The following is a 230686-nucleotide window of genomic DNA, read 5'->3' on the forward strand; positions in this document are numbered from 1 at the left end:
GTCAATGGCTGTCCTGGGGTGACTGGTTCGGCCGCCAGGGTGTCGATGCCTCGCTGATCCGCAAGCGCATGACCGTGAACCTGTATCCGGTGCTGGTCGATCTGGCGGTCGCCGGGCATGGCATCGTGCTCGGCTGGCAGCCGATGATCGACCGCCACGTACAGTCCGGCGCGCTGGTGCCCGCGTGCCGCAAAAGCGTCGGCGCAGTAGGCGGCTATTATCTGCTGACACCCAACGACAAGACGCCTCGGCGTGCCGCGCGTGCCTTCGAGAAATGGCTGGCAGACGAAATAGCCACACTGGCTCCACCGCTCTGAATCCTGCATGCGTTTGGCGCATGCAAATCTGCGTAATAAGCGTTTTGTTAAAATCGGCCCAGCGCCTACTCTCGACTGAAACGGGCAAAAAGACCTGACTCGGCCGCACTCACACACACCCTGCCCCTCAATCAATGCAACCGATGCAGGGGGTTTCCCTGCGTGTATCGCATGCAGGAGCCTATCCAGTGAGCACACCACAATCCTCTGCTTCACGCACCCATGAACAAAAGGCACGCCGCGCGGTGGTTGCCACGGTCATCGGAAATGGCCTTGAATGGTTTGACTTCACGGTCTACAGCTTCTTCTCGGTGATCATCGCCAAGGTGTTCTTCCCCACCGGCAGCGAACTGACTTCTTACCTGCTGGCGCTGGCGACCTTCGGGGTGGGCTTCTTCATGCGTCCGGTGGGTGGCATTGTGCTGGGCATCTACAGCGACAAGCGCGGGCGCAAGGCGGCATTGTCGCTGACCATCCTGCTGATGGCGCTGGGGACACTGATCATCGGGCTGACACCCGGCTTTGCGCAGATCGGCTATCTGGCACCCCTGCTGATTGTCCTGGCGCGTCTGCTGCAAGGCTTCTCTGCCGGTGGCGAGATGGGCAGCGCCACGGCGTTTCTCACCGAGCATGCGCCTGAGGGCAAAAAAGCCTTCTACTCCAGCTGGATTCAGGCCAGCATCGGCGTCGCGGTACTGCTGGGTTCCGCGCTGGGCGCGGTGCTGTCCAGTTACCTGACCCAGGCACAGCTCGAAAGCTGGGGCTGGCGGGTGCCGTTTCTGATCGGCACGCTGATCGGGCCGGTCGGCTTCTATATTCGCAGCCGGGTTGACGAGACACCTGCCTACAAGGCTGCAAAACCGGTCGAATCGCCGCTGCGCGAAGTGATCAAGACTTACCCGCGACAGACCCTGATTAGCTTTTCGCTGGTCGTGCTGTGGACCGTCTGCACCTATGCCATCCTGTTTTACATCCCCTCCTACGCCCAGCGCGTGCTCGGCCTGCCGTCATGGATGGGCTTCAGCGCCGGCATGATGGGCGGCGCGGTACTGATCGTCGCCACACCGATTGTCGGCGCCCTGGCCGACCGCAGCGGGCATCGCCCGTGGCTGCTGGGCTCGGCCATTGCCATCTTCCTCAGCGCCTACCCGATGTTTCTGTTCATCAACCAGATGCCGGGGCTGTTTTCACTGTTGATCTTCGAGCTGGTGCTCGGCCTGCTGATTTCCGCTTACATCGGCTCGATCCTCGCAGCCTTCGGTGAATTGCTGCCAACCCACGTACTGTCCACCGGGCTTTCGGTGGCCTACAACTTCGCCGTCACGATCTTCGGCGGGTTTGCCACCTTCACCATCACCTGGCTGATTGCCTCGACCGGCAGCAACCTGGCGCCGGCCTTTTACATCATGTTCGCCGCCATCGTCAGCGGTATTGGCGCACTGCTTTATCGCGACCGTGCGCCCGCGGCTCACCCCCCCTTGTCTGGAGCTTACCAATGAGTACCACTGAACCCACACGCCTGATCCTGCGCAACGGCCGCCTGCTGGACGTGCAACGCGGGCAATTGATTTCGGGCCAGGAGGTCGTGATCGAGGGTGAGCGCATTGTCGAAGTACGTGCCGAGGGTGAACCGGCCCCGGCTGGCGCTCAGGTCATCGATCTGGGTGGCAGAACACTGATGCCCGGCCTGATCGACTGCCATGTGCACGTGCTGGCTTCCAACGCCAACCTGGGCATGAACGCCCTGCAACCCAACGCAATCATCATGTACCGCGCCTTGCCGATTCTGGCGGCGATGCTCGACCGTGGTTTTACCACCGTGCGCGATGCCGGGGGCGCTGACTGGGCACTGGCCCGTTCGATTCAGATGGGGCTGATTCCCGGCCCGCGCATCTTCGCATCGGGCAAGGCACTGTCGCAGACCGGCGGCCATGGCGACATGCGCGCACGCGGCGAATTGCTGCTCAACGAGCCCTGCTCCTGTTGCTTCCGCGCCGGGGCCATCGCCCGCGTGGTGGATGGCGTCGACAACGTGCGCCTGGCGGTGCGCGAGGAGCTGCAGCAAGGCGCCAACCAGATCAAGATCATGGCCTCGGGCGGTGTGTCCTCGCCAACCGACCCGATTGCCAACACCCAATACAGCGAAGCTGAAATCCGCGCCATCGTCGACGAGGCCGCCGCCGCGAACACCTACGTCATGGCGCATGCCTACACCGCTCGGGCGATTCGCCGTGCCATCGAGTGCGGTGTCAGAACCATCGAACATGGCAACCTGGTCGATGCCGACACCGCGCGGCTGATGGCCGAAAAAGGCGCATTTGCGGTGCCCACCCAGGTCACTTACGAAATGCTCGCTGAATACGGCGAACGCTTCGGGCTGCCGGCTGACTCGGTCGCCAAGATCGAGGATGTGCGTCAGGCCGGGCGCAATGCCCTGCTGCTGTTCGCCGAAGCGGGTGTACCGATGGGCTATGGCTCGGATTTGCTGGGGGAAATGCATGAGTACCAGACTCATGAATTGAAGATTCGCGCCGAACTGCTGGGTAATCTGGCAGCGCTGCGCAGTGCCACAAGCGTGGCAGCGCAGATCCTTCAGCGCGAAGGCGAACTGGGCTGTATCGCCGCCGGCGCGATCGCCGATCTGCTGGTGGTGGATGGCGACCCGCTGAGCGATATCAGTTGCCTGGTCGGTCAGGGCGAACACCTGGCAATGATTGTCCAGGGCGGTCATGTGCGCAAGAACACCCTGGTCTGACGCCTGGTCAGTGCGCGTTGTGGTCCCAGATCCAGTTCCACACACCGGGCAAGCTGACAGGCTCGCCCGCCTCCTTGACCGTCCTGGCCAGTGCTGCGCGCTGCAACTGCGCACTGTCGTCGTAGAACGGCTTGTCGGCGAGCCTTACGCCAGTCTGCTCGGCACTGTCGACCAAGATCTGCAGGTACTCCCGCGCATGCCGCGCGGTGTAGCGGTTCAGGTCGTGGAAGGTCACCACCACCGGAATCACGCCATCCACCGCAGGCAGCTCTCCGGCGGCAATGCGTTCGCGCACCTGCGAGAGCTGGCTGACCATGTTGGAACGGCGGCGCAGGCTGAAGTTATAGCCCCAGATCTTGCCGTCATTGGCACTCAGGTCAGTGAGCAGTACCTGCAGATGGTGGCGCTGATAGGCGCTGAACGTGCGTTTGTCGTAGTTCCAGAACGGCGGACGCAGCAAGGTGGTCGGCACACCGGTGATAGAGGCGATGATCGCGCAGCCCTGGGTCAGGGATTGCTCCAGTTCCTCATCGCTCAGTGAACGGTGGTTGGTGTGGTGCGGCGTGGCGGTGTGAAAGCCCAGCAGGTGCCCTTCTTCATGCTGACGGCGCATGATCGCCCGGCCCTGATCACTGTTACCCGCACCGGTTGCGCCGGTCTGCACGAAGAACACCGCCTTGATGCCCGGCTGCAGCGGATTGTCCGCCAGGCTGTCGAGCACGGTGATGCTGGGGTTGTAGAACGTCGAGGCGCTCGGGCCATCGTCGAAGGTCAGCAGAAAGCGCACCGGTGGCTGTTGCTGCAGCTGCGCGGCGGTTTTCGCGGTCAGCGGGATCGGCGCGCTGATGCAGGCCGACAGGCTTGCAGCGATGGCCAGTACGCAAAAAGCCTTGAGCACGAACTTAATCACGATGGGGAATCCTGTGGCCGGTCTGCTGAAGCGCCCGCATGATCATCCACAGGCGCGGCAAACACAATCACTGCCGCCCGAAGTTTATCGGCACCGAAACAACTCATGCGATTGAAGTCGGCATGGCTTACCGGCATATGTTGGCAGTCAATGGCTTGCCGATGCAGGCTGTGATCAATATCGGGATCGTGCAGGTAGACGAAATCGCTGTCGCAATCGGTGACCATCACCCAGTGCGGTGCCTTGGAACGGGTCAGACGGTAACTGCTGATCAGCACCAGCGGCTTGCCGCCCTCGGCCATTAAGCGCGGCAGGTTCAATGAGCGGTTGGGCAGCGTCTCTACACCGCAGGTTCGCAGCTCATGACAGAACTGCTCATGAACCAGGCGAATCACCTGTTTCTTGTTGTCGCTGCGCACGCCGCCCAGAAACAGCGGGCCCGAGACCGACACCAGCAACTTCACGGCAAAGCCCCGTCGCCGGGCAGCCAGCGCCAGCCCCTGAGGACTGCAGCCGCCGTGGCCGGAGGTCATAAACACGGTGGTCGCCTCGCGCCAGATCTGCAGCTCCTCGGCACGCCCCATCGAACGCGCAGGTTGCAGGGCTTTCATGGCCATCAACAGACAGGCCGGGCCGCAGGTGAACTCCAGAGTCTGCTGGTAGTAAGGCACTGAGCGACTGTCCAGCCGGGCGTGCTCAACGATACGTTTCTCGTAGCGCAAGGCCGGGGCATGGTCCTGGTAATAGTCGTCGACCTGAGCGAAACGCCGGTAACCATTGCGTTCGTACAGCCCAATAGCCGAGTGGTTATCAGGGCGCACCTCAAGGCGCAGGTAAGCGCAGTCGCGGCCCACGGCCTTCTGCTCGGCACGTTGCAACAACTGCTTGCCCAGCCCCTTGCCCCGCGCCGCATCGGCAATCGCCAGCGAATACAAACGCCCCAGCGAGGTGCCCCGATGAAACAGCACCAGCGCATAGCCGGTGAGCTGTCCGGCCTGCTCGGCGACGATCAGGCTGGCATTGGCGCGGCGAATCATCCAGTGAAAGCTGCGCTCGGTCAGACGGTCGCCGTCAAAACACTGGTTCTCCAGAAGCAGCAAATCATCGACATCGGTTTCAACTGCATCTCGAAATATAAAGTCCATCTCCACCGCCGTAAAAGTTGTGTAACGAAACGGGACATTTCAAAAAGCACATGCTTAATAGAAAGGACTTGTTTCCCATCGGATCGATTACACATGTCAGCGGCACAGGTGAAGATGAACGAAGTATCTGCGCAACTTGCGCTTTCAGCAACAACCCGACGAGCAGACCCCACAACACTCTTTGCAGCGCAGAGGCAACTGGTGATTATTGTCGAACGGCTCGAAGACTGGGCATCGTACTTCCCCAGCGAAGACTTGATCAGCGCCCAGGACTATCTGGAAAAACCGCTGAAAGCCACGGCAGGCAAGCGTGTGCAAGTCATCAACCTGTGCCGCAGCTACAAATACCTGGGCCATGGTTATTACTGTTCCCTGCTGGCCGAAGCGCGCCAGCACAATGTCATTCCCTCGGTAAAGACCATCAGCGAATTGACCCGAAAGTCACTCTACGGCCTGGCACTCGATGACCTGGACAAGTTGCTGGAGACCGCACTTGAGGACCATCCCTATGACGACACCGAAGGGTTTACCCTGACACTGTACTTCGGTCAGACCACACTTGAACCGTTGAAGGATCTCGCCCGTCAATTGTTTGAAGTCTTCCCCTGCCCGATCCTGATGGTGGAGTTTCGCAAGCGCGACAATTGGCACATTGCCGGTATCAAGGCCGGAGCTCTGCCGCGTCTGCGCGAGGATCAGCAGGATGAGTTCGCCACGGCGCTGGAGGGCTTCAGCCGCAACGTCTGGCGCCAGCCCAGTTCGCGGCGCATGGCCCGCTACGACCTGGCGATTCTACATGATCCGCAGGAACAGCTGCCGCCCTCCAACCCTGAGGCGCTGGCCAATTTCATCCGCGTCGGTCAGCGTCTGGGCATCGATGTCGAGCTGATCGAAAAGAAAGACTACGCCCGATTGGCCGAGTACGACGCGCTGCTGATTCGTGAAACCACCAGCGTTGACAACCACACCTATCGCTTTGCCAAGAAAGCCGAAAGCGAGGGGCTGGTGGTCATGGATGACTCAACCTCGATCCTGCGCTGCACCAACAAGGTGTACCTGACCGACCTGCTCAAAAGCCATGATCTGGGCATGCCGCGAACGGAAATCCTCTACAAGGACCGCCCGGAAGAACTGCAACACGTGGCCACACGCCTGGGTTTCCCGCTGGTATTGAAGATTCCCGATGGCTGTTTTTCCAGAGGCGTGATCAAGGTCAGCACACCCGAGGAAATGCACACGGCAACGACCCAGCTGTTCGAGCACTCGGTATTGCTGCTGGCTCAGGAGTTTTTCTACACCGAGTACGACTGGCGCATCGGTATTCTCAATCGCAAACCGATATTCGCCTGCCAGTACTTCATGTCCAAGGGGCATTGGCAGATCTACAACCACAAGGCGATCGGTGCCGAGGTGATTGGCGAATGCCGCACGCTGGCGGTGCACGAAGCGCCGCGCGCCGTGGTCGAACTGGCGCTCAAGACCGCCAACCTGATTGGTGACGGCTTGTATGGCGTGGACTTGAAACAGTCAGGCGATCACGTGGTGGTGATCGAGGTCAACGACAACCCGAACCTGGATGCCGGCATCGAAGACGCTTATCTGCAGGATGATCTTTACAGCCTGGTGCTGGAAGAGTTCGTCCGCCGTCTGGAGCTCAAGCGCCTCGGTCAGGCATGGTGAAACGATGATTCAGGGCCTGAAACTCGACAACAACCAGTTGCTGGCATGTGATCCGCAAAAGGCTCAGGTGCTGTGGTTCAGCAAACCCGATGCCGGGGAACGCAGATTATTGCTGGAGCGATTTCACCTTGATGAGCATGCCGTTGCCTCGGCACTCGACCCGGACGAAATTTCGCGCATCGAGTTTCACCCTGATGCGTTGTTCGTCATCTGGAAACGTCCCGAGAACTATTCGGGCAAGGACAGCTTCTCGTTCGACGTTTCGTCCTTTGGCGTGCTGTTGAGCCGGGACCAGCTGGTGCTGATCTGCGATGACGAGCAACCCTTGAGCGCGCTGGGGGCTCACCGCCCGTTGGACCAGCCGCTGGATATCCTTCTGGAGCTGCTGTTCAACAATATTCATCACTATCTGGGCCATTTGAAAGTCATCAAGATGGTCGCCCGGGAATTGCAGCAGAAATTCAACTCTTCCCTGGAAAACCGCCATTTGCTGCAGATGTTCAACCTCAGCGAAAGTCTGGTGTATTACATCAATGCCATCCACAGCAACGGTGCGGTCCTGACGCGTCTGCGCAACCATGCGCAAGGCCGGCAATACGCAGCCGACAGCCTGGCGCTGATCGACGACATGATCATCGAGAACGATCAGTGCTACAAACAGGCCGAGATCTATTCCACGGTGTTCGCCGGGTTGATGGATGCGCGAGGCAATCTGGTCAATAACAGCACCAACATCCTGCTGCGCAAGCTGACCTTGATCAATGTGGTGTTTTTGCCGTTGAACCTGATTGCCGGGATCGGCGGCATGTCGGAATTCAGCATGATGACCGCCCCGCTGCACTGGTGGGTGGCTTACCCGGCACTGCTGCTGGCCATGCTCGGGATGGGGGCGGCGATGGTCTGGGGGCTGCGCAGAATGGCTCGCGCGGCCTGAGCGGTTATTGCTCCCACTCGGCCTTGGCGATCTGCAGACCATGCAGGCCGTTGTAAGCCGCGCGCTCGGGGGACTGCCAACCGTCCAGCAGCGACGCATCGAGGTCATAGATCTCGACGCCCAGCGGTCGGCAGACGCTCAGCGGGTCCTGCGCATCAGGCCCCCACATCGGTAATGACAGGTCGCCACCCGGACACGTCGACAAGGCGCATAGCAGGTCGATTTCCGCGAAGAACTCCAGATAGTCGCCCTTCTGCGCCGGGCAGGCTTTCATGAAATACAGGTCGTCATGGTTCAGGCCGGTGCACTGGAAGATGTTCAGCACATCATGCACATCGAATTCGGTCAGCCCGTACGGCAGCACTGCGCGGGTCAGGTTGGAATGGCAGTGATGGTGAAAGTCTTCGCCGGTCAGCATCTTGTTGACGTAGGGATCGCAACGCGTGCCGAGCAGGTCATGCAGGCGGCCGCCGTGCTCGTCAGTTCCATAACTGGCCAGACTGTCATCGGTGATGGTTACCATTGGCCGCAAAAACGGCAGATTCGACCACAACCGGTCGTGGGTACTGACATGCGCGCCCTGCAACTGACGCGTGCGCGCAGCCCACAGGCGCTCGCGGGGGTCGTTGGCGTTCCAGACATTTAAATCACCCACCTGCGGGCCCACCGGTGTGGTGACCCGAAACACCTGACCGGCCTTGACCTTCCAGGCCCGCCCGGTACGAATCGGTACTTCGAACTGTTCGACGAGGGTGCGTTGCTGCGCATTCGTGCGGATGCGCTCATAAAAGGCAGTGTCCACTTGCAGCGCCGCGCCTTTGCTGACCTGGTAAGCGGCTGGATAGTCTTTGTACATACAGGGCTTCTCGGTGGCAGGATGTACCGATTGCTACTGCAAATTACAGGCCCGATTACTGGAAGTCCCGACTGCGCACATCCAGTCCGGTCAACAGCGGCGTCAGGTCATACAGCCGCTGGGCGATCAGGTGCCGTACGCCGCTTTTTGATTCCAGGCGCCCGAACACCTGCAGCAGTTGCGAGCCCACCAGCACCTTGCGCTGACGCTCGGCCAGGTCGCGCCAGACCACGACGTTGACCATGCCGAATTCGTCTTCCAGCGTCACGAAGGTCACGCCACTGGCGGTGCCCGGTCGTTGACGGCCAATGACCAGCCCCGCCACGCTGAGGGTCCGGTCGTTTTCCAGGTGTAACAAGTCTTGTGAGCTGCGAAAGCGCTTGGCAGCCAGTTGCCGGCGCAGCAAGGCCAGCGGGTGTGGGCCCAGGGTGGTGCCCAGCGTTGTGTAGTCGGCCACCAGGTCTTCGGCCACAGTCGGCAGTGGCAAGATCACTTGGGTTTCTTCGCTGGGCAGGTCGTCGAACAGCGGGCGCTGGGCCTCAACCCCGGCCACTTCCCAGCGCGCCCGGTGCCGATGGCCGATCAGGCCGCGCAAGGCACCGGAATCCGCCAGTGCTTCGGCGGCGCGCGAGTCCAGTTCGGCGCGCAACGTCAGGTCCGTGGCATCGACAAACGGGCGTTTCGCGCGCGCGACTTCGATGCGCAAGGCATCTTCCTCACGAAAGCCACGGACCATGCGCAGCCCGAGGCGAATCGCCAGGTTGCGTGTGCGGTCGGGATGATCAAGCGGCTCCAGCGAACAATCCCAGTCGCTGTAGCGCACATCCACCGGGCGGATTTCAATGTGGTGGCGACGTGCGTCTTGTAACAATTGATCCGGGCTGTAAAACCCCATCGGCCAACTGTTGATCAGCGCACAGGTGAACGCTGCCGGCTCGTGGCATTTGAGCCAGCAACTGGCGTAGGTCAGCAAGGCGAAACTGGCGGCATGGGATTCGGGAAAACCATAACTGCCAAAGCCCTTGATCTGTTCGAAGATCCGGTCGGCAAAGTCCGCTTCATAGCCGTTTTTCAGCATGCCCGTGCGCAGCCGTTCGCGATGTGGCTCGAGCCCGCCGTGACGTTTCCACGCAGCCATCGCGCGACGCAGCTCGTCCGCTTCGCCCGGCGTGTAGTCGGCAGCGATGATCGCCACTTCCATGACCTGCTCCTGGAACAGCGGCACGCCCAAGGTGCGCTCAAAGACGCTTTTTAGTTTAGGCGGATAGGTAATGGCTTCCTCTTTATTACGTCGACGCAGATATGGGTGAACCATATCGCCCTGGATCGGCCCCGGCCGGACAATGGCGACTTCGATGACCAGATCGTAGAATTTTTCCGGCCTCAGGCGCGGCAGCATGGCCATCTGCGCACGGGACTCGATCTGAAACACGCCGATGGTGTCGGCGCGGCTGATCATTTCGTAGGTTTTCCGGTCGTCGCCCGGCAGACTTGCCAGGGTCCAGCGTTTGCACCGGTGCAGATGCACCAGATCGAACGTGCGGCGCAAGGCGCTGAGCATGCCCAGTGCAAGGATGTCGACTTTCAACAGGCCGACCAGGTCCAGATCGTCCTTGTCCCACTGGATGATGGTGCGGTCGGCCATCGCGGCGTTCTCCACCGGCACCAAGGTCTCCAGTGGGTGTTCGGAAATCACGAATCCACCCGGGTGTTGCGACAGGTGCCGGGGAAAACCGATCAGTTCGCCGGTCAGCGCCAGCACGCGCTTGAGGATCGGCGTGTCGGCATCGAAGCCATATTCGCGCAAGCGTTCAGGCGACGGCAATGAATCGCTCCAGCGGCTGAAGGCTTCGGCCAGAGCATTGATCTGGTCTGGCGGCAAGCCCAGCACCTTGGCCACGTCACGCATCGCGCCGGAGCCGTGATAAGTGCTAGCGACAGCAGTCAGCGCGGCCCGGCCCCGGCCATAGCGCCGAAAGATGTACTGAATGACTTCTTCGCGGCGGTCATGCTCGAAATCCACGTCGATGTCCGGTGGCTCGTTGCGCTCTCTGGAGATGAAGCGCTCGAACAGCAGATTGCTCTTTTCCGGATTCAGCCCGGTGATCCCCAGCGCATAACACACTGCCGAGTTGGCCGCCGAGCCGCGTCCCTGACAAAGGATGTGCTGGCTGCGGGCAAACTCGACGATGTCATGCACGGTCAGAAAGTAGCTGTCGAACTTCTTTTCCGCGATCAGCGCCAGTTCCTTCTCGACCTGCGCACGGGTAGCTGGCGTCAGCCCCTTCGGCCAGCGTTTTCGGACACCGCGCTCGGTCAGTTCACGCAGCCACGACGTAGGTGTCTGGCCTTTGGGGACCAGCTCGTGCGGGTATTCATATTTCAATTGTTTGAGATCAAACGTGCAGCGCCGGGCAATACGCACCGATTCGGCCAGCAGCCAGTCCGGGTAATGCTCGGCAAGCGCATCCAGTGGCCGTAAATGGCGCTCGCCGTTGGCAAACAACAGGTGCCCTGCTTCGGCCACGGTCGTGTGATGGCGAATGGCAGTCATGGTGTCCTGCAGGGCACGCCGGCCGCGTGCGTGCATGTGCACATCACCACTGGCTACTGCCGGGATACCCAATGATTGAGCCAGCGCCAGCAAGTCGGCCAGACGCTGCTCGTCATCCGCGCCGCGATGTAACTCCACGCCGAGCCAGAGGCGCTCGGCAAAGCGCTCACGCAACCAGCGGCCATGCGCCAGACAGGCTTGCGCGTCGCCTTCGATATCCGGCAGCCATATGGCCAGCAACCCGTCCGGCGCAGGCTCGAAATCTTCACGCAACAACCGGTATTCACCTTTTTTGGCTCTGCGGCGTGCCACCGTGATCAATTTGCACAGCGCCTCATAGCCTGTCTGGCTTTCCACCAGCAGCACGGCTTTCGGCCCGTTCTCGATGTGCATTTCGCTGCCGATGATCAATGGCAGGCCGGTGCTGATGGACGCCTGCCATGCACGTACGATACCGGCCAGCGTGCACTCGTCAGTGATGGCCAGCGCCTGGTAGCCGTGGCGCAAGGCTCGTTCGAACAGCTCACGGGCGCTTGAGGCGCCGCGCTGAAAACTGAAGTTGGACAGGCAATGCAGCTCGGCGTATTCGCTTGTCATGCAAACCAGCCATGCAGCAGCAGTTCACCCTGCTCGCCCACGCTGCGATAGGCCCAGGCGCGCTGGCCGCTGGAGGTTTCGATCAGATAGTAGTCGCGACGTACATCGCCGCCGTCCCACCAGCCTGATTCGATTCGCTCGGGCCCCGCCACGATGCGCGTGGCATGAAGTGGCAGCGGCTGGGGTTCTCGCAGCAACCAGCCCGGGCGCGTACAACCCTTGCTCGGCAAGACCGGTTTGCTTGTGCTGTGCGGTTGCCAGGCGCATTCAGGGCGGTGATCGGCCTGAGCGCGTAAGCCATTGACCGACTCGTCGCCCAGACGCGCCCGCAGGCGCTCGCGCAGTTGCTCCCAGGGCAAGGTTTGCTGCACGCGCTCATCGAACAACTGACGGTGCGCCGGGACAAAATCCGGCAAGTCTCGCGCCAGCAGGCGCACGGCACGTACCGGCGACGCGACCAGCACCTGCTCCAGCCTGCCGCGGGCCAGTTCGAACAGCATCGAAGCATCGCGCTCGGCACTCAGCAGTCCGACTGGTACCACAGTCTCCGGACCTTCAACATGCTCCAGATGCAGGGAAAATCGCTGCACACCGCTGTCGCGTCCGGCGAGGAACAAGGCCAGATCGGCGATCAGCCGCTTGAGCGGAAACAACAGGGCCTGATGGGACTCGACATCGAAATTCAGCTCGATGCGTACATCGAAAAAATCCGGCGGCGTGTAGCATTCCAGCGCTACGGGGCGCTCGCCGAGCAAGGTGTCGAAGTGCTGCAGCACGCTGGCCGGAAACCGCCGTGCCAGCGTATCGCGGGGCAGCGCCAGCACCTGCCGCACGCTACGCAGCCCCATGCGCGTCAGGGCAGTAGCGGTTTCGCGGCTCAGGCCGATGCGTTCCAAAGGCATCTGCTCCAGACGGCGGCGCAATTCATGCGGACAGTCGATGCTCAGCCCGTCATGCATGTTGGCCAGCATTCGCGCGGCTATCGGGTTGGGCGCGACCACGATGCGATGGCGGAAACCTTGCGTGGTCAGCTCTTCACGCAAACGCGCCTCGAACACTGGCCAAGGGCCGAACAGCTTGAGGCTGGATTCGATTTCCATCAGCAGTACCCGCGGGTACTTGAGACTGACATTGGAGCTGAAACCGTAGGCCCAGGCCGCGAGCAGTTGCTGCAAACGCTCGATATCGGCCGGGTCATGCTCGATCGTGGTGAAGTTCGGCACCAGCGCCTGTGCTGCGGTCAGCGACTGCCCGGCTTTCAGCCCCAACGCACGCGCAGCCGGATTGACGCTCTGCAACACGCGACGTTGAGCGCTGCCGCTGATCAGCGCCAGCGGTTCATCGGGGTTGCCGTGACGACGCATGACGCCGTCCAGCGCCAGTTGCGGCAGCAAGACACAGGCCCAGAGCATAAGAACCTCAAGCGTCGGTCGGGAACGGAATGGGGAAAGGCGGCGCAAGTCCGCCCCGGCATTTGAGCACCCGCAACTGTGCCGGGCGGGTATCTATAGCTATGCGCAGGGCTGCGGGTGAAGGGTTGGCGGCGGCCTGCTGCGGGCGACAGGCAAAAGCCAGGGTCTGCCCGGTTTCGGCAGCCACCTGCAAGCGTCGCAGCGCACGGTCATCGACCATGCCGGGCCAGCACACGACCGCGCCACAACTGCCGGAACGCAGGCATTGCTCGGCGGCCCACAAGGCATCACGGGGACTCGCCTCGATCACCACCAACTGGCGCAGATCGACACCGGCGGCCAGCCAGGCCTGTGGGTACGGAATATAAGGCGGTGCGACCAGCACAATGCGCTCAGCGATTGCGGAAAGCCGTGCCAGGCTTGGCCACAGCAGGCGCAGTTCGCCGCTGCCATTGGCCGGAATGAGGATTTCAGTCAGGGCCGCTGCAGGCCAGCCGCCGGTGGGCAATGCAGCATCCAGCAACACGTGGCCACTGGGCTGCGGGCTGACCGGTGGCGCGCTCTGCTGGCGCCCTTTCCAGACCCTGCGCTCATCCAGCAAGGCATCCAGGCTGACCACCGCGCCCATCATTCGCGGCGCACCAGCCCGCAGAACACACCTTCGATGGCGAAGTCCTGATCGGGCGTGACGATGATCGGCTCGTAGGCCGGGTTGCGCGGCAACAGGCGCACCTGCTCGGCTCGGCGTTGCAGGCGTTTGATGGTCACCTCGCCGTCCAGCCGGGCAACCACGATCTGCCCGTCACTGGCCTGCGGGTTACGGTGCACGCCCACCAGATCGCCATCGAGAATACCGTCCTCGATCATCGAGTCACCCTGCACACGCAGCAGGTAGTCCGGCACACGGGTAAAGGTGCTGCGGTCCAGGTGCAGCGTGCTGTGTATATCGAGGTCAGGCCCGATAGGTGCGCCCGCCGCCACGCGCCCCAGTACCGGAATTTCCAGCAATTCGGGGCGTGGCTCACTGCTCAGCAGGCGAATGCCCCGCGCCTGATGCGCTACGACTTCGATCAGCCCGGCCTCGGTGAGGGCCACAATGTGTTTGCGCGCCACACTGCGCGAAGCAAAACCGAAAGCCTCGGAAATTTCCGCCAGGCTCGGTGATTGCCCCTGCTGCGCGATGCGATCGCGGATGAAGGTAAGGATGGCGCTGCGTCGAGGAGATAATGTGCTCATGGAGTACATTTGTACTCCATTCGACATTGCGTGACTAGCGCGCTTTGTCGGATTCGAGAGGCGCGGTGTTGCATGCCCAACGACAGGCGATGAACACCGCTATGGGCGACATTGTTTGAATTTCAACAACAGTGAAATAAGAAACACCCGGTTTATTGAGCCTGGCAAAGAGGCGAAACTCGACCGCTCTTTCAACGATCAGGAGCACTCATTGTGATCACGCGCCAATTGGGTCAACTCGGTCCGCACGTATCCGCCGTTGGGCTGGGCTGCATGGGAATGTCGGACTTCTACACCACCGGCATCGATGAAAAGGAATCCATCGCCACCTTGCACCGCGCACTGGAGCTGGGTGTCACCTTTTTCGATACAGCGGACATGTACGGCCCGCACACCAATGAAGCCTTGCTTGGCCGGGCCCTCGAAGGCAAGCGTGAAGGTATTTACCTGGCCAGCAAGTTCGGCATCGTGCGTGGCGACGATCCGCATGCACGTGGCGTCAATGGCAGCCCGGCGTACATTCGCCAGTCCATCGACGCCAGTCTGAAGCGGCTGAACACCGATTACCTTGATCTCTATTATCAGCACCGCGTCGACCCAAAGGTGCCCATCGAGGACACCGTTGGCGCCATGGCCGAACTGGTCAAGGCTGGCAAGGTTCGGCACATAGGCATCTGTGAAGCCAGTACAGCGACCATCGAAAAGGCCCACGCGGTGCATCCGTTGGCGGCTGTGCAGAGCGAGTACTCACTCTGGTCACGCGATCCGGAACAGAATGGCGTGCTTGCCACCTGCCGTCGCCTGGGCATTGCCTTCGTGGCTTACAGTCCGCTCGGCCGGGGGTTTCTGACCGGTGAATTGCGCACCCCGGACGATTTCGCGGCCGATGACTATCGTCGCTTCACCCCACGGTTTCAGGGCGAAAACTTCAATCGCAATCTGCAATTGGTCGAGAAGGTCAAGGCACTGGCTACGGCCAGAGGCATCAGCGCGTCGCAACTGGCGCTGGCCTGGGTGCTTGCCCAGGGAGAGGACATCATTCCGATCCCGGGCACCAAACAGCGCAAGTACCTGGAAAGCAACGTGGCCGCAGCTTCATTGACGCTGAGTACCGATGACCTTGCCCAGCTGGAGGCGATTTTTCCGGCTCAGGGGTCGGCATCCGGCGAGCGCTATAGCGCGGAGTCGATGAAGTCCCTCAATGGCTAACGCTTGCGATTCGAGATCAGGTCGCCTCAGGGCAGGTCTCGGTGCCGTTGTTGAGGCCCTGTTTTTGATTCTTGTAATCGAGCGTGGCCTTGCCATCGACCCATTTCAGGGTGACGACAATCACTGAGTCGAAATCATCGTTCGTCCAGTCATCCAGCAGGTTAGTGCTCTTGCCGGACGCTTCTTCAGCAACCTTGTTGATCAGCTCCGGCAGGTAGCCATGCGACCAGGCGGTGTAGATAACTGCGTTGTGGTACTTGTCCCGCATCAGCTCATCGGCCAGGTCTGCGGTGTCGTTGGCACCAAAGTCGAGGTTGACGGGCAACCCCAGTTTGATTGCGCTAGGCCCTACCGTCATCAGCGGACGCACGTAGCTGTAGGACTGATCGCCCTCACCCTCTTCCACATGTCGGCTCGGATTGGCAGCGAAAATGAAGTCAGCCTTGCCGAATTCCCTGGGCAGGACTTCCGACAGTTCTATCGCCCTGTTAAGCCCCTGACAGTTCAGTTGCCCCAACCCCATGGCCGGTTTTTCGGCATGCCGAAGGAATACCAGTGTCTGGGTGCCATTCTTGGGCTCTGCATGCACGCCTTTGCCCATGGTGAACAGGGCCAGGGCCGAAGCCACCAGCAAGGAGGGGAAGAAGCACCACGCAAGACGGCGCTGAAGTCGGGTGATGGAAGGCATTTTCGGCATATTCATTATTTTCTGAGTCCGGTGCGCATTTGAAAGGGGACAGCCATCTGGCTGGTGCGAATACGCAGGCTTGTGCAGCTCGCCCTGGAAATTTCTGCGGATCAGTCAAACAGGGTCACGCGCGAATCTTAGTGCGCACATGTTTCGAAATTAAGAATGTGGACGATTAAGAGTGTCAAAAAACGATTCTGTTGCAATACCGGCAAAAAAAATCGTCTGACAAGCAGAGAAAATGTCAAAAAATCGTCGAAAGACGGGGCATAAGACCGACTGTTTGCCTGGCAACAGCCATTCAACAGACCGCTGTCAGATCAACATCACGGACGTCGAAAAACCGCGTAAAGCCCCGGAATTCAAGCCCCTGCTGTTTGGCATAGAGCGTGCAATATTCCTGTTCTGAATTTCACGCCCTGCGAACTGCCTGTTTTGGAATATACCAGCCGATCGCTGCGGCTCTAGTTTTCCTGACCTGGATGCCTCTATGCCACAACCCTCCGTTTCCTTTCGGTTGCTGTCTCCCCGTGCGCTGATTCGCTGGATGGCCAGCACCTGCGTATTGGCGTTGAGCCTCAACGGCGCGGTGCAGGCCGCCGAGGCCGTACCTGCCGAAATCCGTCTGGACTATGCCTACTATTCGCCGGTCAGCCTGGCGCTCAAGCATTTTGGCTGGCTGGAGAAAGCCCTGCCGGAGGCGAAAGTCACCTGGGTGTTGAGCCAGGGCAGCAACCGCTCGCTGGAATACCTGAACAGTGGCAGCGTCGACTTTGCATCGTCGGCCAGCCTGTCTGCGGTGCTGGCCCGGGCCAATGGCAGCCCGATCAAATCGGTGTATGTCTACAGCCGGGCAGAATGGACGGCTCTGGTGGTGCGCAAGGATTCTCCCCTGCAATCGGTTGCCGAACTCAAAGGCAAGAAAATAGCCGCCACCAAAGGCACCGACCCTTATCTGTTCACCTTGCGCGCGCTGCAGAAGGCCGGGCTGAAAAAGGATGATGTCGAGTTGCTGCACCTGCAGCATCCCGATGGACGCACCGCCCTCGAAAAAGGCGACGTAGATGCCTGGGCAGGGCTTGACCCGCACATGGCGGCCAGTGAAATACAGTCCGGCTCGCGCCTGCTTTACCGCAACAAGGACTTCAACAGCTATGGCGTACTGAGCGTCACGGAAACCTACGCCAGGGAACATCCACAGGCGATCAGAACAGTATTGAGCGCTTATGAGCAGGCTCGGGAATGGGCAGTGAAAAACCCTGACGAGCTGGCCAGGCTGCTGGCGACCGAGTCGGGTTTGCCGCTGGAAGTCGCCAGGCTGCAATTGACCCGCACAGACCTGAGCAACCCGCAACTGAGCGCGAAAGACATGGAAGCGTCCAAGGCCGCGGCGCCGATTCTGGTTTCCGAGGATCTGGTGCGCAAAGGCGTCAATGTCGAGCAGGTCATCGATCAACTGATCACGCCTGAATTCTCCAAAGCCGTGATCGCCACTCCATGACCAGCCGGGACAAAGCGTTGTCTGCATCAGCGCAGGCAGCACCGGACAAGTCGCAACCAACGCTTTGGCAGCGCTACCGAACGCCACTCAAGGGCCTGGTGGTGCCGGCGGCGATCATCGTCCTGCTGGAAGTTATCGTCCGTATCGGCTGGCTGCCTGCCTACCAGATGCCAGCGCCCAGCGAGATCGTGCTGACCCTTCGCGATCTGGCGGACGGTGCGTTGTGGAAGCACATCAGTGCCAGTCTGTTGCGTGTGCTCAGCGGCTTTGTGATCGGCGCGAGCCTGGCCCTGGTGTTTGCTGCGTGGGTGGGGCTCAGTCGTGAAGCAGAGGCGTATCTGGAGCCGACGTTCGCCGGGCTTCGCTCCATTCCAAGCCTGGCTTGGGTGCCGCTTCTGCTGTTGTGGCTGGGCATTGGCGAAACATCGAAAATCGTGCTGATTGCCATCGGCGCGTTCTTTCCGGTCTACCTCAACGGCGTGGCCGCGATTCGAGGCATTGACAGAAAGCTGGTGGAAGTCGGCCAGATGTATGGCTTGAGCCGCTATCGCCTGACCCGGCGTATTCTTCTGCCCGCCGCCCTGCCCGGCCTGTTTACCGGTTTGCGCAGCGGCATGAGCCTGTCGTGGATGTTTGCCGAGCTGATCGCGGCCACCAAAGGCCTGGGCTACCTGCTCAGTGACGGACGCGAAACCTCGCGCCCGGACATCGTGCTGGCGGCCATCATCGTTCTGGCCACACTGGGCAAACTCAGCGACGGTCTGCTGGCAAACCTGGAGAAACGCTTCCTGGCCTGGCGCGACACATTCAACGGGCAAAGCCGTGAGGGTTGATAGATGCCGGAATCACTGATGGACATACGCGTCGACCACAAGGCATTTGCGGGCAATACCGTACTGCACGGCATCGATCTGTCGCTACAGTCGGGGGAAATCGTCAGCCTGCTGGGCCCCAGCGGCTGCGGCAAAAGCACGCTGCTGAGAATTGTCGCCGGACTGGAGCAGGATTTTCGTGGCTCGGTGCGGCGCATTCAGGGCGAAGTGGCGTTCGTGTTTCAAGAGCCGCGCCTGATGCCCTGGCTGACCGTCGCACAGAATATCGGTTTCAGTGATGATGACCGCTACGACCGCCGCTGGGTCGGTCAATTGATCGAAGAAGTGGGCCTGTCCGGTTTTGCCGACGCCTTGCCCAAAGCGCTGTCAGGTGGCATGGCGCAGCGTGTGGCGATCGCGCGCGGCCTGTATTCGCACCCGGCGGTGTTGCTGCTGGATGAACCGTTCAGCGCAGTCGATGCGTTTACCCGGATGAAGCTTCAGGACCTGCTGCTGCAACTGGCTGCGCGCCATGCCATCACCCTGTTGCTGGTGACCCATGATGTCGACGAGGCGTTGTACCTGAGTGACCGTGTGCTGGTGATGGGCAGCCGTCCCGGCACAATCACCCACGATTTGCCGGTCGGGCTGCAGACGCCGAGGGATCGTCGCGATCCGCTGCTGGCGCGATTGAAGGCTCAGGCGCTGACCGAGCTGCAGCAGGCCCATGTCATCTGAACAGCGTTACCTGCCGGCCCTGAATGTGTCCCAGAGCTTCTCGCGCAACGTATTGATAGTGTCCGAGACCTGAGACATCACGAACAGGCGGCTCAACATGTCGGCGTCCGGGTACACCGTGGTATCGGTCCACAGGCCGGGACCGATCAGCGCGTCGGCCTTTTCATTGCCATTGGCGTAATGCACCGTATTGGTGATGTTGGCGATCACTTCGGGGCGCAATAGGTAATTCAGAAACGCGTAGGCGCCCTTGGTATCGGTGGCGTCAGCCGGTATGGCGACCATGTCGAACCACATGGGTGCGCCCTCCTTCGGAACGACATAATCGATGGTAAAGCCATTGCCTTCTTTCTGCGCCTGCTCCTGAGCCTGGGAAATATCCCCGGAATAGCCCACTGCGACACAAATACTGCCCTTCGCGAGGTCGGCGATGTAATCGGCAGAGCTGAAATTGCGTATGTACGGCCGTACGCTGTCCAGTACCGCCTTTGCCTGACGGTAGTCGTCAGGCACTTCACTGTGCGGCGGCAAGCCAAGGTAATTCAGGGTGATCGGCAGAAGAGCCGGTGCGCTGTCGAGAAATACGACACCGCATTGGGCGAGTTTTTTCATGTTTTCCGGCTTGAGCACCAGATCCCATGAATCGAGCGGTACATCCTTGCCGAGGATGGCCTTGACCTTGGCTACGTCATAGCCGATGCCGGTACTGCCCCACAGATAGGGGAAACCATGCTGATTACCGGGGTCACTGCCCTCCAGCGCCTTGAGCAGGACCGGGTTGAGGTTTTTCCAGTTGGGCAATTGACGCTTGTCGAGGGTTTTGAGCAGCCCACTCTGGATTTGTCTTCCCATGAAATGAATGGACGGAAAAACCACATCGTAGCCTGAGTGGCCGGCCAGCAGTTTTGCGTTCAGCGCCTCATTGGTTTCAAAGGTTTGGTAAGTGGTCTTGAAGCCGGTGGCGGCTTCGAAATTCTTCAGGGTGTCCGGCGCCATATAGTCCGTCCAGTTGTAGATATTGACCGTCTCCGCCGCGTGACTGGTGGAGGCCAGCAACACCAGTGCGGCAAGGGATTTTCTCAGCATGTGCAGTTCCTCGGGTCAATAGCGACAGCTTGCCCCAGACCCGGCACGAAAACCATCCTCGTCACGGCAAATTCAGTCCGTTGAAGGACTTGCGGCAGCGGCTCGGCAGATGCATGGAGCGTGCCCATTAATACCTTCGAATGACACCGGTCATATAATTGATTTTTTTATGCTGCGTCATAAAAAATTTTTCCAGAACGGCACTGGCAAATGCTATTTTCAGTATTCGTCAGACCGCTCAGCGATCCTGCTGGAAAGCAACTTGACCGACCGATGATGCGTACTGCTGGTCATCGTCTCGTCATCATGGCTTTACCGGACGCATTCTGGCTGTCTGCCTACCCATTGGAGCAAGGGAAGTGCTCGATTGATTCAGGTGGGCCACCGTCATGACTAAAGTCACATTCCCCAATGCATGCCAACTGATGCGCTGGCACTTCCATCCCGTGGGCTTTGAAGCCTCGATGGATGCGCCAGGGAGCATGATTGCGCGACTTTTCGACCGTGCCAGCGGTGAGACCGTGGTCGCCATTGCCGGCCTGCCCTGTTCTACCGTGATGAATGCCGCAGACGTGGAGCGCATCATCGAAGCGATCGAGGACGAGCTGGAGTTATTCGGCACTCAGACGCAACGACAGATCGCCGGTTTCATCTGACATGAACGCCTCAGCCAGCACGAACCCTGTTACGCAGGTCTTCGAAGAAAGGCTTGTCGCGGGCAATCCTGTCTGACGCTTTGGGCATCTGAACTGCTTCTCCCGAACTGGCGCTTTCATCGATATACCAATAACAGTGCCGCGCCGAGCGAGTAATGGCGACATAGGCCAGACGCAAGACTTCATCCTTCTGTGCTGTATCGAATGGCTGAAGATCACTCGCATCACCCAGCCCTGCCAACCGGTAAACCTGATTCTTGTATGGCGAGACGGTCAGATGCTGACAATCGCCCAGCAGAAATACGGCATCCGCCTGCAAGCCCTTGGAACTGTGGTAGGTCAGCGTTCGGATGCGGCGATTCTGCGCGCCATTTGCCGAATCAGCGTCGATCAATACCTGCAGGCGCGTCGAGAAACGTGCCTTCTCGCTGCCCTTGCGGTACAGCAGCAGGATCGAGTCGCCATCGTGATAGTGCTCGGCGACCCGCTCGGCAAGCTCGTCCTCATCGCGATCCAGTACCTTGACCGGCAGCAGCTCCTGGAGCGTGCCACTGGCGCGGGCCTTCTTGCCAGGGATAGCCGGGGCCGCACGGACGATGTGCTCGGCGGCGTCGATGATGTGCTGATGACTGCGAAAATTGTCGCTGAGCATGACCTTGGTGGTCGCCGGGGAGGAAAACTCCTTTGCGAACTCCATGAAGTATTTCGGTGAACTGCCGCGCCAGCCGTAGATCGACTGCCAATCGTCACCGACACACAGCAACGATGAGTGCTGAGCGATGCGGCCGGTGTGCAATGCCGGACCACGACGCCTGATTTCGCGCAGGCTGGCGCGTAGCCATGAAACGATCTGCGGCGAGACGTCCTGGAACTCGTCGATCATCAAATGCGCCAAGGGTCTGAGCAGCGGGTCACTGACGTGCTTGAGGTTCTCGGGAGACGTTTCGCCGAACAAGGCAAACATGCGGTTGTAGGTCATGATCGGCGGCGATTGAGCCAGCAGGTGCGTTTCGAAGGCTTTCCAGAACAGGCTGAGCGCTTCGAAGAAGAAACGGTCCGGGTCATCGCTGGCAAAACTCATCTCGGATACAGCGCTCGGCACATCCAGCCCGAGGTTCTCGATGAAGCTGGCAGCCGTGACAAAACAGTCCAGCAAGGGTGCCGCACCGAGCTCGCCCTTGACCCGGTAATCGAATCCAGGCCCCGCGACGGCATCGCCTGCCAGGGATTGCAAAACCTGATTGGCTGACTGGTAATTATCCATCCATATCAAAGGCTTATTGCAGAAAGCTTGAAACAGGGTGCGCTTTATGACGCCCTCTGCCCACACCGGTAGCTTGGCGCCAGGGCGCTTGAGTTGCTGGTCCTCACTGGCGTCCAGACCCAGCACAACCCAGGCATCCAGCTCAGCGATATAGCCGTGAAACGAAAATGAAAAGCCATTTATTTCAACAGCTTGGCGCATGGGCTCAATGCCCTTTATAGGCCAGGCCCCGGCGCGGATCCACAAGTCTTCAACGGTGTCACACCACTCTTCATCGCGTTTCGAGGACAATTCGGTCACGGCGACCCGTTTCTGCACATCAGGGTGATCGCGGTCCAGTTCCTTGAGCTGCAGGGCATGGCGATACAGCGGCGCCATGACTTCGCGAAAACGCTCATTGCCAGCGTACAGATCGCGATAGCAGAGATTGAGTTGCTGGCGCTGCGCATCGTTGATCCGCAAGTCGAAGGGGTTGCTGTCCGCCTCTTCCAGACCGGAAGACTGGCTGCTCAGGTTCTCGAACGCGCGCAGCTGCTCAAACCCCGGCAGACTGCGCACCAGCGGCAGAATGCGTGAATGGAAGGTGCGCACTACCTCGCGCGCCTGCTTTTGCTCCAGCGCATGCCCCCAGAGGGCCATGATGTCGATCAGTTTGCTGATGAAGTCCTTGCGCGACTCGCGGGTGAAGGTCACCACCGTCATGGCGTTCAGTTCGAAGCCCAGGTAGTGATGCAGCAGCAGAATGCGCAGTACCAGCGACGTGGACTTGCCCGCGCCCGCCCCGGCAATCACGTAGGTAGACGGCGTGTCGCTGAAAATCATCTTCCACTGTGCCGTGCTGGGCTGGGCATGTGCGGGGAGCTTTTCGGCGACATCGGCCTTGATGCGCTTTTTCAGTTCAGGTGTGAGTGCCAGTCGCCAGTCATCGAACAGATGATCATCGACCTTGGGGCCACGATGCCGTGCTGGCCGGGTATCGCTGATGACCAGTACCTGACGGCCCGACTCCTGGCCATCCAGATAACCCTCTTCATAGCCTTCACGCACGCCTTCGATGTGGCCGTTCAGATAACCGTCGGCATGCCCCTGCGACCATGAGGGCGCGTGCTGCGAGCGCAGTCCGGTAAGACCACGCCCCATCAGCCGCGCCAACAGGCGTCGAAAAAACGGCAATTGCCGGGGCGGTACAAGGTCGACATCCAGGTCATGAGGAAGCGCAGAAGGCAGGTCGTCAGGCACGCAGACTCCGGTGGTGGGCTCGCAGGCGAAAAGGTCGCCTATGGTGGCCGGATTTTCGCGCGGGTTCCAGCGAAATGCTTGTCTGTCAGTGTGTTAGCCGATCAACTGCATGTTCTGTGGCAAGTGCTATCAGACTGGCATGACCGACTTGGGCACCAGCGCGCCTGGGTGCTGGATCACGATACTGGCCAGACGATGCCCTGCTTCCGCCGCCTGCAGCGGGTGGTCACCCGTGAGCCGGGCCGCGAGATAGCCGGCACTGAAGGAGTCACCCGCAGCCGTGGTATCGACCACACACTCGACCTTCTGCGCTGCGATGTCGAAACGTTCGCCGCCGGCTTCGACGAGGCAACTCTGCGCGCCACGCTTGACGACGATTTCACCGATGCCGCGCCCGCGATAGGCGGCCAGCAGCTGTTCGCTGTCGGCATAGCCATACAGTGCCTGCTCGTCGTCTTCGGTCAGCAAGGCCAGATCCACATGCTGCAGACACGCACGGTAGGCTTCGCGGGCCTGCTCGACACTGGCCCACAGCCGCGGACGATAGTTGTTGTCGAAGGCGACCCTGACTCCGCGCTGACGCGCACGCGCCAATGCCTCCAGTAGTTTGGCACGCCCCTGCTCGCCAAGCACTGCCAGGGTAATGCCGCTGAAATACAGCACGTCATAGCTGGCCAGCGCTGCCAGGATCGGCTCGGCCGCCGGGGTCATGAAGCAGTCCCGCACGGCAGCTTCGTTGCGCCAGTAGAGAAAGCGCCGCTCACCATTGGCGTCGGTCTGGATGCAGTAGAGTCCCGGCAAGCGTCCGGGCAGGCGCTGCACCTTGCCCAGACCGACGCCCTCGTCCGCCCAGATCCGGCACATCGTGTCGCTGAAGCTGTCGTCACCCAGTGCCGTAACGTAGTCGACCTTGGCCCGCTCACCCAGCAATCGGGAAAGGTAGACCGCCGTATTGAGTGTGTCGCCGCCGAAGCTCTGGCGCAGACTGCCATCGGCATGTTGTTGCAGTTCGATCATGCATTCGCCGATCAGGGCGACCCGTGGAAGGCTCATGTGACGATACTCCTGCAAATACTTTGACTAGAAATATGTACTGAAAGACTCGATCACGCGCAGGTCATTATCCACCAGGCAACCTGAACGCCACTTGTCGAACGTCAGACACGGGTGCGAGGTGCCGAAGGAAATGATATCGCCGACCTTCAACTCACATCCGGGTGCAACCGTCATGAACGCGTGCTGGTCCATAACCGCCGTCACCTTGCAGGCGCTCACATCGTCGCCAGCCGATTGCACGCCTGGCTTGTAACGCAGCAACGGGTTGGGCAACCCGGCGTCGTAGGCAACATCGCGCTTGCCCATGGCAATCACTGCAAAGCCCGGTTCCGGCAGGGATTGCACATGCGCCCACACCTCCAGGGCCGGGCGCAGTGCTTCGCTCAATTCGGCGCGCCGATCCAGCACGCAGCACTGCGCGTCCTTGTAGATGCCGTGGTCATGCACCACATAGCTGCCGGGCCGCAGCACGCTGAGGAAGCGCTCGCGAACAGACTGGGCATCGAAGGCTTCGGCGATCAGGTCATACCAGGCCGAGCCGGAGGCTGTGACGATCGGGCGATCCAGGGCGAAGGCGCCCTTGTCCTGCAGGTCGACAGCCAGGCGCACCAGCGATGCGGCAAAGGCCTTGATGCCTTGGATGGCGTGGTCGCCGTGAATGACGCCCTCGTACCCTTCAATGCCGGTCAATGCCAGCGCCGGCTGTGCCAGAACAGCGTCGGCCAGCGCCAGCACCTGCTCTTCGCTACGGCAGCCGCAACGCCCGCCAGGTACGCCGTATTCGATCATCACGTTCAAACGCAGGCCACGCGCAGCGAAAAACTCGCCCAGCGCAGTGACATTGTCCGGATGGTCGACCATGCAGTGAAACTCGAACATGGGATCAGCCAGCATGTCGGCAACGATTGCCATGTTCGGCGCACCGACCAACTGGTTGGCCATCAGCACCCGGCGCACGCCATGCGCATAAGCGGCCTGCGTCTGGACCGCCGTGGCGAGTGTCATGCCCCATGCGCCTGCGTCCAGTTGCCGGCGAAACAGCGCGGGCACCATACTGGTCTTGCCGTGCGGTGCCAGCTCTGCACCGCTGTCGCTGACAAACTGCTGCATCCAGCGAATATTGTGTTGCAGCGCCTGATTATGAATTACCAGTGCGGGCAGGCTGACATCACTGACCAGGCTGTCACCCGGCTGCGCAGTACCCTTGTCCATTACGGCGGTGCTCATCGGTAATCTCCTGCGGTTATTCATTGATACGGCGAGCCAGGCCATTGGCGCTTTCGATCAGCACCCGCCGATAGTCGTCGTAGTGGGTCTTGGCATCGGCACGCGGCGCGACGATGCACAGCGTAGCGATGCACTGACCGTGTTCGTTGTTCACCGGAGCGGCGAAGCAGTGGGTGAAGGTGTCAGCCACGCTATTGAAGGAAAAGAAGCCCTCCTCGCCGGCCTTGCGGATTTCCCGAAGAAAGGTCTCCAGCGGCAGACGTTCGCCCCCCGGCAGAATGAAGTCGTCGGGGTCGATCAGGTCGATGATCTGCTGATCGCTCAGGTGACTGAGCAACAGACGTCCGGACGCCGTCCATGGGATGGGCGCGTTCTCGCCGATGTCCGAAGAAATCCTGAAATGACGCTCACCCTCCTTCATCAGCGCCACGGTGTATTTGCGACCATTGAGCAGGCACATCTGGGCAGTTTCCCGCGTCTGGCTGACGATCTCGCACAGGCAGGCCTCGGCCTCGCGAGTGAAATCGAAGTGCCGCAAGTGTGCCTGCCCCAGAAAATACAATTGACGGCCCAGATAGACATGCCCGTCCTTGCCCACCGTCTCCAGAATCCGCCGCTCCAGCAACGATGCCACCAGCTCGTAAACCGTCGATTTGGGGCTGCCGATCCCGCTGGCAATCTCATTGGGGCGCATGGGCCTGGCCTTTTCCTTGAGAAAATCCAGGATATCGAACGCCCGGTCCAGTCCACGTGCCCGGCGCTTGATAGTGTCTTCGGTCATGAGATTCGTTCCTTGGGAAAGCGGCAAGCCAAAAGCCTCAGGTGATCGGGCTTCCGGCTTGCAACGTGTGGCTGCACGTGTGCTATTTGCGCTTGTAGGCAATACAGTCGATTTCGACCTTGCAGTCGACCATCATGCTGGCCTGAACGCAAGCGCGTGCCGGCGCATGCTCGGGGGTGAAGTACTCACCGAATACTTTGTTGAAACTCCAGAAGTCCCGCGGGTCCTCCAGCCATACACCGACCCGGATCACATCCTTGAGCGCATAACCGGCCTCTTCAAGAATTGCGATCAGGTTGCGCATGGTCTGGTGCGTCTGCTCGACGATGCCGCCGACGATGATCTCGCCATCCAGCGCAGGTACCTGGCCGGAAACGTGCAACCAGCCGTCAGCCTCGACGGCGCGAGCGAATGGGCGTGGCTGGCCGCCTCCTGCTGTGCTGCCTGCGCCATAACGGGTAATAGTCATGAGTTTTTCCTTGTCTTGAAGCATTGGACGTAGTGAACGTTTAAAAACGGATGTTCTTGAGAAACTCGCTCAAGCGCGCCGACTTCGGCTGCTCGAACAAGGCCTTGGGTGGCCCCTGCTCTTCGATGCGGCCCTGATTCATGAACACGATCTGGTCCGACACTTCGTAGGCGAAACGCATTTCGTGCGTCACCAGCAGCATGGTCATACCCTCCTCGGCCAGGTCCTTGATGACGCTCAGCACTTCGCCCACCAGCTCCGGATCGAGTGCCGAAGTGACTTCGTCAAACAACATCAGGCTGGGGTTCATGGCAATGGCGCGGGCAATCGCCACACGCTGCTGCTGCCCGCCGGACAACTGACCGGGGAAGTGATTGCGCCGCTCCAGCAGGCCGACCCGGTCCAGCCACTTTTCGGCCAGCGCAACGGCTTGATCCTTGGGCATCTTCTTGACCTTGAGCAAGCCCAGGGTGACGTTCTGCAAGGCGCTGAGGTGCGGAAACAGGTTGAATTGCTGGAAGGCCATGCCGGTCATTGCCCGGTGTTGCGCGATCAGACGCTCCGGATGGCGGGTGCGCTTGCCGTCTACGTTGCTGTAGCCGATGTCCTGCCCCTCAAGACGGATATGCCCGCCCTGAAACTCTTCCAGCAGGTTGACGCAGCGCAGCAAGGTGGTCTTGCCCGAGCCGCTGGAACCGATCAGGGTCACGACATTGCCTTTCTGCATGCGCAGATCGACACCCTTTAGCACCTCCACTGCGCCGTAGGATTTATGCAGGCCCTCGATGCTGAGCAGCGCCGGGCCGGGGTTATGAGTCTGTGTCATGGCAATGCCACCCGTTTTTCGATTTGCCGCCCAAGAAGCTCGATGGCGTAGTTGATGAGAAAGAACAGGAAACCTGCAAACAGGTAGAACTCCAGGGTCATGAACGTGCGCGCAATCACCTGCTGGGTGCTGAGCAGCAGTTCAGCCACACCGATCACCGAAAGCAGCGTCGACGCCTTGACGATCTCGGTTGAGGAGTTGACCCAGGTCGGCAGGATCTGGCGCATGGCCTGAGGCAGCAACACATAGCGCAGCGACTGGCCGAAGCGCAGACCGATGGCCTTGCCGGCTTCCAGTTGGCCACGGGGAATGGCCTGCAGGGCGCCGCGCACGATTTCCGAAACGTGAGAGCCGCAGAACAGCGTCAGGCCTATTGCGCCGGCCTGAAACGCGCTGATCTGCCAACCCAGCGCCGGCACCATGTAAAAGACCGCCAGCACCAGCACGAACACCGGAGTCCCGCGAATCAGATCCACATAGAGCCGAATCGGCAAGCGGGCGAAAAAACCGCCGTAGGTCAGCACCAGACCGGCCAGCATGCCGATCAGCGTACCTGCGGCAATCGCCAGCGCCGAGCACTGGATACTGGTCAGAAAGCCGGACCAGAGCACTTCCCGCGCATTCCACAATTCCTGCAACCAGCCAGGGGGTTGATACATGACAGCCTCCTAGCGGTGAATCGCCAGACGTTGTTCGAGGGTGCGCAGAAACAAAGCGATCACGTAGCAGGCCACCACATAGAGTGCTGTGGTCACCAGCCAGGTTTCGATCACCCGGTAGCTTTCGACGTTGATCTTGCGCGCGTAGTAGGTCAGCTCCGGCACGGCAATGGCGGCCGCCAGCGAGGTGTCCTTGAACAGCGAAATGAAGTTATTGGAGAGCGCCGGCAATACATTGCGCAACATCACCGGCACGATGATATATGCCCGCACCTGCCATTCGCCCAGGCCGATCGCCAGCCCCGCTTCACGCTGCCCTTTATGGATGCTCAGCAGCCCGGCACGGAACACTTCGGTCAGATAGGCACCGGCGTACAGCGACAACGTGACGATGAATGACGCCAGCTTGTCGAGTCGAATGCCCAGCCCGGGCAACGCGAAGTAGATCAGCAGGATCAACACCAGGATCGGCGTATTGCGTACCACCGTTACATAGATCGACGCGACGATACGCAACGCCTTGTAACGTGACAGCAGCGCAAATGCATTCGCCAGCCCGATCACACAACCAATCGCGATCGAGATCAGGGCCAGTTCCAGGCCAAGGCCCAACCCCGCCAGAAGGCTGGGGAAGTCGCGCCACACGGCATCAAAATTCAATTGGTAATTCATGCTTGCCCGTACCTGGCAGGGAAAGCCCGAGGGCCTGCCCTGCCGCTGAAGGTCAGAGTGGCCTTATTTGTATTCCATCGGAAAGCCGATTGCAGGCACCGGCAGATCGACACCGAACCACTGCTTGAAAGACGCCGCGTAAGCCGGGAACTCGACACCGGTCATGGCTTCATGCAACGCGGTGTTGACGAAGTTCAGCCAGTCCTGATCGCCACGCTTGACCGCGCAGGCATAGGTTTGCGGGCTCCAGGCAAAGGCAGGCGAACGGTAGCGACCAGGGTTCTGCACCATCAGGTACTTGACCGAAGACTGATCGGTGGCCGCTGTATCGGCGCGCCCGGAGTTGATCGCCTGGTACATCAGGTCGACGCTGTCGTACTGATCGACCTTGGCTTTGGGCAGTGCCTGATGCACCAGTTCCTCGGCGTACACGTTTTGCAGGACGGCCACGGTCACATCGTCACCTGCTGCCTTCAGGTCATCGATTTCCTTGTACTTGCTATTGGCAGGCAACAGCAGCGCCACACCCTCGCGGTAGTAGGGCAAGGTGAATGCCACCTGCTGTGCGCGACTGGCGGTAACGGTGATGAACTGGCAGCTGATGTCGACCTTGTCGGTCAGCAGGTTGGGGATACGTGCATCCGAGGACTGCACGACAAATTCCACCTTGCTCGGGTCATTGAACAGGCCTTTGGCGATGATTCTGCCAATGTCGATATCGAAGCCCTGCAACTTGCCGTCCGCGCCCTGAAAGTGCCACGGGGCATTGGTACTGCCCGTGCCTACCACCAGATTGCCACGTTTCAATACTGCATCCAGTTTGCTGCCTTCGGCTGCCTGCACCGTATTGGCCAGCATGAATGAAGCTGAAAGAACAAAGGCACAAGCTTTCACAAAGGAAGGTCCGCGATGCATGACTTAAACTCCGCCGAAGTATTCGTTATTCCGCTATAGCGGATACAGGTATGTAACAACGGAATAGACAGCAGAAAGTGTGCCACAGAGGACGCGCGGAGAACACCGCATGAAAAAGTCTAGATAAATCAACAGACTGGAATTTTGGCTTGGAGCGGAGACGCGGGGGCGCATTGCGCAGGTAACGCTACCGATTGCCATATCTGAGTGCTAGGGCCCCACTCTTGTGCATATGCGCTGTTATCGGGCGTGGAGTATCGACCCGGTCAAGCCCGAAGCATGAGTGGGCGCACGCAACGCGTCCAGAACGGCATTCCCACGCGGGCTCATGGGAATGAGAGGTGTGAGTGTGAAAAGACTTAAAGGCAGGTAGCAATGGCCGCAGAGCGCAATGCGGCCTGAGCATCGCCTTGCGGGGCATAGAACTCAACGGCAGTGGTCGGGCCCTTGCCGCGCACGTCAGCGAAGTAGGTCGACTCAGTGGTAAACACGGTGAAGCCGCCGCCGGAGAGGTCATGAAGGAACACGTCAGAGGACGTGCCGAACATGGCTTCGTTCTGCCAGGTCACCTGAATGCACTGGGCAACGGCGGCATCCTGCTTGGTGCTCGACAGGACCTTGTAGGGTCCTGCGGCACGTGCAGCACTGGAAGGCGCTGCACACCCGGTCAATAAGGTTGCCGCAATCACCGTCGCGCTTGTCAGAAACAGAAACTTCATGTCATGCCTTCGCTGATAAAAAGCCGATTCTAGCACTGCACAGCGCTATCAACCCTCAGCCAATTGCTCTTCGTATTCCTTCACGTATTCGCCGGCCAGACTCTGTTTCTGCTTTTCGTCGAGCAATTTGCCCGCCATCTGGAAGAACTTCTGCTCTTCTTCTTTCAGGTGGTGGTGCACTTTTTCCGACAATTTTTTCGCAGTGGCCAGCCAGGCCGGGCTCGACATTTCAGTTTCATCGAGCTCTTCCATCATCTCGTCCATCTCATGATGCTCGGAAATGGCGTGACGGCTCAGATCCACGCCATTGTCGTGGGCCATCAGAGGAATGTAGAAAAACCGTTCTTCGGCCGTTTCGTGGGCCTGCAGTTCTTCCTTGAGCTGTTTGTAGGCCTTCTCGCGCTCGGCGCTGTCGCCACTGGTCTGGATCAGGGCGTCAGCGTAGCTGCGTTGACGGTCATGGCTTTCGCGCAGGGCTTCGAAAATATTCAAGGGCGTATCTCCAGGTCGGCTTCCGGGAGCTGGAAGCATCGTGGACTAGACCCCTGTCGAAGATCAGCAGTTCCACCAAATACTGGCAAATGCGTATCGCGCAATAACGGCAGACTCAAGCACGCTCGAAAACCACATCCTGAGCGCCCTCCCAAAGCGTCTTCACGCCCAGCTTGCGCAGGTTTTCCTTGCCCTGAGTGATGGTCAGAAAATGGTTGCCCGCCAACTGCCCCATCTTGCTGGCGAAACAACACGAACCGTAGGCAAGGATAATCTCGGTTTCGCTGTAACCGCCCGGGTAGAAAAGAATGTCGCCCACCGAAGGATGGCTGGTTGCGTTCTCGAAACCGATCAATGCGTCATCCAGCTTGAGCTGATAATCATCCAGCGGCACCCAGCAGCCCTCGCCGCTCCAGCGTACATGGATGAATTTCTGCCGATAAGGCAGCAGCTTGAGAAACGCCTCCACCGTTTGCGGCGCGTCCGGATGGGTTTCGGCGAGAAACTCGTATCCGCCCGCGGTGATTTTGATGGTGGTCACTTCAACGACTCCTTAACAGACAACAAGGCTCAGAATGGTGCCCAAGGATAAACGCGAGCCCGACAAGCCGTCACGGAGTTCCGTTACGCCCATACAAAAGGTAGCCGGAGCGATGGCTCAGGCGTTCGTAATACGCATTGACGGCGGGCAGGTCGGGATGCTCAAGAGGCGTCTCGAACCAGCGATTGACTGAAAGACCGATGGGGATGTCAGCCAGGGTAAAACGCTCGCCGCAGACATAGGCGCCAGTCTTTTCCAGTTGCCTGTCGAGTATTTGCATATGCCTGGCCCACTGGGCACAGGAAGCGGCTATGGCGACAGGGTCCTGGTGCTCGCTCGAGCGTCGCACCAGTGACATGAAGGCATAGCTCCATGATCTGTTCAGATCCGAGCCTTGCCAGTCGATCCACTGATCGGCCTGCGCTCTGGCACGTGGATCCAGCGGATAAACAGCGTCGCCAGCATAACGGTTGGCCAGATAGCGAACGATGCTGTTGGACTCCCAAAGCACGAAGTCATCATCCACGATAACCGGCACCATGGCATTCGGGTTGAGCGCGACAAACTCGTCCGTGTTGGCAGGTTTGAAGCCTGACCCCCAGTCTTCCTGAGTGAAGGGTATCTTCAGTTCCTCGCAGGTCCAGAGTACTTTTCGTACGTTGATCGAGGAGGTCTTGCCCAGTATGCGCAGCATTCAGCGTCCTTGTTGCACAGCAACGTCGTGTCAGTCAGTGGTCATCAGCGATTTGGCAAACAGGTGATTCTCATGTGTCTCGCCCTGAAACACATAGTGCGGAGCACCTTTCAATTCATAGCCTTGACGAGGGTAAAACGCCAGCGCGCGCGGGTTGCCAACCCAGACCGTCGCCCATAATAGCGAGGCGTGACGGCTTGTTGCACGCCGCTCGGCGGCTTCGAGTAACAGCCGCCCTGCTCCACGCCCTGTAAAACGTTCCTGCACATAGAGCCGTTGCAACTCGGCAGCGGTCGATACGCCCAGCATTGCATGATCGGTGCGCAACGCGACCTGAGCAAAGCCAATCAAATGCCCTTGCGACTCCGCAACGATGATCAATGTCGTCGGCTCGATGAGCAGTTGTGCGAAGTTCGCAGGCGAGAAAGCTTCCAGCGCTTCGCGGGCGATGGATTGTCGAATGCCCTGCGTTGCGTAGGTATCGAGAAAAACCTGCATGCCGAGCGCCGCAAGGCACAACGCGTCCGCAGAGGCAGCATCACGCAGGGTAATGGTCATTGAAGAGGGAGTGATCATCAGACGGTGGATTCCCGGCGTCAGGTAGACAGATGGCGGAATCATACCTGACACAAGAATCGGCCCGGCAGCAGGACCGGGCCGTCACTTCAGACGCAGCAGCTCGTTATCAGCGGCCGGTCATGAGCGATTGCAGTTTGGACTGGGCTTGTTGCGCGTTCTTGCCCTGCTCATTCAGCTCTTGCAGCAGTTTGTTGAGCTCGGTCTGTACCACCGGGTCCTTGACGGTGATCGTCGAACCCGAGATATCGATCTGCGATTTGTGCGCGTCCACATAATCGGCAACCTTCAGACCACTGGAAAAGGTGCCCTTTATCTGCGGCAGCACTTCACGGAAGGTGTTGGCGGGTACGCTGACAGTTCGGTCGTAGGCCTTGTCGTAAACCACCTTCAGGTCTTCTGGCTGCTTGAGTTTCGCACGTGCCGCGTCTGCCTTGCCCTGCTCGATGGTCAGCTTTTCGCCCACTTCATCGAGTCCCGTCTGCACGGCGGCCAGGTCTGCACGGCGTTGAATGACATCGCTGACCGAATGAAAGGAGCCTTTCTGCATCAAGCCGGCGAGTGGCTGCACCGCAGTGTCCATACCCGCGCCGAAGTCGGAGATGACCGCGTAGTGCGAGGTGTAGTCACCAAACGCTTTCTTTTCTTCATCCGTCAGCTTGGGCACATGCACGCCCGGCTTGTCGACAATTCGGGTTTGCAGGAACTGAGTGAACGCAGTGCGCTGCTCGGGTTCCTTGTCTCCGCAGCCAGCCAGGAACAGGGGTAAAGCGACAGCCAGCAGCAAAGCTGGACGGAAAAGGGACTTCATGTCAGTAACCTCCGGGATCATAAGAATGCACGTTCACAGGCCACGCCTGCTGAACGCGAGCGTGCTTATAGTCTCGTCATCGCCTCATCTAGTTCCACGACGGCATTGAAGATACTTGTCGGAATGCCAGCTGACCGTTGAGGGTTTCGGGTGATGGGCGGTGCAAACGTCACGCGGTGCGGGTCCTTCGAAGAGCAGCAGGATGCCGGTCGAACCCGGTTTCAGATAAATATCGCGTGTAGCTTCAGCGCGTCATCCTGGCAAAGTCAGCGCGCGACCGCACTGGTTCGGCGGAAGGAAACCGGGCATCTGCGCCCGGATCGTGCGTACGTCTGCATGGCGCCGGGTCCTCTCTTGAAGCCACTGCGGGAAAGTTCCTTAACATTTCTTCATGAGGTGAAACGTTTCAGCGACTAGTCTTCAACGGACCGACAAAGTGACAACAGGAGTCAATCACTATGTTTGCACACGAAGGGCTGGGTCTGATCCTTGTCTCCATCGTCTTTCTGCTCGGAGCGATTGCGATGTTCATTCACCCTTTCCATGCGCTGGGAAGCTGGTTCAAGAGGAAAAAGCAGGAAAGGAAATCCGACTAACCGTCAACACGCACCAGAAATGGCGGGCCCGGTGATCACCGGGCCTTGCAGAAAAAACCTTTTGTGACCGACTTCGTCCAACTTACCCTCTGCAAATGTATCGTCCTGATACATATTTCGATCTTCTCGCTGCGCATCTAAAGTACAGAATATTTTGCCAGAAACAGAAGCCGATACAGCCGCCATCAAGTAGTGGCTAATCAATATTAAATCAATATCACCGACCTGACCTTACATCCGAAAACCATCTAGTGAATAACGCGTTTCGTGAATCGGCGCCCGAGCTATGTAGCCAGTTGTTTCCAGTGTGATACTCTTTTTAGACCCTTTGATGTTGAATTACTGGCCACCAGCCAATAACATCCTGCGCAATATGTCCCAACTAATTTGCCACTAGTGCCTACAGGGTAGCCATGACTAGTCAATCAATTAATTCGACGCGCTACCTACGCAATGCTGTTGACGAGCACATGCCTGAACCGACGCGCGTGCTTGATTTCAGTACATGCAGGGGCACTAAAAAAGGGCCGGTCTTCCTGATTGGCTCTGGGAAGTCAGCGAAGGATTTCCCGATCAAAGAGTTCTCGCACATCCCCATGATCACCATGAACGGTGCGTTCTCGATGTTCGCAGGCACGAATATAAAACCGTTGTTCTACGTCTGCTCCGACAGGGATTTCCCCAACCAGCAGCCTGAGCTGTTCGCCGCTGCAATGCGCTCCAGCGAGAATGTAGGCCTTTGGGAAGATCAGTTTCGCGGCGACATTCCCAGACCTTCCGGACGCGCTTATGCACTGAAGAAATCGCCCAGATTGTCGACGGTTGCAGCGCTGTGCTCCCGGGAAAATGCACTGGTCAGAAAACTTTCGTTATGGAGTAGCAGAAGCCGGGATATCGGCTTCAGCAAGAATCTGGAACTTGGTTTTTTCGACGCCCGAACGGTCATGTATCTGGCGCTGCAACTGTCCTATCACCTTGGTTTCGACGACGTCTTTCTGGTCGGTTTCGACATGAATCAGTCCGTGGGCCGGTTCTATGAATCATCCAGCGACAATTGCTCACCCTGCGGTCTGGATCAGCATTACGAATCAAGAATTCTTCCCTCGCTGGAGCTGATGTCGAAACAGGTCGTCGGAAGCGACTTCCAGGTATTCAATGTCTCCGAGAGCTCGCGAGTGCCGCACGAGGTGATTCCCAAGTTGAGCCTTGACGAAGTTCGCCATAAAGTCAGTTGCGCACTTCAGGGATAGTACTTCGCCACTATAGAGAGCGTCGCCTGCAATGCACCTGTTTATCTTGAGGCATCCGCAGTTGCCCGCGGCGAAGGGTGCTGAAACGGGCGCCAGCCCTGCCCCGAACCGTTAAACTCGGCAATCCTCTGCCGTCCACCATGTCACTGCCGCCCGACCTATGCGACAATGCGCGCCAATGTCTGGCGTGAACCCCCACATTCATATCCCGGCAACGCAGTCGTGGCAGGCTGCCGTTGCGGTAGACGTATGCCCGTTGGGTCAGCTCATGCTCGGACGGAGCGGACTGAACAGCTTGGGTGGGGTCCTGAACACCACACCCCTGACGCCAGCGCTCCCCCGGTTATTGCCCACGTTATTGATAGGTAAAGTAATTGATCTCCACAGCTAACATCACCATGCAGTTCGGCCCCAAACCCTTGTTCGAGAATGTCTCGGTCAAGTTTGGCGCCGGTAACCGTTACGGCCTGATTGGCGCGAACGGCTGCGGCAAGTCCACGTTCATGAAAATCCTCGGTGGCGACCTCGAGCCTTCGGGTGGGCAGGTGATGCTGGAGCCGAACGTGCGTCTGGGTAAGTTGCGCCAGGATCAGTTCGCCTATGAAGAGTTCACAGTGCTCGACACCGTGATCATGGGTCACGAAGAGCTCTGGAAGGTCAAGGCCGAGCGCGACCGCATCTATTCTCTGCCGGAAATGAGTGAAGATGACGGCATGGCCGTTGCCGAGCTGGAAACCGAGTTTGCGGAAATGGACGGTTACACCGCCGAGTCCCGCGCCGGTGAACTGCTGCTGGGTCTGGGTATCGGCATCGAACAGCACAATGGTCCGATGAGCGAAGTATCGCCGGGCTGGAAGCTGCGCGTTCTGCTCGCTCAGGCACTGTTCTCCGATCCGGAAGTACTGCTGCTCGACGAACCGACCAACCACCTGGACATCAACACCATTCGCTGGCTGGAAAACATCCTGACCCAGCGTAACAGCCTGATGATCATCATCTCCCACGACCGTCACTTCCTGAACAGCGTGTGCACGCACATGGCCGACCTGGATTACGGCGAGCTGCGTCTGTTCCCGGGCAACTATGACGAGTACATGACCGTGGCGACCCAGTCCCGCGAGCAGTTGCTGTCCGACAACGCCAAGAAGAAAGCGCAGATTTCCGAACTGCAATCGTTCGTCAGCCGCTTCTCGGCCAACGCCTCGAAAGCCAAGCAGGCCACCTCCCGGGCCAAGGCGATCGACAAGATCCAGCTGGCCGAGGTCAAGCCCTCCAGCCGTGTCAGCCCGTTCATTCGTTTCGAACAGACCAAGAAGCTGCACCGCCAGGCGGTCATCGTCGATCGCATGGCCAAAGGCTTCGACGGCAAGACCCTGTTCAAGGACTTCAGCTTCCAGGTCGAAGCCGGCGAACGCGTGGCCATCATCGGCCCGAACGGCATCGGCAAGACCACCCTGCTGCGCACGCTGGTCAACGAGCTGCAAGCGGATGCTGGCACGGTCAAGTGGACCGATGCGGCGGAAATCGGCTATTACGCTCAGGATCATGCTCACGATTTCGAGGATGACTCCACCCTGTTCGACTGGATGGGTCAGTGGACCCAGGGCGGCGAGCAACTGGTACGTGGCACCCTGGGCCGCATGCTGTTCTCCAACGACGAGATCCTCAAGTCGGTGAAGGTGATTTCCGGTGGTGAACAGGGCCGCATGCTGTTCGGCAAACTGATCCTGCAAAAGCCCAACGTGCTGGTGATGGACGAACCGACCAACCACCTGGACATGGAATCCATCGAGTCGCTGAACCTGGCGCTGGAAAACTATCCAGGCACACTGATTTTCGTCAGTCACGACCGCGAGTTCGTGTCCTCGCTGGCTACCCGCATCATCGAACTCAGCCCAAGTGGCGTAGTCGATTTCAGCGGCACCTATGACGACTACCTGCGCAGCCAGGGCGTTTCGTTCTAAGCCTGTCAGCCTGCAATAGCAAAAAGCCCTGTCTTGTGACAGGGCTTTTTGGTTTCGGAGCGCTTATTCGCTCGACTGGCTGAGCATTTCAATCCACAGCGCACCCTTGCCCGAAGGCGCTTCGCCGACCCGTTGCAAGGCACCCTTCTCGTCGATGGCGTAACTGCCGACCTTGTCGCTTTTCTCGCCACTCACCAGCAACCAACGGCCATTGGGCGACACCGCGATGTTGCGCGGCTGCTTTTCCTGAACGGGATAATTTTCAACGAACGTCACTTTGCCGCTGGTGGGATCAACGTTGAACACCGACACGCTGCTGCTGGTGCGCTCGCTGATGAACAGCCATTTGCCGTTCGGCGCGAGGCGAATATCCGCAGCCCAGATGCGCGGCGTCGGGTCATCCTTGAGATCGTTGTTGCGCGCATCACGGGCCTGCCCCGGTGCCAGGTTCAAGCGTTTGGGAATACCGTCTGCCTGACTGGTCTGCTTCAACGCACCGGTTTTCTGATTGATCGCGAAGGCCGTGACGGTGCCACTCATTTCACCGACGACATACAGAAACTTGCCATCGGACGAAAAGGTCAGGTGGCGTGGGCCGGTGTTGTCGGGAACGACGACGTAGCCCTCGCCGATGGGCACAAGCTTGCCGTCCTTGGGCTCCAGGCGGTATTGCAGCACACGATCGACGCCCAGGTTACCGGCGTACACAAACCGGTTGCTCGGATCGGTGCGCACCGAATGCGCATGCATGCCGGTCTTGTAAGTCTGAATGCTGTCGCTCGGGCGGTGCTGCGCGTCGATGGGCTGGACGCTGAGCAAGTCGGCGCCATAGGACGCACCAAACAGGAAGCGTCCGCTGCGATCGGTAGACAGGTAGGCCAGACTCTCGGCCAGCGGCGCCTGACTGAGGGGTTTGAGGTGCCCGGTGCCAGGCTCGATGCTGAAACTCAGCACCTGATAGGGTTTGGCGCGCAGCGCGGCGAATAACGCTTTGCCATCCGGCGTGATGGCCATCGGATTGACCTGATCACCTGCCTTGGTCTGCTCGACCAGGCTGAGCGCCCCGCTCTGCTCATCGAGACGGTATTGAGAGATCAGCCCATCGATGGGGCTGGAAATGTAGGCGAAGGTGGCTGCCTGGGCGCTCAGGCCGAATGAACAACCAACCGCAGCGGCCAGCAATAGAATATTTCTCATGACAAACCTTTTTATTATTGTGATGTGATCAGTCATCCTATGAGTATCTCCTCACAACGGCAACTGTCTGATAAGCAGCCGCATAATACCGTTAGCCTGCTTTCATTTATCCACGACGCACGCCATGATGGGGCACTCCCACCGCCTGCCAGCGAAGAGTCCAATGCCTGCCGCACAACCCGGTTCCATGACGATTACGCTGCAGATCGTCTCTATCGTCTTTTACACGTTCATCGCCTTCCTGTGCATCGGCCTGCCTATTGCGGTGTTGCCCGGCTATGTTCATGACCAGCTCGGTTTCAGCCCGCTGATTGCCGGCCTGACCATCGCCTCGCAGTACCTCGCCACCCTGCTCAGCCGGCCTTTCGCCGGCCGTGCGACAGATACGCTGGGCAGCAAGCGCTCCATCGTATTCGGGCTCTGGGGCATCGTCATCAGTGGCAGCATGACCTTGCTGGCCACACTGCTGCACGAGTTTGCCACGCTGAGCCTGTCAATTCTCATCGTCGCGCGGCTGTTCCTCGGCGTCTCTCAAGGGCTCATCGGGGTCGGCACCATCAGTTGGTGCATCGGCAAGGTCGGCCCGGAGCACACTGCCCGCTCAATCTCGTGGAACGGTATCGCGTCCTATGGGGCGATTGCCATCGGTGCACCGCTGGGCGTAGTGGTCATCGATAGCATTGGTTTCAACAGCCTGGGTATTGCCCTGATGGTGATGGCAGGTCTGGCGCTGAGGCTGATTCGCGACAAGCCTTCGGTGCCCATTATTGTCGGTGAGCGCCTGCCCTACTGGTCGGTATTCGGCCGGATCGCACCCTATGGTCTGGGCCTGACGCTATCGTCGATCGGCTATGGCACGCTGACCACCTTCATCACCCTGTTCTATCTGAATCGTGGCTGGGAAGGCGCGGCCTATTGCCTGAGCATGTTTGGTGTGTGCTTTATCCTCGCCCGCCTGCTGTTCATCGGTGCCATCAACCGGCTGGGCGGCTACAACGCGGCCATTGTGTGCATGGCGGTAGAAATCTGCGGGCTGTTGATGCTCTGGCTTTCGTCGAGCAGCGGCGTTGCCCTTGCAGGGGCCGGATTGACCGGCGTGGGGCTGTCGCTGGTCTACCCGGCGCTCGGCGTAGAAGCCATCAAGCGCGTACCCACCCCTAGCCGCGGCGCAGGCCTGAGCGCCTACGCGGTGTTCTTTGACCTGGCATTGGCAATCGCAGGTCCGGTGATGGGCGCAATTGCCTTGGGTCAGGGTTATGACTGGATATTTTTTTACGCTGCCCTGCTATCGGTTTGCGCGCTGGCCCTGACAATCTGGTTGTCGCGGCGCACCGCTCGACTAGAGTAAATCGCCCTAGACAGTGGCTTTACCGCATAAGCTTTTCGGTTGTAGTTCCAATAGTTAGTAGATAAAGCTTAAAGTCCGCCATCGGTCGGTCAACTTCTTGACGCATTCAGCAACGACTTCTTGACTTGATACTGCGAGCCTCGAAACAGGCTTGCAAAGCGATTGTCAGCCGCCTTGGCGTGACGCCGCTTTGCGTAGCAGTCAGGCACCTCGATCCCTCTCGATTGCCTCCGCCTCCCTGCTGCCAGCCTGGACGGGAGTGCTGTCATGAAAATCCGTTGTGTCCATCTTTACCAGACCTGCAACGTGCTACCGGTAGTGATACTGGCAACCATCCCTTCCTGGGCCGAAGGTGCCTGCAGCCTTTCCTCCCTGGCATCGGCAGGCGTTCAGGTCTGCGACAGCGGCAGCAGCTGGCCGTTTAGCGCGCTGAGCGGTGACCACGTGCTGATATTTCCGGCCGGCGGAACGGGCACCGTGTCCGGCAATATCCTGTTCGGTCCAGGAATGGACAGCGTGGACATGCAGTCGGGGCGGATTCTGGGCAACGTCACCCAAGCGGCCGGAATCGACCGTTTCACACTCTCCACAGGTGAGGTCAGCGGCGATCTGAACCAGGGCGATGATCCCGACGATTTTGTCATGAGCGGCGGCACGCTGAGCGCTCTGGCCCAAGGGGATGGGCGGGATACCTTTCTGATGACGGGCGGCACCATCACCCGCGCGTTCGAGGATGGTGACGTGGCGGTGATGAGCGGTGGCAGCATCGGTCGCGTGGACATGAAGCTGGACAACAATGTATTCGAGATGTCCGGTGGCACCATCATCAACAACCTGGTCACCGGCTTTGGCCGAGACACGATCACCTTGTCGGGCGGCATTGTTGGCGGCAACGTCAGCGTCAGTGGCGGCGACGACCAGATCACCCTCAGCGGCGGCGAGATTCGCGGCGAAGTTCGCACCAGCGTTGGCAATGACAACTTCAACTGGCTGAACGGCGGTTACGCACGCAGCAACGTGTTGATGGCCGACGGCAACGATACGGCACGCCTGTACAACCTGAGCGAATACTACCTGAGCGCCAACCCGCTGCTCGACGGCGGCCCGGGCAACGACGTGTTGACCTTCGATAACACTGTATCGTCGCAGCCGGGTCGTTATGCCAACTGGGAAACGATCAATGTGAGCAACGGCTCGCAGTTGAATCTGGCCGGCAAGCTGGTCCTTGGTGACAACGTGAGTAACACCGGCGTTCTGAACATCGATTCCACCAGCACATTGATCTCGACTTCGGGCAGTATTCTCCCCTTCAGCGCCGGATCCCTTGCGTCACTGGAGAATGCGGGAACGCTGGACGTCAGCGATGCAGGCCGTTCGCTCACTGGCACATTGACGGTGACCGGCAATTACACCGGCCAGAACGGACGGCTGCTGTTGCTCTCGGCACTGGGCGATGATGCATCCGCCAGCGACCGACTGGTGATTGCACAGGGTCGTATCAGTGGGTTTACGCGCATGATCGTCAGCAACTCGGGTGGGCTGGGCGCCCTGACTCGTGGCAACGGCATTGAAGTGGTACAAACCATCAACGGTGCAACCAGCGATAGCGGCGCCTTTTCGTTGCAAAATCCGCTGTCTGCAGGCGCTTATCAGTATTACCTGTTCAAGGGCGGCGCCACTGCCGGCTCGGAGAATAGCTGGTTCCTGCGCTCTGCGGTGATTGCTCCGCCAACGCCAACGCCAGCGCCTGTCGAACCCACCCCAGAACCGGCACAGCCAACGCCACTGCCAACACCTGTTCCTGTTCCCGAGCCGACACCTACACCGCAGCCTGAACCTGCACCCACACCACAACCTGTACCTGCCCCAAACCCTGAGCCTGAGCCGAACAGCCCACCCCCTGTCCTGCCAGCAGCCACACTGCCGGTGCCTGCCATTGGAACCCCGCCACTACCTGAACCCGTTCGCGGAGCCGCGCCCATCGCGCTGTACCGACCCGAGGTCGCCAATTACTCCGTCCTGGCGCCAACTGCTGCGGTACTCGCGCTGAGTTCACTGGGCACCTTTCATGAGCGTCAGGGTGATCAAGCCCTGCTGACACAAAACGGCGCGACGTCGGCAGGCTGGGCACGCGTGTTCGGCAGTGACTTCAGGCAACGCTGGTCCGGGGACGTGAGGCCTGGCCTGGACGCTTCATTCAAGGGTTATCAGATTGGCCATGACCTGTATGCCTGGCAACAGGACAGCGGACAGACTCAGCGCGTCGGCCTGTTCGTCGCGCATAACCGTCTGGACGGCAAGGTGAAGGGTTTTGCAGACGGTTTCAGCGACTACGAAACAGGGCGTCTGAAACTGCAGGGAGAAAGCCTGGGCGCGTACTGGACGCTGACCACACCGAGTGGCGGATACGTCGACGCAGTAGCGATGGGCACACGCCTGGATGGCCGCAGCCGCTCTGTCAGGGGCATCGGTGTCGACACTGAAGGCCACGTCATGAGCCTGTCCGTCGAGACAGGTTATCCGCTGCCGCTTTCACAGCGCTGGGTTGCCGAGCCGCAGTTACAGATCATCTACCAGCGCGTAGACCTGCAGGATCAGGATGACGGCATTGCCCATCTCGGGTTCGACAGTCAGGCCTACACCACAGGGCGCATCGGCGTGCGTTTCAAGGGACGCTATCAATTGAGCAGCGTACCGATAGAGCCTTATCTGCGGGCCAACCTTTGGCACACCAAAGACGGCCATGACACGCTGACCTTCGATCACGCAGAGCAGATAAAAACCGCGCATCGATCAACGACGGGCAGTATTGGCGCAGGGATGATAGCGACATTGAGCAGCAACGCCAGTCTGCACTGGAGCGCTGATTACCTTGGCGATCTGAACGAGCGTGGAGCGGAGGGAGTGAACACCAGCCTGGGGTTCAGGCTGGTGTGGTAACGCGACCATCAACGCGGGGACGCGCCTTGGTCAGTCTTTCTTCGGTTTGAGGATCAACACCGCAAGTGGTGGCAGATTCAGCACCAGCGAATCTTCCATCCCATGCGCCGGCTCGGCTTCAGTCATGACCTCGCCACCATTGCCAAAGTTGGAGCCTGCGTAGGTTTCCGCATCACTGTTCAACAGCTCCGTCCAGGCACCTCGCATCGGCGCGCCGAGACGGTAGTCCAGGCGCGGCACCGGGGTCATGTTGGCGACCACCAGCAGCGGTTCACCCTCGTTGCTCCAGCGCAGGTAGGCAAACACGCTGTTGGCACTGTCATCGCCAACCAGCCACTGGAAGCCGGCAGGGTCTGCATCGCGCTCGTGCAGCGCCTTTTCGTCTCGATAGAGGCGGTTCAGATCGCCGACCAGATTCTTCACGCCCACGTGCTCGGCGTATTGCATCAAATACCAGTCCAGCTCCCTGTCGTGGTTCCACTCGCGCCATTGGCCGAATTCGCAGCCCATGAACAGCAGCTTCTTGCCGGGATGCGTCCACATGAAAGACAGATACGCGCGCAGGTTGGCGAATTTCTGCCAGCGGTCACCCGGCATCTTGTCGATCAGCGAATGTTTGCCGTGCACCACTTCGTCGTGGGAAATAGGCAGTACAAAACGCTCGGACCACGCATACACCAGGCTGAAGCTCAGCTTGCCATGGTGATGCCCGCGGTTGATCGGGTCCTCTTCCATGTACTGCAGCGAGTCATGCATCCAGCCCATGTTCCACTTGTAATTGAAGCCAAGCCCACCCTGCTGGGTCGGCTCGCTGACGCCCGGCCACGCCGTCGACTCTTCGGCAATCACCATGGTCCCGGGGGCTTCCAGCGCAACCACGTCGTTCAAATGACGCAGGAAGTCGATGGCCTCGAGATTTTCGCGGCCGCCGAAGCGATTCGGCACCCATTCGCCCGCATTACGCGAATAGTCGCGGTACAGCATCGACGCCACTGCATCCACGCGCAGACCGTCGATGTGGTAATGCTTGAGCCAGTGCAATGCCGAGGCCAGCATGAAGCCGTGAACCTCAGTGCGCCCCAGGTTGTAGATCAGGGTGTTCCAGTCCTGATGGAAGCCTTCCTTGGGGTCCGCGTACTCATACAGGCAAGTGCCGTCGAACTGCGCCAGACCATGGGTATCGGTCGGAAAATGCGCGGGAACCCAGTCAAGAATGACGCCGATCTCAGCCCGGTGACAGGCATCGACGAAGAAGGCGAAATCTTCCGGCGAACCGTAGCGGGCAGTTGGCGCGAACTGGGCCAGCAACTGATAGCCCCACGAACCACCGAACGGGTGCTCCATGATCGGCATCAGCTCGATGTGCGTGAAGCCAAGTTCCTTGACGTAAGGAATCAGGCGATCAGCCAGTTCACGCCAGTTGTACTGCCGCCATTGATTGTCGTCGACCTGCTCCATCTGCCAGGAGCCTGCGTGCAACTCGTAGATTGACAAGGGTGCAGTCACTTGGTGACGGCCTGCCCTTGATTGCAGCCACTCCTGGTCATTCCACTCGAATTGCAGCGGCGCAGAGATCTTCGACGAGGTGTCAGGCGGCAACGTGGTGGCCAGAGCCATCGGGTCGCTTTTCAGCGGCAGAATGCCGTGAGCGCCGAGAATCTCGTACTTGTAGAGCTCACCTGGCTGCAGACGCGGGACGAAAATTTCCCATACGCCGGTCGGGTGGCGCATGCGCATCGGATGGCGACGGCCATCCCAACTGTTGAAGCTGCCAACGACAGAAACACGACGCGCATTGGGCGCCCAGACCGCAAAACGCACACCGTCCACGCCATCGACGCGGGTGACTTGTGCGCCCAGACAGCTGCTCAGGTCGCGATGATTACCCTCGGCAAACAGGTAAAGGTCCATCTCGCCCAGCAGCGGGCCAAAACTGTAAGGGTCTTCGGTGATCTGTTCACCACCGGCCCAGTTGATTTTCAGCAAGTAAGGCTGCGGGTGCTCAAGGTGGCCGACGAAAAACCCCGGCACTTCGCTCATTTCCATCTCGCCCAGTTCGCGACCGTCATCCTTGGCCAGCAAGCGCACACTCAAGGCTGCGGGCAGATAGGCGCGAACGAACTGCCCGCTGCCGCCATCGCCATGCGGGCCGAGGACAGAGAACGGATCACGATGTTCAGCACGGATCAGCGCGTCGAGGTCCACAGCAGCGGGAATCGCGCGGCGGCGCGTGCCGGTTTTGTCAGGCGCATTCATATTGACTCTCCATCAGACGGTTGCAGCAGTCCACGCAAGCCTTGCAAGGGAACGGCCAGCCACGCTGGACGGTTCTCGGCTTCGTAGATCACTTCATAAGCAGCTTTTTCAAGGGTGAACAGCTCGAGTGCAGCGTCCTCCCCTTTCGCATCTTTCCAGGCATGGGCAATGCCGGTGGTCGCCGAGCGATAACCTTCGATGAAGGTTTCTCGCGCCTGCGCCAGGTAGGTATCGGCAACACGTTTGCGCGCGCCGGCAGCCTCGGGAGACGTGTCTACGCTCTGCGCACTGCGTACAGCCATCGCCGCAGCGTAGTCGAAGGAGCGCAGGACACCACTGACATCCTTGAACGGGCAGTGCTTGGCACGGCGCTCTTCGAGTGCGCGGGCCGGCTCGCCCTCGAAATCGATCAGGTAGGCATCGCCCTTGACCACCAGTACCTGCCCCAGATGCAGATCGCCATGCACACGTATGCGCAGGCCACCGGCCGAGCGCTTGGCCAGGCCTTCGACGCGCTGACGGATCTGCTTGCGCTGCGCGAGCAAATCTTTGACCAGTTGCTGATCGTCCTGCTCCAGCTCGCCCATGCGCTGTTCCAGCAACTGCAAGGCGCGCTCGAGCTGAGCGTTGACGCTGGCCCCGGAAGCCTTGCTGTCCTGGCTGCTGGTGACCTCAACGGCAAAGTCGGCATTGTCGGTGGGCGATGCCAGAATCTGATGCATCTCACCCAGGCGCTGGCCAAGACTGCGCGAGAAGTCCGCGAGTTCGAGCAACGCGTTGTAGTGCTGTTCCTGGCCGGAAACACCATGTGCCAGCTCGTCGCGTACCGCACGCTCGAGATTGTTCTGGGTCCATTCCCACGCATCGCCCTGATTGCTCAGGTAGCCTTGGGCGATCATCAGCAGGTTAGGCTGACCGTCCTTGCCGACGCGTACCAGAGAACCCAGCAGCGGTGAAATGTTCTTGAAGCCGGCATGAGTCAGGAATGCGCCCATTTCCAGCTCGGGGTGCGTCCCGGCACTGACTTTGCGAATCAGCTTGAGCACCAGGCTGCTGCCCACCACCACTGAACTGTTCGATTGCTCGGCAGACAGGTAGCGCACTTCCGACTCGGCGTTCAGGCCCAGGGGCGCCAGCTGCGAGCTTTGCTCAAAACGCAACTCGCCGTCGGCACAGGGTATGACGGTATCCGACTGCATGCCCTGAATCACGGCACGGATGAAGGTTTCCAGAGTGAATGCATCCGTGATCAACCCGACATCGCGGTTGCGACGTACTCGGGCGAGCGCCAGCTGCTGCGGCAATGCACTGCTGATGTCGTCTTCGGCCAGCAAGCCGAACGGCAATTGATAGCGATCGGTCTGCCCGCCTGCGGTGACTTCTATTTCACTGAGCAATACCGGATTCGCTTCGTCACCGAAGCGCACGGCGTAGGCAATGCTGACCTGCTCGATCGCCTTGTCCTTGCCCGCGAACCAGCGTCGTTTGGGCAGGTAAACCGCCAGCGAGGTGTTTTCCATGGTGCTGCGCAGTGGCTCTTCGAGCAGCTCTTCCAGACGCTTCTTGAGCACCAGGGTCGGGAAGTCCGGCATGCTCTGCGCGGGTTCAACGTGCCAACTGGGCATTTGATTCTCCGAAGCCAGTAAAAACCAGTAAAAGCCGTACGGCGGCAGCGTCAGCAGGTAGCTTAACTGGCCGATAGGCGGGAATGCGCTGCCGCCGAGCATTTCCACCGGCACCGTGCCTGCATAGGCAGACAGCTCAAGCTCTGCAGCCTGGGCAGCGCTGGAAACGTTGGCGACACACAGCACAACTTCACTGTGTCCGTCAGGCGCTGTGTATTCGCGGGTATAGGCAAGAATGCGGCGGTTCGACGGCGAGAGCATTTTCAACGTGCCACGCCCGAATGCCTTCTGCTGTTTACGCACGGCGAGCATGCGCCGGTTCCAGTTCAGCAGAGAATGCGGATCACGTTCCTGGATTTCGACGTTGACCGACTGGAATCCGTACATCGGGTCCATGATCGGTGGCAACACCAGACTGGCCGGGTCGGCGCGCGAAAAGCCGCCGTTGCGGTCGATGGACCATTGCATGGGCGTGCGCACACCGTCCCGGTCGCCCAGGTAGATGTTATCGCCCATGCCGATCTCGTCGCCGTAATACAGCGTCGGTGTGCCGGGCATCGACAACAACATGCTGTTGAGCAACTCGACCCGACGGCGGTCGCGATCCACCAACGGCGCGAGGCGCCGACGGATGCCCAGGTTGATCCGTGCACGGCGGTCGGCGGCGTAGTAATTCCACAGATAATCACGCTCACGATCGGTGACCATTTCCAGGGTCAGTTCATCGTGGTTGCGCAGGAAAATCGCCCACTGGCAGTTTTCCGGAATCTCCGGCGTCTGCCGCAGGATATCGGTGATCGGAAAACGATCTTCCTGAGCCAGCGCCATGTACATGCGCGGCATCAACGGAAAGTGAAAAGCCATGTGGCATTCATCGCCATCCGGGCCTTTGCTGTCGCCAAAATACAGTTGGGTGTCTTCCGGCCATTGGTTGGCCTCGGCCAGCAGCATGCGGTCAGGATAATTAGCGTCGATCTCGGCACGGATGCGCTTGAGCACCTGATGGGTTTCCGGCAGGTTCTCGTTGTTGGTGCCGTCCCGTTCGATGAGGTACGGAATGGCATCCAGACGCAAGCCGTCAATGCCCAGATCCAGCCAGAAGCGCATGACTTCCAGTACCGCATCCAGCACGTGCGGGTTGTCGAAGTTCAGGTCCGGCTGATGCGAGTAGAAACGGTGCCAGAAGTACTGGCCGGCAACCGGGTCCCAGGTCCAGTTGGACGTCTCGGTATCGAGAAAAATGATCCGCGTGCCGTCGTACTTCTGATCAGTGTCCGACCACACATAGAAATCCCGCGCCTTGGAGCCGGGCTTGGCATTGCGGGCTTTCTGAAACCATGGATGCTGATCGGACGTGTGGTTGATGACCAGCTCGCTGATCACTCGCAGGCCGCGCTTGTGTGCCTGAGCGATGAAACGCTTGGCGTCGGCCATGGTGCCGTAGTCGCTGTGCACATCGCGGTATTCGGAAATGTCGTAGCCATCGTCCCGGCGCGGCGACGGATAAAACGGCAACAACCAGATGGTGTTGACGCCCAGCGCGGCAATGTAGTCGAGCTTTTCGATCAGGCCCGCGAAATCGCCGATTCCGTCGTTGTTGGAATCAAAGAACGATTTCACGTGAACCTGATAAATCACCGCATCCTTGTACCAGAGCGGGTCTTTGATAAATGTCGCGTCACCGGGCTTTTTGGCCATTATTGACTCCTCGGGAGTGTTATTGCGCGGCCTGGATACGCCAGATTCCAAACGGTTGAGCTGGATCGAGACGCGTGTGCTGATACTTGCCATACCAGGTCCAGCGGTGCCCTGTCATCAGGTCTTCACCCGACGTAGCGGCGTCATCCGGCAGCCCCATTTCCCACAGCGGCAACTCGAAATCCGCTTCCTGTGCGTTGTACGGGTCAAGGTTGACGGCAACCAGAATGAAGTTGCTGCCATCCGCAGAGCGCTTGCCGAAATACAGGATGTTGTCATTCCACGCGTTATACAGCTTCAGCCCCAGGTGCGTTTGCAGCGCAGGGTTCTGCCGACGAATACGGTTGAGCTGAGCGATCTCGGCAATGATGTTGCCCGGCGCCGCGTAATCGCGAACCCGAATCTCATACTTCTCCGAGTCCAGATACTCTTCCTTGCCAGGGATTGGTGCCGCTTCGCACAGCTCGAACCCCGAATACATGCCCCACAGTCCGGAGCCCATAGTGGCCAGTGCCGCCCGGATCAGAAACCCAGGGCGACCGGACTCATGCAGGAAGCGCGGGTTGATATCGGGCGTGTTGACGAAGAAATTCGGGCGATAGCAATCACGCCACGGGACTTCATTGAGCTGAGTGAAATACTCAGAGAGTTCCGCCTTGGTGTTGCGCCAGGTGAAATAGGTGTAGCTCTGGCTGTAACCGACCTTGCCCAGGCGTGCCATCATTGCCGGCTTGGTAAAGGCTTCGGCCAGGAACATCACCTCAGGGTGCTGACTGCGAACTTCGCCGATCATCCACTGCCAGAACGGCAGCGGTTTGGTGTGCGGGTTGTCGACGCGGAAGATTTTCACCCCTTCGTTGACCCAGCCCAGAACGATGTCGCGCAACTCCGTCCACAGGCCGGGGATGGCGTCTGGTGCGTAGAAATCGACGTTGACGATGTCCTGATACTTTTTCGGCGGGTTTTCCGCATAACGGATCGTGCCGTCCGGACGCCACGAGAACCAGCCCGGATGCTGCTTGAGCCACGGGTGATCCTGGGAACACTGAATGGCGAAATCCAGCGCGATTTCCAGACCATGGTCGGCTGCAGCTTTCACGAGGTTACGGAAATCTTCACGGCTGCCCAGCTGTGGGTGAATGGCTTCATGGCCGCCATCCCCGCTGCCAATTGCATACGGGCTGCCCGGATCATCAGGTCCGGCGGTCAGGGAGTTGTTCGGCCCCTTGCGGTGGGCACGGCCGATAGGATGAATCGGCGGGAAATACAGCACGTCGAAGCCCATGTCGCGAATGATCGGCAGACGCGAATGGACGTCGTTGAATGTGCCGTGGCGCGCCGGATCGTCGGTCATCGAACGGGGAAACAGCTCGTACCAGCTGGCAAACTGTGCTAGCTCACGCTCGACATCAAGCGGGAACTCGACGCTGCGGCTCAGGAAGGCCTGATTGTCGGCCAGCTTCATCAGGCTGGCGGTTTCGCTGTGCAACAGTAGCGCTACTTTCTCGTCTTTATCGCCCTGTTCAAGCTGACCCAGCAGACTTTCGATCTGCTGGCGCTGTTCGTTCTGGCTGCGCTCGGCGGCGTGGACCAGATGAATGCGGCCCTCTTCCAGCTCCAGATCGACAGGAACGCCAGCGCCGAACTTCTTTTCCAGTTCATAGCGGTAGCTGCCGAACTGATCGATCCAGGCTTCGAGGCGAAACACATGACGGCTTACGGAGGTCGGGGTGAATTCACCAACCCAGCTGTCATTGCCCAGTTCGCGCATTGGCGCGCTGTGCCAGTGTTCTTCATCGGCAGCACGCCAGCGGATATTCACCGCCATTTTGTCGTGCCCATCGGCATAGACCTTGCTGGTCACGGTAACCGGTTGCCCGATGATCGCCTTGGCCGCAAACAGGCCACCGTCGATCACCGGCAACGTGTCTTCGATCACGATGCGGGGTAATTGCAGCGCCTGGGTCAGTGACAGCGGAAGGGTTGCTTGCGGGACATCGGTGGCCAGGGAATCCGGACCGTATGGCTGTTCATTCATCGAGCATCACTCCTCACGCCCCAGGGACGCTCCTGTGCATTCCATGCAATGGAAAAATTGACGGTATGGCAGCGTACGATCGCACTGTGCTGGCGACTCGTCTATTTCCGCTGCCTAGGTTCCGAGCGGTCAACGAGGGTAAAGTTCAAAGGTTTTGAGGATGTTTGGTGGTCGTGCGCAGAGATGAAGCAGCCAGCGAGCGGATCAACGAGGCGACTGTAGCGGGAAGCAAATCAATTGAATCATCGGCCCTGCCGGGCGGTCGTAAACAGGGTCGACAAGGAGGCTGCAACCATGACCCTACCCAATCCGGTAGAAGTACCCGATCCAAACATCGATGACCCCGCCCTGCCCGAGCCAATCCCCGAACAGGAGCCGCCGCCATCCACGCCACCACCCAATGAAACGCCAGTCGGCGACCCGCCTGCCAATGCGCCACCGGTTACGGTGTGACGAGTCAGTAAACGGGATCTGAAGGCGTCTGTCCGAGCATGGACGCCTTCAGCGCCCTCCCGCTACATCGATGAACGTTCCAGTCGTATACGACGCATTGTCCGACAGCAACCAGAGAATGGCCTCGGCCACTTCCTCCGCGTTACCGCCACGGCCCATGGGCAATGCACCCTCAAGCTTGCTGACGCGGAACGGATCGCCGCTCAGGGCGTGAAAGTCGGTGAAGATGAAACCCGGACGTACTGCGTTGACGCGCACGTTTTCCGCCGCGACCTCTTTGGAAAGTCCGATAGTGAAAGTGTCCAGTGCCCCTTTGGATGCCGCATAGTCGACGTACTCGCCTGCCGAGCCGAGGCGCGCCGCGAGCGAGGATACGTTGACGATGCTGCCGCCGTGCCCACCGTGTGCCGGCAACATGCGCAACAAGGCGTGTTTGCTGCACAGCATCGGGCCGACGACGTTGTTCATCATCATCTTCAACATGCGAAATTCCGACATGTCCTCGACTCTGGAAGCCTGCGCCAGGGTGCCCGCATTGTTGACCAGATGAGTGACTCGACCGAGTTCGGCGTCGACCCGGGCAAACAGCCGCATGATCTCATCTTCGTTGCTGACGTCGGCTTGCACGGTGATCGCTCTGGCGCCCATCGCCCTTACCTGGACTGCGGTCTTTTCGGCGGCGGCATGATCCGACAGGTAATTGATGCAGATCCGATAACCCTGTGAGGCGGCCAGACGCGCCGTGGCAGCGCCGATCCCGCGCGAACCACCGGTGATAATGAGGACTTTTTCCATGGAGTGTCTCGTGTTTTTTTAAAGGCCGACATCAGGATCCAGCCAACCCTCGCAGGTTAACCAGCCGGTTCAGATCGTGCCAGCCTTTACCGTCCAGCGCCATCTGTGCGTTTCAGAAATCGGATTGCCCGGTATCGGACTCATCCACCGCAGCTTTTGCCTCAGCAGCATGGATTTCTTCGAGAAACTGCTGGGCCGGCAACGGATAACCCAGCAGGAAGCCCTGCAGCGAGTGGCATCCCAAATGAGTCAGGAAACGCTGCTGAACGGCGGTTTCGACGCCCTCGGCGACTATCCGCAGATTCAGCGCCTGCCCTACCGCCACGATGGCCGAAACAATGGCAGCGTCGTCGGTGTCATGCTCCAGATCGCGGACGAAGCCTCGATCAATCTTGATTTCATTGGCAGGCAATCGCTTCAGGTACATCAGGCTGGAGTAACCGGTGCCAAAATCATCGATCGACAGGTCCACACCCATTTCCGAAAGCCTTCTCAACACCGCCAGGCTGGCATCCGCATCATGCATGGCAGTGGTTTCGGTGATTTCCAGGGTCAGGCAGTTGGCCGGTAACTGATGCCGCGCCAGTGTGTCCGCCACTGCCGTGACCAGCCCGGAATGACAGAACTGCAAGGCTGACAGGTTGACTGCAATGCGCCAGTGCGAGTAACCCTGCGCGTACCACTCACGCATTTGCCGACAGGCTTCATCCAGGACCCACTCGCCGATCTGAATGATCAGACCGGTTTTCTCTGCCATGGCGATGAACAGGTCGGGAGCGAGGATCCCCTGTTCCGGATGGTTCCAGCGCAACAACGCCTCTGCCCCTACGGGCAGTCCGGTCATGGCATCGAACTTGGGCTGGTAATAGATACAGAACTGTCGATGCTTGATCGCCTTGTGCAAATCCTGCGACATTTGCAGCTGATTGCGGGCGTTACTGTTCATCGACGCATCGAAAAAGCTGTAGCCGTTCTTGCCGGCAGCCTTGGTGTGGTACATAGCGGCGTCGGCATTGATCAGAAGCTCATGCTGGGTGCTGCCATTGCCCGGGTAGATGCAGATGCCGATGCTCAGTGAAATCTGCAACTGATGTTCACCAATGGTGAACGGGTTGCCGACTTCGTTGACCTGTCGTCTGGCAACGGCCAATGCATCCTCAGGGTGTTGAAGCTCCACCAGCAGGACGAACTCATCGCCGCCGACTCTTGCCAGCGTGTCACGCCGCTGCAGGCTGTTGCGAAGACGCAAGGCGACCTGCCGCAACAGCAGGTCGCCGGTGTGGTGGCCGAATGCATCGTTGACCGGTTTGAAGCCATCGAGGTCCATGAACATCAATGCAAAGCACCCACCCGTCTCATTGGCCCTCTTCATTGCCCGATCAATGCGCTCCGTCAACAACGCACGGTTTGGCAAACCGGTCAGGTTGTCATGCAGGGCCAAGTGGGTCAGTTCCAGATTGGCTTCAGTCAGGGAATCGGCCAGAACCGCGGTACGTGTTTCCAGGTGAGAATCGAGAATGCAGCTGAACAGCGCAATCCCCAGAATCGACAGGCTGGCGACCAGCACGAATCTGTCCAGCCCGTTGCTGCTCAGCCCCTGCGGCAGCGCCCCGCAAAAGCTGCCATCAGCAAAATTCGCAGCGGCCATACCGGTGTAATGCATGCCAATGACAGCCAGCCCGAGCAACAGCGCCGCCGAGGCGCGTAGCAGGTAGACCCTAGGGCGTCGCTGGCGAAGATGGAAGGCTATTCGCAGTGCTGCCGCGGACGCAGCGAAAGCGATCACCAACGAAAGTACCAACAGCCACGGCGTGTATTGAATCCCCGGCTGCATGCGCATGGCCGCCATGCCGGTGTAGTGCATGGCGCTGATGCCAAGCCCCAGCAACAACGACCCCAGGCTCAGTTGCAGTGCGGGCAATCGCGGCTGGGTGGCGAGCCACAGGGCGAACCCTGAAAAGCCGATGGCGATCAACAGCGAAAGCAGCACCAGTGGCACGTCATAGCCAAGGTTGATGGGCAATACGAACGCCAGCATACCGATGAAATGCGTTGACCAAGTACCGACGCCCATCGCGATCGCGCCTCCCGCGATCCATACGTGAACGGCACGGCCCCTTGCCGAGACGATGCGGCCAACCAGATCGAGGGCCGTGTACGCAGCAAGAATAGCGACGAGAATCGAGATTACGACGAGTGAAGGGATGTAACTGCCAATCAACATAAACGCACCTGGAAACCAATGAGCGCGTCCATGCCGATCTTGTGCGGGTGATTGTACGCATTCGCGGCAGAATGTCGCGGCACTTGGTCGCAAAGATGGCGAATAGCTATTATTTTTCCGGTTACTGCGAACAGTTCACTGAAAAAGTGTGTTTGAACCCGAAATATTTACTCCCGGAGCGTCAGGCCTGTCTCGGCATTCCAGCCCCCGCCCAGTGCGGCGATCAATTGAACGCTGGCAATCAAACGGCTTTGCAGCACGCTGAGCACACTGCGCTCGTTGCTCAATGCGGTGGCCTGGACATTGACGACGTCCAGATAACCGATCAACCCGGCCTTGTATTGATTGTTGGTCAGGCGCAGCGAGTCACGAGCCGAGACCAGCGCTTCCTGGCGTACCGCCGCTTCCTGCTCGTATACCTTGAGCTGAACCAGATAGTTTTCGACCTCCTGGAAGCCGTTCAGCACGGTCTGCCGGTACTGGGCGACAGTCTGGTCATACACCGCTTCGGTGCGATCGACCTCGGCCGAACGTTTTCCGCCGTCGAACAGGGTCAGCGCCAACTGCGGGCCCACCGACCAGAAGCGGTTGGGCAGGCTGATCCAGTTGGCAAAGGTACTGCTGCTGTAACCGCCGCTCATGCTCAGCGTGAAGTCCGGATAATAAGCCGCCTTGGCCACGCCGATGTTGGCATTGGCGCCCATTACCGAGCGCTCGGCTGCGGCGATGTCAGGGCGGCGCTCGAGTAACTGCGAAGGCAGGCCTGGCGGGATTTGCGGCAACTGCGGAATCGAAGTGGTGACGGGCAGATTGAAGTCTGCCGGCGCCATGCCCATCAGTACGGCGATGGCATTCTCGTATTGCGCCCGTTGCCAGGCCAGGTCAATCAGATCGGCCTGGGTACTTTTCAGTTGCGTCTGTGCCTGCGCAACAGCATCACTTCCGGAAATACCGGCGCGGTACTGGTTCTGCGTCAGGGTCAGGGAGCGCTGGTAGGCATCCACTGTGGACTCCAGCAGGCGTTTCTGTTCATCGATCACGCGCAATTGCAGGTAATTCTGCACCAGTTCCGATTGCAGGCTCAGGCGCATCGCCGCCAGGTCGGCAAGACTCGCCTGCGCATTGGCGGTGTCGGCTTCCAGCCCACGACGCAGCTTGCCCCAGACGTCGGCCTCCCAACTGACGCCCAACTGCGCGTTGTAACTGTTGCGAATCCCCGAAGCACTGGTGCCGGTGTTCGAGGTGCCAGTGCCCTGCCCCGAGCGCGTCTTGCCGGTCGTCAGGTCGAGGGTCGGCAGGAAGGCAGCCCTGGAGCTGCGCACCAGTGTCTGTGCCTGTCGATACTGCGCGTCGTACTGGGCGACTGTCTGGTTGGAGGTGTTGAGGCGCTCGACCAGAGCGTTCAACTGCGGGTCCTTGTACACCTCCCACCATGCACCTTTGGCCATCCCGTCACTTGGCATGGCCGCACGCCAGCCCTGCGCAGCCTTGAACTGCGCGGGCGCGGCCATCGACGGCTTCTGGTAATCCGGACCCACAGCGCAGGCGCTGAGCAGCACGACGCAAAGCCCCAGCGCGAATGGACGAATCAGCCCTGTCGGGCGGGAGGTAAATGCCAGGCGTTCGGTCATAGCGGAGTTTCCAGAGCAGCATCGGTGCGCACGCCACGCCATTTGTTGTAACGATGGCGCAGACGGTCGAGATAAAGGTAAACCACCGGGGTGGTATAGAGGGTCAGGACCTGGCTGAAGATCAGGCCACCAATGATGGTCAAACCCAGCGGCTTGCGCATTTCGGCACCTTCGGCGGTACTCAGCAGCAGCGGCAAGGCACCCAGGATGGCGGCCATCGTGGTCATCAGAATGGGCCGCAGGCGCTGCAGGCAGGCGCTGCGAATCGACTCTTGCGGCGTCATTCCCTGTTCGCGCTCCAGATGCAGGGCAAGGTCGATCATCATGATCGCGTTTTTCTTCACCACGCCAATCAGCAGGAACAGCCCCAACAGGGAGATCAGGCTGAATTCGCTGCCCAGCACATAGATCGTCAGCAATGCGCCAACGCCTGCGGACGGGAGCGTCGAGAGGATCGTCAGCGGATGAATGTAGCTCTCATAGAGGATACCCAGCACCAGGTACACCGCCAGCAACGCACCGAGGATCATCCACGGCTGACTCTTCTGCGTGGAAGCGAAGGCGTTGGCGGTCCCGGCCATCTTGGAAATGATGTCGGACGGCAGCCCGATGGCGGCAATCGCCCGTTCTATCGCCACGGTGGCCTTGTCGAGGCTGGCCCCTTCGGCCAGATCGAAGGATATGTTCTCGGCCGCGAACTGACCGTCATGCGATACCCGGTCATTGGCCAGGCTGCGCTCGTAATGGGCGATGCTCGATAGCGGTACACGCTGCCCGTCTGCGGTAATGACCTGAACCTGCTCCAGCGTCACCGGGTCCTGGGCGTATTTTGGATTGACCTCCATCACCACCTTGTACTGGTTGAGGCTGTCATAGATGGTCGATACCTGGCGCTGGCTGTAAGCGTTGTTGAGCACCGCCGTGACCATGTTCATATCGATACCCAGTCGCTTGGCCGTGTCACGGTTGACCACCAGTGTCACCTGTTGTGCCCCGCGCCCTTCCCGTGCGTCGATGGCGGTCAGCTCGGGCACCGACTTGAGCGCTGCAACAATCTTGGGGTACCACAGACGCAGACTGCCCAGATCAGCGCTCTGCACGATGTATTGATACTGTGAACTGGTCTGCTCGCGACCGCCGCCCAGTTGCAGGTCCTGATCCGGGGCCAGGAACAACCTGCCGCCCGGCACATGCGGCATGTTCTTGCGCAGGCGCTCGACCACTTTCTCGGCAGACAGCTTGCGCTCGGCAATCGGCTTGAGGCGCACGATCATGAAGGCGTTATTGGTGCCACCGCTGCCACCGATAAAACCGGCAACGCTTTCCACCGCAGGGTCAGCGAGAATCGACAGGCGGAAGGTCTCCATTTTCGGCTGCATGACCGAAAACGAAAGACCGTCGTCACCGCGAACAAAACCCATCAGTTGCCCGGTGTCCTGCTGCGGCAGAAAGGTCTTGGGCACCACCACATACAGCGCGATATTGACCACCACGGTAACCAGCAGGCTGAGCAGCGTCAGCCGTCGATGCCGCATCACCCAGCCCAGCGAGCGGTCGTAGCCTGCCACCATTCGATCGTTGACCCGCTCGCTCCAGCGCTGAAAGGCGTTTTCCCCATGGGCTTCGCGTGGCTTCAACCAACGCGCGCACAACATCGGCGTCAGGGTCAGGGACACAATCAGCGAGACGATGATCGCTACCGACAAGGTGATGGAAAACTCGCGAAACAGACTTTCGACCAGACCGCCCATGAACAGGATGGAAATGAACACCGCGACCAGCGAGACGTTCATCGACAGCAAGGTGAACCCCACCTCCTTGGCGCCCAGAAAAGCCGCTTTCATGGGGTCGAGGCCGTTGTGAATATGCCGGGATATGTTTTCCAGCACAACGATGGCATCGTCCACCACTAGACCGGTCGCGAGGATCAACGCCATCAGTGACAGGTTGTTCAGGGAGAAGCCGAACAGGTGCATGATCGCAAAGGTGCCGACCAGCGATACCGGAACCGCCAGGGTGGGGATCAGCGAGGCGCGAAAACTGCCGAGGAACAGGAACACCACCATCACCACCAGCACCACGGCAATCAGCAGGGTCATTTCGGCTTCGTGCAGCGTCGCCTTGATCACCGGCGAGCGGTCCATCGCGATATTGAGACTGACACTGGCCGGCAGCACCGCTCGCAGCGCCGGCAACTGCGCCTTGATCTGCGCCACGGTTTCAATGATGTTGGCGCCCGCCTGGCGATTGACGACCAGCAGCACGGCACGGTCATTGTTGTAGAACCCGCTGTTGTAACGGTCTTCCACGGCATCGCTGACTTTCGCCACGTCCTTCAGGCGCAAGGTCGCTCCGTCCTTGTAGCGAATGATCAGCGGCGCATAATCCTCGGCGGTTTCCAGCTGGTCGTTGGCCTGCACCTGCCAGTTATGCTGGTCGTCCTCCACAAAGCCCTTCGGCCGTCGTACGTTGGTGCCAGTGATGGCAGTGCGTACGTCGTCCAGCGATACACCGTACTGGGAGAGCATCTGCGGCTCCAGTTCGATACGCACAGCAGGCAGCGAGCTGCCGCCGATCTGCACTTCGCCGACCCCGGAAACCTGTGACAGGCTCTGTGACAGGATGGTGGACGCCAGGTCGTAAAGCTGGCCCTTTTCCAGCACCGTCGACGTCATCGACAAGACCATGATCGGCGCCTGGGACGGGTTGACCTTCTTGTAGGTCGGCATACTGCGCATACCGCTGGGCAGCAGATTGCGTGAGGCATTGATCGCCGCCTGCACTTCCCGCGCGGCGCCGTTGATGTCGCGATTCAGATCGAACTGCAGAATGATCCGCGTGGTGCCCTGGCTTGAATTGCTGGTCATGGTGTTGACACCGGCAATACTGCCCAGCGATCGCTCCAGCGGCGTTGCCACCGTGGACGCCATCACTTCCGGACTGGCACCGGCGAGGCTGGCCGAGACCACAATCACCGGGAAATCCATGTTCGGCAACGGTGCCACCGGCAACAAGCGAAAGCTCACCGCGCCCAGCAGCATGATCGCCAGGCTTAGCAGAACGGTCGCAACGGGGCGACTGATGAACGGCGCTGAGAGGTTCATGCGTCAGCCCGTTCCAGTCGGTCCGAGTCAGCCGGTTTGCGACTCCAGCGACGGCCAAGGCGGTCGAAATACAGGTAGATGACCGGCGTTGTGAACAGTGTCAGCACCTGACTGAGCAACAGTCCGCCAACCATCACCAGCCCCAGTGGTTGCCGCAATTCGGCGCCGGAGCCACTGGCGAGCATTAGCGGGATGGCGCCGAACAATGCGGCCAGGGTGGTCATGAGAATCGGCCGGAAGCGCAACAGTGCCGCGTCGTAGATCGCCTGCTCGGGCGCAACACCGCGGTTGCGCTCCGCGTCGAGCGCGAAGTCGATCATCATGATCGCGTTCTTCTTGACGATGCCGATCAATAGAATGATGCCGATGATCGCGATCATCCCCAGATCGTTGCCGCTGATCAGCAGAGCCAACAAGGCCCCCACTGCTGCCGACGGCAGGGTCGAGAGGATGGTGATCGGGTGAATGTAGCTCTCGTAGAGCACGCCCAGCACGATGTACATGGTGACCACCGCCGCCAGAATCAGCAGCAACGTGCTGGACAACGAAGCCTGAAACGCTTCGGCAGCGCCCTGGAACTGAGTCTGCACGCCGATCGGCATGCCGATCTCCTGCTCGACCTCCTCGATCACCTTCACCGCCTTGCCCAAGGCAATATCGGGCGCCAGGTTGAACGACATCATCACCGCCGGAAACTGCCCGAGGTGGGCGATGGCCAACTGTGCCTGGCGCTGCTCGACACTTGCCAGGCTGGATAGCTTCACCTGCGCGCCATCGGTGGTCTTGACGTGGATCTGCTCGAGCGCCGCCGGGCCAAGTTCACTGCCCGACGCAGCCTGCAGCACCACGCGGTACTGGCTGGCCTGCGTGTAGATGGTGGATATCTGGCGCTGACCGAATGCGTCGTACAGCGCATCGGTAATGTTCGCAACCGTGACCCCGACCCGGCTGGCCGCATCACGATCGATGTTCAGGTACACCTGCAAACCTTTATCCTGCAGGTCGCTGGCCACATCCGTCAGCTCGGGCCGCTTGCCGAGCGCGTCTACCAGTTTTTCGCTCCACAGCGTCAGCAGCTCGGCGTCGGGCGACGACATGCTGAATTGATACTGGGTGCGACTGACGCGGTCTTCAATGGTCAGGTCCTGCACCGGCTGCATGAACAGGCGGATATCCGACAGCTTGTCGACCTCGGGTTGCAGGCGCTGGATCACCTCGGACGCGGTCAGGTCGCGCGCTCCGTGAGGCTTGAGGTTGATCAACAGGCGCCCACTGTTGAGCGTGGCGTTGTCACCGTCGACACCGATGTAGGACGACAGACTGACCACTGCCGGGTCCTTGAGAATGATGTCGGCAAGTGCCTGCTGACGCTGGCTCATCGCTGCGAACGACACCGACTGCGGCGCTTCCGAAATACCCTGAATCACTCCGGTGTCCTGCACCGGAAAAAAGCCTTTGGGTACGACGATGTACAGCAACACAGTCAAGGCCAGGGTGGCCAGGGCAACCAGCAGGGTCAGTGGCTGATGCTTGAGCACCCAGCGCAGTCTGCCCGCGTAGATGTCGATCAGCCAGTCGATCCAGGCACCGCTGGCCCGGTAAAAACGGCTCTGCTCTTCTTCCCTGGGCTCGCGTTTGAGCAAGCGCGCGCACATCATCGGCGTCAGGGTCAGCGAGACCACCAGCGATATCAATATCGCGACCGCCAGGGTAATCGCGAACTCGCGGAACAGCCGCCCGACCACGTCGGCCATGAACAACAGCGGGATCAATACCGCAATCAGCGACAGGGTCAGGGAAATCAGGGTGAAACCGATCTGCTTCGCGCCCTTGAGTGCGGCCTGCAAGGGCGTCTCGCCCTCTTCGATGTGTCGGGAGATGTTTTCCAGCATGACGATGGCGTCATCGACGACGAAACCGGTCGCAATGGTCATGGCCATCAGCGTCAGGTTGTTGACCGAAAAACCGGCCAGGTACATCACGCCGAACGTGCCTACCAGCGACAGTGGGACGGCGATAGAGGGAATGATCGTCGCGCTGAAACGACGCAGGAACAGGAAGGTGACCAGCACCACCAGGACGATCGCGATCAGCAGTTCGTGCTGAACATCGGTCACCGACGCACGGATGGTCTGCGTACGGTCCGTCAGGACCACGACGTCGAGCCCTGCCGGAAGGTTTTCGGTGATCGACGGCAGCAACGCCTTGATCCGGTCGACCACCTCAATGACGTTGGCGCCCGGCTGACGCTGAATGTTGAGCAGCACCGCCTGGCTCCGATTGGCCCAGGCCGCGAGCCGCTCGTTTTCGGCACCATTGACGATTTCGGCCACATCCTTCAGGCGCAAGGGTGCGCCATCCTTGTAAGCCAGAATCAGGTTGGCGTACTCCTCCGGAGACTTCAGCTGATCGTTGGCATCCAGCATCGAAACCCGGGTCGGCCCGTCGAAATTGCCCTTCGGCTGGTTGACGTTGGAGGCGCTGATCAGGGTACGTACATCGGACAGGTTGAGACTGTTGGCGGCCAGCGCCTCCGGGTTGACCTTGATCCGTACCGCCTGCCGCTGCCCGCCGGCAATGCTGACCATGCCCACACCGCTGATCTGCGAGATCTTCTGCGCCATGCGCGTATCGACAAGATCATTGAGCTTGGGCAACAACATGGTTTTCGAGGTGATCGCCAGGGTCAGAACCGGTGTGTCGGCCGGGTTGACCTTGTTGTAGACCGGAGGCGCCGGCAGATCGGTCGGCAGCAGGTTGGTGGCCGCATTGATCGCCGCCTGCACCTGCTGCTCGGCGACATCCATATTGATTTCAAGGCTAAAGCGCAACGTAATGACCGACGCACCGCCCGAGCTGGTCGAGGCCATCTGGGTCAGGCCGGGCATCTGTCCGAATTGACGTTCCAGAGGCGCAGTCACGGAGCTGGTCATCACCTGCGGGCTGGCGCCCGGGTACAGGGTCATCACCCGGATGGTCGGATAGTCGACCTGGGGCAACGCCGAAACAGGCAGCAAGGTATAGGCGATCAGACCCGCCAGGACGATTGCCAACATACTCAGCGTGGTGGCAACCGGACGCAGGATGAACAGGCGTGACATGTTCATACGCTTGGTTTTTCCACCTTGCCGAGCGCCGCCGACTTGTCGGTCTTGCTGTCAGGCTTGCCTTGCAGCTTCTGAGCCGGGCCGGCCGGCACTTCCTTGCTGTCGTTGACGACTTCGACTTCGGCACCGTCGCGCAGGCGGTCGGTACCTTCGAGCACCACCCGCTCGCCGGCTGCCAGACCTTCGGTAATCACAGTGGATGTCTCGTCGCTCGGGCCGGTCTTCAGCAGCTTGAGTTTGACCTTCTTGTCACCGTCCAGCACATAGACAAAGGTCCCGTCGGTGCCGAACTGCACCGCCGCAGTCGGTACGAGCGTGACTTTTTTCAGCGTGTCGGCGCGCAGCCGTACATTGACGAACTGATTGGGGAACAGGACCTCGTCACTGTTATCGAAACGCGCCTTGAACTTCAGTGTGCCGGTCGCCACGTCGATCTGGTTGTCGAGGCTGGCCAGTACGCCGCTGGCCTGCATCTTCGTATCGCCACGGTCCCAGGCTTCAACGGGCAGCTTGTCGCCGGTTCGGTAGCGGGAAATGACTTTCGACAGGTCCTTTTCAGGCAGCGTGAACGCCACGGAAATAGGCTGGGTCTGGGTAATCACCACCAGTGCAGTGGTGTCGTTGGCGGCAACCAGATTGCCCACGTCCAGCTGTTTGAGGCCGACACGCCCGGCAATCGGGGCACGGATGCGAGTGAAGTCCAGGCTCAGTTTTGCGTCAGCCACAGCAGCCTGATTGGTCTTGATCGTGCCCTTGTATTGGTTGACCAGCGACTCGGCAGTGTCGAGGGTCTGCTTGGCGATGCTGTCCTCGGCAAACAAGCCTCGGTAACGCTGCACATCGAGCTGAGCATTCTTGAGCAGCGCCTGGTTAGTGGCCAGCGTACCTTCGGCCTGCTGCAACGCCACCTGATAGCTGCGCGGATCGATTTCAGCCAGCAGATCACCGGCCTTGACCATCTGCCCTTCCTGGAAATAAAGCTTGACCAGCTCCCCCGCCACGCGGCTGCGCACATTGATGGTGTTCATTGCCGTCACGGTGCCAAGCGCCTTGTAGTAGATCGGAAAATCACCTTCGGTAGCCGGGGCCACACGCACCGGGACCGCGACAGCCGATCCGCCGAAGCCGGGTCGTGCCATGCCGCTTGCAGCCGGCTTCTTGTTGCTCTCGGCCCCCTTGCCGGCAGTGGACGCAGGCCAGAACCACCAGCACAAGGCAACAATGACCAACAGGACCAACAAACTGATCAACCAGCGACGGGATTTACGGGAGCCAGACAATTGCATGAATAAATCAACCATTACAGGTGGGGTTTGTTCAGAAGGCTGAACAATAAGCACAGTTACGTTACAAGCAAAGCGGCTTTACCAAGCGCTTACTTTGGATAAACGTATGACGCACAAACAAAAAAAACGGCCTGAGCGGATTCAGGCCGTCGACAGGTTGCGGAAAGTTACTTCAGCACAGCCAATGCAGCGTCATAGTTGGGCTCGCTGCCAATCTCGGCAACCAGTTCGCTGTGCAGTACCTTATCGTTCTCGTCCAGAACGACCACGGCGCGTGCTGTCAGACCCGTGAGCGGGCCGTCTGCAATGGCAACACCATAATTTTGAGCAAAATCGGCGCTGCGGAACGAGGACAGGTTCTGAACATTTTCCAGACCTTCGGAGCCGCAGAACCGGGCCTGGGCAAACGGCAGGTCAGCCGAGATGCACAGAACAACGGCGTTGCTCAGGTCATTGGCCTGGGTGTTGAATTTACGTACCGAGGTGGCACAGGTCGGCGTATCGACGCTCGGGAAGATGTTCAATACCTTGCGCTTGCCGGCGAAGGACGCCAGGGTCTTATCGGCAAGACCTGCGCCAACCAGCGTGAAATCGTGTGCCTTGCTACCGACTTCAGGCAGGTTGCCACTGACCTGAACGGGGCTGCCTTTGAGGGTCACTTGAGCCATGAAACACGTTCCTTTTCAAAATGGATGAAAGAGCCGGAAGTTAAACACGAAAGTGTGCCGCGGCCTATATGGGATAATTCTGAATTTTTTCAGGAAACCAGTCTGTCCCTGATATCTGTGTGGGCACACAATTCCACCAGCCAATCAACGAATACCCTCACTCGTCGTGACAACTGTCGATGCGGGGGGTAAAGGGCCGTCAGTGGCAGTGGCGGCGGACGATGCAATCGCAGCACTTCCACCAGCACACCGCTGCGCAATTGCGCGGCGACATGGTAGCGCGGCACCTGAATCAGGCCGAATCCCGCTTCGCACGCCGCGACATAGCCATCGGCACTGTTGACAGCGATCGAGCAGGCCGAGGCGTGCTCAACGTCCATGCCATCGGCCATGAACTCCAGACCATAGCGCTTGCCGGTACTGGTCGAAAAATATTCGATTACCTGATGTTGCGCGAGCTCATTCAGGTTCCGTGGCGTGCCGTATTGCTCCAGGTATTCACGACTGGCGCAGGTGATCTGGGTCAGACTGCCCAGCGGCCTGGCAACCAGCGTTTCATCCAGTGCGGCGCCGGCACGCAGCACGCAGTCCACGCCTTCGCGGATCAGATCGACCGGCCTGTCGCTCATGCCGATTTCCAGGCGGATCTGCGGATAGCGCCGGCTGAATTCAGGCAACGCCGGGATGATGATCATGCGCCCCAGACTGACGGGCAGATCGACACGCAGCAACCCCTTGGGCTCGGCCCCCGTCGCCGAAAACGATGCTTCGGCATCGTCCAGATCGGCCAGCAGGCTGACGCAGCGCTGGTAATAGGCCTTGCCGTCAGGGGTGGCGCTGACCTGACGCGTCGTACGCTGCAAAAGCTGTACGCCCAGGTGCGCTTCCAGCTGCTTGATCAGGATCGTTACCGAAGCACGAGGCATGTGCAGACTCTCGGCCGCCCTGGCGAAACCGCCGAGTTCGACGATACGGGTGAACACGCGCATGGCGTTGAATCTATCCATGATGACCGGCAACCTGAAGGTAAATGACGTGTGAAGGGACTTGCAGTTGCAAGAGGGACGCTCGAGAAAAGCCAGGCGGTTCGGCACAGGGCCGCGCCGTTACCGCCACCAGCCCTCGCCTAGAAGTCCCTTTTATAGAAAATATCCAGCGAGCTGGCAACACCACTCGCGGCCTCGAGGTACACGCGCTTACTGAGCAGGTAGCGCAAGGCAATGGTATTGGCCGGTTCAAACACGCCTACGCCATAACGCAGGCTGAGCTTGTCGGTGATCTTGCCGCTGGCAACCACATTGGTCTTGTCGCCGGTTCCCGAAGTGTCCAGCTCGAAATCCTTGATACCCAGATTGTCCGCGAGCTTGCCGGTGGTCGACGAGCTGCCCGCAACACCCAGTGCCAGCGCAGCCTGAGCGACCATGTTGTTGTCTTCGCCGGAAGTGCTGAGCGGTCTGCCCATGACCAGATAGGAAAGCGCCTGCTCCTGGCTCATCGCAGGCTCGGAAAAAACCTCGGTGGTGGGCTGCTCGGCGCTGCCGGTCAGGCGGATACCGGCAATCACGTCGTCGGTCTGGCGAATCGCCTCGATGTCCAGATAAGGCTGGTCGACCGGGCCGGCAAACAGCAGACGCGCCTTACGTATGGTCAGCCTTTGACCGTAGGCACGATAACGACCGTCGTTCAGGTTGAGCTCGCCACGAGTGTCCAGATTGTCACCAATATGTACATGCCCGACCAGATTGGCGGTGAGCCCGAACCCGCTGAAACTGAGCTTTTCCTGGCCGACTTCCACATCGATATCCATCGCCACGGCCAGCGGCGGAGCGCCCTCCTCGGTCTGCTGTCCGACGATCACTGAGTCACCGGAGAGCTTCACAGTGGACGGCGGCAACTCGCGTACGGTAATCGCGCCCTTGGGCACCAGCACCTTGCCGGAGATCGCCAGTCGCTCGCCCTGCATGGAGATTTTCAGGTCAGGCGCCGCCTCTACCGCCGCATAGGGTTCGACATTGATCGGCAGGCGCGAGCCCTTGAGGCTCACATCGACATTCAGGCTTTGCCCCCAAGCCACCTGACCGCCTATGCTGCCCTGCCCGGTGCTGCCACTTTTCCAGCCGCCGTTGAGCTGTACGCTTTCTCCGGCAATCAACGCCTGGACCTTGAGGTCATGCAGTTCCATAGGCAGCTCTGCCCCCGCCACTTCACCCCCTTCAAGCGTCACGTTGCCGTTGACCAGTGGCGCCAGCAACGTGCCTGACAACCGGCCATTGCCATTCAGACGCCCATTGAGTTTCTGCACCATCGGCGCGAAAGGACGTGCCACCGAGATATCCAGCCCCGAGAGATTGAAGTCGCCCGCCAGGGTCTTGTCCTTGGCCAGCGGGTCGATCTGTGAGTTGAGCAACAGCCTTCCCAGCTTGCCGCCCTCGAAGTCGAGACGCGTGTCGATGCGTTTGGGCGCCAGCGTGCTGGCCAGTTTCAGCGTCTGATAAGGGAAGTCCAGCCACTGGTTGTTGTTGCGTACCCGCAGCGTGCCGCCTCCGGCGTCAATCGTGACCTTGCCGCTGGGGCCAGCTGCCGGAATGTCGAGCTGCACGTCTGCATTCAACGCGCCCTTCCAGGCAAAATCCTTGGGCATCCATTGCGCCAGGCTGTCCAGGGGGAAATTCTTGAGCTGATAACGCAGATGGGGCTCCGGCATCAGGCGCTGATCGCCGCCACACAGGCTGGCGCCCCCGGACAACCAGCAATGGGCACCGAAGTTGAGCCGGCCATCGGCCAGACGCTCGATCTTCGCCGGCTGCTGCAAACGCCAGTTCTGCCCGCCGCTCTGCACCGTACCGCTGGCCAGTCGGCCTCGCCAATCACCCTTGTCCAGGCCACCGTCAAGGCCGATGGCCAGCTTGAGCAGCGGTCCTTGCAGGTCCAGCTTCAGCTGCTGGCTCTTGAGTGTGCCCTGACCGTCTACCAGCAAGGTGCCCAGCTGGGTATCGCCAGCCTGAATACCGGCACCTTTCAGGTTGATGATCGCGCGCTGCGCCTGATCCAGTCTGGCGTTGAGCGTGAGAGTCTGCAGACGATTGTCCTGCAAGGCGAGCTGGCTGCCCTGCAAGGCCAATTGCCCCTGGGGCGCCTGTAGCGTTCCGGCCAGATCCAGCCGGCCTTTGACTTGCCCCTGCAAACGTGGCCAAAGCTGGGCCAGACGCGGCAGATCCAGGTCCAGCTGCCCCTTGAGACGCTCCTGCAGGCTACCCGCACCTTGAATACGGTTGTCGCCGAGGCGGATGCTCAGGCTGCTGACATTCCATTGCTGATCATGGCCGTCAGCCTTGGCTTGCAGCAGCGCCGGCTGACCACGCAAACGCCCTGTCAAATCGAGGTCTGCGCTGAGTTCAAGCTGCGCGTTGCGCATCTGACCTTTGCTGCGCAACGGGCCTGCCAGTGTGCCGGGCAGTTCGGCAACCCAGAATGAAGGGTCCAGCGCACTCAGGTCCAGAGCCGTATCCCAGCCGATGCCGTCAGCGAATTGCAGGTTCAGGAAACCGCTGGCCTTGCCCTGCCCTGCGACCAGTTCCAGTTGCGGCAGATGGATCTCTTGCAGATTGCCGCTGAACGGGCTGACCAGGGTGAATGCACCGGCAGGCCCTTTGAGGCTGGCGTTGAAATTGCCGAGGTATTTGCCATCGGTATAGGAAATATCGCCCTTGAAGGCATGCAATGCCACTTGAGGCTCTGACGCCAATGGATACAGGCGCTGCCAGGGGAAATCCAGCCAGTCGATGCTCGCATCTGCAGAAAAACCGCTCTGCCAGTTCATCTTGCCGTTGATGGCCAGACGCTGCTGATCATCGGCGGCCAGATCGAGTCCGGCGATGGTTGCGCCGTTGGCATCCACGTTTCCTTTCAATGACAACGCGACAGGACCTTTCTCTGCGGGAAGGCTGGCGCTGCCATCTATCAGATAGCCCGAGTCAAGATTGCCTTCGGCGGTCAGCAGCAACTGGTCCAGCTGCAACGTATCAGGCAATGCAGCACTGGGTTTGAAGTGCTCGGCCGTCAGCTTGATGCGTGCCGGAAGGTGTTCGGCCAGGGGTTGCAACTCGCCGGTCAGCAAACCCGGCAGGTAGCCGCTGCTGTCCGCCTTGAGTTGCAGCGTTTTCAGCAGGTCGCCCTGAATATCCAGCGCCAGCGCCCAGGGCTGGCCATCCTGTGGTGGAAGTTGCAGTTGACCTTGCACGCTGAGTGGCCAGTCGCCCTCGGGTTTCAGCAGGCCACTGAGGTCCAGCACAAGCGCATCACGTTGCAGGTGCGCACTGTCGATCTTCAAGCCTTCGGCTGTCCAGTGCGCTGCCAGCTTGAGATCGCGCAATTGTTCGACGCCATTCAGTTGCAGACCACCCAGCTGTATATCACCCAGTTGCAGCGCCAGCGGTAACCTGAGCGTCGGTAACTGGATCGGGCCGTCGCTGGCGGGCGTATCGCTCGGCGGGAAGTGCATCAGCACCTGCTGCGCATGCAGACGGTCGATGCACAGCGTCATCTTCAACAGGCAGGCAGGCGTCCAGGCGAAATCGACGGATTGAACCTCGACACGGTCTGCGCCCTGCTGCCATACCAGACGCTCGGCGCTCCACTGGCTACCCAGTCGCCCCTGAAAGTTTTCCAGCTGTACGCCGGGTACCCGAGCCAGGGCCCACTGGCTGCCCGTGTGGGTGCCCAGCAGCAGCGCGACAATAATGACCACAAGCAGCAGTAATGCGACAAGTCCCAGCCCGACGACCTTGGCTCCGCGGGTGATGTTCGACGTGTTCAAAGCTCCGGCCCCATCGAAAAGTGCAGACGGATTCCGCCGTCATCGTCCAGCGCGTGGGCCAGATCGAGACGCAGCGGGCCCACTGGAGATACCCAGCGCACGCCGAAACCCACCCCGGTTTTCAGGTCTGGCTTGTCCAGGCTGTTGAACGAGTTGCCCTGATCGATGAAGGTCGCCAGGCGCCATTTGTCAGCAATGGAATATTGGTATTCGACGCTACCGGCAAACATATACCGGCCGCCGATACGGTCGCCGTCAGAATTGGTCGGTGACAGCTTCTGATATTCATAGCCGCGCACGCTTTGATCGCCGCCGGCAAAAAAGCGCAGCGATGGCGGTATCGAGGTGTAACCGTCCGTGAGGTTGCCGCCAAACTGCACGCGACCGAGAAAGCGGTGATTTTGCGCGACGGTGGTCAGCCCTTTGAGCAGCACATTGGCATGCACCAGGTTAGCGTCAGACAACATGCCCTCCTTGGCCACCTGCGTATCGAATTGCAGGCGATAACCCTGGTGCGGGTCGATGCGATTGTCACTGCGCAGGTACGAGTAACTGATACCGGGCATCAGCAGCGTACTGAGGCCGGCGTCATCACCCAGGCGATATTCTTCACGCTGCCATTTCAGGGATATGACCCGTTCCCAACCGCTGGGCAGCTTGCTGTGCCATTCCGGCCCGGCAGTCAGCAACTTGCTGAGGCTGTCGGTTCCGGCAATCTCTTCGTACTGATACCCGCCGGCGTAGCGCAATTTGTCGGTCAGCGGCGGATCAAGTGGCACGTCGTACCACAGGCCGATATTCTGCCGTGGCGCGGATATCTCGGATTCGAAACCGTAACTGTGGCCCTGCGGGTTGGCCCAGTGCCGGGTCCAGTTGGCTTTGCCGCGCGGGCCGACGTCGGTCGAATAGCCCAGACCCAGGCCCATGGTGCGAGGTTTACGGGTTTCGAGCTGGACGGTCACCGGAATGACCTGGTTTTGCGCTGCGGTGGGCGCCGCATCGACCCGTACGCCCTCGAAATAGCCGCTGCCCTGCATCGCCTGAGTCAGTTCGGCAATCAGTTGGGAGTCGTAGGGCGTGTTCTCCTTGAACGGCACCATGCGCTTGAGCAGATCGTCATCAAATGGCGCGTCGCCGCTGAACATGACCTTGCCGAGCGTGTAGCGCGGTCCGCTTTCATAAACCAGTTCGATATCGGCCACACCGGCCCGCGGATCGATGGCCAGACGCTGACTGGTGAAATGGCCACTGAAAAATCCGTAGCGCGAGGCCTGATTCTGGATCAGGCGCTTGGCGTCTTCATAGTTGCCGTGGTTCAACACCGCGCCGCTTTTCAGCGCGTCGCTGCTCGGCACACGAAAGGCCTTCATTGCTGCCGCCGGCCCTTCGACCCGGATCACCACGTTACGCAGGTGAATGGGCTCGCCCGGCTGGATGTTGATCACCAGGCTGGGTTGATCTCCGTCCTTGATCTCGCTGTCGATCTGCGCTTGGTAATAACCCAGCGCCTGAGCGGCTTTTTCCGCCTGTTGCTCAGCGCCGAGGCTGAAATTACGCAGCGCCTGGACGTCACGCTCGCCCAAATCACCGACATACCCTTCGACGTTGGCCTTGAGTTGCGGATTGGCAGGCTTGATCCTGACGTCGAGGCGGGCCTGGGCAAGCGCTGCCGCACTCATGGTCATCAGGAACACGCTGCTGAATAGTCTGAAAAGCTTCATGGGCGTAGATGCTACCACGATCGACAGGCTGCACTGGAAGCCCACGAATTGTCGGATATTCAGGCCATTACGTCAGGGACCGGCAGTGAAACCTGAGGGTTCGGATGAAAAAACACATGCTCTCGGACAGGACCTACAGCAATTTCACCGATCTCTTCGTAGCCCTGTCGCTTATAGAATTCCAGATAACGCGGATTGCCGGTATCGACCACGATGCCCTGGGAGTGCTCATCCACTGCGCACCAGTCATGCAACGCTGCCAGCAGTTGCTCGCTCAGGTCCTGGCCGAGCTTCTGCCCCTGGAACTCCGGATCAAGGCCTATCAACGGCAGCACATGCACGGTTTCCGACGGCACACAGGCGAGCACAGCGTTGTAATAGGCCAGATAGCGTTGAGTGCAGCCCAGACCGGTGTCCATCACCATGCGCAGACGCCAGGCCCAGCTTTCGGTGACACCCAGACGACGCTGCGGCGGTGCGATCAGCGCTACGCCGACCAAACGGTCCTGCAGGAACAGGCCCAGCGCAGGCTGGTTTTGTAGAAAGTGTTGTTTGACCAGCTGGCGAATGGTCGCCAACACACGTTGCTCATATCCCTCACGCTCGGCGTTGAACAGATAGGCAAATGTCGGATCGTGCCGGTAGGCCCTGAACAGCAAGGAGCGGGTTTCACGGGAATAACCACTGTCGAGTTGGCGAATTTCACCCGTGATGGCAGCAGGTAGGGACATAAAGGGCCTCGTGTTAACGGAACTGCGTCTGGCGCAGCGGTTTTGGCAAGCAGGCTTTCGAGTGATGGCCATTGATAACAGTTCCAACGAATTATCCAGACACCCCCCTGGCCTGCGCTTCCGACACGGCACTGGTCCTGAAACCACAGGTCGGCTAGCATCGCTGTTTGTTTTTGCTCAGGACCGCTGCTTTATGAAAATCGTCTCGTTCAACATCAATGGTCTGCGCGCTCGACCGCATCAGCTGGCGGCGCTGATCGACAAACATCAACCTGACGTGATCGGTCTTCAGGAAACCAAGGTTTCGGACGAGCAATTCCCCCAGGCGGAAGTCGAAGCGCTGGGCTATCACGTTCACTTCCACGGACAGAAAGGCCATTACGGTGTCGCTCTGCTGTCTCGCAACGCGCCACTGGCCCTGCACAAGGGTTTCGAAGGCGACGACGAGGAATCCCAGAAGCGTTTCATCTGGGGGACTTACGCCGACAGCAACGGCCAGCCGGTAACCATCATGAATGGCTACTTTCCACAGGGCGAGAGCCGCGACCACCCGACCAAATTCCCCGCCAAACAGCGCTTTTACGAGAACCTGCAAACACTGCTCGAAGGCCACTTCAGTAACGATCAGCCGCTGATCGTCATGGGCGACGTGAATATCTCTCCGCAGGATTGCGATATCGGCATTGGCGCCGACAACGCCAAACGCTGGCTGAAAACCGGCAAGTGCAGCTTTCTACCTGAAGAGCGGGAGTGGATGGAGCGTCTGAAAAACTGGGGGTTGGTGGACAGCTTTCGGCACCTGTATCCGGAAGTCGTCGACCGCTTCAGCTGGTTCGACTATCGCAGCCGTGGCTTTGAAGACGAGCCCAAACGCGGCCTGCGCATCGATCTGATCATGACCTCTACCGGTCTGCAGCCACGTATCAAGGAAGCGGGTGTGGATTACGATTTGCGCGGAATGGAAAAACCGTCCGATCACGCGCCCATCTGGCTGGAACTCAGCTGACTGATCCCCTCCCGGGCTCCTCCTGCGCGATCCTTCCTTATAAGGGGTGGGTCGCGCTGAAAGCTGAAACACGCACAGACCCTGAAATTGTCATATTCCGGCAATCTCTCTGACTTATTCTCCCGGCACCCTCCCGTGATTCATGGTGACGCCGATGCTGCGCGCTTTGCTTACGGCGCTCATTCTGTCGAGCGCCACCCTGCCCGCTTTCGCGCAAGCCGTACTGCCGCTGCCTGCTGGCGATATACCGGCGTTGCGCATTCAAGGCTCCAACACCATCAATGCCCAACTCGGACCTGCGCTGGTCGAAGGATTGATGCGCCAGCAAGGTCTGCAATCGGTACAGACCCTTCCCGGCAACTCCCTCAATGAACAGCGCGTGATCGGAACCACGGCCGCCGGTCAACCCGTCAGTGTCGAAGTCGCCGCACATGGCTCAGGCACCGGTTTCACTGCGCTGAAAGCCGGCAGTGCGGATGTCGCGGCCTCCTCTCGACCGATCAAGGATCAGGAGGCCAAAGATCTGGCCAGCCTCGGTGACCTGAAAAGCGCAGCCAGCGAGCAAACCATTGCCATCGACGGCGTTGCAGTGATCCTGCATCCCGCCAATCCGCTGAGACAACTGGATACCCTTCAACTGGCGCGCATTTTCAGTGGCGAAGTCAGAAACTGGAGTGAGATCGGTGGCAATCCAGGCGCCATCCATCTCTATGTTCGCGATGAAAAGTCCGGCACCTACGAGACGTTCAAGGACCTTGTACTGAGCAAATACGGCAAGACCCTGCTCGGCAGCGCCGCGCGATTCGAATCCAGCGAACAGCTCTCCGACGAAGTCAGCAAGGACATCAATGGCATCGGCTTCATCGGCCTGCCTTCCATCCGCCGCGCCAAGGCGGTGGCCATAGCCGACGGCGATTCCAGGCCCATGCTGCCGACCGTCAGCCTGATTGCCACCGAAGACTATCCGTTGTCGCGACGACTGTACTTTTATGTGCCCACCTCGGCCCATCAGCGCTGGGCGCAGGCGCTGGTCCGTTTCGCGCAGAGCGCCGAAGGCCAGGCCATCGTCGCGCAGAGCGGTTTTGTCGCGCAGACCGTACAGGTGCTCAAGGTGCAGCCTACCGCGCAGATGCCCGCCGATTACCAGGCGCTGGCACGCAAGGCCGAACGCCTGTCCGTCAACTTCCGCTTTGCCCAAGGCAGCGCACGCCTGGACAACAAGGCGCAGCAGGACCTCAAGCGGGTCGCGGATTACCTGAAATCCAGCGACAAACTGGACCGGCATGTGACGCTGGTCGGCTTCGGCGACGCCAAGAGCGACCCGGAGCGTGCCGCCCTGCTTTCCAGGCTGCGTGCCATGGCCGTGCGCCGGGAACTGCTGAAAAGTGGCGTGACGTTCCGCGATATCGTTGGCCTGGGTGACGAGATGCCGGTGGCCACCAATGATATCGACGACGGCCGGATCAAGAACCGTCGCGTCGAAGTCTGGGTGCAGTAATTGGCTGACAGCTAGAGTTGGCTGCGCGCCAGATCTGCCGGCATATATTTGCCCAGTTCATACTTGCCGACGGCAGCGCGATGCACTTCATCCGGGCCGTCAGCCAGACGCAGGGTACGCTGCATGGCGTACATGTAGGCCAGCGGGAAATCATTGGAAACCCCGGCGCCACCGTGCATCTGAATCGCTCGGTCTATGACCTTCAGCGCCACGTTGGGGGCAACCACCTTGATCTGCGCGATTTCGCTCCTGGCAACCTTGTTGCCGACGGTGTCCATCATGTACGCCGCTTTCAGGGTCAGCAGGCGTGCCATGTCAATCTCCATGCGCGAGTCGGCGATCAGGTCGATATTGCCGCCCAGCCTGGCCAACGGTTTGCCGAACGCAACGCGGTCAATGGAACGTTTGCACATCAGCTCCAGCGCCCGCTCCGCCATGCCGATCGAGCGCATGCAGTGGTGAATGCGCCCTGGTCCTAGCCTTCCCTGAGCGATTTCAAACCCTCGCCCTTCACCAAGCAGCACGTTTTCGGACGGGACCTTGACGTTTTCGAACAGCACTTCGGCATGGCCATGGGGCGCATCGTCATAGCCGAACACCGGCAGTGGCCTCACAATCTTTACGCCGGGCGTATCGACCGGCACCAGAATCATCGAATGCTGCTGATGGCGCGGCCCCTCAGGATTGCTCAGGCCCATGAATATCAGGATTTTGCAGCGCGGGTCGCAGGCACCGGAGGTCCACCACTTGCGTCCGTTGATGACCCATTGGTCACCGTCACGCTCAGCGCGCGCGGCCATATTGGTGGCGTCCGATGAGGCCACGTCGGGCTCGGTCATGGCAAAGGCAGAGCGAATCTCACCGCGCAGCAGCGGTTCGAGCCAGCGGGTTTTCTGGTCCTCACTGGCATAGCGGACCAGTACCTCCATGTTGCCGGTGTCGGGCGCCGAGCAATTGAAGGGCTCGGGACCGAGCAGTGAGCGACCCATGATTTCCGCCAGCGGCGCGTACTCCAGATTACTCAGGCCGGCGCCAAACCCGGAGTCTGGCAGGAACAGATTCCACAAGCCATCCGACTTGGCACGGGCCTTGAGCTCTTCCATGATTGCCGTGGGCTGCCAGCGATCCCCTTCGGCCACTTGCCGCTCGAAAACCGGCTCGGCCGGATAGACGTATGCATCCATGAACGCCGTGACGCGCTCACGCAGGGCCTGCACCTTCGGGGAATACGCAAAATCCATGGGGTCGCCACCGTGTCGATCGGGTTGTCGAAGTCATGAACGCGATGCTAGAGAACCGCTGCACATTTATCTAATCTATTCTCAGCGTGTATAAACATTCATAACCGATATATGATCCATCACCATTGCGGCATTACGCCCCTCTAAACAGTCAATCACAATAACGGCACGAGGCGCCCCATCAATGAACCTGAACAAGGTCGATCTCAACCTCTTCATTGTCTTCGACGCCATTTATACCGAAGCCAATCTGACCCGCGCCGGACAGATTGTCGGCATCACCCAGCCTGCGGTCTCCAACGCACTGGCGCGGTTGCGCGAGACCTTCAATGACCCGCTGTTCGTGCGCACGGCACAAGGCATGGTGCCGACACCGATGGCGCAGAACATCATTGGCCCGGTGCGCAATGCGCTTTCGTTGCTCAGGGTATCGGTGCAGGAAAGCCGCATCTTCAACCCGTTACAGGCCAACAAGAACTACCGCATCAGCATGACCGATCTGACCGAAGCGGTGATCCTGCCCGCGCTGTTCCAGCGTCTGCGACGCCTGGCACCTGCGGTGACCATCGAAAGCTTTCTGTCCAAGCGCCGGGAAACCACCAAGGAACTGGCTGCCGGGCGCCTCGACTTCGCCGTGGACGCGCCGCTCAACACTGATCCGCAAGTGCGGCATGTGAAGCTGATGGAGGACCGTTATGTGTGTGGCATGCGCAAGGGCCATCCATTGGCAAACAAGGCCATTCTGACCCTCGACGATTACCTAAGCCAGGCGCATATCCATATTTCCAGCCGCCGCAGCGGGCTGGGGCATGTGGATCTGGCGCTCGGCAAGATGGGCATCCAGCGCAGGATCGCATTGCGCTCGCAGCACTACATGATGGCAACTCAGGTGCTGCAGCAGACCGACATGGTCATGACCGTACCCGAGCGCTTCGCCCGTCGTAACGACTTGCACTATGTCTACCTGCCAGTCGCCGATGTTCCCTCGGTCGAAACCCACCTGTACTGGCATGAAAGCACCGATCAGGACCCGGCCAATCGCTGGATGCGAGAACAGATCATCGAGCTTTCGCAGCGGGTTGTGGCGCAGGAGCAGAGCCTCGAAAAGACATGAAATAGAAAATACAAGCCAATGATTTATAAACATTTAAATCCATTAGTTAATGTGATTTCTAAGTGCCGGAGTGTGACCTCTCGACCTTTGGCACCGCCACACAGCTTGACGTATACGTAAAGCAACCCTTAGCTTTGTGGCTGTATACCTTTCCGAGCCACGCCATGAGCAGTCAGACCTACAGTATTTCCGAGCTCGCCCGCGAGCTGGACATCACCACCCGCGCCATACGCTTTTACGAAGAGCAAGGCATGCTCAGCCCTGAACGCAAGGGCCTGGAGCGTATCTATACGGCGCGTGACAAGGTCACCCTGAAACTGATCCTGCGTGGCAAACGCATCGGTTTTTCCCTGGCCGAGTGCAAGGAACTGATCTCGTTATACGACCCTGCCGGCGGTAACCAGAAGCAGTTGCAGACCATGCTGGACAAGATCGCCGAACGCCGTGATCAGCTGGAACAGCAGTTGCTGGACATCCACCAGATGCAGCTGGAGCTGGACACCGCCGAAGAGCGCTGCCGAGCCGCACTTGATAAAACCGCTGCCGCCCCACTCTGACCATTCGCACTGACTACAAAGGCGCTGCCATGTCCCTTCCGCAAAAGGTGAATCTCGTTGAAGTCGGCCCGCGTGACGGCCTGCAGAATGAAGCACAACCCATCAGTGTCGACGACAAGGTGCGCTTGGTGGATGACCTGACGGCAGCCGGGCTGGGCCATATCGAGGTCGGCAGTTTTGTCTCGGCCAAATGGGTCCCGCAGATGGCGGGCTCTGCACAGGTGTTCGAACGCATCCAGCGTCGTGAGGGCGTCATCTACTCGGCGCTGGCGCCAAATCTGCGTGGCTTTGAAGATGCCTTGGCGGCCGGAGTCAGGGAGGTCGCGGTGTTCGCGGCGGCGACCGAAGGGTTCTCGCAGCGCAACCTCAACTGCTCGATCAGCGAAAGCCTGGAGCGCTTCGCGCCTGTCATGGAAGCAGCACGCATGCATGGTGTGCAGGTTCGAGGGTATGTATCATGCGTGCTGGGCTGCCCTTACGAGGGCAGCGTTTCGCCCGAACAGGTCGCGACGGTCGCCAACGAACTGCACGCGATGGGCTGCTATGAAATTTCCTTGGGCGACACCATCGGAACCGGCACGCCGGGCGCTACACGGGCATTGTTCAACGCCGTGGCTGCGCAGATACCGCGCGGCAAGCTGGCTGGCCACTTCCATGACACCTATGGCCAGGCATTGGTGAATATCTACGCAAGCCTGGAAGAAGGCATCCAGGTGTTCGACAGCTCCGTGGCCGGCCTCGGTGGCTGCCCTTACGCCAAGGGCGCCAGCGGCAATGTGGCCACTGAAGACGTGCTGTATATGTTGCAGGGGCTGGGTATCGAAACCGGCGTCGATCTGGACCAGGTCATCGCGGCGGGCCAGCGCATCTGCGACGTGCTGCACCGGAGCAATGGCTCTCGTGTAGCAAAGGCCAGATTGTCTGCGTAACGCTGTCGTCGTCTGTCGGTAACAGGGTGCGACAACTTGCCACAGAGTGTTACTCTGCCCCGCGTCGAGTCGAGACAAACGGGTAACACGGAAACACTCGGCCGCAGAATCAAACGGTCCGATGCCGGAAAAACAAGGTCATCCCCCGGTATTACAGGGGTTTTGAAAAACTGGCACGGGTCCTGCTATATCCTTCGTACAACAAAAATAAAAACACGCAGTAACCCAATAAAAACAACACGTACCGGCTCTGACATAACAAGAACAACACGGACAGAGGCGTAGCTAACAGATTTTTTTGAAGTGGATAGCTTTTATGAACCGCTTGCCTGGCAAGTCGTTCGCAGCCAGACAGAGAACAATAAAACTGCCCCAAGGCAGCTGCCGAACTGGTTGGATCACTACGATGAAAGTGTCATCAGCGCTCAAAAAAATACGTTTGCTCTTGGTCCCGCATGCGGATCGCTCAAAAAAGATGTGAAGGGCCAGGTCGCCAAAAACAACAACAGGCCTCCCGAAAAACAAAAAAGAGCATAGCAACATACCTTGAAGGGGAGCCCAGGCTCCCCTTCGTGCTTTCCGGCGTTCCGCCCTCTTCTCTCATGATTGAACACTACAGTCCGATCACGCTTTGTTCACATCGGCATCGGCGTTGACAGCACAATCCTACAGGTTTACGTTAACGTAAAGGTCATGGCTGGTACACGCCACAACCGACCCACGAACAAAGCGTCATTCAAGAACAAAAAGGAACGCCCCATGAGTTACCCCAGCCTGAATTTCGCCCTGGGCGAAACCATCGACATGCTGCGTGATCAGCTGCAGTCTTTTGTCGCCGCAGAGCTTGCCCCGCGCGCCGCGCAGATCGACAAGGACAACCTGTTCCCCGCCGACATGTGGCGCAAGTTCGGTGAAATGGGCGTACTGGGGATTACTGTCAGCGAAGAATATGGTGGCGCGGGCCTGGGTTATCTGGCGCACGTCGTGGCGATGGAAGAAATAAGCCGTGGCTCGGCATCCGTTGCGCTGTCCTATGGCGCGCATTCCAACCTGTGCGTTAACCAGATCAATCGCAATGGCAGCCCGGCGCAAAAGGCCCGTTACCTGCCCAAGCTGATCAGCGGCGAACACGTTGGCGCACTGGCCATGAGCGAACCCAATGCCGGCTCGGACGTGGTGTCGATGAAACTGCGCGCCGACAAGCGCGGTGATCGTTATGTGCTCAACGGCAGCAAGACCTGGATCACCAACGGGCCGGATGCCAACACCTACGTGATCTACGCCAAGACCGACCTGGAAAAGGCAGCCCACGGCATCAGTGCGTTTATCGTCGAACGCGACTGGAAAGGCTTCTCGCGCGGCAGCAAGTTCGACAAGCTGGGCATGCGCGGCTCCAACACCTGCGAACTGTTTTTCGATGATGTCGAGGTGCCCGAAGAGAACCTGCTGGGCGTGCTTGATGGTGGCGTCAGGGTGCTGATGAGCGGCCTCGATTACGAGCGCGTCGTGCTCTCCGGCGGTCCCACCGGGATCATGCAGGCGTGCATGGACGTGGTGGTGCCCTACATTCACGACCGCCAGCAGTTCGGCCAGAGTATCGGCGAGTTTCAGCTGATTCAGGGCAAGGTCGCAGACATGTACACCCAGCTCAATGCCAGCCGGGCCTACCTGTACGCGGTGGCCCAGGCCTGCGACCGCGGCGAGACCACTCGCAAGGACGCTGCCGGGGTGATCCTGTACAGCGCCGAGCGCGCCACGCAGATGGCGCTGGAAGCCATCCAGATTCTGGGCGGCAATGGCTACATCAACGAGTTCCCGGCGGGCCGACTGTTGCGCGACGCCAAACTCTACGAGATCGGCGCAGGCACCAGTGAAATCCGGCGCATGCTCATCGGTCGCGAACTGTTCAACGAAACCCGTTGATTGCGGAGCCACCATGACCATCCTGCAGACCCGAATCAACACCCGCTCGCCCGAATTCATCCTCAATCGCGACGCCCTGCTCAAGCAGGTCGAAGCACTGCGCTCGCTGTTGAGCAACGTCCAGCAAGGGGGCGGCCGCAAAGCCCAGGAGCGTCACACTTCACGCGGCAAGTTGCTGCCGCGCGAGCGTATCAACCGCTTGCTGGACACCGGCTCGCCGTTTCTGGAAATCGGCCAACTGGCTGCGCATGAGGTGTACGGCGAAGAGGTGCCGGCCGCTGGCGTGATCGCCGGAATCGGCCGGGTCGAGGGCGTCGAATGTATGATCATCGCCAACGATGCCACGGTCAAAGGCGGCTCCTATTACCCGCTGACCGTCAAAAAGCATTTACGCGCACAAACGATCGCCCAGCAGAACCGCCTGCCATGCATCTATCTGGTGGACTCAGGCGGCGCCAACCTGCCACGTCAGGATGAGGTGTTTCCGGATCGCGAACATTTCGGACGGATATTCTTCAATCAAGCCAACATGAGTGCACAAGGAATTGCCCAGATCGCGGTGGTCATGGGCTCCTGCACCGCCGGTGGCGCATACGTACCGGCTATGGCCGACGAGGCGATCATGGTCCGCCAGCAGGCCACGATCTTCCTGGCCGGCCCGCCACTGGTCAAGGCAGCGACCGGCGAAGTGGTCAGCGCCGAAGAGCTGGGTGGTGCCGATGTGCACTGCCGCACGTCCGGTGTGGCCGACCACTACGCGGACAACGACGATCACGCACTTGCATTGGCGCGACGCAGCATCGCCAATCTGAACTGGCGCAAGCAGGGTCAACTGAACACGGTCGCGCCCATTGCACCGCTGTACCCCGGCGATGACCTGTACGGCATCATCCCCGTCGACACAAAACAGCCCTTCGATGTACGGGAAGTCATCGCACGCCTGGTGGACGGCTCGGTACTCGACGAATTCAAGGCCCTGTTCGGCACCACGCTGGTGTGTGGCTTCGCGCGCCTGCACGGCTACCCGATCGCGATTCTCGCCAACAATGGCATCCTGTTCGCAGAAGCAGCCCAGAAAGGCGCGCACTTCATCGAGCTCGCTTGCCAGAGAGGCATCCCCCTGCTGTTCCTGCAGAACATCACCGGCTTCATGGTCGGCCAGAAGTATGAAGTCGGCGGCATCGCCAAGCATGGCGCCAAGCTGGTGACCGCCGTGGCCTGCGCCAGGGTGCCGAAATTCACGGTGATCATTGGCGGCAGTTTCGGCGCAGGAAATTACGGCATGTGTGGCCGCGCTTACGACCCGCGCTTTCTATGGATGTGGCCCAACGCGCGGATCGGCGTGATGGGCGGCGAACAGGCTGCCGGCGTGCTGGTGCAGGTCAAGTGCGAACAGGCCGAACGGGCTGGCCAGGCGTTCAGCGCCGAACAGCAGGCCGAACTGAAGCAGCCGATTCTCGATCAGTACGAACATCAGGGTCATCCTTACTATTCCAGCGCCCGTCTGTGGGACGACGGAGTCATCGACCCGGCACAAACCCGCGACATTCTCGCGCTTGCCCTTTCCGCCTCGCTCAACGCGCCCATCGAACCTACCACTTTCGGCCTGTTCCGAATGTGAGCCGGGAAATGACCATGACTTCGACCTCCTTCGCAACCATAGAGCGGATCAACGACCCACGTGGCTTCGCCACGCTGTGGCTGAATCGACCAGACAAGAACAACGCCTTCAACGCGCAGATGATCCGCGAGCTGATTATCGCGCTGGAGCAGGTGCAAGGCGATGCCAGCCTGCGTTTCCTGCTGTTGCGCGGCCGTGGCCGGCATTTCAGTGCCGGTGCCGACCTGGCGTGGATGCAGCAGGCAGCAGACCTGGACTACAACACCAACCTGGATGACGCCCGCGAACTGGCAGAGCTGATGTACGGCCTCGCCAAGCTGAAAATCCCGACGCTCGCCGTGGTACAGGGCGCAGCATTCGGCGGTGCGCTGGGCCTGATCGGTTGCTGTGACATGGCCATTGCAGCGGTGGATGCGCAGTTCTGCCTGTCCGAAGTGCGCATCGGCCTGGCGCCAGCGGTCATCAGTCCTTTCGTGGTACAGGCCATCGGCGAACGCGCCACTCGACGCTACACCCTCACGGCCGAGCGCTTCGACGGCCAGCGGGCGCAGCAGATCGGCCTGATCGCCGAGTGCTACCCGGCTGCAGAGCTGCAAGACCAAACGCAGCAATGGGTCGACAACCTGTTGCTCAACAGCCCGCAGGCCATGCGCGTCAGCAAGGAGCTGCTGCGCGAAGTCGGCAACGGTGAGCTGACCCCAGCGCTGCGTCGCTACTGTGAAAGCGCCATCGCGCGCATCCGTACCAGTGCCGAAGGACAGGAAGGCCTGCGCGCCTTCCTGCAAAAACGTACGCCCGGCTGGCAGCCAGTCAACCATCAGCCACCTGGCGATCCCGTTGCCGTAGCCTCGGCAGCCCGGCACGACCCACACAAGGACTCGCAGTCATGAGCACGCCCGAGCTGACCACGCTGCTGATTGCCAACCGCGGCGAGATTGCCTGCCGCATCATGCGCACGGCGAAAAACATGGGCCTCACCACGGTCGCCGTGCACAGCGCCATTGACCGTAACGCACGGCATAGCCGCGAGGCCGATATCTGCGTGGACCTTGGCGGCAGCAAGGCCGCAGAGAGTTATCTGGCGATAGACAAGCTTGTCGAAGCCGCCAGGGCGAGTGGCGCGCACGCGATCCATCCCGGCTACGGTTTTCTGTCTGAAAATGCCGATTTTGCGCGCGCCATCGAAAACGCCGGGCTGATTTTCCTCGGTCCACCCGCCTCGGCCATTGATGCCATGGGCAGCAAATCCGCCGCCAAGGCATTGATGGAACAGGCAGGCGTGCCACTGGTGCCTGGCTACCACGGTGAAGCACAGGACATCGAAACATTCCGCGCTGCGGCCGAGCGCATCGGCTATCCGGTGCTGTTGAAAGCCACCGCAGGTGGCGGCGGCAAAGGCATGAAAGTGGTCGAGCACATTGGCGAACTGGCCGAAGCGCTGGCTTCCGCGCAACGCGAGGCGCTGTCCTCGTTCGGTGACGCGAGAATGCTGGTGGAGAAATACGTGCTCACCCCGCGCCACGTCGAGATACAGGTATTTGCCGACCGGCATGGCCACTGCCTGTACCTCAATGAGCGCGATTGCTCCATTCAACGCCGACACCAGAAGGTCGTCGAGGAAGCACCAGCGCCCGGCCTGACAGCTACATTGCGCAAAGCCATGGGCGAAGCCGCAGTGAAAGCCGCGCAAGCCATCGGCTACGTGGGTGCAGGTACAGTCGAGTTCCTTCTGGACGCACGCGGCGAGTTTTTCTTCATGGAAATGAATACCCGCCTGCAGGTGGAACACCCGGTCACCGAGTACATCACGGGGCTGGACCTGGTGGAATGGCAGATCCGCGTCGCCAGAGGCGAATCGCTGCCCATCACCCAGGAGCAGGTGCCCCTGACCGGCCACGCCATCGAAGTCCGTCTATACGCCGAAGACCCGGCCAACGACTTTCTCCCGGCAACCGGCACCCTGGAGCTCTACAGAGAGCCTGCACCCGGCCCCGGCAGGCGGGTGGACAGCGGCGTTGCCGAGGGCGACAACATTTCCCCCTTCTACGACCCGATGCTCGGCAAGCTGATTGCCTGGGGTGAAGACCGCGAGCAAGCCCGTCTGCGCCTGCTGGCCATGCTCGATGAGTTTGCCGTGGGCGGAGTTCGGACCAACCTGGCGTTTCTGCGCAGAATCATCGCGCATCCAGCATTCGCCGCCGCGCAGCTTGATACCGGCTTCATTCCCCGTTATCAGACGCAACTGCTGCCGCAAATCGATGAGCCGGACGAGACATTCTGGCAGGCCGCCGCCGAGGCCTTCAGCCAGAGCGAACCGGCACGCATCGATCAAGCCGATCCGTATTCGCCCTGGGCAGTCAGCAGTGGCTTTCGCGCCGGCCTGCCCTCGCAGACGGATCTGCGACTGAGCTGCAACGGTCAGACCCGCAACACCTGCCTGCACAACAGCAGCCCGTCGTTATTCACTCTGAGTGGCGAGCATCTGCAGGTCGAGCACAACGGTATGCGCCAACGACACCTGGCGATACGGCGCGGCAATACGCTGTACCTCGAATGGCAAGACGAGCTGCACAGCGTCATCCGGCTGGACGCCATCGCTCAGGCAGACGTCGGTGACGGTCAGCATGCAGGCCTGACGGCACCGATGAATGGCAGCATCGTACGGGTATTGGTTGAAGTGGGTCAGGCTGTCGAATCTGGTGCGCAACTGGTGGTGCTGGAAGCCATGAAGATGGAACACAGCATCCGCGCCGCCAGCGCCGGGGTGATTACCGCGCTCTACTGTCATGAGGGCGAGATGGTCAACGAAGGCGCGATACTGGTGGAGCTGGACTGACGCTCGTCAACCGCCGCACATGAAAACGCCCTGAACAGTCAGGGCGTTTTCGTGCAGCAACTTACTTGCCAAAAAGAGCCGCTTAGTAGTAGGCGTTTTCTTTCTGCGTATGGTCGGTAACATCGCGAACGCCCGACAGCTCGGGAATGCGCTCAAGCAGTGTGCGCTCGATACCTTCCTTCAGCGTGACATCGGCCTGACCACAGCCCTGGCAACCGCCACCGAACTGCAGCACGGCGATATTCTTCGCCTCTTCCTCGACCACGTCGATCAGCGTGACCTGACCGCCATGACTGGCGAGGCCCGGATTGATCTCGGTTTGCAGGTAGTAATTGATACGCTCGTTGATCGGGCTGTCGGCATTGACCATTGGCACTTTGGCGTTCGGCGCCTTGATGGTCAGCTGGCCGCCCATCCGGTCGGTGGCGTAGTCGACCACTGCATCGTCCAGAAAGGCCTCGCTGAAGCCGTCGATCCAGGCCGTGAAGCTCTTAAGGCCGATGGCCTTGTCTTCCGGTTTTTCTTCACCCGGCTTGCAGTAGGCAATGCAGGTTTCGGCGTACTGAGTGCCGGGCTGGGTGATAAATACGCGGATGCCAATGCCCGGGGTATTCTGCTTTTCCAGCAGATCGGCCAGATAATCGTGGGCGGCATCGGTAATAGTGATAGCGGTCATGAAAATTCCTCGCAGACGTGCGTGCAGTTTACGCCAATCGGCCGCTTCACACAAAGTCCTAGTATTTTTGTCAGGTTAATGCCTGCGCCTGACCGAGCGCCCGGCGTCCATCCAGCCAGGCTTTCATCCGGCGGTAGAGGCCCTTCTCGATCCACTCATAACTGACCCAGGCACCGATGGCGATGATCGGCACGCAGAACGCGAAAACCACATAGGGGCTGAGGCCAAAGCGCTGCGCCATCAGCAAGCCGCCGTACAGCACCAAAACGTGCAGCAGGTACACCGAATAAGAGCAGTCACCCAACACCTTGAGCAGGCGATTGCCCTGGAAATACGGTTCCAGCGAGATGCACGACAGCACGATCAAGGCACTCGGCAGGCCCCAATTGAGCAGGCGCTGCTCGTTGGTCAGGTTATTGATCGCATACAGCCCGACCGCAATGCCTGCCATCGGCAGCCACAGCGCCGGTTTGATCCAGCCACGGCGATAGAGGATGCCGATGCCGATACCCAGCAGGAATTCGTAAATGATGTCGTTGCCGTAGAAGCGGCTGATCAGCCCGGCGCGAGCCAGAACCTCACTGACCGCAAACAGCGCTGCGGCAATGATCAGCGGCCGGTGACGCTGTTGGAAGAGGAACACCATCGAGAACAGCAGGTAGAAAAACATCTCATAGTTGAGCGTCCAGCCAACGTTGAGCGTCGGGTAGAGACCATAACCACCGGGGTTTTCGGAAGGAATGAAGACCAGTGACAAGAGGAAGTTCTGCCACCCGATGACCTGATGCGGGAGCATCGGCGCTGCAATCAGCAGCAGCAACGCCATGGCGGCGGTGTACAGCCAATAGGCCGGAACGATGCGAATCAGACGATGCAGAATAAAGCGCCGTGCTGGCATGTCGCTGTTCTGCGTCGACAAGAAGATCACCAGACCACTGATGACGAAGAAGATATCGACGCCGACCGCACCCTTTGACACAAAGAACTGCCCTACCGGACCACTGGCCTTGAAATCGAAAAAAATCTGCATGAAGTGATGACACACCACGACCCACGCTGCGAACGCCCGTAGGGCCTGAACTGAAATCAACATCACTAAAAACCTCTACTTCCTGACTTTCAATCATGAGCCGCTGAATAAACCGGCCTATGACGCGCACCATTTCGGACCACCTTTTTGAAAAAAAGGTCGCGCAAGATACATTTCGTTCAGGAAGTAAAGATGGCCGCAGGCCATGTTGCACAAGGGCCTGCGGCGTGAAGCCCCGGTTTTTCAGAGGTTCTCGTAGCGATTCATGTCCAGCACGCCCGCTTCGCGTGGTTCAGTTTCCTGAACGTAGCGATTCAGATCGTGGAAGTAACTCCAGAACAGTGGATGAGTACGACGGATGCCCCAACGCTGGACGATTTGTTCGAAACTAGCCTGATCCTTGCTCTGCTGCATGGCATCGACAAAGGCCGGCACCTGTGCGACCGGAATATTGAAGATGAAATTCGGATAACTGCTGAGCACGCCCGGGTAGACAGTCAGTGTGTCCAGGCCCGGAATATAGCGGTACGACTCGCCCAGCAGAAACGCGACATTACTGTGCGCGCGGTTGCGCAACATACTGTAGATCACGCGCTTGCCATTGCCGCCCTCGATGCGCAGCATGCTCGCTTCCGGCAACTGATCGATGACCTTCAGACCCGCAGCAGGACGCGACGTCAATCGGCTCAGCGCCTGTTCTGCCTGGGCAAAGCTGCTGTCGAGGCCAGGCCGCGAGCAATACGCCCCGATGCAGCGGTTGATCGGGTCAGGTGCGGCATTCAAAGTGCCGAAGCGCTCGATCAGCCTGGACGCAAAGTCACGCTTTGCGGCCTTTTCATCGAGCTTGATGCCAGTCGGCGTATCGTCGTCGATCTTCTGGTAATCCAGCCACATCTTGATTTTGCCGCCCTCCTGATAAAGATCACTGAGCATGTCTTCACGCAGGTCGGCAGGCATCAGGCGCAGGAAATTGATCTCGGCACCGTTGCGGATCAAATCGAAATACAGCCGCGTCTGGGCTTGATGTGAAACATTGCCATAGACATCGAAGTTCACCGCCAACTGATAATAGGTGCGCTCCAGCAGCGGGTAGTCGAACAGCCACATGGAGTGCGGCACGTCGCCAATCAGCCCTTTATTGACCGACGCACTGTCGAAATGGCGGAAAACGGTCAGCAAGGCATTGTCATTGCCTGCCCACAGCGTGCTCCAGCCCGGCGCTGGCATTTTCGCGTAACTGTCGCGGCGCAGGTTTTCATACTCATTGCGCCGGTCGCGGTAGGACAGCCACAGGCTCAGCACGCTGCCCACGTCATCGTTCTGCCCCGGCATGGCCAGCAATGGCGTGGCCTCCCCGCGATACGTCGCATCGGTGATGTAGCGATCGTGCGACGGGTCCTGAAACAGCACCCAGAACTGATCGCGAATCACGTCTGTGGCGATCTGCCCGCGACAGACCGGCCCGCGAATGAACGTGCGAACGAAATACTCCGCGTTGTCGAGCATGAACTGATAACGCGCCACCGCAGGGATGGCTTCGAAGGTCAGAAACGGATTGGCACGATGGCCAGGGCCGTAACCCGGCAATGCGCTGACTTTCCAGTCGGCCCCATAGAACAACTGCCTGACCCGCGCCAGTTTCTGCGGGCTCATGGCGTAGGTAATGTGGGTCTTGTGAACGATCACACCTTGCACGGGGATCAACCGGTAATAGAAGTCGCTGCCCGGATCGTCGTCGGGACGACGGGTAGCGATCAGGTCCACAGGTTTGCCGCTCGGAGTTCGCGAGCGCACCCACTGGAAGAAGTGCCCCGCCTCACCGCCTTCGAAATAGATGTGCGCCAGGAACAGATGTTCGAACAGCCAGCGACCGACCAGCGCCTGATTCGCGCCAGGTTCGTTGAGCTGCGCCTCCCAGGCATTGATCTGCGCGGCCTCGGTGACACTCGGGGTAATGGTCTGCTGCTCGACCGGCGCACCGGCGGCCAGCCAGCGCTGCAGGGTCTGGTATTCGGCATCGGTCAGTCCGGCGACCGCCAGCGGCATGCCCTGTTGCGCGTGGGCAGCCGCATAGGCATTGAATTCGCCGGGCAGCGGGCAGACGTTTTCGCGATTGATCCCCAGGGCGATATCATCCGGAATCCTGCTGTTGGCTGGCAAAGGTGCGCTGCGGCCCAGATCAAGCATGCGCGTCATCAATGCCGCCTGACTGCCCTGGGCTTCCAGTACTGAATAGAAGCCCTTGCCGCGCCACGCGTCGGTATCACGTGCATCATAAAACAGACGCGTCGGCGCAACCGCCTCGCTGCGTTCGCCCTGATAGACAGGGACTTTGCTGGCGCCACGGCTCACACCTTCGCCACTGCCCAGATTCAACTGGCAGGGAACGTCATTGCAGGCGTGGCAGGCAACGCACTTCTCGGTGAGGATCGGCTGGATGTCCTTCACATAGGAAATCGCCGGGGATGCCGGTATGACGGGGGGTGCAGGAGTCTGAGCCTTGGCAGCACAGCAGATAAAAAGCAAGGCGACGCTTGCCAACAAACGGTGCGGCATATCCCGTGGGCTCTGATATTAAAATGGCATAATTCTACAAGGGCATCACTCGCTCCAACATGAATGATTTTCATGCAAAAGGCGCAACAACACCAAAACCGTTCCGGTTTGCTATCATCCCGTTCTTTAAAGAATCGACCTTCTCAAGGTAGCCCCCATGTCTGACCGCAGCGCCCGCCATCAAGCCTTTCTCACTGCTCTGAAACAGCGGATCCTGATCCTCGATGGCGGCATGGGCACCATGATCCAGAGCTACAGGCTCGAAGAACAGGATTACCGCGGCAAGCGTTTCGCCGACTGGCCCAGCGATGTCAAAGGCAACAACGACCTGTTGATCCTGACCCGCCCTGACGTGATCGGCGCCATTGAGAAGGCTTATCTGGATGCCGGTGCCGACATCCTCGAAACCAACACATTCAACGCCACCCAGGTGTCTCAGGCCGATTACGGCATGGAATCGATCGTCTACGAGCTGAACGTCGAAGGCGCACGCCTGGCGCGCAAGGTCGCAGACGCCAAGACACTGGAAACCCCGGACAAGCCGCGTTTCGTGGCGGGTGTGCTGGGCCCTACCAGCCGCACCTGTTCGCTGTCGCCGGACGTCAACAACCCCGGCTATCGCAATGTGACCTTTGACGAACTGGTCGAGAACTACACCGAAGCGACCAAGGGGCTGATCGAGGGCGGTGCCGACCTGATCCTGATCGAGACCATTTTCGACACACTCAACGCCAAGGCGGCGATCTTTGCCGTACAGGGTGTATTCGAAGAAGTGGGCTTTGAACTGCCAATCATGATCTCCGGAACCATCACCGATGCCTCGGGGCGCACCCTGTCCGGCCAGACCACCGAAGCGTTCTGGAACTCGATCAGTCATGCCAAACCGATCTCGGTCGGCCTGAACTGCGCACTGGGCGCGAGCGAACTGCGCCCCTACCTGCAAGAGCTGGCCAATAAAGCCAACACCCATGTGTCCGCGCACCCCAACGCCGGCTTGCCGAATGCATTTGGCGAATACGACGAACTGCCGAGCCAGACGGCGAAGATCATCGAAGAGTTCGCCCAGAGCGGCTTCCTGAACATCGTCGGCGGCTGCTGCGGTACCACCCCGGCGCACATCAAGGCGATTGCCGAGGCGGTTTCCGGTTACGCGCCGCGGGAAATTCCGGACATCCCCAAGGCCTGCCGCCTGTCGGGCCTCGAGCCGTTCACCATCGATCGCCAGTCGCTGTTCGTCAACGTCGGCGAGCGTACCAACATCACCGGCTCTGCCCGCTTCGCCCGCCTGATCCGTGAAGACAACTACACCGAAGCCCTGGAAGTCGCCCTGCAGCAGGTCGAAGCCGGCGCCCAGGTGATCGATATCAACATGGACGAAGGGATGCTCGACTCGAAGAAGGCCATGGTGACCTTCCTCAACCTCATCGCAGGCGAGCCGGACATCTCCCGCGTACCGATCATGATCGACTCCTCGAAGTGGGAAGTGATCGAGGCCGGCCTCAAGTGCATCCAGGGCAAGGGCATCGTCAACTCCATCAGCATGAAGGAAGGCGTCGAGCAGTTCATTCATCACGCGCGACTGTGCAAGCGATACGGCGCGGCCGTGGTGGTCATGGCTTTCGACGAACAGGGTCAGGCCGATACCGAGGCGCGCAAGAAGGAAATCTGCAAGCGCTCCTACGACATTCTGGTCAACGAAGTGGGTTTCCCGCCGGAAGACATCATCTTCGACCCGAACATCTTCGCCATCGCCACCGGTATCGAAGAACACAACAACTACGCCGTGGACTTCATCAACGCCTGCGCCTACATCCGTGACGAGCTGCCGTATGCGCTGACCTCGGGTGGCGTGTCCAACGTGTCGTTCTCGTTCCGTGGCAACAACCCGGTGCGTGAAGCGATTCACTCGGTGTTCCTGCTGCATGCAATCCGCAATGGCCTGAGCATGGGCATCGTCAACGCCGGGCAGCTGGAAATCTACGACCAGATTCCCGCTGAACTGCGTGACTGCGTCGAAGACGTAGTGCTCAACCGCAATCCCGAGGGCACGGATGCGTTGCTGGCAATTGCCGACAAGTTCAAGGGTGATGGCAGCGTCAAGGAGGCCGAAACCGAGGAATGGCGCAGCTGGCCGGTCAATCAGCGTCTGGAACACGCGCTGGTCAAGGGCATCACCACGCACATCGTCCAGGACACCGAAGAGTCGCGCCTGGCATTCACCCGCCCTATCGAAGTGATCGAGGGCCCGCTGATGGCGGGCATGAACGTGGTCGGTGACCTGTTTGGCGCAGGCAAGATGTTCCTGCCTCAGGTGGTCAAGTCCGCGCGCGTGATGAAGCAGGCAGTGGCGCACCTGATTCCGTTCATCGAGCTGGAAAAGGGCGACAAGCCCGAAGCCAAGGGCAAAATCCTGATGGCGACCGTCAAGGGCGACGTACATGACATCGGCAAGAACATCGTCGGCGTAGTACTGGGCTGTAACGGCTACGACATTGTCGACCTGGGCGTGATGGTGCCTGCAGAGAAAATCCTGCAAGTGGCCCGCGACGAGAAATGCGACATCATCGGCCTGTCCGGCCTGATCACGCCGTCACTGGACGAAATGGTCCATGTCGCCAGAGAGATGCAGCGCCAGGACTTCCACCTGCCATTGATGATCGGCGGCGCGACCACGTCCAAGGCGCACACGGCGGTGAAGATCGAGCCTAAATACAGCAATGACGCAGTAATCTACGTCACCGATGCTTCCCGAGCGGTCGGCGTCGCGACCCAGTTGCTGTCGAAAGAGCTGAAGCCGGCCTTTATTGAAAAGACCCGACTCGAATACGTCGAAGTGCGTGAGCGCACCTCGGCACGCAGCGCGCGCACCGAACGCCTGAGCTACGGTGCTGCGGTGGCCAAAAAGCCGCAGTTCGACTGGGAAAACTACACCCCTGCCCAACCGACGTTCACCGGCACCCGGGTGCTGCAGGATATCGATCTGAACGTGCTGGCCGAGTACATCGACTGGACGCCGTTCTTCATTTCCTGGGATCTGGCTGGCAAGTTCCCGCGCATCCTCACCGACGAAGTGGTCGGTGAAGCGGCCACTGCGCTGTATGCTGACGCCACGCAGATGCTGCGCAAGCTGATCGACGAGAAGCTGATCAGCGCCCGCGCGGTATTCGGCTTCTGGCCAGCCAATCAGATCAATGACGATGATCTGGAAGTCTATGGCGACGACGGCAAGCCGCTGGCCAGGCTGCATCACCTGCGCCAGCAGACCATCAAGCCCGACGGCAAGCCGAACTTCTCGCTGGCCGACTTCGTTGCACCAAAGGACAGCGGCCTGACCGACTACATCGGCGGGTTCATCGCCACTGCCGGCATCGGCGCCGAGGAAGTCGCCAAGGCTTATCAGGACAATGGCGACGATTACAACTCGATCATGGTCAAGGCGCTTGCCGATCGTCTCGCCGAAGCCTGCGCCGAGTGGCTGCACCAGCAGGTGCGCAAGGAATACTGGGGTTATGCGCAGGACGAAGCGCTGGACAACGAAGCACTGATCAAGGAGCAATACATGGGCATCCGCCCGGCGCCGGGCTACCCGGCCTGCCCCGATCACACGGAAAAGGGCACCCTGTTCGCCCTGCTCGATCCACTGCCGGAAGGCAGCGCCGAACATACCGCAGGCAAGAGCGGCGTGTTCCTGACCGAGCACTATGCGATGTTCCCGGCTGCAGCGGTCAGCGGCTGGTATTTCGCCCACCCCCAGGCGCAGTATTTTGCAGTGGGCAAGGTCGACAAGGATCAGGTCGAAAGCTACACCGCCCGCAAGGGTCAGGACCTGAGTGTCACCGAACGCTGGCTGGCACCCAACCTGGGCTACGACGAGTAACGCCTGACCGGTTATCTGCCGCCTGAGTGGTCAGGCGGCAACATGCCTTTCAGCGAAAATGGCGACGCTTCGCCAGAAGTTTCCATATTGAATGCCTGGATATCGAGCCGGTAATGCTCGTCCCGGGCGGCATCCAGAAAGCGCTGCGCATCCTGTGGCTCGACCACGTGAATCACATCAATGATTCGTGTGCCGATCTGTTGCCGGGCCTGCCATTGAGCAGTGTCATAGTGGTGCAAGAGAATGATGGCCCACCCGCCCAGGGTGAAATGCCCTGAAGCCACGACACTCAGGCTGCCATTGAGCTGAGCCCGCAGTGAAAGCGACGTGCCGTTGATCGCACTGAACAGCACGTCCTGCCCCGGCTTGCCGCCGCTCTCGCGCAATGCATCCATCGCACCGAACGCCATTTGCTCGTTGGCAGCCCACACCAGGCGTGTCTGCGGATAGCGCTTGAACAGCACGCGCGCCTGCTCGAGCGCGCGATCACGGCGCCAGCCACCCAGCGCAATCTGCCGTAGATGCACCTCTGGGTGCTCTGACAAGGCACGCAGCATGCCTTTTTCACGCAGCAGGGAAACGGGCGTGGTGTTGGTCCCGGAAAACGCGAGCATGTCGATGACCTGACCGTCTGCGCCAGGCGCCGCGAGACTGATAAGCCGCTTTGCCGTCAGGTAGCCGCCCTGTTCATCGTTGCCCACCAGGCTGCCGATGAAGTCCGGATAACGCGATGGCAGATCACCGAGAATCCGAATCTGGTCCTCGGTCAGCGTATTGTTGACGGCAAACAGCTTGACCCCGCTGCCCACGGACATACGCAGGACTTCAGGGGCGATATTCAACTCATTGGAAAACAACAGGTAATCCGGGCGCTCATCCCCTTGCAGCGCCGCTCGCGCCAGATCGAGCAACTTGCGAGTGTCGCGCTCGGTATAGAGTATTTTCAGTGACATGCCGGTGGTGTCGGCAGCCGTCTGCATGACCCGGGAGTAACTCTGCCAATAGCCATCGGATGGTGCGCCGGGGTTCAGAAATACCACTGAGGCGGCATGTGTCGCCCCGCCCCAGAGACAACTGCACAGTAACAGCCAGCCAGCATGTAACGCCTTCATATCAACGAACCTTGAAGCAGCAGGGATTTAGCACTACGAGCGTGTTATCGGCTGCGGCAGCAAGGTTCTGGAGACTCCGGCAGATTCTTTATCAGCCCTTCACTGGCTGCTGGCCCAGAACATCGCTGCGCCTACCGCCAGAATGACAATGAATAAAATGGCCCAGGTGTCCACGGATCTGCCTGGCTTGGCTACTTTCGGGTGCTTGCTCATCGCATCGCCTCTTGTCGGTCTTGTGGGTGATTGCACATGAATAGGAGTGTTCCGACACCTGCTCGGCATCGGTCAACGTTCAGTTAAGTCGAGTCTTGCCCACACGGCAAGCAGGGATATGCACGGACGCGGTTTTGCTTATCGCTTTTAGTGATTTGCATATATATAAACATCACTTTTATCGATAACTGCAAACTGCTATCGTCGCCTTCGCTCCCCAGGGAGTGCGCGGCCGTGCGCGCAGAATTGACCAGATGAAGCAGGAAACAACGAGCAGCGGGCTTTTTCCAGACTGACGCCACTGCCCTGCTTCATGACGAAGCCTGAGAACAGGACCTATATGTACGTATACGACGATTACGATCAGAAGATCATCGAGGACCGCGTCAAGCAGTTCCGGGATCAGACCCGACGCTACCTGGCCGGGGAACTGAGCGAAGAAGAGTTTCGACCGTTGCGCCTGCAAAACGGTCTTTATGTTCAGCGCTTCGCGCCCATGCTGCGCGTGGCCGTTCCATACGGTCAGCTGACCTCGCGCCAGGCGCGCATGATGGCGAAAATCGCGCGCGACTATGATAAAGGCTACGCGCACATCAGTACCCGCCAGAACGTACAGTTCAACTGGCCTGCGCTTGAAGATGTTCCCGATATTCTCGCTGAACTGGCGACCGTGCAGATGCACGCTATCCAGACCAGTGGCAACTGCCTGCGCAACGTCACCACCGACCAGTTTGCCGGTGTGGCGGCAGACGAACTGGTAGACCCGCGCCCATGGTGCGAGATCGTCCGTCAGTGGACCACTTTCCACCCCGAATTCGCTTACCTGCCGCGCAAGTTCAAGATCGCGATCAACGGCTCGACCAGTGACCGTGCAGCCATCGAAGTGCATGACATAGGCCTCGAGCCATTGCGCAACGAAGCGGGCGAACTGGGCTTCCGTGTTCTGGTGGGTGGCGGCCTTGGCCGTACTCCTGTCGTCGGTGCCTTCATCAATGAGTTCCTGCCGTGGCAGGACCTGCTGAGCTACCTCGACGCCATCCTGCGGGTTTACAACCGCTATGGCCGTCGCGACAACAAGTACAAGGCGCGAATCAAGATTCTGGTCAAGGCGCTGACCCCTGAAGTGTTCGCCGCCAAGGTCGACGCTGAAATGGCGCACCTGCGTGGCGGTCAGACCACCTTGACCGAAGCCGAAGTGCAGCGCGTTTCCCGCCACTTCGTCGACCCGCAATACAAGACCCTCAGCGATCAGCACGCCGAACTGGCAGCGCTGGACGCTCAGCACCCCGGCTTCGCTCGCTGGCGTCAACGCAATGTGCTGGCGCACAAGAAGCCCGGCTACATTGCCGTGACCCTGTCGCTCAAGCCAACCGGCGTCGCCCCGGGCGATGTGACCGACAAGCAACTGGACGCCATTGCCGACCTGGCCGATCGCTACAGCTTCGGTCAACTGCGCACTTCTCACGAGCAGAACATTATTCTTGCCGATGTCGAGCAGAGTGAGCTGTTCACGCTGTGGAACGAGCTGCGCGACAATGGTTTCGCCACGCCGAACATTGGCCTTCTGACCGACATCATCTGCTGCCCGGGCGGTGATTTCTGCTCGCTGGCCAATGCCAAGTCGATCCCGATCGCCGAATCCATCCAGCGTCGTTTCGACGATCTGGACTACCTGTTCGATATCGGCGAGCTGGACCTGAATATCTCCGGCTGCATGAACGCCTGCGGCCACCACCATGTCGGCCATATCGGCGTGCTGGGCGTGGATAAGAAAGGTGAAGAGTTTTATCAGGTCTCGCTCGGCGGCAGTGCCAGCCGTGATGCGAGCCTGGGCAAGATTCTCGGCCCTTCCTTTGCCCAGGAGGCGATGCCGGACGTGATCGAGAAGCTGATCGACGTCTACGTTGAAAAACGGACTGAAGACGAGCGTTTCATCGACACCTACCAACGTATTGGCATTGACCCTTTCAAGGAGCGCGTCTATGCAGCGAATCATTAAGAACAACGAAGTCATCGATGAAACCTGGCATCTGCTGCCCAAGGATACTGCCTTTGACAGCCTGTCGAACTGCGACGACCTGATCGTGCCGCTGGCGCTGTGGCGCGAACACGCGCATTCGCTGAAGGCACGTGACGGCGGTCTGGGTGTGTGGCTGGACAGCGATGAGGAAGCCGAGGAGATCGGCGAGGACGTCGACCAGTTTCAGGTCATCGCCTTGAATTTCCCGGCATTCACTGACGGCCGCAGCTTTTCGAATGCGCGCCTGTTGCGTGATCGTTTTGGCTACAAGGGTGAATTGCGCGCCATCGGCGACGTGTTGCGTGATCAGTTGTTTTACATGCGCCGCTGTGGCTTCGATGCGTTTGCGGTGCGTGCCGACAAGGATCCATACGAGGCGCTGGAAGGCCTGAAGGACTTCTCGGTCACCTATCAGGCCGCGACCGACGAGCCGCTGCCGCTGTTCCGCCGCCGCTGATTCAGGCGACGTTGAGTCATCGCCCCGGTGTTCACCTAAGATGACTATCGTTCCCACGCTCCAGCGTGGGAGCGCAGTTCTGGACGCTTTGCGTCCTCGTTTGTGGCGCTGCGCGCCACAAAAGGGTTCTTCGATGCCAGGTAGATTCAGATAAGACTCAAGCCCCCTTTTCGCCTCTCGGCGCCCTACTTTGAGGGACCAAAGTAGGCAAAGTCCTCGCTCCTGTTTCCGGCCCGACTTCGTCGGGTTCCTTCGCCCTGTCACTAACGTCGCACTCTGCGTCGTCAGTGCCATCGTGGTTGAAAAGCACTTTAAAGCAAGTGGCTAAAGCACGGCTTAGATACTAATGACGGTCGTGCCGACGCTCCGCGTCGGCATGCAGTTCGTGACGCTCTGCGTCACACAGCGGCTCTGTGATATCGGGTAACTTGAGGCTCGACTCAGGCCACCTTGCCATCCACACCTACCAGAACCGCTGCTGAGTCAAACGTCCCCACCACTTGGTAGCCAGTTGATCCGCTGAGGTGGCTGCCGCCATCCCCATGCGCTCTTGCAGGCTCTTGCGTTGCACGTAGTGCAGGTGGAACACGTCGGCATCCTTGGCGCGCTCGGCCAGGTACTCGTCGCTGGTCTTGAGTTCATCGACCAGCAGCTTGTCGACCGCCGCCATGCCCAGCCATACCTCGCCAGTCGCCACTTCGTCGATGGACAGTTGCGGGCGGTAGCTGGCAACGAAGTTCTTGAACAGGTCGTGGGTGATGTCCAGGTCCTGCTGGAATTTCTCGCGGCCCTTCTCGGTGTTTTCGCCAAACACGGTCAGGGTGCGCTTGTATTCACCCGCGGTCAGCACTTCGAAATCGATGTCGTGCTTCTTCAACAGGCGATTGACGTTGGGCAGTTGTGCCACCACACCAATGGACCCGAGGATGGCGAACGGTGCGCTGATGATCTTGTTGCCTATGCACGCCATCATGTAGCCGCCGCTGGCCGCGACCTTGTCGATGCACACGGTCAGCGGGATGCCCGCCTGACGAATGCGTGCCAGTTGCGAGGACGCCAGGCCGTAGCTGTGGACCATGCCGCCGCCGCTTTCCAGGCGCAGGACCACTTCATCCTTGTCGGTGGCCAGGGTCAGCAACGCGGTGATTTCATGACGCATGCTTTCAGTGGCCGATGCCTTGATGTCACCGTCGAAATCCAGCACGTAGACGCGGGCCTTGGGCTCGGCCTGCTTTTTCTCTTTCTTCAGCGCCTTGCCCTGCTCCTTGCGCAGCGTCTTGAGGCGCTCCTTGTCGAGCAATGATTGCTCAAGCCGTTCGCGCAGGCCCTTGTAGAAATCATTGAGCCGGGTGACCTGCAATTGACCGGAAGACTTGCGACGGCCTTTGCCACGCATGGACGCAATGGCAACCAGTACCACAACGATGGCGATCACCAGCGTCACGGTCTTGGCCAGAAAACTTGCGTAATCGACAACGAAATCCACGAATATCCCTCATTAGTGTCAGGCCCTTACCAATCAAGGGCTGTGATGAATGCAGCATACCGACGCCCTGTGCAGTGCACCAGCCAATGACCCGTTACAAACCATTAAAACGATGATTTCAAACGAGCGTATGTTTTTTCATTGACAGTCCCCCGGCATCCCTCATAACCTCGGCGAACCTTCAACATACCGAGAAGAAACGGACGTGGGCAGCATCTACCTGATACGACATGGCCAGGCCTCATTTGGTGCAGACAATTACGACGTGCTGTCGCCCGTGGGTATTCGTCAGTCTCAGGTATTGGGTGCCTACCTTGCCGAGCAGGGCCTGAGCTTCGATCGCTGCGTGTCCGGTGAACTCATGCGCCAGAAAGACACCGCCCAGCATGTACTGGGCCAGTACACCGAAGCAGGCCTCGATACGCCTGCCGTGCAGCTGGACAGCGCGTTCGATGAATTCGATGCCGAAGGCGTGATCAAGGCGTTGATACCGGCGATGCTCGAAGACGAACCACAGGCGCTGGATATTCTGCGCGACGTTGCCGCAAACCCTGCAGGGTTCCAGCGCCTGTTCAACCTGATTACCGGGCGCTGGCTGAGTGGCAATCACGACACACCGGGCCTGCAAAGCTGGCAGGCGTTCGTGGCCCGCGTCGAAGCAGGCCTGAAGCGGATTCTCCAGGCTGCCGGCCCGCATGAGCGTATCGCGGTATTCACCTCCGGAGGCACCATTACTGCCCTGCTGCATCTTGTTACCGGAATGCCTGCATTGAAGGCACTGGAGCTTCACTGGCACATCGTCAATACGTCGTTGCATCAGCTTAAATTCAAAGGCAACGACGTGACCCTGGCTTCCTTCAACGGTTACACACATTTGCAACTGCTGAAGGCGCCGGAGCTCATCACCTATCGCTGAGCCCGGCCAATCGCGTCCTGTCGGACGCTGGCACTCACTCTAAAAGGATCACCTCATGACCTCAGTAGCAGACGCCGTACAGACAATGAAAGACAAGTTCAACCCAGCTGCTGCTGCCGGTCTGGACCTGGTCTTCGGCTTCAACATCACCGACGAAGATAAACACTACGCGCTGATCGTCAAGGACAGCACCTGCCAACTGGAGGAAGGCGAAAACCCTGACGCCAACGTGACCCTGGTCATGGACAGCCAGACCCTCAAGGGCATCGTCAGCGGCGAGACCGATGGCATGCAGGCGTTCATGGGTGGCAAGCTGCGTGCCGAAGGCGACATGATGCTGGCCATGAAGCTCAGCGAACTGTTCCCGGTATAAACCTGCCGCACACGGCAGACTGGACTACCTGAGACCGAAGCCCCGCCGGCTTCGGTTTTTTTATGCACGCACCTTTCTGTAAAACAGCGATCAGAGCTACTGATTGCCCGGCAACACGCTAGCCTATAAAGCGCCCATGCGCTTGATCGCGGATTGGACGATCATTAGATTAGTCAATAGTTTGCGCTGACCATAATAAACACAAGGGATACGTATGGCACTGACTGACCAGTCCACCGAGGTTCGCAGCGGCGAAGAACTGGACGCCTTCCGAATCGACGCGTATTTGAAGGCGCACATGGCGGATCTTCACGGCACGCCGGCGATCAGTCAGTTTCCGGGCGGTGCATCGAACCTGACCTATCTGCTTCAGTACCCTGAGCGGGAACTGGTACTGCGTCGTCCACCCTTCGGACACAAGGCGCGTTCGGCCCATGACATGGGCCGCGAGTACCGTATTCTCAATCAGCTCAAGGAAGCCTTCCCCTACTGTCCCGAGGCTTATCTGCACTGTACGGACGAGTCACTGATCGGCTCGGAGTTCTACGTCATGCAGCGCGTCAAAGGGGTTATCCTGCGCTCCGACCTGCCGCCGGAACTGGCGCTGTATGCCCGACAGACCGAACAGCTGTGCAAAAACTTCATCGACAAACTGGTAGACCTGCATCGCGTCGATTATCAGGCCTGTGGCCTGGGTGACCTCGGCAAGCCGCAAGGCTATGTGCAACGGCAGATTTCCGGCTGGTGCGAGCGCTATGAGAAAGCACTGACCCCGGACGCTCCGGCATGGGAGCAGGTCAAGCGCTGGCTGGTCGCCAAAATGCCTGCCGACTCCCCCACCTCGAGCATCGTGCACAACGACTACCGTTTCGACAATGTGATCCTCGACCCCGCCAACCCGATGCACATCATCGGCGTGCTGGACTGGGAGCTGACCACGCTCGGCGATCCGCTCATGGACCTGGGCAACACCCTCGCCTACTGGATACAGGCCGACGATCCGGCTCCGGTGCAACTGATGCGCCGCCAGCCGAGCAATGCGCCGGGGATGCTGACCCGCCAGGCTTTTGTCGACTATTACGCCGAGCGCGCCGGCGTGCGCATCGACAATTTCGATTTCTACTACACCTACGGCCTGTTCCGTCTGGCCGGTATCGTGCAGCAGATCTATTACCGCTTTTTCCATGGCCAGACCCAGGACAAGCGCTTTGCCCAATTCATTCACATGAACAGGCTGCTGGAGCAGATGAGCCTGAGCGTGATCGAAAAATCCAGCCTCTGACCGCCAGCGCCAAGACAAGGAAATGACATGTCCAGAACCCAGCTCTTCGACCTTGATGGCAAGGTTGCCTTCGTTTCAGGTGCCAGCCGAGGAATCGGTGAAGCCATTGCCCGGCTACTGGCCCAGCAAGGCGCGCACGTTATCGTCTCGAGTCGCCGACTCGAGGGTTGCCAGGCGGTAGCGGACGCCATCGTCAGCGAGGGTGGCAAGGCAACAGCCATTGCCTGCCACATCGGTGAGCTGGAACAGATAACCCATGCATTTACGCAGATTCGTCAGCAGTTCGGGCGCTTGGATGTATTGGTCAACAACGCCGCCACCAATCCGCAGTTCTGCAACGTGCTGGATACGGATCCCGGGGCCTTCCAGAAGACCGTCGACGTCAATATTCGCGGTTACTTTTTCATGTCCGTGGAAGCTGGCAAGCTGATGCGCGAAAACGGCGGCGGCAGCATCATCAACGTGGCGTCCATCAACGCGGTATCGCCGGGCGCCTATCAAGGCGTCTATTCGATGACCAAGGCAGCCGTGGTCAACATGACCAAGGTGTTTGCCAAGGAGTGCGCTGAGTTCGGCATCCGTTGCAACGCCCTGCTTCCCGGTTTGACCGACACCAAGTTCGCATCGGCACTGGTCAAGAATGACGCGATCCTCAACATGGCGCTGTCGCAGATCCCGCTGAAACGCGTTGCCGCTCCCAGCGAGATGGCCGGCGCGGTGCTTTACCTTGCCAGCGAGGCCTCCAGCTATACCACTGGCGTCGCACTGAACGTCGACGGCGGCTTTTTATCCTGAAGCCCCACCTGGCCCGCAGAAAAAAAGAAAATGAATTAATTTTCCAAAATTAAAATAATTGGAATATATTTTCCGCATAACAACAATCCTTTTTGGAGAATGTCATGCGGGAATCCTTTTCCACATCGCCTGCGCAACTGGGTATCGGACTGATCGGCACCGGCTTCATGGGCCGCGCTCATGCGCTGGCGTTTGGCAACGCCAACGCTGCGCTTGACCTGCCTGCACGTATACGACTCTCCGCGCTGGCGGACGCCGACAGTGCACGCGCCGAGCGATGCGCAAGCGCCTGGGGCTTCGACCGCAGCCACGCTGACTGGCAGCAATTGATCAATGATCCGCACGTACAGATCGTGGCGATTACTACCCCCAATCACCTGCACTTCCCCATGGCCATGGCCGCCATCGCCGCAGGCAAGGCGGTGTATTGCGAAAAACCGCTGGCCGTGAATCTCGCCCAGGCCGATGAAATGCGCCGCAGTGCCAAGGCTGCGGGTGTCGTCACCCAGGTTGGCTACAACTACCAGCACAACCCGATGATCGGACTCGCCAGGGCAATGATCGAAGCCGGCGAACTGGGCGAGATCGTCAGCTTTCAGGGTGAGTTCAGCGAGGATTTCATGGGCGATCCGGCGTCCCCCTGGTCGTGGCGCTGTGAAGCGGCGCACGCGGGCGGTGCGCTGGCAGATCTGGGCAGCCACTTGCTGGCGATGGCGCGTCATTTGCTGGGCGACATCGAATCAGTCTGCGCCGACTCCAGCACCGTGCACCGTGAACGCCCGGCGAACAGCGGCAGCCAACAGATGCGCGCCATTGCAGTGGACGATCAGACCCACGCGCTACTGCGCTTTGCCAGTGGTGCGCGCGGGACGTTCAGCAGCAGCTGGCTCAAACACGGCTACAAAAACCACCTGAGTTTCGAGATCAGCGGCACCAAGGGCACGCTGGCGTTCGATCAAGAGCGGCTCAACGAGCTGCACCTCTACCGCACAGGCACAGCCGGACGCGATGGTTTTCAGCGACTGCTGGCCGGCCCTGCACAACCGGGTTACGCCGCGTTCTGCCCGGCCCCTGGTCACCAGTTGGGTTACAACGAGCTCAAGGCGCTCGAAGTACAAGCGCTCATCCAGGCCGTATGCGGTCAGCACAGGCGTGGCCCGGACTTCGAGGAAGCGTGGCAGATCGAGCGCCTGGCGACGGCCATTCGCGTGGCCGCAGCCGAGCAGCGCTGGGTCGCGCTCGCCGACATCTGACTTCCTGCAAGCGTTGCACAAGGGGTAGAATGAGCCACGTTCGGGCAGCCATTCTGCCCCCTTGCCGTCCTCGCCATAAGCCCCCTGCCACCATGCCCTTTGAACTCAGCGTCGACCTGACCACCCTCGCCATTCTTGCCGTGGTTGCTTTCATAGCGGGATTCATAGACGCCATCGCCGGTGGCGGCGGACTGCTGACCACCCCGGCGCTGATGACCGCCGGCCTGCCGCCGCATCTGGTGCTGGGCACCAACAAGCTCAGTTCGACCTTTGGTTCAGCGACGGCCAGCTTCACCTTCTACCGTCGCAAACTGTTCGATCCGCGCCAATGGCTGCATGCCGTGGTCGGCACTGCGATCGGTGCCGCGCTAGGCGCTGTGATTGCCCATTACCTGCCAGCCGAATGGCTGAACCAGATGTTGCCGGTGATCGTGTTCGGTTGCGGACTGTATTTGTTGTTTGGCGGCACGCCCAAGGCCCCTCTGGACAGCAACGCACCGATCAAAAGGAAATGGCAGCTTCCCCAGGGAGTGAGCCTGGGTTTCTACGACGGTGTTGCCGGACCGGGTACCGGCGCGTTCTGGACAGTCAGCACCCTGCTGCTCTACCCGGTTGATCTGGTCAAGGCCAGCGGCGTGGCGCGCAGCATGAACTTCGTCAGCAATGCCGTGGCGCTCTCGGTATTCATGTTTTCCGGCCAGGTGGATTACATCATCGGCCTGAGCATGGGCCTTGCGGTGATGCTCGGTGCCTACTTCGGTGCAGGCACCGCGATCAAGGGCGGTGCCAAATTCATCCGCCCGGTGTTCATCACCGTGGTTCTGGGCCTGACCGTGCGCCTAGCCTGGCAACACTGGTTCGGGGGCGCCTGAGCGCTCGGCCAGATACGCCTCGATCAGGTAGCAGGCAATCGACCGATTGGCCGGCAACGGCGGCAGGTCATCGACATGAAACCAGCGTGCGTCTTCAATCTCTTCTGCCTGGGGCACGATTTCACCGCTTTCGTATTCGGCATGGAACCCGAGCATCATCGAGTGCGGGAACGGCCAGCACTGGCTGCCGCGGTACTTCAGGTTCTTGATACGCACCTGCACCTCTTCCATCACCTCGCGATGCACGCAGTCTTCGGCAGATTCACCCGGCTCCACGAACCCGGCCAGTGCGCTGTACATACCGGTGACGAACCGCGGTGAGCGCGCCAGCAGGATTTCATCGCCACGGGTGACCAGCACAATCATGCTGGGCGAAATACGCGGGTACAGCCGCAGGTTGTCATGCTCGCAGAACATCGCACGTTCGCCGCGAATCTGCACCGTCGCACGACCGCAGGCACCGCAGAAACGGTGTTCCCTGGCCCATGTGCTGACTTGCGCGGCGTAGCCGAGCATCTGGAAAACAGCGAAGTCGCCTTCCAGCATGAATTGACGCAAGCCTTGCCAGGCGCAGCCCTCGACGGCAACCGAGCGTTCGAGCACCAGAAGGTAGACAGGCTCACCCTCGAAATAGCCTATGCCGTGCTCACTCTGCACCGGCAGGTCCAGCCCGTTCAGCCAGCCTCTGGGGAACATCACCCCATTGGCATCCAGCAAAAAACCCTGATCACCCTGAACCACAGCCAAACCGCCAGGGGCCTCGACATCCAGAACTGCAGTTGTCCAACGCTCCGGGCGCGACATTATAAACTCCTTCGCTCAGACTCGAGCCTTGTCATGTATCAATTATCGAAGACCGGCTTCTGCTTGCTCATCTGCGCAGCCATCGCCAGCTTCAGGTCAGGTGATTGCAGCATGGCTGCGTTCCAGATGGCAACGTGTTCGAGGCCGTCTTCCACTCTGTGATCGCGCATGTAGCTGATCATTTGCTTGGTGCCTTCGATGGCGATGGGCGATTTGCCGGCTATTTCCCGAGCCACCGCCAGAACACCCTGCAACAGACCTTCAGTGTCCTCGAAGGTGCGATTGACCAACCCGATCCGTTGCGCCTCTTCAGCGCCGACGCTACGCCCGGTGTAGGCCAGTTCGCGCAGCACACCATCACCGATGATCCTCGGCAGGCGTTGCAGCGTGCCGACATCGGCGGCCATGCCCATGTCGATCTCGCGAATGGCGAACTGCGCGTCAGCCGCCGCATATCGCATGTCACACGCAGAAATCAGGTCGACGGCACCGCCCAGGCAGTAGCCTTGAATGGCGGCAAGAACCGGTTTGCGGCAATTGTCCACGGCCGTGAACGAGGCTTGCATGTCGCGGATCTTGCGCCGCAACAGACGGGCATTGCGCCCTGCATCCTTACCCAACTGGCTGGCGACCGAAGCCAGCAATGCCAGATCGATGCCAGACGAAAAGTGCTTGCCTGCACCGCTGAGCACCACAACGCGCACCTCGTCGGTACGCTCTATCCAGTCGAAGATGTCGATTATCTCCGTCCAGAACGACTCGTTCATCGCGTTGAGTTTTTCAGGCCGGTTGATTTGTACGTGAGCAACGCTGTCGCCCAGCTCGACCCGGAAACTTTGATAATCGGTCACGACGTGATCCCTCAAGCAGGTGGGTGTTCAGGCGCAGGACTATAACAACTGCAACAGACACATCGTAACCGGACTGAAGTGACATTTGCAGGACCCGAAAACTACCCGCCCGGCTATATTGGATATGGACGTTCCCCTCAAATAGGGGGAACGGTCGCAGTACCTGACGGTCCAGTAATGAGGCATTAACAAAACCTGTACGGTTATCAGAGGGCGATACTTGAATACGTCAAAAGCGGCAACCGGCATTGAAGGCCTGGATGACATCCTTGCAGGAGGTCTTTCACGCAGTCATGTGTTTCTTCTTGAGGGAGAACCCGGAACCGGCAAGACAACCGTGGCGCTGCATTTTCTGCAGGCCGGGGCGGCAGCGGGCGAAATCTCGTTGTATATCACTCTGTCCGAGACTGAAAGCGAGTTGCGCTCGGGTGCAGCCTCGCACGGATGGCAGCTCGACGAACATATCAATATCTTTGAACTGACACCGCCTGAAAGCCTGCTCGATGCGGATCATCATCAAAGCCTGCTCTACTCCTCTGACCTGGAGCTGGGTGAGGCGACGCGGCAGATATTCGAGGTGGTCGAGCGTGTCAAACCTACTCGCGTCGTCATCGACAGCCTCTCGGAAATCCGTCTTCTGGCGCAGAGTTCGTTGCGCTACAGGCGCCAGATTCTGGCGATCAAGCATTATTTCACCCGCTACAACGCGACAGTGCTGCTGCTCGATGACCTGACCACCGAGGCACTCGACAAGACCGTGCACAGCGTTGCCCACGGGGTGATTCGCCTTGAGGCACTGACACCTACTTACGGTGCCGAGCGCAGGCGTCTCAAAATCGTCAAGTACCGCGGACAGAAGTATCGCGGTGGTTTTCACGACTTCACCATTGCCGAGAATGGCATACACGTCTTTCCTCGCCTGGTAGCCGCCGAACACCGTTCCAACTACTCGCGCACTCAATTGAGCAGCGGAATCCAGGAGCTGGATAACCTGCTCGGAGGCGGCATCGAAGGTGGCTCCAGCACCCTGATTCTTGGCCCGGCCGGGACCGGGAAGTCGCTCATCTCGCTGGTTTTCGCCGTGCAGGCGGTCGCACGCGGTGAGCGCGTCGGTCTGTTCATATTCGATGAGGAAATGGGCCTGCTGTTCGAGCGCATGCTCAAGCTGGGGATCGACCTGCGTGCACTGCAGGAAACCGGCAATCTGGTGGTCGAGCAGATCGACGCCGCAGAGCTGTCCCCTGGCGAGTTCGCACACCGTGTGCGGCGTGCAGTCGATAAAAAGCAGATAAAGACCGTTGTCATCGACAGTATCAACGGTTACCAGGCTGCAATGCCTGAAGAAAGCGCGCTGGTTCTGCACATGCACGAGCTGCTGCTCTACCTCAATCGCCAGGGCGCCTCGACCTTCATGACCGTTGCGCAGCACGGACTGGTCGGCGATATGCGCTCGCCAGTAGACATCACCTACCTTGCCGACAGTGTAATTCTGTTGCGTTACTTTGAAGCATTGGGTCAGGTACGCCGTGCGATATCGGTCATCAAGAAACGCACCGGCACTCACGAGTCCACAATCCGTGAGTACCGCATCAGTTCCAGCGGATTGAAAATAGGTGAACCGCTGGAGGCCTTTCAGGGTGTACTGCGCGGTGTGCCGTCGTACATGGGCGACAAGAAACCGCTGCTTGAGGATGACGACCTGTGAGTACCCCAGGTCTGTTATCAGAGCGCGCGATCATTCTCGCCCCACGCGGGCGGGACAGTCAGATCGCCATGCGTATTCTCGACGAAGCAGGTTACCCCGCGACGATCGCCCGTGACGTGCCCGAACTGGTCAGAGAGCTGGGGGCCGGTGCCGGTCTGGCGATCATCGCCGACGAGGCACTGCGCAACACTGATATGACCCCATTGCTGGAGCTGCTTGGCCGTCAGCCGCCCTGGTCGGACTTGCCTATCGTCTTGCTGACCCACGGACCTGATCACAACCCCTCTGCGCGCATGGGTAATCTATTGGGCAACGTGACCTTTCTCGAACGCCCTTTCCATCCGGTGACGTTGGTGAGTCTGGTGATGACAGCGGTGCGCGGCCGTAGACGCCAGTATGAAGCTCGCGCGCGCATGGAGGATCTGCACGAAAGTGAAGGCCGCCTGCAGAATGCCCTGAAGGCCGGCAGGCTGGGCTCATGGGTTCTGGAAGCCGAATATCTCAAACTGACCTGTTCGGACATCACCAAAAGTCACTACGGCCGCGACGAGCAGAACACCTTCGGTTACGACGACTGGCTGGCCGCCGTTTATTTCGAAGACCAGCCCCGAATGCAATCGGCGTTGCAGCGCAGCCTGGATACCGGTGTCGATCTGATCATCGAATACCGGAATATCTGGCCGGACGGCTCACTCAACTGGGTGGATGTGCGCGCCCGTGCCACGCGCGGCAAGAACGGCCTGGTCGGCTCACTGGCGGGCGTGACATCCGACATCACCGAGCGCAAGCAGGCCGAGTCGCAATTGCGCCGCCTCAATGAAACGCTCGAGCAACAGGTTGAAGAGCGAACCTCGCAGCTACGTCACAAAGAGGAAATTCTGCGCCAGTCACAGAAAATGGAGGCAGTCGGCCAGTTGACCGGCGGGATTGCCCATGACTTCAACAACATGCTGACAGGGATCATCGGCAGCCTCGAGTTGATAAGACGCCGGCTGGCGCGCGGGCGTGTCGAGGACCTGAACGGCCTGATCGATCTGGGGGTCACCTCAGCAAACCGCGCCGCCGCCCTGACCCATCGTCTGCTGGCCTTCTCACGGCGTCAGTCGCTGGACTCCAAGCCGGTCGAAATGAATCATCTGGTCAACGCCATGGATGAACTGCTACAGCGCAGCGTTAACGAGAGCATTCATTTGCAGCTGCGCCTGGCACACGATCTGTGGACCGCAGAGGCCGACCCCAATCAGTTGGAGAGCGCCCTGCTCAATCTGGTACTCAACGCCCGCGACGCCATGCCTGACGGCGGCACGCTGGTGGTCGAGACCTTCAACCAGCAACTGGACAGATCCTTCACCAATGCCCATGAGAACCTGCTGCCGGGTGACTATGTCGTACTGAGCGTCAGCGACAATGGCTGTGGCATGCCAGAAACCGTCATCAGTCGAGCGTTCGACCCGTTCTTCACCACCAAACCCATCGGCCAGGGCACGGGGCTGGGTCTTTCGATGATCTACGGCTTCAGCAAGCAATCGCATGGCCACGTCCTGATCAAGAGCGAAGTCGGCGTCGGCACTACCGTACAACTGTTTCTGCCGCGCTTTCAGGGGCTGGCGGATGAGGCCGAGCAAAGCTTCCAGAGCAATGCCGTTTACGCCGAGAACGGCGAGACGGTACTGATCGTTGAGGACGACCCTGCCGTGCGCGCGCTGGTCAGTGAAGTGCTTGGCGAGCTGGGCTACACCTTTATCGAGGCTGGCGAGGCAGCGGACGCAGTACCCATACTGGAATCCGGACGGCGTATCGATCTATTGATCAGCGATGTAGGCCTGCCAGGCATGAACGGCAGGCAACTGGCGGAAATCGCGAGGCAACTGCGGCCGGAGCTCAAGGTGTTGTTCATCACCGGTTATGCAGAACATGCGGCGGTGCGCGGAGGCTTTCTGGACACAGGAATGCAATTGATCACCAAACCCTTTGCGTTCGATCACCTGACGTCAAAAGTACGGGAAATGATAGAAGCCTGAGCAAGACTCAGGCTTCAGGCAGCGCAGATTTATCGGATTGCCCGCTCACTCGTCGGGCAGGCAGGCCGCTCAAGCCAGTAGTTTCTGGATCTGGGTGTGCAGGGTGTCCATGGTGAAGGGCTTGGCGAGAATAGGCGCCTTCAGCGCGATGGGGCTGCCCGAATCGAGTATCTCTGCCGGGTAGCCGCTGATGAAAATCACCTTCAACTCGGGCCGCAGCATGATCGCAGGCTCGGCAATCTGTACGCCCGAGACGCCGCCCGGCAGCCGATAATCGGTGATCATCAGGTCGAGATGGGGTTTGGTCGCCAGAATCTCGAAAGCCTGCTCGCCGTTCTCGGCTTTCAGGACACGATAACCCTCACCCGACAGATAATCGGCCAGAAGCATCAGGATCAGGGGCTCGTCTTCGACGATTAGTACGACGTTTTCTGCATCAGCGCTCATTGAACTGCCTTTGATCTTATAAATAGCTGCCATTACGACCACGGCACGCGTGGGAGGTTGCGCCAACGTGTGATTAAACTTGATCGCCGGAGGCGGCGACCTTACAGAGGCAGACAGATACGAAACACCGAACCCTTGCCCTCTTCACTCTCCACTTCGATGCGACCGCCGTGAGCCATGACGATCTGATCGGAAATGAACAGCCCAAGACCCAGCCCGGCAACAGCGTGATTAGTCGACACCCGCTCGAACTGCTGGAAGATGCGCTTCTGGTTTTCGGCCGTAATGCCAATACCTTGATCCCTCACTTCAATGAAGGCCTCGCTGTCCTTGCTGTACACATGCACTTCTATCGGTTTTCGCGCGCCGTAGCGCAGCGCGTTCGTCAACAGGTTGGCAACCACCTGCTCAATGCGGAACTCATCCCAGACGCCTATTACCGGCTGCTCGGCGAACCGGGTGATCGTGGAATTGGCGGCGGCGATCTGCGCGGCAAAACTTTCCAGCAGTTGAGTGACCAGCTCGCTCAGGTCGAACGGACTCGGCCTGATCGACAGCTTACCGGTACGAATCCTCGATACATCGAGCATGTCTTCGATCAAGCGGATAAGGCTCTGAATCTGCCGCTCATCGCGATCGACCATGGCGCGTAGCTTTTCCATGGTAAACGCCGCTGCGTTGTCCTTGGCCAGGTGCAGCTTGCGCAGCTGGGTCTCCAGAATCAGGCCGTTGAGCGGCGTGCGTACCTCGTGAGAGACGATGGACATGAAGTCATCACGCATACGAATCGCATGCTCCAGCTCGCTCTGGGTCGACTGCAGACGCTTGAGCAAGGCCTCCTGCTCCTGGCGACTGCGCTCAAGTTCCTCGACCTGTATCTTCATGGCCTTGCGCTGCCGGTAAAGATCGACGAACACATTGACCTTGCTCTTCACCGCGTGAATATCCAGCGGCTTGTGCAGGAAGTCCACGGCACCGCTTTCATAACCCTTGAAGGCGTAATTCAGCTCGCGCCCGGCGGCACTGACGAAGACGATTGGAATGCTTTTGGTCTTTTCCGTGCTGCGCATCATCTCGGCCAGTTCGAAGCCGTTCATCCCGGGCATCTGCACGTCGAGGATGGCCATGGCGAATTCGTGCTGCAGCAGCAGTGACAGCGCCTCATCGGCAGACAGCGCCTTGTAGACGATTCGATCACCGCGCTTGATCAGCGCTTCGAGCGCCAGCAGGTTTTCCGGCAAATCATCGACGATAAGCAGTTTTGCCTGAATTTCACTTAACATGCGGTTCGTTCCAGCTCGACCAGCAAGCGGCCAATATCGTTCAGGGAAAGGAGGTAATCGGGCGAGTGCAGCGCCAGGCCAGCTTCAGGCATGGTAGAAGCCTGGGCCTGCGAGGGGTCCTGAATCACCGTGAAACCACCGTACGTCTTGATCTGCAGCAACCCGTTCGCACCGTCATTATTGGCACCGGTCAACAGCACCCCGGCCAGTCGCGACCCATAGGCATCAGCAGCCGAACCGAACAGAATGTCGATACTGGGCCTTGAATAAAACACTTTGTCCTCCTGACTCAACGACAGGGAAAAGTCGAACTCCACCGAGACGTGATAGCCCGCTGGCGCAACATACAAAGTGCCGGGCACTATGCTCTCCTTGTCGTCGGCTTCCTTGACCGGAATCGCCAGACGGTTCTGAAACACATTGGCCAACTGGCTATGCCGGTCATCAGGCAAATGCAGAACCATCAGGATAGGCAACGCAAAACCCTTGCGCAGGCCGCTGAATATTTTCAGCAAGGCTTCCACGCCGCCGGCCGATGCGCCCACCACAATGGCATCGACCACGGGCAACGAGTGACTCAAGGCGTCATCGCCAAACGTGGTTTTCATGATTTCCGGTAAATCCGCTCGGGTTTCACCAGCGCCTCGAAAGCGCCCCCGTACGCTGAGAATTCCAGCGTCTCCTTGCTGCCCAACGCCAGAAAACCACGATGACACAGCGAGTCATGAAACAGCCCGAACGCTCGATCCTGAAGCTTTTTGTTGAAATAAATCAGTACGTTACGACACGAAATAAACTGCGTTTCGGAGAATACACTATCTGTGGCCAGACTGTGATCGGCAAACGTGACGTTCTCGCACAGCGTCTTGTCGAAGATCGCGTAGTCATAGGCGGACGTGTAGTACTCGGCAAAATCGCGCTGCCCTCCCGCCTTTCGATAGTTCTCGGCGTAGGCCCGCACATTGTCCATGGAAAAGATGCCCTGCTTGGCCTTCTCCAGCGAGCTGGGATTGATATCGGTCGCGTAAATGATGGTTCGCTCCAGCAGCCCCTCTTCACGCAACAGAATAGCCGTGGAATAGACCTCCTCGCCCGTGCTGCAGCCGGCAATCCATACCTTGAGTGACGGGTAGGTACGCAGCACCGGTACGACCTCATTACGGATTGCCAGGAAGTGCGAGGGATCACGGAACATCTCACTGACCGGGATAGTGAGAATCTGCAGCAATTGCATGAACGCCGCAGGGTCGTGGATCACACGTTCCTGCAGCGCGGAAATGGTTGCACAATCGAACTGGCGCAACGCATGGATCACGCGGCGCTTGACCGAAGCGCCGGAGTAGTCACGAAAGTCGTAGCTGTACTGAAGGTAAATCGCCTCGATCAGCAGGCGCAACTCGATGTCCATGCTTCGATCAAGCTGCATGGTGCCGCCCGGGCTTGCCATTGCAGACGCCCCTCCACTGAAGCCTCATTCAGATACGCTCCATCTTCGGCAGCCAGACGCGAATCAGCGAAAACAGACGATCCAGATCAATGGGCTTGGCCAGGTAATCGTTGGAACCCGCCTGCAGACAACGCTCCTGATCATCCTTCATGGCCTTGGCCGTGACGGCGATGATCGGCAGCTTGCGCCAGCGCGGGTCCTTGCGGATCTCGATGGTCGCTTCAAAACCATCCATTTCAGGCATCATCACGTCCATCAGGACCAGATCGATGTCTTCCACCTCATTGAGCCTGGCAATCGCCTCCAGACCATTGCGGGCGATTTCCACGACCGCACCCTTATGTTCAAGGGCGCTGGTCAGCGCAAAGATATTGCGCACATCGTCGTCGACCACGAGGATCTTGCGCGCCTCGAAGACCTTGTCACGGCTACGTGCGGTCTTGAGCATCTTTTGCCGTTCGTTGGACAGTTGCGACTCGACCTTGTGCAGGAACAGCGTGACCTCATCGAGCAGCCTTTCAGGCGAGCGCGCACCCTTGATAATGATCGAGCGCGAATACTTCATCAGCTCGGCTTCTTCATCGCGGGTCATGTTGCGGCCGGTATAGACAATCACCGGCGGGAAGGCGCAGATGTCCTCCATCGACATGCGCTTGAGCAATTCATTGCCGAGCATGTCCGGAAGCTTGAGATCAATGATCATGCAGTCATAGACATGATCGCGCAGCAGGTCCAGCGCCTCCTGGGCAAAGCCTACCGCAGTGATTTCAATATCGTCATCACCGATCAGGCGCGCGATGCTGTCACGCTGCAACGCATCGTCTTCGACCAGCAGGATACGTTTGACCTTCTGCGTCAGCTTGGCTTCCAGCTTGGCGAACACGTCCTTGAGCTCTTCACGCGTGGTCGGCTTGACCGCGTAGCCAATCGCGCCCATGTGCAAGGCGGCTTCCTGGCGATCCTCGACCGAGATCACGTGTACGGGAATGTGCCGAGTGGGCGCCAGCTCCTTGAGACGCTGCAGCACGGTCAGGCCCGAATGATCCGGCAGGCGCATGTCCAGCAGAATGGCGTCAGGCGTGTAGCGGGACGCCAGGTTGAAGCCATCGTCAGCAGCATGCGCGACCAGACAGTCGTAGCCCAGCTCGTGGGCCAGGTCGTAGAGAATCTGGGCGAATCGCACTTCGTCTTCGATCACCAGGATGCAACGACGCTCGAAGGGCGCCTTGTCCCGGTCGTCGGCAAATACCGGCACCGGCGTATCCATCGGCACGGGTGCCGGTACCGGCTGCGGGATGACCGGAAGCGCAGCCACAGACAGCGGCAGCGCAGCAGGCGCTGGTGAGATGAGCAGATCGCTGTCCGGCTCGCGGCCGTCTTGTTCGACGTATTGCTCCGGCAGCACGAGGCTGAAAATACTGCCCTGCCCCGGTGCGCTGGTCACACTGATCGATCCGCCCAGCAATGCCGCCAGATCACGCGAAATCGACAGCCCCAATCCGGTACCGCCATAACGCCGGTTGGTGGTGCCGTCTGCCTGACGGAACGCTTCAAAAATACCCTGCTGGTGCTCCTCGGCGATGCCGATGCCCGAATCACGCACGATGAACGCGATACCCGCGCCCGGATGACGCGAAACCACCATGCTGACCGAGCCTGCTTCAGTGAACTTGATCGCGTTGGACAGCAGGTTCTTGAGGATCTGCTCAAGACGCTGGCGATCCGTGAACAGCATGGTAGGCGCACCGGCCTGGATGTCGACGGTAAACGCGAGCTTCTTTTCGGCGGCCAGCGGCTGGAAGAGTGTCCGCAGACCTTCGACCAGTCGGGGTACGCTGCTGTTTTCCGGGCGCACTTCCAGCTTGCCGGCCTCGACCTTGGAAATATCCAGAATGTCGTTGATCAGATTCAGCAGGTCATTGCCCGCCGAATAGATCGACTCGGCAAACTTGACCTGTTCGGCGGTCAGGTTCTCGCCCGGGTTCTCGGCCAGCAGTTTGGCGAGGATCAGTGAGCTGTTGAGCGGCGTGCGCAGCTCGTGGGACATATTGGCGAGGAACTCGGACTTGTACTTGCTGGCGCGCTGCAGTTCGTCTGCCCGCGCCTGCAACTCGGCCTGAGCAATATTCAGTTCTTCATTGTTGCGATCCAGCGCATCGCGCTGCTCGGCCAGTGCCTGACTCTGGTCGGCGAGTTGCTCGTTGGTCTGCTCCAGCTCGGCCTGCTGGGTCTCCAGATGGACCTGGGACTCCTTGAGGATGCGCGATTGCTCCTCCAGCTCTTCGTTGGCCGTACGCAGTTCTTCCTGCTGCACCTGCAGTTCTTCGTTGAGCTGCTGGGTCTCGGCCAGCACCTCCTGCAGACGCTGGCGATAACGGGCGGCTTCGATGGACGTACCGATGTTGTCCGCCACCAGCTCAAGAAACTCGATATCGCGCTCGGTCAGGGTGCGCAGAAAGCCCATTTCGATCACGCCGTTGACCTGATCGTCATTGCTGGTCGGCACCACCACCACGCTGCGCGGCGAGCCATCGCCCAGGCCGGAGGCGACCTTGAAGTAGTTATCCGGCAGTTCATCCAGCGTAATGATGCGGTCCTGCTGGGCTGCCTGCCCCACAATGCCTTCGTCACTGTGAATGGTCTGATCCTGCTGCTCCTGTTCGCGGGAGAAACCATACGAGGCAACTCGCGTGAGGCCGCCGTGGTCCTGGCGGATGTAGACAGCGGCCACCGACGCGCCCAGGTGTTGGGTCAGAAACTGGAGGATATTCCGGCCCAGCATGCTCAGCGTCAATTGCCCCAGGACCTGCTCGGCCAGCTCGCTCTGACCATTGCGCAGCCAGGCCACCTTCTGCAGGCGCTCGGCATTGACTTCCTGCAGTCTGAGGTTTTCGCTGTAAGTGTTCGACAGCGACATCAGATCCCGGCGACCGATATAGGCCAGAATTGCGCTGACAATCACCACGAATATCAGATAAAGGGTGACGGAAAGAATGGTACTGCGCGTGACTTCCGCATTGCGGGTCAGGCGCAGTTGCTGCTCCATTTCCACGGCCTGATCGTATTCGGTGCGGATCTGATCGGTAATTCGCTTGCCACGTCCGGCCAGCACCGGCGTCTGATAATCGGCGTTGGTGCGCCGCAACGTAATCATCTCCTGGGCGAACGCATTCCACTCCTGTTGCAGCGTGGCCAGACGCCTGAACCGATCCAGTTGCGTGGGGTTGTCTTCTACCAGTTCCTCCAGCCCCTGCAGCTCGGCGAGCAACAGCGGCTTGGCGACTTCATAGGGATCGAGAAAATGCTGATCACCGGTGAGCAGGAAACCGCGCATGCCGGTTTCCATGTCTATCGACAGTTTCATTGAGCGGTTGGTGTTGTTGATCACCCGGTCAGTGTGCTCGACCCACTGTATTGCAGTGAGCAGATAACTGATCAGCAGAATGAAGAAAACTGCGCTCAATACACCGACGCCCAGTGGCAAGCCAACGTTACGCCCCAGCAATTTTCGAAAGCGTTGTTCATCGACAACAGACGTCCGATTCATGAAATATCCCTGACGAGTGGATCAAAACCGTAGAGTTTGCCGTAAACCTACGAAAAACACTCTTATTTCTGACATAGAGGATTGAAATTTCACACATAAATGCGCGATAAGCTCACGCCTGTATTCATTAATGACGCCAACCCGTGAGCCGCCCTGTCGATTTACGGTATTTGTGCCTCGATTGAACTTCCACCCGGTTTTTATTTACTGATACAGGGACTGTATCCACAGCGGACAGGCCCTCGCTCGGTTACCCTGAGTTGACGGGAAAGAATGCGTAAAATTCCACACTGTCTGCACCATCGCCATTATTCAGGTTTAAGGAGTCAACCATGCCCGACACAGCCCGCACCATTCTCGTGGTCGAAGACGACGCCATTGTGCGCATGCTGATTGTCGACGTGCTCGAGGAGCTGGAATACAAGGTACTGGAAGCCGAGGACGCTACGTCGGCACTGACCTTTGTTGCAGACGATTCCAATCACATCGACTTGTTGATGACTGACCAGGGGCTGCCTGACATGAAGGGCACCGCACTGGCCAAAAAGGTCATCGAACTTCGCCCGCAATTGCCGGTGCTGTTCGCCAGCGGTTACTCCGAAAATATCGACGTGCCGCCAGGCATGCACTCGATCGGCAAGCCGTTCTCCATCGACCAGTTGCGTGACAAGGTCAAAAGCATTCTCGGGAACAGCCTTGACTGACATCGACGCAGTCTTCAACCGTACCGACAAGCCTGTCAGCACCCGCCTATTGATCATCGGCTACGTGTGGCCAGAACCGCGCTCCTCGGCCGCGAGCGGGCACATGATGCAATTGATTCAATGCTTTCTGGAGCAGGACTGGCAGATCACCTTTGCCAGCCCTGCCACTGAAGGCGAGCACCGCGCCGATCTGCTCGGCTTGGGCATCCACGAAGTGCACATTGCGCTCAACGACAGCAGTTTTGACGTGTTTGTCAGCGAATTGCAGCCTGACGTGGTGCTCTTCGATCAGTTCATGATCGAAGAGCAGTTCGGCTGGCGTGTCGAGCAGCAGTGTCCTGACGCGCTGCGAATTCTGGAGACTTCGGATTTCCAGAGCCTGCGCCACGCCCGCCATCAGTTGTTGAAGGACGCGCTGAACAGCGATTGCCCCGAGGCTGCGCCGGGCAGTGTGGACATTTCAGCGCCGCAGCTTTTCCGGCAGATCGCTTGCAGTGATCTGGCGCAACGCGAAATCGCTTCGCTGTATCGCTGCGACCTCAACCTGATGACGTCCGATGTCGAAATTGCGCTGCTGAGCGGCCCTTTCGGCCTGCCCGAGACGCTGCTGCACTGGTGTCCGCTGATGATCGACGGCGCGCCCGACAGCTTCCGGCCTTTTGCACAGCGTGCACACTTCCTCAGTATCGGCAACTTCCGTCATGCGCCCAACTGGGATGCGGTGCTGTGGATGAAAACCACTATCTGGCCGCTGATCCGTCAACAACTGCCTGATGCTCAGTTGCACATCTACGGTGCCTATACGCCACCCAAGGCCGCGGCGCTGCACAACGCCGCTCAGGGCTTTCATGTGAAGCACTGGGCCGAGGATGCGCTGGAGGTCATGTCCAATGCGCGAGTGTGCCTCGCGCCATTGCGTTTCGGGGCTGGTATCAAAGGCAAGCTGATGGACGCGATGCTCTGCGGAACGCCATCAGTCACCACCCCGGTGGGTGCGGAAGCCATGAGCGGCGGGCTGCCGTGGCCCGGCATCATTGCCGATAAGCCGGCCGACATCGCTGACGCTGCGGTCAGGCTGTATCAGGAGCAGAACCTCTGGCTTGAAGCGCAACATGCGGGTCAGGCGCTACTGCAGGCGCGCTTCCAGCATCGGCAGCACTGTGCGAGCCTTATCGAACGCATCGAAACCCTTCGCAACGGACTCGCGGAGCATCGTCTGGCGAACTTCACCGGCGCCATGCTGCGGCATCATCACCACAAGAGCACCAAATACATGGCGCAGTGGATCGAAGCGAAGAATCGCAACAAGGATGAAAAACCGGCTTAGGCAGGTTTGCGTAGCAAATAGGTATCCATGATCCACCCCTTGCGCTCGCGTGCCTCGCTGCGCAGCCGCCTGATTTGCTCGCAGACATCATCGAGCCGGCCCGACACCAGTATCTCGTCCGGCGTACCCAGATACGCGCCCCAATAGATGTCCAGCCCCTGCCCCACATAACGCTCGAATGTGCAGTGCGCGTCGAGCATCACCACGACGTTGCCGAGGTGCTCCAGCGGAGCTTGCGCCATGCGTCGGCCGGTGGTGATAAGAATCGACTCGCCGATGCGATTGAGCGGGATCCGGTGCCGCGCGACCAGGCTCTGGACGCTGGTGATACCGGGAATCACCTGATACTCGAATACCTCGTTGCGCCGCGCCAGGACCTGATCAAGGATGCGCATTGTGCTGTCGTAGAGCGACGGGTCGCCCCAGACCAGAAACGCGCCGACCTGATCCACACCAAGCTCATCGGTCAACAACCGCTCGAAGAGTATTGCGCGCTGTTCGTGCCACCCCTCGATGCCGCGCTCGTAGGCCTGCGGATCATCTTCACGTCGAGGATCCTGAACTTGCACCAGACGGTAGCGTTCATGAGTGATATAGCGCTGACAGAGCTCTTTGCGCAGCCTCAGCAACTGATCGTCGACGTACCCCTTGTCGAGGATAAAGATCACCTCTGCACGGTTCAGTGCCGCGACAGCCTGCAGGGTGATCTGCTCGGGATCACCGGCCCCCATACCGATCAGCAGGATCTGTTTCATCGGGCAACGCCTCCACTGTGCAGGAGCCTGATCGTAGGTGATTTTTGCCAACGACCGGGCATTGAACTGAAAAATCAGGCACATTACTCTTTTGGCAACGGATGAACATGACATCGCCAATGAATAAAACAACAAGAATCGCCGACCCTTCCTACGAATTGATGGACGACCACAACGGTCTGTCGATCATCTACCGCGAGCACGGTTTCCCCTGCCCGCTGGTGCGCTGGCACTTCCACAAGGAATATGAGCTGCACCTGATTGTCGCCAGCTCTGGCAAGGTGTTTGTCGGCGACTACATCGGCAATTTCAATCCTGCCAGCCTGTTTCTCACCGGCCCCAACCTGCCGCATAACTGGATCAGCCAGATCGACGATGGCGAGGTGGTGCCCAAGCGCGACATGCTGGTCAACTTTACCGACGAGCTGCTGGAAAGCGGCAATCAGGTGTTTGCCGAACTCAAGACCCTGACGCCCTTACTGGAGCGCGCCCGCTACGGCATCGAATTTCGCTGCAAACGCACGATTCGTCAGGCCATGAAGCAAATGCAGAAGATCGCCGACTCACGAGGCATCACTCGCCTGGGCCACTTCTTCATCCTGCTCGAGCTGCTGGCCGCCAGCGACGACTACCAGCTGCTGTCAGGCACGGCGGTGGCCCACACGGCGGACGAGCACAGTGTGGATCGCACCAACCGGGCGGTGGATTATATCTTCACCCACTATGGCCGCGAGCTGCCGCTGGAGGAAGTCGCCGAGTATCTGGGCATGAAGCCGACCTATTTTTCCCGGGTGTTCAAACAGGCTACCGGGCGCTGCTTCGTGGAGTTCGTCAATCGGCTGCGCATCAGCAAATCGTGTGAACTGCTTGCCGACGGCGACAAACCGGTAACCGATGTGTGCTTCGAGTCCGGATTCAACAATATTTCCAATTTCAATCGGCGCTTTCAGCAACTCAAGGGCATGACCCCGTCGCACTACCGCCGCCTCGCCGTTCAGCGTCTGACCGAACAAAACCTGTACTGATTCGCCCCGCTCTCGCCCTCATCGTCTACGCTGAAGATGCGTCGAAGCCGTCCTATGGGCGATTCGGCGCTGTTGGCTTTTCGCACCCGAGTGCAAAAAAGTATCAGTCAGAGTGCGGCGCAGGATTTGTCTTTCTGACCGAACGCCGGTGTAATCAGTGCACATCTTCCTCACCTCCGGAAGAGAAAAAAACAATAACCATCCTTCTACAGTCCTTTGGGCGTGGAAGAGGAGTGATCAATGAAGAACTCAGCAAAACTTCTGCTCGCCAGTTCCGTCCTCAGTACCTGTTTCGTGTTCAGTGGCAGTGCCACAGCGGGGACCGTGACCATCGCCACGGTCAACAACAGTGACATGATTCGCATGCAGCGCCTCTCCAAGACCTTCGAAGAAAAGCACCCCGACATCAAGCTCAACTGGGTCGTGCTGGAAGAGAACGTCCTGCGCCAACGACTGACCACCGACATCGCCACCAAGGGCGGCCAGTTCGACGTGCTGACCATCGGCATGTACGAAGCCTTACTCTGGGGTCAGAAAGGCTGGTTGCAGGAAATGAAAGACCTGCCTGCCAGTTACGAGCTGGACGATGTGTTCCCTTCCGTGCGTGACGGCCTGTCGGTGGACGGCAAACTGTTCGCCCTGCCGTTCTATGCTGAAGCTTCGATCACTTACTACCGCACCGACCTGTTCAAGGCGGCCGGCCTGACCATGCCAGAGCGCCCTACCTGGACGCAGATCGCCGAGTTCGCCGGCAAACTGACCGACAAATCCAAGGAACAGTACGGTCTCTGCCTGCGCGGCAAGGCTGGCTGGGGCGAGAACATGGCGCTGATCACCACGCTGGCCAACGCCTTTGGCGGACGCTGGTTCGATGAGAAGTGGACGCCACAGTTCGATCAGCCAGAGTGGAAGAATGCGCTGAACTTCTACGTCAACACCATGAAGCAGTCCGGGCCGCCGGGCGCCTCCAGCAACGGTTTCAACGAGAACCTTGCGCTGTTCAACAGCGGCAAGTGCGCCATCTGGGTCGACGCCAGCGTTGCCGGTTCGTTCGTGACCGACAAGAAGCAGAGCAAAGTGGCCGACAGCGTCGGCTTCACCTACGCGCCGCATGAGGTGACCGACAAGGGCTCGTCGTGGCTGTACTCGTGGTCGCTGGCGATCCCGACCAGCGCCAAGAACACCAAGGACGCTGCCGAGTTCACCCAGTGGGCCACCTCGAAAGAGTACGCCAAACTGGTTGCCGATACCGACGGCGTGTCCAACGTACCGCCGGGCACCCGCGCCTCGACCTACACCGACGAGTACAAAAAGGCAGCACCGTTTGCCAACATCACGCTTGAGTCGTTGAAGAAGGTCGATCCCAAGTCGCCAACCCTCAAGCCCGTGCCTTACGTCGGCATTCAACTGGTCACCATTCCCGAGTTCCAGGCCATCGGCACCAGCGTCGGTCAGCAGTTCTCCGCAGCACTCATAGGTCAGTCCACTGTGGATCAAGCCTTGCAGAATGCGCAAACCGCTACCGCGCGCGACATGAAACGAGCGGGTTACCCGAAAAAGTAACCGTCACGCACCAGGGCGAAAGCCGATGCTTTCGCCCTGCCGCTCAACTGCGCAACAACTCTGGTGCAATCCGGTTCGGAGCTCCCCATGAATACCTCAGCCTCCCCTGAACGCACGGACTTGTCCGGCGAACAGCAACCGCTCAAAAGCCGTCGATTCAAGCCGGGCTGGTTTCTGGTCAGTCCTTCGGTGGCGCTTCTGTTGGTGTGGATGATCGTGCCGCTGGGCATGACCATTTATTTCTCGCTGATCCGCTACAACCTGCTCTCCCCTGGCGAAAACGAATTCGTCGGCCTGGAAAACTTCCAGTACTTCGTGACCGACAGCGGCTTTTTGCCGGGTGCCGGCAATACCTTACTGCTGGTCGGCAGTGTGCTGGCGATCAGCGTGATCTTCGGCGTGCTGATTTCGGCGCTGCTGGAAGCCAGTGAGTTTTTCGGTCGTGGCATCGTCCGTGTGCTGTTGATCTCGCCGTTCTTCATCATGCCCACGGTCAGTGCGCTGATCTGGAAAAACCTGATTTTCCACCCGGTGTCCGGCGTACTCGCGGCGGTCTGGAAGTTCTTCGGCGCGCAACCCATCGACTGGTTCGCCCATTACCCGATGCTGTCGATCATTATCATCGTCTCCTGGCAATGGCTGCCGTTCGCGATCCTGATCCTGATGACCGCCATGCAGTCTCTCGATCAAGAGCAGAAAGAAGCGGCGCGGCTGGACGGCGCAGGTCCCCTGGCAATTTTCTGGCACCTGACCCTGCCGCACCTGGCACGTCCGATTGCCGTGGTGGTAATGATCGAAACGATCTTCCTGCTTTCGGTATTCGCTGAAATCTTCACCACGACCAATGGCGGGCCGGGCTTTGCCTCGACCAACCTGGCTTACCTGATCTACATCCAGGCGCTGCTGCAGTTCGACGTCGGCATGGCCTCGGCGGGCGGCCTGATTGCAGTGGTCATAGCCAACATCGCGGCGATCATCCTGATCCGGATGATCGGCAAAAACCTCACCGACAAGTCATGAGGACCTTGCCATGATGACCCTCAAACAATCACGCCGTCTGCAAAGCCTGCTGCTCGGGGCCCTGTCCTGGATCATCGCTGCGCTGGTGTTCTTTCCGATCTTCTGGATGGTCCTGACCAGCTTCAAAACCGAGATCGATGCGTTCGCGACACCGCCACAGCTGTTCTTCACCCCGACGCTGGAAAACTACCTGCACATTCAGGAGCGCAGCGATTACTTCCATTTTGCCTGGAACTCGGTGCTTATTTCCTTCAGCGCGACGGTACTGGCGATGCTGATCGCGATTCCTGCGGCATATTCCATGGCGTTTTTCGAGACCAAGCGCACCAAAGGCACGCTACTTTGGATGCTGTCTACCAAGATGCTGCCGCCGGTGGGCGTGCTGATGCCGATCTATCTGCTGGCCAAGACCTTTGGCCTGCTGGATTCGCGTCTGGCACTGATCATCATCTATACGCTGATCAACCTGCCGATCGTGGTCTGGATGATTTATACCTACTTCAAGGATATCCCCGGCGAGATCCTCGAGGCCTCGCGGCTGGACGGGGCCAGCACCCGCCAGGAAATCTTTCGCGTGCTGATGCCGATCTGCAAGGGCGGCCTGGCGTCCACCGCGTTGCTGTCGCTGATCCTGTGCTGGAACGAAGCGTTCTGGTCGCTGAACCTCACCTCGTCCGCCGCGGCCCCGTTGACTGCCTTGATCGCTTCCTACTCCAGCCCCGAAGGGTTGTTCTGGGCCAAGCTGTCAGCGGTCTCGACCCTGGCCTGTGCGCCCATTCTGATTTTCGGCTGGATCAGTCAGAAACAACTGGTTCGCGGCCTGTCGTTCGGCGCTGTCAAATAGCCCGGCCCAAAGAACAAGAAGGAGTCCAACATGGCTAATCTGAGCATCCGCAATCTGCAAAAAGGCTTTGACGGTCACCAGATCATCAAGGGCATCGACCTGGACGTGAAAGACCGCGAGTTCGTGGTCTTCGTCGGGCCTTCGGGCTGCGGCAAATCCACCTTGCTGCGGCTGATCGCCGGGCTCGAGGAAGTGACGTCGGGAACCATCGAACTCGATGGCCGGGACATCACTCAGGTGACCCCGGCCAAGCGTGACCTGGCCATGGTGTTCCAGACCTATGCGCTGTATCCGCACATGACCGTCGGCAAGAACCTGTCGTTTGCGCTGGACCTGGCGGGCGGTGACAAGGCCGAGATCAAGAAGAAGGTCGATGAAGCCGCACGTATTCTGGAGCTCGGACCACTGCTGGAGCGCAAGCCCAAGCAGCTGTCCGGCGGACAACGTCAGCGTGTCGCGATTGGCCGGGCCATTGTGCGCAACCCGAAGATTTTCCTGTTCGACGAGCCGCTGTCCAACCTCGACGCCGCGCTGCGCGTGCAGACCCGCCTGGAGTTGTCGCGCCTGCATAAAGAGTTGCAGGCCACCATGATCTACGTGACGCATGATCAGGTGGAAGCCATGACCCTGGCCGACAAGGTTGTCGTCCTCAATGGCGGCAAGGTCGAGCAGGTCGGCTCGCCGCTCGAGTTGTATCACCACCCGGCCAACCTGTTCGTTGCCGGCTTCCTCGGCACGCCGAAAATGGGCTTCCTCAAGGGCAGGATCAGCCGGGCGGACAGCAGCAGTTGCGAAGTCGAGCTGGATGCCGGAACGCGTATCAGCCTGCCGGTCAATGGCGCAGGACAAAGCGTTGGCGCCGCTGTGACGCTGGGCATCCGCCCGGAACACCTGAACCTTGCCCAGAGTGAGGATTGCCAGTTGCAGGTGATTGCCGATGTCAGCGAACGTCTTGGCAGCGACACGTACTGTCACGTGCGCACCCGTTCGGGCGAGGCGCTGACCATGCGTATTCGTGGTGATCTGGCCAGCCAGTACGGCGAAACGCTGAACCTGCATCTCGACAGTGCCCACTGCCACCTGTTCGACGCTCAAGGTCTGGTGATTGCCAAAGCCTTGCAGACTGCCGCCGCCTGAGTTCCGGAGAGCCCTTCATGAAACTGAATAAAAACAATCTGTCCCGACTGGACGCCGACATTGCCCTGCCCGCCTACACCGTCGACAGCACTCGCCAGGGCATTGCCCATATCGGCGTCGGTGGCTTCCATCGTGCGCACCAGGCGTTTTACACCGATGCGCTGATGAACAGCGGCGAAGGCTTCGAGTGGAGCATCTGCGGCGTGGGCCTGCGTCCTGAAGACAAGGCCGTGCGCGACGCTCTGGCACAACAGGACTACCTGTACACGCTCTATGAACTGGGTGACACACCCGATACCCAAACCCGCATCATTGCCTCGATCAGCGGCATGCTGCTGGCCGATGACAGTCCGCAGGCGCTGATCGACAAGCTTGCCAGTCCGGACATCCGCATCGTCTCGCTGACCATCACCGAAGGCGGTTACTGCATCGACGACAGCAACGGTCAGTTCATGGCCCATCTGCCGCAGATCCAGCACGACCTGGCGAATCCGGATCAGCCAAAGACGGTATTCGGCTTCCTCTGCGCCGCGCTGGCGCGGCGCCGGGCGCAAGGCACGCCGGCCTTTACCCTGATGTCCTGCGATAACCTGCCACACAACGGCGCAGTGACACGCAAGGCATTGCTGGCATTTGCCACGTTGCGCGATGCCGAGCTGCACGACTGGATCAAGGCAAACGTCAGCTTTCCCAACGCGATGGTCGACCGTATCACACCGATGACCAGCGCAGCCCACCGTCTGCAACTGGCAGACGATAAACACATCGACGACGCCTGGCCGGTGGTCTGCGAACCGTTCGTGCAGTGGGTGCTGGAAGACAAGTTCGTCAATGGTCGCCCGGCATGGGAGAAAGTCGGCGTGCAATTCACCGATGACGTGACGCCCTATGAAGAGATGAAAATCAAACTGCTCAACGGCAGTCATCTGGCACTGACCTACCTGGGCTTCCTCAAAGGTTATCGTTTTGTACACGAAACCATGAATGACCCGCTGTTCGTGAGCTATATCCGCGCCTACATGGACCTTGATGTCACCCCGCAACTGGCGTCGGTGCCAGGCATCGACCTGGAAGGTTACAAAGACACCCTGATCGAGCGTTTTTCCAACCAGGCGATTGCCGACCAGCTGGAGCGGGTCTGCTCGGACGGTTCGTCGAAATTTCCCAAGTTCACCATTCCGACGATCAATCGTCTGATCGTCGATCAGGGCAATCTCGAACGTGCCTCACTGGTAGTCGCCGCATGGGCGCTGTACCTGAAGGGTGTTGACGAGAACGGCACGACCTACAGGATTCCTGACCCGCGTGCCGAGTTCTGCCAGGCGCTGGTGGCTGATGACGCGCTCATTGCCGAGCGCTTGTTGGCGGTGGAAGAAATATTTGGCTCGGCCATACCGAAATCCGCAGCCTTCGTGGCGGCTTTCGAGCAGAACCTCAATGATCTGCGCACGCTGGGTGTGAGTGGCACACTGGAAAAACTTTTGACCGCCAGGGCCTGAGGGACTTCCCATGTTTCTTGGAATCGATTGCGGGACCCAGGGCACCAAGGTGTTGGTGCTCGATACCGAAAGCGGCAACGTGCTGGGTGAAGGCTCGGCGCCGCACAGCCTGATCAGCGACCATAACGGCCGCCGTGAACAGGACGTGCAGCAATGGCTGGACGCGCTGCAACAGGCGACCCGCGAGGCATTGGCAGCGTCGGGCGTTTCCGGACAGCAGATCCAGGGCATCGGTGTGTCAGGCCAGCAACACGGCCTGGTGCTGCTCGATGCCCGCGGCGAGGTACTGCGCCCGGCCAAGCTGTGGTGTGACACCGAGTCGGCACCGGAAAACCAGCGCCTGCTGGACGAACTGGGAGGCGCGCAGGGGTCGCTGCAACGCCTTGGCCTGGTCATCGCCCCAGGCTATACCGTGTCCAAACTGTTGTGGACCAAGGAGCAGTTCCCGCAGCTGTTCGAGCGGATCGACAAAGTGTTGCTGCCCCACGACTACCTCAACTATTGGCTGACCGGTCGTTGCTGCACCGAGTTTGGCGACGCGTCGGGCACCGGCTACTTCAACGTGCGCACTCGCGAGTGGGACCTGCCATTGCTTGCGCACATCGACCCGAGCGGCCGGTTGGGCAAGGCACTTCCGCAGCTGTTGCAAGCCCACGAACCGGTCGGCATGCTGCGTCCTGAAGTTGCCCGATTGCTGAGCCTGAACCCTGACGCTCTGGTGTCCAGTGGTGGCGGCGACAACATGATGGGCGCGATTGGCACGGGCAATATCCAGCCGGGGCTGATCACCATGAGCCTCGGCTCTTCCGGTACGGTGTATGCCTATGCCGATGAGGCACGGGTCAGCGAGCATGAATCGGTCGCGACCTTCTGCTCATCCTCCGGCGGCTGGTTGCCGCTGATCTGCACAATGAACCTGACCAACGCGACGACCGCCATTCGCGAGCTGTTCGCCCTCGACATCGCCGGCTTCAACCAAGCGGTCGCCCAGGCGCCGATCGGTGCCGAAGGCGTACTGATGCTGCCCTTTCTGAATGGCGAACGCGTGCCCGCCCTGCCCGACGCTACCGGCAGCATCGTCGGGCTGGACAGCACCAATCTGAACCAGGCCAACCTGTCCCGCGCGGTGGTCGAAGGCACCACCTTCGGCCTTCGCTACGGTCTCGATCTGCTGCGCGACAGCGGTATCAAAAGCGAGAAGATCCGCCTGATCGGCGGAGGCTCGAAAAGTGCGGTATGGCGGCAGATCGTAGCCGACATCATGAACACCCCGGTGATCTGCACCGACCACTCGGAAGCCGCTGCGCTGGGCGCTGCCATTCAGGCGGCCTGGTGCTGGTCGCACGCCAACGGCAAGGTTCAGGACCTGCAGCAACTGTGCGAACGCTGCGTAAGTCTCGATCAAAGCAGTGAGACGCACCCCGTGGTGCATAATGTGGCCGCCTATCAGCAGGTCTATCAGCGTTATCAGGCGCAACTGCGCAAGGTTTGAACCGTTTTTTCATGGAGCACTTATGTTTCTGGTTTGTGGCGAAGCACTGTTCGACATTTTCACCCGCGCTGATGACAGCGGTTCCCTGAACAGATTGGGGTTTGATGCGATTGCCGGTGGCTCTCCGTTCAACGTTGCGATCGGCCTGCGCCGCCTGGGTGTGGAAGCGAGCTTCCTGGCCGGGCTGTCCACCGATTACCTGGGTCGTCGGCTGCGTGCCGTGCTGGAAAAGGAAACCGTGAATACCGATCACCTGATCGAATTCGACGCACCCACTACACTGGCCATGGTCGCCGTGGGCAGCGATGGATCGCCGACTTACAGCTTTCGAGGCGATGGCTGCGCGGACCGCCAGTTGCGCCTGGAACACCTGCCGCAACTCGACGGGCAGGTACGCGGCATTCACGTCGGCTCGTTTTCACTGGTGGTGCAGCCGATTGCCGACACGCTGCTGGCGCTGGTAGCCCGTGAAAGCAGCACCCACCTGATCTCGCTGGACCCCAATGTGCGCCTCAACCCGGCACCGGACATTCAGCGCTGGCGCAGCCAGGTCGCAGCATTCGCCGAGTATGCGCACCTGATCAAGGTCAGCGACGAAGACCTGCACCTGTTGTACCCGGACAGCGACCCACAAAAGATTGCCGAAGGCTGGCTCGGCAAGCGTACACAACTGGTCATCGTCACCCGCGGCACGCAAGGCGCCAGCGTCTTCACCCGTCAGCACGGCACCTGGTCGGTGCCGGCAAAAACCGTGGCCACCGCCGATACCGTCGGGGCCGGGGATACTTTTCAGGCCGCGCTGCTGACCTTCCTCAGTGAACGCCAGCTCGATACGCCGCAAGGCTTGTCAACGCTGTCACGGGAAACACTGGACGAGATGCTGAATTTTGCCGTCGGCGCGGCCGCGCTGACCTGCACAAAGGTCGGGCCGGATTTGCCGTACAGGCATCAATTGGGGTGAGAGGGCTTGAACACTACCTCCATACACCCGCATCAACTGCGGTGTATGGACGGTAGTCTTCGTGAGCAAGCTCACTCCCACCCATTAAATGCATGTCTGAAGGGAGAAAGTATCGATACTTAACTCCATCGGAAAGCATTTCCTAGGTGAGAGTGAGCCGGGCGACGCTTCGCTTGTTCACGAAAAGGTCATCAAAGTCGCCGAACAAACATCAGGCCACCATACCGGCCTTGATACCTCTGATGCGGGTGTTGATGTCATCCGCAACGTCGTTCTGCTTGTCCTTGAGCGCGTCCTGAACCTTCTGGTCAATGGCCAGTTGGTCCTGAGGTGCCATGGCGTCATAGTCTTTCTGGGTGATGCCAGTCAGCTTTTCGCGCACTTTCTCTTCGGCTGTCTGCTTCAGAGAGTCCATGAATTTCTGTTGTACCGAATCCGTCGATGCCGTGTCAGTGGTGCTGGTGGTACCAGCCACTGAACCGATGACACCGTTGTCACGGTCAGCCGTCTTTTCCGACAGTGACGTATCACCGGCGGACTTCAGGTTGATCATCATCCGTGCAAAGGATTCGTTGTAACCACTGTTGTCCTGCTTGCTGTCCTGCGATGTCGAACTGCTGGTCTGCGCGGTAACCGGTGCCGAACCCGATGTCAGGCCAGCGGCAGCGACCGAGCTGAAGGCGTCCTGGGACACCTCGTCTACAGTCTTGCGCCCGACGACAGCTCGGGAAACAAGCTGCTCAAGCGCAGTCGTGCCAATAATCATCTCTCACCTCCTGATGAACCTGTTGCGTAGGTTCAACAGCAAGTCCAGTGCCAACTGCCCTAAAAATAATTAACCTGTTGATTTTTAAAGCTTAAATAAAACAGGGCATATAGATCGCGTCAAAAAACGGATGCATCCGGCCGCCTGCGGCAAGTATTGGCCGAGCGTCAGCCTGCCGCACGGCCGGTGTTGATATTCAACAGCTCGATCGGCAGCGGCTCGGAAAAGTAGTAGCCCTGCGCCTGTGTGGCGCCAATCTCACGCAGCAGCTCAAGGGTTTCACGGTCCTCGACCCCTTCGGCAACCACGGTCAGATCAAGGGATTCGGCCATGCGCACGATGGCACGCACAATCGCGCGGCTGCGTACACTGGAAGCCAGGCCGAAGATAAACGACTTGTCGATTTTCAATCCGCTGAAATGGTACTGGTGCACGTAGCTGAGCGAAGAGAAGCCCGCGCCGAAATCGTCGAGCATGACCGACATGCCGTGCTCGGCCAGAAGCTTCATTGACAGGCGTGCCTGCTCGGGATCGGCCACCAGTGCGCCTTCGGTGAGCTCCAGGCACAGACGCTCGGGCGCAACATTGTGTTCGGCAAGCATCGCCAGCACTTCCGCCGCGAATGCCGGACGGGTGATGCTGTAACTCGAACAGTTCACATGCACGGGTGGCCAATGACCGTTTTCGGGTTGCGCCAGAATGGCAACCACACGCTTGAGCATGTAAAAGTCCAGACGGCCAATCAGACGCAGCCCCTCTAGCGCAGGTAGAAAGCTCTCTGGCCCGACGATTCGCCCATCAGGCATGCACCAGCGGATTAGCGCCTCGAACGCCAGCAACTTTCCGCTATTGACGCAAATCACCGGCTGAAAATAGGGAATCAACTGATCCGTACGTTTCAGCGCCGTGCGCAAGGCGCCCTCCTGCTCGACCTGATCCGATACCTCGCGACGCAACGCCTGATTGAACACCGCGAAGCTGTCCCGGCCACCATTCTTGACCCGGTACATGGCGGTATCGGCATCGCGCAGCAGGTCAGCCGGCTCCTGATGGAAGCGGCTGTCGGCGCCCACCACACCGATACTGCAGGAGGAAAAAACCGTGTGATCATCGATCACGAACGGCTGCTCGAACGCCGTCAGTATTCGCTGGGCAATCTCCGTGCCGGTCTGCAACGGCGTGTCGATGCTCAACACGGCGAACTCGTCACCGCCCAGCCGCGCCAACAGGTCCTTTTCGCGCATGCAACTGCGCAAACGCTCGGCGGCCTGCACCAGAAGGATGTCGCCGCAGTGATGGCCAAGGCTGTCATTGATCATCTTGAAGCGATCCAGATCGATGAACATGACGATCAGTTGCTGGCCATCGCGGCAGAAGTCCTGCCAGGCATGCCTCAGGCGATATTGCAAATGGCTGCGATTGGGCAGCCCGGTCAGCGAGTCGTGGGAGTTTTCGTGCTGCAGTCTGGCGTTGGCCCGATCCAGCTCACGGGTCCTGTCTCGAACCCTGGCTTCAAGCAAGACATTGGCGGTATGGATCGCGTCTGCCGCGCTGCGCCGGGACAGTGCCGTATCGATGTGACGAGAAACAAAGGTGAGCAGTTCCTGATCGCGCAAGGTATAGCTGACGTCCTTGGAATAACTCTGCACCACCAGCACGCCGCGAACCTGTCCGCCGTCGAACAGCGGAATGCCCAGCCATGAAGAACAACGACCGGATTGTCGCTGGACCTCGATCTCGCCAAGGCTTTCCAGCCTGCGGGCTTCATCGTAATCGATCAGGCACGGTCGCCGCTGGCCTATCACATACTCGGTAAACCCTCGCTGCCCGCGTCGTGAACGCGGCGGCGTGGGCTTGAACTCGTCAATGTAATACGGAAAGGTCACTTCGCCCGTCGTGCTGTCGTAAAGCGCGATATAGAAATTGAGCGCCACCAGCAGCTCGCCGACGATCATGTGCAGGCTGCAGAAAAGCTCGTTCATGTCGCCGGGCTGACTGGAAAGCTCGGCAATCTGGAACAGGGCACTCTGCAGATGCTCGGCACGCTCGCGATCCCTGACTTCCTGACGCAACGCGTCATTGGCTGCAGAAAGTTGTTGCGTGCGCAGGGCTACCACCTGTTCCAGGTCAGTTCGGCGCAACTGCCGGTCCAGTGCCATCGCCACATGGCGCGACACGACGGCGAACAATGCACGATCCTGGGCACTGTAGACACGAGACACATCGTAAACCTGCATCGCGACCATGCCGAACACTTCATCCGATGCATTTTTCAAGGGCGCGCCCATCCAGAACTCGGGCAGACGTCCGACGCAGTAAAAGCGGTTTTCGGCTTTGGCCAGTTCGATGCAGGCGGCATCGAGAAACAAAGGCTGCCCGCTGCTCAAGACATACCCGGTCAGCGACATCCGGTCAGCGTCGATAAACTCGAACGTCTCGTGAGCCATCGCTTCGTCATCGAAACGGTCAATGTAATAAGGGTAAGTGATCTTGCCGCTTTGCCGGTCATACAGCGCAACGTAGAAGTTCTCGGCATCGATCAGCGCCCCCAATTGCTCATGAATGCCTTGCAGAAAAGCGCCGCGGTCCAGCGTAGAGCTGGCCAGCAGGCTGATTTCATACAGAACCCGCTGAGTGTTCTGCGCGCGGATCAACGCGGCGGTCTGCAACAGCGAGCCCAGTCTGGCGGCCAGATCCACCAGCAGGGGGTGGTCTTTGTCGGCCATCGGTGCCAACACCCAGCCCAGCACGCCCTCGCCCTGCCCTGCGACCCGGCAATGCAGCTGCAATTGAGCGCAATACGCTTCGAAGTCTTCAGCCGCGATGTGTGCTGGCCAGACAACGGTGTTGTCGCCCTGTCCGAGCAGGCATTTCAGTTCGCCAGCGGCGTAGGCAGCCCAGGCAATATCCGCTATCTGCTCGCGTGCGGCGCTGATGAGTGCTTCGATGGACGCGTGACAGGAGAATCGGTCGCGGTTGGCTGCCAAGGCGCTGCCGGGAGTACGTGAGGTGCACGCTACGCTTGGGCAAAGGCCCGTGGCCAGAAGTGAGACTGTCATGGAAACACCCAGATGCATGAGCCGACGGCGGTCATCCTTAAAATAATGACCAGAGATTACAAGCGTGTCAGGCATTGTTGCAAAGTTCATACCTTTTTGGCAGACCCTTGTATTCCCCTATGACGCTTGTGTGACGCAGGGCACTACACGGCTCCCTCATGTGTCAGATTCAGGTGCATTGCCGTGCAGCAAGGCTCGGCTATGCTGTCGTACGGCGTTACATTTATTCAATTGAACAGGTGACAGTAATGGTCAAGACGTACAGCTACGCAGCGCAATCTGCCCAAGACATACTCAAACCCCATCAATTCGAACGTCGCTCGCCCGGCGCTGACGATGTTCAGATCGACATCCTTTACTGCGGCGTGTGCCACTCGGACCTGCACACTGCGCGCAATGAGTGGCACAACACACTCTATCCTTCTGTTCCGGGTCACGAAATCGTCGGCCGGGTCACGGCGGTCGGCTCCGACGTCAAGCAATTCAAGGTCGGCGACCTGGCTGGCGTCGGCTGCATGGTCGACAGCTGCCAGCAATGTACATCGTGCGCCGAGGGTGACGAGCAATATTGCGAGAGCGGCTTCACCGGCACCTACAATGGCCCGGTATTTGGCGGCGAGAACACATTCGGCGGCTACTCCGACAAGATCGTGGTCAAGGAAAAGTTCGTCTTGCGCATCTCTCATGATGCCAACCTGGCCGCCGTAGCGCCGCTGTTGTGCGCGGGTATCACCACCTATTCCCCCTTGCGCCACTGGAAGGTCGGCCCGGGCAAGAAAGTCGGCATTGTCGGGCTTGGCGGTCTCGGCCACATGGGCGTCAAGATTGCCCACGCCATGGGCGCACATGTTGTGCTGTTCACGACCTCCCCCAACAAGCGAGAAGATGGCTTGCGCCTGGGCGCCGACGAAGTAGTCGTATCCAAAGACGCGGCACAGATGGCCGCTCAGGCCAACAGCCTGGACTTTATCCTCAACACGGTCGCAGCGCCGCATGATCTGGACGCCTTTCTGTCTCTTCTCAAGCGCGACGGCACCATGACACTGGTCGGCGCGCCGGCAGAACCGCATCCGTCACCAGCGGTGTTCAACCTGATCTTCAAACGTCGCAGCCTGGCTGGCTCATTGATCGGAGGCATTCAGGAAACCCAGGAAATGCTGGATTTCTGCGCCGAGCACGGCATCGTTTCCGACATCGAAATGATCAACATGCAGGACATCAACGAGGCTTATGAGCGGATGCTCAAGGGCGACGTCAAGTATCGCTTTGTCATCGACATGGACAGCCTCAAGCAGGAAGCGGCTGCCGACTCGAACGATGCCTGACGTGCAGCCAACAGCCAGGGAAGGCTGAGCGCACGGACATGCCGTACGTCGCCCCCGGTGAACCGAACGCGGCTAACCACCCACTGACGTCCATACTCTAATGCAGCAAACGGGTTGCAGACCTCGGCAACCCGCCTGCTGTGCGACTCGTTCTGTCTGTTTCACGCCAAGACCTGAGCGGCGCACCCGCCAAAATGAACTATTTATTACATTTTGGTGACTACTACTGACTGTCTTTGAGTCTCAAGTTCACGCAGTCCTTGCAGATACTCATGTCAACGGACGTTTAACAGGTGAACGGATTATGAAACAACGCGCGACAGTCATCTGCAAACGTGACGGCCAGGTCCTTTACGTGCGCAAACCGAAATCCCGCTGGGCATTGCCCGGCGGCAGGATTGAAGCGGGTGAAACGCCCTTCCAGGCCGCAGTGCGTGAACTGTGCGAGGAAACCGGGCTTGCTGACCTTGATCTTCTGTACCTCGATGTGTACGAGAAAGATCAAGTGGCCCACTACGTTTTTACCGCTCAGGTTCCAGCCTCCAGCGAGCCATCGCCGCAGAACGAAATTGCCGCCTGCAAATGGCTTGCGCCGCAGAAACTTGACGACCTGAAAGCCAGCAGTGCGACCAAAACCATCGTCAAGTCATATGCCAACGAGTCCGAAGACGTTTCCGGTGCACGGAGCCACGTGACGGGGTAATCGGGACAATCGGGTTGAACGGTATGGCCTGATTCTGTTCTGAGACAGCAGACGGTTCATTACTTTCTTCCCCGTCTCAGGAGACCCCTATGACTCAGACCGCCCTGGTTGTTGGCGCAAGTGGCATTGTCGGCAGCGCAATCACGCAGTTGTTACTGGAAAACGATTGGCAGGTTGCCGCCCTCTCCCGTAGCCCGTCAGCGCGGCCCGGCGTGATCCCGGTTGCTGCAGACCTGCAGAACCCGGAGTCCGTACGTGTGGCTCTGGCTGATTTAAAGCCCACCCACGTTTTCATCACGACATGGTCGCGTCAGGCCACTGAAGCAGAAAACATCCGAGTCAATGCCGCGATGGTGCGTAACGTGCTGGACGCTGTGCGGCCCGCTGGCAGTGTCAAGCATGTCGCGCTGGTGACCGGCCTCAAGCATTACCTCGGCCCGTTTGAAGCGTATGGCAAAGGCACCCTGCCGCAAACGCCGTTCAGGGAATCGCAGGCGCGCCTCGATATCGAGAACTTTTACTACGCCCAGGAAGACGAAGTCTTCGCTGCCGCAGAGAAGGATGGCTTTACCTGGAGCGTCCATCGTCCGCACACCGTGACCGGTGTCGCCGTCGGCAACGCGATGAACATGGCGACGACTCTGGCCGTTTACGCCTCGATCTGTAAAGCCACGGGCCGACCTTTCGTGTTCCCGGGCTCACGTGTGCAGTGGGACAGCCTGACCGACATGACCGATGCGCGGCAGCTGGCCCGCCAGCAACTGTGGGCCGCGACCACACCTGCAGCGGCCAATCAGGCGTTCAACATCACCAACGGCGATGTGTTCCGCTGGAGCTGGATGTGGGGACAGATCGCCGAATACTTCGGCTTGCAGCCAGCCGATTTCCCGAGCGAGCCAGCCCCGCTGGAAACGCAGATGGCCAACGATCAAGCAATCTGGGATGACATTGTTCGCGAGCATCAGCTCAAGGAAAGTGACATCAACCGCCTGATTTCGCCATGGCACAGCGATGCCGATCTCGGCCGTCCGATTGAAGTAGTCACTGACATGTCGAAGAGCCGCAAACTGGGCTTCACGGCATTTCAGGCCAGTGACGATGCGTTCTTCGACGTGTTTGAAAAGCTGCGTCGTGACCGCCTGATTCCCTGAAGCAGCTCACGCTCTCGTGCCAATACTCGCATTGGCACGAGAGCTGGCACTTTCTACGGGTAACGCAAGCACAACAAAAAAGGGCCAACCTTTCGGTTGACCCTTTTTTTACCGCCCAGCAGAGCGGATTTTGTTTGGTAGGCGCGATTGGACTCGAACCAACGACCCCCACCATGTCAAGGAGAGGAGCAATACCCCCTAGCCCATACAGGCTATGGCCTTGAGAGAACGCCCATTCACATCATGAGGCGTCAACATGGCTAACATCCGCTCCCTACCATCAGGCAACTGGAACGCTCAGGTCAGATTAAAAGGGAAACCCCCTCAGTCGAAGACATTTTCTACACAGGCTGAGGCTCAGGCATGGGCTGACAAGCTTGAGGCTGTCATCAAAGACCATAAGCACCACACCATCTTCACATTGGGCATGACCTACTGTGACTCCCACCTCAAGGGCAAGGGTTCCTACACCCATGCTGTCCAGATAGTTGAGCAACTAGCTCACGCCTTCCCTCAGTCAATTCATGACATAACCCCTAAGCTCGTAAACGATTTCAAACTGATGCGCTTACAGACCGTCAAGGCAGCCACATGCAGACACCAACTAGCGTTCCTCTCTCGGTTCTTCAAGTACGCTAAACGTGGCTTGCTGATAGACATACCTAACCCTGTCTGTGATATCACCCTACCTAAGCCTGACAAGTCCAGCGACAAGGTGGTGACTGCTGGTGAGCTACGTCTAATCCTCAATGAGCTATCACCCACAATGGCACTGATAGCAGAGCTTGCATATGAAACAGCCATGCGTCGTTCTGAGATACTGAAGCTGACAGTTAACTGCCTGCATTTGGGACAGAGGATTGTGGACGTAGTAGATGGCAAGAATGGTACACGCTCAGTGCCCCTGACCTTACGTGCGATAGAGCTACTGAAAGAGGCTCAGAGACTCGCCATAGCACAACGCATACAAAGAGGCAGACTGTTCTCAGTAGCGCCTCACAGCGTCTCTCAGGCCATCAGGAGAGCTAGGACAGCAGCTAACCTTGATAGTAATGTCAGACTACACCAGCTCAGGCATACAAGAATAACCAATGTAGCTAAGAGAGGGTTTAACAACGCTCAGATAATGATTGTGTCGGGACACAGGGACACTAGGTCTGTCGCCAGATACTCTCACCTGAATGCTAAGGACGTCTTACACCTGATTGACTGAGGCCCTACAAGCTCGCTGGTGAGGCGTTAGAGTAAAACCCTCATCAGTTGCAGGCTTCACTTATAGCGCGCCTTACAGAGCCTTACAGGAGGCGTAGAGACACCCACAGCATACCAATCAAGCAAACTAATTAGCCCCCTTTGAAAAATAGTTTGAGGACTTTTGCCTGAAATTTAGGTATAGGTATATGTGAGTGAGATAAATATCTCAATTTAGTTTGAGGGGAATTCCCTAAAATCGGGGTATAGTATTATATAGACTGTGAGTACACCCCAGCAAATAATGACTTTACGGCATGTGAAAATAGTTTGAGGACTTTTGCCTAAAAATCAGGTCTAGTATGCGTAGGAGAAGTTTTTCTCAATTTAGTTTGTCCGGTTTTCCCTAGAATCCAGGTATAGTATAATACAAGACAAAGTTTTCTCTTAGCGCCTCCCCTCTCATTAGCTCCACCCTCTAGCACCACCCCTCATCACTCGCCATTACGCGATGTAGGAACACAAGACTTCCTCCTAGATAATATCACGCCCAATCACGGTGGGGGATATAGGGGGTTGCCTTTACTAACTCACTTATAGGTAAGACTAAATGTCTATTACTTTAGAACAGATTGTTGCTCTGCAACACAATCAACTTAATACACTACCAAGAAAGATCATTTGGCTCATGGTTCGTAATCAGGCTGATGTCTTTGGTTGGTCTACTATCTCAAGCGCTGACTTCTGTATTGCTACAGGGCTCCCCAGACGCTCTGTAGAAGGCGTTCTAAAACATCTGGTAGCAACAGCAATGGTTGAGCGTAGAAAGACTGGCAAGGCCCATTCAGCTCGATATCAATATCGTATCATCACTCTCTAAGTAAACTCTCTCTATTAAGGAACACACACATGCGTACATACAAACACGAAGACCTTGTAGCATTGGCACAAGAAACAGGACGCTCCCTTGACGAAGTAAAACAGATTGCTCATAACTCAGGCTGGGTGCTAGAGCAGGAGGCACGCCCTCTCCGAGCCCTTGACAGTTCCAAGGATGCAGTAGCCACGATGAAAGAAGTTAAGCAAGCCACTCTTGAGCGTCTCTATAAGAATGATCCGCTGATCCGAGAGAGTCTGGATATGCAAGTGGCAGTACAGCAAGCACGCCTTGATCGAACCACCAATAAGCTTAGCAATAACCAGTATGATAGCGAAGGGAACTTCACTGGCGTAACGAGAAGCATCATAAGTGGGCCAGCAGCCACAGGCAAGAACCAAACTGATGCTATGAAAGCAATTAAGGCAAGTGTTTATAAGCGACTAGGGGTCCAAGAATGAACTACTATCTATCAGAAGGTGAGCGTCAGTATCAGGAACATCGTAAGGCCCAGCTCAAGGCCATGATTGAACAGGCAGAGTTAAGTAATAATAGCCTTGTAGGTGAAGTGAAGACTTACAAGGGCGTAAGCTATCAGATGCATCAGCGTGGAAGCTATGTCTGTGTAGGCCTTCCTAAGAATTCACCATTGGAAGGTACATTCACATCAGCCTTTGCCTTGCATAAGATCATTGATGACATGGAAGCACGCAAGCCAAGCAAATGAAGACAATCATTAGCTGGTTGGTTACAGCTTTCATCGTGTATACCACCTGCCTAACCCTCTTAACAATCACAAGAATAGCAGTGAGCTACATGGCTTGCCTTGCTTAGAGCGCTAACATGAATTCAGACGATGACTACATACACATCCCCGATGCAGAGTACAACAAGAAACACCTTACCCCACTCATCATACAGAGAGGACTTGCCAAACAGTTTGTGGCCGCTAGAGGAAGCCCCAAAGCAATCTATGCGCTTTCTTTAAAGTATCGAGTTTCCTCACAAGCAGTTGGATACATCTCCAACCTTTCGATTGAGCACATTGATCAAGCCAGAAAACGCTACTACTAATTAATACGTGATAGCAATAGTTAAACGACATCAAGAGAGACGACATCAGCAAGCCTCTGCAAGCGTCTCACAGCACTCTCACGTAAGGTATAGCCTTATCCCTAACGCCTCCTAAAAACGCTCTCAGGAGCTTACAGACAACAAGAAGAACACTCTTTATGCTAAGTCACCAACCTAGCGACATCAGAGATATTGTTACTCAACTACAAAGAACCATTCGTGTAGGTGATTATGTCTTAGACAAACTCAGCGGTGAAGTCTTAGGGGAGTACACCACTCATGCCATACCCGAGGTTCCTTATGATTATCCAACTGCTCGAAACTGCAACCTTCCATATAAGTCTGCTATCTGTCTCCTTACCCCTTGCGAGCAATCTCCTTATAAGCAGACTATAGGGACAACAGAAATCAAAGTTAAGAGAGGTCCTAAGCCTAAGACAATGTTCAACCCATATGCTAAGCACTTCAAGGTGGCAAACAGTGAGCACAATACTTGGCTTGATGATTACGTCTACGGCTCCTGTATGACAGCAGGAGGAGTTAGCAATGGCACAATGAATACTAGCCCTTCTCATGTTCTGAAAGCTTGTATGTTAGACATCGTCAGCACTGAAATAGTCATAGCCACTATCCACCTAGAAGGGCTTACACCCATGAGTCCCCAGCAAGCACGTAGAGTATGTCAATGCGCTAGGCATGCAATTAGCGGCATGAGCTTTTTCCTTGAGCGTAACCCTAGCATCAAAGGACTACTAGAGTTTGAAGTTAGCTTTGCTGAATCGTATCCCTCCCCACCTAGATTATAATACGCTCGGATATATGGGGAACACCATATTTTGCTACAGCTCAGCCCAATCCTATCAGTCGTCAACAGAACTATCAATACACTCGGATAGTAGAGGAGCTACCGCCTCTATGACTCACCACTAACGTACCAAGAGGTAACCACCTTGGTATTAATTACGGTCGGATAGTAGAGAGGAACTTTCTACCCCCCTCCTCACGAAAGACCTACCAGTCTTTGAACGTACCATCCAGAGACAAGGGGAGCTGCCCCCTCCCTAACATTTCTAAATACGCTCGGATATAGAGAGACATCGATATACTTGTCCCGCAGGGACGCTTAGTGATTACTCGTTGAAGATCAACCAAGGTATGATCTAGGAATTAATACGCTCGGATATATAAGGAACTTATAGATGCCGCTTGAATTGATCAACGTCAGAATTACTTTTTCCCAAAAACTCTTAAAGACCCCTTAAGAGAAATTGGCAAATTTCTAAGAACACCTTAACGTCAGCAAGCTGACAGGTGCTACTCCCTTCTCAGGACATTAAGTTAGATGCCATCCTTAGACCACCATCTATCGATGGATCTTTCTTAAAAGCAAAAGCAACGTCAGCATAGCTGACAAGAGCACGCATAAAAGAGAGAATCAAAAGCGGACTACTTACCAGCATGTATCGCTCTTGATCTTTCTTTATTGCGTATACCACTACGTGGCGTGCTCTTGCTTCTGCTGTCACGCAGTGACTCCTGCTGAAAGCCCACTACCACACTTACTTAAACCAAAGAGAACAATATGAATATTCAAGACGAACACAAGCAGCAATACGTAGAAGCCTACTCACACATTGAGCTAGCCAAGACACTTGGAGTTAGTCTAGCCCTGCTAGATAGCCATGCAGAAAACCAAGGATGGAAAGAAGAACATCGACTCTACTGGTTCGACAAGTCACTTGAGTCATTGAAGTATGCGCTTAACGAAGGAAGCATACCTGCTGTCAAGGAACTACTTAAGATTGCTGGCGTAACCAGACCAGTAGGTCGGCCAAAGAAACAAGACATTGAAGGCCATCTAGCTAAAGAAGCCAAAGTGACCGAGGAATGGGAAGCTGACTTCCGAAGACTGACCCTAGTGTCACCAAACTGAAAGAATTATTTATTAAAAGAGGTGGGGTGCATTGTACCTAAAGCTCTAGGACCACATTCACTTTTCTTTAACATACTTTCTGACGAGATACAGAGTGAGCATATACATAGCCACTTGCCTGATCAGGAACACCACAAAGAAAACAAGCAATGCACTCAACACCTTACCCTTGAATACTGCTATCGCAACACACGCAAAAAGGAAATTAATCAAAACCCAGTTACACAAAACCCCCACAGGATGATAGCCTGCTGTTGCTTTCATAACCAACTTCATACTCTTCCTGCGCTCATCATCCATAGCACTTCCTGCCCGACAGATTAGACATTTGCAACCAGCGAATGGCTCTTGTGAGTGTTCAACTCAGTTGCGTACTCCAACTCTATAGCTATCGATTCTCTATAATATAGGCCATTAAATTCGCCCTACCTGTTTCTATCAATACCTGCTGTCCATATCTATTCTCTAACCTCCTGAGACCTGGTAGCAAGTAATTGCAACAATCAACAGCAATCAATACTTTCGACACGCCCCCATCACGCAATATGCACAACCTCACCATGTGAGACCGGCAACCACCCTCTTCCATAGCGCTGTGGAATAGACGTCTGTTTACTCCGAGCAGGTCTGCTATCTCATCTCCGAATTTTCTCTCTCTCCATAGCAGCATCAGACTTTTGAGAAGATTTTGCACAGTACCTCCTACACCTCAGACAAGGGATGGCCTTGCGCCATACATACACCACGTCAATAATTTTTCATAGAAATTTCCGACCAGCAATGCATAAGAAAGGACAGCCCCTAACCCCCTGCCTACCCCTCTCGCCTTGATGGCCCCACGCACACAGAAATTGGCACTTGCCTTGAGCGTCAAGAAAATTCCACAGAGGGGTCGGGTAGCGTCCAGCCCACAGCAGGCACGTAGCTCAGTTGGTTAGAAGCTTGCCATTGTGAGGCCACGAACAATGAGCACCACCTTAACAAGAAGGTGATCAGGCTATACAGATCAGTAGGTTAGCTATGGTCGTTCACATTTACTCGTGTGAATGCCACTGTGAACGTTCGTGTGAACGATGATTTGAACGAGAACGGACGTTCCCATTGCAGTGTGTGAACGATGCCTATAGATTGTGAACGTTTTCTCAAGGCAACAAAAAAGGGAATCCTTTCGGATTCCCCTCTCGACCGCCCAGCAGAGCGGATTTTGTTTGGTAGGCGCGATTGGACTCGAACCAACGACCCCCACCATGTCAAGGTGGTGCTCTAACCAACTGAGCTACGTGCCTGCTGTGGGTCGGCATTCTACGGATATTCGATTGCCTGTCAAACGCTTTTTTGCAGTAACTCTCTGAATACGTGAATTTTTTAAGGCTCCTGCCAGTGATCACGCGACATCGGATTCCTTTCGCCTTACCGGCACGCTGATCGTGCGGCCTTCTTGTGTTCACCCACCTTTTGAAACCTTACCTAGCATATTTACCAGTATCACTCATCATCCAGCCCCAATAACGCTTGCTAGCGTCATAGGCGTCGACCTATGCATCACTCAGGAGAAAAAATCATGGACGATGACGTGGCCGCACTGGTGGTTGATAACGGGTCAGGCCCGGTTCAAAGCGACAATGAAAGCAACGCTGCCTCCGAAGACGGGCCCGCTATCACGAATCGCTATGCAAGGCTGAGAAGTGACGGAATCGTCATTATGATTCAAGACATCCTGGGCCCGCCCCCGACGCCGGACTGGAAACTATGCAAGGCAGATACAAAGCCAGCCAGAGACTCGCCGAGCGGGTCGGATTTGAGTACGAAGGCACGCTTAGACAGGATCGTATGAGTATTCAGGGAGGACTGCGCAACACGCGCGTTTACTCGATCATTGGCAAAACAAAAAAGGGCCAGCCTCTCGGCTGACCCTTTTGATACCGCCCAGCAGAGCGGATTTTGTCTGGTAGGCGCGATTGGACTCGAACCAACGACCCCCACCATGTCAAGGTGGTGCTCTAACCAACTGAGCTACGTGCCTGCTGTGGGTCGGCATTCTACGGATATGCGAATACCTGTCAATCTGTTTTTTTGCTAACCCTATGAAATACAGCGTTTTTTGCCAAACTACAGGCAACGACTCTTTTCGCCTGCTGCTGGCAGAGCTTTTATATCTCGGGTACGATTGCCGCCATCGTCAAGAATATTAAACGGAGTCTCAGGATGGCAAACACGCCCTACCCGCAGTCCTTCTATGCGGCTTCAGCCAATGCTGCCCCGGAACGTCCCGCGCTGCAGGGCGAAGTCGAAACTGACGTGTGTGTTATCGGAGCCGGTTACACAGGCTTGTCCAGCGCGCTGTTCCTGCTGGAAAACGGATTTCGGGTCACGGTGCTGGAAGCGGCCAAGGTCGGCTTCGGCGCATCAGGCCGTAATGGCGGGCAGATCGTCAACAGCTACAGCCGCGACATCGATGTCATCGAGCGAACCGTGGGGCCACGCCAGGCGCAGTTGCTCGGGCAGATGGCCTTCGAAGGCGCATCCATCATTCGCGATAGGGTTTCCCGTTACGGCATTCAGTGCGACCTGAAAGATGGTGGTGTATTCGCAGCGCTGACCAGCAAGCAACTGGCGCATCTCGAAGCCCAGCAGCGGCTCTGGGAGCGCTATGGGCACACCGGCCTCGAGTTGATGGACAAGCGCCGGATCAATGAAGTCGTGGCTTGTGATCAGTACATCGGCGGGTTGCTGGATATGACCGGTGGACATATTCATCCCCTCAACCTGGCGCTGGGTGAAGCGGCGGCCGTTGAAACACTGGGTGGCACGATCTACGAGCAATCAGCGGCCATTCGTATCGAGCGCGGGGCAAACCCTGTGGTGCATACGGCGCAAGGCAGGGTCCGGGCCAAGTTCATTATCGTGGCCGGCAATGCCTACCTGGGCAATCTGGTCCCGGAGCTGGCGGCCAAGTCGATGCCGTGCGGCACTCAGGTCATCACCACCGAGCCGTTGAGCGATGAACTGGCCAAGACACTTCTGCCGCAGGATTACTGCGTCGAAGACTGTAATTACCTGCTGGATTACTACCGCCTCAGCGCCGACAAGCGCCTGATCTTCGGCGGCGGCGTGGTGTACGGTGCCAGAGATCCTGCCAATATCGAAGCCATCATCCGGCCGAAAATGCTCAAGGCGTTCCCGCAGCTCAAGAACGTGAAGATCGACTACGCGTGGACCGGCAACTTCCTGCTGACCCTGTCTCGTCTTCCCCAGGTCGGACGACTGGGCGACAACATCTATTACTCGCAGGGCTGCAGCGGACACGGTGTGACCTACACCCACCTGGCCGGCAAGGTACTGGCCGAGGCGCTGCGCGGTCAGGCAGAGCGCTTCGATGCGTTCGCCGACCTGCCCCACTACCCGTTCCCCGGCGGACAGCTGCTGCGCACCCCGCTGACCGCGCTGGGCGCATGGTATTACAGCTTGCGTGACCGACTCGGTTTCTAGATTTGCTGAACGTAAAACGGCACCTTATCGGTGCCGTTTTTGTTCCTGCCGCGTTGATTTCATTTAACGCCGCGTGCCAGCGTTCTTTTCGCCTCGCCCGCCGCCTGCTCCTGTCCTGATGTCGATAACGCTTCAGCCGCCTGCAGCCAGCGCTGCGCATCGACATTGGCCGGCAACTGCCGGGGCGACTGAATCAGTACCGCCCAACTGCCCGCGTCCTTCCAGGCCGACGCGAAGCTGCTGAAACTCATTGAATAGCGACGATCCATGCCTGCGTTGAGCAGCACGGTCTCCTTGATGCGGTTATAGCCGATCAACACCGCATAACGCGGCCCTTTCCACAGCGCAGAGCCCTGGGCAAAACGCAGCATGACCGGATAACCCGCCGAGACCTGAGTCAGCAGGTCCTGTAATTGGCCATCAAGCGGGTAAACCATGAACCCGTATTCACGCGCGACTTTCTGCATGTTCTGTTCGAGCCGGTCCTCGGCGCCCGGCAGTTGCAGCGGCTTGTCGAGCAAACCGGGCGTTGTCTGCACCTGCTGGTTGGCCAGCATGCTAGCCAGCACCATCGGGCCGCTTTGATAGGCATTACCCCGAAAGAACGGAATCGACGTCAGCTCGACCCGGTCCGGAAGGCGTTTCATCTCCGGCGTAACCATCGACGAACAACCAGCAAGGCCCGTCAGCAAGGCCGCAATCAACCATGAACGCAGTGCACCGGCAGTACCGGTATTGAAAGAAACCGACAGCATGTTCACTCACTTCAACTGTTATCGGGCAACCCGCGACCCGACCTGAGCACCGATGATAGAGCCGACCGGGTTCCGGGTATAGCCGCGCGCGGCACCCCGGTCAGCGGAATGGCGAAAATAATTCATAGCCCGATGCCACTGGTCAATTAACCGAAACATGCCCCGTACTAGACTGTCAGTTATCAAGACCGCAACAAAAAGCAGGAATGTGGAGGCACTTATGAGCCTGGAATTGACAATCGTGATGCTGATCGCCTCGTGGCTTGCCGTTGCCAGTGCGATGCTGTGGGGGGTGATGCGCGTATCCCGTCGCCATCACCAGCCACGCAGTGTCGAGTCGCGCGTGGCAAAGCGGCCAGTCCTTGCAAAACATCTCAAGGCTCCCGCTGTAGCAGCCAACTGACTTACAAGGGCGTGAGCAGCGTTTAGCTGATCTGCCCTCATCAGCGTATTTGCCAGCAACTTGAACGCGAAAGGTCGACCCTGTTGCCAGGGCCGACCTTTTTTACAGTTTCGCCAGCTATCAGTGCGTGGACACCTGAGTAGCGGCTTTCTTGCGTCTTGCCCTGCGTACCAGCATGTTCAAGGCTTCAACGGCTGCCGAGAAGGCCATGGCCGCATAGATATAACCCTTTGGCACATGGGCGCCGAAACCTTCGGCGATCAGCGTCATACCGATCATGATCAGGAAGCCCAGGGCCAGCATGACCACCGTCGGGTTGTCGTTGATGAACTTGGCCAGCGGGTTGGCGGCGACAAGCATCACCACGACAGCAGAGATGACCGCGATGACCATGATCGGCAGGTGCTCGGTCATACCCACGGCAGTGATGATACTGTCGATGGAGAACACCAGGTCCAGCATCAGAATCTGCACGATAGCCGCGCTCATGCTCAGCGCCACCACCGAACCCAGGGCTTTCTCTTCCTCGGTCTTGACGTCCATGCTGTGGTGAATTTCCGTCGTTGCCTTCCAGACCAGGAACAGACCACCGGCAATCAGGATCATGTCTTTCCATGAGAACGCCTGACCAAATACCTCGAAGACCGGCTCTGTCAGCTGCACGATGTACGCAACGGTACTGAGCAGGCCCAGACGCATCACCAGCGCCATGCCGATACCCAGCTTGCGAGCCTTCTCGCGCTGATGTTCAGGCAGCTTGTTAGTGAGAATCGAGATGAAAATCAGGTTATCGATGCCCAGTACAACTTCCATCACCACCAGTGTTGCCAGCGCGATCCAGGCTGCCGGACTTGTTGCGAGTTCCAATAGGTATTCCATAGATCACTGCCCTGCCTGCGCCAATAGTTATAAGTCAGATTTCTTTATCAGACGTGTTTTCGGTTTCAGCCGAGTTTGGTGGTGGCTCCTGCAACGAAAGTTCCTGCCTGGCCTCGTCCAGTGCCTGGGTCGCGGCTTTATGGGTGTCATCGACCACCTGTTTTGCACTGTCGGCGGCGGCGTTCACCATCTGCTTGGTGGAAGACTCTAGCTGATCGCATCCCGCCACTACCAGCAGCGAACCGCTCAGTAATACAGCGTAAAGGGCTTTGTTCATGGGCTCCTCGGTCGGTGAAGCCGGGCGGCCTGTTCAGCCCGGCATTGGAGCGGATTCTAGACATCTTGAAACATAAGTAAAATTCGATTTTATAAGGCATATACTTCGGTTTTACCGAATCGGCAGAAAATATGCTCAATTACCGCCAACTTCACTACTTCTGGGTCGTGGCCAAGACCGGCAGCATCGTGCGCGCCTGTGAACAGTTGAATCTGACCGCGCAGACCGTCAGCGGGCAGATCAGTCTGCTGGAGGCGTCACTGGGGGTCGATCTGTTTCAGCGCGTCGGTCGGCAACTGGAAATGACCGAAGCAGGTCGCCTCGCCCTGCCCTACGCCGAACAAATGTTTCAGTTGGGCAATGACCTGGAAAACCTGCTGCGTTCGCAACCGGATGAACAGCAATTGCTGTTGCGCATTGGGGTGGCTGACGTCGTGCCCAAGTCGATTGTCTACCGCCTGATCGCCCCGACCATGACGCTGGAAGAGTCAATCCGCATCACCTGTCGCGAGGACAAGCTGGAACGACTGCTGGCAGACCTGGCCATTCAGCGTCTCGATCTGGTGATTTCCGATAGCCCCATGCCGCCGCACCTGGACATCAAGGGGTATAGCCAGAAGCTGGGCGAATGCGGGGTCAGTTTTTTCGCCACGCGTGAAATGGCGGAGCGTATCGGGACGGATTTTCCGCAGTGCATGCATGGCGCACCGCTGCTGATTCCAGGCCAGGAAACCGTGGTTCGAGGCCGACTGATGCGCTGGTTTGCCGAACAGAGCATTCAGCCGCGCATCATTGGCGAATTCGATGACAGCGCGCTGATGAAGGCGTTCGGCAAATCCGGCAGCGGCGTGTTCGTGGCGCCCAGCGTGATCGCCGACGAAGTGCAGAACCAGTATGGCGTACAAGTGGTTGGCCATACTGACGCGGTGACCGAATCGTTCTACGCCATTACCGTGGAGCGCAAGGTCAGGCACCCCGGCGTTGTCGCCATCGCCGAAAGTGCTCGGAACCAGCTGTTTACCGATGCAGGCTAAGCCGGGAGCGGCCCTGGATCACGCTTGATCAACAACAGCGCCAGCACAATCGCCAGCACAATGATGCCCGCAGCGGCAAAACCGACGTTGCCCAGCCCCAGGTGATCAATGACCCTGCCGCCGATCAACGCGCCGATGCCAATGCCAAGGTTGGCGCCGGCGATGTTCAGTGATGCCGCGAATGCAGGTGCTTGTGGCGCGGCCTTGATCAGCCGCACATGACTGACCAGAAACAAGGCCGCTTGGGTAATGCCCCAAACGGCAAGCGCGAGTGGCAAGGCCACCACCGAATGAATGCTCGGCACCACCGCGACCATGCCGACGACCATGAAAGCGCAGAACACCAGGCTGGCAATCAAAGGATGGCGGTCGACCATGCGCCCGCCCAGCGAGTTGCCCAGCAAGCCGACAGCGCCAAAGCCCATCAGACACCAGCCCACCAGAGCGCCGTCGAAACCGGCAAGACGCTCGAGCATGTCCGCCAGGTAGGTATAGGCCGTGAACATGCCGCTGAACACCAGCACCGAGAGCAGCACGTGCCCCTGCATCATCCGGCTGCGCAAGATGCCGAACTGTTCAAGGATCGAGACCGGGTTCGGCCGGGCAACCGTTTTCGGCAGATAGACCGTCAACAACAGTGCCTTGGCGAACGCCAGACCGGCCAGCACCAGAAAGGCCGTGCGCCAGCCGAACGCGTCGGAGATCAGGGTACCGATGGGGATGCCGAACACCGTGGCGCAAACGATGCCGAAACCGATCCTGGCAATCGCCCGCCCAGCAAACTGCGGACCGACAATGTCCACGGCGGTCTCGCTGGCCAGCGCCCAGAACACCGGCAAGCCCAACGCGGGAATCAGCCGGGCGATACCCATCACGGCGATATTGGGCGCCAGCGCCGCCAGCACATTTGCAAAGCCGAACAGTACCAGGATGCTGACAAACAGGCGCTTGCGCTCGAAGCGCGAAAAGTAGGCGGTCAGAAAGGGACCAAAGGCGGCGACGGTGAACGCGAACAACGTCACCAGCAGCCCGGCCTGCGAGACCGTGACATTCAGGTCGCGGGCAACGGCTGGCAAAAGGCCAACGATAACGAATTCTGTAGTCAGCACGGTGAACCCGGCGGCTGACAGCAGAAGGATGGGCAACAACATGAATACTCCAGAACAACATCAATACAGCCCGCTGCAACAGCGCGGCCTGCGGGAGGAAAATTAAAGCGGCTTGAAGATGAGTGTCACGCCAATGCTGCGCATTGGCGTGCATTTCGTGAGGCTCTGCGTCGAAACTTCTCAATCCGGCAAGGCAGTGACTAAACAGTGCATCCTTTACGACCCGAAGCTCACGCCAAAGCTCCGTGAAAGCGTAACGAACTGCACCCACACGCCGAGCACGCGTCGGTGTAAACCAGTCCGCTTTTGATTCTGGCCGAAGGCCGTGGGAGCGAGCTTGCTCGCGAAGAGGCCGGTACAGCCCCCAGGAAAGAGGGCGCTTGATGCATCGACTTCGTGAGCAATACGGATCGCCGCCCCGGTCACTCCCACACCCTTCGGGCAGAAGCCTGTAAGCCCTTTATTTCGGGCGTTTTAGAACTTGCCCATGAAATCACGCTTGCCGATTTCAACGCCGTTGTGGCGCAGCAGATCGTAGGCAGTCGTGACGTGAAAGAAAAACTGCGGCAAGGCGTAGCTGAGCAGATAGGCCTGACCGTTCAGGCGCTTTTCCTTTTCAGTGCCGGGACGCAGGACGATTTCGATGCCTTCCTTGCCGTCGACCTGATCAGGGGTGATGCTGCCGATGAAAGCGAGTGTCTTGGCAAGCAGAGCCTGCAACTCGGCAAAGGTGGTTTCGGTGTCATCGTATTGTGGGATCTCGACGCCTGCCAGGCGCGCGGAAGCACCCTTGGCAAAATCGACAGCGATCTGCACCTGACGGGTGAACGGCAGCATATCCGGGAACAGACGTGCCTGTAGCAGGGCTGGCGGCTGAATTTTCTTCTCGGTCGCGTAGGCTTCGGCTTTGGTCAGAACGTCGCTCAGCGCGTTGAGCATTTGCTGAAAGACAGGAATGGAAGCGGCGTACAGGGAAATAGACATGACATATCCTGATTGAGAAAGGCGCAATTATAGACCCACATGACGCCAAACGCCGTGACACTTTTCAGCGCCCCTGCAGATCCGTGCAGCAGACACTGGCAATAATGTCCGCCACGCCCTACGCTGATCCACCGCCATCACTCAGGGAAGCGCCATGTCCATCGAATCGTCCTCCACCGAATCCTCCCCGAATGCCGAGGCGTTACAACTCAACGGCGTTGAAGTGCGCATTCTGGGCTGCCTGATCGAGAAACAGGCGACCAACCCGGAAACCTATCCGCTGACCCTCAATGCACTGGTGATTGCCTGCAACCAGAAGACCAGTCGTGACCCGGTCATGAACCTCACCCAGGGTCAGGTCGGCCAGAGCCTGCGAGCCCTGGAAGGCCGCGGTCTGACGCGGCTGGTCATGGGCAGTCGCGCCGATCGCTGGGAACACAGGGTCGACAAGGGGCTCGAGCTGGTCCCGGCGCAGGTGATACTCACTGGCCTGTTGCTGCTGCGTGGGCCACAGACCGTCAACGAGCTGCTGACCCGCAGTAACCGCATGCACGACTTCGAGGACAGCGAGCAGGTCGTGCACCAGCTGGAACGTCTGATCGCCAGAGGTCTGGCGATGCTCGTGCCGCGCCAGTCGGGCCAGCGCGAAGACCGTTACATGCACCTGCTGGGCGACCCGGAATCCCTGCAGGAGCTGCTTGCCGCCCGCCAGCACGCACCGGAGCGACCTTCGGCAAGTCCGGCGGCCAACTCGCGTATCGATGAGCTGGAGGCACGGGTCGCGGCCCTTGAAGAACGACTGGCCAGACTGGAGCACGCCGAGGAGTAACGCGCCCTGCCCGACCTGCCGGCTAGCCGGCTCTGGCGAAGGCTGCCGCCTGCTGATACTGCTCGTCGGTCGGGCGCACCCCGGTATAGAGCACAAACTGCTCCAGTGCCTGGATCGCCGCCACTTCATCACCACTCACCACACGCTTGCCCAGGCGACGTGCAGCCTGGATCAGCGGCGTGTCGGCCGGGGTAGCCACCACATCGAAAACCGTTTCAGCGGCGTCGATGGCTTGCAGGTCAAACGACAGCTCGTCAGCTTGCGCGCCCTGCATCCCTAATGGAGTGACATTGACCAGCAAGGGTGGCCGCGCGCTGCCCAGCTCTGCTTGCCAGCGAAAGCCGCACGCCTCTGCGAGACGCTGGCCGGCCTGCTCGTTACGGGCCACGATCAGCCCCTCGGTGAAACCCGCATCACGCAGCGCGAACGCGACTGCCTTGGCCATTCCCCCGCTTCCACGCAGGGCAAACGCGCTGCGCGGCACCGCATGACTCTCCATCAGTTGAGCGACAGCGATGTAATCGGTGTTGAACGCCTTCAGATGCCCGTCGGTATTGACGATGGTATTGATCGACTGGATAGCGGCAGCCGAGGCGTCCAGTTCGTCGACCAGTTCGATGCAGGCCTCCTTGAAGGGCATCGAAACTGCGCTGCCACGAATCCCCAGCGAGCGTATGCCGGCCACGGCGGCGGCGAGGTCATTGGGGGCGAAAGTCTTGTAATAGAAGTTCAAGCCCAACTGCTGATAAAGATGATTATGGAAACGCACACCAAAGTTGCCGGGACGGGCGGCCATGGACATGCACAATAATGTCTCCCTGTTAGCAGTGACGGACATCGGGTGTTTCCTCCAGACGGTAATGGCTTGAATCTTCGATAGAAGCGTATGCTACGCACCAGCGAGCGCGAGGACATACGCGGCACACCTTACATAAAATTTACTCAGCACTTTCGCAGATTCTTACAATTTCGGTGTCATAGTGTTATCCCGTGGCAGTGCTTGAGAGTGATGCAGGCGCGCGACAACGGGTTGAGAGCGAGGAACAGTCATGATTCGTCAAATCCCCAAGATCGCCTTGTTTGTAGGTGCCCTGGCCCTTGCTGGCCAGGCGAATGCTGACCGTGGCTGGGGTGGCCCTGCCGTGGTAGGTGCTATCGTTGGCGCTGCCGTTGTCGGGGCGGCGGTATCTTCAGGTCGCGACAGAACGGTGTACGTCGAGCGCGAGCCGGTATACGTGCAACAGCAGCCGGTCTACTACGCGCCGCCACCGGTCTATTACCAGCCGGCCCCGGTCTATCAGGTTGTGGAGCGCTACCCACCGCCTCCACCGCCAGGCTACTACCACCGTTACGGGCCACCGCCAGGCCCCGGCTATTACTACGGTCCGCCACGCGGCCGCTGGTAACAGAACAAAAAACCCGCCTTTTAAGGCGGGTTTTTCGTTGCTGTGCTCACATAATTGGCTGCCAATGCAATGCGCCAAACCCTCGTTGTTATCAATGACCACTATTGAGAGCGTCGATTTCTGACTTGCCCGCCTGCCCTCTACAGTAGCGCCATGGATTGAGGAGGCACTTATGGCCAAGGTACACATCATGTCCGTCGTCGGTAGCGCAGTTCCAGCCCCGCTCAGAGAGCGCGGCCTGTTGGCCTGCTGGTACCTGATTCAGGATGGCGAACCCGTCAGCGGCCCGCTCGCGTCATTGCCTGTTGCAGAGGCCCTGTCGCGGCAACTGCAGTGTCAGCCCCTCAACAGCTGACTTCTTCTGCAAACCTCGTGCGTTGCTCCGCACATCCCTTGCCCGCCTCTTCGATGGCGGGCTTTTTTTTGCCATGGAAAAAGCCGGTGACCAGACTCAGCCGCGCTCGGCCATGGCCGCGTTGACCTGACAGCGATGGGCCAGTTTCTGCAGGCGTTTCTCCAGCGCCATGAACACCACACGATCGGTACGGCCACTGTCGAGCTCATCGATGAGGTCATTGGCGACCTGACGCAATTCGTAAGCCAGTACTACGCGGTCATCATTGAGGTCCTGTTTATGCGACTCGAACAGGCGATGCAGGTAATCCTGCAAGGTGTATTTCAGGCTATGCCGGTCACTGGCGCGCAGATGGGTCAGGTTGAGGCTGATACGGCCCTGCAGTTCGCTCAGCTCGCCGCACAGGTACTGCATGCGCCGCGCGTAAACCACTTCTCGGTCACGTATCTGCCTGTGCGCCAGTTCCGCTTCCTGCTTGCGCTGGATGGCCGGTACTGCCACAGCGGCCATCAGCCCGACGATCAGACCGATCGCCTGCATCCAGCCGGCCCAGTCACTCGGACGTGAGGTAAAGCCGACAACCAGCAGCAGAATGACGATCAATGAAGCGATGATCACCAGTACTGCGTAATCCTTGCTGACAAACCCCTTGAGCATTGCATGACTCCTGAATCGGTGACCTGAATGGCATGGAATGCTAATCGGTGCGGGCCTTGCGCACCACGAATATTCAATTGAGATGTGGTTTTTGGCAGGTTCCAGAGCAGAAAGCGACTTAACAGCAACTTAATGAATGACCGATTGCGTCATTTATTGCGCAAACGCCCACCCCGGCCCATCGACATGCAGCAAAGTCTGCTCATAAAATGCAGCGTTTTGACGCGATCCCTTCCATTTACCACCTTTTATCGAGTGAGCCTTGCTCTTGAAAATCCGTCTGTCTCTTTTGGGCCTATTATTTGTACTTACCGGCCCGGTGCTTTCTACCCCTACGCTGGCAAATGAACCCGCCGTTCTGAACCGTGATCCTTCCAACCTGCACCTCGCCTCGGGCAGCGCAATGGTCATCGACCTGCAGACCGACAAGGTGCTGTATTCCAGCAACCCGGATGTGATCGTGCCGATTGCCTCGGTCACCAAGCTGATGACCGCGATGGTCGTGCTGGATGCCAAGCAGCCGATGGACGAAGTCATTCCGGTGAACATTTCCCAGACACCGGAAATGAAAGGCGTCTTCTCCCGAGTCAAGCTCGGCAGTGAAATGAACCGTCGGGACATGTTGCTGATCACCCTGATGTCCTCGGAAAACCGCGCGGCGGCCAGCCTGGCGCACAGCTATCCGGGCGGCTATCCGGCGTTCATTCTGGCGATGAACGCCAAGGCCAAGGCGCTGGGCATGAAGCACACGGCCTACGTCGAACCCACCGGCCTGTCGGTGTACAACGTGTCGACCGCGCGCGACCTCACCAAGCTGGTGATGGCGGCGCGCAAATACCCGCTGCTCAGTGAACTGAGCACCACCGAGCAGAAGACCGTGACCTTCCGCAAACCGACCTACACCCTCGGTTTCAGCAACACAGATCATCTGGTGCGCAAGGATAACTGGGACATCAAGCTGACCAAGACCGGCTTTACCAACCAGGCCGGTCACTGCCTGGTGCTGCTGACCAGCATGGCCAACCGCCCGGTTTCAGTGGTGATTCTCGATGCGTTCGGCAAGTACACGCACTTTGCCGACGCCAGCCGCATACGCAAGTGGATGGAAACCGGTCAGAGCGGCCCAGCGCCCGAAGTGGCCCTGCAGTACAAGAAGGAAAAGAATCTGGTCATGAGACAGACCGGTATTCAAGCCAGAGACTGAGTCACGCTGGCAACGAAAAACGGTCGCGATGCTTGCACATCGCGACCGTTTTTTATTTCCCCGAGCGGCACTCAGTTGTATTGAGTGACCAGCTTGGTATTCAGGTAGGCCTCAATGGCCTCGGTGCCGCCTTCAGAACCGTAACCGGAATCCTTGATCCCGCCGAACGGTACTTCCGGCAAGCCGATGCCCTGATGATTGATCGACAGCATCCCCGCTTCGATAAAGGTACTCAGCGCTTGCGCAGTCTTCATCGACGTGGTGAAGGCATAGGATGCCAGCCCGAACGGCACGCGGTTTGACTCGGCAATCGCCTCCTCTAGCGTGTCGAAAGGCACCAGCAACGCGACAGGGCCGAAAGGCTCCTCATTCATGATGCGCATCTGCGGCTTCAGGCCACTCAACACGGTCGGCTCGAAGAAATAGCCCGCCCTCTCGACAGCCTTGCCACCGGCAGACAGCGTCGCGCCACCACGCACCGCGTCATCGATCAGATCGACCAGCGCAGGAATACGTCGATCATTGGCCACAGGACCCATGGTGGTGCCCGCCTCCAGACCGTTACCCACCTTGATTTCGCGAGTCAGGCCAACGAATTTCTCGGTGAACGCGTCGAGTACCTTGCGCTGCACCAGAATCCTGGTCGGCGACACGCAGACCTGCCCGGCGTTACGGAACTTGGCGGTGGCCAGCACGCGAGCGGCGAGGTCGATATCCGCATCATCGAACACCAGCGCCGGTGCATGACCACCCAGTTCCATGGTTGCCCGCTTCATGTGCTTGCCAGCCAATGCGGCCAGTTGCTTGCCGACCGGCGTAGAGCCAGTGAACGTGACCTTGCGAATGACCGGATGCGGGATCAGGTAGCCGGAAATTTCTGCCGGATCACCGTAGACCAGGCCAATGACGCCAGCCGGCACACCGGCATCGGCGAAAGCGCGAATCAGCTCGGCAGGCGACGCTGGCGTTTCTTCCGGGGCCTTGACGATGATCGAGCAGCCCGCAGCCAGTGCCGAGGACAACTTGCGCACCACCTGGTTGATCGGGAAATTCCAGGGAGTGAACGCAGCGACCGGTCCGACCGGCTCCTTGATGACTTTCTGTTCGATGGACAAGCCCCGCGACGGCACAAGACGACCATAACTGCGACGCCCTTCTTCGGCCAGCCAGTCGATGATGTCAGCCGCCGACAGGGTTTCCATGCGCGCTTCGGCCAAGGGCTTGCCTTGCTCCTGCGTCATGATTCGGGCGATGCTGTCTGCACGCTCGCGAATCAGGTTCGCCGCTTTCTGCATCAGCTTGTAGCGATCATAAGCTGAGGTGGCACGCCAGGTGGCAAAGCCACGCTCGGCCGCCGCCAGAGCTTCGTCAAGGTCGGCGATAGCGGCATGCGCCACAGTGCCCAGCGCCACGCCCGTCGCCGGGTTGATGACTGACAACGTGCGATTGTCGCGGCTTGCGCGCCATTGACCATCGATATAAAGCTGTACGTCTGGATACATGAACAATTTCTCCATAAGTCGCTGAAAGGAACGGTGTGACCGACTGATCAGACTCGCTGATCAGCACCGGCCATCGGCAAAAATGCCAAGCGCTACGGCTCGTCGATTTTGCGACGCGTCATGACGCGCGTCGACAAGCTCACAAAACGTTTGAAGCCGGCGGTCTCATAGGCCTGCGCTATGCTGCACTTACGACGATACTTTACTTACATAGCCTGGACTCAAGTCACCAGTCAGGGATGACGTGATCATGAACGTACAGTCTGCCGCATTGCATCATCATACGCCCCCCCTGAGTGTCATTGAGCCACGCGGCCTGGAGATTCGCGCGATTGATTTTTGGCGCAACCAGGCCACGGACACGCCGGCAGTTCTTATAAACCGCGTGGCTCATGATGCTGCCGGGCATCCGGTCAACTGCTGGGATGCAAGGCTCTGGGAAAGCCAGGCTGCCGTCAATCTTGCCACTGTGTTTTCCCTGAGTGGTCAGGCGCTTCTCAGCGACAGTGTCGATGCCGGTTGGCGGCTGATGTTGGCCGGTGACAGCGGCGCGGTCGTGGCCGGATGGGATGGCCGTGGGACTGAGCGGAGCGTGCAGTATGACGCCCTACTCAGACCCGTTGCCATCATTGAAAACGGACGCTGCGTCGAGCGGCGGCAATACGGTGGTCCGGATACTCAGGGCCATAACCAGTGCAACCAATGTATACGCCATGATGACCCGGCTGGTTCGCGAATGGATACCGAGTTCGCCCTGACGGGTGGCGTGCTTGAACAGACGCGGCATTTCCACTTCAATCCCGAAAATGTCGACTGGCCAGAACCGCTGGCAGAACGTGACGCCCTGCTCGAATCTGGTCCAGGCGCGACTACGCGCTGGGCACACAGTCCGCTTGGCGATGTCATCTCGCAAACGGACGCCCATCGTAACGTCCAGACCTTTGCCCATACTGTGGCAGGTCATATTGAGGCCATTTCACTCAGCCTCTCCGGGCAGACAAAGCGAGTTCTGTTTCACAGTATCGATTACGACGCTCAAGGCCACGTAACCTCGGAAACGGCTGGCAACGGCGTTGTGACCAAGGCGGTGCACGACGCCGCAGATGGCCGTCTGATTGAACTCAAAGGCACACGGGCAGATGGTCAACTGCTGCAACATCTGCTCTATGACTACGACCCGATGGGCAATGTCCTGCGTATCGAGGATCGCGCCCAGCCGACACGGTGTTGTGCCGGTCAGCGCATTGAGCCGGTGTCGACTTATCAATACGACACGCTTTATCAGTTGATACAGGCTACCGGCAGGGAAGCCAAGAAAGTCAACCAAGGCCCTGTTTTTCCATCCTTCCAGTGTCCGCTCGACCTGACGCAGCTGGCCAATTACACGCAAACCTACCGCTATGATGCGAGCGGCAATCTGTTGCAACTGACCCACACGGGCACCCAGTCCCACTCGCGCACCCTGATCACTTCGCAAACCAGCAATCGCAGCCTGCCGGTTATCAACGATCGACCGCCGGATGAAGCGGCCATCGCTGCCGCGTTCGACGCCAATGGCAATCTGAATGAGTTGCAAGCCGGGCAAGCGATGAGCTGGGACTGGCGTAATCAGTTGCAGCAAGTGCGGCCGGTGGTTCGGGCAGCGGGTGACGACGACAAAGAGCGCTACATCTACGACGCCAGTGGGCAACGCCTGCGCAAAATCCATACGACCAAGGCGAAAGCCGTTGTCCACAGTGCCGAAGTGCGCTACTTACCAGGCCTGGAGGTGCACAGCAACAGCGCCACAGCCGAGACTTTGCACGTTATCGTCACCCAGGCCGGGCGCAACGAGGCTCGGGTATTGCACTGGCAGGCGGGTCAACCCGAAGGACTTGAAAACGATCAGGTTCGCTACAGCTTCGCCGATCATCTGGGGTCCGGCACCCTGGAGCTGGATAACAACGCGCGCATCATCAGCCAGGAAAGTTACTACCCGTTTGGTGGTACCTCGTGGTGGGCAGGGCGCAGTACGGTTGAAGCCAGCTATAAAACCATTCGATATTCCGGCAAGGAACGCGACGCGACGGGGCTGTACTACTACGGCCTGCGCTATTACGCGCCGTGGTTGCAGCGATGGATCAATCCGGATCCGGCGGGCACAGTGGATGGAATGAATCTGTATCGTTTTGTCAGGAATTCGCCTTTGCGGTTTGCTGATCAACAGGGGGCTGCTCCCTACGACGTGCCCATTACCGTTGTCGTTGCAAAGGACCTTTCCGAGTTCGCGCCTGAGCAGCTATCCAAAATGTATGACGTTAGGGATGTTGCCGTTTCGTTATTGGAGTTCACGCGTTCCGAGCTGCTAAAAGCATCACCGAGGCGAGACGTAAACAAGGCTTTCGACGCAACCTTTGGCGCGCTGGATCCGAGCGCTCGCGCCGCTACGAGTATCGACGTGGAAGATTCGTTACGGCAGATGCAGGAGCTCATTGAGTCCATCGGCAGTCCAGACTCTGATCTGACGCTGTTTCTTTTTAACGGACCCGAGGACATTCTCGCATCGACTGATTTTCAAGGCGAGTTTCAGGAATCGGTCGAACGGATTGGGGTGTCAACCTCTCTTCTTGCCCACTACGATGTGCTGGAAGTTGCACGATCCCTTATTCACGAGACCTCCCATGTCCGCCTGAATACAGTGGATGCGTTTTATTATCTGACGGATGCCAGTAAGCGCCTCGTTAATGGAGCGGATGCCACACAGGTTAAGACGTGGTCAGGCGAGTTCCGAAAGTCGTTAAGAAAAATCTCGACGCATGGCCCCAGGGAAAACCGATTCGATCCAGCCAACTATATATTCGCCATGCAGGCGTTGACCGAGAATGCGCGCACCCGAGCGGAGCGAAAACAAGAGTTCTTGAGCAACACAACGACCCGAACTTCATTATTGCTGATGAATGCCGACACGCTTTCGTCGCTTGTCATGGCGACCGGACAGCCTGCCCGATATGCGCAGACACGGATGAATCAGTCTGGAAATTAGACAATCAATGGCAGTACCCGCTTGAGCGAATACAGAGTGTCATTGACGCCTGAAAAAACGGTGCCTGTTTGAGCACCGTTTCAACAAAAAAGGCGTTGTCGGGGTAATTACAGAATCGGCTTGCCGCCCGTCACTGCATAGCGCGAGCCGGAAATGTAACTGGCTTCGTCAGAGGCCAGCAGCACATAGATCGGCGAAACTTCCACCGGCTGCCCCGGGCGCCCCAGCGGAGTCTCGCTACCGAAGCTTTTCACATCTTCGTCGGTCATGGTCGCCGGGATCAACGGGGTCCAGATCGGACCTGGAGCAACGCTGTTCACGCGGATGCCCTTCTCGCCCAGCAACTGCGCCAGACCACCGGTGAAGTTGGCGATTGCGCCCTTGGTGGTTGCGTAGGCCAGCAACGTCGGCTTGGGCATGTCCGAATTGACCGAACTGGTATTGATGATCGAGCCACCCCGCGGCATATGCGGAACCGCAGCCTTGCAGATGCGAAACATCGCCGTGATGTTGATATCGAAGGTTTTGACCCATTCTTCGTCGGAGATTTCGTCCAGCGTTTCATGCGTCATCTGGAACGCAGCGTTGTTGACCAGCACATCGATGCGACCAAACTCTGCAACGGTCTTGCTCACGATGTCTTCGCATTGCTGCTTCTGTGCCAGGTCGCCCGGCAACAGCAGGCATTTACGGCCCGCCTCTTCGACCCAGCGCTTGGTTTCTTGCGCGTCTTCATGCTCGTTCAAGTAGGAGATCGCGACCTGCGCGCCTTCACGTGCAAAGGCGATCGCGACTGCGCGGCCGATGCCACTGTCGGCGCCGGTGATCAGCGCGATCTTGCCCTGCAGGCGTCCGGAGCCCTTGTAGCTCTTTTCACCGCAATCGGGATAGGGGTCCATCTTGCCCTGCATGCCTGGAACATCTTGTGGCTGGCTGGCAAATGGCGGCTTTGGGTATTCTTCGTTCATCTGAATAAATCTCGTTGAATAAAATGTTGTGACTGAAGTGCTGACGCCCTTGTCGATCGCCTGTGGCAGATACAACAAGGGCTCTCAGGCAAGGCCTGGTCAACTGCGCTTATCACGCACCTGGCTTGAGCACGACCTTGGTCCAGCCTTCATCACGCGCATCGAAGTGCTTGTAGGCGTCAGGGCCTTCTTCAAGTTTCAGGCGATGGGAAATGATCTGCGACGGCTTGGCGCGACCGTGGTGGATCAGCTCGGCAAGGCGACGGTTGTAAGCCTTGACGTTGGCCTGGCCGGTGCGGATCTGCTGGCCCTTGAACCAGAACGAACCGAAGTCGAAGGCCATCTTGCCTTCCTTCGCGAGGTCGCTTTTGGCGCCCGGATCCTGCGGCACGAAAACGCCCACGACACCGATTCCACCTGTAGCCTTGGTCGAGGCAACGAGATTGTTCATGGTGACGTGGTTGGCCTCGTGACCATGACGGTCGCAGCACTGATAACCGACGCACTCACAGCCACGGTCGGTGCCTTTGCCATCGGTCAGATTGAGGATCTGATCCACTGCGCCCTGCTCCAGCGAGTTGATCGGCGTCGCGCCCATCTTCGCCGCGAGTGCCAGACGATCTGGATGGTTGTCGACCACGAACACCTGCGACGCGCCTTTGATCATCGCCGAGTGGGCAGCCATCAGGCCGACCGGACCGGCACCATAGATGGCAACGCTTTCGCCAGGCAGCAGCCCGGCCAGTTCGGTGGCATGCCAACCGGTAGGAAAGATGTCCGAGAGCATGACGTAATCCTCTTCACGCTCGGCGGCATCTTCGGGCAACAGCAGGCAGTTGAAGTCGGCATACGGCACACGCAACAGCTCGGCCTGGCCACCTTCATGATCGCCCATGTCAGCAAAGCCGTAAGCCGCACCCGCGCTGCCCGGGTTGGCGGTCAGGCAATAACCGGTCAGGCCCTTCTCACAGTTTTCGCAAAAGCCGCAGCCGATATTGAACGGCAGGCACACCCAGTCGCCCACTTTGATACGGTCGACGCCGGCGCCGACTTCGATCACCTGGCCGAGGTTCTCATGGCCGAAAATGCGCCCGGTCTCGAAAGACGTGCGGCCTTCGTACATGTGCAGGTCCGAGCCGCAGATATTGGTGGAGGTCACTCGGACAAGAGCATCTGTTGGCTTCTGGATCTTCGCATCCGGTACGTTTTTGACACTGACGTCACGCGGACCGCCATAGACGATAGCTTTCATGTTCTGAGTCTCCTTGGGTGAAAAATTCGACAGGGCCTTTTATGGCTCACCGAATATCTGTCACGACCAGAAGACGCCTGTTCAAAGCGATTGCCTTCGTACCTGACGAATGGTCATTGATGAACGCGTGCCAACGCTGCGCGCTCGCAGTGATTCGGGCAAATGAGGCGAGTCCCGGCCCCTGTATTCACTGCAAAGAAAGCATTTGCACGCACGATCTTATGGTATACCATCATACGAAATACAAAAGCACTTGCTCCGGGAGTCGTTCATGAGTTTTGAAATTCGCAAGATCGTCACGTACACCGAAGAAACCTTTATCGAGGGCGGCAAGGCCGCCGACAAGCCGGTCACCATGATCGGGCTGGCGGCCGTGATCAAGAACCCTTGGCTGGGCCGTGGTTTCGTCGAAGACCTGAAACCGGAGATTCGCGCCAACTGCTCCGCACTGGGTGAGTTGATGGTCAAGCGCCTCACCGATGCGATTGGCGGCGCGCAGAACATCGAGGCCTACGGCAAGGCTGCAGTGGTCGGGGCGGAAGGCGAAATCGAACACGCTTCGGCCGTGATCCATACCCTGCGCTTTGGCAATCATTACCGTGAGGCCGTCAAGGCCAAGAGCTACCTGAGCTTCACCAACAAACGCGGCGGCCCAGGTACGTCGATCCAGATTCCGATGATGCACAAGGACGATGAAGGGCTGCGCTCGCACTACATCACCCTGGAAATGCACATCGAAGATTCGCCGCGTGCCGACGAAATCATCGTAGTCCTGGGTGCCGCCAACGGTGGACGCCTGCACCCACGAATCGGCAATCGCTATATAGACCTGGAAGAGCTGGCGGCCGAAAAAGCCCAGTAACTCATGAAGGGCTCGTCGCCCGATCACCTTTGTCATCTGCGCAGGAGCGATCCATGATTCAGCTCACCGCTGAACACACCCCGGCGGGTACCAGCTATCTGGCTACCGGCCAAGGTCACCCCGTGGTGTTGATTCACGGGGTGGGCCTTAACAAGGAAATGTGGGGCGGCCAGATCGTCGGGCTGGCCACGCAATATCAGGTCATCGCCTACGACATGCTGGGCCACGGTGCCAGCCCTCGCCCCCACCCGGATACGGGCCTGCCAGGCTATGCCGAACAACTGCACGAGCTGCTGACGCACTTGCAACTGCCGCAGGCGGCGGTCGTCGGTTTCTCGATGGGCGGACTGGTGGCGCGTGCGTTTGCGCTGGAGTTTCCCCAGCACCTGTCGGGGCTGGTGGTGCTCAACAGCGTCTTCAATCGCAGCGCGGAACAGCGTGCCAGCGTCATTGCTCGCACCAGTCAGGCTGCCGAGCATGGCCCGGACGCCAATGCGGGCGAAGCGCTGTCACGCTGGTTCAGCCGCGAGTATCAGGCGGCCAGCCCGGCCCAGATTGCGGCCATTCGGCACAACCTGGCCAGCAACGATCCGCAGGGTTACCTGACCACGTACAAGCTGTTCGCCACTCAGGATATGTACCGCGCCGAGGATCTGGGCGATATTCGCGCACCGACGTTGATCGCCACGGGCGAACTTGACCCGGGATCGACGCCCGAAATGGCCCGCGAACTGGCCGCGCGTATCTCTGGTGCCGATGTCGCGATATTGCCCGATCAGCGTCATATGATGCCGGTTGAATCGCCACGCCTGGTAAACCAGGTATTGCTCGGTTTCTTCGAAAAGATCGGCCTCGACAAACCGGCGTCCGCTCACCATTCGATCAAGGGGATTGTTGCATGAGCCTTATACGCTTTCAGATGTGCATCGACGGTCAATGGGTCGATGCGTTGTCCGGCAAGACCTTCGACAGCCTCGATCCGGCGCGGGCCGAACCCTGGGCGCAACTGCCGGATGCTGACGAAGCTGACGTCGAACGGGCCGTTCAGGCCGCCCAGAAAGCCTTCGAGGGTCAGGCCTGGCGCGGCCTGACGGCCACGGCACGCGGCAAGCTGCTGCGTAAGCTGGGCGACCTGATTGCCGAAAACAGGGAGCAACTGGCACAGCTGGAAAGCCGCGACAACGGCAAACTGATTCGCGAAACCCGCGGGCAGGTCGGCTATCTGCCCGAATTCTTTCATTACACCGCAGGGCTGGCTGACAAACTCGAAGGCGGCACCCTGCCCCTCGACAAGCCCGACCTGTTCGCCTACACCGTGCACGAACCGATGGGCGTAGTGGCCGGAATCATACCCTGGAACAGCCCGCTGTACCTGACCGCCATCAAGCTGGCCCCGGCACTGGCGGCAGGCAACACCATTGTCCTCAAACCCTCGGAACACGCCTCGGCCACCGTGCTCGAGCTGGCGCGTCTGGCACTTGAAGCCGGCATTCCACCGGGCGTGGTCAACGTCATCACCGGTTACGGCCCGACCACTGGCGCGGCCCTCACCCGGCACCCGCTGGTGCGCAAGATAGCCTTCACCGGTGGCGCGGCCACGGCGCGTCATGTGGTACGCAGCAGCGCGGAGAACTTCGCCAAACTGTCGCTGGAACTGGGCGGAAAATCACCCAACATCATCTTCGCCGACGCCGATCTGGACAGCGCTATCAATGGCGCCGTCGCCGGCATCTATGCGGCGTCCGGGCAAAGCTGTGTTTCCGGCTCGCGATTGCTGGTGCAGGACGAAATCTACGACGAGTTCGTCGAACGCCTGGCAGAGCGCGCCAGTCGTATCCGCATCGGCAATCCGCAGGATGAAGGCACCGAAATGGGTCCGATGGCCACCGCTCAGCAACTGGCCGTGGTAGAAGGCCTGGTGGCCGACGCGCTGGCCGAAGGTGCACGCCTGCGTCTGGGCGGCAAGCGACCGACGCTGGACAGCAAAGGCTGGTTCTATGAACCTACGCTGTTCGAGTGCGATCACAATTCGATGAAGATCATGCAGGAAGAAGTATTCGGCCCGGTGGCATCGGTGATTCGTTTCAAGGACGAAGCCGAAGCGCTGGCCATCGCCAACGACTCCCAGTTTGGTCTCGCCGCCGGAATATGGACCCGCGACCTTGGCCGGGCACACCGTCTGGCGCGGGATATTCGCTCAGGTATCATCTGGGTCAATACGTATCGAGCCGTGTCGGCCATGGCGCCCATCGGCGGTTTCAAAAATAGCGGCGACGGTCGTGAGAGCGGGATAGACTCCGTGCTGGCCTACACCGAACTGAAAACGGTGTGGATCAACCTTTCGCAGGCGCCCATGCCTGATCCATTTGTCATGCGTTAACGAGGCCGCTGCGATGATAGAACCCGGTATTTACAAAGAAGTCATGGCGTCATTCCCTTCGGGCGTGACCATCGTCACCACCCTCGACCCTGAGGGCAACCTGTTCGGTATTACTGCCAGCGCATTCAGTGCGCTGTCCATCGACCCGGCCCTGGTGCTGTTCTGCCCTAACTATGAATCGGACACTTACCCGGTGTTGCGTGACAGCAAAAAATTCGCGATTCACCTGCTGTCTGCCGACCAGCAGACAGAAGCCTATGCCTTCGCCAGCAAGGGCAAGGACAAGACCAAGGGCATCGAGTGGCAGTTGAGCGAGCTGGGCAACCCGCTGCTGAGCAAGGCCACGGCGATCATCGAGTGTGAGCTGTGGCGGGAATACGACGGCGGCGATCACGCGATCATTGTCGGCGAGGTGAAAAATCTGATCCTGCCCGCGACACCGGTCACGCCGATGGTCTATCACCGGGGCAAGATGGGTGCACTGCCAGCCATCGTCTGAGGTAGCTCAGGGGAGTCTTGGTGGTTGCAGGCACGGGCGTGATAAACTCGGCCGCGACCCGGGTTCATCCATCCGGGCCATGCAGCAGCCCGCGCGGTTTGCGGGTTGCCGACATGAGCGAGACGTTATTTCCAGTCACGTTTTTACTTTGACAGCCCCATTCCGAGCACACCCGATGAAACGCCTGCCTCTCGACGACACCTTCAAGGTCAACCGCAACCCCGTCACACTGCGCGAGATCGTGCTGGACAAGCTGCGCAGCGCAATCATGAACTTTCAACTGCTGCCGGGCGATCGTCTGGTCGAGCGTGATCTATGTGACCGCCTCGGGGTAAGCCGCACGTCGGTTCGCGAAGCACTGCGCCACCTGGAATCCGAAGGCCTGGTGGAGTTCGCCGATGCCAAGGGCCCGCGTGTTGCAATCATCACGCTGGCTGATGCCTGCGATATCTACGAACTACGCTGCGTGCTGGAAGGCCTGATCGTTCAGCTGTTTACCCTGCGGGCCAAGCCCAAGGACATTCGCGCTCTGGAAAAAGCCCTGGAGGAAAATCGTCAGGCGCTCAAGGAAGGCGAACTGCAGCAGGTGATCGACTCGGTCCAGGGTTTCTACGATGTATTGCTGGAAGGCTCGGGCAACCATGTGGCCGCGACCCAGCTACGCCAGTTGCAGGCGCGCATCAGCTACCTGCGCGCCACCTCGGTATCCCAGGAAAATCGCCGCGGTGCCAGCAACAAGGAAATGGAGCTCATGGTCGAAGCGATCAAGAGCGGCGACCCGCTGGCCGCGCACCAGGCGTCGGTCGATCACGTACGCAACGCCGCACGTGTGGCGCTGGAATACCTCAAATCCAAGCAGGACGAAGACAGCAAAGTCCGTGACATCATCGCCCCCGTTGCGCTGAAAGAACCTCGCATAGGTCGCTGAAATGGCCACACCGCGCTTCTGTCCTCAATGCGGTAGCGCTGATCTGGCTCAGCGTGTCCCGTCTGGCGATACGCACGTGCGGCTGGTCTGTGGCGGCTGTCAGTATATTCACTACATCAACCCGAAGATCATCGCGGGTTGCATCATCGAGCAGGAAGGCAAGTACCTGCTTTGCCAGCGCGCCATCCCGCCGCGCCCGGGCACCTGGACACTGCCTGCCGGTTTCATGGAAAGCGGCGAAACCACCGAGCAGGCAGCGCTGCGTGAAGTCTGGGAAGAAACCGGTGTACGCGCCGAGATCCTTTCGCCCTACTCTATCTTCAGCGTGCCGCGCATCAGCGAAGTCTACATTGTGTTCCGCGCCATCGCGCTGGAGGTGACCGGCCAGTTCGGCCCGGAAACCCTGGATTACAGATTCTTCGCCCCCGAAGACATCCCGTGGGACAGCATCTATTACCCCGCCATCCGCCAGATACTGGAACGCTATATCGAAGAACGTCAGGCGGGTATCTACGGTATTTATATCGGTAACGACGACACCGGCAAGGTGCACTTTATCCGGTGAATGCCTGAAGCTTTCAGCTCGCAACTGAACGCTTAAAACTGCCCCTCGACGATCACGATCTCGGCCTTCGAAGCGCCCTGCCTGTGGCTCATCGCATACTCGTACTCGGGCGACCGATAACAGGCCAGCGCCTTCTCGTAGGATTCAAATTCGATAATCACCGTGCGCTGCGGCGTATCACGCCCTTCGAGCGCCTCGGAACGCCCGCCGCGCGCGAGGAACCTGCCACCAAACAGCTCGAAAGCCGCGGGGGCGCGCTGGGTGTATTCGCTGTACTGCTGAGGGTCGGTCACATCAACGTGTGCAATCCAATAGGCTTTCATCGCGATCTCACTGTTTCATTGATAGGCAATCTGTGAAATATTCTGTCTTATGGTATACCACGATTCATCCACCCATAAAACCGGGAAACTGACTATGGCGTTCGATCGCATCGAAGACATCATCGAAGACTACCGCCAGGGCAAGATGGTGTTGCTGGTCGACGACGAAGACCGGGAAAACGAAGGCGATCTGCTATTGGCTGCCGATTGCTGTTCGCCACAGGCCATCAGCTTCATGGCCCGCGAAGCGCGCGGTCTGATCTGCCTGACGCTGACCGACGAACACTGCCAGCGTCTGGGCCTGGAACAGATGGTACCCAGCAACGGCAGCGTATTCGCCACCGCGCTCACAGTGTCCATCGAAGCGACCACAGGTGTGACCACCGGCATCAGCGCGGCGGATCGTGCGCGTACCGTTCAGGCTGCCGTCAACCCGCACGCAGTACCGGAAGATCTGGTGCAGCCGGGCCATATCTTTCCATTGCGCGCGCGTGACGGCGGCGTCCTGACCCGCGCCGGGCATACCGAAGCGGGCTGCGACCTGGCCCGGCTGGCCGGTTTCACGCCAGCGTCGGTCATCGTTGAAGTCATGAATGATGACGGCAGCATGGCCAGAAGACCTGACCTGGAAGTGTTTGCCAAAAAGCACGGCATCCGCATCGGCACCATCGCCGACCTGATCCATTACCGCCTGAGCACCGAACACACCATCGTCAGGATTGGCGAGCGCGAACTGCCGACCGTGCACGGCACCTTCCGTCTGTTCAGCTACGAAGACCGCATCGAAGGTGGCGTGCACATGGCCATGGTGATGGGCGACATCCGCCGTGACGCCGCCACGCTGGTGCGCGTGCATGTTGTCGACCCGCTGCGCGACCTGGTCGGTGCCGAATACAACGGCCCCGCCAACTGGACGCTTTGGGCCGCCCTGCAACGTATCGCTGAAGAAGGTCACGGCGTGGTGGTGGTGCTCGCCAATCACGAATCCTCCCAAGCGCTGCTGGAGCGCATTCCACAGCTCACCCAGCCGCCACGCCAATACACGCGCTCGCAATCACGTATTTATTCCGAGGTCGGTACGGGCGCACAGATCTTGCAGGATCTGGGCGTCGGCAAGCTGCGCCACCTCGGCCCGCCACTGAAATACGCAGGGTTGACTGGCTACGATCTGGAAGTGATTGAAAATATTCCGTTTCCCGGCTGACCAGGCAAACGCTTGGCGCGCGAGCCTGATAATCCACCGCCTTTAACCGAAGGCGCTGACCAAAAAAGCCACTGTGAAGGCGTTTTGACAGGGCAAAACGCTTGCAGAAATTTTGGAATACCATAATATGACATTCCATAAATACAAGATCTGGTCAGACGCGCCCGGCGAGGGACAGCACTAATAACAGCACCTGACCTTTACAAGGTTTCAAGGCCCATTGGACCTACTGCTCCCGATTACGCGGGCAAGAAAAGCCCGCTCAAAACACAACAAATGAGGGCGTAAAAATGGTGTTGAACAAACGTGCAACAGCAGTCCTGGCCGCAGGCGTGCTGGCTTTCTCGAGTGTCGCCGCTATTGCCGCCGAGAGCGTCAACCTCGTGAGTTGGGGCGGCTCCACGCAGGACTTTCAGAAGGAGGCCTGGGCGGCGCCGTTCAGCAAGGCCAGCGGAATCACCGTCGTGCAGGACGGTCCTACCGACTACGGCAAACTCAAGGCCATGGTCGAAAGCGGTAACGTGCAGTGGGACGTTGTCGATGTCGAAGCCGACTTCGCCCTGCGCGCCGCCAGTGAAGGCCTGCTGGAGCCTCTGGACTTCAACGCCATCAAACGCGACGAGATCGACAAACGCTTCGTGACCGACCACGGCGCCGGTTCGTTCTTCTTCTCCTTCGTGCTCGGCTACAACGAAAGCAAAGTCGGCGGTAAGGCGCCGGGTGACTGGGCCGCGATGTTCGACACCAAGACCTACCCTGGCAAGCGCGCGCTGTACAAGTGGCCAAGCCCCGGCGTGCTGGAACTGGCTCTGCTGGCCGATGGTGTAGCGCCTGACAAGCTTTACCCGCTGGACCTCGACCGCGCCTTCAAGAAACTCGACACCATCAAGAAGGACATCGTCTGGTGGGGCGGCGGTGCGCAGTCCCAGCAACTGCTGGCTTCCGGCGAAGTGTCGATGGGGCAGATGTGGAACGGCCGGGTCTACGCCCTGCAGCAGGATGGCGCGCCGGTGGGTGTGAGCTGGAAACAGAATCTGGTCATGGCTGACTTTCTGGTCGTACCCAAGGGCACAAAGAACAAGGACGCTGCGATGAAATTCATCGCCAATGCAACCAGTGCCAAAGGCCAGGCGGACTTCTCCAATCTCAGTGCCTATGCCCCGGTCAATACCCAGAGCGTTGCGCGCCTGGACTCTACGCTGGCACCTAACCTGCCGACCGCGCACGTTGCCGATCAAATCACTCTCGACTTCGCATACTGGGCCAAGAACGGCGCTGATATTGCGACACGGTGGAACGAATGGCTGGTCAAGTAAAAATGACAGCGGTTGCTCCTCGTCAATCCATGCCGGCCGGGGGTGCCTCCAGCACCGCTGGCACGGCCAGCCAGAAGGCGCCGGGCATGCAGGCATCCCCTTCCCTCGCACAGCGCTGGCGTGGCAGCCGCAATCTGCTTCCGGCGCTGATCTTCCTCGGACTGTTTTTCTTCGCGCCGCTGATTGCTCTGCTGCTGCGGGGCGTGCTGGAACCGGTGCCGGGCCTTGCAACTATGAGCAACTGTTTGCCAACTCGGCCTACTCGCGGGTGCTGCTCAATACCTTTTCCGTAGCCGGTCTGGTGACGCTGTTCAGCCTGCTGCTGGGCTTCCCGCTCGCCTGGGTGATCACCCTGGTGCCGCGCGGCTGGGGACGCTGGATTCTGAATATCGTGCTGTTGTCGATGTGGACCAGCCTGCTGGCCCGTACCTATTCGTGGCTGGTGCTGTTGCAGGCCTCAGGGGTCGTCAACAAGGCATTGATGGCCATGGGCATCATCGATCAACCGCTGGAAATGGTGCACAACCTGACCGGTGTGGTGATCGGCATGAGCTACATCATGATTCCGTTCATCGTCCTGCCGCTGCAGGCGACCATGCAGGCCATCGATCCCATGGTGCTGCAGGCGGGTTCGATCTGCGGCGCCAGCCCGTGGAGCAATTTCTTCAGAGTGTTCCTGCCACTGTGCCGTCCGGGGCTGTTTTCCGGAGGCCTGATGGTGTTTGTCATGTCGCTCGGTTATTACGTCACCCCGGCGCTGCTCGGCGGCGCGCAGAACATGATGCTGCCCGAATTCATCGTCCAGCAGGTGCAGTCGTTCCTCAACTGGGGGCTGGCCAGTGCCGCCGCTGCGTTGCTGGTGCTGATCACGCTGGTGCTGTTCTACTTCTACCTGAAGCTCCAGCCGGAATCACCGGTCGGCGCCAGCAATGCGAGGTAAACCGCCATGCTCCTGACACCCAATGCCATGAGCCCCGGCTTGCGTACGGGCCTGTACCTGACCACCGCCCTGATCGCGCTGTTCCTGTTGCTGCCGATCCTGTTCATCGTCCTGCTGTCGTTCGGTTCGTCGCAGTGGCTGGTGTTTCCGCCGCCCGGCTGGACGCTGAAGTGGTATCAGCAGTTTTTTTCCAACCCGGACTGGATGGCCGCGGCCATGTCCAGCTTCAAGGTCGCGATCCTGACCACCCTCGCCTCGGTGGCACTGGGCGTGCCCACTGCATTCGCACTGGTGCGTGGCCGGTTTCCGGGGCGTGACCTGCTGTACGGCGTCTTCACACTGCCGATGATCGTACCGCTGGTGATCATCGCCGTCGCGGTCTACGCGCTGTTTCTCAAGCTCGGCTACACCGGCACGCTGTTTTCCTTCGTCGTCAGCCATGTGATCGTTGCCTTGCCGTTCACCATCATCTCGATCATCAATTCGTTGAAGCTGTTCGACCAGTCCATCGAGGATGCCGCAGTCATCTGCGGTGCCTCACGCTTGCAGGCGATCTACAAGGTGACCTTTCCCGGCATCCGCCCGGGCATGATGGCCGGTGCGCTGTTCGCGTTCCTGGTGTCGTGGGACGAGGTGGTCTTGAGCGTGATGATGGCCAGCCCTACCCTGCAAACCCTTCCCGTGAAAATGTGGACCACCCTGCGTCAGGACCTGACGCCAGTCATCGCCGTCGCCTCAACGCTGCTGATCGCCCTGTCGGTGCTGATCATGTTCATCGCCGCGACCCTGCGTCGCCGCAACGAAGCCAGGAGTACTTCATGAGTGCCGTGATCAAAGACCCCGCCCATCAGCGACAGAACACACTCGTCAGCCTGTGTAATCTGAACAAGCACTACGGAAGTTTCGCCGCCGTCGACGACATTTCCCTGGACATCCAGGACGGCGAATTCCTGACCTTCCTGGGCTCCAGCGGATCGGGAAAAAGCACCACGCTGTCGATGCTCGCCGGCTTCGAAACGCCCAACTCGGGCGAGATTCTGGTGGGCGGCAAATCGCTGGTGAATGTGCCGCCGCACAAGCGTGACATCGGCATGGTGTTCCAGCGCTACTCGCTGTTCCCGCACCTGTCGGTCCGCGACAACATTGCCTTCCCGCTGGCGATCCGCAAGTTGCCTGCGGCCGAACGCGAGATGAAAGTCGATGCGATGCTCAAGCTGGTTCAGCTGGAAGCCTTCGCTCATCGTCGCCCGTCGCAACTGTCAGGCGGCCAGCAGCAACGGGTCGCCATCGCCAGGGCGCTGGTTTACGAGCCGCGCATCCTGCTGATGGACGAGCCTCTGGGCGCCCTGGACAAGAAGCTGCGCGAAGACTTGCAGGACGAACTGCGTCAGTTGCATCGCCGGCTGGGCATCACCATCGTTTACGTGACCCATGACCAGGAAGAAGCCATGCGCCTGTCACAGCGCATCGCCATTTTCAGCCATGGCAAGATCGTCGGTCTGGGCTCGGGCTATGACCTGTACCAGGATCCACCGAATGCCTTCGTCGCCTCGTTTCTCGGCAACTCGAACTTCCTCAGGCTCAAGGCTCAGGGCAATGCCGTGGCGACGTTCGAGGGCAGCACACTGGCGATTCGCCTGACCGCAGGGCTGAAGACCGATCAGGACGTGCTGCTGATGGTGCGCCCGGAGAAAGCCCAGGCGCTGAGCGTGTCCCAGGCTGCGGCCATGCCACTCGAAACAGGCTGAAATGAGGTGAGCGCCACGGTCCATGAAGTGCTGTTCCTTGGCGAGAGCCAGACGTGCTCGGTAGTCACTGCCGGAGGTACGGCCATGACGGTCAAGGCGCTTTCCGCGAACGGCATGTCGCTCAAGGCCGGCGACCCGGTGCGCGTGCGCTGGGCCGCCGCAGACGCATGCATCTACACCGAATGGACAGACAGCGACCTGAACAAGGCAGCCGGCACCCACTGACAGTGTGTGCTGTGCCTCAGTGGTTGACCGGCGAAGGATGCAGGGCAAGGTAGTCGCGCAGAAACTCCACCGTGACGCGGACCTTGGCCGAACTCATCAGCGGCGAGGTATGCACCGCCCAGATGTCTGCATCCTGACGGTAATCCGGCAACACCTGAACCAGCCGGCCCTCGGCCAGGTCAGTGCGCACATCCCACAGCGAACGCAGCAATACCCCGCGTCCGTCCAGGCACCACTGGCGGGCGATTTCGCCGTGGTTGGTGGACAGGCTGCCGGTCACCTTGACGGTTTCGGCACCCTGCGGTCCGTTGAGGTGCCAGATGCCGAACGGCCGGTCGCGCTCCTTGATCACCAGGCAATCGTGATTGGCCAATTCGCCAAGATTGAGCGGCGTGCCATGACGGTTGAGGTAGCCGGGGCTCGCGCACAGAACCCGCCAGTTGCTGGCCAGATGCCTGGCGCGCAAGTGCGGAGCGATTTCGTTGCCGACGCGGATATCCAGATCGACGCCCTCCTCGATCAGATCGACCAGCCGGTCCTGAATGTCCAGACGGATATCCAGCTTCGGATAACGCGCGGCCAGTTCCGACAACGCCGGCGCGACGAAACGACGGCCAAAACCCTGGCTGCTGACCACGCGCAACAAGCCACTCGGTTCGCCATGCAGTGCCGCCACTTGGTCGCCCATCTGCTGCACTGAGTCGAGCATACCCCTGGCCCACTCGTAGACGCGCTCGCCATCTTCGGTAATCGACACCTGCCGGGTCGAGCGGTGCAGCAACACCACGCCCATGCCCTGCTCCAGCAAACGAATGCGCTTGCTGACGTAGGCAGCGGACATGCCCAGCTCATCCGCAGCCCCGACGAAGCTTGAGCGCCGGGCCACATGAACGAACACATTCAAATCATCGAGACTGGGGTATTTATTCACGATTCGTGTTTTCTCAGTCAATTAATAAGCTGATTATCTTTATATCGTGTGCTTATAGCATGGATGGCCTGTGCAACTCATTCATCGCACACCCGTAATGGATCGATTCAGAGAGAGCGCCACCATGAACAACAAGAAACTGCGTATCGCTGCCATCGCCGGTGACGGCATCGGCCTGGAAGTGCTGCCCGAAGGAGTACGTGTGGTGCAGGCCGCTGCCGCACGGCACGGGCTGGACCTGGAGTTCGAATACTTCGAATGGGCCAGCTGCGATTACTACCTGAAGCACGGCAAGATGATGCCGGACGACTGGTTCGAACAGCTCAAAGGCTTTGACTCGATCTTCTTCGGCGCCGTCGGCTGGCCGGAAAAGGTGCCGGATCACATCTCACTGTGGGGCTCGCTGCTCAAGTTTCGTCGCGAATTCGATCAGTACGCGAATATCCGTCCGGTGCGGCTGTTTCCCGGCGTCCCCTGCCCGCTGGCCCATCGTAAACCGGGCGACATCGACTTTGTCGTGGTCCGGGAAAACACCGAAGGTGAATACTCGTCGCTGGGCGGGATCATGTTCGAAAATACCGACAACGAATTCGTGTTGCAGGAATCGGTGTTCACCCGTCGCGGCGTCGACCGCATTCTCAAATTCGCCTTCGAGATGGCCAGCAAACGCGAGCGCAAGCACGTTACCTCGGCGACCAAATCCAACGGCATGGCCATCAGCATGCCGTATTGGGACAAGCGCACCGAAGCGATGGCCAGCCAGTACCCCGGCATCAGTTGGGACAAGCAACACATCGACATTCTCTGCGCACGTTTCGTGCTGCAACCCGAGCGCTTCGACGTGGTAGTGGCGTCCAACCTGTTCGGCGACATCCTCAGCGACCTCGGCCCGGCCTGCGCAGGCACCATCGGCATCGCGCCGTCAGCCAACCTCAACCCCGAGCGTCACTTCCCGTCGCTGTTCGAACCGGTTCACGGCTCGGCCCCGGACATCTTCGGCCAGAACATCGCCAACCCGATCGCCATGATCTGGTCGGGTGCGCTCATGCTCGAATTCCTCGGCCAGGGCGATCAGCGCTTCACCGCGGCCCATGACGAAATCATCACCGCCATCGAGCAAGTGATCGCCAACGGCGACGTCACGCCGGATCTGGGCGGCACGCTTTCGACTCAACAAGTCGGTGCGGCGATTGCCGAGCGGGTTTGTGCAGGCCGTTAAACGTTCGCTGGCTCGTTGCGCTGTTCCAGCAACTCGACGAAGCGAGTCAGGCTGCGTGACACCGTGCCGCGGCGCCAGATCAGCCAGGTCTGCAGGTAGCGAAACTTCTCGGACAGCGGCCAGATACTGACCGTGGCGCAGCCGGGCATGCTTTCCAGCATGCTGCGCGGCATCAGCGCCAGCCCGGCACCGGCGCTGACGCAGGCGAGCATGCCGTGGTAGGACTCCATTTCATGGATCTTGCCCGGCACTGCCGCGTCATCGGTGAACCAGCGCTCAAAGTGATGGCGGTACGAGCAGTTGGCACGAAACGCATAGATACTCTCTCCGCTGACATCCCGCCCGCGCTTGACCGGCGCATGATTGAGCGGCGCAATGATGACCATTTCCTCTTCGAAGACCGGCACGCCGTCAAGCGATGGATGCTGCACTGGCCCGTCGACGAACGCAGCGACCAGTCGACCGGCCAGCACGCCGTCGATCATGGTTCCGGACGGGCCTGTGGACAGGTCCAGCTCGACCTTGGCGTTCTGCTGGTTGTAGGCGGCCAGCAGCGCAGGAATCCTGACCGCAGCCGTGCTTTCCAGCGAGCCCAGTGCAAAAGGCCCCTGTGGCTCCTCACCGGAAACGGCGGAACGCGCTTCCTGCACCAGATCCAGGATGCGTCGCGTGTAGTCGAGAAAATTCCACCCTGCGGGAGACAGGCGCAAGCGGTGCTTCTCGCGAATGAACAGGTCGACGCCCAGATCCTGCTCCAGTTGCTTGATGCGCGTGGTCAGGTTCGAGGGCACCCGGTGGATGTGCTGCGCGGCGGCACTGATGCTGCCGTGTTCAGCCACTGCCTTGAAGATCTCCAGCTGAACCAGATCCATATCATTCTCCAAACATGAACGTTACGATCATTATTATTCAGTTTTACAAAGCATTGCACGCCTATATTCTGGTCCCACTTCCACCTCAACAGGATGGCGCAATGACTACTGTCACCAGCAACACCCATGCAATCTCGATCAACCCTGCCACCGGCGAGCAGATCGGCCACTATGCCTTCGAATCCGCCGCTGCGCTGGATCAAAGCCTGTCGCGCGCGGCGGCCGGTTTTGCCGGCTGGAAGCGCACGCCGGTTCAGCAACGAGCGCAACTGATCATCGCCATGGGTCAGGCCCTGCGTGATGACGTAGACAACATTGCACGCATGATCAGTCAGGAAATGGGCAAGCCCGTCGCTCAGGCCCGAGGCGAGGTCGAAAAATGCGCGCAGCTGTGCGACTGGTACGCGGCACAAGGCCCGGCGATGCTGGTGGCCGAAGCAACTCAGGTCGAGAATGACAAGGCGCGGATCGAGTACCGTCCGCTGGGCCCGATTCTCGCAGTGATGCCATGGAATTTCCCGATCTGGCAAGTGCTGCGCGGCGCGATTCCGACCCTGCTGGCCGGCAATACTTACGTGCTCAAGCACGCGCCCAACGTAATGGGCTGCGCTTACCTGATGCTCGACGCGTTCAAGCGTGCCGGTTTTCCGGAGGGTGTGTTCGAGGTCATCAACGTGACCCCGGAAGGCGTTTCAAGCGCCATTGCCGACCCGCGCATCGCAGCCGTCACCCTGACCGGCAGCGTGCGTGCTGGCCAGGCCATCGGTGCCCAGGCCGGTGCGGCACTGAAGAAGTGCGTGCTGGAACTGGGCGGTTCCGACCCGTTCATCGTGCTCAATGACGCGGACCTGGATCAGGCGGTGAAGGCGGCGGTGATTGGCCGCTTCCAGAACACCGGGCAGGTCTGTGCAGCGGCCAAGCGCCTGATCATCGAGCAAGGCGTGGTCGAGGAGTTCACCCGCAGATTCGTCGAGCAAACGCGTCAACTGGTGACAGGCGATCCCCTCTCCAGCGAAACCTACATTGGCCCCATGGCGCGCTTCGATCTGCGCGACGAGCTGGATGCCCAGGTGCAGGACACGCTCGCCGAAGGCGCCACGCTATTGCTGGGCGGCAAAAAGGCTGAAGGCCAGGGCAATTATTATCAGCCGACCGTGCTCGGTAACGTCACCGATAAGATGACTTCGTTCCGGCAGGAGCTGTTCGGCCCGGTAGCGTCGATCATCACCGCCAGAGACGCGCAGCATGCTCTGGAGCTGGCCAATGACAGTGACTTCGGCCTGACCGCGACGGTTTATACCCGCGACCTGCAACTGGCCGAGCGCATGACCGAAGAACTGGAAACCGGCGGTGTGTTCATCAACGGCTACAGCGCTTCAGACCCGCGCGTGACCTTCGGCGGCGTGAAGAAAAGCGGTTTTGGCCGTGAGCTGTCGCACTTCGGTGTACGCGAATTCTGCAATGCGCAGACCGTGTGGCGGGATCGTCACTGAGGGTTCAGCAGGTACACAGCCGTTACGGGAGTGACCGGGGCGGCCATCCGCGTTGCTCGCGAAGGCCGCTGAATGTCTGCTGATCAGTCAGTCCGCCTTCGCGAGCAAGCTCGCTCCCACGGAGGCAGTGTGTGCTTGCTCATGAAAAGGCTGGTGCAGCCGCTGACTATTTGCGGAGCAGTCAGTCCGCTTTCGCGAGCAAGCTTGCTCCCACGGGAACGATGAGTGTGCTTGTGTGGGAGTGAGCTTGCTCACGAAGAAGCCTTTACGGCCAGTGGAGATCGTCAGGGCCAGACATCGCGATCATTCCTCGCCCGTTTCCACCACCGCAGGCTCACCAATCGTGTAGAAATGCCCGCCCGCGACGTAATGCAGGCTGCGCCATTTCGGGTCGGCCTTTTCGAATTCCCAGTGTCCGTCGTTGAACACACGGGTATCGGCCCAGGCACCCACCACTTCACCAATGAACAGGTCATAGGTCTGCTGATTGTGCGGCTCGGGAATGACCTTGCAGATCAGCCACGCCGAGCAGCCTGCGACCAGCGGCGAGTCGTGGCCGTCGATGCGGAACAGGTCCACATTGGCCTTGTCCAGCTTGTCCGGGGTAAAGACCTTGCTCTGGGTGCCGACGTCGAAGGTCATCTGCAATTGATCCAGATTGGGCACCTGCAGGGCAAAGTAGCCACTCTTCTCAACCAGCTCGCGGGTCTTGGTCATCTTGTCGATGACCAGCGTCACTTTCGGCGGCGAAAAGTCCAGTGCACAGGCCCAGGCCGCAGCCATGACGTTATGCGTGCCCTCGTGGCTGGATGAGACCAGCACGGTCGGGCCGTGGTTGAGCAAACGGTAGGCTTTTTCCAGATCGACAGGACGAATATGATTGTCCACTTGAAACCCTCGAAAACATGATTCGTGCCGCTACCGGCAAGGCAGCGAAATAAGGCATTGTGCGTGCATCAGCAGAACTGCAGGGTGCGACGGGCAAGCCGCGTGCGCCCTCTCCTTTCACCCACTCATAAGGTTTCGGATTGAGCAGGATAGACAGCCAGATCCCAGAAGTGTTCGCCCTGGTCCTTGCAGCGGGGCGCAGCAGGCGCTTTGCCGGTGACAAACGGCAGGCGCTTCTGCCCTGCGGGCGGACCCTGCTCACGGCAAGCCTGGAAAACGCGCAAAACGCATTCGGCAAAACGGCGGTGGTAGTGCGCCCTGATGACCAGGCGGATGCGCTGGGGATTGCCTCGAACGTCACGATCATCCGCAGCGAACAGGCCGAACTGGGGATGGGCCACAGCCTAGCGAGCGCCGTTGCGGCAGTGATGGACTCCTTTGCCGATGCGGTTGCCATTGTTCTCGCGGACATGCCCTGGATACAGCCGCAGACCCTGCATGACCTGGCCAGAATGGCCGATTCCCAGCGCATCGTCCTGCCCATGCACAAGGGCCAACGCGGCCACCCGGTGATTATTGGCCGCCGGTTCTGGCCAGCGCTGCTCAAGCTGGAAGGCGATCAGGGCGCGAAAGCCCTGATCATCGATAACCCCGAGGCATGTGACGTACTGCACTGCGATGACCCTGGCATCCTGCGTGACGCCGACACCCCGTCAGCGCTGGCAGAAGCCTGCCGGCAACACCTTACACCTCGGCACGACTGACACCGTTGGCCACCCGCAGGATATCGGCCATTACCGCAATGGCGATCTCGGAAGGGGTCTTGCTGCCCAGGTTCAGGCCGATGGGCGCGTGAATCCGGTCCAGGACCTGAGCGTCCAGCCCGCCAATCCGCCCCAGACGCTCCAGACGTTTGCTGCTGGTGCGCATCGAACCCATCGCGCCTATGTAAAACGCCTCGGTACGGACCGCCTCGAGCATGCTCAGATCGTCCAGCTTCGGATCATGCGTCAGAGCAAGAACGGCCGTCGAACTGTGGCAGCCGCCCTCGGCAATGAACACCGCAGGCAGCACGCCACGCACCTCGACACCCGGCATCGAGAACCCGGAAGTGACCTCGACACGAGGGTCACAAACGATCACCTCATACCCCATCGCAACGGCAAAACTGGCGCAGAACTCCGCCACCGGCGACAGTCCGGCGAGCAGCACGCGATACACCGCACCCATGCGGATGCTGATCCGCTCACCGTCGACCTGTACGCGTGACTCGCCCATCGTCGCAGGCCCGATCTCCCTCTGCACGCCGCCCAGTTGCACCTGCCTGCTGACCAGCTCGCGACCGGCCAGCGCCTGCTCGATGGACGCCAGATGAGCATCGGCTTCAGGGCCAGGGGCAATGAACTCGATCAACACATCCAGCACACCACCGCACGGCAAGGCCCGCGTCGGCGCGAAGCCGCCGTCGCCGTAACGAACCACCTGATTCACCGGCTCGAACTGGCTGGCAGCAACGCGCTCGAGAAAATCCTCTTCCACGCAGCCACCTGACAGAGAGCCGCGATGCTCGCCGCTGCCCAGCGCCACCAGCATCGCCCCCGGCCCGCGCGGGGCCGAGCCGAATGTGGAAAGAACCGTACACAGCCAGACGGCCTTGCCGCCGGCCAGCCAGTCACGCGCCTGTTGTACAACCTGCAAATCAAGCTGTTTCATGACTACAACCCTGCCATCAGTTTTTCCTTGCTGATCGGCAGGCTGCGTACCCGTTTCCCCGTCGCGTGATACACCGCATTGGCCACTGCCGCCGCCAGCCCGGTCACACCAATCTCGCCGATACCACGTGCGCCGAATTCACCCAGGTTGTAATCCGGATAATCGAGCAGCAGGACGTCGATGTCCGGCTGATCCGCATGCACCGGCACCACGTACTCGGCATAGTTGTTATTGACCGGCATGCCGCTGCGCGGATCGTATTCACCGGCTTCGAACAAGGCCATACCGATGCCCATCACAATTGCGCCTTCCACCTGATTGCGTGCTGCCAGCGGGTTGACCACTTTGCCCACGTCAATGGCACTGACCACCCGCGAGACGCGCAGGCTGGAAATGCCCGGATCCCAGCGCACCTCGACAAAATGCACACCGAAGGAGCGGAACGAGTACTTGCCCGCTTCAGGCATGCCGCTCTGGAAAGTCCCCTCGGCACGCGACAGGCGCTGACCGTTCAGCACATCGACGAAGCTCGCACGCTGCTCACCCATGACCAGTTGACCGTTCTCGACCTTGATCGATTCGGCGTCCTGTCCGGCGAACACTGCATCCTTGCTGACGGCGTACTGGCGCAGCTTCTGCAACGCTTCGCGGGTGGCACCGGCGATCGCCGGCATGACGCTGGCGGTGACCCAAGAGCCGCCGGATACCGGTCCTGCCGGGAACGACGAGCTGCCCAGTTCCACCTCGACGCGCTCCATGGGAATGCCGGTCAACTGGCTGACGGTCTGCGCGACGATGGTGTAAGTGCCGGTGCCGATGTCCTGCAAGCCGCACTGAGCCAGGGCCGTGCCATCGGAACGCAGAATGACCCGCGCATCGGTAGGCACCTGATAGGCTTCCCAATTGCAGGCGCCCATGCCGTAACCAATGATTTCATCGCCTTCGCGCATCGAACCGACTTCAGCCTTGCGCGCCTGCCAGCCAAACCGTTCGGCGGCCTTGTCGATGGCTTCAGGCAAGTGATTACTGGACCACGGCAGGCCCGCGCTCTGATCCTTGTCAGAGAGGTTCAGCTTGCGGAATGCCAGAGGGTCCATGCCACTGGCCAGAGCCATTTCATCAATGGCCGACTCCAGTGCAAACAGGCCCGGGGCCGCGCCCGGCGCGCGCATGGAGGTCGGCGTGCCGCGGTTGATGGGGCTGATCTTGTGGCTGACCAGCACGTTATCGCAGGCATACAGGCTTTTGGTCACGCCACCGCAGTTTTCGGTGTAGTCATCGAGCATCGAGGTGTTGTTGAACGACTCGTGACGAATCGATACCAGCTTGCCGCTCGCATCGGTGGCCAGACGCAGGCGCTGGCGAGTTTCCGGGCGGTGCCCCACCGTGGTGAACATCTGCGCACGCGGCAGCACTAGCTGCACCGGTCGCCCGGTGACTTTCGCAGCGGCGCACGCTGCGACCGAATGCGGCCACGGCCACAGCTTGCCGCCAAAGCCCGAGCCTATGAAGGGCGCGCGTACTTCCACCCGATCAGGGGAAAGGTCAAAGACGTTGGCCAGCAGGTTGCGGTGATTGACCACGCCCTGGGTGCTTTCATAGACAAACAGCTTGCCGTCCTGCCACCACGCGGTGCTGGCGTGCATTTCCATCGGGTTGTGCACTTCGACCGGCGTGGTGTAGGTCTGATCGACTTTCACTTTTGCACCGTCGAAGGCGCTGTCCGGGTTGCCCCGATTGTGCCCTGCGCCGCCATCGCGGGCGCCGTTGACGCGCATACCTTCGTCAAGGTCCTTGACCGCTGGACGCTCGTCATAATCAACCGTCACGCGATAGGCCGCCGCCCTCGCCTGCTCGAAGCTTTCGGCCACCACCAGAGCGACAAACTGGCCAGGGTAATAGACCCGGTCATCCTCGAACGGCAGGCGATGCTCGTCGGCCTTGCTGGCCGAAAGCATCTTGGCGAAGCTCAGCTTGGTGTTCGGAGTACGGTGCAACGAGGGGAAGTTGTCGTGGTGAAAGATATCGACCACGCCAGGCATCGCCTTGGCCTGCTGATCCTTTATCGCCACCACGCGCCCGTTGGCGATGGTGCTGTAGACGCCATAGGCGTAAAGCATCTTGCCCATCGGATGGTCCGCGGCATAGCGCGCCTGACCACTGACTTTCTTGCCGCCGTCGATACGACGCTGCGGCACACCAATGATGTTTTCACTCATGAGAAATTCCTAGGCCGTGAGGTCACGAAGGTTGCGGACGATGACCTGCTGTCCCAGCGGGATCTTGAAGGCGTTGTGTTCATAGCCCCGCGAGCCCTTCATCGCTAACGCTGCGACCTGCGCAAAGGTATCCAGGTCGGCACGCTGACCGATCAGCGCACGTTCGGCGTCCAGGGCACGCCACGGCTTGGTGCCCACGCCGCCCAGTGCAATGCGCGCATCGGTAATGCGCTTGCCGTCCATCACTAGAATCACGGCGCTGGACGCCAGGGCGAACTGGTACGAAGTACGGTCGCGCAACTTCAGATAAGACGAGCGGCTGCCTGACAGCGGCGCGTCGAGGGTCACATGGGTGATGAGCTCATGGGGCGCCAGCGCGTGTTCGCGCTCTGGCGTATCACCAGGCAGCAAATGAAAGTCAGCGAACGGGATATCCCGCGAGCCATTGGCGCCCTGAACGGTAACCTGCCCGCCGATGGCTGCCATGCCGACACACATGTCTGACGGATGCGTGGCAATGCAGTGCTCGCTGGTGCCCAGCACTGCGTGCACACTTCGGTTCATCCCGCCGATGGCTGCACACCCGGAGCCCGGCTGGCGCTTGTTACAGGCTGAAATACCATCGCGAAAATACGGGCAGCGCACACGCTGCATGAGATTGCCGGCGGTGGTCGCCTTGTTGCGCAATTGAGTCGACGCACCGGCAAGGATCGCTTCGGACAGAACCGGGTAGCGCTGCTGCACCAGCGGGTGGCTCGCCAGGTCGGTATTGCTGACCAGCGCGCCGATGCGCAGACGGCCATCCGGCAGCGACTCGACCTGCTTCAACGCCAGATGATTGATGTCCACCAGCTGCTGCGGTTGCATCACGTCGAGCTTGACCAGATCCAGCAGTGTGGTGCCACCGGCCAGATAGAAGCGTTGCCCCTCACCGGACGCTGTGCTGAAAGCCTGCGCGGGCGAAGCGGCGCGAGCGTAGTCGAAAGTTCGCATCAGGCAGCACCTCCCATTTTCGAGCGCGCAGACTGCACGGCAGACAGAATGTTCTTGTAGGCACCGCAACGGCAGATATTGCCGCTCATGGCTTCTCTGACGCTGGCGTCGTCGGACGGAATGTTCGGGTCCTTGAGAATCGCGACCGCGCTCATGATCTGTCCGGAGGTGCAATAACCACACTGGTAGGCGTCGTGTTCCCAGAACGCTTCCTGTACCGGGTGCAGCTTGCCGTCCTCTGCCAGCCCTTCGATGGTGGTAATGCTGTCGCCCTGATGCTGAACGGCGATCGACAGACAGGAGTTGATCGCCAGGCCGTTGACCAGCAGCGTGCAGGCGCCGCACTGGCCGTGGTCACAGCCCTTCTTGGTGCCGGTCAGTTGCAGGCGGTCACGCAGCACATCGAGCAGAACGGCATTGGCCGGCACGTTCAGGGTATGAACCTGGCCATTGACCTTCAACTGGATGCGCTGCTCACCCGCTGCGGGCGCGTCACTGTCTTCGACCACGGGGGCCGCAGGTGCCAAAGGCGCCGCCTGCAGCAGGCCGTCGGAGGGGATCCAGGTAGACAGCGTGGCCGCAGCAATGCCGGAGGCACCGAACTTCAGAAAGTTTCGGCGTGAGGGCTGCACGGCGCTGCTGTCGACAGCAGTTTCCTTGTGCTTCTTGGGTTCGGTCATCAGGATCACTCGGTAATAGCCGGCGCTGCTGTAAAGCGCCGGGCGTTATGGTGTGGTCAGCGGCCCGGGCGTACTCCTGCTCACTGACGTGCTGCCTTTATTTTCAGAGGGTAATCAAAGCCAAAACGCTATCACCCGTTATAAGTGTTTAACTGGTCTGCGCTTCTAAAGTTCCAACTGTTTGACGGACGTCTGTATCCGAACATTGCGACCACAGGCATGGCAGCCGTATACGGACCCTAACAGGAGGTCGAAGCGCTGATTAGTCAGGCAGATCCACACGCCGTTATGAGCCTGGCTCATGAATGCCAACGGCCGCATGAGCGCACTTTTCGAGGAGAGTTTCAGATCGAGTGAGGGCCATGTCCGCCTGACGGCTAAAGACCCGGGCGAAAAAGCCGATACAGATAGGCAGTGGAAGGCTGTGAAGTGTCTAAATCAAGGCATTCGTGGCTAATTTGATGATGGCATCTCGCAACGGGGGGGCACATTATGCGAAAATACCGCGTCTTTGCCGGTATGCCACCGAGAGTGTGTCGCAGCACGCGTACATAAAATTGCGCGTCGAGCGTGCCTCCATGCTCCGATGCGGCGTCTCAGACTCCGTGAACAGGCTGACCAGGTGTGTCTTCGCAAGTCGCTCAGGGGCAAGACCCTCGGGCATCGCAGCGCACCAACAGAGCAAATGTCACTCATGACGCTGAATCCAATGATGATAAGAAGTCAGCGCAGCAGGACATAAATTGAGGTCTCGAGCGGTATTATATTGGCCTTGTATGTCCACCTCTAGTCCCTGTGGGTGCGAGTGTTTGTCGCAGGCTTCAATGCATGTGACGAGCCGTTTCCCAGGAGTAGTCGGCGGATGGCGTTTATCAGATGGATGACAGAATGTTTAAAAAAGTGAACACGGCCCTCCTGGGTCTGGCCATTTCCATGGGCCTGATGCCCGTGCAGGCGGCTGAAACCAAGAAAGTCGACGTACTGCTCGTCGGCGGCGGCATCATGAGTGCCACCCTCGCCGTCTGGCTCAACGAGCTGGAGCCGAGCTGGTCGATGGAAATGGTCGAGCGTCTCGATGGCGTCGCCGAAGAAAGCTCCAACGGCTGGAACAACGCCGGTACAGGTCACTCGGCTCTCGCCGAACTGAACTACACCCCTGAAGACAAGAACGGCAACGTCGACATATCCAAGGCCATCGAGATCAACGAAGCGTTCCAGATCTCCCGTCAGTTCTGGTCCTGGCAGGTCAAGACCGGCGTCCTGAAAGACCCGCGCTCGTTCATCAACTCCACGCCGCACATGAGCTTCGTGTGGGGCGACAACAACATCCAGTTCCTGCGCAAGCGTTACGCAGCATTGCAAGCCAGCCCGTTGTTCAGCGGCATGCAGTACTCCGAAGACCACGAGCAGATCAAGAAGTGGGTCCCGTTGATGATGGAAGGTCGTGACCCGGCGCAGAAGCTGGCCGTGACCTGGAGCCCGATCGGCACCGACGTCAACTTCGGCGAGATCACCCGCCAGTTCGTCGCCAATCTGAAAGCCAAGCAGAATTTCAATCTGCAGTTGTCGAGCGAAGTCGAAGACATCAATCACAACGACGACGGCACCTGGCGCGTCAAGTACAAGAACCTGAAAGACGGTACTGTCACCGAGACCGACACCAAGTTCCTGTTCATCGGTGCCGGCGGTGCGGCCCTGCATCTGCTGCAGGAATCCGGTATTCCTGAAGCCAAGGAATACGGCGGCTTCCCGGTCGGCGGTTCGTGGCTTGTCACTGACAATCAGACCCTGGCCATGCAGCATATGGGCAAGGCCTACGGTATCGCGTCGACTGGCGCGCCACCCATGTCGGTTCCGCACCTGGACACCCGTGTTCTGGATGGCAAGCGCGTGATCCTGTTTGGCCCATTCGCAACCTTCTCGACCAAGTTCCTGAAAAACGGTTCCTATTTCGACCTGCTGACCAGCACCACCACGCATAACGTGTGGCCAATGACTCGCGTCGGTATCGAACAGTACCCGCTGATCGAATACCTCGCCGGTCAGGTGATGATGTCTGACGACGATCGCTTCGCTGCCCTGCAGCAGTACTTCCCGAACGCCAAGAAAGAAGACTGGCGCCTGATGCAAGCCGGTCAGCGCGTACAGATCATCAAGCGTGACGAAGAGAAAGGCGGCGTCCTGAAGCTGGGTACCGAAATCGTTGCTTCCAAGGACGGCAGCATTGCCGGCCTGCTGGGTGCTTCGCCAGGTGCCTCGACTGCAGCGCCGATCATGCTGGGCGTGCTTGAGAAAGTCTTCAAGGACAAGGTAGCGACTCCGGAATGGCAGGCAAAACTGCACCAGATCGTGCCTAGCTACGGCACCAAGCTGAACAACAATCCGGACCGTGTTGCCGAGGAATGGGCTTACACATCCGAAGTTCTGCAGCTGACACCGCCACCACCGGTGAACAAGACAGGTAATGCTCCAACACCTGCACCTGCTGCCCAGCCAGCGAAAAGCAATCCAGCCAGTGACATGGCGCTCTAAGGCTTTCACAGCTTGAGCAAAGCCCCGCCAGACCTTGTCTGGCGGGGCTTTTTTTTTGCACGCCGTTGCGCGGGCAATCCCTGCCCACACGAAAACACGTCGAACTCTTCGCGTCGTTCGTTCCTCCAACCAGAACGACACACACCGAGGAACTGCAATGAGCACGCATACCGACAAGCCTTCCAGCCACACGCCTGAACAGTCCGCGCCGACGACAGACCAGTCCGGCAAGCCGGTCGATGTGGTGCACAAGGACATTGCACACGAGAACCCCGCAACCGAAGGCGTGGACAAGGTCATTACCCCGACTTCCCTCAAGGAAAAAGAGCAGGATACCGAAACGCTTCGTGCTAAAAACCGTGAGCTTGAGCGCAAGCTGAATGGCCAGGGCTGATTGCCCAAGCGGGCCTGTAGCAACCCAGTATTTGCCGATAATTCGCTAAAAAACGGCAGGCAGGGCCTTAAAGGCCCACACCTGCCAACTTGCAGGCATTTCCCCGCCATCGTCAGTTAAAGCTACGCGTCCAACGGGCACCTGTTATGGTGACCCACTTCCTTCCATCTCTGGCTTGTATCAGCAGAGCGCGTCATCCAGGTCTCCACGCCGCACTTTCGCGGCAACCCCGCATTTTCTTGCGCTGTCCATCCGGGCCGCTGGCCGCCCAAATTCCCGCTGCGGCCGACAAAAAAAATCTGAATCGCGTTCAGCCTCGAACGACTGCACTTCGTATCAAGCAGCGGCTGGCTGTTCCCGGTTGAAAAACCCTATGGAAGGAAACAGGCGGTTGCAACCACCGTAAAAGTTGGCCTGCGCTTGATACGCCGCAACATCGAGCGAGAACTCAAAGGCCAGGCCGACATTCAGCTCGCCCTCACAGGGATCATCTGGTCAATGCTGATTCCCTGGCCAGACAAACCGGAAAGCCACTTATGAGCTCAGAATCGGAAGACCAGACCTCGCTCCCCAAAGTACTGTTGGTAGAAGACGAGACCATGCTCGCCATGTTGATGGAGATGATGCTCGATGACCTGGGTTTCGCGACCGCCTACCACGCAAGCACGCTGAACGAAGGCATTGAATATGCGCGTAACGGCGAGTACGACCTGGCCATCCTGGATATCAACATTATCGGCGGAGACTCGTTCCCGATAGCCGCTGCCATTGCCGATCGCGGCATACCCTTCATGTTTTGCTCGGGGTACGGGCGGCTGGGGATACCTGACGCGTGGCTCGACCGGCGATGCGTCGCCAAACCGTTCAGTGCCGAGCAACTGAGCCAGGCTTTGAGTGAGCTGCTTGAGACCTGACTCGCTACGTCGATCGGCGTCAGAAAGCAGGCCGGGGCGCTCCGGCCTGACCACTCCGATTATGAAGCGATGGTGGTTTCTTCCGGCCCCGGCCACTCGCTGTCCGGCACGTCCATGAGGGTGCCGTTCTTGACTCCATCGATCTCGTACTGGGTCAGGTAGTCCCTGAGGTGATCGGAAAACCGGTCGACACGGGTCTCCTGTTTGCCCTCCTCGATCATGCCGGGAATCAGCAGCGCCACAGCGCCCACCCCGGCGGCGGCCAGTCCCAGAGTGCCGGCCAGCAACGGCAAGGCGCGCACCACACTGCCCGTCAACTGCAGGACGCCTGCTGCGCCCTCTGCCGCTGATGCCAGACCGGCCATCGCGCCCAGGGACCCGGCCGTGATGCTCATACCGCCGGCGACCAGCTCGCCTCTCCTGATCGATTTCACACCGTCAAAGATGCCATAGGCCCCTGCGGCCACTCCGGCCAGGCCACCCAGCCCTTTGGCAGCGTTTTCCAGTTTCGACAGGTTAGTGGTTATTTCCTTGTAGATGTCCGGCTCGAGCATATCCTTGATGTCCTTGAACATCGTGGTGACATTCTTGACGCCGCCCTCGGTCAGCAAGGTAGCGCTTTGCACCGAACCTGTGGTGATGTCGACGATCTGCCGATCAGTCAGCGCCCCCGCGCCATTTGCCCCCTTGGCGATGGTGATGCCGGCCATGAACAGACCGCTGACACCATGCAGGACTCCGGCACCGGAAGCAGCCTTGATCGAAGAGTTGTCACTGAACAGGCCCAGTTCGGAAATGGACTTGGTGCCCTGACGCAACAGATCCCAATTCCCTCGGAATACGCCCAGAATCTGGTCGGACGTGGCCGGCTTGCCGTCGGCATTGGTCAGCAACTCGGGGTTGCTTTCACTGATCTGGTCGATCAGCGACCTGACTTTCGCTTCGTCCAGTGTATCGCCGCCATCCTTGCCAAAAGCCTTCTTCAGATCCTCGAAACTGGCGTCCTTGAAGACGTTGTTCTGGGCAATGGCGGTGTAGTTTTCAGTCAGCTTGTCGTCGTATTTCCCTGTGAACTCCGGGTTCAGCGCAGCGTTATACATCGCCACTTCCATGCTGAACTGGCTGGTTGCCACTTCGAAGCTTTCAGTCTTCAACAACTCGTTGAGTCGCTCGCCCGAGACCAGCGTTTTCTCGTAGAACGATTCGAAATCCTTATTGTGCGCCGACTTTTGCACGGCCTTTTGAATTTCACCCGGATCACTCAAACCCAGAGACTCCTGAACGCTTTGAGCCGAGCTGTAGAACCGGGCCAGAGCCGTCTGCTGATCGGTCTTGCCGTCCTTGGTGTTGGCGTCCCACAGTTTGTCGAGGGCCTTGCCGGTCTTGATGTCATTGTCGTAAGTGCCTTGCAAGGCGCTTTTCAGCGCGTCGCTGCCCTCCAGCACCTTGCTCAATTCGCTGGTCGCATTGTCGTTGTAGAACGTGACCACCTCGGGGTCCTTTTCGAGCAACGAGATATGCTCGTTGACGTCATCGAGCAGCTTTTGCGGGTCGGGATGACTGCCTACGTTGTTGGCAATCTGCACCTGAGACTTGTCGTCCTTCCACATGCCCGCACCGCTGCCCTCGACAATCAGGCTCTGAGCCGCCTTGAGTTCCTGCAGGACTGCGGCCTTCTGCTCTGCGGTGTAGTTCTGCGGATGCTCGAACACATCCTTGTCGAGCGCGTCGGTGTTGACCTTGTTGAGCAGATTGCCCTCTGCAACGGCTTCCAGCAGCGTGCCCACGGCACCGACGTCTTTTGGCGCGCTATTCTTGAGGAAAGCCTGAATGTCACCGCGGCTGGCCTTGCCATCGGTGCCTTGCTCGAGCGGGCTTTTGGCATTATCGAGCAGCGCAAAGGCGCCGGGTTGCGACCAGAAGTCCAGCGCCTCCCTGACCTCCTTGTCGAGCTGCGGATGCGTGTCCCGGTAGGTCGCCAGCGCCTCGGCGGTCAGGTCCGCAGAACCGGTCTTGCCCTTGATCGCGTCATGGTTCTCGTCGAGGATTGCCGCGTAGCGGGCGATTTGCTTCGAGGCCTCATCAGCATCGGGACTGGCTTTCAGAAAGTCCTTGTAACTGCTGATGTCTTCGGTCTTTTTCAGCGCCGGCAGTGCATCGAAGCCCAGTTTGCCGAAGTCCTGCAAGCGTCCAGCCTCGGTGCCATGTTTCGCTTCGGCGCCTTTGGTGAAGCCATCGACTCGATTGTTGAACACATCGCCCCCAGACTGAATCTCACCCTTCTCGTTGTACATCGTCACCCGGTCGAGCACTTGGACCGCGCGAAAGGCGGCATTGGCGTCCTTTTCGAAATCTCCGACGCGTTCCTTGAGCATGTCCTTGACGCCGCTCTGATTGCCGAGATCCCTGAGCAACGGATTGGCATCGATGATCTCTTGTGCCGAGCGCGTGTCGTCCTTGGGCAGCTCCCACAGAAAGCCCAGTTTTTCGGCCTGTTCGCGGGCCTGGGTGTTGTCGCCAGCCGCCGAAATATTGCTCAATTGACCCGAGAGGCTGGAGAAACCGTGCTTGCCAAAATCCTGCAGACGACCGGCTTCGGTGCCGTTACGGGCTTCGCCGCTTTTGGTGAAACCATTGATCCTGCCGTTGGCCACGTCACTGCCGACAATTCGTCCTCCACTGCTATCGAACTGTTCGATATGGGCCAGCACCTGAGTGGCTCGATAGGCTGCATCTGCGTCGGTATCGAAGTCGCCGACCTGCTCTTTGAGCATGTCCCTGACGTCACTCTGATTGCCCAGGTTTTTGAGCAAAGGGTCACCGTCGACGATACTTCTGGCGTCCCTTTCATCGCCCTTCGGCCGCTCCCACTGAATCCCGAGCTGCTCGGCCTGTTCGCGAACCGCAGGGTCATCGGCTGGCGATCTGATTTCGTGCAGTTTGCCCTTGAGGCTCGAGAAACCGTCCTTGCCGAAATCCTTCAGACGACCGGCCTCCGTGCCGTGCCGGGCATCGCTGCTGCTGGTGTAGCCGTCGATACGATTGTTACCGATGTCCTTGCCGGCCAGACGGTCACCGTTGGCGTCGAAGGTTTCAATGTGTTCGAGCAATTGCACGGCTCGAAACGCGGCACTTGAGTCCTTGGTGTAGTCACCGACCTGAGCAATCAGGTTTTCCCTGGCTTCCCCCCGGTCACCTCGCCCGCCGAGGTTTTTCAGCAGCGGGCTATCGTCGATGATCTGCTGAGCGGAGCGTTTGTCATCGGCAGGCAGTTGCCACTCGATACCCACCTCACGTGATTGCTGTACCGCCTGCTCCCAGGCTTTGGCATCGGTAGGATCGGTGGGTTTTTCAGTGCTGATCTTGCTAACAGTCGTCATTGTTATTTCCTTCCATTGGCCACCCGACATTCCATGGCGTCACAACGCCGCTCGCGCAGGCAGCGCGCGCCGCTACGGATTGGTCTGGTGCGAGACGGGCCTTTGCAGGCAGAGGCACGGAGCCTGGATAACTGTCAGGCGTCCGCTATCAATTACGATTAGAAAGACTTTGCATTAAGAAGGGATGACATCGCCGCGCAACTTGCCGTACACCAGACGACCGGATACGGCGCAGGAAAGAGGCGAACTTATCGTGCGCGGCTCAGCGTCTGAAGTAACAGGGCATCTTCGATTGCCGCACCGCTGGCCGTGTTATCGAATATGCACCATGTTTCGACGCCCTCTTCCACCGACGCCAGCGCCTGACGGCCCAGAAACTCCAGCCGTTGAGGGCCGTAGGCACTGTGGTAAATCTTCGGTGAGCCGTGCAGCCGCCAGTAGCGGGCGCCTGGCCATCCGCCAGGAACATGGCCCGCGCTGATCGGCGAAGGATCGGCCGCGACTCGTGCAATACGCTGATCGACCAGAAGTGCCTCGGCCTGGCACCAGGACTCATGACGCGGTTCAAGAACAAGTGTGCCGCTGTAACGACTGCGCAGCGCTTTAAAAAAGCGTTCTGCGACATCCGGAATATAGTCAAGAGAAGGCGGTAGTTGAATAAGCAGGCAACCCAGTTTTTCACCCAGCTCACTGCACTGGGAAAGAAACACATCCAGTAACACTTCAGTATCCTGCAACCGTTGATCATGAGTAATCAGTTTGGGGATCTTTACCGAAAAGCGAAAATCGTCAGGCACCGACTGTGCCCAGCGCCTGTAAGTCTGCGGATGGTGTGTCCTGTAGAACGAACTATTGATTTCAACGGTGTTGAAGCGTGACGAATAACGTTGCAAATGAGTTCCGGCAGCGGAAAATTCAGCACAGTGCTCGCGCCCCAGACTCCAGCCCGCACAGCCTGTACGCAATGATAACGGGGTGTTCAATACAGCACCTTGCCGGCTTCACGCATGAATATCTCCACAGTCTTGGGGCCAATGCCGTTGAAGGCTGCCAGACGTTTCTCGAAGTCTGCGCGGTCTTCGCTCGCCTCGTGGAGATTGCCGATCGTGCCCGCGTAGTCAGCGTTGAGCCCGGCACACAGCGCCAGCAGTCTATCGGCCGTGGACTCGTCATAGCGCACGTAATGCGCTTCGCCGAGCATGCTGACCAAATCGCGATGGGTGCATTGGCCCAGTTTGCGTGGCGTGTCGCGGTCATGCTTTTGGATGATGACCCGGTACGCCTCACAGGCGATGGCCGACTGAATTCGCTTGCCCATCAGAAAACTTGCAATGAGCCACTTGAACAAGGCTTTTTCCCGGTCCTTGTCAAAGTCGATATGCAACTCTGCAGCATTGACGGTTCGATTCATGAGGTTCTCTGCAAGTGGACATACCGGTCGCATTAGTTCTGCAACCGTCATCTAAACGACCGTTCGGGCAAATGGCGTGTTGACAAAAAATCGTTACAAGTCGACCAACGGTAAACGGAGTGGCGGCTAACTGATGTCAATTAACGTGGGCGCGATTTGTGCATCGATCTCATAACAGTCATCTCATGTCACTAGACTTTCCGCTTTCCGGACAGTCAACGCGTTAAATCAGGCATGCGGTCAGGCATTGGTGCACACCCGGTAACACGGAGTGTCCGCTCAGTTACAACTGATCTGCCGGAGGTCAACGGACGCTGGCAGATAAACGGAGCACTCATCACCACACGGACACAGATCGGGACCTTCATGCTCCTGCACGGTGCGGCGGCGCAGTTATTACTTCTGACACAGGTCTAAGCATGGATTTCGAAGCAAGCGGCCAGAATGAAATGGCCATTCAGGAAACAGGTGAGGCGTCGCGCAGCAACGAGGCCATTCACTTTGGCCCGTTCACCCTGCTTCCACGCGAATATTTGCTGCTCAAGGATTCACAGCCGGTGCCACTGGGCAGCCGCGCAATGGCATTGCTGGTCGCTTTTGCCACTCGGCCAGGCGAACTGCTGGAGAAAGCCGAACTGCTGGCACTGGCATGGCCCAGAGCGGTGGTCGAAGAATGCAACCTGCGTGCGCAAATCGTTGCCCTGCGCAGGGCACTGGATGCCGACGAGAATTACATTGTCACTGTGCCGGGCCGTGGCTACCGATTCGTCGCGCCGGTCAGTGTGCAGCAGGCGGTCCGCCACGAACCTGCGCCAGCGGACACACTCGCCAGCGTAAGCGTGCCGGCAATCAACCGTCAGATGCTTGGGCGTGACGAACTGATAGAGCAACTGTCGGAACTGACACTCTCCCGGCGTCTGTTGACCCTGAGCGGTCCGGGCGGCGTCGGCAAAACGACCGTTGCGCAGGCACTGGCTGACAGTCTGGCCGCGCAATCGGGCCTCAGCACCGCGTTCGTCGACCTGACGCCGGTCAACGGCACGCAACCGATATTGGGCCGAATCGCCTCCGCACTGGGGCTTAGCGCCGAAAACGAACAACCGCTGCACGACATACCGCCATCGCTGGTCGGTCGCCCGCAATTGCTGGTGCTCGATAACTGCGAGCATGTGCTCGACGAAACCGCCGCTGCCGTCGAAGCGTTGCTGGCCAATGCACCGCTATGCTGCATCGTGGTGACCAGTCGCGAACCGCTGCGTGCGCAGGGCGAATGGGTGCATGAACTCGGCCCGCTGCAAGTGCCTGATGAGCACGAAGTGCTCACTGCCGCGCAGGCCATGGGCTATTCCGGGGTGGCGCTCTTCGTGACCCGTGCCAGAGAGCAGGACCCCGAGTTTGCCTTCAATGACGGTGACGCCGGAACGGTCGCCGCCATCTGCCGCAAACTCGACGGTAATCCACTGGCCATCGAACTGGCTGCTGCACGCGCCAGGACCTTCGGTATTCATGACCTGGTCGGCCTGCTGGACGGCAGTTTTCGACTGCAGATGACCGGCCTTCGCACCGCCTTGCCACGCCAGCGCTCGCTGAGTGCTACGCTGGACTGGACCTACGGAATGCTCACCGGGCACGAGCAGGCGTTGCTGCGCCAGCTGTCGATATTCAACGGTTCATTCACCATTGACGGGGTCATGGCGATCGTCAACATCGGTTTGCCGGACGTGCGGATGACATTGCCGATGCTCGAAAGCCTGCTGGAAAAATCGCTGCTCGGCACCTTCGATCACAGCCAGGGCAAGCGCTTCAGGCTGCTGGAAACGACACGTCTCTACGCCCACGAAAAACTGGTGCAGTTCGATGATGTACCACGCCTGTGCCGCGCTCACGCTCAATGGGCACTGACCCTTCTGGAACAAGGCAAACAGGATCTCGAACAAATGCCCCAGGAGCTCTGGACCCAGCGTTACGGTATAGAGATCGACACCATTCGAGCGGCCCTCACCTGGGCGTTCTCGGCCGAGGGCGACCGCCAGCTGGGGGTCGAACTGACGCTGTGCAGTTCGCCATTGTGGCTGCGGCTGTCGCTGGTGCGCGAATATCAGGACTGGGTAAACCACGGCCTGCCCCGGCAGGTGGAAGAGGCACACATGGATCGTCGGCAGCGCATGCGTCTGCTGACCATGTCCGGCAGCATTCTGATGCTGACCTACGGTGCGGGACAGAAAATGCGCGAAGTCTGGCAGCAGGTCAGTGAAGATGCCGAAGCGCTGGACGACTCCGAATACCGCCTGCGGGCGCTGTGGGGCAAGTGGAACGACCACACCTGCAGCAACAAGCATCTGCAGGGTACGCAGGTCGCCTCGCAATTTCTGGCACTGGGCAAGGATTACCGCATTGCTGACTGCCAGTTGCTGGGCAGACGCATGCGCGCCACCAGCGCGTTCTATATGGGCGATATGAAGACGGCGCGTCAGGCCATCGAAGAAGCACTTGGCGCCCCGCGCTCGCCGTCCTCGCACATTATCGACATGCACTTCGACCAGCGTATTGCAGCGCAGTCGCTGCGGGCCCAGGTTCAGTTGCTGATCGGCAATACCGGCCAGGCGATGGTCGCCCTGGAAACCAATGTGCAACAGGCTATTGCACTGAGTCATCCTGCAACCTTGTGGTACACGCTGGCGATCAGTGCGATCCCGGCGACGCTGATTGCCGGTACGCTGCACAAGACGCGGCATTTCCTCAAGCTGCTCAAACAGAGCAGCGAACGTCAGCCCCTGCATGTCTGGCGCCAGCTGACCAGTTGCTATGAAAGCATTCTGGCGATTCGCGAAGGCGATGCCGCAACGGGTGTGCCGCTATTGGGAGAAGCCCTGCAGCAGTTGCGCAACCATGTGGAAACGCCGCTGCATGCGATGCTGCACACCGAGTACGCATCAGGTCTGGCGGCACTCAGACTCGAACCTCTGGCACTGGAAATTCTCGATGAGCTTCATATCGGCGCGGTAGAAAATCATGACCGCTGGTATTTGCCGGAGATCATGCGGGTCAAGGCCCAACTGATGCTCGACCAGCCGCATGACTACTCGCTTGAGGATGTACGCATGATGCTTGCTCAGGCACTGGACACGGCACGTGAGGACGGTACGCATTTCTGGGCATGGCGCATCAACACCGACCTCAACCGTCTGAAGGTGGTGCGCGGCACACCGGCAACCCGCTACAGTCCGATGGTGCACTGAATACACGAGGCTTGCCCCGGTGGTCAGCGTTGGCCTGTAGTTTCAAGCCGGGCACAGAATGTCCAGAACATGTTCACCGAGGCGTGAGGAGCGACAGCGCTGTCACCGTGCAGCGCGCCGGACAGGCGCAAGGTGGCTGACATCAGATCAGCCGCTGGGCCACCAATGCATCGGCTACCGCCTGGAAGGTGTTTTCCGGCACCGGATCGCCCGCCACGCTTCGCTTTGCAATCGACTCGGCAAGACTTGCGTCGGGCCACAGAGCAATGCCCAGTGGCGCGGCGTCGGCCAGCAATGCGGCGGACTCGTGCTGTGCGGCGCGACAGACGACTATCGGCACTGGCGTTTCGCCGCGAACATAACGCACGCCCACCACCCAACCGCCAGCATCGCCAATCATCAATGAAGCCCGCGCCAACCCGAGCTTGGTCGCCAGGGCCTGCATTTCGCGCCGTTGGCGCTGACGTTCGCGTTTGATCATCGGGTCGCCGTCGACGTCCTTGCGTTCGCGTTTCTGCTCGCTGTGGCTCATTTTCATTTCTCGACCAAACAGCCAGCGCTGCATCAGCACATCCACTGCACCAACCAGCAGAAACGCCGCCAGCACGGTGAACACCAGCGGTTTGAGGACCAGATAAAACGTCGATTCAATGCAGCCCTCACCACAGCGCGACGACTCCATCAGCGCTTGCAGGGCCTGACGACCGACCACATAGAACGCCAGCCCCAGCAGTACCACCTTGACCAGCCCCTTGAGAAACTCAATCAGGTTGCGCATCGCAAAAATGCGTTTGAATCCCTCGGCCGGGTTGATGCGTTTGATGTCCGGCTGAATGGGCTCCACCGAAAACACCACCCCACGCATCGTCACGATGTTGGTCAGAATCACCGCCGCGACCGTTACCGCCACCACTGGCAAGGTAATGCCGATGACGATCTGCTCGGCATGATCGAGCAGCCGCGGCCAGACATCGTTGAAGGGCTCGATGTAAATCAATGCCGCGAGATCAATCAAGGCCTCGACCTGCGCACGCGCCTTGGGCAGCAGCACCGAAATACACAACGTACACAACAGAATGACCATGCCGGAGACCAGGTCCTGGCTTTTTGCGACCTGACCCTTCTTGCGCGCATCGCGCAGCTTCTTGTCCGTGGCCGGCTGGCTTTTCTCCTCGCTGGATTCGCCCATCAGCCGCCCTCGACCGCGAGCGCCTTGAGCACCTCGATGGTGCCTCGGAACTGTGCCAGTTGATCGATCATCAGCGGGATCAGAAAGCCGATGTAGACCACCATCAACACCGAGAAAAACAGATTCTTGACCGGTAATGACAGGTCAAAAATATGCAGACTGGGGGCCATGCGTGACAGATAGGCCAGCATCAGATCCGTGATCAGCATGGCGATCAGCAGCGGCGCGACCATCAACACACCGATGCGCATCACCTGATCGAGAATCGCCAGAATCGACGTCAACGCCGCGCTGCTGAACAGCGGTGTAAATTCGGTCACCGGCCAGAGTTGATAGCTGTGGTAATAGCCGTCCACCATCAGGATGAAGCCGCCGGACATGAAAAACAGCGTGATCAGCATAACGGTGAGCAAGGTCGCCATCACGCTCGCCTCCCCCTGTCCAAGCGGGTCGACCAGTTGTTCCATGGTCGACCCACGCTGCAGGTCGATCAGCTCGCCTGCCACCTCGGCGGCCCAGAACGGGATGCCGAACAACAGCCCGATCAGCAACCCGATCAGCAATTCCTTGATCATCAACCCAGCCAGAAAGAATCCGCTGTGCTCGGGCATGGAGGTGAACGCGGAGAAAACGGGAAGGATCATCGGCACCGAGATGGCGACCGCCACGCAACCCCGAATCATGCCGGTCAGGCCCAAACGGTTGAATGCCGGCGTTATGATCACCACACCCATGGCCCGCGACGCAGCCAGCGATGTCGAACTGATCACCGGGTAGGCAACTTCGATGAACGCGTTGGTCAGATCAGCGCCCATGGCTGTTCAACGCGTCCACAGCGGAAAATTGTCCAGCACCTGATTACCCAGCTCGGCCACCTGCCCTGCCAGCAACGGCCCGACGAATACGATGACCAGCAGCACGCCTACCAGTTTGACCACTTGCGGCAAGGTCTGGTCCTGAATCTGAGTCAGCGCCTGAAGCAGTCCCACGCCCAACCCCACCACAATCGCCACGATCAGCGCGGGTGCGGACAGCAGCAGCACAGTCATCAGCGCCTGATTCATCAGCGACAGAAATACGTCCTGGCCCATGACTTCAGCCCCCGTAGCTTAAAATCAGCCCGTGCATCAGGCGTGACCAGCCACTGAGGGCCACGAACAGGAATATCTTCAGCGGAATTGAAATCAACGTGGGCGAAACCATCGACATACCCATGGCCATCAAGACGTTGGACACCAGCAGATCAACGACCAGAAACGGGATGTACAGTAAAAAGCCGATTTCAAAGGCCCGAGTCAGTTCGGAGCTGACGAATGCCGGGATCAGCACCACCAGATCATCATCGCGCAGGTCGGCACGTGCCTCGGGTGACCAGATGGTTTCGGTCGCCTGCACGAAAAACCCGCGCTCGCTTTCGTTGGCGAACTTCGACAGATGTGCCTGCAAGGGCGGCCGCAAGGCGCTGCCCAACTCCTCGAGCTGCTGAACGTTCTGCAGACTCAGATCGCGGCCCTGCACCTGCCGATACATGTCGCCGATCAGCGGCGTGGTGACGTAGACCGACAGGATCAGCGCGATGCCGTAAAGCACCAGGTTCGGTGGTGTCTGCTGTACGCCCAGTGCGTTGCGGATCAGGAACAGCACCACAGATATTTTCATGAAACCGGTCAGGGTCACCACGGCCAGGGGAATCAGTCCGATGGTGGCAACGACCAGAATGATCTCGATCAAATTCGGCTGGTAACCGTTCATGAGCCGCTGAAGCCAAGCAGGCGCACGCCCAGACCGTCGCCGATGGTCACCAGTTCACCACGACCGATACGGCCACCGTTGACCATCAGGTCCACTTCGTCATGCGCCTGGCTGGTAAAGGGCAGAACGCTGCCAGGGGCCATTTCGCGCAGCTGCGCAAGGGTCAGCTCCATGCTGCCCAACTGGCAGATCAGGGTCAGCGGCAAATCGTCCAGCGAGGCATCCAGATCGGCATCGGTGCTCATTTCACTCATCGGGTCATTCCTGTCAAAGGGATACGGAGAAAATGCAGGGCTGCCGGGACGCAACGCGCCTTGCCAGACCAGCGTGTCGCCCTGGCGTCTGACGACGGTCTGGCAGTGACGCCCCAGCCGCAGCAGCACCTGCGCATCGGCCAGGGTGTCGAGCATCACTACATCGCCCGGTAACAGGCTGCGCAGTTCGGCGTGAGTCAATGGCGCCTGCCCGGCTTCGACGCTCAACGCCAGACGCAAGCCTTGCAGCGGGTCACGCGTGACCGCGCAGTGCTGCTCAAGCAGCGCGCTCACCCGCTGGGCGCTGGCGGCGTCGAAATGGATTTTCAACGCCTGAGCCGGCTGATCGCCGGCGCGCACCTCGACGGCGACCTGCAGGCCCTTATGCGGTTGGTCGGACGTGCATGGCACTACGCGCAGAGGTTCGCCCAACAGCCCTTCCAGCGGCTCGATCAAGCTCAACCAGGCCTGTTCCAGCAGCAATGCGTCAGCGTCGGTTTCGATTGCTGCACCGGGCTGCCAGCCCAACCCCGAGAGCTCAAGCAGCCGCAGCGGGATATTCAGTTCGATCCGATGCCCGCCGAGCGCGATGGCCACACGCACCGGCTGCCGGCAATCGCCACTCGCGCTGGCCCAAAGCACCTGCACCGCTTGCCCGCCCAGCAGCACCGGCCAAGGCTTCAGGGCGCGGTGCAGCCGGTTGTGCAGGTCCAGTGCCTCACTGTCGAACTGCGCCAATCGCGCCTTGAGCACCTCGCGGCACGACGGATCGGCAGCAATCGGGCCGGCATACATCGTCATGGCTCGGTTCCTGATATCTGGGCAGATGTCACAGCAGTTGCAGCGGCACTGCCAGGCGCTGCTGGCTGATCGGCTTCGTCACGCTGTTCGGCCAGACGTGCATCACTTCGCACGCGCTGCTCCACCAGGCTTTGCCAGGCTTTGGTTTTCTGTTGCTGCTCCCTGTGAACGTGCCTGAGGCGCTCGCGGGCCTGCTCTTCGGTCTCAAGTGTCAGGGCCACGGCATCAGCATCGGCCTGCAACGCCACACGTTCATCATCCAGTTGCTGCAAGCGCTCCTGGGTCGCTCGCCAGGCGCTGACCGAAAGCCCCTCACTGAACCGGCCATATGCCTGCTCGGCTTCCCGAACGAGCTTTTCCCGGTGCAGACGCAAGGCTTCACGGGCCTGATCGAGCTCGCTGTTGGCCTCACGGCAGCGTTCACGTTGTGCAGCAAGACGCGCTGTGGCGCGCTGCTCACGCAGCACGCGCAGGGCCTGCAAGCTGTGCAAGTCAGCCGTTTTCATAAATCTTTCCCATGGCAAATGCCGTTCGGCATCGAAAGAGAACATGCATGCGATCAGTCATCACAGCGAGATGTGCAAGGGGTGAGCAACCAACGTTCCAATTCATGCCAGCACCTTGCGCATCTGCATCAAGGTCAGTTCCAGACTGTCATGCTCGGTGGCGGGCTGACGCAGAAAGGCCTCAATGTCTGCGTGCCGGGCAATCGCCTCATCGGCCAGCGGGTCGCTGCCGGCCGCGTATTCACCCACCTGAATCAACAGCTCGATCTCCTGGCGCCGGGCGATGAGCTCGCGCATCCGCGATGCCAGTTGCCGGTGTTCTGTTGTCGCGATGTGGTCCATCAGGCGGCTTCGACTGCGCAGTACGTCGATTGCCGGAAAATGATCACGCTGTGCCAGATCGGCGCTCAGCACGATGTGGCCGTCGAGAATGGAACGGGTTTCCTCAGCCACCGGGTCCATGCTCGCATCACCTTCGGTCAGCACGGTATACAGCGCCGTAATGCTGCCTGATGGTCCAGGGCCGGCGCGCTCCAGCAGACGCGGCAACGCCGAGAAAAATGACGGCGGATAACCGCGCCGGGTCGGCGGCTCACCCACCGCCAGACCGAGCTCACGCTGAGCACGGGCAAATCGGGTCAGGCTGTCCATCAGCAGCAGCACGCTGCGGCCCTGGTCGCGATGATATTCAGCCTGGGTGGTCGCCACGTACGCCGCCCTGACCCGCTCGGCGGCAGGCCGATCCGAGGTGGCAACCACGGCCACCGTGCGCGCCCGCGCCGTGGCATCCAGCTGCCCCTCCAACAGTTCACGCACTTCACGCCCGCGCTCGCCGATCAGGCCGATGACAATCACATCGACATTGCTGTTACGCACGATACTGGCCAGCAGTGAGGACTTGCCCACCCCTGGCTCGCCAAAAATACCCATGCGTTGTCCCTGCGCCAGGGTCAACAGGCTGTCGATGGAACGTACCCCAAGCGAAAGTGGCTTGACGATGCGCTGACGACTGAACGGCGCGGGTGGCTCGGCATGCAAGGGGTAACGCTGCAAACCGCTGGCAACCACCGGTGCAGGACCGTCGAGAAACTCGCCCATCGGGCTGATGACCCGGCCCAGCAAGGCGTCGCCGACCTGCACGCCCAACGCCTGGCCGGTAGCGATGATCTGGGTACGGGTCGACAACCCTTCCATGGAGCCGATCGGCGACAGAATCGCGTCATCCTCATCGAACCCGATCACTTCGGCCGACAGCTCTCGTCCGTTTCCAGGGTCGCGCAACATGCACAGCTCGCCAATCCGTACCCCAGCCACACTGGCGCGCAACAACACGCCGCGAATGCTGCGCAAGGTGCCGCGCATCGGTCTGGGCTGGGCGAGCTGCAAGCGCCGCTGAAGACCGGGCAGCAGCCTGATCAGGGCCTCATTCAAGAAGCATCCCCTTCTGCCAACGGCAACAGCGCACGCCGCAGGTTGTCCAGTTGCGCGTCCAGCCCGAGTTCAACGGAGCCCGCCGGGCTACCCAGCCGCGCTTGACCGGCTGCCAGCTGATCGTCACCGACGACACTCAGCGACTTCAGTGCCGGCGGCGCCTCGTGGGCCAGCCGTCGACGCAACGCTTCTACGTCGGCACGCGGCACATACAGCGTCAGCGCCTGATCCTGACGAAACGCCGACAGTGCCTCTGCGGTGCAGCGCAGCAGGCGTTCGTGGTCATCCAGTTCGCCCAGCACCTGGCGGGCAATCCCCAGCGCCAGTTCAGCCAGCGAGCTTTCCAGCCCCGCCAGGTAACGCTCGACCTCGGCGCTGGTCTTTGCCAGCAACGCCGCGACCTGCTCGGCGCCGTCCTGACGGGCGCGCTCGAAACCTTCGGCGCGGGCCTGCTCCAGCCATTGCGCACTGTTTTCGCGAACCGACCGCGCCTCCTGATGAGCGGCCTCGACGAACGCGTAGCCGTCGATCCAGCGGGCCGCTTCGGCAGCGCGCACGATCCGTGAAGCGGGTCGGGTCGGCAGATCACTCATGGTCGTCGCTCCCGGTCAGCAGGCGGGCAACGGTTCGCACCACGGCCACCTGTCGTTCATCGCCTGGCTGAGGCTGATTTTGCGCAATGTCCAGACGCAGGCGCAGCCAGGCTTGCAGTTCGATGGGTTGGGCCTCGAGCCAGGCGGCCACGCAGCGCGCACCATCGCGATCGATGGCCTGGACGAGTTCGACCGGTGTGCGCAGCAGGTTGGCGGCCCCGGCCAGTTGGCGCTGAGCGAGTGCCAGTGAAAAAGCATCATCACCCAGCAATTGACGGTACTCGCTGACCACGTCACCACGAATTTCCCGACTCAGCGTGGCGGCATGCCAGACCGCGCCACACAAGCGCGGCAAACGTGCAAAATCTTCGTCGGTCAACAACAGAACAGCCAGGTCACTCTGCGCTGGCTGTTCCAGTTGCGGCAGTGGTTGCAGCTTGAAATGCGCATTCAACAGCTGCTCGAAGCGTGTAGCAAAGCGCGACGAATCGCGCAGTGAAGCCAGCGTGGCAGGATCGACATCGCGTTGCAGGCATTCGGCCAGCCAGCGTTCGCGGACAAACGTCAAAGGCCGCTCGACGAGTGCCTGCCACTGCTCGGTCAGCGCAGCATTCATGGTGCATCACTCAAGACATAGGTGCCCTCGACCCGGCGACGTTGCCAGAACTGACGACTCAGCAATCCGGCAAGCACCAGCGCGATCAGCAACAGGCTGCCGAACAGCCAGCGCGCCGCCGGAACATCATCCTCCAGCATCCACAGCCCGAAGAAGCTCGCCAGTTGCGGCTGCGCGCCGGCCTTGTCGGGGAGCGCTGCCTTGATAGCCGTCACCGACACACCGTCGTAGCCCAGCCCGGAAATACCATTGGCGACCAGGGTCTTGATCTGCGGTATCAGCACGTTGATGTCGGTGCGCGGGTCGTAGCGCACCAGCACCGAGGCCGAGGACGGCGAAATCACTCGCTTGAGCAGGTCATTGTCCGGCAGCACGACATGCACCCGCGCGGACAGAATGCCGTCGATCTGCGAAACCGTGTGTGACAACTCTTCACTGAGCGCATAGACCATCTGGGCGCGCTCCTGTACTGGCGAGGACACCAGGCCATTGCCCTTGAACACCTCGCCCATGTTGGAGAAGCTCTGCCCCGGCAAGCCTGCATCGTCCAGTGCTGCCATGGCCTCGGCGAAGCGCTTTTCGTCGACCATGACCTTGAGCTGGCCGTTGTCCTGCACCTTGCGCGACGCCGGTATGCCGTCGCGCAGCAACACAGCCAGCATGGCATTGGCTTCTCGCTCGCCAAGGTTGGTGTAGAGATCGATGTCGCAGGCCTGCAACAGGCTGGCAAGCGTGGCCACGATCAGCAGGCGCAGGACACGGCAGCGTTTGGACATGATTCATTGACCTTTGAGAAGGGTGTTGGCGGAGCCGGATATCTGGGTCGCCCCGCGCACCACCATCTGGGTTTCGATGGAGTAGTCGAACATCCGCCCCAACGACTGCACGATCTGATCGACCTGCGGCCCACCGACTTTGCCGGTCGTCTGAGCAGCGCTCGCGGCAGTTGTTGGCGGCTGACTGGCCGCCTGCGGCGCGCTGCCCTGGGTCAAGGCGTCGGCACGCTGGGAGAACTGCCGAGAGCGGTCGATAAAGCCGTCCAGCCGCTCCATCAGGTTGGTGCCGATCTGATGCGGGCTGGCGCCCTGCGGCATCCCCTTGGACGTCTCGGCCATGTGTTCGAAGAGGTTCTGCGAAGCCTGCGGCCCCGCGCCTCCTCCCGGCGACGGCAAGGCAGCCGCCGCCGGTGACGCAGCTAGATTCACAGACATGGTCGTACCCTATTCGGAGTCGTCATCGGACTGGGCTTCGTTCAGCATTTCCTGAGCTCGCGGCATGATGATGAACTGCCCACCGATGGTGACGGCCTGAGTGATCAGCGCGTCGTTGAACTCACTGTCGCTGGAGGCCTGTTCGGCGTTCTCGACGGCGGCGTTGAAACGCGATTCCTGACTGGAAACATTGACGTCGACATTGCTATCTACGGAGTTGACGGACATGGGTAGTGCTCCTTTTGGGGTTACTGACGGTCGGTGGCGACTTGAGTGACGACACCGCCTCGAAACACCCGCACACCGCGTTCGCGCACCACGGGTGCGGCCTCGGCGACAGGTTGACGATCCACATGCTGCTGAATCTGCGCCAGATAAGCTGGCGGTCCGGACACGAACAGACTGTCGTTATCCGGGCTGACGCGACTGGACATCGGCTGGCCGGAGACCTGCAAGCGGGCCAGATAGTCCTGCAACTCTTGCAGCCGGGTGCCCTGCAGGTCGAAAACCCGCGTACCGACCTCATCAGCGCCCGCGATGTGCAGAACGTTACCGTCGAAGTACCAGCTCAACTGATTGGCATCGCACAGGCGGCCAAGAAACTCTCCAGCCGTTTCGCCGCGTACCGTACCGCGGGCGTTGCCGCGTACCTTGTCGGAGAACACCACGATCAGGTCGAGGTTCTGCGCGAACTCGGTGAGTGCACCGCGAATATCCTGGTCGACCAACACATAGGCATAAGGCTCGGCGAACCACTCGGGTTCGCGCTCCGACGCCGCGTTCAACGCACCGGGCAGTGAGCACAGCAGAATCACCAACAGCCGTAGCGCGATGCGCCACTCAGCCTTGAAAAACGGCATGGCGCCCTCCCTGCCGGTTGCGGCGCTGCCTCGAGCGCTGGCCCGCAGCGACGCGAAAAACCATGCTCAAAAAACGGTCGCAATTCAGCGCCGGGGCTATAAACTGGCGCTCGCCCGCGAAGGCCGTCGACGGCTGAATTGCCTCGCCCCGTCCCCTTTCACAAGAGCCCTGTCCATGCCACCTCGTTCCATCTCCACGTTGTTGTTGCTCGGCTGCCTGACCCTGACGGCGTGCACGACCCAGCCCAAGACCGATGCCAGTTACGAGCGCTTCATGCAACTGGCCGCCGACCTGGAAAAACGCGGCGACTCGACGACGGCTGCGTCGTTCTACCAGCGCGCCACGCAACAGCCTGAAGCCGGCGTCGAATCCTGGCGTAAACTCGGTGCCGCACTGCTTGCCAGCAACGACACGCGCGGCGCGGAGCGCGCCTATCAACGTGCGCTGGAGCTCAAGGCCGATGACCCTGACGCCTTGTTGGGCCTGGGCACCGCGCAGTTGCGTCAGGGCAAGCTGCAACGCGCCGTCACCGTACTCAATCAGGCCGCGACTGCCCTGCAGCAGCCGCAGGCGTGGAACCGACTGGGCATCGCCTACATTCTCAGCGGTGAGGCCGACAAGTCCCAGAACGCCTTCAATACCAGCCTTCGTCTGGCACCGAACGATCTGGACACCCGCTGCAACCTGGCCCTTGCCTATGTGCTGGGTGACGACAATAAAAAGGCCTTGGAAACCATTGGCCGCGTTAGCCAGTCGCCGCTGGCGCAACCCCGCCACCAGCGCAATCAATTGCTGGTGATGGTGCTCGCCGGTAAAGAGAAAGACCTCAAAAGCATGACCTTCGACGACATTCCCAAGGCCGAACGCAGCAAACTGATCGCCGAGGCTCGACGTATCAAGGCAATACCCGACCGTGCCGAACAGGCACGCGAATTGGGTCTGGTCGACGCTCGCTGAAATCATCGCGCCTCCCGAGTGTCGGTGTTGGCCTGCTGCTCCGCCTGACGGCGGCGCAGTTCTTCGCGGTCATAGCCATCGATGTACACCTGCGCGGCCCGCCCCACCGGGGCTGCCATCACCGGGCCAGTGCTACGGCCCTGCACCACGTCCGAGCGCTGCTCGACCATCTGCAACAGAATCAGATTGCTGGCGCAGCCCGGCGGCAGCAGCGGCTGAAAATCTTCCCCTACGCCAATGTCGTCCTGCGCAGCGGGCTGCATGCAGGCATCCGGCACCAGTTCCACGCGACCATCGGCGCGGGTCACCGCCGTGTAACCCGGCGAATAGCTGACCGGGTCAAGGTGAGTCTTGCAGCCTGCCAGCAGGCATAGCGTCATCAGAATCGGCAGGCGTGGCATGCTTGAAATGAGGTTCATGGCCGGTTCCTGTCAGTTCATGTAAAAGCCGAACGCGCCGCCACTGCGCGGTCCGGCCGCTGCGGTGCTGGCTGCGCGCTGCTTGTCCAACGGGGTGGCGGCCACACGCTCCTTGACCGGTTCGACCAGATAAGGGGTGATCAGAATCACCAGTTCGGTCTCGTTGCGCTGAAAGCGTTTGGAGCGAAACAGACTGCCAAGAATCGGCATGTCGCCAAGCATCGGTACCTTGTCCATGTCCTGACTGCTCTCGCGCTGGAACAGCCCGGCAATGGCGAATGTCTGGCCGCTGCCGACTTCCACGCGGGTGTCGGCACGTCGCACACGGAACGAAGGCACCTGGTAGCCATTGACGTCCAGCGTGGTGGTGCTCATCAGGCTGCTGACTTCAGGACGTACTTGCAGGGCAATACGGCCGTTGGGCAGCAGCGTCGGGCTGAACAACAGCGAGACGCCGTAAGGCTTGTATTCGATACCGACCACCTCACGGTTGACGGGCACCGGTACAGCCACTTCACCTCCCGCCAGAAAGCTCGCCGTCTGCCCGGTCATCGCCGTGATGTTCGGCTCTGCCAGCACCTCAAGCACGCCATTGTTTTGCAACGCCTCAAGCATCGCATCGATGTTGACGTTACCCGAGGTGAGCCCGGCGCTGATGACGTTTGACGCGCCGCTTGCGGCATCGGCAGCCAGGCTGCCACCGGTCAGCAGGCCAAACGAAAAGGTGCCGTTATTGAACAGCGCATTCCAGTTCACCCCATAGCGCAGCAGTTCGGAGCGTGAAACTTCAGCGAAACGTACACGGATGTTGACCTGTGCCGAGCCTGCGTAAGTGGCGCTGTTGACCGTCGACTGAAAGTTCTGGCCCTCGGTACTCAGCAAGGCATTCAGGTCGGTCGCTTCACCGACATCCTGGACGGCGCCGCTGGCGATCACACGGCTGCCGCTGGCATTGATGCGCGCCTGACTCTGCGGGTGCAGCGCCTTGAGCGGGCGGCTCACCGCTGCCGTGCCGCTGCTCACGGCGAGGCTCAGGGTCGCGGTTTCCCGACCCTCGCTGTCCAGCGCGATCAGGCTGGTCTGCCCGGCTGTTTTGCCGAACACGTAAATCACACCGGGCGATACCACCTGAAGGTCGGCAATGCCTGGCTCTGCGACCATGACCGAGTCCACCGGTGCCGAGAAATGCAGAACCCGGCCTTCGCCAATCGCCAGATCAACGGTGCCCTTGGCGCCTTTGGCGATGGTTTCGGCATTCGCACCGCCAGCGATGAGCAAGGCACTGAGCGCCAGAAACAACAGACGAATTACAGAAGCGGAACAGATCATGAGGCAGTCGCCAGAGAGGTGGCCGCGTCAGCCTTGGGGGCCGGGCGCGCAGTGATATCGGTCAGGCTGACAGTGCCGACCGCTTGAAGGTTGTATTCGCTGGCCAGCTCGCGATACGACAGCACAGGCAACTGCAGCTCGCCACGCAGGATGATGCGGCGCAGGCCGCGACGCAGCTCGGGGTGTACCAGCAATACCGTCGACTCATCTTCGGGCAGCACAGCGCACAGGCGCCGCAATTGTCCAAGTACGGTCCGTCCAATGTCATCGGGCAGCGCGTCACGATTTCTGTCCTGGCGGCCCAACGCGGTACGCAATTTTTCTTCGAGGGCAGGGGCCAGCACAAATGCGCTGATCACCCGGTTGCGATCGGCATACTGGTGGCTGACCTGACGCGCCAGCGCTGCGCGCAGATGTTCAGTCAGACGCCCAGCGTCGGCTTCGCGACCGCCCCACTCCACCATCGCCTCCAGCAATCCACGGCGGTTGCGTATTGACACACCTTCGGCAACCAGCAACCGCAATACTTCGGCAATACGTTGCAGGGGCAGGATGCGTAACGCCTCCTTGACCAGTTCTGCGTACTTGCCTTCAAGCTGCTCCAGCATCACGCGGGTTTCCTGAATACCCAGGAAATCTGCAGCATAGCGACGCAAGGTGCGCTCCAGCGTGGCGCGCAGGATTTCGTCGGCGAACAGAAAGCCGATGCCCGCCTCCTGCAACTGATCGGCATGCTCGCGATCTACCCAACGACCGGGACGCGAACTGATCGGCGAAGGGGCTTCGAAGGGCTCCACGGAGATAAGTTGTGCATGCAGCGGATCATCTTGTAGCAGCAGCGACGTGGCACTGAATTCACCTTCGCAGACCGGTACGCCCTCCAGCTCGACCTGAAAGCGATCTGCCGCCATTGAGCGATCCAGATAGACGTCCGGCACCGGCACCTCGACGCCCAGATCCGTGCGAATATCGTGACACATGGCTTCGATGCGCTGGCGCAGCGGCTGCAGGGGTGCCGCCTCGGCCAACCCTGCCCCGATACTCAACAGTACCTGGGTGTCGCGGGGACGCTCGGCATCCTCCTGCACGACGACCGGCTCGGGTTCAGTCGCCGACAGTTGCTCAGGTTGCTCGAGCTGTGCAGTGGGAAGGCTGGCCCGATGCTGACGACGCCAGAGGAAAAATGCGCTGCCGCCAAGCAGTGCCGCCAGCACTACGAATACCGGCATGGGAAATCCGGGCAGCAGCCCGACGCCAAGCAGAATCAGTGCGGTCAGCCCCAGCGCCCGATGGCTGGCCCCCAATTGCCTGACGATTTCGGTGCCCAGGTCGCGCTCTTCGCCATCGCTGTTGACCCGCGTGACCACGGTGCCTGCAGCCACCGAAATCAACAACGCCGGGATCTGCGCGATCAGACCATCGCCGACGGTCAGCAGCGAATAAGTATGCGCCGCCTCGGCGAATGGCATACCCCGCTGAACCATGCCGATCATCATGCCGCCCAGCAGATTGACGAACAGGATCACCAGCCCGGCAATGGCATCGCCCTTGACGAATTTCATGGCACCGTCCATGGCCCCGAACATCTGGCTTTCCCGCTCCAGGCGCGAACGACGGCGCCTGGCTTCGGCCTGATCGATGTCACCGTTGCGCAGATCGTTGTCGATGCTCATCTGCTTGCCCGGCATTGCATCGAGGGTAAACCGAGCAGCGACTTCGGCGACCCGCTCGGCGCCTTTGGTGATGACCACGAATTGCGCCACGGTAATGATCAGAAACACCACCAGCCCGACCACGACCTGACCTGCGATCACAAAGTCGCCGAACGCCTTGACGATATGACCGGCATTGCCATCCAGCAGGATCAGACGTGTCGTAGTGATCGACAGCGAAAGACGAAACAGGGTGCTGAGCAGGATCAGCGGTGGCAATGCCGAAAATTCCACCGAATGATTGATGTAAAACGCGACGATCAGAATCAGCAGGCTGAGCGCAATGTTCAGAGCAATCAGCGCGTCCACCAGGTAGGTGGGCAGCGGTATAATCATCATTGCGATGGCCATGAGCATGAACGCTACGATGATCACATCGGTGCGTTTCGAGGCAATTTCGGCCAGTCGGTTGAGGCGGTTCATGAGGGTCATTGCGCGGCCCTCCGGGCATCCAGATAACGTCTGAAACACTGACGTGCTTCGTCCCTGCGACCGGCCTTCCATAGTGCCCGGCTACGCAACAAAAGCAGGGACGGACTTTCGCCCTGCTGCTCGACCAGACGGTCCAGTGCAGCGAGGGCCCTGTCAGCATCTCCACTGTCAGTGAATGCCAGAGCCAGACTGTGCAATAGCGCGGTGTCGGTCGGCGCCAGCTGGATGGCAATCAGCAACATCACCAGTGCCCGCTGCGGCTGACCGCTGCGGCGGTACAGATTACCGAGCCCGGTCAACAACTCGACACATTCGCGGTCCTGGGCTGCACTCATGGCTGCACCTCGGCGCGCTGCTGTTCAAGCAAGAGACGCAATTCGATTTCCTCTCGAATCACCGCTTCAGCCAACTCGCGGATTTCAGGTTCTGCATCCAGCGCGGGCAGCACTTCATCAAGCACGTAGTGCAATACTTGCAGCGAGCGCGCCGGGCCAAACAATGGCGCGGCGACACCAGCGGCCTGCTCGGTCTGTTCAAGCTCGCCACGCAGTGAGCGACGGACCTTGCGCTCGCGTTGATCCAGCAGCGCTTCGAATCGCGTGCCTTGTCTGGGCTGCGTCGGCGCGACACGCTCGACAGCTGGCAAGGATTCCGGAGAAGTCGGGGTGATGGGTCGCAGGTCGACTTTCATAATGTGAAGGCAAACCGTTCCTGACCACGCACCAGACGTACCTGATCACCTTCGATACTTTCCAGCGTCCAGTCGTCCGCCAGTATCGCGCCGGGATAGACGCGCTTGCCATGCTCGTCGATGACATATGGATTGCGTCCGAACCAGACGGCTTGCAGGCGCACACGTGGCGTCGCAACCGCCGCGCTCACCTGAACATTGGGAGTCAGGACGATGCGCTGACCAAAGCGGCTGTCGAAATCGCGCTGAACCTTTAACCAACTGCTTTTAAGATCGGCGGGATAGCTGCCTGCCACACTCAGCTGACCATCCTGCTCGTGGACGCGCAATTGACCAAGCCTGGCGTCGCGCAGTGCTTGATCCAGCCAGGTCCGGGCTTCGGCCAGCGTCGGCGCAGATACATTGGCAGGCGCTGCAGGCATACCAACGGCACCGCGATGCGACACAGCCTCTGGCGGCGCACGAAACGCAAATGCAGTGGCGCATGTCACCAGCAGCAACAGCGCGCCCAACACCGGCACCTTGAATGCGTGCAGTTTACGCGGCTCAACGGACGAGGCTTTTGCAGGTCGAGTACTGCGCAAGCGCAGACGGCTTTGTCCAAGCGTCAGTTCGACGGGCAACCCGAGTCGCTGCCCATGCCCCTCGGGGATAAGCAGACTCTTGCCAAGCGCATCCATTGCGGTTACGTCGCCGCCCATCGCTTCAATGGCAACGAGATCTTCGGAAAACCGCAGGCGCGCATGCTGCGCAGCGATACCGGCATCGCCCAGCACGAGGTCGGCCATGGCGGCACTGCCGATTGTATAGAGCGGCTTGTCGAGCGTCAGAACAACGCCCTGGTGCAAGCCGTGGAGAATTTCGAGCAATGCCACGCCATTATTCTGCTCGGCAGCGTCTGGCGTTGCGCTCAATGAAATCAGGGCTGTCATGATCGAGTCACCACCGTGTGATCTACCGGAAACGGCACGTCAGAGCCGGGTAAAGCTGTCGATCGAAAGACGTGGTGCAAATCGTGCAAGAAGCGAGTGTGGGCGGCAGCGCCGCCGCCCACACCACGACATCAGTTCTGAGGACGTTGCTTGGTAGCGTCCAGCTCTGCCTTCTTGGCAGTGGAGATTTCAGTGATCTTGGCCGATTTCTCGATAGCCATGTCAAAGGTAGCGGACATCTTTTCGATTGCCGCGTCCGAATTGCCGGAGCTTACTGGTGCAGTCTCACTCATGTTGTTTCTCCTTGCTTCGAGGGGGAAGTTTCAACTGCCGAGAGGCAGAGCAATATGCCATCACCAAACAGTGAACCCGGGACTGTTACTTGATGATCCCAGCAAGCAATGCGTTCACTGTTCCGCCAGATCAATACTACGCAAGGCGAATTATCGGATGCTGTGAAAAGTTGTGAAATTGCGTTTTCACAACCCGTTAAAACAATTAACCAACAATGATATCAAAATGATATTTATTACTGTCTTGTTTCTGGAGAGATTAAGTTTTCAGGTATCAGCCACGCCACAGATACTGTGCTGCGTGGCCTCCAGGCGTACGAGCTGATACTCGGCGGGCGTGTGAAACGTTGTGAAAACGCAGGCATTGATCTTCCTTATTGCCCGCCAAGTGTTAGTGTCTGCTCAGTAAGTTCACTGACCGGACATTCGTAAAACGAGAACCCGTTCAAACTATAGAAGTGTGCACTCGTTTTAACCATGCCCTGTGCAATGTGTTTGAAACTTCAGGGTCGCCAACGTGTATTGCCTGACTGTCAAGGCTGCTGCGCAACACATGGCGATTTTAGCGAGCGGCTGAAGTAGATCTTGTTCAACGGCCAATCGCATCTACTGTCCACACCAGGAGTTACCCGCCATGTCGACGTCAACGGTCAGCCCGACACCCGCCCCCAGCCCTACCCCCAGTGGTAACGCGAATATCCGCTTCAATCAGGTGCTGCAATCGAGCAACCGCAGCAGCACCTATCGTCCGGCAAGCGCGACCGAGAAAGCGCCTGCGCTGGGCGATTATGCGTCCATAGAAAAGCCGGGCACTGTCGCCGCCGATACGATTCGCTATGTGACAGAGAAAGGTGATCACGTACTGGTCTACCGGTCCACCAGCCCGGCGCTCTACCAGCAAGTGGTAGCGGATCAGCCCAGGCTCGCCGGCTTCAAGACCAGCGTGACGCAGGGCTACAAGCCGGCTGCGGCGGGTGCCGAGGCGCCATCGAACCTGGGTGGCTACCTGCGCATTGGGGCACCGGATGAAATGGGGCCGGGTCTGATTCGCTATGAGGCCGCCGACGGCAGCAAGATCATGGTGGCGCAACAGGACAACCCGGAACTGTTCAAGCAGGTTGCATCGGACTTCAAATCCCTTTCCGGCATAAACAGCAGCCAGCAGGAGGGCTATCGGGCGGCCGGCGCGGATGAAAAAATCCCCGCAAAACTGGGCGATTTCGCAGAAGTCGGTCCGGTCGACGAGGTCGGACCGGGGGTGATGCGTTATGTTGACCGCGATGGCAACAAAGTTGTGGTGTCCGAGCGCGATAACCCCGAACTGTATGCTGCCGCCAAGGATGCCTACAACTCGCTGACGGGGCTGAGCAAAAGCGAGTCGGAAGGTTATCGTCGTGCGGGCGACAATGAAGTCTGGCCGCCCGTGTTCGGCACCACCGTCGGCCCGCTGAACGAGGCCGGCCCTGGCACCATTCGCTATGAACACAACGGCGAAAAAGTGGTGGTCGCCCGTGATGACAATCCCGGCCTGTTCAAGTTTTTGACGGGACTGCAAAGCGTCGTTTCAGACCCCGAAAAACGCGCGGCGCTGGAAAAGGCGGTCAATGAAGGACAACTCCTCGCCGACGGCAACACGTCTTTACCGGGCCTTAACGACATCACCGAATTCAACTGGATACCCGGCCAGGAAGGCAGCCAGATCAGCTACAAGAATCAGAGCGGCGAAGTGATTGTCGTGACCCAGGCACTGACACCCGATCTGTTCGACAAGGTCACCACGCTCAAGGACGCTTGGGACAAGATCAACAGCAGCCGCGAAGAAGGCTACACGTTGGCAGGCCCCAACGATTTTCTGAAAAACCAGGACATCACAATCGGTTCGCCAGACGAGCTGGGTTCGGGGCTGATCCGCTTCGAGAACGACGACGGCAAGTTCATCGTCTCCAAGGACGCCAGCCCCCAGCTGTATGACGACGTGGTGCAGAAATGGAATGAGCTGGGCACCGGCAATATCAGTGAAACCCGCAGTCGGCATAACCTGCCCGGTGCGTCCGAAGTTGACCTCATGGGTCAGAAAACCGGTGTGAAGGCTGACAAGGACGACGAAAAATCCGAAGAACTGAATGTGGGTGAGCTGGCGACCAAGGAGCTGCTCGACCAATACCGCGAAGGCGTAAAAAACGGTGATATCCCCAAGGACGATCCGCGCGCCAAGCTGGTCCGGGCCATCGAAGCGCAGGCCGCCTACGACAATGGCCGCGGCCTGACCGGCTACGAGGAGGCACAAGGTGCATTCGGCGGCACATGGCGAGAGTTCGACAGCAAGCAGACTCAGCTGAGCTCGGCGGACATGCACGACATCATTGACGGTGGCAAGCTGCAGGAGCAACTGACTACGCTGTTCTCCGACCCTACGGTGCAGCAGGACTACCAGAGCAAGCTGACCGATGCCGTGAACAAGGTGCCCAATAAGGACGAGATCAAGCAAAAACTGCTGGACCTCACCGCGAGCCCCGACTACGTACTTTACCTCAAGGACTTGCAGAAACAGGGGCTCGGCCAGGAAGCGCAAAAGGACCTGAGCGACACGTTGTCCTCACTGGCACTGGTCGATCCCGAAGCCGCCAGCAAGGCAGCGCAGTCCATCCAGGCCGACGGATTGACCAGCGACCTCAATGACCTGGTGGCCGACCCTTCGAAAATCAGTGACGAAAACAACGCCCTCGCCACCAAGGATCTGTTCGGCCTGCTCAAGGCAGAACTCAAAGGCTTTCTGGTGGACATGCCGCGCTTCCTGCAGCCGACGTTCGAGAAATTCATCGAGGAAGGCGTCGTGGGCAACGCCAAACCTGCTGATATCGCCAAGGCGCTGAAGGAAGTGGGCGATGCTTATCAGAAAAATGGCAAAGTCAGTGAGGCCGACATAAAGACTGCCCTGTCCAAGCCTTATATTCCGGTCGCCGATCGCGGCAAGCTGGGCGAGATTTTCAACACGCTGAACAGCAAGGGTGTCATGGGCTCCGTCGCGGCTGGCGTGTCTTTGTTCTCGGCCATTTATCAAATGGTCGGGAATGGCGGCAAGCTCGGCGAGACACCGCTCCAGCGCCTGGCCATCGCCAAGGACTTCCTCAGCTTTGCCGGTGGCGCCAGCCATTTTGTGCGCCTGGCCGACAAGGTGGGTGACCTGATGGGCAAAGGCGGCCTGGTTGATTTACTCGGGCTGGACAAGACCGTGCCGGAAATCTGGGGCAAGCAGGACATGAAACCGCCGAAGGTTGAAGTCAGCCCCAGCGGTCTTTCTGCGGCACGGCTCGACGAGATCCGCAACGCACTGGACATCCCTGATGACACGCGGATGGCCGTTATCGGTGACCTGACCGGTAGCGCTGAAAGCGAACGCACCGCAATGCAAGGCATCTCTCAGCGACTGGACAGCGAGACCAAGTTGAAGCCGGGGATGGCCAGCAAGATTGCCGGTTCGGTGGTCAAGGTTCTCGGTCCGGCGACAGATCTGGCCGGCGGTTTCGCCGACATCGTGCTGGGAGCGTTTACCATCAGGGACGGTGTCAAATCCGGTGACAAACTGGCTCAGGCCGCAGGCGGTCTGCAAATTGCGGGCGGCGCGTTCGGCGCTTCAGCCGGCGTGTTGGGCACCGCCGCACTGGTGGGTGCAGGAGGCGCAGCGGCCACAGCCCTGGCCGGACCTTTCTTTCTGGTCGGGGTGGTGGTTGCGGTGGTAGGCGGAGTCATTGGCTACTTCGTGGACCACAACAAAAAGCAGAAAGCCTCCGAAAAGGAAAATGACTGGTATCGCGACCTGGCCGCTGACGGCCTGTTGCAGGCTGACTGGGGTGACAAGGTCGAGTACGCCCACTATTCGATCCATCACTACAGGGAGCGCGAAGCACCGGAAGACGACAGCCTGTTTCGTTTCCAGAGTGCCGAATGGAAGCATTTCGACGAGACGCCACAAGAGGACGGTTCATCGAGCAACCGCCTGGATGGCGAGTTGCATGTGGAATACGGCGAGACGCATAAATCACCGGATCAACAGCAGCGTGAAGATTTGAGAAACGCGCCCCGCTGGACTGGCCCGAAAATCTGAGTTTCCTCTGCGCAAACGACTCCAGGGCCGCCATCAGACGGCTCTGGAGTCAGGCGCTCTGCGGGACGATCAAAGCTTGCCGATCTCTCCGGTCGCCTCGCCAATGGTCGCCAGCGTGGCCTCGATATCATCGATTGCCTGTTCAAGCCCGACGAACGATTGCTGGATAGCTTCGCGGGTGTCTACCGTCTGCTGCCCCCTTAAACGCTCAACACGCTCCAGTTCACTGAGCTGCAGGTTACGCACCTCCGCCCTTAACGTTTGCAGTGTCTTCCAGACCAAACGGAACTGTTGCTGGCTATCATGTCCCACCTTCGTATCCTCTGTCGATCGGCTCAAGTGCAAGGTTGAGACAGCCTGCAAACCGAATGCTCCACTTTATTGCGCGCTGTGGAACTGAAACCGCCGCCGGTCAGGCTTGATGTCCATCGGATTGAATTTACCTCCGTTATCAGGATCACTTTTTCATGCCTGTACCGACTGCTGTCGCTGCCAGATCCTGAATGACGCTTGCTTGCGTACTGTAGAAAGCAGCGTCGCTGACGGTCTACGCTCGAACGAGCCAATGAACAGACCAACGCTTACCCTCTTTGGCCTTTAGCCTTGTGTAGCGTCAATGAAAAGGAATTTTCTACCATGGCCACTCCCGACACCTCATCACTGCGCCGGGCGATCACCGCTCCCATGTTGACCCTGTTCATCCTCGGCGACGTGCTGGGTGCTGGCGTCTATGCATTGGCAGGCACGATAGCCGGACGCGTCGGCGGAGCCATCTGGGCGCCCTTGCTGATTGCCCTCTGCTTTGCCTTGCTGACCGCAGCGTCCTACGCCGAACTGGTGACCAAATACCCGCGTGCGGGCGGTGCCGCGGTGTACGCCGAAAAAGCCTTCGGCAAGCCGCTGCTCTCGTTTCTGGTCGGCTTCTCCATGGTCGCGGCTGGCGTTACCAGCGCTGCCGGACTGGCCGTGGCGTTTGCCGGCGACTACTTTCAGGCGCTGCTCGACTGGCCTGCGCAGTGGGTCTGTGTAGCATTTCTGGTCATCGTCGGCCTGCTCAACGCACGCGGTATCAAGGAATCGCTTTCAGCCAATCTGGTCATGACAGTCATCGAGCTGAGCGGCTTGCTGATGGTCATCGCTGCGGCAGTGTGGTTCGTCAGTCAAGGGCAAGGCGTGCCGCAACGCGTGTTTGAACTGGACAGCGCATCCCCCGCCACAGCGATTCTCGGTGCCTCATTGCTGGCGTTCTATTCGTTCGTAGGGTTTGAAACTTCGGCCAATCTTGCCGAAGAGATCAAGGATGTGCGCAAGGTCTATCCACGCGCCCTGTTCGGTGCACTGCTGGCTGCCGGCGCGGTGTACATGCTGGTTGGCGTGGGCGCAGCGATGGTCCTGCCGGTCGAGCAACTCAAGGATTCCCAAGCACCACTGATGGACGTAGTGAGTGCCTCGGGGCTCGGCATACCTGCGCCCTGGTTTGCGGTCATTGCGCTGATTGCGGTGGCCAACGGCGCGCTGCTGACCATGATCATGGCCAGCCGACTGACCTTCGGCATGGCCCGCGAAGGACTGTTACCTGCAGTGATGGGTTCGGTGCTGCCCAAGCGCCGCACGCCGGGGCTGGCAATTCTGGCGACCACGCTGGTGGCCATTGCCCTGTCCTTCACCAGCACCCTGACCATCCTCGCCGAAACAGTCGTGCTGTTACTGCTCTTCGTATTTCTCAGCGTGAACATCGCCGTGCTGGTACTCAAGCGCGACAAGGTCGAAGCCGGGCACTTTCAGGTCCACTGGGTTATTCCGCTGCTGGGCATTCTTTCGTGCCTGTTGCTGCTCACTCAGCAAGGTCCGGAAACCTGGCTGCGAGCAGGCATCATGCTGGCGGTCGGTGCAGCGCTTTACGGACTGACCAGGCTGGGCAGCTCGGCGCTGGCGCCGCATTCTCGCTGAAACGCGGAAAGAATGGATTCAGACCGCACGCACGGGCGGTTTGCTATTTCAACTACCGCGGTAGTTACACTTTGGGCGGTTGATGAAGCGCAGTACGGGACTGAATCCGGTATGACCGGGACGCTGATTCATGAGAACCAGCGCCCGAACAATTTAGCGACGCTTCATCCGGTCGATGATCACCGCCAGCAACAGGATCGTGCCGCGAATCACGTACTGGTAGAAGGTGTCGATGTTCTTGAGGTTCATCGCATTTTCGATAATCGCCAGAATCAGCACCCCGGCAATCACATGCCGGATCATGCCGATGCCGCCGCTCAGCGAAACCCCGCCCAGTACGCAGGCAGAAATGATCGTCAGCTCGAAGCCCTGCCCGATCATCGGCTGACCCGAGGTCATGCGCGAGGCCAGCACCACGCCTGCCAGTGCCCCCACCAGACCGTGGACGGCGAAGATGATGATCTTGGTACGGTCTACGTGTACACCCGCCAGCAGCGCAGCTTCCTGATTGCCGCCGATGGCCATGGTGTTGCGCCCGTAAGTGGTGTAATTGAGCAGCCAGCCGAAGAATATGAAGCAGGCGATGGTGATCAGAATCGGTACCGGCACGCCGTACACCTGGCCATTGCCAAAGATGAAGAAATCCTCGTTGGAAACGCCGACAGCCTTGCCGTTGGAGAAAATATACGCCAGGCCGCGCACGATCTGCATCGTTGCCAGGGTCGTGATCAGGGCGTTGATGCGCAGCTTGGCAATCACGATGCCGTTGATCAGGCCCACCACCAGTCCGAGCGCCAGAGCTGCCGAGACGCCCAGAAACACACTGTCGGTGTCGCGGATGACGATACTGGCGATCACCCCGGAACAGGCCAGCACCGAGCCGACCGAAAGGTCGAAGTGCCCGGACGCCAGGCAGAAGAGCATGGTGCAGGCAGCGATGCCCACTGTGGAAATCGCCAGGCCCAGACCCCGCATGTTGAGCGGCGACATGAAGTTGTCGATGAACACGGCACACAAAATGAAGATTCCCACGGCAGCCAGGAGCATCACCCAGTCATCGGCGAAACGACGCAGGTTCATGCCCTGACGGGGAGCCTGCAGGCTGGATTCGGTAGACATACGCACCTCTTTTTTATTGTTCATGGTCAGGGACCGATTGTCAGCCGCGCGTGCGAGGCAGAGCCAATTGCAGAAGTCGCGACTCGTCAGCCTCGTCGCGATTGAGTTCACCGGTGATTGCGCCTTCGCTCATCACCAGAATGCGGTCTGAAATGCCCATCACTTCCATCAGATCGCTGGAGACCACAATCACCGCGATACCGTCTGCGGCCAGGTTGTGGATGATCTCGTAAATCTCGGACTTGGCCCCGACGTCGATCCCGCGAGTCGGCTCGTCCAGCAGCAGGACTTTCATGGGCATCGACAGCCAGCGACCAAGAATCGCTTTCTGTTGATTGCCGCCAGAGAGGTACATGATCTGCTGCTCGGGCGATGGCGTCTTGACGTTCATCGACTTGATCTGGCTGCGTGCGTTGTCACGCTCCCAACTGCCCTGAATCAGGCAACCGAGATTCACGTGCCGGGGGCGCGCACCGATGTTGATGTTCTCCGCGACGCTGGACAGCGGCACGATGCCTTCTTTCTTGCGGTCCTCCGGGCAGAGCAGAATTCCGGCCTCGATGGCATCACGCGGTGACTTGAGTGTCAGCGGTTTGCCGTCCAGTTGCAGGCTGCCTGCAGAGCTGCGGGTAAGCCCCGAGAGCAGCCGGAACAGCTCGGTACGCCCGGCGCCGACCAGGCCGAAAAAGCCCAATACTTCGCCCTTCTGCACGGCAAAGGTGACCGGCTCATGCAGGCCCGGCCCCAGCAGGCCGGTGACGCGCAGACTTGGCCCCTGATGCTGACGCGGACGGTAGTTGTAGATGTTCTGGATATCGCGCCCGACCATACAGGTCACCAGTCGGTCGTGATCAAGATCAGCCATCTGTTCGAAGGTTTTTACAAAACGGCCGTCCTTGAACACCGTCACCGCATCACAGACACGGAAGATTTCTTCCATGCGATGCGACACGTAAAGAATCACTCGGCCCTCGTCGCGCAGGCGCACGATGATCGCCATCAGTCGGTCGATCTCGCGCGCCGACAGGCTGCTGGTGGGCTCGTCGAAGGCAATGACGTGGGCATTACGCGACATGGCCTTGGCGATCTCGACCAATTGCCGCTGCCCCAGCGAAAGATCGCCCAGACGTGTGCGTGGGTCTATCTCGTCAGCCAGGCCCTTGAGCAGCTCGCCGGCCCGGCGGTACATCGCACCGCGATTGATCAGACCGAAGCGATTGGGCATGTGCCCGAGCAGCAGGTTCTCGGCAACGGTCATTTCCGGCACCAGATGCAGCTCCTGGTGAATCACCGCCACGCCAGCCGCGATGCTCTCGGCGGTGGACTTGAACTGATAGCTCTGCTCGCCGATCTGCAAGGCGCCGCTGTTGGGCTGATAAGAGCCGCCGAGAATTTTCAGCAGCGTGGATTTACCGGCACCGTTTTCACCCATCAATGCATGGACGCTGCCGGGGCGCGCTTCGAAACTGATGTCCGAAAGCGCCTTGACGCCGGGGAAGACCTTGCCGATGCCGTTGATGCGCAAGACACCGCCTGTGGCGTATTGTTCGATAGCCTGTTGCATGAACCAATCTCCTCGCACGTGTGAGGGGCCTGAACATCAGGCCCCTCGTTCAGCTCACTTCCACAGACCACGCTCGGTCAGTATTTCCTGGAAGTTGGTGCGCTTGATCAGTGTCACGTCGTCCAGAGCGGTGTACTTGGGTGGTTCTGTGCCCTTGGTGGTCCACTCGTAAACATGCAACGCGGTGTCGTAACCCTCTTTGCCAGGGTTCGGCAACATAGAGCCAAAGAAGCCGCTTTTTTTCTTCTTGAGTTCGTCGATCGCATCGGTGCCGTTGATACCGATCCCGATCACGTTATCCGCTTCAAAGCCATTGGTAGAAGTCGCACGTACCCCACCCAATACGGTGTTGTCGTTCATACCGCCGATGATCAGCCTTTTGGCATCGCCTGGAAGTTTTGGCAGCGCCGAGTTGGTGGCGTCCATGCTGCCTGGCACATCGAGGGTTTTCTGTGCGGTGAAGACAATATGGTCCTTCGGCAGGCCGGCTTCCTCAAGTGACTTCACCGAACCATCCGTGCGTTTCTTGCCGGTATCCAGCTCGTTATAAGTGTTGATGATCGCGTAGGTGCCTTTCCAGCCATCCTCGTCCCACTTGCGACTTTTCGCTTCCTTGGCCATTTCGACGCCCTGCTTCTGGCCTACTTCAAAGGCAGCCATGCCCAGGTAAGGCACGTCCTCCATGAAGTTACCCTTGGCGTCGACAAAGCGATCATCCACGGCCATGACTTTCAATCCCAGCGCTTTGGCCTTGGCCACAATCGCAGGGCCGAGCGACACGTCAGGCGGGCAGATCACGAAGCCCTTGGCACCGTTGGCGGCGAGGTTATCGATAGCGGTCAGGGTCTTTTCACCATCTGGCACGGCAATCTTGATGACGGTAAAGCCATGCTCCTTGCCAGCTTTTTCGGCACCCGCCCATTCGGCCTGGAACCACGGTTCTTCAGCCTGCTTGACCAGAAAGCCGATTTTGACTTCTTCGGCAGCGGAGGTGATGCCACTCATGCCCAGAATGGCGGTAGTGACGGCGACACAGCACAGGGAACGAATCCCGTGACGACTCAACATAGCTAGCTCCTTATTTTTATTGAATAGCTACAACGTTCAGCGAGGTGGCGGTCGAGAACGCGAATGCGTCCGAAACCGGTCAAATAGTCATACCATATAACGGGTGACCGCTATGTAACCGAATGTCACCCTTGCATCTACCATCACGCTGCCGTCAAAAAAGACGGCGGCGCGATACGCTTATCAACCGGCGAAACGCTGACACGGCGTGCCCTTGACGCCGACCTGCGCCATCAGCAGCGCGCCATCGAAACGACCCTGTGCATCGGCAGGTGCGGCACTGGTGACGTACAACGTTTCCAGGTCAGGACCGCCGAATACACAACTGGTGGGATGGCTGACCGGCAGCTCCACAACCCGGTCAACACTGCCATCCGGGGCAAAACGGATCAGGCAATTGCCACCCCAGCGCGCATTCCAGACATACCCTTCGGCATCCATCGCCGAGCCGTCGGGTGAGCCTCGATCGTGTTTTGCAGCCCATACCTTGCGTGGCCCCAAAGCACCGTCTGCGAGCACCGGATAGTGATAAATGACGTCGTCCAGCGTATCGGCGCTGTACAGCACGCTACCCTCGTCATTCCACAACAGGGTGTTGACGATGCCCTGCCCGTCCAGCAAACGGGTCACGCGAGCATCAGGTTCAACGCGGAACAACCCGCCTGAACGACGCACCAGAGGCACGTCGCCGCCCTCGGCATCGATGTTGTTCTGCATGCTGCCAAGCCAAAGGTGGCCGCGCGCATCGCACCGCGCTTCGTTGGCGCGATTGCCAGGTGTGGGGTCTGCCACGCAGAACGGCACTAAAGAAGTCTTGTCGGAGTCCAGGTCCAGGCGATAAACGCCGCTGGCCAGTGTCACCAGTGCATCACCCTGCTCGGTCGGAATAAATGTAGAAACCGGCTCCGGCATGCGCCATTGGCGGATCTGCCCGGCGACCAGCCGACACGCCAGGAACCCGGAAATGTCGACCCAGTACAAAGCCTGCTCCTCGGCATCCCAGAAGGAGCCTTCGGCCAGCTTGAAACGGTGCTCGGAAACGGGCAGCCAGTTCATGAAAAATGTCCTTTGTTATTGTTGTAAAGGCACTTTTGGATGTTTGTGTCGCTGTCTTGTCCAACCTCTGCCTGCGCTGACCCGTTGCACGGATTTCAGGCTGCATGGCAAAAAAAACGGCAGATCGGCTAAGGTGAGTCACAAGCCTTCAGCGACGATGGCACTACTAAATAGTATTACAATTTATTTTTCAAGCTTCATTTTATAGGCTATACATCCATGCATCGGCTTGAATCCGATCAAATAGTCTTACCAATAACAATAAAAGCAGGCAGATCAGATGAAAAAACATGCGCTCCTCAGCACCCTTGGACTGTCCTTGATGATCAGCACCCTGACCGCACAGGCCGCCGCACTCTCCAGCGAACACAGCGCGTTCGGCCAACTGCCCGACGGCTCTGCCGTCGAAAAATACACCCTGCGCAACAGTCACGGCGTGCAGGCCAGCATCATCACCTACGGCGCGACGCTGCAATCGCTGCTGGTACCTGACAAGGCCGGAAAGGTCGAAGACATCGTCCTGGGTTTCGACGATGTTCAGGGCTATCAGAACAACGGTACGGTTTATTTCGGCGCGACCATCGGCCGCTTCGGCAACCGCCTGGCAGGCGGCAAATTCAGTCTGGATGGCAAAACCTATCAGGTCCCGCTCAACGACAAGACCAACGCGCTGCACGGCGGCACGCAGGGTTTTGACAAGCGCTTGTGGAAGGCAGAAGAAACCAGGACCGGTGATTCGGTTGGCGTGAAGCTGACCTACCTGTCGCCGGACGGCGAGATGGGTTTTCCAGGAGCCCTGCTGACTGAAGTGACCTACAGCCTGAATGAAAAAAACGAGCTGAAGATCGACTACCGCGCTACCACCGACAAACCGACGGTGCTGAACCTGACCAACCATAGTTATTTCAATCTGGCCGGCGCGGGCAGTGGTGATGTGCTCAAACAGGTCGCCACCCTCCACGCCTCGCACTACACCCCGGTCAACCAAAAGCTGATCCCGACCGGAGAACTGCCTGCTGTCGCCGGCACGCCCATGGACTTCCTCAAGCCCACCGCGTTCGGCAAACACATCAAGGATGATCATCAACAGTTGAAATACGCCGAACCCAAGCAAGGCGGGTTTGATTTCAACTGGGTGCTCGACACCAAGGGTGACGTGAAGAAACTGGCCGCCGAGGTCAGCGACCCGCAATCAGGCCGCCGACTGCAGCTGTTCACCACAGAGCCCGGCGTGCAGCTGTACACCGGTAACTTCCTGGATGGCAGCATTCACGGCAAGGCTGGCAAGGTCTACCCGCACTGGGGCGCCTTTACCCTGGAAACGCAGCATTACCCCGATGCGCCCAACCAGCCGAAATTCCCCAGCACCCGACTGGATCCTGGCAAGGCGTACACCCAGACCACTGTGTTCAAATTCCTCAACGACTGAAGCGTTGAGCTGCCCGGCGCCTGCAATCAGGGCGCCGGGCAGTTCAGGCTCACTGATTGCGCTTCATTGCCGCAGTCAGGGTATCGACGTTGTAACGGAACATCTTCGCGTAGGTTGACGCCGGGCCGTCGGCTGGCGACAGGGATTCCACGTACAGTTCACCCCCTGGTTGAGCGCCACTGGCTTCGGCTATCTGCTTGACCAGACGCGGGTCGCTGGAGTTTTCGAAGAAGTAGGCACTGACATGTTCGGTCTTGATCTGACGGATCAGTTTCGAAACATCGGCGGCCGACGCCTCAGATTCGGTAGACAAGCCCAGCGGCGACAGGAAGTTCACCCCGTAGGCATCGCCGAAGTAGCCGAACGCGTCATGAGAGGTGAGGATCTTGCGTCTGGCAGCCGGAATCGAACGGATCTGATCACGTGCATAGCTATCCAGCTGCTGCAACTCAACGATGTAGCGATCACCATTGGCCTGATACACGCTGGCCCCTTCCGGATCGGCTTTCTTCAGCGCTGCGATGATATTGCGCACATAAATCACGCCATTGGCCGCGCTGTTCCAGGCATGCGGGTCGACAATGCGCTTGCCGTCCTCATCCATGCTGCGGGTCTTGATGCCCTCGGACAGTACCACCGGCTGCCCCTTGTAACCTGAAGCCTTGATGAGACGATCCATCCAGCCCTCAAGATGCAGGCCGCTGACAAATACAAGATCGGCATTTTTCAGCGCCTGGGCGTCACTCGGTGTAGGCTCGTAAACGTGTGGATCGCCGTTCGGACCGATCAGCGATTTGACGTGCACACGGTCACCGCCGACCGTACTGACCATATCGGCAATGACTGTGAACGAGGCAACGGCTTCCAGCGGTTTGGCCTGGGCCAGGCTGGCGAATGCCGACAGCGCCAGTGCAGCCAGGGAACTCAACATCATCAATCGTTTCATGACGTACCTTTTTCAGTGAGCCAGGTGAGGTTTGGGGAACAGCCGACGCACGATGCCCGTGCGTCCGAACAACAGGGAGATGCCGTAGAACGCACTGGCCGTCAGCACGATGGCCGGCCCCGAGGCGACGCCAAGGTGGTAGGAAACGATCAGCCCGATCAGCCCGGACAAGGTCGCCAGCAGCGTCGAAATCACCATCAGGCCACTCAGCGAGTGGGTCCAGAAACGTGCCGCGGTTGCCGGCAGCATCATCATGCCCACGGCCATCAAGGTGCCCAGCGCCTGAAAGCCTGCGACCAGGTTGAGCACCACCAGCAGCAGAAACAGAACGTGGTACAGCGAGCCGCGCCCGCCGACCGCACGCAGAAAGCCCGGATCGAAGCACTCCAGTACCAGTGGGCGATAGATGATTGCCAGCAGAATCAGGGTGAAGGAGGCAATGCTGCCGACCATGTAAATAGCGGTGTCATCGATGGCCAGAATGGTGCCGAACAGCACATGCAGCAGATCAACGCTGGAACCGTGCAGCGAGACAATCAGCACCCCGGCGGCCAGCGAGGTCAGATAGAAGCTGGCAAAGCTGGCGTCTTCGCGTAGCGAGGTCAGTCGACTCACCAGACCGGACAGCAAAGCCACTGCCAGCCCGGCGATCAGGCCGCCGAAGCCCATTGCCGGCAACGACAGCCCGGCGACCATAAAGCCCACCGCTGCGCCCGGCAGCACCGCATGGCTCATCGCATCGCCCACCAGGCTCATGCGCCGCAACATCAACAGCACGCCGACCGGCCCCGAGCCGATGCCCAGTGCCAGACACGCCACCAGTGCACGGCGCATGAAACCGAATTCGATAAAAGGCTCGACCACCAGGCTATAGAGCATCATGCGTCGTCGTCCTCGGCATCACACAGCAAGGCATCCGGGCTCCAGTACTCGGCCATGTTGCGCGCCTTGCGCAGGTTGGCAACGCTGAGCACCTGGGCTGTCTCGCCCCAGGCGATGGCTTCGCGAGCCATCAGCAAGGTTTGCGGAAAGTGCTGACGAACCTGTTCGATATCGTGCAGTACGGCAATCACCGTACGCCCCTGCCCGTGCCAGGCGCGAACCAGCTGTAATAGATCACGCGTGGTGCGCGCGTCGATGGCGGTGAACGGTTCATCCAGGAGGATCACCGAGGCGTCCTGCAACAACAGTCGGGCGAACAGCACCCGCTGAAACTGACCCGACGACAGCGAGCCAACGCTACGCCCTTCAAACCCCTCGAGGCCGACGGTCATCAGCGCCTCGCCGGTCAGACGCGCATGATTGCGAGTCAGACTGCGAAACGGGCCGATGCTGTGCCAGGCGCCCATCGACACCGTATCGGCGACGCTCAACGGAAAGCTGCGATCGATTTCCGCAGCCTGCGGCAGATAGCCAATCGTGCGGGTTGCCAGACGCCCCCGATCGACGCGTCCCTGAGCAGGCTTCATGGTGCCGGCGATGGCTTTGATCAGCGTCGATTTACCCGCGCCGTTGGGCCCGACAATAGCCGTCAGACTACCTGCTTCGAAGCGCCCGCTGATGTGGTGCACTGCAGGGCGGCGCTCGTACGCCACGGTGAGGTTTTCCAGAGCGATGGCAGCACTCATGGAACTGCCACCGACCAGCCAATCGCCAGCCAGAGCAATATCAGTATCGCCAGGGAAAACAGGACCCGCTTCCAGGCCGACTGGGCCATCACGGAGCCTGCTATCGAAGCGCTTGCTGTCGAAGCGTCAGAAGAATTTTTCAAGTAAAAGTAACCTGCAACTATTTGTTACAGTATTACATACCAAACACGTATGTGTTATTAAATAACATTCATGCTGGCACCTTGCTTTCCACTCATGCAGATCAAAGCCTGCGTGAATCCGATCCGGCATCGCCTCGCAGAACTCCGCCGTGCGGTACTTGTGACACCGCGTGCGCCCCTATACTGTATATACAAACAGTCAAGGGACACTTCATGCAGCTTATCGACAAGCTCAGCATTCTGGCAGACGCCGCCAAGTACGATGCGTCGTGCGCCAGCAGTGGAGCACCCAAGCGCAGCTCGCAGGACAAGGCCGGGCTCGGCTCTACCAATGGCATGGGCATCTGCCACAGCTACACGCCAGATGGGCGTTGCGTGTCGCTGTTGAAAATCCTGCTGACCAACTTCTGTCTTTACGACTGCCAGTACTGCGTCAACCGCCGCTCCAGCGATGTGCCACGTGCGCGCTTCAGTCCCGAAGAAGTGGTCACCCTGACGCTGGACTTCTATCGCCGCAATTGCGTGAGCGGGCTGTTTTTGAGTTCCGGGATCATTCGCTCTGCGGACTACACCATGGAGCAACTGGTCGAAGTTGCCCGGCTGTTGCGCGAGGTACATGAGTTTCGCGGCTACATCCACCTCAAAACCATCCCTGACGCCGATCCGGCGCTGATCGAAAAGGCCGGCCGCTATGCCGACCGTCTCAGCGTCAACATCGAACTGCCGACCGACCTGAGCCTGCAGACCCTCGCCCCGGAAAAAGACGTCGCCTCAATCAAGCAAGCCATGCAGACGATCTACACCGGCGAGCAGACGGTGCGCAACGAGCCTCGCTCGCCGCGCTTTGCGCCTGCCGGGCAGAGCACGCAGATGATTGTCGGTGCCGATGCCACCGACGACAGCACCATCCTGCACAGCGCGCAGTCGCTGTACAGCAACTTCAAGCTGCGCCGGGTCTACTACTCTGCGTTCAGCCCGATACCCAACAGCCCCAACAGCGTTCCCCTGGCGGCACCGCCGCTGATGCGCGAGCATCGCCTGTATCAGGCTGATTTTCTGCTGCGCGGATATGGCTTCACTGCCGGTGAACTGCTCGACGGTCCCGGTGATCTGGCGCTGGACATTGACCCCAAACTGGCCTGGGCGCTGGGCAACCGGCAAGTATTTCCGCTGGACCTGAACCAGGCCGACCCGGCACTGATCGCCAGGGTGCCGGGTATTGGCATCCGCACTACGCAGCGGCTGGTCGAGTTGCGCAGACAGCGTCGCATCCGCTATGAAGACCTGACCCGCATGCGCTGCATACTGGCAAAGGCCAAGCCGTTCATCATTACCAGTGATTACCATCCGCCGCATGCGGAAACCACCAGCGAGTTCCTGCATCACCAGTTGCGCGACCGGCCTCAGCCTCAGCAAATGGGGCTGTGGGGATGATCTGCCTCGACTGCGACGACCTGTTCGATACCTGGCGGCAACAGGCTCGCTGGCTGTTGAGCCATGAAATCGATCCCAGCCAGGTCAGCTGGAAGTCGCCGGATGCCGCCGACCTGTTCGGCAGCGAAGAAGAGTATCCCAGAGAGGCCGGGCCTTTTCAGGCAAGGGTTCCGCTGGAGCTGGTGCAGTTGCTGGAAAGCGCGTCGCGTTACCGGGGCGATCAGCGCTGGAGCCTGCTGTACGAAGTGCTGTGGCGCGTGACTCACGGCGACCGCACAGCGATGATGGCCGGCGACAAGCTCGGCAGTGAATTGCATCGTCGCCTGAAATCGGTAAGGCGCGAGGCCCATCATCTGCATGCGTTCCTGCGATTTGTCGCGCTGCCGTCCGTGGCTGACGACGAAGCCCTGATGCGCCCGCAGTACGTGGCCTGGCACGAACCGGCCCACGATATTCTGCTCAGTGCCAGCGAGCATTTCATCGGCCGCATGGGTCAGCACCGCTGGATGATCGCCACGCCTCAGGACGGCGTGTATTACGACGGCCAGCAATTGATTCATGAGCGACGTTGCCCGCCTGCCTGGCAGACCATGGCCAGGCAGGTGGAAGATCCGCATGGTGAACTGTGGCTGACCTACTACAGCCACATCTTCAACCCTGCGCGCCTGAACCCCAAGGTCATGGAAGGCCACTTCCCTTCGCGCTTCTGGAAAAACCTGCCGGAAGGCCCGCTGATTCCGGCCCTCATCACCCAGGCTCGCACCGGCAAGCAGCGTGACGGCCAGGCCAGCGACATCGCCGCCAGACGCGGCAAGAAAATTGCGCTGAAGGATTGAGAGCGAGAGGCAAAGGCATCCTCAGGATCGGACGCAGAGCGTCCGGAAAGCCATGCCCAAGCGGAGCACTCGGCGTAGCGGTCCGCCGCCGGGCCTTCTTCCAGAAACCAGCGATTGAACCAACCTCTGCGTCGGCGGCTCACAGCTGTGGCAGCCGCGACGTGGCCTGCACCCCAGATGATAAGGTGACCAGTCGCAAGAGCCACCCGAGGTTCAAACATGCTCGACAGCCCAACCCGACATCTGCTCGACACGCTATGCCAGGCGATGGCCGACAAACCGTTTCTGGTGGTGACCGGCGCAGGCATCAGCACCGCATCCGGCATACCGGACTACCGCGACAAGGACGGCGTGCGGCGCGGCAAGCAGCCGATGATGTATCAGGAATTTCTCGGCAACCCCGCAGCGCGCCAGCGCTACTGGGCACGCGCGATGCTCGGCTGGCCGCGGATCCGCGCGGCACAGGCCAATGCCGCGCATCGAGGTCTGGCTGCTCTGCAGGCTGAAAACGCTATCACAGGACTGATCACCCAGAATGTCGATGCACTGCACACGCAGGCCGGAAGCCGGGACGTCATCGAACTGCACGGCAGCCTGCACCGGGTGCTGTGCCTGGATTGCCAGCAGCGCAGCGACCGGGCAACCATTCAAGAGCAGATGCTGGAGCAAAACCCTTATCTGATCGGCGTCCACGCGACACAGGCGCCGGACGGCGACACCCTGCTCGACCCGGCTTTCGAGTCCAGCTTCAAGGTGCCTCTCTGCCCGCACTGTGAAGGCGACAGGCTCAAGCCGGACGTCGTGTTCTTCGGTGAAAACGTCGCCGCGCAGACCGCTGCCAAAGCAATGCAGAGTGTCGAAGAGGCTGAAGGTCTGCTGGTGGTCGGCACGTCACTGATGGCCTGGTCGGCATTCCGCCTGTGCAAGGCGATGGCCGAACAGGGCAAGCCGGTCATCGCCATCAACCATGGCAAGACCCGGGCCGACGAATTGCTTGAAATGAAAATCCAGGCGTCCTGCGAGCAGGTATTACCGTGGCTCGCCGAGCAGCTGGTTTCGCGTTAAAACAGCCCCAACTGCCCACCGATCAGGGTGCTGAAATCGTCGTCAACGAACGGCAGGATGGCATCTGCCAGCGGTTGCAACTGACGAGTCACGTAGTGATCGTAGTCGATCGGGGCGTGGCGAATTTCCAGCGGCTCCGGCCCGGCGGTGGTCATTACGTAGCTGATCCAGCCGCCACTTTGATACTGACGCGGTCGCCCCTGCTGGTCGTTGTATTCGTCGGCCAGCCGCGCGGCGCGTACATGGGGCGGCACATTACGCTGGTAGTCATCGAGCTTGCGACGCAGGCGCTTGCGGTAGATCAACAGGTCATCCAGCTCGCCTGACAGGGTGCGCTGCACATAGTCACGCACGTAATCCTGATACGGCTGACGCTTGAAGATCCGCAGGTACAGTTCCTGCTGAAACTGCTGAGCCAGTGGCGACCAGTCGGTGCGTACGGTTTCGAGGCCCTTGTAGACCATCTCTTCGGACCCGTCAGCGCGGGTCACCAGACCGGCATAGCGCTTCTTGCTGCCCTCTTCCGCACCGCGCACGGTGGGCATCAGGAAGCGCCGAAAATGCGTTTCGTATTGCAGCTCAAGGGCGCTGTGCAAACCGTACTCGGCGTGCAAGTGCTCGCGCCACCACTGGTTGACCTGCTGCACCAGCGCCTTGCCGATGCTTGCCGCCTCCTCCTGTCCGTGAGGGCGGCCCAGCCAGACAAAGGTCGAGTCGGTATCGCCATAGATCACGGTGTAGCCCTGCGCCTGAATGAGGTCGCGGGTCTTGAGCATGATTTCATGCCCGCGCAGGGTGATCGATGAAGCCAGGCGCGGATCGAAAAAGCGGCAGCCGCTCGAACCCAACACACCGTAGAAGGCATTCATGATGATTTTCAGCGCCTGGGACAAGGGCGCGTTCTGCTCGCGCTTGGCGGCTTCCCGACCTTGCCACACGCGCTCGACGATGGCTGGCAGGCTGTGACGTGTGCGTGAAAAGCGCGCACCGCGAAAGCCTGGCACCGACTTGCTGTCCGCCGGATGCCGCAGGCCTTCGATCAAGCCCACCGGATCAATCAGAAAGGTACGAATGATCGACGGGTAAAGGCTTTTGTAGTCCAGCACCAGCACCGACTCGTACAGCCCTGGCTGGGAATCCATGACAAAACCGCCAGGGCTGGCCTCCGGCAGTCGCTCGCCCAGGTTGGGCGCAACGAAACCCTGACGATGCATCAGCGGGATATACAAATGGCAGAAAGCGGCAACCGAACCGCCGCTGCGGTCGGCAGGCAGACCGGTGACCGTGGCGCGCTCAAGCAGAAAGGTCAGCAGTTGCGTCTTGGCAAAGATGCGCGTGACCAGTTCGCAGTCCTTGATGTTGTAACGCGCCAGCGCCGGCTTGTCCTCGGCGAACATGCGGTTGATTTCATCCATGCGCTGATAAGGCGTGTCGATGGCCTTGCCCTCGCCCAGCAGGGTCTGCGCGACGTATTCAAGACTGAATGACGGAAAACTCCAGGTCGCCGAGCGCAATGCCTCGATGCCGTCGATAATCAGCCGCCCGCTCACCTCGGCAAAAAAATGGTTGTTGCGGCTGCCATGCTCACGCCAGCCCATCGCTTCACCGCCACGTCCAAGCCTTAACGGCACTTGCAGGCGCTGGGCATGCTCGTGCAGCACGCGCAAATCGAACTGGATGACATTCCAGCCGATAATCGCGTCAGGGTCGTGCAGCGCCAGCCAGTCGTTGAGGCGTTCCAGCAACTGCACGCGGGTATCGCAATAGTCGAGCTGAAAATCCAGCGCCTCGTCGCCACCATTGGCCGGCCCCAGCATGTAGACCTGGCGTTGCCCACAGCCCTCCAGTGCAATCGAATACAGCTCGCCGCGTGCAGTGGTTTCGATATCCAGTGAGACCAGTTTCAGGTTGGGACGGTAATCGGGCGATGGCCTGATCTGCGCGTCACAAAGCACGCCATCGGCATCCAGCGTGCCGCCAAACTGCACAGGCGCAGTGATAAAGCGCTCCATCAGGTAGCGCTCGGGCGGGCGAATGTCCGCTTCGTAGACGTCCACGTTGCCTCTGCGCAGCAGCTTTTCGATGTTCATCAACTGGCGGTGCTGCTGACAATACACACCCAGCACCGGGCGATGACGGAAATCACAGAGTTCCAGCGGGCGCAGCTCTACGCCACGTTCGGTGCGCAATAACGATCGGGCGCGCTCACCCTGCTCGGCAGGAATAAAGGCGACAGAAGGCTGGCAAGGCAGACGGATATGGCGCGGACCCTGATCGGTGGCCAACCAAAAGTCGACCTCGGTCCCGGCGGGCGTGTCTTGCCAGTGCCGACTCAGGATAAAGCCTTGCTGTACATCCAACGCTGTTACCTCGACCGCCCGGTGAAACAATTGATTCTACTTGGCTATGAAGCTAAAGGCGCGTCTGGCAGGCGAATTAGCGGCACATTGAGGGCGTGGATAATTGATTCCTCCTATTCCCGTGATCTTTATTTACTGCTTGCTCGATGCTGCGCGCTGGATGATTCTGTAGTGGTTCCGGCAATGCACTACAGCCAGCCAGGTCCCGATCGCGGAGAGCCCCATGAAAACTGTCGCCCAGCTACTGAAATTGAAAGACCTGCAGAACCAGCAAGTGCATACCATTGGCCCGGATCAGATGGTGCTCGACGCACTCAGGTTAATGGCTGAAAAGAACATCGGTGCGCTGCCGGTGGTCGAGGGCAACGAAGTGGTGGGCGTC

Annotated in this window: 198 protein-coding genes and 2 tRNA genes (2 of these 200 cut by a window edge); 91 read left to right on the forward strand and 109 right to left on the reverse strand. The window is 59.3% G+C overall.

What is annotated here, in order from left to right:
- From ACW55A_RS04870 to ACW55A_RS04880, 3 genes are all read left to right on the forward strand, one after another.
- Positions 1–317, forward strand: the final stretch of a protein-coding gene (locus ACW55A_RS04870; protein WP_003434056.1) for a LysR substrate-binding domain-containing protein. It extends 595 nt beyond the left edge of the window; the window shows 317 of its 912 coding nt (coding positions 596–912); its start codon lies beyond the left edge, outside the window; it ends in the stop codon at positions 315–317.
- 188 nt (positions 318–505) lie between these two features.
- On the forward strand, positions 506–1816 hold the full coding sequence (locus ACW55A_RS04875) for an MFS transporter (protein ID WP_074807638.1): 1311 nt from the start codon (positions 506–508) through the stop codon (positions 1814–1816).
- Positions 1813–3072 (forward strand): metal-dependent hydrolase family protein, encoded by a 1260-nt coding sequence (locus tag ACW55A_RS04880; RefSeq protein ID WP_044308165.1) that lies wholly within the window; start codon positions 1813–1815, stop codon positions 3070–3072. Before ACW55A_RS04875 ends, ACW55A_RS04880 begins: the two co-directional genes overlap by 4 nt.
- 7 nt (positions 3073–3079) lie before the next feature.
- On the opposite strand, the gene ACW55A_RS04885 is transcribed toward ACW55A_RS04880, so the two are convergent.
- Together ACW55A_RS04885 and ACW55A_RS04890 are read right to left on the reverse strand one after the other, a co-directional pair.
- A complete protein-coding gene (locus ACW55A_RS04885; RefSeq protein ID WP_455808505.1) occupies positions 3080–3982 on the reverse strand; it encodes a polysaccharide deacetylase family protein in 903 nt (300 codons plus the stop codon).
- A complete protein-coding gene (locus tag ACW55A_RS04890; RefSeq protein WP_455808506.1) occupies positions 3979–5127 on the reverse strand; it encodes a GNAT family N-acetyltransferase/peptidase C39 family protein in 1149 nt (382 codons plus the stop codon). The genes ACW55A_RS04885 and ACW55A_RS04890 overlap by 4 nt, the downstream gene beginning before the upstream one ends.
- 201 nt (positions 5128–5328) lie before the next feature.
- Between ACW55A_RS04890 and ACW55A_RS04895 the strand changes: the two genes are divergently transcribed.
- Both ACW55A_RS04895 and ACW55A_RS04900 read left to right on the forward strand, forming a co-directional pair.
- Positions 5329–6807, forward strand: coding sequence for a RimK family ATP-grasp domain-containing protein (locus ACW55A_RS04895; RefSeq protein WP_498810724.1), 1479 nt, complete (start codon positions 5329–5331; stop codon positions 6805–6807).
- Between the two features lie 4 nt (positions 6808–6811).
- Positions 6812–7741, forward strand: a complete 930-nt coding sequence (locus tag ACW55A_RS04900; protein ID WP_498810723.1) for a magnesium transporter CorA family protein — start codon at positions 6812–6814, stop codon at positions 7739–7741.
- Between the two features lie 4 nt (positions 7742–7745).
- Here ACW55A_RS04900 and ACW55A_RS04905 read toward each other — a convergent pair whose 3' ends face one another.
- Genes ACW55A_RS04905 through lexA form a run of 5 tightly spaced genes read right to left on the reverse strand, consistent with a single transcriptional unit; the run spans position 7746 to position 14396 of the window.
- A complete protein-coding gene (locus ACW55A_RS04905) occupies positions 7746–8597 on the reverse strand; it encodes an urea carboxylase-associated family protein (RefSeq protein ID WP_498810722.1) in 852 nt (283 codons plus the stop codon).
- A 55-nt stretch (positions 8598–8652) separates the two neighbouring features.
- The gene (locus tag ACW55A_RS04910) at positions 8653–11748 is read right to left on the reverse strand and encodes an error-prone DNA polymerase (RefSeq protein ID WP_455808509.1); all 3096 of its coding nucleotides are present in this window, start codon (positions 11746–11748) and stop codon (positions 8653–8655) included.
- Complete coding sequence (locus ACW55A_RS04915) at positions 11745–13160, reverse strand: Y-family DNA polymerase (RefSeq protein WP_455808510.1); 1416 nt, start codon at positions 13158–13160, stop codon at positions 11745–11747. The genes ACW55A_RS04910 and ACW55A_RS04915 overlap by 4 nt, the downstream gene beginning before the upstream one ends.
- Positions 13161–13167: 7 nt before the next feature.
- Positions 13168–13791, reverse strand: coding sequence for a translesion DNA synthesis-associated protein ImuA (imuA, locus tag ACW55A_RS04920; RefSeq protein ID WP_080336481.1), 624 nt, complete (start codon positions 13789–13791; stop codon positions 13168–13170).
- Positions 13788–14396 carry a transcriptional repressor LexA gene (lexA, locus tag ACW55A_RS04925; protein WP_498810721.1) on the reverse strand — a complete coding sequence of 203 codons (609 nt, stop codon included), beginning with the start codon at positions 14394–14396 and terminating at the stop codon, positions 13788–13790. The genes imuA and lexA overlap by 4 nt, the downstream gene beginning before the upstream one ends.
- Before the next feature lie 213 nt (positions 14397–14609).
- Here lexA and ACW55A_RS04930 point away from each other — a divergent pair, with 213 nt between their 5' ends.
- Positions 14610–15605, forward strand: a complete 996-nt coding sequence (locus ACW55A_RS04930) for an aldo/keto reductase (RefSeq protein WP_455808512.1) — start codon at positions 14610–14612, stop codon at positions 15603–15605.
- Positions 15606–15621: 16 nt separating this feature from the next.
- On the opposite strand, the gene ACW55A_RS04935 is transcribed toward ACW55A_RS04930, so the two are convergent.
- Positions 15622–16308, reverse strand: coding sequence for a hypothetical protein (locus ACW55A_RS04935; protein WP_032609586.1), 687 nt, complete (start codon positions 16306–16308; stop codon positions 15622–15624).
- 475 nt (positions 16309–16783) lie between these two features.
- Between ACW55A_RS04935 and ACW55A_RS04940 the strand changes: the two genes are divergently transcribed.
- From ACW55A_RS04940 to ACW55A_RS04950, 3 genes are read left to right on the forward strand one after another with little or no spacing between them, the layout of a single operon-like run.
- Entirely contained in the window at positions 16784–17794 is a 1011-nt protein-coding gene (locus ACW55A_RS04940) for an aliphatic sulfonate ABC transporter substrate-binding protein (RefSeq protein WP_151341960.1), read from the forward strand.
- Positions 17791–18627 (forward strand): ABC transporter permease, encoded by an 837-nt coding sequence (locus ACW55A_RS04945; protein ID WP_498810720.1) that lies wholly within the window; start codon positions 17791–17793, stop codon positions 18625–18627. Before ACW55A_RS04940 ends, ACW55A_RS04945 begins: the two co-directional genes overlap by 4 nt.
- 18 nt (positions 18628–18645) lie before the next feature.
- Entirely contained in the window at positions 18646–19344 is a 699-nt protein-coding gene (locus ACW55A_RS04950) for an ABC transporter ATP-binding protein (protein ID WP_003434081.1), read from the forward strand.
- Positions 19345–19350: 6 nt separating this feature from the next.
- On the opposite strand, the gene ACW55A_RS04955 is transcribed toward ACW55A_RS04950, so the two are convergent.
- Positions 19351–20430, reverse strand: a complete 1080-nt coding sequence (locus tag ACW55A_RS04955) for a polyamine ABC transporter substrate-binding protein (RefSeq protein ID WP_498810719.1) — start codon at positions 20428–20430, stop codon at positions 19351–19353.
- Positions 20431–20819: 389 nt separating this feature from the next.
- Here ACW55A_RS04955 and ACW55A_RS04960 point away from each other — a divergent pair, with 389 nt between their 5' ends.
- Positions 20820–21086, forward strand: coding sequence for a DUF1652 domain-containing protein (locus ACW55A_RS04960; RefSeq protein ID WP_003420677.1), 267 nt, complete (start codon positions 20820–20822; stop codon positions 21084–21086).
- A 10-nt stretch (positions 21087–21096) separates the two neighbouring features.
- Here ACW55A_RS04960 and ACW55A_RS04965 read toward each other — a convergent pair whose 3' ends face one another.
- The 15 genes from ACW55A_RS04965 to ACW55A_RS05035 all read right to left on the reverse strand — a co-directional run bounded on the left by ACW55A_RS04965 (position 21097) and on the right by ACW55A_RS05035 (position 34027).
- Positions 21097–23589, reverse strand: a complete 2493-nt coding sequence (locus ACW55A_RS04965) for a UvrD-helicase domain-containing protein (RefSeq protein WP_498810718.1) — start codon at positions 23587–23589, stop codon at positions 21097–21099.
- A gap of 129 nt (positions 23590–23718) precedes the next feature.
- Complete coding sequence (gene kdgK / locus ACW55A_RS04970) at positions 23719–24642, reverse strand: 2-dehydro-3-deoxygluconokinase (RefSeq protein WP_498810717.1); 924 nt, start codon at positions 24640–24642, stop codon at positions 23719–23721.
- A 27-nt stretch (positions 24643–24669) separates the two neighbouring features.
- The gene (locus ACW55A_RS04975; RefSeq protein ID WP_003434087.1) at positions 24670–25872 is read right to left on the reverse strand and encodes an amino acid deaminase; all 1203 of its coding nucleotides are present in this window, start codon (positions 25870–25872) and stop codon (positions 24670–24672) included.
- Positions 25873–25888: 16 nt separating this feature from the next.
- Positions 25889–26653, reverse strand: coding sequence for an IclR family transcriptional regulator (locus ACW55A_RS04980; RefSeq protein WP_044308177.1), 765 nt, complete (start codon positions 26651–26653; stop codon positions 25889–25891).
- Positions 26654–26735: 82 nt separating this feature from the next.
- Complete coding sequence (locus tag ACW55A_RS04985) at positions 26736–27122, reverse strand: RidA family protein (RefSeq protein ID WP_003369497.1); 387 nt, start codon at positions 27120–27122, stop codon at positions 26736–26738.
- 40 nt (positions 27123–27162) lie between these two features.
- Positions 27163–27948, reverse strand: a complete 786-nt coding sequence (locus tag ACW55A_RS04990; protein ID WP_003345505.1) for an amino acid ABC transporter ATP-binding protein — start codon at positions 27946–27948, stop codon at positions 27163–27165.
- Positions 27945–28607, reverse strand: a complete 663-nt coding sequence (locus tag ACW55A_RS04995) for an amino acid ABC transporter permease (RefSeq protein WP_003434088.1) — start codon at positions 28605–28607, stop codon at positions 27945–27947. The genes ACW55A_RS04990 and ACW55A_RS04995 overlap by 4 nt, the downstream gene beginning before the upstream one ends.
- 9 nt (positions 28608–28616) lie before the next feature.
- Complete coding sequence (locus ACW55A_RS05000; protein ID WP_498810716.1) at positions 28617–29279, reverse strand: amino acid ABC transporter permease; 663 nt, start codon at positions 29277–29279, stop codon at positions 28617–28619.
- A gap of 63 nt (positions 29280–29342) precedes the next feature.
- On the reverse strand, positions 29343–30137 hold the full coding sequence (locus ACW55A_RS05005) for a transporter substrate-binding protein (RefSeq protein WP_003402731.1): 795 nt from the start codon (positions 30135–30137) through the stop codon (positions 29343–29345).
- Between the two features lie 416 nt (positions 30138–30553).
- Positions 30554–30913, reverse strand: coding sequence for a hypothetical protein (locus tag ACW55A_RS05010; RefSeq protein ID WP_003369487.1), 360 nt, complete (start codon positions 30911–30913; stop codon positions 30554–30556).
- A gap of 48 nt (positions 30914–30961) precedes the next feature.
- Positions 30962–31405, reverse strand: coding sequence for a hemerythrin domain-containing protein (locus ACW55A_RS05015; protein ID WP_003369485.1), 444 nt, complete (start codon positions 31403–31405; stop codon positions 30962–30964).
- A gap of 115 nt (positions 31406–31520) precedes the next feature.
- On the reverse strand, positions 31521–31946 hold the full coding sequence (locus ACW55A_RS05020) for a DUF3830 family protein (RefSeq protein ID WP_003369482.1): 426 nt from the start codon (positions 31944–31946) through the stop codon (positions 31521–31523).
- A gap of 70 nt (positions 31947–32016) precedes the next feature.
- Entirely contained in the window at positions 32017–32640 is a 624-nt protein-coding gene (locus ACW55A_RS05025) for a glutathione S-transferase family protein (RefSeq protein ID WP_003369480.1), read from the reverse strand.
- 30 nt (positions 32641–32670) lie between these two features.
- Positions 32671–33261 (reverse strand): GNAT family N-acetyltransferase, encoded by a 591-nt coding sequence (locus tag ACW55A_RS05030; protein ID WP_498810715.1) that lies wholly within the window; start codon positions 33259–33261, stop codon positions 32671–32673.
- Between the two features lie 64 nt (positions 33262–33325).
- Positions 33326–34027 (reverse strand): DUF3053 domain-containing protein, encoded by a 702-nt coding sequence (locus ACW55A_RS05035; protein ID WP_003369473.1) that lies wholly within the window; start codon positions 34025–34027, stop codon positions 33326–33328.
- Positions 34028–34485: 458 nt separating this feature from the next.
- Between ACW55A_RS05035 and ACW55A_RS05040 the strand changes: the two genes are divergently transcribed.
- The 3 genes from ACW55A_RS05040 (at position 34486) to ACW55A_RS05050 (ending at position 37837) form a co-directional block, all read left to right on the forward strand.
- Positions 34486–34623, forward strand: a complete 138-nt coding sequence (locus tag ACW55A_RS05040; RefSeq protein WP_455808518.1) for a hypothetical protein — start codon at positions 34486–34488, stop codon at positions 34621–34623.
- A 596-nt stretch (positions 34624–35219) separates the two neighbouring features.
- The gene (locus ACW55A_RS05045; protein ID WP_498810714.1) at positions 35220–35873 is read left to right on the forward strand and encodes a WaaZ-like lipopolysaccharide core biosynthesis protein; all 654 of its coding nucleotides are present in this window, start codon (positions 35220–35222) and stop codon (positions 35871–35873) included.
- A 374-nt stretch (positions 35874–36247) separates the two neighbouring features.
- Positions 36248–37837, forward strand: a complete 1590-nt coding sequence (locus ACW55A_RS05050; protein ID WP_003434092.1) for an ABC-F family ATPase — start codon at positions 36248–36250, stop codon at positions 37835–37837.
- 63 nt (positions 37838–37900) lie between these two features.
- Here the strand turns inward: ACW55A_RS05050 and ACW55A_RS05055 are convergent, their stop codons facing one another.
- Entirely contained in the window at positions 37901–39034 is a 1134-nt protein-coding gene (locus tag ACW55A_RS05055; protein WP_498810713.1) for a lactonase family protein, read from the reverse strand.
- A 163-nt stretch (positions 39035–39197) separates the two neighbouring features.
- Between ACW55A_RS05055 and ACW55A_RS05060 the strand changes: the two genes are divergently transcribed.
- Complete coding sequence (locus ACW55A_RS05060; RefSeq protein WP_044308186.1) at positions 39198–40382, forward strand: MFS transporter; 1185 nt, start codon at positions 39198–39200, stop codon at positions 40380–40382.
- Positions 40383–40649: 267 nt separating this feature from the next.
- On the forward strand, positions 40650–43322 hold the full coding sequence (locus ACW55A_RS05065) for an autotransporter family protein (RefSeq protein WP_498810712.1): 2673 nt from the start codon (positions 40650–40652) through the stop codon (positions 43320–43322).
- 30 nt (positions 43323–43352) lie between these two features.
- Here ACW55A_RS05065 and glgB read toward each other — a convergent pair whose 3' ends face one another.
- From glgB to ACW55A_RS05080, 3 genes are read right to left on the reverse strand one after another with little or no spacing between them, the layout of a single operon-like run.
- Positions 43353–45578, reverse strand: a complete 2226-nt coding sequence (gene glgB / locus ACW55A_RS05070; RefSeq protein WP_498810711.1) for a 1,4-alpha-glucan branching protein GlgB — start codon at positions 45576–45578, stop codon at positions 43353–43355.
- Entirely contained in the window at positions 45575–48901 is a 3327-nt protein-coding gene (gene treS, locus ACW55A_RS05075) for a maltose alpha-D-glucosyltransferase (protein ID WP_498810710.1), read from the reverse strand. Before treS ends, glgB begins: the two co-directional genes overlap by 4 nt.
- A gap of 19 nt (positions 48902–48920) precedes the next feature.
- On the reverse strand, positions 48921–50939 hold the full coding sequence (locus tag ACW55A_RS05080; RefSeq protein WP_003434101.1) for an alpha-1,4-glucan--maltose-1-phosphate maltosyltransferase: 2019 nt from the start codon (positions 50937–50939) through the stop codon (positions 48921–48923).
- A 294-nt stretch (positions 50940–51233) separates the two neighbouring features.
- On the opposite strand from ACW55A_RS05080, the gene ACW55A_RS05085 reads away from it, so the two are divergent.
- Positions 51234–51392 (forward strand): hypothetical protein, encoded by a 159-nt coding sequence (locus tag ACW55A_RS05085; protein ID WP_072366551.1) that lies wholly within the window; start codon positions 51234–51236, stop codon positions 51390–51392.
- A gap of 48 nt (positions 51393–51440) precedes the next feature.
- Here the strand turns inward: ACW55A_RS05085 and ACW55A_RS05090 are convergent, their stop codons facing one another.
- The 11 genes from ACW55A_RS05090 to ACW55A_RS05140 all read right to left on the reverse strand — a co-directional run bounded on the left by ACW55A_RS05090 (position 51441) and on the right by ACW55A_RS05140 (position 71475).
- Positions 51441–52187 (reverse strand): SDR family oxidoreductase, encoded by a 747-nt coding sequence (locus ACW55A_RS05090; protein ID WP_003369452.1) that lies wholly within the window; start codon positions 52185–52187, stop codon positions 51441–51443.
- A 112-nt stretch (positions 52188–52299) separates the two neighbouring features.
- Positions 52300–54411 (reverse strand): putative bifunctional diguanylate cyclase/phosphodiesterase, encoded by a 2112-nt coding sequence (locus ACW55A_RS05095; protein WP_498810709.1) that lies wholly within the window; start codon positions 54409–54411, stop codon positions 52300–52302.
- A gap of 167 nt (positions 54412–54578) precedes the next feature.
- The gene (locus ACW55A_RS05100) at positions 54579–56042 is read right to left on the reverse strand and encodes an efflux transporter outer membrane subunit (RefSeq protein ID WP_455808523.1); all 1464 of its coding nucleotides are present in this window, start codon (positions 56040–56042) and stop codon (positions 54579–54581) included.
- Entirely contained in the window at positions 56039–59146 is a 3108-nt protein-coding gene (locus ACW55A_RS05105; protein ID WP_003369446.1) for an efflux RND transporter permease subunit, read from the reverse strand. Before ACW55A_RS05105 ends, ACW55A_RS05100 begins: the two co-directional genes overlap by 4 nt.
- The gene (locus ACW55A_RS05110; RefSeq protein WP_498810708.1) at positions 59143–62253 is read right to left on the reverse strand and encodes an MdtB/MuxB family multidrug efflux RND transporter permease subunit; all 3111 of its coding nucleotides are present in this window, start codon (positions 62251–62253) and stop codon (positions 59143–59145) included. Before ACW55A_RS05110 ends, ACW55A_RS05105 begins: the two co-directional genes overlap by 4 nt.
- Complete coding sequence (locus tag ACW55A_RS05115; protein ID WP_499140257.1) at positions 62250–63539, reverse strand: MdtA/MuxA family multidrug efflux RND transporter periplasmic adaptor subunit; 1290 nt, start codon at positions 63537–63539, stop codon at positions 62250–62252. The genes ACW55A_RS05110 and ACW55A_RS05115 overlap by 4 nt, the downstream gene beginning before the upstream one ends.
- Before the next feature lie 167 nt (positions 63540–63706).
- On the reverse strand, positions 63707–64207 hold the full coding sequence (gene tpx, locus ACW55A_RS05120; RefSeq protein ID WP_003369437.1) for a thiol peroxidase: 501 nt from the start codon (positions 64205–64207) through the stop codon (positions 63707–63709).
- An 89-nt stretch (positions 64208–64296) separates the two neighbouring features.
- On the reverse strand, positions 64297–65214 hold the full coding sequence (locus ACW55A_RS05125; RefSeq protein ID WP_003434111.1) for a LysR family transcriptional regulator: 918 nt from the start codon (positions 65212–65214) through the stop codon (positions 64297–64299).
- A gap of 119 nt (positions 65215–65333) precedes the next feature.
- Complete coding sequence (locus tag ACW55A_RS05130) at positions 65334–69023, reverse strand: translocation/assembly module TamB domain-containing protein (protein WP_498810707.1); 3690 nt, start codon at positions 69021–69023, stop codon at positions 65334–65336.
- Positions 69020–70744 carry an autotransporter assembly complex protein TamA gene (locus ACW55A_RS05135; protein ID WP_498810706.1) on the reverse strand — a complete coding sequence of 575 codons (1725 nt, stop codon included), beginning with the start codon at positions 70742–70744 and terminating at the stop codon, positions 69020–69022. Before ACW55A_RS05135 ends, ACW55A_RS05130 begins: the two co-directional genes overlap by 4 nt.
- Positions 70745–70803: 59 nt before the next feature.
- The gene (locus tag ACW55A_RS05140; RefSeq protein ID WP_003345438.1) at positions 70804–71475 is read right to left on the reverse strand and encodes a GNAT family N-acetyltransferase; all 672 of its coding nucleotides are present in this window, start codon (positions 71473–71475) and stop codon (positions 70804–70806) included.
- A 193-nt stretch (positions 71476–71668) separates the two neighbouring features.
- Between ACW55A_RS05140 and xthA the strand changes: the two genes are divergently transcribed.
- Both xthA and ACW55A_RS05150 read left to right on the forward strand, forming a co-directional pair.
- Positions 71669–72481 carry an exodeoxyribonuclease III gene (gene xthA / locus ACW55A_RS05145; RefSeq protein ID WP_003369429.1) on the forward strand — a complete coding sequence of 271 codons (813 nt, stop codon included), beginning with the start codon at positions 71669–71671 and terminating at the stop codon, positions 72479–72481.
- A 154-nt stretch (positions 72482–72635) separates the two neighbouring features.
- Positions 72636–73979 (forward strand): substrate-binding domain-containing protein, encoded by a 1344-nt coding sequence (locus ACW55A_RS05150; RefSeq protein ID WP_455808525.1) that lies wholly within the window; start codon positions 72636–72638, stop codon positions 73977–73979.
- 11 nt (positions 73980–73990) lie between these two features.
- Here the strand turns inward: ACW55A_RS05150 and ACW55A_RS05155 are convergent, their stop codons facing one another.
- Positions 73991–75220, reverse strand: coding sequence for an acyl-CoA dehydrogenase (locus tag ACW55A_RS05155; protein WP_498810705.1), 1230 nt, complete (start codon positions 75218–75220; stop codon positions 73991–73993).
- Between the two features lie 184 nt (positions 75221–75404).
- Here ACW55A_RS05155 and ACW55A_RS05160 point away from each other — a divergent pair, with 184 nt between their 5' ends.
- The 8 genes from ACW55A_RS05160 to ACW55A_RS05195 all read left to right on the forward strand — a co-directional run bounded on the left by ACW55A_RS05160 (position 75405) and on the right by ACW55A_RS05195 (position 84200).
- The gene (locus tag ACW55A_RS05160; RefSeq protein WP_003434117.1) at positions 75405–76334 is read left to right on the forward strand and encodes a LysR family transcriptional regulator; all 930 of its coding nucleotides are present in this window, start codon (positions 75405–75407) and stop codon (positions 76332–76334) included.
- Positions 76335–76498: 164 nt separating this feature from the next.
- Entirely contained in the window at positions 76499–76891 is a 393-nt protein-coding gene (locus ACW55A_RS05165; RefSeq protein ID WP_042930746.1) for a MerR family transcriptional regulator, read from the forward strand.
- 29 nt (positions 76892–76920) lie between these two features.
- Positions 76921–77820: a hydroxymethylglutaryl-CoA lyase gene (locus ACW55A_RS05170; protein ID WP_003369418.1), complete on the forward strand. Its 900-nt coding sequence runs from the start codon at positions 76921–76923 to the stop codon at positions 77818–77820.
- A 303-nt stretch (positions 77821–78123) separates the two neighbouring features.
- Positions 78124–78357: a hypothetical protein gene (locus ACW55A_RS05175; protein ID WP_498810704.1), complete on the forward strand. Its 234-nt coding sequence runs from the start codon at positions 78124–78126 to the stop codon at positions 78355–78357.
- Between the two features lie 222 nt (positions 78358–78579).
- Positions 78580–79743 (forward strand): isovaleryl-CoA dehydrogenase, encoded by a 1164-nt coding sequence (locus ACW55A_RS05180; protein ID WP_498810703.1) that lies wholly within the window; start codon positions 78580–78582, stop codon positions 79741–79743.
- A gap of 13 nt (positions 79744–79756) precedes the next feature.
- Positions 79757–81364, forward strand: coding sequence for a carboxyl transferase domain-containing protein (locus tag ACW55A_RS05185; protein ID WP_455808528.1), 1608 nt, complete (start codon positions 79757–79759; stop codon positions 81362–81364).
- 14 nt (positions 81365–81378) lie between these two features.
- On the forward strand, positions 81379–82254 hold the full coding sequence (locus ACW55A_RS05190) for a gamma-carboxygeranoyl-CoA hydratase (RefSeq protein WP_498810702.1): 876 nt from the start codon (positions 81379–81381) through the stop codon (positions 82252–82254).
- A complete protein-coding gene (locus ACW55A_RS05195; protein WP_455808531.1) occupies positions 82251–84200 on the forward strand; it encodes an acetyl/propionyl/methylcrotonyl-CoA carboxylase subunit alpha in 1950 nt (649 codons plus the stop codon). Before ACW55A_RS05190 ends, ACW55A_RS05195 begins: the two co-directional genes overlap by 4 nt.
- 82 nt (positions 84201–84282) lie before the next feature.
- Here the strand turns inward: ACW55A_RS05195 and nfuA are convergent, their stop codons facing one another.
- The 3 genes from nfuA to ACW55A_RS05210 all read right to left on the reverse strand — a co-directional run bounded on the left by nfuA (position 84283) and on the right by ACW55A_RS05210 (position 88354).
- The gene (gene nfuA / locus ACW55A_RS05200) at positions 84283–84876 is read right to left on the reverse strand and encodes a Fe-S biogenesis protein NfuA (protein WP_002553665.1); all 594 of its coding nucleotides are present in this window, start codon (positions 84874–84876) and stop codon (positions 84283–84285) included.
- Positions 84877–84946: 70 nt separating this feature from the next.
- Positions 84947–85969, reverse strand: a complete 1023-nt coding sequence (locus ACW55A_RS05205; RefSeq protein WP_003369396.1) for an acyltransferase family protein — start codon at positions 85967–85969, stop codon at positions 84947–84949.
- 180 nt (positions 85970–86149) lie between these two features.
- Positions 86150–88354, reverse strand: a complete 2205-nt coding sequence (locus tag ACW55A_RS05210; protein WP_498810701.1) for a fatty acid cis/trans isomerase — start codon at positions 88352–88354, stop codon at positions 86150–86152.
- Between the two features lie 265 nt (positions 88355–88619).
- Between ACW55A_RS05210 and metH the strand changes: the two genes are divergently transcribed.
- The gene (gene metH, locus ACW55A_RS05215) at positions 88620–92339 is read left to right on the forward strand and encodes a methionine synthase (RefSeq protein WP_455808532.1); all 3720 of its coding nucleotides are present in this window, start codon (positions 88620–88622) and stop codon (positions 92337–92339) included.
- A gap of 11 nt (positions 92340–92350) precedes the next feature.
- On the opposite strand, the gene ACW55A_RS05220 is transcribed toward metH, so the two are convergent.
- Positions 92351–93451 carry an ABC transporter substrate-binding protein gene (locus ACW55A_RS05220; protein ID WP_003434136.1) on the reverse strand — a complete coding sequence of 367 codons (1101 nt, stop codon included), beginning with the start codon at positions 93449–93451 and terminating at the stop codon, positions 92351–92353.
- 553 nt (positions 93452–94004) lie between these two features.
- On the opposite strand from ACW55A_RS05220, the gene ACW55A_RS05225 reads away from it, so the two are divergent.
- Both ACW55A_RS05225 and ACW55A_RS05230 read left to right on the forward strand, forming a co-directional pair.
- Positions 94005–95663, forward strand: a complete 1659-nt coding sequence (locus ACW55A_RS05225; protein WP_003369389.1) for a nitrite/sulfite reductase — start codon at positions 94005–94007, stop codon at positions 95661–95663.
- A complete protein-coding gene (locus ACW55A_RS05230; protein WP_003369387.1) occupies positions 95647–96141 on the forward strand; it encodes a DUF934 domain-containing protein in 495 nt (164 codons plus the stop codon). Before ACW55A_RS05225 ends, ACW55A_RS05230 begins: the two co-directional genes overlap by 17 nt.
- 463 nt (positions 96142–96604) lie before the next feature.
- Here ACW55A_RS05230 and sohB read toward each other — a convergent pair whose 3' ends face one another.
- Positions 96605–97627: a protease SohB gene (gene sohB, locus ACW55A_RS05235; protein WP_003369385.1), complete on the reverse strand. Its 1023-nt coding sequence runs from the start codon at positions 97625–97627 to the stop codon at positions 96605–96607.
- A gap of 205 nt (positions 97628–97832) precedes the next feature.
- Here sohB and ACW55A_RS05240 point away from each other — a divergent pair, with 205 nt between their 5' ends.
- The 6 genes from ACW55A_RS05240 (at position 97833) to ACW55A_RS05265 (ending at position 103118) form a co-directional block, all read left to right on the forward strand.
- Positions 97833–98543 carry a histidine phosphatase family protein gene (locus tag ACW55A_RS05240; RefSeq protein WP_046719451.1) on the forward strand — a complete coding sequence of 237 codons (711 nt, stop codon included), beginning with the start codon at positions 97833–97835 and terminating at the stop codon, positions 98541–98543.
- A 55-nt stretch (positions 98544–98598) separates the two neighbouring features.
- The gene (locus ACW55A_RS05245) at positions 98599–98916 is read left to right on the forward strand and encodes an SCP2 sterol-binding domain-containing protein (RefSeq protein ID WP_003369381.1); all 318 of its coding nucleotides are present in this window, start codon (positions 98599–98601) and stop codon (positions 98914–98916) included.
- A 214-nt stretch (positions 98917–99130) separates the two neighbouring features.
- On the forward strand, positions 99131–100198 hold the full coding sequence (locus ACW55A_RS05250) for a phosphotransferase family protein (protein WP_455808533.1): 1068 nt from the start codon (positions 99131–99133) through the stop codon (positions 100196–100198).
- 27 nt (positions 100199–100225) lie between these two features.
- Complete coding sequence (locus tag ACW55A_RS05255) at positions 100226–100993, forward strand: SDR family oxidoreductase (protein WP_003434139.1); 768 nt, start codon at positions 100226–100228, stop codon at positions 100991–100993.
- 104 nt (positions 100994–101097) lie between these two features.
- Positions 101098–102246 (forward strand): Gfo/Idh/MocA family protein, encoded by a 1149-nt coding sequence (locus tag ACW55A_RS05260; RefSeq protein ID WP_455808535.1) that lies wholly within the window; start codon positions 101098–101100, stop codon positions 102244–102246.
- 92 nt (positions 102247–102338) lie between these two features.
- Positions 102339–103118, forward strand: a complete 780-nt coding sequence (locus ACW55A_RS05265) for a TSUP family transporter (protein ID WP_003434141.1) — start codon at positions 102339–102341, stop codon at positions 103116–103118.
- On the opposite strand, the gene nudC is transcribed toward ACW55A_RS05265, so the two are convergent.
- Complete coding sequence (gene nudC, locus ACW55A_RS05270; protein ID WP_455808536.1) at positions 103086–103922, reverse strand: NAD(+) diphosphatase; 837 nt, start codon at positions 103920–103922, stop codon at positions 103086–103088. The genes ACW55A_RS05265 and nudC overlap by 33 nt on opposite strands.
- Positions 103923–103960: 38 nt before the next feature.
- On the reverse strand, positions 103961–104773 hold the full coding sequence (locus ACW55A_RS05275; protein WP_060707708.1) for a crotonase/enoyl-CoA hydratase family protein: 813 nt from the start codon (positions 104771–104773) through the stop codon (positions 103961–103963).
- Between the two features lie 220 nt (positions 104774–104993).
- On the opposite strand from ACW55A_RS05275, the gene ACW55A_RS05280 reads away from it, so the two are divergent.
- Together ACW55A_RS05280 and ACW55A_RS05285 are read left to right on the forward strand one after the other, a co-directional pair.
- Positions 104994–106478, forward strand: coding sequence for an ATPase domain-containing protein (locus tag ACW55A_RS05280; RefSeq protein ID WP_032609592.1), 1485 nt, complete (start codon positions 104994–104996; stop codon positions 106476–106478).
- Complete coding sequence (locus ACW55A_RS05285; protein ID WP_044308209.1) at positions 106475–108499, forward strand: response regulator; 2025 nt, start codon at positions 106475–106477, stop codon at positions 108497–108499. The genes ACW55A_RS05280 and ACW55A_RS05285 overlap by 4 nt, the downstream gene beginning before the upstream one ends.
- Positions 108500–108568: 69 nt before the next feature.
- Here ACW55A_RS05285 and ACW55A_RS05290 read toward each other — a convergent pair whose 3' ends face one another.
- The 5 genes from ACW55A_RS05290 to ACW55A_RS05310 form a co-directional block, all read right to left on the reverse strand.
- Positions 108569–108946 (reverse strand): response regulator, encoded by a 378-nt coding sequence (locus ACW55A_RS05290; RefSeq protein ID WP_003318062.1) that lies wholly within the window; start codon positions 108944–108946, stop codon positions 108569–108571.
- 101 nt (positions 108947–109047) lie between these two features.
- Positions 109048–110229: a hybrid sensor histidine kinase/response regulator gene (locus ACW55A_RS05295; protein ID WP_003434146.1), complete on the reverse strand. Its 1182-nt coding sequence runs from the start codon at positions 110227–110229 to the stop codon at positions 109048–109050.
- Complete coding sequence (locus ACW55A_RS05300) at positions 110223–110837, reverse strand: chemotaxis protein CheB (RefSeq protein ID WP_455808539.1); 615 nt, start codon at positions 110835–110837, stop codon at positions 110223–110225. Before ACW55A_RS05300 ends, ACW55A_RS05295 begins: the two co-directional genes overlap by 7 nt.
- Positions 110834–111655 (reverse strand): CheR family methyltransferase, encoded by an 822-nt coding sequence (locus ACW55A_RS05305; RefSeq protein WP_046720287.1) that lies wholly within the window; start codon positions 111653–111655, stop codon positions 110834–110836. The genes ACW55A_RS05300 and ACW55A_RS05305 overlap by 4 nt, the downstream gene beginning before the upstream one ends.
- A 49-nt stretch (positions 111656–111704) precedes the next feature.
- A complete protein-coding gene (locus tag ACW55A_RS05310; protein WP_003369353.1) occupies positions 111705–115223 on the reverse strand; it encodes a response regulator in 3519 nt (1172 codons plus the stop codon).
- 332 nt (positions 115224–115555) lie between these two features.
- On the opposite strand from ACW55A_RS05310, the gene ACW55A_RS05315 reads away from it, so the two are divergent.
- On the forward strand, positions 115556–115927 hold the full coding sequence (locus ACW55A_RS05315; protein ID WP_003369350.1) for a response regulator: 372 nt from the start codon (positions 115556–115558) through the stop codon (positions 115925–115927).
- The gene (locus tag ACW55A_RS05320; RefSeq protein WP_498810700.1) at positions 115920–117254 is read left to right on the forward strand and encodes a glycosyltransferase; all 1335 of its coding nucleotides are present in this window, start codon (positions 115920–115922) and stop codon (positions 117252–117254) included. Before ACW55A_RS05315 ends, ACW55A_RS05320 begins: the two co-directional genes overlap by 8 nt.
- On the opposite strand, the gene cobF is transcribed toward ACW55A_RS05320, so the two are convergent.
- Positions 117251–118009, reverse strand: a complete 759-nt coding sequence (cobF, locus tag ACW55A_RS05325; protein WP_455808541.1) for a precorrin-6A synthase (deacetylating) — start codon at positions 118007–118009, stop codon at positions 117251–117253. The two genes, ACW55A_RS05320 and cobF, sit on opposite strands and share 4 nt — an antisense overlap.
- A 119-nt stretch (positions 118010–118128) precedes the next feature.
- On the opposite strand from cobF, the gene ACW55A_RS05330 reads away from it, so the two are divergent.
- From ACW55A_RS05330 to ACW55A_RS05365, 8 genes are all read left to right on the forward strand, one after another.
- Positions 118129–119034: an AraC family transcriptional regulator gene (locus ACW55A_RS05330; protein WP_003434154.1), complete on the forward strand. Its 906-nt coding sequence runs from the start codon at positions 118129–118131 to the stop codon at positions 119032–119034.
- A gap of 240 nt (positions 119035–119274) precedes the next feature.
- Positions 119275–120597, forward strand: a complete 1323-nt coding sequence (locus ACW55A_RS05335; RefSeq protein WP_455808542.1) for an ABC transporter substrate-binding protein — start codon at positions 119275–119277, stop codon at positions 120595–120597.
- An 87-nt stretch (positions 120598–120684) separates the two neighbouring features.
- Positions 120685–121617, forward strand: coding sequence for a carbohydrate ABC transporter permease (locus tag ACW55A_RS05340; RefSeq protein WP_003369337.1), 933 nt, complete (start codon positions 120685–120687; stop codon positions 121615–121617).
- A gap of 10 nt (positions 121618–121627) precedes the next feature.
- Complete coding sequence (locus ACW55A_RS05345; protein WP_003369336.1) at positions 121628–122461, forward strand: carbohydrate ABC transporter permease; 834 nt, start codon at positions 121628–121630, stop codon at positions 122459–122461.
- A gap of 30 nt (positions 122462–122491) precedes the next feature.
- Positions 122492–123598: an ABC transporter ATP-binding protein gene (locus ACW55A_RS05350; RefSeq protein WP_003434157.1), complete on the forward strand. Its 1107-nt coding sequence runs from the start codon at positions 122492–122494 to the stop codon at positions 123596–123598.
- Between the two features lie 17 nt (positions 123599–123615).
- On the forward strand, positions 123616–125097 hold the full coding sequence (locus ACW55A_RS05355) for a mannitol dehydrogenase family protein (protein WP_044308216.1): 1482 nt from the start codon (positions 123616–123618) through the stop codon (positions 125095–125097).
- Positions 125098–125107: 10 nt separating this feature from the next.
- Complete coding sequence (gene xylB / locus ACW55A_RS05360) at positions 125108–126589, forward strand: xylulokinase (RefSeq protein WP_455808544.1); 1482 nt, start codon at positions 125108–125110, stop codon at positions 126587–126589.
- Between the two features lie 22 nt (positions 126590–126611).
- Positions 126612–127550 carry a carbohydrate kinase family protein gene (locus ACW55A_RS05365; protein ID WP_498810699.1) on the forward strand — a complete coding sequence of 313 codons (939 nt, stop codon included), beginning with the start codon at positions 126612–126614 and terminating at the stop codon, positions 127548–127550.
- 211 nt (positions 127551–127761) lie between these two features.
- Here ACW55A_RS05365 and ACW55A_RS05370 read toward each other — a convergent pair whose 3' ends face one another.
- Complete coding sequence (locus tag ACW55A_RS05370; RefSeq protein WP_498810698.1) at positions 127762–128316, reverse strand: hypothetical protein; 555 nt, start codon at positions 128314–128316, stop codon at positions 127762–127764.
- A gap of 167 nt (positions 128317–128483) precedes the next feature.
- Positions 128484–131375: a bifunctional diguanylate cyclase/phosphodiesterase gene (locus tag ACW55A_RS05375; protein ID WP_498810697.1), complete on the reverse strand. Its 2892-nt coding sequence runs from the start codon at positions 131373–131375 to the stop codon at positions 128484–128486.
- Positions 131376–131623: 248 nt separating this feature from the next.
- Between ACW55A_RS05375 and ACW55A_RS05380 the strand changes: the two genes are divergently transcribed.
- From ACW55A_RS05380 to ACW55A_RS05415, 8 genes are all read left to right on the forward strand, one after another.
- Positions 131624–132700, forward strand: coding sequence for an NAD(P)-dependent alcohol dehydrogenase (locus tag ACW55A_RS05380; protein ID WP_498810696.1), 1077 nt, complete (start codon positions 131624–131626; stop codon positions 132698–132700).
- Between the two features lie 304 nt (positions 132701–133004).
- A complete protein-coding gene (locus ACW55A_RS05385; RefSeq protein WP_003369317.1) occupies positions 133005–133403 on the forward strand; it encodes an NUDIX hydrolase in 399 nt (132 codons plus the stop codon).
- A gap of 89 nt (positions 133404–133492) precedes the next feature.
- The gene (locus ACW55A_RS05390; protein ID WP_003434169.1) at positions 133493–134554 is read left to right on the forward strand and encodes an SDR family oxidoreductase; all 1062 of its coding nucleotides are present in this window, start codon (positions 133493–133495) and stop codon (positions 134552–134554) included.
- 256 nt (positions 134555–134810) lie between these two features.
- Positions 134811–135767, forward strand: a complete 957-nt coding sequence (locus tag ACW55A_RS05395; RefSeq protein ID WP_498810695.1) for a tyrosine-type recombinase/integrase — start codon at positions 134811–134813, stop codon at positions 135765–135767.
- Between the two features lie 588 nt (positions 135768–136355).
- Positions 136356–136625 carry a hypothetical protein gene (locus ACW55A_RS05400; RefSeq protein ID WP_080267605.1) on the forward strand — a complete coding sequence of 90 codons (270 nt, stop codon included), beginning with the start codon at positions 136356–136358 and terminating at the stop codon, positions 136623–136625.
- Positions 136626–136654: 29 nt separating this feature from the next.
- Positions 136655–137083, forward strand: a complete 429-nt coding sequence (locus ACW55A_RS05405; RefSeq protein WP_498810694.1) for a hypothetical protein — start codon at positions 136655–136657, stop codon at positions 137081–137083.
- A complete protein-coding gene (locus ACW55A_RS05410) occupies positions 137080–137349 on the forward strand; it encodes a hypothetical protein (RefSeq protein ID WP_498810693.1) in 270 nt (89 codons plus the stop codon). Before ACW55A_RS05405 ends, ACW55A_RS05410 begins: the two co-directional genes overlap by 4 nt.
- Positions 137350–137465: 116 nt before the next feature.
- Complete coding sequence (locus ACW55A_RS05415) at positions 137466–137696, forward strand: hypothetical protein (RefSeq protein WP_099259000.1); 231 nt, start codon at positions 137466–137468, stop codon at positions 137694–137696.
- A 1325-nt stretch (positions 137697–139021) separates the two neighbouring features.
- Here the strand turns inward: ACW55A_RS05415 and ACW55A_RS05420 are convergent.
- Positions 139022–139222, reverse strand: coding sequence for a hypothetical protein (locus tag ACW55A_RS05420; protein WP_498810692.1), 201 nt, complete (start codon positions 139220–139222; stop codon positions 139022–139024).
- Positions 139223–139278: 56 nt separating this feature from the next.
- Here ACW55A_RS05420 and ACW55A_RS05425 point away from each other — a divergent pair, with 56 nt between their 5' ends.
- Positions 139279–139629: a hypothetical protein gene (locus tag ACW55A_RS05425; RefSeq protein WP_261795080.1), complete on the forward strand. Its 351-nt coding sequence runs from the start codon at positions 139279–139281 to the stop codon at positions 139627–139629.
- A gap of 57 nt (positions 139630–139686) precedes the next feature.
- On the opposite strand, the gene ACW55A_RS05430 is transcribed toward ACW55A_RS05425, so the two are convergent.
- The 3 genes from ACW55A_RS05430 to ACW55A_RS05440 form a co-directional block, all read right to left on the reverse strand.
- Entirely contained in the window at positions 139687–139929 is a 243-nt protein-coding gene (locus ACW55A_RS05430) for a hypothetical protein (protein WP_498810691.1), read from the reverse strand.
- 909 nt (positions 139930–140838) lie between these two features.
- A tRNA-Val gene (locus ACW55A_RS05435) sits at positions 140839–140915 on the reverse strand.
- A 660-nt stretch (positions 140916–141575) separates the two neighbouring features.
- Positions 141576–141652, reverse strand: a tRNA-Val gene (locus ACW55A_RS05440).
- A 182-nt stretch (positions 141653–141834) separates the two neighbouring features.
- Here ACW55A_RS05440 and ACW55A_RS05445 point away from each other — a divergent pair.
- Entirely contained in the window at positions 141835–143118 is a 1284-nt protein-coding gene (locus ACW55A_RS05445) for an NAD(P)/FAD-dependent oxidoreductase (RefSeq protein ID WP_003369311.1), read from the forward strand.
- Between the two features lie 59 nt (positions 143119–143177).
- Here the strand turns inward: ACW55A_RS05445 and ACW55A_RS05450 are convergent, their stop codons facing one another.
- On the reverse strand, positions 143178–143873 hold the full coding sequence (locus ACW55A_RS05450) for a hypothetical protein (RefSeq protein WP_003434171.1): 696 nt from the start codon (positions 143871–143873) through the stop codon (positions 143178–143180).
- 220 nt (positions 143874–144093) lie between these two features.
- Here ACW55A_RS05450 and ACW55A_RS05455 point away from each other — a divergent pair, with 220 nt between their 5' ends.
- Positions 144094–144276: a hypothetical protein gene (locus tag ACW55A_RS05455; protein WP_044309624.1), complete on the forward strand. Its 183-nt coding sequence runs from the start codon at positions 144094–144096 to the stop codon at positions 144274–144276.
- 120 nt (positions 144277–144396) lie between these two features.
- Here the strand turns inward: ACW55A_RS05455 and ACW55A_RS05460 are convergent, their stop codons facing one another.
- On the reverse strand, positions 144397–145143 hold the full coding sequence (locus ACW55A_RS05460) for a TerC family protein (protein WP_498810690.1): 747 nt from the start codon (positions 145141–145143) through the stop codon (positions 144397–144399).
- A gap of 46 nt (positions 145144–145189) precedes the next feature.
- Positions 145190–145432 carry a hypothetical protein gene (locus tag ACW55A_RS05465; RefSeq protein ID WP_455809009.1) on the reverse strand — a complete coding sequence of 81 codons (243 nt, stop codon included), beginning with the start codon at positions 145430–145432 and terminating at the stop codon, positions 145190–145192.
- Positions 145433–145563: 131 nt separating this feature from the next.
- On the opposite strand from ACW55A_RS05465, the gene nhaR reads away from it, so the two are divergent.
- Positions 145564–146466 carry a transcriptional activator NhaR gene (gene nhaR / locus ACW55A_RS05470; RefSeq protein WP_003369301.1) on the forward strand — a complete coding sequence of 301 codons (903 nt, stop codon included), beginning with the start codon at positions 145564–145566 and terminating at the stop codon, positions 146464–146466.
- Here the strand turns inward: nhaR and ACW55A_RS05475 are convergent.
- On the reverse strand, positions 146463–147617 hold the full coding sequence (locus ACW55A_RS05475; RefSeq protein ID WP_003434173.1) for an MFS transporter: 1155 nt from the start codon (positions 147615–147617) through the stop codon (positions 146463–146465). The genes nhaR and ACW55A_RS05475 overlap by 4 nt on opposite strands.
- Positions 147618–148049: 432 nt before the next feature.
- On the reverse strand, positions 148050–148559 hold the full coding sequence (locus ACW55A_RS05480; RefSeq protein ID WP_003369297.1) for a DUF1993 domain-containing protein: 510 nt from the start codon (positions 148557–148559) through the stop codon (positions 148050–148052).
- Between the two features lie 154 nt (positions 148560–148713).
- On the opposite strand from ACW55A_RS05480, the gene ACW55A_RS05485 reads away from it, so the two are divergent.
- Positions 148714–149388 carry a YceH family protein gene (locus ACW55A_RS05485; protein ID WP_003369295.1) on the forward strand — a complete coding sequence of 225 codons (675 nt, stop codon included), beginning with the start codon at positions 148714–148716 and terminating at the stop codon, positions 149386–149388.
- A gap of 22 nt (positions 149389–149410) precedes the next feature.
- On the opposite strand, the gene ACW55A_RS05490 is transcribed toward ACW55A_RS05485, so the two are convergent.
- The gene (locus ACW55A_RS05490; protein WP_455809010.1) at positions 149411–150226 is read right to left on the reverse strand and encodes a shikimate 5-dehydrogenase; all 816 of its coding nucleotides are present in this window, start codon (positions 150224–150226) and stop codon (positions 149411–149413) included.
- Between the two features lie 211 nt (positions 150227–150437).
- Here ACW55A_RS05490 and ACW55A_RS05495 point away from each other — a divergent pair, with 211 nt between their 5' ends.
- On the forward strand, positions 150438–150794 hold the full coding sequence (locus tag ACW55A_RS05495) for a hypothetical protein (RefSeq protein WP_003410180.1): 357 nt from the start codon (positions 150438–150440) through the stop codon (positions 150792–150794).
- Between the two features lie 172 nt (positions 150795–150966).
- Complete coding sequence (locus ACW55A_RS05500; protein ID WP_003434175.1) at positions 150967–151149, forward strand: hypothetical protein; 183 nt, start codon at positions 150967–150969, stop codon at positions 151147–151149.
- Positions 151150–151245: 96 nt separating this feature from the next.
- Here the strand turns inward: ACW55A_RS05500 and ACW55A_RS05505 are convergent, their stop codons facing one another.
- On the reverse strand, positions 151246–151806 hold the full coding sequence (locus ACW55A_RS05505; protein WP_498810689.1) for a hypothetical protein: 561 nt from the start codon (positions 151804–151806) through the stop codon (positions 151246–151248).
- A gap of 262 nt (positions 151807–152068) precedes the next feature.
- Here ACW55A_RS05505 and pbpG point away from each other — a divergent pair, with 262 nt between their 5' ends.
- Positions 152069–153010 (forward strand): D-alanyl-D-alanine endopeptidase, encoded by a 942-nt coding sequence (gene pbpG / locus ACW55A_RS05510; RefSeq protein WP_080053470.1) that lies wholly within the window; start codon positions 152069–152071, stop codon positions 153008–153010.
- Between the two features lie 71 nt (positions 153011–153081).
- Here the strand turns inward: pbpG and ACW55A_RS05515 are convergent, their stop codons facing one another.
- Positions 153082–154512, reverse strand: a complete 1431-nt coding sequence (locus ACW55A_RS05515) for an NAD-dependent succinate-semialdehyde dehydrogenase (protein ID WP_498810688.1) — start codon at positions 154510–154512, stop codon at positions 153082–153084.
- Positions 154513–154762: 250 nt separating this feature from the next.
- On the opposite strand from ACW55A_RS05515, the gene ACW55A_RS05520 reads away from it, so the two are divergent.
- Positions 154763–157534, forward strand: a complete 2772-nt coding sequence (locus ACW55A_RS05520; protein WP_498810687.1) for an RHS repeat domain-containing protein — start codon at positions 154763–154765, stop codon at positions 157532–157534.
- 107 nt (positions 157535–157641) lie between these two features.
- Here the strand turns inward: ACW55A_RS05520 and ACW55A_RS05525 are convergent, their stop codons facing one another.
- Together ACW55A_RS05525 and ACW55A_RS05530 are read right to left on the reverse strand one after the other, a co-directional pair.
- Positions 157642–158502, reverse strand: a complete 861-nt coding sequence (locus tag ACW55A_RS05525; protein ID WP_010411343.1) for an SDR family oxidoreductase — start codon at positions 158500–158502, stop codon at positions 157642–157644.
- A gap of 112 nt (positions 158503–158614) precedes the next feature.
- Positions 158615–159754 carry a glutathione-independent formaldehyde dehydrogenase gene (locus tag ACW55A_RS05530; RefSeq protein WP_003318011.1) on the reverse strand — a complete coding sequence of 380 codons (1140 nt, stop codon included), beginning with the start codon at positions 159752–159754 and terminating at the stop codon, positions 158615–158617.
- A 271-nt stretch (positions 159755–160025) separates the two neighbouring features.
- Here ACW55A_RS05530 and ACW55A_RS05535 point away from each other — a divergent pair, with 271 nt between their 5' ends.
- The 6 genes from ACW55A_RS05535 (at position 160026) to ACW55A_RS05560 (ending at position 164988) form a co-directional block, all read left to right on the forward strand.
- On the forward strand, positions 160026–160616 hold the full coding sequence (locus ACW55A_RS05535; protein WP_005757904.1) for an amino acid synthesis family protein: 591 nt from the start codon (positions 160026–160028) through the stop codon (positions 160614–160616).
- 53 nt (positions 160617–160669) lie between these two features.
- Positions 160670–161518: an alpha/beta fold hydrolase gene (locus tag ACW55A_RS05540; protein ID WP_455809015.1), complete on the forward strand. Its 849-nt coding sequence runs from the start codon at positions 160670–160672 to the stop codon at positions 161516–161518.
- Positions 161515–162996: an aldehyde dehydrogenase gene (locus tag ACW55A_RS05545; protein WP_498810686.1), complete on the forward strand. Its 1482-nt coding sequence runs from the start codon at positions 161515–161517 to the stop codon at positions 162994–162996. Before ACW55A_RS05540 ends, ACW55A_RS05545 begins: the two co-directional genes overlap by 4 nt.
- Before the next feature lie 13 nt (positions 162997–163009).
- Positions 163010–163495 carry a flavin reductase family protein gene (locus ACW55A_RS05550; protein WP_044309617.1) on the forward strand — a complete coding sequence of 162 codons (486 nt, stop codon included), beginning with the start codon at positions 163010–163012 and terminating at the stop codon, positions 163493–163495.
- 175 nt (positions 163496–163670) lie between these two features.
- Positions 163671–164423 carry a GntR family transcriptional regulator gene (locus ACW55A_RS05555; protein ID WP_003369267.1) on the forward strand — a complete coding sequence of 251 codons (753 nt, stop codon included), beginning with the start codon at positions 163671–163673 and terminating at the stop codon, positions 164421–164423.
- A gap of 1 nt (position 164424) precedes the next feature.
- Positions 164425–164988, forward strand: a complete 564-nt coding sequence (locus tag ACW55A_RS05560; protein ID WP_455809017.1) for an NUDIX hydrolase — start codon at positions 164425–164427, stop codon at positions 164986–164988.
- Between the two features lie 32 nt (positions 164989–165020).
- Here ACW55A_RS05560 and ACW55A_RS05565 read toward each other — a convergent pair whose 3' ends face one another.
- On the reverse strand, positions 165021–165311 hold the full coding sequence (locus tag ACW55A_RS05565; protein ID WP_455809018.1) for a DUF1330 domain-containing protein: 291 nt from the start codon (positions 165309–165311) through the stop codon (positions 165021–165023).
- Between the two features lie 94 nt (positions 165312–165405).
- Here ACW55A_RS05565 and ribBA point away from each other — a divergent pair, with 94 nt between their 5' ends.
- The 6 genes from ribBA (at position 165406) to ACW55A_RS05595 (ending at position 170744) form a co-directional block, all read left to right on the forward strand.
- Positions 165406–166515: a bifunctional 3,4-dihydroxy-2-butanone-4-phosphate synthase/GTP cyclohydrolase II gene (ribBA, locus tag ACW55A_RS05570; RefSeq protein ID WP_498810685.1), complete on the forward strand. Its 1110-nt coding sequence runs from the start codon at positions 165406–165408 to the stop codon at positions 166513–166515.
- Positions 166516–166805: 290 nt separating this feature from the next.
- Positions 166806–167831: an ABC transporter substrate-binding protein gene (locus ACW55A_RS05575; RefSeq protein ID WP_498810684.1), complete on the forward strand. Its 1026-nt coding sequence runs from the start codon at positions 166806–166808 to the stop codon at positions 167829–167831.
- Positions 167832–168099: 268 nt separating this feature from the next.
- A complete protein-coding gene (locus tag ACW55A_RS05580) occupies positions 168100–168771 on the forward strand; it encodes an ABC transporter permease (RefSeq protein WP_498810683.1) in 672 nt (223 codons plus the stop codon).
- A 6-nt stretch (positions 168772–168777) separates the two neighbouring features.
- Positions 168778–169593: an ABC transporter permease gene (locus ACW55A_RS05585; RefSeq protein ID WP_455809022.1), complete on the forward strand. Its 816-nt coding sequence runs from the start codon at positions 168778–168780 to the stop codon at positions 169591–169593.
- Entirely contained in the window at positions 169590–170519 is a 930-nt protein-coding gene (locus tag ACW55A_RS05590; RefSeq protein WP_498810682.1) for an ABC transporter ATP-binding protein, read from the forward strand. Before ACW55A_RS05585 ends, ACW55A_RS05590 begins: the two co-directional genes overlap by 4 nt.
- 6 nt (positions 170520–170525) lie before the next feature.
- Positions 170526–170744 (forward strand): TOBE domain-containing protein, encoded by a 219-nt coding sequence (locus ACW55A_RS05595; RefSeq protein WP_498810681.1) that lies wholly within the window; start codon positions 170526–170528, stop codon positions 170742–170744.
- Positions 170745–170760: 16 nt separating this feature from the next.
- Here the strand turns inward: ACW55A_RS05595 and ACW55A_RS05600 are convergent, their stop codons facing one another.
- A complete protein-coding gene (locus tag ACW55A_RS05600) occupies positions 170761–171675 on the reverse strand; it encodes a LysR substrate-binding domain-containing protein (RefSeq protein WP_455809025.1) in 915 nt (304 codons plus the stop codon).
- Positions 171676–171799: 124 nt separating this feature from the next.
- Between ACW55A_RS05600 and ACW55A_RS05605 the strand changes: the two genes are divergently transcribed.
- On the forward strand, positions 171800–172894 hold the full coding sequence (locus ACW55A_RS05605) for a tartrate dehydrogenase (RefSeq protein ID WP_060707699.1): 1095 nt from the start codon (positions 171800–171802) through the stop codon (positions 172892–172894).
- Here the strand turns inward: ACW55A_RS05605 and ptrR are convergent.
- A complete protein-coding gene (ptrR, locus tag ACW55A_RS05610) occupies positions 172891–173766 on the reverse strand; it encodes a putrescine utilization regulator PtrR (protein ID WP_128775268.1) in 876 nt (291 codons plus the stop codon). The two genes, ACW55A_RS05605 and ptrR, sit on opposite strands and share 4 nt — an antisense overlap.
- 101 nt (positions 173767–173867) lie before the next feature.
- On the opposite strand from ptrR, the gene ACW55A_RS05615 reads away from it, so the two are divergent.
- Positions 173868–175259 (forward strand): aldehyde dehydrogenase family protein, encoded by a 1392-nt coding sequence (locus ACW55A_RS05615; RefSeq protein WP_003434197.1) that lies wholly within the window; start codon positions 173868–173870, stop codon positions 175257–175259.
- Positions 175260–175562: 303 nt separating this feature from the next.
- Here ACW55A_RS05615 and ACW55A_RS05620 read toward each other — a convergent pair whose 3' ends face one another.
- Positions 175563–176147, reverse strand: a complete 585-nt coding sequence (locus tag ACW55A_RS05620; RefSeq protein WP_003369242.1) for a flavin reductase family protein — start codon at positions 176145–176147, stop codon at positions 175563–175565.
- 140 nt (positions 176148–176287) lie between these two features.
- Between ACW55A_RS05620 and ACW55A_RS05625 the strand changes: the two genes are divergently transcribed.
- Positions 176288–176911: a nucleotidyltransferase family protein gene (locus ACW55A_RS05625; protein WP_042930710.1), complete on the forward strand. Its 624-nt coding sequence runs from the start codon at positions 176288–176290 to the stop codon at positions 176909–176911.
- Here the strand turns inward: ACW55A_RS05625 and ACW55A_RS05630 are convergent.
- Genes ACW55A_RS05630 through ACW55A_RS05645 form a run of 4 tightly spaced genes read right to left on the reverse strand, consistent with a single transcriptional unit; the run spans position 176892 to position 181752 of the window.
- The gene (locus tag ACW55A_RS05630) at positions 176892–177860 is read right to left on the reverse strand and encodes an XdhC family protein (protein ID WP_455809027.1); all 969 of its coding nucleotides are present in this window, start codon (positions 177858–177860) and stop codon (positions 176892–176894) included. The two genes, ACW55A_RS05625 and ACW55A_RS05630, sit on opposite strands and share 20 nt — an antisense overlap.
- A 2-nt stretch (positions 177861–177862) precedes the next feature.
- Positions 177863–180079: a xanthine dehydrogenase family protein molybdopterin-binding subunit gene (locus ACW55A_RS05635; protein WP_058397001.1), complete on the reverse strand. Its 2217-nt coding sequence runs from the start codon at positions 180077–180079 to the stop codon at positions 177863–177865.
- Positions 180080–180088: 9 nt separating this feature from the next.
- Positions 180089–181072, reverse strand: coding sequence for an FAD binding domain-containing protein (locus ACW55A_RS05640; protein WP_003434207.1), 984 nt, complete (start codon positions 181070–181072; stop codon positions 180089–180091).
- Positions 181072–181752: a (2Fe-2S)-binding protein gene (locus tag ACW55A_RS05645; RefSeq protein WP_003369233.1), complete on the reverse strand. Its 681-nt coding sequence runs from the start codon at positions 181750–181752 to the stop codon at positions 181072–181074. Before ACW55A_RS05645 ends, ACW55A_RS05640 begins: the two co-directional genes overlap by 1 nt.
- Positions 181753–182652: 900 nt before the next feature.
- Between ACW55A_RS05645 and mqo the strand changes: the two genes are divergently transcribed.
- The 3 genes from mqo (at position 182653) to ACW55A_RS05660 (ending at position 185592) form a co-directional block, all read left to right on the forward strand.
- Complete coding sequence (gene mqo, locus ACW55A_RS05650) at positions 182653–184284, forward strand: malate dehydrogenase (quinone) (RefSeq protein ID WP_499140258.1); 1632 nt, start codon at positions 182653–182655, stop codon at positions 184282–184284.
- A gap of 157 nt (positions 184285–184441) precedes the next feature.
- Positions 184442–184678 carry a hypothetical protein gene (locus ACW55A_RS05655; RefSeq protein WP_455809029.1) on the forward strand — a complete coding sequence of 79 codons (237 nt, stop codon included), beginning with the start codon at positions 184442–184444 and terminating at the stop codon, positions 184676–184678.
- 536 nt (positions 184679–185214) lie between these two features.
- Positions 185215–185592, forward strand: coding sequence for a response regulator (locus ACW55A_RS05660; protein ID WP_455809031.1), 378 nt, complete (start codon positions 185215–185217; stop codon positions 185590–185592).
- A gap of 59 nt (positions 185593–185651) precedes the next feature.
- Here the strand turns inward: ACW55A_RS05660 and ACW55A_RS05665 are convergent, their stop codons facing one another.
- The 3 genes from ACW55A_RS05665 to ACW55A_RS05675 form a co-directional block, all read right to left on the reverse strand.
- The gene (locus ACW55A_RS05665; RefSeq protein ID WP_498810680.1) at positions 185652–188972 is read right to left on the reverse strand and encodes a type III effector HrpK domain-containing protein; all 3321 of its coding nucleotides are present in this window, start codon (positions 188970–188972) and stop codon (positions 185652–185654) included.
- 248 nt (positions 188973–189220) lie between these two features.
- A complete protein-coding gene (locus tag ACW55A_RS05670) occupies positions 189221–189955 on the reverse strand; it encodes a DUF72 domain-containing protein (protein ID WP_498810679.1) in 735 nt (244 codons plus the stop codon).
- Complete coding sequence (locus ACW55A_RS05675; protein WP_096121294.1) at positions 189952–190383, reverse strand: DNA methylase; 432 nt, start codon at positions 190381–190383, stop codon at positions 189952–189954. Before ACW55A_RS05675 ends, ACW55A_RS05670 begins: the two co-directional genes overlap by 4 nt.
- Before the next feature lie 419 nt (positions 190384–190802).
- Here ACW55A_RS05675 and ACW55A_RS05680 point away from each other — a divergent pair, with 419 nt between their 5' ends.
- Positions 190803–193622 carry an ATP-binding protein gene (locus ACW55A_RS05680; RefSeq protein WP_498810678.1) on the forward strand — a complete coding sequence of 940 codons (2820 nt, stop codon included), beginning with the start codon at positions 190803–190805 and terminating at the stop codon, positions 193620–193622.
- A 142-nt stretch (positions 193623–193764) separates the two neighbouring features.
- Here ACW55A_RS05680 and ACW55A_RS05685 read toward each other — a convergent pair whose 3' ends face one another.
- The 13 genes from ACW55A_RS05685 to ACW55A_RS05745 form a co-directional block, all read right to left on the reverse strand.
- Positions 193765–194811, reverse strand: a complete 1047-nt coding sequence (locus tag ACW55A_RS05685) for an EscU/YscU/HrcU family type III secretion system export apparatus switch protein (RefSeq protein ID WP_003434215.1) — start codon at positions 194809–194811, stop codon at positions 193765–193767.
- Entirely contained in the window at positions 194811–195626 is an 816-nt protein-coding gene (gene sctT, locus ACW55A_RS05690; RefSeq protein WP_498810677.1) for a type III secretion system export apparatus subunit SctT, read from the reverse strand. Before sctT ends, ACW55A_RS05685 begins: the two co-directional genes overlap by 1 nt.
- A gap of 6 nt (positions 195627–195632) precedes the next feature.
- The gene (locus ACW55A_RS05695) at positions 195633–195902 is read right to left on the reverse strand and encodes an EscS/YscS/HrcS family type III secretion system export apparatus protein (RefSeq protein WP_003369212.1); all 270 of its coding nucleotides are present in this window, start codon (positions 195900–195902) and stop codon (positions 195633–195635) included.
- A 4-nt stretch (positions 195903–195906) separates the two neighbouring features.
- On the reverse strand, positions 195907–196563 hold the full coding sequence (sctR, locus tag ACW55A_RS05700; protein ID WP_003369210.1) for a type III secretion system export apparatus subunit SctR: 657 nt from the start codon (positions 196561–196563) through the stop codon (positions 195907–195909).
- Positions 196560–197618 carry a type III secretion system cytoplasmic ring protein SctQ gene (gene sctQ, locus ACW55A_RS05705; protein WP_498810676.1) on the reverse strand — a complete coding sequence of 353 codons (1059 nt, stop codon included), beginning with the start codon at positions 197616–197618 and terminating at the stop codon, positions 196560–196562. Before sctQ ends, sctR begins: the two co-directional genes overlap by 4 nt.
- Positions 197615–198124: a hypothetical protein gene (locus tag ACW55A_RS05710; protein ID WP_003369203.1), complete on the reverse strand. Its 510-nt coding sequence runs from the start codon at positions 198122–198124 to the stop codon at positions 197615–197617. The genes sctQ and ACW55A_RS05710 overlap by 4 nt, the downstream gene beginning before the upstream one ends.
- A 102-nt stretch (positions 198125–198226) precedes the next feature.
- Entirely contained in the window at positions 198227–199555 is a 1329-nt protein-coding gene (locus ACW55A_RS05715; RefSeq protein ID WP_455809035.1) for a FliI/YscN family ATPase, read from the reverse strand.
- Entirely contained in the window at positions 199552–200148 is a 597-nt protein-coding gene (locus ACW55A_RS05720; protein WP_003369199.1) for a FliH/SctL family protein, read from the reverse strand. The genes ACW55A_RS05715 and ACW55A_RS05720 overlap by 4 nt, the downstream gene beginning before the upstream one ends.
- A complete protein-coding gene (locus ACW55A_RS05725; protein WP_003369197.1) occupies positions 200141–200764 on the reverse strand; it encodes a hypothetical protein in 624 nt (207 codons plus the stop codon). The genes ACW55A_RS05720 and ACW55A_RS05725 overlap by 8 nt, the downstream gene beginning before the upstream one ends.
- A complete protein-coding gene (sctJ, locus tag ACW55A_RS05730; protein WP_003434222.1) occupies positions 200761–201540 on the reverse strand; it encodes a type III secretion system inner membrane ring lipoprotein SctJ in 780 nt (259 codons plus the stop codon). Before sctJ ends, ACW55A_RS05725 begins: the two co-directional genes overlap by 4 nt.
- A 3-nt stretch (positions 201541–201543) precedes the next feature.
- The gene (locus tag ACW55A_RS05735; protein WP_032609606.1) at positions 201544–201975 is read right to left on the reverse strand and encodes a hypothetical protein; all 432 of its coding nucleotides are present in this window, start codon (positions 201973–201975) and stop codon (positions 201544–201546) included.
- A gap of 9 nt (positions 201976–201984) precedes the next feature.
- A complete protein-coding gene (locus ACW55A_RS05740) occupies positions 201985–202203 on the reverse strand; it encodes a hypothetical protein (RefSeq protein WP_003369190.1) in 219 nt (72 codons plus the stop codon).
- Between the two features lie 20 nt (positions 202204–202223).
- Positions 202224–202835, reverse strand: a complete 612-nt coding sequence (locus ACW55A_RS05745) for a type III secretion protein (protein WP_096104874.1) — start codon at positions 202833–202835, stop codon at positions 202224–202226.
- Positions 202836–203010: 175 nt separating this feature from the next.
- On the opposite strand from ACW55A_RS05745, the gene ACW55A_RS05750 reads away from it, so the two are divergent.
- Positions 203011–203793 (forward strand): tetratricopeptide repeat protein, encoded by a 783-nt coding sequence (locus tag ACW55A_RS05750; protein ID WP_096121310.1) that lies wholly within the window; start codon positions 203011–203013, stop codon positions 203791–203793.
- Positions 203794–203795: 2 nt separating this feature from the next.
- Here the strand turns inward: ACW55A_RS05750 and ACW55A_RS05755 are convergent, their stop codons facing one another.
- From ACW55A_RS05755 to ACW55A_RS05785, 7 genes are all read right to left on the reverse strand, one after another.
- Positions 203796–204212: a hypothetical protein gene (locus ACW55A_RS05755; RefSeq protein WP_003369187.1), complete on the reverse strand. Its 417-nt coding sequence runs from the start codon at positions 204210–204212 to the stop codon at positions 203796–203798.
- A 12-nt stretch (positions 204213–204224) separates the two neighbouring features.
- Entirely contained in the window at positions 204225–205541 is a 1317-nt protein-coding gene (locus tag ACW55A_RS05760) for a type II and III secretion system protein family protein (RefSeq protein WP_096106803.1), read from the reverse strand.
- Positions 205538–207685 carry a type III secretion system export apparatus subunit SctV gene (gene sctV / locus ACW55A_RS05765; RefSeq protein WP_058397009.1) on the reverse strand — a complete coding sequence of 716 codons (2148 nt, stop codon included), beginning with the start codon at positions 207683–207685 and terminating at the stop codon, positions 205538–205540. Before sctV ends, ACW55A_RS05760 begins: the two co-directional genes overlap by 4 nt.
- Complete coding sequence (gene sctY / locus ACW55A_RS05770) at positions 207682–208020, reverse strand: type III secretion apparatus assembly chaperone SctY (RefSeq protein ID WP_003434227.1); 339 nt, start codon at positions 208018–208020, stop codon at positions 207682–207684. The genes sctV and sctY overlap by 4 nt, the downstream gene beginning before the upstream one ends.
- A complete protein-coding gene (locus ACW55A_RS05775; RefSeq protein ID WP_455809037.1) occupies positions 208017–208376 on the reverse strand; it encodes a hypothetical protein in 360 nt (119 codons plus the stop codon). The genes sctY and ACW55A_RS05775 overlap by 4 nt, the downstream gene beginning before the upstream one ends.
- The gene (locus tag ACW55A_RS05780) at positions 208373–209308 is read right to left on the reverse strand and encodes a SctD/MshK family protein (RefSeq protein WP_498810675.1); all 936 of its coding nucleotides are present in this window, start codon (positions 209306–209308) and stop codon (positions 208373–208375) included. Before ACW55A_RS05780 ends, ACW55A_RS05775 begins: the two co-directional genes overlap by 4 nt.
- Before the next feature lie 131 nt (positions 209309–209439).
- The gene (locus tag ACW55A_RS05785; protein ID WP_003369172.1) at positions 209440–209601 is read right to left on the reverse strand and encodes a hypothetical protein; all 162 of its coding nucleotides are present in this window, start codon (positions 209599–209601) and stop codon (positions 209440–209442) included.
- A 634-nt stretch (positions 209602–210235) separates the two neighbouring features.
- Here ACW55A_RS05785 and ACW55A_RS05790 point away from each other — a divergent pair.
- Positions 210236–213706, forward strand: a complete 3471-nt coding sequence (locus ACW55A_RS05790) for a hypothetical protein (RefSeq protein WP_498810674.1) — start codon at positions 210236–210238, stop codon at positions 213704–213706.
- Positions 213707–213775: 69 nt separating this feature from the next.
- On the opposite strand, the gene ACW55A_RS05795 is transcribed toward ACW55A_RS05790, so the two are convergent.
- Entirely contained in the window at positions 213776–214018 is a 243-nt protein-coding gene (locus ACW55A_RS05795) for a hypothetical protein (protein WP_042930737.1), read from the reverse strand.
- Between the two features lie 324 nt (positions 214019–214342).
- On the opposite strand from ACW55A_RS05795, the gene ACW55A_RS05800 reads away from it, so the two are divergent.
- The gene (locus tag ACW55A_RS05800; protein WP_003369165.1) at positions 214343–215656 is read left to right on the forward strand and encodes an APC family permease; all 1314 of its coding nucleotides are present in this window, start codon (positions 214343–214345) and stop codon (positions 215654–215656) included.
- A 153-nt stretch (positions 215657–215809) separates the two neighbouring features.
- Here ACW55A_RS05800 and araH read toward each other — a convergent pair whose 3' ends face one another.
- The 4 genes from araH to ACW55A_RS05820 form a co-directional block, all read right to left on the reverse strand.
- Complete coding sequence (gene araH / locus ACW55A_RS05805; protein ID WP_003369163.1) at positions 215810–216775, reverse strand: L-arabinose ABC transporter permease AraH; 966 nt, start codon at positions 216773–216775, stop codon at positions 215810–215812.
- A 40-nt stretch (positions 216776–216815) separates the two neighbouring features.
- On the reverse strand, positions 216816–218339 hold the full coding sequence (gene araG, locus ACW55A_RS05810) for an L-arabinose ABC transporter ATP-binding protein AraG (RefSeq protein ID WP_455809041.1): 1524 nt from the start codon (positions 218337–218339) through the stop codon (positions 216816–216818).
- Between the two features lie 54 nt (positions 218340–218393).
- Positions 218394–219407, reverse strand: coding sequence for a substrate-binding domain-containing protein (locus ACW55A_RS05815; protein ID WP_003434236.1), 1014 nt, complete (start codon positions 219405–219407; stop codon positions 218394–218396).
- A 183-nt stretch (positions 219408–219590) separates the two neighbouring features.
- Positions 219591–220463, reverse strand: a complete 873-nt coding sequence (locus ACW55A_RS05820; RefSeq protein ID WP_498810673.1) for an SMP-30/gluconolactonase/LRE family protein — start codon at positions 220461–220463, stop codon at positions 219591–219593.
- Between the two features lie 322 nt (positions 220464–220785).
- Between ACW55A_RS05820 and ACW55A_RS05825 the strand changes: the two genes are divergently transcribed.
- Positions 220786–221892, forward strand: a complete 1107-nt coding sequence (locus tag ACW55A_RS05825) for an aldose epimerase family protein (protein ID WP_498810672.1) — start codon at positions 220786–220788, stop codon at positions 221890–221892.
- Between the two features lie 49 nt (positions 221893–221941).
- Here ACW55A_RS05825 and ACW55A_RS05830 read toward each other — a convergent pair whose 3' ends face one another.
- From ACW55A_RS05830 to aztA, 3 genes are read right to left on the reverse strand one after another with little or no spacing between them, the layout of a single operon-like run.
- Positions 221942–222826 (reverse strand): metal ABC transporter substrate-binding protein, encoded by an 885-nt coding sequence (locus ACW55A_RS05830; protein ID WP_499140259.1) that lies wholly within the window; start codon positions 222824–222826, stop codon positions 221942–221944.
- A 24-nt stretch (positions 222827–222850) separates the two neighbouring features.
- Positions 222851–223720 (reverse strand): metal ABC transporter permease, encoded by an 870-nt coding sequence (locus ACW55A_RS05835; protein ID WP_003410031.1) that lies wholly within the window; start codon positions 223718–223720, stop codon positions 222851–222853.
- The gene (gene aztA, locus ACW55A_RS05840; protein ID WP_003369147.1) at positions 223717–224466 is read right to left on the reverse strand and encodes a zinc ABC transporter ATP-binding protein AztA; all 750 of its coding nucleotides are present in this window, start codon (positions 224464–224466) and stop codon (positions 223717–223719) included. Before aztA ends, ACW55A_RS05835 begins: the two co-directional genes overlap by 4 nt.
- A 356-nt stretch (positions 224467–224822) precedes the next feature.
- Here aztA and ACW55A_RS05845 point away from each other — a divergent pair, with 356 nt between their 5' ends.
- From ACW55A_RS05845 to ACW55A_RS05855, 3 genes are all read left to right on the forward strand, one after another.
- Positions 224823–226043: a putative DNA modification/repair radical SAM protein gene (locus tag ACW55A_RS05845; RefSeq protein WP_498810671.1), complete on the forward strand. Its 1221-nt coding sequence runs from the start codon at positions 224823–224825 to the stop codon at positions 226041–226043.
- The gene (locus tag ACW55A_RS05850; RefSeq protein WP_003369140.1) at positions 226040–226879 is read left to right on the forward strand and encodes a TIGR03915 family putative DNA repair protein; all 840 of its coding nucleotides are present in this window, start codon (positions 226040–226042) and stop codon (positions 226877–226879) included. Before ACW55A_RS05845 ends, ACW55A_RS05850 begins: the two co-directional genes overlap by 4 nt.
- 219 nt (positions 226880–227098) lie before the next feature.
- Positions 227099–227944, forward strand: coding sequence for an NAD-dependent protein deacetylase (locus ACW55A_RS05855; RefSeq protein WP_003434245.1), 846 nt, complete (start codon positions 227099–227101; stop codon positions 227942–227944).
- Here the strand turns inward: ACW55A_RS05855 and ACW55A_RS05860 are convergent.
- Positions 227941–230304 carry a DNA polymerase II gene (locus ACW55A_RS05860; RefSeq protein ID WP_455809044.1) on the reverse strand — a complete coding sequence of 788 codons (2364 nt, stop codon included), beginning with the start codon at positions 230302–230304 and terminating at the stop codon, positions 227941–227943. The two genes, ACW55A_RS05855 and ACW55A_RS05860, sit on opposite strands and share 4 nt — an antisense overlap.
- A 223-nt stretch (positions 230305–230527) precedes the next feature.
- Between ACW55A_RS05860 and ACW55A_RS05865 the strand changes: the two genes are divergently transcribed.
- Positions 230528–230686, forward strand: the start of a protein-coding gene (locus ACW55A_RS05865; protein ID WP_003369137.1) for a CBS domain-containing protein. Its footprint extends 282 nt past the window's final position; the window shows 159 of its 441 coding nt (coding positions 1–159); it begins with the start codon at positions 230528–230530; its stop codon lies off the right edge, out of view.

This window comes from Plantibacter cousiniae (nom. nud.) (assembly GCF_977070315.1).

Bases quoted from the DNA above. Each gene is read 5' to 3' on its own strand.
- ACW55A_RS05615 (WP_003434197.1), top strand. From the start codon at position 173,868: ATGACTACTGTCACCAGCAACACCCATGCAATCTCGATCAACCCTGCC.
- ACW55A_RS05630 (WP_455809027.1), bottom strand. From the start codon at position 177,860: ATGAAACAGCTTGATTTGCAGGTTGTACAACAGGCGCGTGACTGGCTG.
- sctJ (WP_003434222.1), bottom strand. From the start codon at position 201,540: ATGTCCAAACGCTGCCGTGTCCTGCGCCTGCTGATCGTGGCCACGCTT.
- ACW55A_RS05110 (WP_498810708.1), bottom strand. From the start codon at position 62,253: ATGAACATGTCACGCCTGTTCATCCTGCGTCCGGTTGCCACCACGCTG.
- ACW55A_RS05345 (WP_003369336.1), top strand. From the start codon at position 121,628: ATGATGACCCTCAAACAATCACGCCGTCTGCAAAGCCTGCTGCTCGGG.
- ACW55A_RS05495 (WP_003410180.1), top strand. From the start codon at position 150,438: ATGATTCGTCAAATCCCCAAGATCGCCTTGTTTGTAGGTGCCCTGGCC.
- ACW55A_RS05310 (WP_003369353.1), bottom strand. From the start codon at position 115,223: ATGAATCGGACGTCTGTTGTCGATGAACAACGCTTTCGAAAATTGCTG.
- ACW55A_RS04990 (WP_003345505.1), bottom strand. From the start codon at position 27,948: ATGACACAGACTCATAACCCCGGCCCGGCGCTGCTCAGCATCGAGGGC.
- ACW55A_RS05710 (WP_003369203.1), bottom strand. From the start codon at position 198,124: ATGAAAACGGCTGACTTGCACAGCTTGCAGGCCCTGCGCGTGCTGCGT.
- ACW55A_RS05315 (WP_003369350.1), top strand. From the start codon at position 115,556: ATGCCCGACACAGCCCGCACCATTCTCGTGGTCGAAGACGACGCCATT.
- ACW55A_RS05265 (WP_003434141.1), top strand. From the start codon at position 102,339: ATGCCCTTTGAACTCAGCGTCGACCTGACCACCCTCGCCATTCTTGCC.
- sctV (WP_058397009.1), bottom strand. From the start codon at position 207,685: ATGACCCTCATGAACCGCCTCAACCGACTGGCCGAAATTGCCTCGAAA.
- ACW55A_RS05370 (WP_498810698.1), bottom strand. From the start codon at position 128,316: ATGATTATTGGCACGACTGCGCTTGAGCAGCTTGTTTCCCGAGCTGTC.
- ACW55A_RS05085 (WP_072366551.1), top strand. From the start codon at position 51,234: ATGACCCTACCCAATCCGGTAGAAGTACCCGATCCAAACATCGATGAC.
- ACW55A_RS04950 (WP_003434081.1), top strand. From the start codon at position 18,646: ATGGACATACGCGTCGACCACAAGGCATTTGCGGGCAATACCGTACTG.
- ACW55A_RS05640 (WP_003434207.1), bottom strand. From the start codon at position 181,072: ATGCGAACTTTCGACTACGCTCGCGCCGCTTCGCCCGCGCAGGCTTTC.
- ACW55A_RS05425 (WP_261795080.1), top strand. From the start codon at position 139,279: ATGAATATTCAAGACGAACACAAGCAGCAATACGTAGAAGCCTACTCA.
- ACW55A_RS05755 (WP_003369187.1), bottom strand. From the start codon at position 204,212: ATGAACCTCATTTCAAGCATGCCACGCCTGCCGATTCTGATGACGCTA.
- ACW55A_RS05745 (WP_096104874.1), bottom strand. From the start codon at position 202,835: ATGCCGTTTTTCAAGGCTGAGTGGCGCATCGCGCTACGGCTGTTGGTG.
- ACW55A_RS05295 (WP_003434146.1), bottom strand. From the start codon at position 110,229: ATGTTAAGTGAAATTCAGGCAAAACTGCTTATCGTCGATGATTTGCCG.
- ACW55A_RS05080 (WP_003434101.1), bottom strand. From the start codon at position 50,939: ATGAATGAACAGCCATACGGTCCGGATTCCCTGGCCACCGATGTCCCG.
- ACW55A_RS04960 (WP_003420677.1), top strand. From the start codon at position 20,820: ATGACTAAAGTCACATTCCCCAATGCATGCCAACTGATGCGCTGGCAC.
- ACW55A_RS05305 (WP_046720287.1), bottom strand. From the start codon at position 111,655: ATGCAGCTTGATCGAAGCATGGACATCGAGTTGCGCCTGCTGATCGAG.
- ACW55A_RS05485 (WP_003369295.1), top strand. From the start codon at position 148,714: ATGTCCATCGAATCGTCCTCCACCGAATCCTCCCCGAATGCCGAGGCG.
- ACW55A_RS04880 (WP_044308165.1), top strand. From the start codon at position 1,813: ATGAGTACCACTGAACCCACACGCCTGATCCTGCGCAACGGCCGCCTG.
- ACW55A_RS05655 (WP_455809029.1), top strand. From the start codon at position 184,442: ATGAGCACGCATACCGACAAGCCTTCCAGCCACACGCCTGAACAGTCC.
- ACW55A_RS05415 (WP_099259000.1), top strand. From the start codon at position 137,466: ATGAATTCAGACGATGACTACATACACATCCCCGATGCAGAGTACAAC.
- ACW55A_RS05760 (WP_096106803.1), bottom strand. From the start codon at position 205,541: ATGATCTGTTCCGCTTCTGTAATTCGTCTGTTGTTTCTGGCGCTCAGT.
- ACW55A_RS05530 (WP_003318011.1), bottom strand. From the start codon at position 159,754: ATGAAAGCTATCGTCTATGGCGGTCCGCGTGACGTCAGTGTCAAAAAC.
- ACW55A_RS05005 (WP_003402731.1), bottom strand. From the start codon at position 30,137: ATGCTGGCCAATACGGTGCAGGCAGCCGAAGGCAGCAAACTGGATGCA.
- metH (WP_455808532.1), top strand. From the start codon at position 88,620: ATGTCTGACCGCAGCGCCCGCCATCAAGCCTTTCTCACTGCTCTGAAA.
- ACW55A_RS05135 (WP_498810706.1), bottom strand. From the start codon at position 70,744: ATGAAGCTTTTCAGACTATTCAGCAGCGTGTTCCTGATGACCATGAGT.
- sctR (WP_003369210.1), bottom strand. From the start codon at position 196,563: ATGAACGGTTACCAGCCGAATTTGATCGAGATCATTCTGGTCGTTGCC.
- ACW55A_RS05585 (WP_455809022.1), top strand. From the start codon at position 168,778: ATGCTCCTGACACCCAATGCCATGAGCCCCGGCTTGCGTACGGGCCTG.
- nhaR (WP_003369301.1), top strand. From the start codon at position 145,564: ATGCTCAATTACCGCCAACTTCACTACTTCTGGGTCGTGGCCAAGACC.
- ACW55A_RS05560 (WP_455809017.1), top strand. From the start codon at position 164,425: ATGGCCACACCGCGCTTCTGTCCTCAATGCGGTAGCGCTGATCTGGCT.
- ACW55A_RS05330 (WP_003434154.1), top strand. From the start codon at position 118,129: ATGAATAAAACAACAAGAATCGCCGACCCTTCCTACGAATTGATGGAC.
- ACW55A_RS05090 (WP_003369452.1), bottom strand. From the start codon at position 52,187: ATGGAAAAAGTCCTCATTATCACCGGTGGTTCGCGCGGGATCGGCGCT.
- sctQ (WP_498810676.1), bottom strand. From the start codon at position 197,618: ATGACGATGTATGCCGGCCCGATTGCTGCCGATCCGTCGTGCCGCGAG.
- imuA (WP_080336481.1), bottom strand. From the start codon at position 13,791: ATGATGGGCGCGGTGGTCAGCCTGGATGCCTTGCTGGATGAGCGCAGG.
- ACW55A_RS05515 (WP_498810688.1), bottom strand. From the start codon at position 154,512: ATGTATCCAGACGTACAGCTTTATATCGATGGTCAATGGCGCGCAAGC.
- ACW55A_RS05380 (WP_498810696.1), top strand. From the start codon at position 131,624: ATGGTCAAGACGTACAGCTACGCAGCGCAATCTGCCCAAGACATACTC.
- ACW55A_RS04910 (WP_455808509.1), bottom strand. From the start codon at position 11,748: ATGACAAGCGAATACGCCGAGCTGCATTGCCTGTCCAACTTCAGTTTT.
- ACW55A_RS05400 (WP_080267605.1), top strand. From the start codon at position 136,356: ATGTCTATTACTTTAGAACAGATTGTTGCTCTGCAACACAATCAACTT.
- ACW55A_RS05850 (WP_003369140.1), top strand. From the start codon at position 226,040: ATGATCTGCCTCGACTGCGACGACCTGTTCGATACCTGGCGGCAACAG.
- xthA (WP_003369429.1), top strand. From the start codon at position 71,669: ATGAAAATCGTCTCGTTCAACATCAATGGTCTGCGCGCTCGACCGCAT.
- ACW55A_RS05365 (WP_498810699.1), top strand. From the start codon at position 126,612: ATGTTTCTGGTTTGTGGCGAAGCACTGTTCGACATTTTCACCCGCGCT.
- ACW55A_RS05125 (WP_003434111.1), bottom strand. From the start codon at position 65,214: ATGGATAGATTCAACGCCATGCGCGTGTTCACCCGTATCGTCGAACTC.
- ACW55A_RS05720 (WP_003369199.1), bottom strand. From the start codon at position 200,148: ATGAGTGATCTGCCGACCCGACCCGCTTCACGGATCGTGCGCGCTGCC.
- ACW55A_RS05505 (WP_498810689.1), bottom strand. From the start codon at position 151,806: ATGCTCAAGGGGTTTGTCAGCAAGGATTACGCAGTACTGGTGATCATC.
- ACW55A_RS05780 (WP_498810675.1), bottom strand. From the start codon at position 209,308: ATGACAGCCCTGATTTCATTGAGCGCAACGCCAGACGCTGCCGAGCAG.
- ACW55A_RS05095 (WP_498810709.1), bottom strand. From the start codon at position 54,411: ATGTTGATTGGCAGTTACATCCCTTCACTCGTCGTAATCTCGATTCTC.
- ACW55A_RS05220 (WP_003434136.1), bottom strand. From the start codon at position 93,451: ATGAAGGCGTTACATGCTGGCTGGCTGTTACTGTGCAGTTGTCTCTGG.
- ACW55A_RS05830 (WP_499140259.1), bottom strand. From the start codon at position 222,826: ATGATGTTGAGTTCCCTGGCTGCACTGGCGCTGTCGGCATTCGCCAGC.
- ACW55A_RS05430 (WP_498810691.1), bottom strand. From the start codon at position 139,929: ATGGATGATGAGCGCAGGAAGAGTATGAAGTTGGTTATGAAAGCAACA.
- ACW55A_RS05790 (WP_498810674.1), top strand. From the start codon at position 210,236: ATGTCGACGTCAACGGTCAGCCCGACACCCGCCCCCAGCCCTACCCCC.
- sctT (WP_498810677.1), bottom strand. From the start codon at position 195,626: ATGGGCGCTGATCTGACCAACGCGTTCATCGAAGTTGCCTACCCGGTG.
- nudC (WP_455808536.1), bottom strand. From the start codon at position 103,922: ATGTCGCGCCCGGAGCGTTGGACAACTGCAGTTCTGGATGTCGAGGCC.
- ACW55A_RS05160 (WP_003434117.1), top strand. From the start codon at position 75,405: ATGAACCTGAACAAGGTCGATCTCAACCTCTTCATTGTCTTCGACGCC.
- ACW55A_RS04915 (WP_455808510.1), bottom strand. From the start codon at position 13,160: ATGCTCTGGGCCTGTGTCTTGCTGCCGCAACTGGCGCTGGACGGCGTC.
- sctY (WP_003434227.1), bottom strand. From the start codon at position 208,020: ATGAGTGCAGCCCAGGACCGCGAATGTGTCGAGTTGTTGACCGGGCTC.
- ACW55A_RS05855 (WP_003434245.1), top strand. From the start codon at position 227,099: ATGCTCGACAGCCCAACCCGACATCTGCTCGACACGCTATGCCAGGCG.
- araG (WP_455809041.1), bottom strand. From the start codon at position 218,339: ATGCAACAGGCTATCGAACAATACGCCACAGGCGGTGTCTTGCGCATC.
- ACW55A_RS05565 (WP_455809018.1), bottom strand. From the start codon at position 165,311: ATGAAAGCCTATTGGATTGCACACGTTGATGTGACCGACCCTCAGCAG.
- kdgK (WP_498810717.1), bottom strand. From the start codon at position 24,642: ATGAGCCTTCCACGGGTCGCCCTGATCGGCGAATGCATGATCGAACTG.
- ACW55A_RS05115 (WP_499140257.1), bottom strand. From the start codon at position 63,539: ATGCAATTGTCTGGCTCCCGTAAATCCCGTCGCTGGTTGATCAGTTTG.
- ACW55A_RS05410 (WP_498810693.1), top strand. From the start codon at position 137,080: ATGAACTACTATCTATCAGAAGGTGAGCGTCAGTATCAGGAACATCGT.
- ACW55A_RS05100 (WP_455808523.1), bottom strand. From the start codon at position 56,042: ATGACCGAACGCCTGGCATTTACCTCCCGCCCGACAGGGCTGATTCGT.
- ACW55A_RS05735 (WP_032609606.1), bottom strand. From the start codon at position 201,975: ATGTCTGTGAATCTAGCTGCGTCACCGGCGGCGGCTGCCTTGCCGTCG.
- cobF (WP_455808541.1), bottom strand. From the start codon at position 118,009: ATGAAACAGATCCTGCTGATCGGTATGGGGGCCGGTGATCCCGAGCAG.
- ACW55A_RS05835 (WP_003410031.1), bottom strand. From the start codon at position 223,720: ATGATGCTCTATAGCCTGGTGGTCGAGCCTTTTATCGAATTCGGTTTC.
- ACW55A_RS05520 (WP_498810687.1), top strand. From the start codon at position 154,763: ATGAACGTACAGTCTGCCGCATTGCATCATCATACGCCCCCCCTGAGT.
- ACW55A_RS05290 (WP_003318062.1), bottom strand. From the start codon at position 108,946: ATGAGCGCTGATGCAGAAAACGTCGTACTAATCGTCGAAGACGAGCCC.
- ACW55A_RS05445 (WP_003369311.1), top strand. From the start codon at position 141,835: ATGGCAAACACGCCCTACCCGCAGTCCTTCTATGCGGCTTCAGCCAAT.
- ACW55A_RS05040 (WP_455808518.1), top strand. From the start codon at position 34,486: ATGTTTGCACACGAAGGGCTGGGTCTGATCCTTGTCTCCATCGTCTTT.
- ACW55A_RS05590 (WP_498810682.1), top strand. From the start codon at position 169,590: ATGAGTGCCGTGATCAAAGACCCCGCCCATCAGCGACAGAACACACTC.
- ACW55A_RS05055 (WP_498810713.1), bottom strand. From the start codon at position 39,034: ATGAGAAATATTCTATTGCTGGCCGCTGCGGTTGGTTGTTCATTCGGC.
- ACW55A_RS05195 (WP_455808531.1), top strand. From the start codon at position 82,251: ATGAGCACGCCCGAGCTGACCACGCTGCTGATTGCCAACCGCGGCGAG.
- ACW55A_RS05335 (WP_455808542.1), top strand. From the start codon at position 119,275: ATGAAGAACTCAGCAAAACTTCTGCTCGCCAGTTCCGTCCTCAGTACC.
- ACW55A_RS05575 (WP_498810684.1), top strand. From the start codon at position 166,806: ATGGTGTTGAACAAACGTGCAACAGCAGTCCTGGCCGCAGGCGTGCTG.
- ACW55A_RS04975 (WP_003434087.1), bottom strand. From the start codon at position 25,872: ATGAGCACCGCCGTAATGGACAAGGGTACTGCGCAGCCGGGTGACAGC.
- xylB (WP_455808544.1), top strand. From the start codon at position 125,108: ATGTTTCTTGGAATCGATTGCGGGACCCAGGGCACCAAGGTGTTGGTG.
- ACW55A_RS05165 (WP_042930746.1), top strand. From the start codon at position 76,499: ATGAGCAGTCAGACCTACAGTATTTCCGAGCTCGCCCGCGAGCTGGAC.
- ACW55A_RS05540 (WP_455809015.1), top strand. From the start codon at position 160,670: ATGATTCAGCTCACCGCTGAACACACCCCGGCGGGTACCAGCTATCTG.
- ACW55A_RS05065 (WP_498810712.1), top strand. From the start codon at position 40,650: ATGAAAATCCGTTGTGTCCATCTTTACCAGACCTGCAACGTGCTACCG.
- ACW55A_RS05150 (WP_455808525.1), top strand. From the start codon at position 72,636: ATGCTGCGCGCTTTGCTTACGGCGCTCATTCTGTCGAGCGCCACCCTG.
- ACW55A_RS05815 (WP_003434236.1), bottom strand. From the start codon at position 219,407: ATGTTGAGTCGTCACGGGATTCGTTCCCTGTGCTGTGTCGCCGTCACT.
- ACW55A_RS05390 (WP_003434169.1), top strand. From the start codon at position 133,493: ATGACTCAGACCGCCCTGGTTGTTGGCGCAAGTGGCATTGTCGGCAGC.
- ACW55A_RS05500 (WP_003434175.1), top strand. From the start codon at position 150,967: ATGGCCAAGGTACACATCATGTCCGTCGTCGGTAGCGCAGTTCCAGCC.
- ACW55A_RS05800 (WP_003369165.1), top strand. From the start codon at position 214,343: ATGGCCACTCCCGACACCTCATCACTGCGCCGGGCGATCACCGCTCCC.
- ACW55A_RS05545 (WP_498810686.1), top strand. From the start codon at position 161,515: ATGAGCCTTATACGCTTTCAGATGTGCATCGACGGTCAATGGGTCGAT.
- ACW55A_RS05535 (WP_005757904.1), top strand. From the start codon at position 160,026: ATGAGTTTTGAAATTCGCAAGATCGTCACGTACACCGAAGAAACCTTT.
- ACW55A_RS05685 (WP_003434215.1), bottom strand. From the start codon at position 194,811: ATGGGCGAATCCAGCGAGGAGAAAAGCCAGCCGGCCACGGACAAGAAG.
- ACW55A_RS05155 (WP_498810705.1), bottom strand. From the start codon at position 75,220: ATGGATTTTGCGTATTCCCCGAAGGTGCAGGCCCTGCGTGAGCGCGTC.
- ACW55A_RS05035 (WP_003369473.1), bottom strand. From the start codon at position 34,027: ATGAAGTCCCTTTTCCGTCCAGCTTTGCTGCTGGCTGTCGCTTTACCC.
- ACW55A_RS05490 (WP_455809010.1), bottom strand. From the start codon at position 150,226: ATGTCCGTCACTGCTAACAGGGAGACATTATTGTGCATGTCCATGGCC.
- ACW55A_RS05000 (WP_498810716.1), bottom strand. From the start codon at position 29,279: ATGAATTACCAATTGAATTTTGATGCCGTGTGGCGCGACTTCCCCAGC.
- ACW55A_RS05205 (WP_003369396.1), bottom strand. From the start codon at position 85,969: ATGTTGATTTCAGTTCAGGCCCTACGGGCGTTCGCAGCGTGGGTCGTG.
- ACW55A_RS05140 (WP_003345438.1), bottom strand. From the start codon at position 71,475: ATGTCCCTACCTGCTGCCATCACGGGTGAAATTCGCCAACTCGACAGT.
- ACW55A_RS05350 (WP_003434157.1), top strand. From the start codon at position 122,492: ATGGCTAATCTGAGCATCCGCAATCTGCAAAAAGGCTTTGACGGTCAC.
- ptrR (WP_128775268.1), bottom strand. From the start codon at position 173,766: ATGGATCTGGTTCAGCTGGAGATCTTCAAGGCAGTGGCTGAACACGGC.
- glgB (WP_498810711.1), bottom strand. From the start codon at position 45,578: ATGAATGCGCCTGACAAAACCGGCACGCGCCGCCGCGCGATTCCCGCT.
- ACW55A_RS04905 (WP_498810722.1), bottom strand. From the start codon at position 8,597: ATGTACAAAGACTATCCAGCCGCTTACCAGGTCAGCAAAGGCGCGGCG.
- ACW55A_RS05725 (WP_003369197.1), bottom strand. From the start codon at position 200,764: ATGAATGCTGCGCTGACCGAGCAGTGGCAGGCACTCGTCGAGCGGCCT.
- ACW55A_RS04980 (WP_044308177.1), bottom strand. From the start codon at position 26,653: ATGACCGAAGACACTATCAAGCGCCGGGCACGTGGACTGGACCGGGCG.
- ACW55A_RS05605 (WP_060707699.1), top strand. From the start codon at position 171,800: ATGAACAACAAGAAACTGCGTATCGCTGCCATCGCCGGTGACGGCATC.
- ACW55A_RS05340 (WP_003369337.1), top strand. From the start codon at position 120,685: ATGAATACCTCAGCCTCCCCTGAACGCACGGACTTGTCCGGCGAACAG.
- ACW55A_RS05225 (WP_003369389.1), top strand. From the start codon at position 94,005: ATGTACGTATACGACGATTACGATCAGAAGATCATCGAGGACCGCGTC.
- ACW55A_RS04935 (WP_032609586.1), bottom strand. From the start codon at position 16,308: ATGAATATGCCGAAAATGCCTTCCATCACCCGACTTCAGCGCCGTCTT.
- ACW55A_RS05255 (WP_003434139.1), top strand. From the start codon at position 100,226: ATGTCCAGAACCCAGCTCTTCGACCTTGATGGCAAGGTTGCCTTCGTT.
- araH (WP_003369163.1), bottom strand. From the start codon at position 216,775: ATGTCTACCGAATCCAGCCTGCAGGCTCCCCGTCAGGGCATGAACCTG.
- ACW55A_RS05525 (WP_010411343.1), bottom strand. From the start codon at position 158,502: ATGAACGAAGAATACCCAAAGCCGCCATTTGCCAGCCAGCCACAAGAT.
- ACW55A_RS05300 (WP_455808539.1), bottom strand. From the start codon at position 110,837: ATGAAAACCACGTTTGGCGATGACGCCTTGAGTCACTCGTTGCCCGTG.
- ACW55A_RS05045 (WP_498810714.1), top strand. From the start codon at position 35,220: ATGATCACCATGAACGGTGCGTTCTCGATGTTCGCAGGCACGAATATA.
- nfuA (WP_002553665.1), bottom strand. From the start codon at position 84,876: ATGACCGCTATCACTATTACCGATGCCGCCCACGATTATCTGGCCGAT.
- ACW55A_RS05555 (WP_003369267.1), top strand. From the start codon at position 163,671: ATGAAACGCCTGCCTCTCGACGACACCTTCAAGGTCAACCGCAACCCC.
- ACW55A_RS04945 (WP_498810720.1), top strand. From the start codon at position 17,791: ATGACCAGCCGGGACAAAGCGTTGTCTGCATCAGCGCAGGCAGCACCG.
- ACW55A_RS05105 (WP_003369446.1), bottom strand. From the start codon at position 59,146: ATGAACCTCTCAGCGCCGTTCATCAGTCGCCCCGTTGCGACCGTTCTG.
- ACW55A_RS05820 (WP_498810673.1), bottom strand. From the start codon at position 220,463: ATGAACTGGCTGCCCGTTTCCGAGCACCGTTTCAAGCTGGCCGAAGGC.
- ACW55A_RS05395 (WP_498810695.1), top strand. From the start codon at position 134,811: ATGGCTAACATCCGCTCCCTACCATCAGGCAACTGGAACGCTCAGGTC.
- ACW55A_RS05010 (WP_003369487.1), bottom strand. From the start codon at position 30,913: ATGAAGTTTCTGTTTCTGACAAGCGCGACGGTGATTGCGGCAACCTTA.
- ACW55A_RS04900 (WP_498810723.1), top strand. From the start codon at position 6,812: ATGATTCAGGGCCTGAAACTCGACAACAACCAGTTGCTGGCATGTGAT.
- ACW55A_RS05355 (WP_044308216.1), top strand. From the start codon at position 123,616: ATGAAACTGAATAAAAACAATCTGTCCCGACTGGACGCCGACATTGCC.
- ACW55A_RS05695 (WP_003369212.1), bottom strand. From the start codon at position 195,902: ATGGGCCAGGACGTATTTCTGTCGCTGATGAATCAGGCGCTGATGACT.
- ACW55A_RS05455 (WP_044309624.1), top strand. From the start codon at position 144,094: ATGAGCCTGGAATTGACAATCGTGATGCTGATCGCCTCGTGGCTTGCC.
- ACW55A_RS05170 (WP_003369418.1), top strand. From the start codon at position 76,921: ATGTCCCTTCCGCAAAAGGTGAATCTCGTTGAAGTCGGCCCGCGTGAC.
- ACW55A_RS05475 (WP_003434173.1), bottom strand. From the start codon at position 147,617: ATGTTGTTGCCCATCCTTCTGCTGTCAGCCGCCGGGTTCACCGTGCTG.
- ACW55A_RS05480 (WP_003369297.1), bottom strand. From the start codon at position 148,559: ATGTCTATTTCCCTGTACGCCGCTTCCATTCCTGTCTTTCAGCAAATG.
- ACW55A_RS05375 (WP_498810697.1), bottom strand. From the start codon at position 131,375: ATGACAGTCTCACTTCTGGCCACGGGCCTTTGCCCAAGCGTAGCGTGC.
- ACW55A_RS05785 (WP_003369172.1), bottom strand. From the start codon at position 209,601: ATGAGTGAGACTGCACCAGTAAGCTCCGGCAATTCGGACGCGGCAATC.
- ribBA (WP_498810685.1), top strand. From the start codon at position 165,406: ATGGCGTTCGATCGCATCGAAGACATCATCGAAGACTACCGCCAGGGC.
- ACW55A_RS05180 (WP_498810703.1), top strand. From the start codon at position 78,580: ATGAGTTACCCCAGCCTGAATTTCGCCCTGGGCGAAACCATCGACATG.
- ACW55A_RS05680 (WP_498810678.1), top strand. From the start codon at position 190,803: ATGGATTTCGAAGCAAGCGGCCAGAATGAAATGGCCATTCAGGAAACA.
- ACW55A_RS05465 (WP_455809009.1), bottom strand. From the start codon at position 145,432: ATGAACAAAGCCCTTTACGCTGTATTACTGAGCGGTTCGCTGCTGGTA.
- ACW55A_RS05190 (WP_498810702.1), top strand. From the start codon at position 81,379: ATGACTTCGACCTCCTTCGCAACCATAGAGCGGATCAACGACCCACGT.
- tpx (WP_003369437.1), bottom strand. From the start codon at position 64,207: ATGGCTCAAGTGACCCTCAAAGGCAGCCCCGTTCAGGTCAGTGGCAAC.
- ACW55A_RS05660 (WP_455809031.1), top strand. From the start codon at position 185,215: ATGAGCTCAGAATCGGAAGACCAGACCTCGCTCCCCAAAGTACTGTTG.
- ACW55A_RS05025 (WP_003369480.1), bottom strand. From the start codon at position 32,640: ATGCTGCGCATACTGGGCAAGACCTCCTCGATCAACGTACGAAAAGTA.
- ACW55A_RS05245 (WP_003369381.1), top strand. From the start codon at position 98,599: ATGACCTCAGTAGCAGACGCCGTACAGACAATGAAAGACAAGTTCAAC.
- ACW55A_RS05845 (WP_498810671.1), top strand. From the start codon at position 224,823: ATGCAGCTTATCGACAAGCTCAGCATTCTGGCAGACGCCGCCAAGTAC.
- ACW55A_RS05825 (WP_498810672.1), top strand. From the start codon at position 220,786: ATGATCAGCACCCTGACCGCACAGGCCGCCGCACTCTCCAGCGAACAC.
- ACW55A_RS05645 (WP_003369233.1), bottom strand. From the start codon at position 181,752: ATGACCGAACCCAAGAAGCACAAGGAAACTGCTGTCGACAGCAGCGCC.
- ACW55A_RS05405 (WP_498810694.1), top strand. From the start codon at position 136,655: ATGCGTACATACAAACACGAAGACCTTGTAGCATTGGCACAAGAAACA.
- ACW55A_RS05185 (WP_455808528.1), top strand. From the start codon at position 79,757: ATGACCATCCTGCAGACCCGAATCAACACCCGCTCGCCCGAATTCATC.
- treS (WP_498810710.1), bottom strand. From the start codon at position 48,901: ATGGCCAAAAAGCCCGGTGACGCGACATTTATCAAAGACCCGCTCTGG.
- ACW55A_RS05750 (WP_096121310.1), top strand. From the start codon at position 203,011: ATGCCACCTCGTTCCATCTCCACGTTGTTGTTGCTCGGCTGCCTGACC.
- ACW55A_RS04955 (WP_498810719.1), bottom strand. From the start codon at position 20,430: ATGCTGAGAAAATCCCTTGCCGCACTGGTGTTGCTGGCCTCCACCAGT.
- ACW55A_RS05385 (WP_003369317.1), top strand. From the start codon at position 133,005: ATGAAACAACGCGCGACAGTCATCTGCAAACGTGACGGCCAGGTCCTT.
- ACW55A_RS05635 (WP_058397001.1), bottom strand. From the start codon at position 180,079: ATGAGTGAAAACATCATTGGTGTGCCGCAGCGTCGTATCGACGGCGGC.
- ACW55A_RS05230 (WP_003369387.1), top strand. From the start codon at position 95,647: ATGCAGCGAATCATTAAGAACAACGAAGTCATCGATGAAACCTGGCAT.
- ACW55A_RS05250 (WP_455808533.1), top strand. From the start codon at position 99,131: ATGGCACTGACTGACCAGTCCACCGAGGTTCGCAGCGGCGAAGAACTG.
- ACW55A_RS05450 (WP_003434171.1), bottom strand. From the start codon at position 143,873: ATGCTGTCGGTTTCTTTCAATACCGGTACTGCCGGTGCACTGCGTTCA.
- ACW55A_RS05030 (WP_498810715.1), bottom strand. From the start codon at position 33,261: ATGATTCCGCCATCTGTCTACCTGACGCCGGGAATCCACCGTCTGATG.
- ACW55A_RS05550 (WP_044309617.1), top strand. From the start codon at position 163,010: ATGATAGAACCCGGTATTTACAAAGAAGTCATGGCGTCATTCCCTTCG.
- ACW55A_RS05775 (WP_455809037.1), bottom strand. From the start codon at position 208,376: ATGAAAGTCGACCTGCGACCCATCACCCCGACTTCTCCGGAATCCTTG.
- ACW55A_RS05740 (WP_003369190.1), bottom strand. From the start codon at position 202,203: ATGTCCGTCAACTCCGTAGATAGCAATGTCGACGTCAATGTTTCCAGT.
- ACW55A_RS04985 (WP_003369497.1), bottom strand. From the start codon at position 27,122: ATGACTATTACCCGTTATGGCGCAGGCAGCACAGCAGGAGGCGGCCAG.
- ACW55A_RS05260 (WP_455808535.1), top strand. From the start codon at position 101,098: ATGCGGGAATCCTTTTCCACATCGCCTGCGCAACTGGGTATCGGACTG.
- ACW55A_RS05675 (WP_096121294.1), bottom strand. From the start codon at position 190,383: ATGAATCGAACCGTCAATGCTGCAGAGTTGCATATCGACTTTGACAAG.
- ACW55A_RS04995 (WP_003434088.1), bottom strand. From the start codon at position 28,607: ATGTATCAACCCCCTGGCTGGTTGCAGGAATTGTGGAATGCGCGGGAA.
- ACW55A_RS04940 (WP_151341960.1), top strand. From the start codon at position 16,784: ATGCCACAACCCTCCGTTTCCTTTCGGTTGCTGTCTCCCCGTGCGCTG.
- ACW55A_RS05665 (WP_498810680.1), bottom strand. From the start codon at position 188,972: ATGACGACTGTTAGCAAGATCAGCACTGAAAAACCCACCGATCCTACC.
- ACW55A_RS04890 (WP_455808506.1), bottom strand. From the start codon at position 5,127: ATGGACTTTATATTTCGAGATGCAGTTGAAACCGATGTCGATGATTTG.
- ACW55A_RS05060 (WP_044308186.1), top strand. From the start codon at position 39,198: ATGCCTGCCGCACAACCCGGTTCCATGACGATTACGCTGCAGATCGTC.
- lexA (WP_498810721.1), bottom strand. From the start codon at position 14,396: ATGAGCACATTATCTCCTCGACGCAGCGCCATCCTTACCTTCATCCGC.
- aztA (WP_003369147.1), bottom strand. From the start codon at position 224,466: ATGAGTGCTGCCATCGCTCTGGAAAACCTCACCGTGGCGTACGAGCGC.